Below are 230,686 nucleotides of genomic sequence, written 5' to 3' on the forward strand. Positions count from 1 at the left end.
CGCCTACCGCTACTTCGCCACCCCCCGGCGCCGGTTCATCCTCGCCGACACCCCGGGCCATGTGCAGTACACCCGCAACATGGTGACGGGCGCCTCCACGGCCGAGCTGGCCGTGGTCCTGGTCGACGCCCGCAACGGGGTCGTCGAGCAGACCCGCCGGCACGCCGCCGTCGCCGCCCTGCTCCGCGTCCCGCACGTGGTGCTGGCCGTGAACAAGATGGACCTGGTCGACTACGCGGAGCCGGTGTTCGCCGCCATGGCCGAGGAGTTCACCGCCTACGCGGCCTCCCTCGGCGTACCGGAGATCACCGCGATCCCGATCTCCGCACTGGCCGGCGACAACGTCGTGGAGCCGTCCGCCCACATGGACTGGTACGGCGGCCCCACCGTTCTGGAGCACCTGGAGACGGTCCCGGTCAGCCATGACCTCACCGCCTGCCACGCCCGCTTCCCGGTCCAGTACGTGATCCGGCCGCAGACCGCCGAGCACCCCGACTACCGGGGCTACGCGGGCCAGATCGCCGCCGGTGTGTTCCGGGTCGGCGAGCCCGTCACCGTACTGCCCTCGGGCCGTACGTCGACGATCGCCGGGATCGATCTGCTCGGCGACAGCGTGGACATCGCCTGGGCCCCGCAGTCGGTGACCGTCCGGCTCGCCGACGACGTCGACGTCTCGCGCGGCGACCTGATCGCACCGTCAGACGACGCTCCGGCGGTCACCCAGGACGTCGAGGCGACCGTCTGCCATGTCGCGGACCAGCCGCTCACCGTGGGCCAGCGGGTGCTGATCAAGCACACCACCCGCACGGTCAAGGCGATCGTCAAGGACATCCCGTCCCGCCTCACGCTGGACGACCTCTCGCAGCACCCGGCGCCGGGGCAGCTCATCGCCAACGACATCGGCCGGGTCGTGGTGCGCACCGCCGAGCCGCTCGCGCTCGACGCGTACGCCGACTCGCGCCGCACCGGTTCCTTCCTGCTGATCGACCCGGCGGACGGCACCACGCTGTCGGCCGGCATGGCGGGCGCCTCGTTCGCCGCCGTGACGCAGGCACCGGCTCCGGCGGGCGACGACGCCGAGTGGGACTTCTGATGAGCACCGACATCTTCTCGACCTTCGCGAAGGAGGGCGGCCGCGTCGGCAGCGGCGCCCTCGGCAGCGGCCAGGGCGGGGTTGCGCGATGTGCGCGATGACGTACGCGCACTGCCTGCGCGCCCGGCAGCACCAACCGCACCGCCTGCAACGCCAGTTCAGACGAAGACCTGCCGACCTCCCGGCCGCGTCCCCGGACTTCCGAGGGACGTGAGCACCGGGCCTCCGAGAGGAAATCCTCCCGTGCCTGCCCCCCGTACCACCCTGCGCCGCAGCATCGCCGCTGCCGCCGCCCTGCCGCTGCTCGCCGTGGCGCTCACTGCCTGCGGTTACGGTTCCGAGGCGAAGGACGACGACACCAAGAAGGCGAACGTCTCCGCCGGGGACAAGAAGCTCTCCGCGGACACCGTGAAGATCGGCTACTTCCCGAACCTCACGCACGCCACCGCCCTGGTCGGCATCCAGGAAGGCATCATCGCCAAGGAGCTCGGCGGAACCGAGGTCAAGCCCTCGACGTTCAACGCGGGCCCGTCCGAGATCGAGGCGCTCAACGCCGGTTCGATCGACATCGGCTTCATCGGCCCGTCGCCCTCCATCAACGGCTTCACGAAGTCCAAGGGCAAGAGCCTGCGCATTATCGGCGGTTCGGCCTCCGGCGGGGTGAAGCTGGTCGTGAACCCGAAGAAGATCAAGACCCTGGACGACCTCAAGGGCAAGAAGATCGCCACCCCGCAGCTCGGCAACACCCAGGACGTGGCCTTCCTCAACTGGATCTCCGAGAAGGGCTGGAAGGTCGACGCCCAGAGCGGCAAGGGCGACGTCTCCGTGGTCCGCACGGACAACAAGGTGACCCCGGACGCCTACAAGTCCGGCTCCATCGACGGCGCCTGGGTGCCCGAGCCGACCGCGTCCAAGCTGGTCGCGCAGGGCGCGAAGGTGCTCCTGGACGAGTCGACGCTGTGGCCGGACAACAAGTTCGTGATCACGAACATCATCGTGTCGCAGAAGTTCCTCACCGAGCACCGGGACGTCGTCGAGGCGGTGCTGCGCGGTTCGGTCAACACCAACGCGTGGATCAACGCCAACCCGGACAAGGCGAAGGCGTCCGCCAACACCGCGCTCAAGACGCTGTCCGGCAAGGAACTGCCGGCGGACGTCATCGACCCGGCGTGGAAGTCGATCCAGTTCACCGATGACCCGCTGGCCGCCACGCTCGACACCGAGGCGAAGCACGCGGTGAAGGCGGGCCTCCTGGACAGGACGGACCTGACGGGCATCTACGACCTGAAGCCGCTGAACAAGATCCTCAAGGCCGCGGGCAAGCCCGAGGTCGCCGACGCCGGTCTCGGCGTCAAGTAACCACCCGACCGTTCCAGGATCTCCCAGGAGGTGACGACCATGGCCACGACCACTCTCACCAAGGCCGAGGACCGTACGGCGGTCGGGCACGCCGCCCGTATCGACCACGTCTCGAAGTCCTTCGGCGGACCGGACGGGCAGCAGCTCGTCCTGGACGACATCACTCTCGATGTCGCTCCCGGTGAGTTCGTCACCCTCCTGGGAGCCTCCGGGTGCGGCAAATCGACGCTGCTCAATCTGGTGGCCGGGCTCGACCGTCCGACCGGGGGGTCCATCGAGACCCCCGGCGGGCGGCCGGCCCTGATGTTCCAGGAGCACGCCCTCTTCCCGTGGCTGACCGCGGGCAAGAACATCGAACTGGCGCTGCGGCTGCGCGGCGTGGCGAAGCCGGAGCGGCGCACCGAGGCGGAGCGGCTGCTCGAACTGGTCCGTCTGGGCGGGGCGTACGGCAAGCGGGTGCACGAGCTCTCGGGCGGGATGCGGCAGCGGGTGGCGATGGCCCGCGCGCTCGCCCAGGACAGCCAACTGCTCCTGATGGACGAGCCGTTCGCCGCACTCGACGCCATCACCCGGGATGTCCTGCACGACGAGCTGACCCGGATCTGGCGCGAGACGAACGTCTCGGTCCTGTTCGTCACGCACAACGTGCGGGAGGCGGTCCGGCTCGCCGAACGGGTCGTCCTGCTCTCCTCGCGGCCGGGCCGGATCGCCCGGGAGTGGACGGTCGACATCGAGCAGCCGCGCCGCATCGAGGACACCGCCGTGGCGGAGCTCTCCGTCGAGATCACCGAACAACTGCGTGGGGAGATCCGCCGACATGGCCAGCACTGAGACCACCACCAAGGGCAGCACCACCGGGGACGGCACCCCGAAGGACGCCGCCCGGGACCTGGCCGGCCTCGAAGCGGGGCTCGACGCCCTCGACGCGGTGCGGGTGAGCCGGACCCCGGTGCGCCAGGTGCTGGTGCAGAAGGTGCTGCCTCCGGTGGTGGCCGTCGCACTGGTGCTCCTCATCTGGCAGATCCTGATCTGGGCGAAGGTCACCGACGACTACAAGCTGCCCTCACCGGCCCAGGTCTGGGACGAGGTGTCCAACGCCTGGGCCGAGGGCACCCTGCTCGGCTACATCTGGACCAGCGTCTCGCGCGGTCTGCTGGGCTTCCTCCTCGCACTCGTCATCGGCACCCCGCTGGGGCTGCTGGTGTCGCGGGTGAAAGTGGTGCGTGCGGCGATCGGTCCGGTGCTCTCGGGTCTGCAGTCGCTGCCGTCGGTGGCGTGGGTGCCGCCCGCGGTCATCTGGCTGGGGCTGGACGACCGGATGATGTACGCGGTGATCCTGCTGGGCGCCGTCCCGTCGATCGCGAACGGTCTCGTCGCCGGTGTCGACCAGATTCCGCCGCTGCATCTGCGGGCCGGCCAGACGCTGGGCGCCACCGGGCTGCGCGGCACCTGGCACATCGTGCTACCGGCTTCCCTGCCCGGCTATCTGGCGGGGCTGAAGCAGGGCTGGGCGTTCTCCTGGCGCTCGCTGATGGCCGCCGAGATCATCGCCTCGTCGCCCGATCTGGGTGTGGGCCTGGGACAGTTGCTGGAGCAGGGCCGTGAGACCAGCAGCATGTCGATGGTCTTCCTGGCCATCTTCCTGATCCTGATCGTCGGCATCGCCATCGATCTGCTCATCTTCAGTCCGCTGGAGCGGTGGGTGCTGCGCAGCCGCGGTCTCCTGGTCAAGAGCTGAGAGCGGTATGAACTCTCCGGTCCTCCTCGTCATCGCCCACGGCAGCCGCGATCCCCGGCACGCCGCGACCGTGCACGCGCTCACCGCGCGGGTACGGGCGCTGCGGCCGGGGCTGCGGGTGGAGACCGGGTTCCTGGACTTCAACGCACCCTCGGTGCCGCGGGTCCTGGAGCGGCTCGCCGCGCAGCGAGCGGGTGAGGTGGTGGCGCTTCCGCTGCTGCTGACCCGGGCCTTCCACGCCAAGTCGGACATCCCGGCGGTACTGCGGGAGGCCCGTACCGGGCTGCCGCGGCTGCGGGTGCGGCAGGCCGAGGTGCTCGGCCCGTCGCCGCTGCTGAACTCCGCCCTGGAACGGCGGTTGCACGAGGCCGGGGTCCGCCCCGGCGACCGAAGCTCGACCGGGCTCGTCCTGGCCTCGGCGGGCTCCACAGACCCGGAGGCGATCGCAGTGATCGCTGAAATCGCGCGGGAGCTGCGGCACACCGGTTGGTGTTCCGTGCGGCCTGCGTTCGCCTCCGCTGTATCTGCCGGGGGCTATCCCCGCACCGAGGACGCGGTACGGGCCCTGCGCGCCGACGGTGTGCGCCGGGTGGCGGTCGCCCCGTACGTCATCGCCCCCGGCCGCCTCCCGGACCGCATCGCGGCGGGGGCGGCCGAGGCGGGTGCCGAGGTACTGGCCGGGGTGCTGGGCCCGTCACCGGAGCTGGCGCGGCTGCTGCTGGACCGGTACGACGAGTCGCTGGTGGCGGCCGCCCGGACGGCGCCGCTCAGCGCGTAGCCCTTGCTCAGCCGACGTCCAGGCGGCCCGTCCGGGTGCGCTTGAGCTCGAAGAGGTCCTCGTGGCCGGCGAGCACCCGGAAGCTGTCGAACAGCCGCGCCGCCTCCTCACCGCGCGGCACCGCCCGCAGCACCGGGCCGAACCAGACGCTCCCGTCGACATGGATGGTCGGCGTACCCACGTATCCGTCCGCCTCCGGGTCCTTGCCCGCGTCATGACTGCGCCGCAGCGCCGCGTCGTAGGTGTCCGTGTGCGCGGCGGCGGCCAGCGCGGCGGGCAGACCCAGCTCGTCGAGGGACTGGGCGATCACCTCGTCGAAGTCCTCGTTCTTCTGCTGGTGGATCCGGGTGCCGAAGGCCGTGTACAGGTCGCGCAGGACGGCGGCGCCGTGCTGCTCGGCCGCCGCGACGGCGACCCGCACCGGCCCGATCGACTTGTCGACCAGGGTGCGGTACCAGTCGGGGAGTTCGTTGCCGGTGTTGTGCAGGTGGAGGCTCATCACGTGGAAGCGGAGCTCGATGTCGCGCTGCTGCTCCACCTCCAGCATCCAGCGCGAGGTGATCCAGGCGAACGGGCAGGCCGGGTCGAAGTAGAAGTCGACGGCGGGCCTGCCCGTGTCCGGGCTGCGGTGAGTGGTCATGTCCTGAGCCTAGCCAGCCGGTGGCGCAGTTGGGCGGGCCATTCAACGGCTGTCCGGCTGGGCCACTTTCAGGCGGCGGCCCACCGCGGATCGCGCCCGCTCAGGGCCACGGCCCGCTCGAAGCCGGACACCCGGTTCCCGACGGTGATCTCGGCGGCGAAGCCCTCGTACTGCCGGTAGAGCCCGGCGGTCTTCTCGACGACCTCCAGGACGTAGCCGGCCGCCTCGTCGGAGAGCCGGAACTCCTGGCCGGTGGCCCGTGCCACGTCCCAGCCGTGCAGCGCCGTCTCCATGATGAGCATCTCGGCGGTGTCCGCGGCCGGGGAGGCCGAGTCGCCCGGTCCGATGGTGCCCTCCCAGACGGCCGGGTCGGACCAGGCGGCGACGGCGCGGTCCAGCTGCGCCGCGTACCGCTCGGCCCAGTCGGCGTCCGCCGTGAAGTCGCGGGTGGTGAGTTCCTTGGGGATCTCCGTGCGCAGGGCGCGGTGCTCCATGCCGTGCGAGGTGTAGAGCACCCAGTGGTTGATGAGCCCGCGGACGTCCCAGCCTTCGCAGGGAGTCGCGGAGTTGTCGAGTTGTGCGGCGCTGACGGCGCGGGCCACTCGGGCCGCCTCGGCGGCGCATTCGGTCATACGGTCGTGCTCGGTCTTCATACGGAACAGGCTAGGACCGGCGCCCGTCCCGGGTCTTGAAGAAAAGCGACAACGTCGGTCAGACGGCCGCGTCGACCAGCGCGGTCAGCTCGGTGACGGACATCGAGCCGGGTTCCCGGCGTTCCCGGGCGCAGCTGTTCGCGATCCGCCGCAGCACGTCGTTGACCGGGGTGGGTACGCCGTGGAGCCGGCCGAGCAGCACGATCTCGCCGTTGAGGTAGTCGGCCTCGATCGTGCCGGTGCCCCGGCTGAGGCTCTGCCACGAGGAGCCGCCGGTGCGCGGGGAGCCGTCGAAGGGTTCGAAGCGGATCCGGTCGCCGCGCGCCTCGGCCTGTTCGGCCTGGCCCACCGCCTCGGTGCCGGCCGCCTTGAGCACGGCCTGGCCCTCGGCCAGCGCCCTCCTGAACAGGGCGATGGCGTCGTCCCCGGTGAGCGGGCCGGTGGCCGCCTCGATGGCGTTGGCCAGGTTGGAGAGCAGCTTGCCGTACTTCCAGCGCATCACGTCCGCCACCACGGGGGCGAGCAGCTTCGCCTCCTCCAGGTCGGCGGAGATCCGCCGGGCGGTGTCGTCGGTCCCCGACGGGTAGCGGCCCAGGTGGAGGATTCCGGTGAGCGGGGTTCCGGCCGCGGACACCTCGCCGGGCCGCACGAAGGTCGCGGGCAGCCAGACGCACATGCCGTACACCCGGTCGAAGCGGCGCAGCGCGAGGCGTTCGCTCTCCACGCCGTTCTGCGCGCAGATCAGCGGCAGCCGTTCACCGGCCGTGCCGCCGCCCGCCACCGGCCGGGCGCTCCAGGCGTCGAGTGCGGCGATGCTGTCCTGCGTCTTGACGGCGAGCACGAGGACGTCGTCCGGGGCCAGCGGGAGCGCCTCGGGCCCGTCGACGACGGGGAGCTCGTGGGTGCGGGTGCCGTCGGGGGTGGCGAGCCGGAGTCCGCCGGTGCGCAGCGCCGCGTACTGGGCTCCGCGGGCCACGAGCACCACGCGGTGGCCCGCCTCGGCCAGCCGTCCGCCGATGGCGCCGCCGACGGCGCCCGCTCCCACGATGACGTAGCGCATCCCGCTCCTCCGCACGGCCGCGGCCCGGGGCGGTGGCCCGCCGCAGTGGCGGCAAGGCACTCCCCCGGGCCGGAAGTTGCATCCACCAGCCAGACTACTGTTTCCCTTATGTCTTCCGTGTTCCGATCCCCCGACGACTCCTTCCTCCTCGGCCGCGAGCTGCCCGTGCGCCGTCTCGGCTACGGCACCGCCCAGCTGACCGGCCCGGGGTACTGGGGCCCCCGCGGCGAGCGGCAGGAGTCGCTGACCGTGCTCAGGGCGGCGGTCGACCGGGGCGTGACCCTGATCGACACCGCCGACAACTACGGTCCGGGGGTGGCCGAGGAGCTGGTCGCCGAGGCGCTGCACCCGTACCGTGACGATCTGGTGATCGCGACCAAGGGCGGCGTCGTACGGACCAGTGACAGCGCCTGGCACATCGCGGGGCGGCCCGAGCAGCTGCGGGCGATGTGCGAGGCCAGTCTGCGCCGGCTGCGGACCGACCGGATCGACCTCTACCAGCTGCACCGGCTTGATCCGCAGGTGCCGTTGGCCGAGCAGCTGGGCGCTCTGGACGCGCTGCGGCAGGAGGGTAAGATCCGGTACATCGGTCTGGACACCCTTACCGCCGACCAGCTGGAGCAGGCGCTCTCCCTGACCGGGATCGCCTCGGTGCAGAACCGGTTCAATCTCCTCGACCGTTCGTCGGACGCGGTACTGAAGGTGTGCGAGGCCCATGGCCTGGCCTTCCTGCCCTGGTTCCCGCTGGCGAACGGCGCCCTGACCGGCGAAGGCGCCGCGGCGCTCGCCGGGGTCGCGGAACGCCACGGTGCCACCCGCGGGCAGATCGCCCTCGCCTGGCTGCTGCACCGCTCCCCCGCGCTGTGCCCGACTCCGGGCACCGGTTCGCCCCTCCATCTCGCGGAGAACCTCCGGGCCGGGGAGATCCGGCTGTCGACCGATGACATGAGCCTCCTGGAGGCGCTCGCATCCGCATGAAGGAGTACCGCACGTGACCACCACCGCCGCCCTCGCCCCTTCTTCGCCCACGGCCCCGGTTCCGGTGATCAGGGCCGACGGCGTCACGCTCGTACGGGACGGCAAGGTCCTGCTCGACTCGGTCTCGCTGACCGTGCGCGGCGGGGAGCACTGGGCGCTGCTCGGCGCCAACGGCGCGGGCAAGAGCACCCTGCTGGGGCTGCTCGGTGCGATCAGGCATCCCACCCGGGGCACGGTGGAGGTGCTGGGCCGCACCATCGGACGGGTCGATCTGCGGGAGCTGCGGACGCTGCTGGGGCATGTCGATCCGCGCCATCCGCTGCGTTCGCCGCTGTCGGTGAACGAGGTGGTGCTGACGGGGCTGACCAACTCGGTCGAGCCGGTGCCGCGCTGGTCGGCGAGCCCGGAGCAGCGGGAGCGGGCGGACCGGCTGCTGAAGATGCTGGGCATGGGCGGCAAGGAGGGGTCGCGCTGGCCCGCGCTGTCGCAGGGCGAGCGGGGCCGCACGCTCATCGCCCGCGCGCTGATGCCGCATCCCCGGCTGCTGCTGCTCGACGAGCCGGCCACCGGGCTGGACCTGGCTGCCCGCGAGCAGCTGCTGGACAGTCTGGACGCCCTGCGCGGGGAGCACCCGGAACTGGCGACGGTACTGGTCACCCACCATCTGGAGGAGCTGCCCGCCTCCACCACCCATGCGATGCTGCTGCGCGGCGGACGGTGTGTGGCCTCGGGGCCGGCGGACGAGGTGCTGACCACGGATCAGGTCAGCGACTGCTTCGGTCATCCGGTACGGATCTCCCGCACGGACGGGCGGTGGACGGCGCGGGCCCGGCGGGCCGCCCGCCGCTGACCCGGCCGCTCAGCCGTCGGCCGCCGGTCCGGTGACGAAGGGGGTGGCCTGGTGGTAATAGAGCAGCCACCCCGTCTCGGTGAGCCGCCACAGTGAACTGCGATGGGCACGCTCGCCCTTGGCCTCGGTGTCGAAGGTGACGTGGACGAGTTCGTCGGCGAGCTGGACCCCGCGCATCCGTGAGGCGGTGAGCTGTCCGGGGCCCGCGGCGGCGCCCGTGACCAGCGAGGTGATGACCATGTCGCGGTCCCGGTGGCGGCCGGTCGTGTCGACCTCGCGGAAGTCGGGGTGCAGAACCTGGACGAGGAGTTCGGCGGAGGCCTGCACCAGCGGGTCGAGGAGGCGGAGTTCGCCCTCGACCGCCGCGGCCACGCCGGGCGACGGCTCGCTCACGCGCCACCTCCGGTCATCTCCACGAGTCTGGTGACGGTGTTCCAGTTGCGTGAGGTGGCGACGAGGCCCTTGCCGACCGCGAGCCGGCCCAGGGCGGCGGCGAGCCTGGAGCCACCGAGGGCGTCCGGGACGTAGAGGTAGAGGGCGCGGTCGCCGAGCCGGAACTCCTCGGGGAGGTAGGCGGCGGCTTCCAGCGAGGCGAAGTGGGCGGCGTCGACCGGCTGGTCGAAGTAGGTGACGTGCAGTTGCCTGCCCTGGACCTCGGCAGCCGGGAACGGGCAGGCGCCGGCCACGGCGGCGAGGTAGGCGGCGTCCCTGACCAGGCATTCCACCGCGAAGCCGAACTGCTCCTCGATGGCCCGCTCCAGCTCCGCGGTGAGCGCGCCCTCGTCGCCGGACTCGCTGCTGAAGACCGCGTTGCCGCTCTGCAGGTAGGTACGGACATCGCCGTGGCCCAGTCCGGTGAGCAGCGTGCGGAGTTCGGCCATCGGAACCTTGCGGTGGCCGCTCACGTTGATCCCGCGCAGCAGCGCCGCGTACATCGTCATGGGCACACCATAGGACGATCAGCCCGAGCCGTGCGGCCGCCGCGCCCCGTGGGGGAGGGCGCGGTGGCCGCCGGTCAGGGGTGGCGCTGTTACTCAACGACCTTCAGCAGCTTGTTCGCCGTACCCTCGGTGGCGTTGCTGATGGCGTCCGGGGTGGCTCCGTCGGTCAGTGCCGTGGAGACCTCCGCCGGGGTGGCGTCCGGGTGTCCCGCCAGGTATACGGCGGCGGCACCCACGACGTGCGGGGTCGCCATGGACGTACCGGAGATGGTGTTGGAGCCGGTGTCGCTGTCGTTCCAGGACGACGTGATGTCCGAGCCCGGGGCGTAGATGTCCACGACCGAGCCGTAGTTGGAGAACGACGACTGCTCGTCGTCCACCGTGGACGAGGCGACCGTGATGGCCTCGGGGACGCGGGACGGGGAGCCCTCGCTCGCGTCGCCCGACTCGTTCCCGGCGGCCACCGCGAAGGTGACACCGGAGGCGATGGCCTTCTGGACCGCCGCGTCGAGCGCCTCGTCCGCACCGCCGCCGAGGCTCATGTTGGCGACGGAGGGGCCCTGGTGGTGCTCGGTGACCCAGTCGATGCCGGCGACGACCTGCTCGGTGGTGCCCGAGCCGGAGTCGTCGAGGACCCGGACGGCGACGATCTTCGCCTTCTTGGCGACGCCGTACGTCGCACCGGCGATGGTGCCGGCCACGTGGGTGCCGTGGCCGTTGCCGTCATCCGCGCTGTCGTCGTTGTCCACGGCGTCGAAGCCCGAACTGGCCCGGCCCCCGAACTCCTCGTGCGTGGTGCGGACACCGGTGTCGATGACGTACGCGGTCACGCCCTCGCCCGCGCTGTCCGGGTAGGTGTACGCGTTGTCGCCGGCGGTCTCGGCCTGGTCGATGCGGTCCAGACCCCAGGAGGGCGGGTTGTCCTGGGTGGCGCTGATGTGGAACTTCTTGTTCTGGACGACCTTGGAGACCGACGGGTCGGCCGCGAGCCGCTTGGCCTCGGTCCGCGAAAGGCCGCTGGCCGAGAAGCCGTTGATGGCGGAGCTGTAGTTGCGCTTGAGCTTGCCGCCGTACTCCTTGGCGAGCTTCGCCTTGTCGGCCTTGTGGTCGAGCATCACTATGTAGCTGCCGGATACGGCGGTTGCCGCGTCGGCACCGTAGACCTTGCCCATCGCGGGGGCGGGTGCCGCTCCGGCGAAGGGGCTGCCCAGCAGGGTGATTCCGGCTGCGGCGGCGACCGCGGTGATCGCGGCGGTGAGCTTGACCCGGTGGGTGCGCTTGTGAAGTGCCATGAAGAGGGGGTCTCCTCGTCATTCTTTGTGGGGGGATTGACCCTCGGCCGGAAGATCTCCGGGGGCTGGCTCGAAACCCTGACCGATTGACGCGCCCAGATCAAGACCCACCCTGTGCCTGTGACCACCTGAGCAAGGTTTCGTCACAAGAAGTCGACCAGCCGCACCCAAGTCCGACACACGCACTGCCTGTTACCGGCGGGCACACCAGCGGTCACACTCCCGGACACAGCACTGCGCCCCGTTCGTGATGATGCATCACGAACGGGGCGGAGCAGGGCGGGGTTCAGCGTCGGACGATCCGCACTCCGGTCACACCCATCAGCCCGGCGAGGGGGACACCGGAGGACGCCTGCGCGGGGTCCACCGTCAGACCCCCGCCGCGCACCATGTCGAGCAGCATCTCGGCGAGCGGCATCACCATGTGCCGCCCCCAGCAGCGCTCGGACACATGGCCGAAGGGCAGATAGCCGGGCTGATCGTCCGGGTCGAGGCCGTCCCAGCGCTCGGGCCGGAACACATCAGGGTCCTCCCAGAGCGCGGGGTCCCGGTGGCTCAGCAGGGGCAGGAGCAGGATGTCGTCGCCGGCGCCGATCCGGGGGTCGAGCGCGGCGTACTCCGGGGACGCCCTTCGCAGGATGTTCCAGGAGGGCGGCAGCAACCGCATCGACTCGTACAGGACGTTCCGGTTCGAGGTCTCCTCGTCGAACGGCGATCCGAGCCAGAGCGCGTTGGCGACGAGTGTCGAGACGGTGAAGCAGACCGGGGCCGCGGCTCTGCGGTACAGGCCCATGGCGTAGCGGCGGTCGCCGTAGCTCTTGGCCTCGGCGGTCAGGCCCGCGATGGCGGAGACGGGGGCGCCCGGCCGGAGCCGCCCCGGCAGGGCCGCCCCGGCGACGATGACCGACCAGGTGAGTTTGGGCGTCAGCTCCAGGGCACGGTCCATGAGGACGCGAAGCCGGTAGGGATCGGCGCCGAGGATCAGGTCACGCAGGTATACGTGACCCACGCGCGGCCACTCACCGCGGAGGTCGGCGTTCTCGGGAACGGGCTTCTTCAGGGCCGTCCGCACGTCGCGGCCGATGGCCTGCATGACGGTGGCGGCCTCGGCGCGCGGAATGGACCGCCCGTGGAGGGGCTTGAACGTGGGGCGCTCGTCCTCGGTGGCCGGCCTGGCGGCGAGGATGCGGTCGGTCAGGCCGGCCCCGGCGACGCCGACGGTGCCGGGGTCGAGCCGGAAGGCCTCCTCGCCCCGGTGGTCTCGCAGGAGCGCCTGGAGTCTCGGCGCGAAGACGACGTCCCGGGCACGGCTGCCGGTACCGGATATCTGCATCGTGTTCTCCAAGAAGCGGGAGGCGCCCGTGCCCGGCGGGCCGGTGAGGCCACGCCGGGCACGGACTCCGACCGAGGGACCGCGCCCCTCAGTCAACTGGACTCGTATGCCGGGTTCAGTACCAGAGGTACCAGGCGTACGCCTTCAGGCTCTTCTCCGGCGTCATCTTTTCCTTCAGCTGAAAAAGGAACTTCATAACAGCACCTCCACCTTTTGCTCTGAATCTGCTTTCCGGGACATGGCGTGGCCGTGTTGCGATACAGGCTTCCCATCTCAACAGGAAATCCGCATCACCGCTGACCGCCGAAAGGAGTACAGCTCAGAGCAATTGAAGTTGTCAATGATCTTCTCGCCGAAAAAAAGCGGCCACGCGTTCCGTTTCAGTCGAAACCAAACGAGCCAAATAAGAACGGAGAATTTCCCTGCGATACCCGCACTCGCAGGTACCGGCAAGAGCGTGAAGAGGCGAATTCATGCCGATGATTGTCTGAATCACCACTGTTCAGGATGTTTGCCGTGGCTCCGGGCGCTGCCCCGCGGCCGGATCGCCGGCGCCTCGACGCGGGAAAGATACGTACCGGTCGGTAATAGGTTGAGGTTCTCGTGCGAGGTCATCGCTGATAGCGGGCCAGCACCCGGTTCCCGTCCTGGACCAGACGCTTTCTCAGTTCCGCCGCGTCGATGGCACCGCTGTAGTACTCCTGGAATGCGGGGGTGGCGACCTTGTCCTTCCACTCCGGATAGCCGCGCACGGACTGGGCCGGAGCGGAACGCAGTGCGCCCGCGAGAGCGGCGCCGGTGGCCCAGCCCCGGTCGGGGCTGTGCAGCGAGGGGTCCGCCAGGGCCGCCCTGCCGGTCGGCAGCATCCAGTCCCCCTTGGCGAGGCGCACCATGTTGGCCGGCCGCAGCAGGAAGTCGATGAACTCCACGGCCTCCTTCTTGTGCGGGCTGTCCTGGGCGACCGACAGGGTCTGCGGGCTCACCCCCTGGGCCAGGCCTGCGCTGCCGGCCGGGGCGGGCAGCACCGTCCACTCGAAGCCCTTCGGGGCCTGCTCGGCCACCTGCTGGCGGAAGGAGAACCCCAGCGGCACCATGGCGTACTTGCCGCCGAAGAGACCCGGAAGCGTGTCGCCGCCCCCCATGCCGAGCGCCGTGCGGGCGGCGCTGTGGTCGGTGCCGACCTGGTCGCGGATGGTCCGGGGGACGACGAGATCGCCCTCGTCCATGGCGAGCGTGACCTTTCCGTCCGCGCCACGGTGGAACAGCTCGCCACCGGCCGAGAGGCCGAGGTTGAGGGTGGCGGAGACCGGTTCCTTGAGCGGCCAGGCCACTCCGTAACGGCCCTTGCCCGTCAGCTCCTTGGTGATCCGCCGGAACTCCGTCCAGCTCCAGGGCCTCGCCGGGGTCGGGATGCGGACCCCCGAGGCCTTGAGGATCCTGGTGTTGGCGATCAGGACGCGGGGCTCCTGGAGGAAGGGCACCCCGTAGACACCGCCGTCGAAGGTGCTGGTCTGCCAGCTCTGCTGCGGGATGTCGGCGGTGAGCCGGTCCGGCAGCAGGGTGCGCAGATCGGCGAGGTAGCCGCCGTAGGCGAAGTCCGCGAGGTCGTCGGACGCGTCATGGATGACATCCGGTGCCTCGTCCCCCTCGAACGAGGTGAGGAGCTGGTCGTGGACACTGTCCCAGCTGCCCTGGACGTACTGGACCCGGACATCGGGATGGCTCGCGTTCCATTCCTTCACCAACTGCTTGTTGGCGTCGACGGACTCCTTCTGCCAGGCCAGCGACTGGAAGCGGATCGTGATCCTCCCGTCCGCCCGGCCGCCGCCCCCGCCGCACCCGGTGAGCAGCAGGGCCAGTGCGGTGGCCGCCGCGGCTGCCGTACGCAGCACCGCGCGCATCAGCTCTTCACCGCCCCGGCCAGCATGCCGCCCGTGATCCGCCGCTGGATGACCGCGAAGAGGACGAGCGAGGGAAGGGTGGCGAGGAACGCGGCGGCGGCGAGCGGCCCCAGGTCGCTCGCACCCTCCGCGCCGAGGAAGTGGGTCAGTACGACCGGCAAGGTCTGCTTCTCCGGTGTCTTGAGCAGGACGAGCGCGAAGAAGAACTCGTTCCATGCGGTGATGAAGGCGAAGAGTGCGGTGGCGACGATCCCGGGGGCCAGCAGCGGGGCGGTGACCGAGACGAGCGTCCGCAGCCGGCTCGCGCCGTCGACCGCCGCCGCCTCCTCCAGTTCGGGCGGGACGGCCCGTACGTATCCGACCAGCATCCACAGCGCGAACGGCAGCGACCAGACGACGTACACCATGATCAGCCCCCACAGCGTGTTGATCAGATGCAGATACTTGAGGACCAGGAAGAGCGGAATGATCAGCAGGACGAACGGGAACGCCTGGCTGACCACCACCCAGCCGGTGGCGGCGGTGGAGAGCCGCGAGCGGTGGCGGGCCGTCACGTAGGCCATCGGGGTGGCGATGACGACGGCGATGATCCCGGCCGAGACGGCGGCGATCAGCGAGTTGGCGGCGGCCCGGAGCAGCGGCTGTTCGTCGAAGGCGGCCCGGAAGTTGTCGAGCGTCGGGTGCTGGGGGATCCAGGTGGGGTGCAGGGAGCCCAGTTCGGGTGCCGGTTTGAAGGCGGTGGAGATCAGCCACACGAACGGGAACGCCAGAAAGACCAGGTAGCACAGGAGCGCGACGTACTGTCCGGCGCGCGCGGTTCCGCGGGTACGCGGACTCATCGGTCCTCACCTCCGCCGAGCCGTCCCACGAGGTACACGGCGAGGATCACGGAGATCACCGCGACCATCACACAGCCCATCGCCGCGGCATAGCCGAACTGCCCGTACCGGAAAGCCTCTTCGTACGCGAAGAGCATCGGCAGCCGGGTACGGCCGCCCGGCCCCCCGTTGGTCAGCACGTAGACCAGGGCGAAGGAGTTGAAGTTCCAGATGAAGTTGAGGGCGGTGATGGAGAGGGCGACCGGCCTGAGCGCCGGCCAGGTGACGGTGCGGAATCGGCGCCAGGCGCCCGCGCCGTCCAGGGCGGCCGCCTCGTGGAGTTCGTGCGGGGTGTTCTGCAGGCCGGCCAGCAGGGCGACCGTGGTCTGCGGCATACCGGCCCAGACCCCGACGAGGATCACCGCCGGCAGCGCGGTGGCCAGGCCGGTCAGCCAGTCACGGCCGTCACCGAGCCCCAGATCGCGGATGGTCTCGTTGAGGATTCCGGCGTCCGGGTTGTAGACGAGCCGCCACATGATGCCGACGACCACCTCCGGCATCGCCCACGGGATGATCGCCAGCGCCCTCGCCAGCCACCGCATTCGCAGGTTCTGGCTGAGCAGCAACGCCAGGCCGAGTGCCAGCACGAACTGCGGGACGGTGACGCCGACCGCCCACACGAGGCCGATCCTGAACGAGTCCCAGAACAGTCCGTCGTGGAGCAGGTCCTGGAAGTTCAGCACCCCGGTCCACTGCGTGGATCTCGTCCGGCCCGACTGGGCGTCGGTGAAGGCCAGCGCGATGCCGTAGAGCAGTGGGCCGACACTGAGGACCAGGATCGGAATGAGGGCGGGAAGCACCAGGAACCAGGTACCGGCGCTCCGGTTGATCCGCGCGGCCCCCTTGCCGGGCGGGCCGCCGCCCGGCGGATCGTGCCGCTCGGACTGGACCGTTGCACTCGCCAATGTCATGAATGCGACCCCCTTGCGTCATTCGACCGGCTTGATACCGTTCTGGCCGCTCAGGTGGCCTCCGTCATCGTGCTGAGGGCCCGCCGGTTCGTCAAGACAGCCTGCACGGATGCGAAAATCGGATCCATGAACGACATGCGAGCGCGCGAGGTACTGACCGCTGCCGGACACCCCGGCGACGCGGAGCTGCTCGCGCTGGGCGAGAACGCGGTGTTCGCCGTGGGCGACCTGGTGGTCAAGATCGGCCGGAACGCCGTGCGCAGTCCGGAGCTGCGGGTCCGGGCCGAGCGCGAGGTGGCCGTCGCGCAGTGGCTCGCCGCGTCCGGCGTCCCCGCGGTACGGGCCGCCGAGCCCTCGGCACGGCTGGTCGAGGGCCACCCGGTGACGCTGTGGCACCGGCTGCCCGACGCGGTGCGGCCCGCGGAGCCACGGGATCTGGCGCCGCTGCTCACCGCCGTGCACGCACTGCCGGCCCCGGAGGGCCTCGTCCTCCCCCGCCGGGAGCTGCTGGGCGGGGTCGAGCGCTGGCTGGGTCTTGCGGGCGACTCGATCGACCCGGCCGACGCCGCGTATCTGCGCGAGCGCCGCGACGGCTTCGCGACGGCCGCCGCCGCGCTGGTGCCGCGTCTGCCCCCGGGCCCGATCCACGGCGACGCGCTCCCGCGCAATGTCCATGTCGGTCCGGACGGGCCGGTCCTGGTGGACCTGGAGACCTTCTCGACTGATCTGCGCGAGCACGATCTGGTGGTGCTGGCCCTGTCCCGGGACCGGTACGCGCTGGCGGCCGACGCCTATGACGCGTTCACCTCGGCGTACGGGTGGGACGTCCGGGAGTGGGACGGCTGCGCGGTGCTGCGCGGGGCACGGGAGACCGCGAGCTGTGCGTGGGTCGCGCAGCACGCGCCGGCCAACCCGAAGGCGCTCGCGGAGTTCCGCAGGCGCGTGGCGTCGCTGCGCGACGGTGACGCGGCGGTGCGGTGGTACCCGTTCTGACCACGCCCGCACCGGGCGGCACGGGCGTGGTCAGCCCGACACCCGCACCGGTTCCCGGACCGGCCAGCGGCCGTCGATCACCGCGTCCGCCTCGCCCTTGCGGCGGAGGAACTGCTGGAAGTCGGCGGCCCACTCCGCGTACCAGGTGATCTGGCGCTGGTGGAGCTCCGCCCCCGTCAGTGCGGCCACCGAGGCGTGCCGCCCGGCTATCGCGTACGCCACCCGGACCGCGGCCAGGGCGTCCGCCGTCGCGTCGTGCGCTCCGCCGTGGACCACTCCGTACTCGACACAGACCGCCTCCAGATTCCGCTTGCCCTTGCGGTAGCGGTCGACGGCCCGGTCGATCGTGTACGGGTCGACGACCGGACCGATCCCCGCGCCGCCCAGCCTGTCGCTCAGCGACGGAAGCCCGTGGCGGTGCAACTCCGCCGTCAGCAGCGTCAGGTCGAAGGCCGCGTTGTACGCGACCACCGGCACGCCCCGGCGCCAGTAGCCGGTCAGGGTGTCGGCGATCTCGTCGGCCACCTCGCTCGCCGGCCGGCCCTCCGCCGCGGCCCGCTCGCTGCTGATGCCGTGGATCGCCGAGGCCTGGGCGGGGATCCGGATCCCCGGATCGGCCAGCCAGGCGTGCCGGCTCACCGGTTCACCGTCGCTGCCGTCGACGGCGACGACCGCGGCCGTCACGATCCTGGCCTCCAGTGGTTCCGTACCCGTCGTCTCCAGGTCGAAGCCGACCAGCGCATGCCGGTGCCAGCTCATCCCGTACCTCCTTCGTGGTGCTTCCCCCAGGTGACGACCACCCTCGCACGGGCCACTGACAGCGCCCTCCCGGGGACGGCCCCTCAGGAGACCGGCCGGGAGTCCGTCCACACGGACTCGAACTCCTCGCGGTACGTCTCGAAGAGTCCGTGCTCGCTGTCCTGCCCGGCCCGGACCACCGCCCGCCCGCCGCCCCGGAGCACCAGCACCGGCGCCTCCATGCCGCGGGCCCGGCGCAGATAGGTCTGGACGACCCCCACCGCGTCGGCCCCGTCGCCGTCCACCAGGTAGGCGGTGAAGCGCGGTGTCTCGTCGAAGACATGGATCTCGAAGGCGCCCGGATCGCGGAGCTTGGAGCGGACCCGGCGCATGTGGAGGATGTTCATCTCCACCGTCCGGCTCAGCTCGCCCTTCTTGAGCCCCAGCTCCCGCTCCCGGCGCTTGACCGCGCTGCTGGCCGGATTGATGAACAGCAGGCGGACCCGGCAGCCCGACTCGGCGAGCCGGATCAGCCGGCGGCCGGAGAAGTTCTGCACCAGCAGATTGAGCCCTATGCCGATCGCGTCCAGCCGACGCGCTCCCCCGAAGAGGTCCTCGGCGGGCAGCTGGCGCTGGAGCCGCACCCGGTCGGAGTGGACGGAGACCACATCCGCGTACCGGTCGCCCACCAGCTCCTCGACGGCGTCGACGGGGAGCCGGTCGGCGGACGGGACCGCGGCGCCGGTGCCGAGGATCTCCAGCAGCCGCGCGGAGGCGCGCTCGGCCTGGGCGAGCACCGCCTCGTTGAGCGCGCGGTTGCGGGAGACCACGTTGCGGGCGACCTCCAGCTCGTCGAGGGCCAGCTCCACATCGCGGCGGTCGTCGAAGTAGGCCTCGAAGCAGGGCCAGTGCTGGACCATCAGCTCACGCAGCTGAGGCAGCGTGAGGAAGCTCAGGACGTTGTCGTCGGCCGGGTCGAGCAGATAGCCCTTGCGGCGGGAGACCTCGCGCACGGCGACGGCGCGCTGCACCCACTCCTGCCCGGCGGGTCCCGCAGCGGCCACCACCCAGTCCTCGCCGTGGACCGGTTCGTAGATGGGCCGGAGCACCGCGGAGACCACGGCGCGCAGCCGCTGCTCCACGAGATTCAGCCAGATGTAGGCGCGCCCGGCCCGCTGAGCACGGGTGCGCACCTCGCTCCAGGCGTCCGCTCCCCAGTCCAGCTCCGCACCGATCTCCAGGGGCCGGGCAAGCGAGACCGCCCCGGGCGGCACATCGGTGGCGTCCCCCTCGTGACCAGCGTCACCTGGGGGCAGCTCGAAACCTCCCGAGCTCACCCGCACACCGCCTTCCACTCCCCCACCAACGATCAAGGAAGGGTACTCCGGGAGCGGGAGCCGGTGCAGCCGGATGCGCAGGCTGCTTTCTCAACTCCCCTACCGATCAAGCTCGTTCCCTGGGACGAGATCTGCCGTAGTGAGCGGATTCATAGTGATTAAACACCCCACCGCAAGCCGCATACCGGACAGCGAGCCGGGTGGGTCCGCCGGATTCCGGTCCCGGGCGACACGGAGGGGCCCGATGTTGACCGGACCGGGCGACGTCCTAGGTAAGGGCCCCTCTTTCGGGGAAGATCTGCCCCAGGGAGCCCGCATTCCCCAGGCAACCGCATCAGAGTGGAAGAGTCGAATCTATGCAGGTCTGGCCGGGACAGGCGTACCCCCTCGGTGCCACGTACGACGGCGCCGGGACCAACTTCGCGGTCTTCTCGGAGGCCGCCCACCGAATCGAGCTGTGCCTCCTGCACGACGACGGCTCCGAGACGGCGGTGGAGCTGCGGGAGACCGACGCCTTCGTCCGCCACGCCTATCTGCCCGGGGTGATGCCCGGTCAGCGGTACGGGTTCAGGGTCCACGGGCCGTACGAGCCGCAGCGCGGCGCCCGCTGCAACTCCGCGAAGCTGCTCCTCGACCCGTACGCACGGGCGGTCGCCGGACAGATCCAGTGGGGCGAGGCGGTGTACGGCTATCCGTTCGGCCGGCCCGACGCGCGCAACGACCTCGACTCGGCGCCGCACACCATGACATCCGTCGTGGTCAATCCGTACTTCGACTGGGGCGACGACCGGCGGCCCCGTACGGACTACCACCGCACGGTGATCTACGAGGCCCATGTGAAGGGCCTGACGATGCTTCACCCGGGGCTGCCGAAGGAACTGCGCGGCACCTACGCGGGGCTGGCCCATCCGGAGGTCATCGCGCATCTGACCGAGCTCGGGGTCACGGCGATCGAATTAATGCCGGTGCACCAGTTCGTCCAGGACCACCGGCTGGCGGACGCGGGGCTCGCCAACTACTGGGGCTACAACACCATCGGATTCTTCGCCCCGCACAACGCCTACGCCTCCTGGGGCGACCGGGGCGAGCAGGTGCTCGAGTTCAAGCAGGCCGTACGGGCGCTGCACCAGGCGGGCATCGAGGTGATCCTCGACGTGGTCTACAACCACACGGCGGAGGGCAACCACCTGGGTCCGACGCTCTCCTTCCGGGGCCTGGACAACGCCTCGTACTACCGGCTCGCCGACGACCAGCGCTACTACACGGACACCACGGGGACCGGGAACTCGCTGCTGATGCGCTCCCCGCACGTGCTCCAGCTGATCATGGACTCGCTGCGGTACTGGGTGACCGAGATGCACGTGGACGGGTTCCGCTTCGATCTGGCGGCCACTCTGGCCCGCCAGTTCCACGAGGTGGACCGGCTGTCGTCGTTCTTCGACCTGGTGCAGCAGGACCCGGTGGTCAGCCAGGTGAAGCTGATCGCGGAACCGTGGGACGTGGGCGAGGGCGGCTACCAGGTGGGGAACTTCCCGCCGCTGTGGACCGAGTGGAACGGGAAGTACCGGGACACGGTACGGGACCTGTGGCGCGGTGAGCCCCGGACCCTGGCGGAGTTCGCCGGGCGGCTGACCGGCTCGTCCGACCTGTACCAGGACGACGGCCGGCGGCCGCTCGCCTCGATCAACTTCACCACCTGCCACGACGGATTCACCCTGCACGACCTGGTCTCGTACAACGACAAGCACAACGACGCCAACGGCGAGGGCAACCGGGACGGCGAGAGCCACAACCGGTCCTGGAACTGCGGCGTGGAGGGCGACACGGACAAGCCCGAGGTGCTGGAGCTGCGCGAGCGGCAGATGCGGAACTTCATCGCCACCCTCATGCTGTCGCAGGGTGTGCCGATGCTGAGTCACGGCGACGAGTTCGGCCGTACCCAGCTGGGCAACAACAACGGGTACTGCCAGGACAGCGAGCTGTCCTGGGTGCACTGGCCCGACCCGGCCGAGGCCGCGGCGGACGACGGCGAGGAGGCGGACCCGCAGAACGGCGACGGGCTCGGCAGCAGCCTGCTGGAGTTCACCCGGGCCATGGTGTGGCTGCGCCGGGACCATCCGGTCTTCCGGCGCCGCCGGTTCTTCCACGGACGACCGGTGGAGGGCACGCACGACGAGCTCTCGGACATCGCCTGGTTCACGCCGAAGGGCGAGGAGATGACCCAGCGGGACTGGCAGGCGGCGCACGCCAAGGCCCTGACGGTCTTTCTGAACGGGCACGCCATCTCGGAGCCGGGCCCGCGCGGCGAACGGATCTCCGACGACTCCTTCCTGCTGATGTTCAACGCGAGCGCCGAAACACTGGAGTTCGCCGTCCCGGTGAACCATGGGCGGCAGTGGCATGTGGTCGTCGACACGGCGCGTCCGGCCGGAGTGCTGACCGGTGCGGGGCCGAAGGTGGCGGCGGGCGATCGGGTGACGCTGGTGGGGCGGAGCATGGCGGTGCTCCAGCGGCCGGCGTAGCGGGGCGGGAGCGGTGGGCGGCACCGCCGGTCGGGCAGTTGTGCGCGACCGGGTGACACAGAGGGCCCGGATCTGGGTACGAACGCCTCCATGACGCCTTCCGCCACGTACCGGCTTCAGCTCCAGCCGGACTTCCCGTTCTCGGCCGCCGAGGACGCCGTGCCGTACCTCGCCACGCTCGGCGTCTCCCATCTGCATCTGTCCCCGGTCCTCGAAGCCGTGCCCGGCTCCCGGCACGGCTACGACGTCGTCGACCACGGCCGGGTGCGCGCCGAACTGGGCGGCGAGGAGGGGCTGCGGCGGCTCGCCCGCACAGCTCGGGAGCACGGTCTCGGGCTGGTCCTGGACATCGTGCCCAACCACATGGCGGCCGACCCCCGGCACAATCACGCGCTGCGGGAGGTCCTGCGCGAGGGGCCCGGCTCCCCGTACGCCCACTGGTTCGACATCGACTGGGCGGCGGGCGACGGGCGGATCCTGCTGCCCGTGCTCGCCGGACGGCTCGGCGAGGAGATCGACGGGCTCCGGGTCGACGGGGAGGTGCTGCGATACGGCGAGCAGGAGTTCCCGCTCCGGGCGGGCACCGCGGGTCTCGGCCTGCCCGAGCTGCTGGACGCCCAGCACTACCGGCTCGGCTGGTGGCGGCTGGCCCGGACCGAGCTGAACTACCGGCGGTTCTTCACCATCTCGGAGCTGATCGGGGTGCGGGTGGAGGACCCGGAGGTCTTCGCCGCCACCCACGCCAAGATCCTCGAACTGGTCCGGGACGGGACCGTCGAGGGTCTGCGGATCGACCACCCGGACGGACTCGCCGACCCGGCCTCCTATCTGGAGCGGCTCTCCGAGGCGAGCGGCGGTGCGTGGACCGTGGTGGAGAAGATCCTCACCGGTCCCGAGCCGCTGCCGGCCGGCTGGGCGGTGGCCGGGACGACCGGGTACGACGCGCTGCACCGGATCGACGGTCTCTTCGTCGACCCGCTGGGCGCCGCGGAACTGCTCGGCCACTACCGGGAGTCCGCTTCCCCGGCCGGCGACCGGGGAGGCTACTGGAAGGCGACCGTGCGCCGGGCCGCCTACCGTGTCGTCACCCATGAGCTGGCCGCCGAGACCGCGCTGCTGACCCGGCTGGCGTCGCGCATCTGCGCCGGGGACCCCGCGCTGCGCGACCACGCCCCGTGGGCGCTGCACACCGCGGTACGCGAACTGCTGGTCCGGGTACCGGTCTACCGCCCGTACGTGACGGCCGGCGGGCCCTGCACGGAGTCGGCCGGGGCAGCGCTCGACGCGACGGCGGTGAGCGAGGCCAAGGCGGTGTTCACCGTGCGGGAGGAGGCGTCGGCCGTCGATGTGGTGCGGGAGCTGGCGCTGGGGCGGCTCGGCCCGGACGGCGACCGGGCGGCGTTCTGCGACCGGTTCGCGCAGACGGCGTCCGCGCTGCGGGCCAAGTCGGTCGAGGACACCGCGTACTACCGGTACGTGCCGCTGATCTCCGCCAACGAGGTGGGCGGTGATCCGGGGCAGCCGGCGGTGGCTCCGGAGGATTTCCATGCCTTCTGCACCCGGCTCGCACGGGACTGGCCCGCCACCGGCACGGCGCTGACCACGCACGACACCAAGCGCAGCGCCGACGTCCGGGCCGCCGTCGCGGTGCTCTCGGAATGTCCGGGGCAGTGGTCGCGGCTGGTGGCGGAGCTGGCCCGGACGGCCCCGGCGGCCGCCCCCGATCCGCAGCTGGCCTGGCAGGCGTGGCAGACCGCGTTCGGCTGCGTGGGGTTCCCGGCCGGTGAGCAGGCGGCGCGGCTGGAGCCCGCGCTGCTGAAGGCGGTGCGCGAGTCGGGGCTGTTCACCAGCTGGACCGAACCCGATCCGGGGTACGAGCGGGCGGTGTCCGACTTCGTCGCCGCCGGTCCGGCCGCCGCCACCGGTCCGGTGCGGGCGCTGCTGGAGGGGTTCGCGGGCACGCTCGCCCCGCAGGTGCGGGCCAATGTGCTCGGCGCGGCGCTGGTGCAGCTGACGATGCCGGGGGTGCCGGATCTCTACCAGGGCACCGAGCGCGCGTACCTGGCGCTGGTCGACCCGGACAACCGGCGGCCGTTTCGCCGCCCTTTCCCGGACACGCCTTCCGGCACGCCTTCCGACGAGAAGGAGGCTCTCACGGTGGCGGCGCTGCGGCTTCGGCGTGAGCGGCCCGGGGTGTTCGGCGAGTCGGGCACGTACGCCCCGCTGACGGCCTCCGGTCCGGCGGCCGGGCACTGTGTGGCCTTCTGCCGCTCGGGCGAGGTCGTCACCGCGGTGACCCGGCTGTCGCTGCGGCTGGCCCGGGCGGGCGGCTGGCGCGGGACGGAGCTGACGCTGCCGGACGACGGGGTGTGGCGGGATCTGCTGGCCCCGGGCCGGGAGTTCTCCGGCGGCACGGCCGCGGTGGCCGAGCTGTTCGCCGAGCGGCCGGTGGCGCTGCTCAGCCGGGTCGTACCAGAAGGGACCGCGGGCCCCGGGTGAGCAGGCCGGTGGCGGCCGGTCTGAATCCGTCCGCCCAGCGGAGCCGGGGCATGGCGTCCAGGAGGGCGCGCAGGCCCTGTTCGGCCTCCAGCCGGCCGAGCACCACGGCCGGGCAGCCCGCCGGGCCCGTGGTGGTGGTGTGGCCCTGGTCGCGGCGGAAGGGGTCGAACAGGTCCGGCGCCGCGAACCGTTCCGGATCGCGTCCCGCCGCGCCGATCAGGCAGGCGACGGGGGACCGCGCCGGGAGGGTGCCACCGCTGAGGGTGACCTCGGTGAGGGTGCGCCGCAGCACGACCTGGACGGGCGGGTCGCGGCGCATCGACTCCGTCCAGGCCCGGCCGGCGAGTGCCGGTTCGACGCGCAGGGCGGCCAGCAGGTCGGGGTCGTCCAGCAGGTTGGCCAGGAACGAGGCGAGCGCCGTCTCGCGCAGTCCGGTGCGCCGGGTGCAGGGTCCTTCGTCGGCGGGCGCGCCGCCACCGGAGCGCGACGAGGACCGGAACGGCCCGGTACCGGCGGGCAGCCATCGGCAGAACTCCTCGACGAGATCGGCCTGCCGGCGCCCGGCGATGCGCCGGGCCAGCACGTACGCGGTCCGCTCGACGCGTTCGGCCAGGTGCCGGGGCACGGAGCCGGTCTCCACCGTGTACCGGTCACGGGGCAGGCAGCGGGGGCTGCCGTGGCAGAGGCCGAGCGGTGCGGGGCCGCCGCGAGGTGCCCCGTCGTGCGGGAAGCCGGTGAACCCCGGGCCGGTGAGCGCGGTGACCACATCGTCGTACCGGCTGATCAGCCAGGCTCCCAGCGGGGCGTCGTAGCTGAGCGGGTACTCCTCGCGCAGCACCCGGTAGAGCCCGTACGGGTCGCGGGCCGCGCCGGGGGCGAGGAGGCTCGGGCCGCCGGGGCGGGTCGTCCGGTGCGTCCTCGGCGGCCTGTCGGGGCGGAGGTCCGGCGAGGGCGTCGGGGCGGGTATGTCTCCGGGGGCGTCGGCCTGCATCCGTACCCCCGGGCGCTCGGTGCGCCGGTGTGTGCGGCGCGGTCCCCTTCAGGGCATCACCCGGGCGGACCCGCCGCAGTCGGCGCGCGGCCGTCCGGGTGACGGGGCGCTCACCGGCGGCATGGTGAAGGTGGTCGCGGAGCGGGGCGGGCGGGTCCTGGGCGTCCATCTCGTCGGGCCGCATGTCTCGGAGATGATCGCCGAGAGCCGGCTGATCGTCGGCTGGGACGCCGAACCGTCCGATGTCGCCCACCACGCGCACCCCCACCCGACACTCTCGGAGGCGGTCGGCGAGGCCTTCCTCACCCTGGCGGGCCGCGGACTGCACCAGCAGGCGCGAGAGCGGGCCGGGCACCGGGCCCGGACACCCGGGCGGCGCCGCGGCCGCGTTACGCGGGCGGCGTGAGCACGGTCCGCTAAGGGCGGGACAGCCCTTAGGAAGGCGGCCTGAGCGCGGGCGCGGAGAGCCGGAAGATCATCGTGCCGAAGCTCACCTGGTCCCCCTCCCGCACCGAGACCGTCCCCGTGACGCGCTGCCCGTTGACACAGGTGCCGTTGGTCGAGCCCAGGTCGCGCAGCAGCCACCGGCCACCGTGCACGGTGAGTTCGGCGTGCGTCCGGGACACGGTCTCGTGGCTGAGGCGCAGCCCGTTGCCCGGATCCCGGCCGATGAGCAGGGGGTACGGGCTCGGCGCCGGCAGCAGCAGCTTGGGCAGCCGCTCGGCCCACCAGGCCCTGCGCACCCGCCCGGGAAAGCCGGAGACCCCGCCGACGGCCCGGATCAGCCGCCGCGACCAGCGGCCCCCGCTGTCCAGGTCGGCGGTGAGCGCCTGCAGCTCCTCGGAGCGGTTCGCGGTCAGGGCCAGTTCCATGCGCCGGACGAAGGTGTCGTGGGAGAGCTTTCCCTGCGCCGCGCCTTCTCTGAGCACGCCGAGAACACGGTCGCGCTGGGCGTCGGACAGCCGCGCGGGATACGTGTGGAACTCGAAGGAGGACGTCACAGAGCCAATTGTCGGGCCGACCGCCCCAAGGTGTCCAGAACGGCCGCTCCTTCCTCGCTCCCGGCCTGTGCGGGACGGCCCGCCCGGGTCCCCTGCGCACACCTCTCACCCGGATATCCAGGGGCGCCCGGAGCGAGACGTTGCTACCGTCTGCCGCCGTGCCGCGCCGACGACCGCCGGGGCGCTCCCGCGTAGTCCTGGAGACTTTGTGCCTGCTGCACCACCCGAACTGACCGTCCGTCCGCTCGCCGGGGCGCAGGAGCTGGATCTCTTCCGCCGGCTGTCGTACGTCCTGGACCACGAACTGGCGGACGACCTCCACTCCGGCCGCCGCCGCCCGGAGTGGATGTGGGTGGCGTCGCGGGGCGACAGGGTGGTGGCTCGGATCGCGTGGTGGAGCCCGGACGGCAGGGTGCCGCTCCTTCTCGACTTCTTCGACCTCGACGACACCCTGCCCGAGCCCGAGCGCGGCGAGGTGGGCCTGCGGCTGCTGGAGACGGCGAGCGCGGCGGTCGTGCCCGCCGGTGGGCGGCGCCCCGAGTACGGGCGGTACGTACCGCCCGACTGGCGCGAGGACCCGGTGGCCCGTGATGTCGTCGAGGCCCGGATCCGGGTCATGGAGCGCACCGGTGCCCGGATGCTGGTCGAGCGGCTGCGCCTGGAGTGGCGTGCGGGCACCCCGGTGCCCGCCGACAGCGGCCGGCTGCGATTCCGCCCGGTCGCCGGGCGCGAGGACCTCCTCGCGCTGATGACGCCGGTGATGGAGGGCACCCTCGACGCCCACGGCCGGCAGGACCTGGCCTGCGGGCTGTCGCCGCGCCAGGCCGCGGAGAAGCACTACGACGAGGAGCTGGCCGGCTACACCACTCCGCGGGAGTGGTGGCGTATCGCCGAACTCCCCGACGGCGAACCGGTCGGCTTCGTGATCCCGGCGCGCAACAGCTACAACCCGATCATCGCGTACATCGGTGTGCTGCCCGCGCGGCGTGGTCACGGCTACATCGACGACCTCCTCACGGAGGGGACCCGGGTGCTCGCCGGGCAGGACGGGGTGGAGCGGATCCGGGCCGCGACGGACCTCGGCAACGTGCCGATGGCGAAGTCCTTCGAGCGTCTGGGATACGTCAACTTCGAGCGCGCCTTCGACATGGTGTGGGACTGACGGAGCCGCCGCCGCGGCAGATGGTCCGGGCCGCGTACCCGGACCGCCCCCACCGGACTGTCCTACGTCGACTTCGGCGACCTCTGCGCCGGTGATCCGGCCGTCGACCTCGCCGCCGCGTGGAACTGCTGGCGGTGCGCGGCGCCGGAGGGGCCGTTCGCGAGCTGCGGCCGGGCCCGGACCACCATGGCATTCGACCTGCGAGAACAGGCATGATGGGCACTCAAGTTCCGTACGCCCCACCACATGCCGCGTGTCCCCGCCGCCCCACCGGCCCCGGGGGCCGGGAGGTCAGATACGTGTCACGCCAGATGCTCACCGTCGCAGTGGACGGTTCGGGCGATTTCCGCACCGTCGCGGAGGCCGTCGCACGGGCCCGTACCGGGGCTGTCGTCAGCATCGGTCCCGGCCGTTACGAGGAGTCCCTCACCGTTTCCGCCGCGATCACGCTGACCGCGTCCGAGGGGGCCGGAACGGTGGAGCTGGCGCCCCGGCGCGGCGCCGCGCTGACCCTCACCGGCGACGCCGTGATGGTGAGCGACCTGGTGCTGCGCGGCCACGACGACGAGCTGCCGGTCGTCGACTCGCCGCGCGGACAGATCGCGATGGACCGGTGCGAGGTGCACGGCTCTGCGTGGGCGGCGCTGTTCGCGCGCGGCAGCGGGTCCCTCGCCCTGCGCGAGTGCCGGGTCAGCAATCCGGCGGGCGCCGGTGTGGTCTCGACATCCGGGAACGAGAGCTTCCTGGAGGACTGCGTCGTCGAGCATCTGGGCACGTCGGCGGTGGTGGCCGGGGAGCGCGGGCGGATCACCGTGCGCGGCGGCAGGCTGCGCGACACCCGGGGCAACGGGGTGCTGACGAACGGTCAGGCACACCTGCACCTGGAGGACTGCGAGATATCCGCGGCGGACAAGCCCGGGGTCGCCGTCGAGGAGGACAGCACGGTGCGCATGGTGCGCGGCTCGGTCCGCGAGGCGGTGGTCGGGGTGTACGTCAGCTCGACCGGGCCGACCGTGCTGGAGGAGGTGTCGGTGGCCGACACGACCGGGCACGGGTTCGTGCTGGACGCCGGAAGCTCCCCCACCCTGACCGCCTGCCGTACGGAACGGACCGCTGGGCACGGTCTGTTCGTGACCGAACGCAGCCGGGGCACGTTCAAGGACTGTGTGTTCGCCTCCGCGCAGGACGCGGCGATCCGGGTGAACGGGTTCTCCTCGCCGGTGCTGACCGGGACGGTCGTGGCGGACGCGAAGGCCGTCGGGGTGCTCCTCGACGAGGACTCGGCGGGTGAGTTCGACCGCCTGGAGGTACGGGACGCGGGCGGGTCCGGCATCGTCGTCCGCACCGGCGCCAACCCGTTGTTGCGCCGCGTCACCGTCACCCGGCCGGGTTCGCACGGGGTGGAGGTCGCCAAGGACGGGCGGGGCCGGCTGGAGGAGTGCGTCGTCGAGGCGTCGGCCGGCTCGGCCGTGCACGTCTCGGGGCACGGCAGTCTGTACGTCGGCGGCAGCACGCTGCGCGCGGCGGCCGAGGCGGGCGTGCACGTCGGGGCACTCGGCACACTCACTCTTCGCGACACCGCCGTCGAGGACGCGGCCGGGGCGGGCGTCCGGATCGAGGCGAAGGGCGAGCTGTCCGCCGCGCGGGCGCGGGTCACCGGCTCGGGTGAGCACGGTGTGCTGGTCGCCGCGGGCGCACGGGCGGCCCTGAAGACCTGCGAGGTGTCCGGCTCGGGCGCCGACGGTGTACGGGTCGAGGGCACCGACCCGGCGTCACTGATCGGCTGCACGGTACGGGACAACCGGGGCAGCGGGCTGCGCCAGGCGGTGCCCGGCGACCGGCTCGCCGTCGAGGGGCTGAACAGTGCGGACAACGGTGCTCCCGACGCCTGGGGCAGTGCGGCGGGCGCCGAGGCGGCGGGCGGCGGACGACTGCCCGGCGGTGCGGTTCCGATGGCCGCCGAGCCGGACAAGGACACCGGTCCGGTGGCCGAGCTGGAGTCCCTGATCGGTCTCGCCGACGTGAAGCAGCAGGTCCTGACGCTGATCAATCTGAACCGGCTGGCGCAGCGGCGCGCCAGCCTCGGCATGCCCGCCCCGCCGATGAGCCGCCATCTGGTGTTCGCGGGCCCGCCCGGCACCGGCAAGACGACGGTGGCCCGGCTGTACGGGTCGATCCTGGCGTCACTCGGAGTGCTGCGCACCGGGCACCTGGTGGAGGTGTCGCGGGCCGACCTGGTGGCACAGATCGTCGGCGGCACCGCGATCAAGACCACCGAGACCTTCAACAAGGCGCTGGGCGGCGTGCTGTTCGTCGACGAGGCGTACACGCTGCTCTCCGACGGCGGCGGTTCGGGCGCGGACTTCGGCCGGGAGGCCATCGACACCCTGGTGAAGCTGATGGAGGACCATCGAGAGGACGTGGTGGTCGTGGCGGCCGGCTACCCCGAGGAGATGACCGGCTTCCTCGCCTCCAACCCCGGTCTGGCCTCCCGGTTCACCCGCACCGTGGAGTTCACCGACTACACCTCGGACGAGCTGGTCACCATCGTCGAGCGGATGTGCACGGGGCACCACTACGAGCTCGAACCGGCGGCCCGGACCGCGTTGCACGGCCACTTCGAGGCCATTCCCCGCGACGCGGCCTTCGGCAACGGGCGCACCGCCCGCAAGGTGTTCGAGGAGATGGTGGACCGCCAGGCATCCCGGCTCGCGGGCATGCCGGAGGTCAACGAACGCGATCTGGCGGTACTGACCGCCAGGGACGTCGGCGTGACGGCGGCCGTGGACCGCAAGGCCGACGACGACCCGCTGCTGCGGCTCGACGCGCTGGTGGGGCTCGCAGCCGTCAAGCGGGAGGTGGGCGACCTGGTCAACCTGCTGGCCACCGCCCGCCGCCGCACCGAAGCCGGACTGCCCGCACCGCGCATCAGCAACCACCTGGTCTTCGCGGGGCCGCCCGGCACCGGCAAGACGACGGTGGCCCGGCTGTACGGGGAACTGCTGGCCTCGCTGGGCGTGCTGCCGCGCGGCCAGTTGGTGGAGGTGTCGCGGGCCGACCTGGTGGGCCGGTGGGTCGGACACACCGCGCAGCTCACCAAGGAGGTGTTCACGCGCGCGCTCGGCGGTGTGCTGTTCATCGACGAGGCGTACACCCTCACCCCCGCCGGGAGCGGCGGTTCCGCCGACTTCGGCCAGGAGGCGGTGGACACCCTCCTGAAGTTGATGGAGGACCACCGCGACGAGGTGGTGGTGATCGCGGCGGGCTACACCGAGGAGATGGCGCGCTTCCTCGGCTCCAACCCGGGTCTCGCCTCCCGTTTCCCCCGGCACATCGAGTTCCCCGACTACTCCAGTGACGAGTTGGTCACGATCGTGCGCCAGCACGCCGTCGACAACGGCTACGAGTGCGCGCCCGGCGCCGCCACCGCGCTGCGCGCGCATTTCGACGGACTGCCCAGGGGGCGCACGTTCGGCAACGCACGCCTCGCGCGGCAGACGCTGGAACAGATGATGACGCGTCAGGCGGGGCGGCTGAGCACGGTCGCGGCGCCGAGCCTGGACGATCTGCAGCTCCTGCTGCCGGAGGACCTGACAGGCCTGCGTCAGCCTTCCTGAGAGCTGTCCCGCCGCGCACTCCTCCCCGGACCCTCCGGACCTCACCGAACAGAGGAACGCCCCGCATGCACCGCCGTACGACCGTTCTACTGCTCAGCACCGCTCTCACTGCCCTGCCGGGCCCGCTCGCCCTCGCGGACGACGGCGGCAGCGGACAGGTGGTGCTGCCCGGGGTCCCCGAGCGGCTGTCCGCACAGCAGGCGTGCACGGCCTTCAAGGGGCGGGCCACCTCCGACGCCCCCTGGACGCGCCGGGCGCTCGGCCTCGACCAGGTGTGGACCCTGTCGCAGGGTCGGGGCGTGACGGTCGCGGTCGTCGGCACCGGGGTGAGCGACGGGCCCGCCGTACTGGCCGGCCGGGTCGACGCGGTGGGTGACGCGGGCGAGGACTGCGTGGGCCGGGGAACCTTCCAGGCGGGTCTGGTCGCGGGGGCGGCCACGCCCGGCCAGGGCTTCTCCGGGGTCGCCCCGCAGGCGAGGATCCTTGCCGTACGGGGCACGGGCGTCCGTGGCGAACCCGACCCGGCACGCCTGGCGGCCGGGGTGCGGGCGGCGGCCGAGCACGGGGCCGGTGTGATCACCGTGACGGCTCCGCTGGACGGTGCGGACAAGGCGGTACAGGCGGCGCTGGCGGTGGCCGCGGCCAAGGACTCGCTGGTGGTGGCCCCGGCGGCGGCGGACAGCGTCCCGCCCGCGACCAGCGGCGAAACCTCTGCCAAGCCCGCTCCCGCGCCTCCGAAGGGCGTCCTCGCCGTACTGGACACCGGCCCGCAGGGCACCCGTCCGGACACCGCCCCGCCCTACACGCGCGCCGACCTCACCGCACCCGGCGACGCACTCGTCGGGCCGGGCCCGGTGGACGGCGGCAAGTGGACCGGCTCGGGCTCGTCGCTGGCGGCGGCGGTGACGGCGGGCACGGCGGCGCTGGTCCGCTCCTACCACCCGGAGCTGAAGGCGGCTCAGGTGCAGGAGAGGCTGCTGCGCACGGCGTACCCGGCGGACCTGCCCGCGCTGGATCCCTACGGTGCGGTGGCGGGCGCCCAGGCCGCGGCCCCGGATGCGGCGGCGGCACGGCCGGACCCGGTGAGGCCGGCGTCGCCGCCGGACGCCGCGAGTGCCAGGAACACCGCGCTGCTGGTCACGGCGGGCGCCGCGGGGACGGCGCTGCTCGTGGCGTTCCTCGCCGCGGCGCTGCCGCGGGGGCGGGCCAGGGGCTGGCGGCCGGGACGGCTGGACCCGCGGGGCACCCACGGGGAGGGCGGCACCGCCTGAGGACAGCGGCGCCGGCCGGTGGGCGGGCGGGCCCGCTCTCGCACCCGCCCACCCACCGGAACCCTGGCTCTACCCCTCCTGCCCCGCCGCCTCCTGCGGCAGCGCCACCTGCACGAGCGCCGCCTTGCGGCGGGCGATCCGCAGCGCACGCCCCGGCGGCAGGATCCTCGGCTTGACGCTGTCGAAGATGTAGCCCTCCGACGGCGGGCAGGACAGCTGGAGGGCCGGGGAATTGACCTCCTGGAGCTTGCGCATCAGGGGGTCCAGACGTGACGCACCGGTCGCGGCGCGGGCGACGACCACATGGAGGCCGACCTCGTAGCCGAGCGGAATGTGCGGCAGAAGCGGTTCGAAGGGGCCGCTGAAACCGGTACCGACCATTTCGTAGTCGTCGACGAGCACGAACAGGCGCGGCCCGGTCCACCAGTCGGCCCGCCGCATCCGGGCCGGGGAGATGTCCTCGCCCGGGGCTCGGACGACCATCGCCCGGGTGACCCCGTCGATGAGTTCGCGCAGCGGGTCCGCCGCCACCGCGTGGCCGAGGCGGTACTCCTCGGGGACCGCCTCGACGAGCTCGCGCCGGTAGTCGACGACCAGGATGCGCGCCTGCTCGGGGGTGTGGGTCGCGACGATCTGCTGGGCGAGCAGCCGCAGCGCGCTGGTCTTGCCGCTCTCCGTGTCCCCGATCAGCATCAGGTGCGGACTCTGCCCGAAATCGTGCCAGACCGGGGCGAGTTCGGCCTCGTCCAGGCCGAACGGGATGCGCAGCGGCCGGGCGGGGTCCGCCGGCGGAAGATCGGCGGCGGTGAGGTGGGCAGGCAGCATGCGGACGGGCGGGGCCGGCGGGGCATCCCAGTGCTCGGCGACGGCCTCGACGAGGTCCGCGAGGGCGTCGGTGAGGTCCTCGGCCTCCTCGCCGCCGTCGATGCGCGGGAGTGCGGTGAGGAAGTGGAGCTTGTCGGGGCTCAGGCCGCGCCCGGGTACGGCGGGCACGGTGCCGGCCTTGCGGATGTCGATGGCGGAGTCCATCGGGTCGCCCATCCGCAGCTCCAGACGGTTGCCGACCTGGTCGCGGAGGGCGGCGGAGAGCTCCACCCAGCGGGAGGTGCTGACCATGAGGTGGACGCCGTAGTTGAGGCCTCGGGTGGCGATGCCGTTGAAGACGGCGATGTCGTCGAACATGTCGCTGCGCACCGTGGACCAGCCGTCCACGACGAGGAACACGTCGCCCAGCGGCTCGTCCGGGTACTGCCCCTCGGCCCGCCGCCTGCGGTAGGTCGCCATGGAGTCGATGCCCTGCTCCTGGAAGAACAGCTCTCGCCGGTTGAGCAGCGAGGTGACCTCGGCGAGGGTGCGGGAGATCCGTTCCCGGTCGAGACGGCCGGCGACCCCGCCGACGTGCGGCAGCCCGGCGAGGCCCAGCAGGGCTCCGCCCCCGAAGTCCAGGCAGTAGAACTGCACTTCGCGCGGGGTGTGAGTGAGGGCGAGCGCGGCGATGAGGGTCCGCAGCACGGTGGACTTGCCGCTCTGGGGGCCGCCCGCGACGGCGAAGTGCCCGCCCGCGCCGGAGAAGTCGACCGTGAGCAGGTCGCGCACCTGGTCGAAGGGCTTGTCGACGATGCCGACGGGGACGCGCAGCTTGCCCCGGTCGGGGGAACCCGTCGTGGTGAGGCCGAAGTCGGGGTCCGGGACCAGGGGCGGCAGCAGTGCGTCGAGGGCGGGCGGCGCGTCCAGCGGAGGCAGCCACACCTGACGGGCGGGCGGGCCGCTGTCGCGCAGCCGGTCGAGGGCGAGTGCGAGGAGGGACTCGCCGGAGTCGGGCTCGGGGGTCGCCGGCTCGGGGGCCGAGGGCAAGGTGCGCGGCACCACCCAGTCGGTGCCCCACGGAACGACCTGCCGGGCGATCTGCGCCTGCTGGACGGTGCCGCGCCTGCTCGTGTACGCCCCGGAGACGTACGCGGCGCGGAACCGGGTGAGGGCTTCGACGCCGCTCTTGAGGTAGCCGCTGCCGGGGGTGGGCGGCAGGTGGTATGCGTCGGGGACGCCGAGCACGCCGCGGCTCTCGATCGCGGAGAAGGTGCGCAGGCCGATGCGGTAGGAGAGGTGGGACTCCAGCTGGTGCATACGCCCCTCCTCCAGCCTCTGCGACGCGAGGAGGAGGTGGACGCCGAGCGAGCGGCCGAGGCGGCCGATCATCACGAAGAGATCCATGAAGTCGCGGTGCGCGGAGAGGAGTTCGGAGAACTCGTCGACGACGATGAAGAGGGAGGGCAGGGGTGCCAGCGGGGTGCCGGACGCGCGGGCCTTCTCGTACTCCAGCACGGAGGAGTAGTTCCCGGCCCGGCGCAGCAGTTCCTGGCGTCGCATCAGTTCACCGTGCACGGCGTCCTGCATGCGTCCGACGAGGGGGAGTTCCTCGACCAGGTTCGTGATGACGGCCGAGGTGTGCGGCAGCTCGTCCATTCCGAGGAAGGTGGCACCGCCCTTGAAGTCGACGAGGACGAAGTTGAGGGTCTCGGACGAGTGGGTGAGGGCCAGGCCCAGCACAAGGGTGCGCAGCAGCTCGCTCTTGCCGGAGCCGGTGGCGCCGATGAGCATGCCGTGCGGGCCCATGCCGCCCTGGGCGGACTCCTTGATGTCGAGCTCGACGGGCATCCCGTCCTCACCGACGGCTATCGGCACCCGCAGCCGGTCGCGGCTCTCCAGCGGGCGGGTGTCCCACAGCTTGGCGGGGTCGTGGCGCCGCAGGTCCGCTATGCCGAGCAGGGAGGTGAGTTCGGTGTCGGAGGCGAACGGCTCGGCCGAGACCGCGCCGCCGCCGAGGCGGTACGGGGCGAGCCGGGCTGCCAGCGTACGGGCGGCGAGCGGGCCGAGCGTGTCGGGTTCACCGAGCAGGGTGGCCTGCTCCTTGCGTTCGCGGTCGGTGCGCACCAGGTGGAGTCCGCCGTCATCGATGCGCAGCCGCAGCGTGCCGCGGGCGGGCTTCCAGGCCAGCGCCTCGGACAGGTCGACGACGACGGCGTTGCGGTATCCGGCTCCTTCGAGGCGGTGGCCGCCGGGCACGGTGCCGCCGTCCACGACGATGACGGTGAAGGGCTCCTCGCGGCCGGGCGCGGTCTCCGGGTCGAACGGCGGACGTTCGGTGAAGTCCGCACCGAGCAGCTCGTCCAGCTCCACGAGTCCGGCCGCCACGGTACGGGCCTGCCCCGCGCCGTCGCGCTGGTAGGCGTGCTGGGTGTGCGGCAGCCACTTCACCCACTCCCAGTCGGCGCGCCGCGCGTCGGAGACGCAGAGCGCGACGGTGAGTTCCTCGGGTGCGTGGAATGCCGCGAGCTGGGCGATCAGGGCGCGGGCGAGGGAGCGGGCCCGGTCGTTGTCGCCGTGTACGAGGATGCGCGACCAGGCCCGCAGGTAGAGGGCGATGGGCTGGCCGGGGACGGTTCCGTACGCCCGGATGAAGCTGCGCAGGGCGTGCGCGGTGAGCGGTTCCAGGTCCTCGACCGGTTTGGTGGCCAGCGGGGCGAGCCGGGTGCCGAGCTTCTGCTCGCCGACGGCGACCCGTACCTCCGCGAAGTCCTCGTCGGCGGGGCGGCGTTCCCACTGCCTGCTGGTGCCGGTCAGCGCCCACAGTCCGGCCGGGTCCGGGTGCCGCCAGGCCAGGGCCTTCTGCTGATCGGCCACCGTGCGGCGGATCTTGCGCCGGGTCTGGGCCAGGTACCGCAGGTAGTCCCGTCGCTCGCCCTTGAGCTTGCGCTTGCGTTCGCCCGCGCTGCGCATCAGCTGTCCGACGATCATCGCGACGGACGAGAGCAGCATCAGCCCGATCGCCAGGTAGCTGAAGGTGGTCGCCTGGCCGGGCCTGATGAACATCATCATCATGGCGAGTGACGTCAGGCCCATGGGGAGGTACATCCACATGGCCGAGGTGTTCGGCTCCGCCTCCGGGAGAGCGGGCGGCTCCTGGAGGCTGATCTCGCCGTCCGGCATGTCGGGGCCCCGCCGGCGGGCGGGACGACGGAACAGAACGGTGCTCACGCGGAATTACTCCTCGGGCTCGTCGCCTCGGACGCGGTGGGGAGGCAGGGGGATCCAGGGCGGTTCAGCACGTGTATGTCCGGCACGGGGGGCGCACCAGTGGCTGACGGCCTGACGCGGGATCAAAGGTAGTGTGCGGTGATCAACTTTGGTATCCCCGCCCCTCGGAGAGGTGTGGCCCCGCCGCATGACAGACATATCCGCCCCCGGCCTCTGTCGGCTCACGGTAAGAACTCAGGAACGGCTCATCGATCTGGCGGTCCCCGCCGACGTCCCCGTGTCCGACTTGCTGCCCATCCTTCTCGACCACGCGGGCCACGACCTGGCGGAGAGGGGGATCGAACACGGCGGCTGGGTGCTGCAACGCCTGGGCGAGGAGCCCCTGGACGAGGAACGCACGCCGGAGGGCCTGGGCCTGCGGGACGGCGAGACGCTGTTCCTCCGTCCCCGCACCGAGGCACTGCCGCCCGTCCACTTCGACGACCTGGTGGACGGGGTCGCCGTCACGATGCGCGACCGCCCGCACGGCTGGGAGGCCCGCACCAGCCGGTGGCTGCTGCGCGGCACCGCGGTCGTGCTGCTCGCGGCGGGACTGCTGGTGCTGGCGCTGCCGGGCGGCTCCGCGCCGCTGCGGGCCGCGGTCGCGGCCGGCACCGGACTGCTGGTGCTGTTCGGCGCCGCCACGGCGAGCCGGGCGGTGGGCGACTCCGCCGCCGGCGCCGCGCTCGGCGTCCTCGTCGCACCGTATCTGGGGCTGGCCGGTGCGCTGCTGCCCAGTGGTGACGCGGATGCGCAGCTGATGGGTGCGCGGCTGCTCGCCGGTTCGGCGGCGGCCGCGGGCGGGGCGGTCCTGGCGGTGGCCGCGGTCGCGGCCTTCGTGCCGCTGCTGCTGAGCGCGGCGGTGGTCGCGCTCGCGGGCGCCCTGTGGGGCGCCCTGATGCTGGTCACCGACTGGCCCGCCGCGCATGCGGCGAGCGTCCTCGCGGTCCTCGCGGTCGTCTTCGGCGGCCTGGTTCCGGGCATCGCCTTCCGGCTGTCCGGGCTGCGGCTGCCCGCCCTGCCCACCAACGCGGAGCAGCTCCAGGAAGGCATCGAACCGCACCCCAGCCGGAGTGTGGTGAGCCGCACCGCGCTCGCCGAGGAGTGGATGACCGCCCTGTACGCGGGGACCGGTCTGGTCTGCGCGGTCGTCCTGACCGCCCTCGTCCTGGACCGCCCGAACACCGCCGCCCTGGTCACCGCCGGAGTTCTGTGCCTGCTCCTGCTCCTGCACGCGCGCGGCATCGGCAACGTCTGGCAGCGGCCCGCGGTGATGCTCCCGGGCCTGTACGCCCTGGTCCTGATGGCGGTGCGGGCTGCCCGTTCGCTGGACGCCGGGCAGCGCCCGTTCCTGATCGCGGCGCTCATCGCCGTCGCCGCGTCGGCGGCCATCGCCTCGTGGACGGTGCCCGGCCGCCGGATGCTGCCCTACTGGGGCCGGGCGGCCGACATTCTGCACAGCCTGCTCGCCGTCGCCCTGATCCCGCTGACTCTGTGGGTGCTGGGCGTGTACACGGCCCTGCGCACCGCCAACGGCTGAGGGGCGTACGACATGCAGTCCAGGAAGGACCAGGTCCAGGCCCACCTCTTCGTCATGGGGCGGCTGACCAGCGGCATGCTGCGGGGTGACCCGGACTCCCCGGAGTCCCCGGTGGGCCGCACGAACCGGGGCATGGCCTGGGGAATCGGCCTCGGAGTCGTGCTCGTCGTCGGGTTCCTGCTCTTCGGCATGATCTCCCCCGCGGGTTCCAAGACCTGGCGGCAGGAGTCCGCGCTGATCGTGCAGAAGGACACCGGTACCCGCTTCCTCTATCTCGGCAAAACGCTGCGCCCGGTCCGCAACTACGCGTCGGCGAAGCTGATCGCGGCCGATGAGCTCAAGGTGGTCTCGGTGTCCGGGACATCCCTGGCGGGCGAGCGGCACGGGACCCCGGTCGGCATCCCCGGCGCCCCCGACGCCCTGCCCGGCCTCGGTGACCTGGAGCAGGGTGCGTGGCAGGTCTGCGCCGAGGAACCGGACCGCACGGGCGCCGACCGCACCGGCCGCCGCCCCGTCACCTCGCTGCGCCTGGGCCTGCCCGCCGGCGGGGTCTCCCCCGGCGACGACCGCGCGGTCCTCGTCCAGGGCCCGGACGGCAGCACGCACCTGCTGTGGGGCGATCACCGGCTGCGGCTCGGCAAGCACGGTGCGGCCGAGGCGCTGGGCTACTCCGGGGCGACGCCGGTGCCCGTCTCGGCGGCGTTCCTCGACAGCGTCCCGGCGGGACCCGACCTGACCGCACCCGAGGTGGACGGCCGGGGCGCGGCCGGCCCCCGGATCGGCGGGCATCCCGGCCGGACGGGCCAGGTGTACGCACTGGCCTCGCCGGGCGCCGTCACCCAGCACTTCCTGCTGGAGAAGAGCGGGCTGCGCGCACTGAGCACCCCCGGGGCGGCCCTCGTGCTGGGCGACGACCGGACGGCGAAGCTGGCCTACCGGGGCTCGGTACCGGCTGCGCTCCCGCTCACCGCCGACCAGCTGGCCCAGCACCGGGCACCGGCAGCCGAGGCGGCCAAGGACCCGGCGGGCTGGCCGTCCCGTACCCCTGTCGTACGGGACCCGGGTCCCGGCACGTCGGTGTGCGCCCGGATCCAGCCGGAGGGGGCCGCGCCCCGGGTGGCCCTGGCACTGGTGCCGGCGACGGTACGGGCCGCTCCGGTGGCCTCCGGTCCCGAGATCCAGCGGGCGTGCCTGGCCGTGGACGGACTGGACGTACGTCCCGGGGGCGGCGCGCTCGTGCAGGCGCTGGGTGCGGGCGGCTCGGTGATCGGCACGACGACGTACCTGGTCACCGATGTGGGCATCAAGTACCGGCTGCCGGACGCGAAGTCGGTGGAGCGGCTCGGCCTCAAGGGCGGACACGCGCAGGCGGTGCCGTCGCGGCTGCTGGACATGCTGCCGACGGGGCCGGTGCTGGACGCGGCGGTGGCCGGCGGTGAACGGGCGGCCCCCGCGGGCCCGTCGGAGAAGCCCTGCGGATGAACGGCCGGTGAATGGGTGACGTCCGCCCTTCACCGGGCTTTCAACTGCCCCCGTTCACAGGCCGATGGACGCCTGCCGGCGTCATCAATGATCAATTCCAGCTCAGATCTCACCCCTGAGCATTGCTTGCGCCACACCCGCATCTCTAGCATCAACAGACGCTCAAGTTCTGGAAAGGACACCTGCCATGTCGACTCCCCCCGCCCCTCCCGGCAACCTCCAGACGTCGTCGCAGTCCGAGAACCAGAAGGGCTACACCGCCCTGAGCACGGTCCAGAGCGGCATCAAGCAGTCCCAGGAAGAGGTGCGGACCACCATGAGCGGCCTGATGGCTGCGTACGGGGGCCAGGACGGCGGCGCGTACCAGCGGCTGCTCACGGACTGGAGCGGCCAGGTGGACATCATCACCAAGAACATCGGCCAGATGATCGAGAAGCTCCAGGAGACCGGCGTGCTTCAGCGCGGCCTTCAGGGACAGACCACGGAGACCATCCAGAGCAGCAGCCGGTCGAACGACGTCTTCGGCCAGCTGACCTGATCGCCGGTACGGCGCCTTCCCCTTCCCGTCCCCGCCCCGTCTCCCCCTCCAGGAGTTCGTCATGACCACTCCGTACGACCCCTCCAACAAGACCGACGGCATCATCCACGTCGAGTACAGCCGGGTGGACCAGGCCGCCGAGGACATGCGCCTTCAGACGACGCGCATCCAGTCCCTGGTGCAGGCCCTCAACGAGGAACTGGTCGGGCTGCACGGTGCCTGGCAGGGTGCGGACGCGGCGACGTACGCGGCTCTGCAGAACCAGTGGAACCAGGCCACCACCCAGCTGGGCCAGGTCCTGACGAAGCACAGCTCCACGCTGAGCGACATCTCGGACCAGTACCGCAAGCACGAGAACCGCAGCGCGTCGGAGTGGGGGAACATCCGCGTCGGCGGGTGACCACCTACCCGCCCTCTGCCTCCCGCCTGCCCCACCTCCCCCGTCGATTGTGAGAAGCCATGGCGGCCGACCCGACCAATCTGTCGCACCTGGACACGGAGTCCCTCCAGAAGTTCATCGACACCGATGTCCAGGAGTTCATCGACCTGCTGACCGCGCTGGAGAAGGACACCGAGACGGGTGGGATCTCCTCGCTGAAGTTCCTCAGCGCCCAGATGGCCACCCCTGAAGTGGGCCTCAGCAGCCATGTGCTCAAGCTCGGCAAACTGGTCGGGAAGGACGCGACCCCGCTGAGCGCGAATCCGCTGGTGGAGTACCTCACGGGCGCGGCGGGGTCCCAGGCGGGCGTCATCAGCAACCAGCTGAAGCTCTTCAACGACATCCAGAAGAACATGAAGACGGTGCTGGCGACGATGAAGAAGAACCAGGCGGACAGCCTGGAGGACATCAAGAGCCAGGAGTTCCTGAACGACCTGGGCGATGTCAACGGGGACCTCGCCCCGACCCAGAAGGCCTGACCCTCACCTTTCGTCTCCGCTCGTCGCACAAGGAGAGTCCTGCCCGTGGCAGTTGATTCAAGCTGGGAATCCGTCGTCAAGCAGCTCACCGGATTCGACGGCGGCACCAGGGCCAACGTGGCGGCCGTGGGCGGTGCGGACGCGAAGGCGGGAACCGGCAGCGAGTGGATGCGGGTCACGGTCAAGAAGGTCACCAAGGTGGGCGTGCCCGACGACCGCAACACCACGGGCGAGGTGGAGGCGGGCGAGACGCCCGAACGGGTCATCCAGTTCTACGGCCCTTCCGACGGGCAGACCAGCACCTACCTCGACGTCTACAAGGCGACGATCTCCCTCCCCTGGAGCTCGTCGAGCGGCGCCGACTGGAGCAACACCGGAAACGCCGGAGCCTATGACTACGGCTACGGGAAGGCGCTGGAGGCCCTGCGGGACACCTTCACCACGGACGGGTTCGGCGGTGGATACGACCACACGCCCGCGGTGGTCACGGCCGACGCGATCAACCTCAAGGAATTCAGCCCCATCGCCGAGGCCTTCAACAGGGTCGTCGACTACTTCTCCGCCAAGTCGGTCGACCTCGAGAAGTGGGTGAAGCAGCTCGACGGCGAGTTCTCGTCCTATCAGGGCAGCGGCGCGGACGTCTTCCGCGACCTGATCGACGCGGTGGGCCTCGGCTACAAGGACTTCCTCACGCTGATCGCGCCGAAAACGGGTGCGGTGCAGCCCGGCGGCGGCAGAGACTTCAAGAGCAACAAGGACTACAAGTCCCGGTCCGTGGTCGGGGACAAGCTCATCGATGCCGAACTGGCGATCTGGACGGCGGCGAACGAACTCGCCACGGCCTGGAACGGGTGGCAGAACAACTCGGACCCCGGCGTACAGACCGCGGTCAACACGGCGTACGCCGGTCTCAAGGCCCGGCCGGCGAACGTATGGCTCGGCACATCCCATCTCGACGCGCTGCTCGACGATCTGGCGATGTGGCTGAACGAGAACAACATCATGAAGATGCGGCAGAACTACGGCAACAACAAGCCCGGGGACGGGTTCCTCCACATCCACCCGGTCTACGGCAACCTCACCGTCGAGAGCGACTGGAAGAACCTGGCCACGCTGGCCTGCACCAACTGGCTCGCCACGCTCGCCCCTCTCGACCAGGCGGCGAGCAAGGCCATGCTGGAGCTCAACCAGGCCATGGTCGGGATGAACTCGGATTCGTCCTTCCCGTTCAAGGCCGGTGCCAACAGCCTCACGGAGGCCAACGCCGCCGACGAGGCCGGCCGCGCCAAGGAGGAGGCGGAAAAGGAGAAGGCCGACGCGGAGAAGGAGAAGGAGGACGCCAAGAATGAGATGGACAAGTTCAAGAAGGACCTGGACAGCAACGGTGGAACCGGCGACATCAAGCCTCCGCCGCAGATCGGGGAGAACGACACCGGCGGTCAATTCGGAGGCGGCGGAGCGGGCAGCGGCAACCTCGGCCTGAACGGCGGGAACAGCGGCGCCGACGGCAACGGCGGAAACGGCACCGGCATCGTCCCCCCGCCCACGCTCGGCCTGAACGGTACGGGCGACGGCAGCGGCCTGGGCGGCGCGAACCTCCCGATCCGCAACCCCGACGGCTCCACCACCCTCACGAACCCGGACGGCTCGACGACCACCACCTACCCGGACGGCCACAAGGAGACCACGCCCGCGGGGGTCCTGCCGCCTCCGCTCTCCCCCAACGCCACGGGCGGCAACTCCGGCGGCTACCCGGTCAAGACGGTCAAGGGCCCGGACGGCAGCACCACTTCGTACAACGCCGACGGTTCGCGCACCACCACGCACAAGGACGGCACAACCACCACCGTCAACCCCGACGGCACCTCCGTCACGAACAATCCCGACGGCTCGAAGACGGTCCTGAACAAGGACGGCAGCGAGACCGTCACCTACCGGGACGGCACGAAGGCCACCATCGCCCCGGACGGTACGACGGTCACCCAGTACCCGGACGGCACCTCGACGAAGCTCGCCCCGAACGGCACGCTCACCAGCACCGACGCTCAGGGCCACAGCACCACCAGCCACCCGGCGCCCGGTTCGACCGTCAAGAACCCGGACGGTTCGTCCACGGCGTACGGCAAGGACGGCACGACCACCACCACGCACCAGGACGGCACGAAGACCACCGTCTCGGCGAACGGCACCGTGACCACGGTCGACCCCGACGGCACCAAGACCGTCTCGCACCTGGGCAAGGGCACCTCCACCGTCCAGTACGCCGACGGCTCGGTGTCCCAGGTGGGCAAGGACGGCACGGTCTCCACCACGTACCAGGACGGCAGCACCACCAAGCTCGGCCCCGACGGCACGTACACCACCACCGACGCCGACGGCCACAAGAAGACCGAGCACCTCAACACCACCGGCAACGGTGGTACGCAGACGCAGACGAAGCACAACGCGGACGGCTCGTCCACGACGACGTACCCGGACGGCACCGTCGACAAGACGCTCAAGAACGGCGGCCACCAGATCAGCTACCCGGACGGGCGCACGGTCACCACCGACGCCTACGGGCGGACGACCGGCACGTCAGGCGGTACCGGCGGGCTCGGACCGAACAGGACCGGTGGCGGCCGCAGCGACTTCGACTACTACGACTACCCGGACGGCGGGAGCGGCAAATCGCCGCTGGGCGGCGGGGGTTACGGCGACTCGGGCACGGACACCGGCGGGGGTGGCCGGCTCCCGCTGAACCCGCTCGGCAACCAGGGGCTCGTCCCCGGAGGCGGCACGGGAGCCGCGGCGGGCGCCGCCGGGACCGGGCTGGCCGGGGAGCGCGGCCGGGCGATGGCCGCGGGAGAGGCGTCCGCCGCACGCAGCGGTAAATCGGCGCAGCTCGCCGCGGAGGAAGCCGCGATGGCGAGTCGGCGGCCCAGCACCACCTCGTCCGGCGGCACACCGATGATGCCGCCGATGGGCGGCGGCATGGGCGGCGGCGCGGGCGGCAACACCCAGAGCGACGAACGGGAGCGGTCCACCTGGGTGAGTGAGGACGAGGACACCTGGGGCACGGACGAGGGCGGCGTGTCGGCGGTGATCGGCCGATAGCCGGCCGGTGGAACGCCCCGCGAGCCGGGCGAGGAAAGGAACGAGTGGCATGAGCGGCACGAAGGGCGCACAACGCATATGAGCAACCCGATGGAAGAGCACCTGGCCGAGGCGCTGGCCGAGTTCGAGGAGGCCCGGACCAAGCTGACCGAGGCCGGGGCCGCCGCCGCCCGGATATCCGCGACCGTCATGGCGAAGGACCGCTCCGTGGAGGCAACGGTCGGACCGCAGGGCGAGTTGACGAACCTGCGCTTCCCCACCGCGAGGTACCGGACCATGCCCCCGGCCCAGCTCGCCAGTGTGCTGATGACCACCATCGGATCGGCCCGTGCCCAGGCCGCCGGGCAACTCGCCGACGTGTACCGGCCGTTCGGCCCCATCCCCGGTCTCTCACCGACCGGCGAGGGTGGCTTCCAGGAGCTGGACTGGGACACCCTGTTCGCCCCGCTCCGCGAGGAAGGGCTGCCGGTGCCCCCGTCGAAGGCGCCCACCCCCTCCTCCGGTGGCGCGCTGCTCGACGAGATCGTCGAAGATGACGACGCGCCCGGCACGGATGGGGGGTCGCAGCGATGAGCGGACTCGACGTCGACACCGATGGGCTCGACCAGAGCGGCGAGAACCTGGACCAGGTGGCCGACCACATCAAGCTGATCCGCGACGACTACCTCGACAAGATCACCTCGTACCACGGGTGCTGGGGCACGGACAAGTTCGGCATGACCTTCGCGGAGAAGTACCTGCCCGCCGTCGAGGACGCCAAGACGGGGATCACCGAGCTGAGCAACGCGCTGAACGGCAGTGCGCAGAGCCTGCGCGACGCCTCGACGGACTTCGGCAACCTCCAGACCGACATCACCGACTCGCTCGGCCAGCACTCCCGGAAGAGCTGACCCTTGTCCCTGGAGTTCCCTCCCGACTGTGCCTGGCTGTTCGCCGCGCTGACCGGTGAAGTACCGCCGAACGGCGACGAGGACAAGCTGTTCGCGCTGGCCGAGGTCCACAAGGACCTGCACGGCAAGCTGAACAACGACATGAAGCAGCAGATCGCCGCTGCCCTCGGCTACACCAGCGAGAGCTTCGACGGTGACGCCGCCGCGATGTACCAGGCGGCGATGAAGAGCTTCATCGGCGAGGAGGGACTCAACTACTTCGACGCGGTCGCCGACCAGGCGCAGCTGCTGGCGACGTACACCCGCAAGGCCGCGACGCAGCTCCAGTACACCAAGTACATGATCATCGCCCAGCTGGTGGAGCTGCTGTTCGAGGCGATCGTCGCGGCGGCGCTCGCGTTCTTCTTCGGGGCGTCGATCCAGGCGTACCTGGCGAAGTGCGCGATCGTACGGTTCCTGATCCGCTCGTGGCTCGGGCGGGCGCTGATGACGCTGCTGATGCACCAGTTGATCAACGTGGGCATGGGCGTCGCGATGGACCTGCTGGTCCAGTGGTCGCAACTCAACAAGGGCACGCGCGACGAGTACGAGGGCGACCTGACCAAGGGTGCGGCGCTGTCCGGCATGATCCAGGGATTCCTGGCCGGACCGTTCCAGTTCCTGGGCAACAAGCTGGGCAAGAAGCTCGCCGACCTCTTCGGCAAGGGCGGCGGGAAGCAGCTGGGCAAGGAGCTCGACAAGGCGTTCCCGCAGCCGCCCGTGCAGGGTCCCAAGGGTCCGAAGGGTGCCGGGCCGAAAGCCCCGAAGACGTTCGGCGAGGACTTCGCCAAGAACTTCGCGAACGACATCCCCCACACCACGGGACCGGGCGGCAAGGCGGCCGGGGACAGGTTCGTCCGCAACATCGGTGAGACCTTCAGCAAGCACCTGGGCGGCGACAAGGCGGGAGCCGTCGGCCGCGACTGGGCGAGGACGCTGCTGGAGAACACCGGCAAGAAGGACCTCCCGAAGCTGCTGGACAACGCGCTCAAGCCGCTCGCCAAGGAGGGCAACGGGGCCCTGGGCAAGATCCTCGGCCAGGGCGCGGCCGACCAGCTCGGCCGGAGCGCGATCCGGGCGATGGCGCAGTCCGGGGTCCACGGCATCACCGAGGGCGTGTCCGAGGGGGCGCACGCGGCGGTCTCCGAGGGCTTCTACAACCTGTTCTTCAGCGACGACCACACGTTCAGCACCTCGGGCCTGACCTTCGGCTCGGGCATGGTGGAGGGGCGCGTCGGACACATACTGGAGGGCGCGGGCGACAAGCTCGGGGGCAATCTGCGCAACCAGACGCTGGAGGCCGGGTTCAAACTGCCCGGCGGCGGTCTTGAGACCCCGGGCGGTTCCACGGGCTACGAGTCCGGCGGCGGCACGGGGAGCAACGCGGGCAGCGGTCCGGGAGTGCAGTCGGGCCCGGTCACGGCGAGCGACGGCCTGAGCGATGACCTGAGCGACACCTCGTCGCTGCTCTCCACGGACGACGACGGCACGGTCTCCAGCACCACCGACAACTCCTCTTCCGTAACCGAGAAGTTGTACGACGACGAGGGCTTCGAGCTGCTCGACGTGTCCGGTCCCTCACGCGACGACCACGGCAACCTCGTCAGCGACGACGAGAACGACGGCACCGGTGAGGGCGGTGTCCAGCCCGTCGTGGCGGCGCCGTCGACGATGTCCCAGGGCACCACCGTCCCGTCCACCACGTCAGCGAACACGCCGGCCTCCACACCGTCCGTATCGCCGTCAGCGTCCGCGTCCTCCTCGCCGACTTCCTCGTTGTCGTCCACTCCGTCCAACAGCAAGCCGAACACGTCGAGTTCAAACGATCAGACCACGTCCTCGGACATGAACAGCGCGTCGAACGGGCCGAACACGACCTCGACCTCGACGGAACCCACCATGGAGGAGCAGGCACAGGAGCAGGTCCAGGAGGAATCCTCCGCGGCCGAGGACCTGCACTCCGCACCGCAGACGCTCTCGCAGTCGGATACCCAGCTCACCCCCGCCGAGTCCCGCCTCGCCCCGTCCGAGAACTCCAACGATTCCGGCGAGTCCAGCGAAACCGACGAGTCCACCAAGGCGACCGCCCCCGCCTGGACCAGCAGCCAAGCACCGCACACCGTCATCACCATCGACACCAACACCGACGTCCGCATGGACATGGACGACGGCAACGAGAGCGACGGCGCTCCCGGCCCGAGCAATTCCACTCCGCCGCCTCCGCCACCGCCTCCGCCACCGAATGTGCAACTGTCCGACGAGGTAAGGCGGTTCGGCACCCACGCCTCCGAGGGCGTCAGCGGCGTCCACCTGGCGCCGATCACGGAGCAGGTCGCCACGGCCCTCCAGCGGCAGACGCTGACCACGCTGGAGACACTCACCGGCCCCCTCACCGAGGCGCAGCGCGCCGAAGCGCGCGACCGGCTGGCCGAACTGCTCTCCCCGCAGGCACTCCAGGACAACCGTCTGATGCTGCTCAGCAGGGACGGCCACCTGATCACCCTGGACGTCAACGGGCGGCCGCGCTCGCTGGCCGTACAGCTGCAACTGGAGCGGCCCAGGCCCTCCGCGCTGTTCGGCGCGGGCAGCCGTATGCCGCCGCACAACAACGAGCAGCGGCAGGCGGCCGCGTTCGACAGCACGTCCACGGCCTCCACCACCGCTGTGCGCACCATCTCCCTGAATCCGCTCTCGAACACCTTCAGCGTGATCAAGGGCTTCCTCACCGGTCTGCCCACCGCGTTGAGCTTCAACATCACCCATCAGCAGACGAGCCTGTCGACGACCGTGAGCAGCGCCGTCAACTCCACCAGCCTGCTGCGCAGTACGGAGCCGGCCAGCCCGTTCGACTACACCGCTCTCGGCCGGGTGCGGGAGGCTTCCACGCCCCCGTTCCAGGAGATCCCGCCGGACCGGGCGGGTGTGCGGGAGCTCGGCACGGTCTCCGCGTGGTTCCCCGAGCACCTGGCCGTGCCCGGTCACGGCACGGCGGACGGCAACGTCTTCCGCCAGGAGGACGCCGCCGGTTTCCAGACGCACCTGAACGATTCGCCGCTGTGGGTGATGGACTCGATGTCCGACCCCGGCAGCCTGCTGCGCGAGGTGCGGGCCCGGTTCGGCGACCGGCTCGACAGTCTCGGGGCCGGGTCGCTGGCTGCCGTGGAGAAGTACTTCGGCGCCGAGCACCTGCTGGGGGCCCTCCCCCTGCAACGGACGACGGACGACCCCGGCGGCAGCACGGGTACGTGGTCTCCGGTCCTGCTGGACAAGCGCGGCAACGCCGCCGGCGTGTTCAGGGTCACCGCGGAGGTGACCCGCCGCGAGGGCCAGGACATCCGGGTCGGTCCGAAGTACAGCCTGGAACGCTTCCTGGAACGTCAGCTGAAGACCGACTCGCTGGCGAAGGTGTCCCAGGCGTACAGCGTCGAGGGCGGATTCGGCGGTGTGTTCAACAGCAAGCCGGAGGAGGCGGACAAGTCGTTCCGGGACTTCCACCTGGGCGGCTCCGTACAGCCCAAGGGCGGCTACGGCGTTCAGAAGGACAAGAGTCTCGGCGCGGGCGCCACGCACGGGGTGACACACAACATCCGCACCAACGGCGGTCACGTGCTCACCCCGGCGAACGTGGTCTACAGCGTGGAGTTCATCGCGGCGGACGGCACACGGACCACCCCCGAGGCGATGCCGGTGACGCCGGTGCGGCTCCGGACGCTCACCCCGCAGACCGCGCGGGGCGCCGTGCCCGCGGCCGGTGCGCAGAAGCAGGCGCCCACGGAAGTGACGCGGCTGGACGCCATCGGCCTCACCACCACCCCCCTGCGGGTGAACGGCGCGGGCATCACCGCGGTCCTTGAGCAGGCGCGCGGCTGGCTCAGCGACAACGGCTACCTGCCGAGGCCCGGCGGGCAGGACGGCACGCTCATGGACGAGCGCCTGGTCAAGGCCCGTCTGGAGAACCTGCGCAAGCTCTCCATGCTCGGCTCGCAGCACGGTCTGCTGGGCACCATGGACGAACTGGTCGACGGCGGCCTCGTCCTGCACTTCGGCAAGCCCGGGCTCGGCGGCGGTGTGGACCGCGTCCGGCTCCGCTTCACCCTGGACCGCGATCCCCAGGACACCACCGCCCCCACCCACGTCACCTCACTGAGCGATGTCCACCTGCCGAGCATCAGCAGCCTGTCCGTGCCCGGAACCAGCCAGCAGTCGTCCGGCAGCTCCGGCACCTTCCAGCTGGGCACCCAGCTGACCGGTCTCGCACCCGGCCATTTCAGGGGCGCTCTCACCGGGGACTACAAGGGCACCTGGCAGACGACGGACACCTCGACGGCCGGGGCTTCGGTCTCGCACGCGCAGATGATCAGTACGACCCAGCAGAAGACGGAGGTCTTCCGGGTCCCCGCCGTGTTCGCGGTCGAGATAACCGGTGGACCCGGTCCGCTGCCCGCCGGTCCGTTCACCTCAGCCGGTCAGCCGGTCTCCGTCGATCTGGCGGTGCCGGAGAAGCGCACCGAAGGCCTCCCGGAGGCGTACGGGGAGGCGGTGCTCCAGCCGGCAGGCACGCCGCTGCCGCCGGAGCAAGAGACGTTCCTGCTGCCCGACAGCTCCCTCGTCGACGTCGTACGCGGCAGCAAGCAGCTGTACGCGGCGGTCGACTCGATCCTGTCGGACCTCGCGGCGCCCCCGGTGGAGGAGGAGTCAGCGCAGCAGCAGACCGGGCCCCTCGCGACGCAGAGTTCGCAGCCGTCGCCGATACCCGGTGCGTACCCGCAGGAGCACGCGGGCGACATCGAGCTGAACGAGCTGGGCAACGCCGGTGGTTCCGGCAGCGGCCCCATCCTGCCCGTCAGCACGCAGCACCCGGCCGGCACGGAGCGTGCGGTGGCCCCGGCCAACGCCTCCTCGTCGTCGTCCTGGTGGGCGGCGGCGACCGGTGCCGCGAGGTCCGTCGTCGACTCGGTGCTGTCCATGGCCACGGTGGTCCGGCAGACCGTGTCCACCGGTGACCGCTCCGACCAGGGCCTGCTGCTGCACGAGGCGCTGCACGCCCAGCTGACGCCCGCCGCCCTGATGTCGCGCGCGCACCAGATGGTGAAGGGTGTCTTCGTCATCGACGACCTGTTCGTGCCGGGGGTGTCGGGCGGCACCGACCTGGTCGTCGAGGTACGGGCCGTGCTCAGCAATCCGCAGGACCTGGGCACGGTCCGGCAGTACGGCGAGACGGACCTCGGTGCCACCGACAGCGCCTCCCACCAGGTGAGCCGGACCACCTCGCACGAGGGCGGGCCCGGATTCACGATGAAGTACGGCCAGAGCCGGGAGGAGGCCGAGCAGGCGGCCGCCGAGCCGTCCGTCACCGATGATCCGTCCGCGCCCGCCGCGGCGAAGCCGCCCACAGGCGGCGCGGGCGGCAAGGGCGTCTACGGGCGGGGGACCAGCAACTCGGTGACGACGTCGGCGTCGACCAACATGACGCGGGTGCCCGTGGAGGACGGCACCCATCACCGGATCGGCGCGGACATCACGTACGAGGTGACGGTCCGCCGGGGGCACCGGCGGGTCTCGCCGCTGAACCAGGCCGCGGCCTCGGTGACGCGCACGGTCCATGTGCCGGGCGGCATCACGTTCCTGGCCACGGCCGATCAGCTTCGGCGGGGCGGCACGATGCTGGAGTGGATCGCGGGCGAGGAGACCGGGACGTCCCGCCCCGCCACCGCCCGGCTGCCGTACCGCTTCGTCGAGCACGGCGCGCTCGGACTCGCGGCGGTGCTGGAGGCGACGCCCCTGGCGGAGCCGCTCCCGGCCCCCGTCCCGGAGCCGGAACCGGCCCTGACCGACGGGAGCGACTCCCAGGAGCAGAGCTCCGCCGGGCAGACGGCCGAGGAGCCGGAGACCGCGAACACGGACCGGCCCCGCCCCACCACCAACGAGGACCCGCGCCGGCCCCATCTGCTGCGCGAGCGGCTCACCGGTCTGGTCGAGGAGCATGCGCCGGGCAGCCTCACGCCCGGCCACCGCAACTACGTACCCGGGCTGGCCCAGCGCATCGCGGACTACACCTCGCCCGCCGCTCTCGGCGCGCTGCCCGGCCGCGGCGCGGGCGGGCCGCTGAGCTTCAGCTTCCCGTACACCGGCGGTCCGACCACCCGTACCGTCACACTGCGGGTGCACGGCAGGCCCGCGTGGACGAAGGAGCAGCTCCTGCTGGTGACCGGCCGGAGCGGCGACCAGGGTGCGGGGGTGGAGAACTACTCCGCCCACTCCCCCGCGAACGTCACCCGGAGCCAGGCCCGTACCACCCGCTGGGGCTTCTCGCTGCCGGGCAGCATCGTGGTGCCGACGTCCGGTGAGAACTCCCGCAAGGCGACGTTCAGTCCTTCCGCCGGCGGCTCGACGACCCGTTCGGACAACGTGAGCACGACGCTCACCGCCGAGGACCGGCTGTGGCAACGCGTCGAGGGCGGAAACGAGTTCACGCTCGGGTACGTGTTCACCGCCGACCTCCACATCGAGGGCGAGTCCGTGACCCGTCCGTCCGTGGACGTGCCCGGCCGGGTCACCCTGCGGTTCTCCGGGGACCACGCCCAGCAGCAGGCCCCGGCGCCCCTGCCGGAGAGGGAGCGGCTCGACTACGTGGTCGCGACCGAGGACCCCACCCTCTTCGGCCCGCTCGCCACGGCGACACCGCTGCGGCCGACCGGCAACGAGGTCGCGTACGCGCTCAGCAACCAGGAGGACCTGCTGCTCACCGTGCAGGAGCTGGCGCCCGAGCTGGCCGGCGAGGGCGTCGGCTCCGGAAGCTCGTCCGAGGCTGCGGCGGTGCGGCTGACCGAACTGCTGCACGGTGGGACCATCACCATGGACCCGGTGCGCGCGGCGGCCGGAGCGGGCGGGGCCGTCACCGGGACCGCGAAACACCCCCGGGTCACCCTGTCCACGCGGGTGTTCCGGCCCCGGCTGATCGACACCACCAAGAACGTGACGGTCGACCGGGTACGGGTGACGGGCTTCAGTACGACCTCCGGCTCCTCGACCTCCCGCAGCAGCACCTTCACCCTGGGCGTGTCCGGAACCCTGAGCTCGAAGGGCGGCTTCGACTTCGGCGGATCCGTACCCCTCCTCTCGAACCAGTCCACCCCGGGCGGTCAGGGCGGCGGGGTGTCGGCGCTCGCCCGGCACTGGGAGAAGACCGGCACCGCGGGCGTGCCCGGAACCGACCAGGGACTGCGTACGTACGAGGTCGAGGTCGACACCGTCACCACGTTGACCGGCCCGACCGGGGAGGTGCGGTACGCGACGGGCACCGCGTTGCTGCGGGTGTCCGAACGCGATCTGCTGGGCCTCGGCGTGTTCGCCGAGGCGCACCGGGGCGAGGGGGTGTGGGACCTGTCGGCGCCGGACGTACGCGAACTGGCTCCCGCACAGGTCGCACAGCTGATCACCGCCTCCGGCGACGTGCTGCCGCCGGGAGCCGTGGTGCAGCTGTGGCTCGACCTGGGCCCGGACCCCACCCCGGCCGCCCGGATCGAGGCGCTCTACCGGGCGCAGTCCGTCGCCGAGGAGAGCGGGCAGACGCTGGAGCTGGCGCTGCGCGACGGCGACGGAACCCGTGTCTGGACCCTGGTCCCGGAGAGCACCGTGTTCCCCGACCGGAACGGCGCGCAAGCACAACTCAACCAAGCACGCGAGCGGTTGCGCCTGTTCGAGGACGAGCACGGCAGACCGCCCGCCCCGGACCCGGACCCGCCAGAAGCGCTGCGGCGGGCCACCGCTGTCCGTGCCGCCGCCGAGCTCCGTCTGCACCGGGCACGGCAGGTGTACGCGGACCAGCAGCATCTCGTGACGGGCCTCGACCGTACGAGGCAAGAGGCCGGCAAGGCCCTCCTGGACGCGACCCGCATGCTGGAGTCCACCCGCGAGCGCCTCACCGCGGCGGCCCCCGGCCGGGGCGACGCCCTGGCCCGGCGGCAGACCATGCTGCTCGACGCGGTGGCCGAGCTGGAGCAGGCCGTCACGGCGTACGAGGATCTGGACGCGGCGGCCCGGTCCCTGGGTGAGGCGGACGCCGTACTGGAGCGGGCGGCACGGGCCGAGGACACCGCGCGGCTGGAGCACCAGTGGCACGAGGCGCGCCAGGCCGTCGAGCGGGCGAACGCGCGGCACATCGAGACCGGGGTCGAGCTGCTCGCGCTCGGCGCCGGGATCGCGCGGGCGCACCGGACGGGCGGTACCGGAGTGTCCGGTCTCCTGCTGCCGCCGCTCTCGGACCCGACCGCTCAGTCGCTGGCCTCGCTCACCCCCCAGTGGCCCGCCCCCCGGGCCCCGGGCGAGGGCCCGACGCCGCCCGCCACGGCCGCCAACAGCGGCCGCAGGATGGGTGAGCGCACAAAGAACCCCGTGCTTCCGCACGAGGTGGCCGCGTTCCACGAGACGACGACGGCCGCCGTGCACACCGAGCGGTTCGACCCGAAGCGGGTGCAGACCCGTCGTGAGGCGGGACGCCTCGACGGTTCGCTGACCCTGATCCGCAGCCATGTACGCCGGATGCGGCTGCCGGACGGGCGGACGGTCCGGCAGTTCTTCGTGACGCTGCCGGTGCGGCTCACCGACGGGCTGGGTGCGCAGGACCTGGCGGCGTTGCGGGCCCGCCTCCAGGCGACGCTGGACGCCCATGTCAACACCGGCTACACGCTGCCGGACTCGGGGGACCAACTGCACGTCACGGTGGAGTTCGTGGAGTCGGCCGGGCACAGCGAGGCGGTGACGCTGTCGCAGTCGGACGGTCCGCCGGTGCGCGCCGACCAGCGCAGGTGGGACGTCGGGCACAGCGACGCGGTGCTCACTCACGAGATCCTGCACTACCTCGGGCTGGCCGACGAGTACTCCGACGCCGGGGAACGGCCCGAGGACCGCCATCTGTTCCGGCGCGACGACCTGGCGAGCGGGGTGCACCGCGAGGGCCTCATGGTGAGCACCGCGCAGGAGAGCCTGGAGAACCTTCCGCACGACTACCTCGCCACCATCGAACGGGTCAGTGAGAACGCGGTCGTCCCGCTGCACACCGCGACCGACCGGACGACGCGGGAGTCCCTGAACGAGAACGCCGGGAAGAACGAGAACGCCGGGAAGAACAAGGACGCCGGGGAGACCTCGGAACGGAACGACCCGGAACAGGAGGCCCTTCGGCAGTTCCGGGTGGCCGAACTCGCCGCCCTGACCGCGCGCCGGGAGCTGGATCTGCGCCGGGCCGAGCAGAACGAGAGCCTGCGGATCTCCGCCGCCGCGAAGGCGCGCGCCCGGATCGCCGACGATCACGGCGACGGGCCGTTCGGCGACGCCCCGTTCGCTCCGGGCAACGAATCCGATCGCGCCTCCAGTAGTGCCTCGGACCACGCCTCCGATCTGATGGCGATGGACCTCGACGAGCCGGAGACGGCATCCCAGTCGGTACCGCAGGCGACGCCGATGGACCTCGACGAGCCGGCCCCGGTCGAGGTGGTCGAGTCCGAGCCCACCCACCCCGGCCAGGAGTGGTCCGTGCCCGCCCCGGGCAACCGCCCGCAGACTTCCACGCTCACCTACGTCAACCAGGCGTTCAGCGATCTCGTGCCACCGGCGAGCCTCCACGACCTGACCGAGAGCGAGTACCAGGACTGGCTGCAAAACAGCCTGCCGGACGATCCGGACCGGTCCGGCCAGGCGTTTCCGGTCTCCTACGTCGTCAACGCGATCGTCTCCGAGCGCGAGCTGCGCGAACACCCCGAGCGGCTCCAGGAGTTCCTGGACGCGGTCACCGAGGAACTGGAGGGGTACCCGGGACGGGTGGCGGTCGTCGTCGGCGTCAACGCGCGCGTGGAAGGGCCCCCCGGGGGAGGGCGGCAGACCAAGGCGGCCAAGGCCGAAAGCACCGCCGCGAAGCACGCCGAGATCGCCGCGACCGTGCGCCACGCGGCGGCGCAGGCCACCTTCGCACGCCCGCTGGCCCTGGTCCCGATGACCATGACCTGGCCGGACGGCAAGGCCTTCCCGTTCGGGACGGCCCGCAACAACGTCCTGGAAAGCAACGCCAACCGCCATCTGGTGCGCTCGATGATGGACCGGCGGACCCACCCGTACATCGCGTTCATGGACTTCGACACCTATCCGCACGTGGTCTCCACGCGCGACGGCGCGACCACCCGGAACACGCATGTCTTCAGCTGGTTCGAGTCCCGGCTGGAGACGGGCGAGGACGCCCTGCCGCTGCGGCCGCTGATGATGTCGGGCGGCTACCGGCTGCCGCGCCCGGACGAGACGGCGGCGACCGCACGGCTGAAGGAGCTGACCGAGAGCCGGTACGCGGCGCTGCTGGCCGAGAAGGGCAAACCGGCGACCTCGTCGTTCGAGGAGATGCTGGAGACGGTCCGGAGCGAGATCACCCACGACATGCGGGTACGGACCCGGCTGCGCGGCCTGCACCCGTTGCTGCCGTACTCACCCGAGCCCAACCTCTTCGTGGACGCGGCAGCCACTCTGCTCAGGGGCGCGCCGGACCGGCACCAGCTGCGTTTCGGGCCGGGCGGGGCGGAGTTCCACAACCTGAGCCAGTCGCTGAACCGGGTCAACACGTGGGAGCTGCGGGAGGACCTGCCGCTGCCGCGGCCGCCCGCCCCGCATGCCGACTTCACCACCCACCTCAGGCGGCGGTGGGCGTACGCGCAGCGGCTCGAAGCACAGCACACCCGGCGCAAGGTCGCAGCCGAGAACCAGGTGCTGCCGCGGCGGGGCGCCGCCTTCGTCGTGGAGTTCGAGCAGGCGGCGGTCCTCACCGACCTCTCCCGGCTGGTCGCGGGGCGCTGGGCGACCGGGGCGCTGCCGCAGGACCACGTGGGGCTCACCAACCCGTTCCAGCGGATGTTCCACCAGAGTGAACCGGGGCTGGGCAACGTCCAGGCGGGGCGCAGGGGCCTTCAGCTGGCACCGTTCCGCGATATCTGGGGTCTCGCGGAGTACCAGGACGAGGAGGTCCTGGACTCCGTCAGCCAGGTTCCCGGCATGAAGGGCCAGCCCCTTTGGGGCAGCGCGACGCAGCCGGTGCACACCAACAGTCCGCTGTGGCCAGTGCACCCCACCACCCCGCTCGTCCACGGCGCTCCCGTGGCCGACCGGGCCCCTGGGCTGGCGGCGCATCTCGACCCGCGGCTCGGTGTGCCGGGAGTGAACTCGGTCAGTGTGTCGATCTCCGACAAGGTGTCACGGGAGCCGGACCCGGTCATCTGGGCGGGCATCGACCCGAACAACATCAGACTGTTCTCCCGGGCCCTCGCGCTGAGCGCGGACAACCCGTACTTCCTGGACCACCTGCGGTACTTCGCACACGAGTACCTGCCGTCGTTCCGCGAGGGCCATGTGCCGGCCGGGCAGCTCGTGCCGCCTCTCGGGTCCCAGGGAACCCTCTTCCGGGCACTCGACAGCGTGCCACACGGGGAACCAGGCGGCGAGAGCGTCCTCCAGACGGTCTGGCGGGGGCTGTACGCGGACACGAACTCCCTCCAGGCAGTCGGCACCCTGGTCGCGGAGGCGGACCGGCACGGCATCGGCGTGGAGGAACTCTTCACCCGGCTGGCCACCGGGTCCCTGCACTCCCCTGGCCAGAGCTTCACGGAACTGCGCCACGGGCAGGAGTTCACGCTGGGCCCCGACGCGCACTTCCTGCTCGGCCAGTACGCGTCGGCCCTCGGCATGAGCATCGAGGTGCGGGGCCTCAACGGCGAGCCGTATGCCACGCAGTCGCCGGGGAGCAGCGTTTCGCGGCGCCTCGTGATCGAGTGGCATGTCCAGGGTCCGCGCGGTGAGCGGGGCTGGAGCGCCTACATCGAACAACTGCCGGAGACCGGCTCCAAGCGCCCCGGCGGCGGCAACCACCACAACGGCCGCATGCCCCCGAAGCTCCGGACGGGCGCGACCGAGATCTCCAGCATGATGGCGGGCACCGGCCTGGGCGGCGGCGCGGGGAGGGCGACGTGACGAACACACGGAAGGAGCAGGGACCCATGGCGGCAGGAGAGCCCGTGGATGGCTGGGAGCCGGCGTCGCGCGTCGAGGCCGCCGAGTCGGAATGGGCGCTGCGGCAGGCTGAACTCCGCCTCGCGGGAGCCCGGTTGGCGGCACTGCGGCGGGCCGGGTCGAGCACCGGACCGTCGGCGGAGGCGGGCGCGGACACCGCGCCGCCGTTCGCGCCCGAACCCGCTCCCTCGGCGCTCTCCGACCTCGCCCTGGACATCCTCACCGGCGGGTCCACCGCCCGCCCCGGCCCGGCCGGCGGCCCTGCGGGTCCCGCATGAGATTCCGGGAGCTATGGTCAGCGTCGCAACCAGGCAGAATCGTTGATGGAGGGTCAGTGCAGCGCAGCAGCTTCACCCGTCGGGAGGGCTCCCGATGAGCGGACTGACCTCGCGGCTGCCGCGGTGGCGCGGACGCCGGTCGGCGGCGGAACCGGCCACCGGTCCTGCCGCGCCCGGCCCCGCCCGTGACCCGCGGGGCCCTCGTACGGTCCTCGACGAGTTCGGCGCGGCATCCGGTCCCGGCGGCGCCTCCGGGTTCCTGCTGCGCTCCTCCGCCGACCGCCGTACCTCCGTGCGGGAGCTGGCCCGGAGCCTGCGCGTCGAGCGGGAGCGCCCGGTGGTCATCGTCGATGTCACACCGGACGCGGCGGGGAACCTGGGCGAGGAGCTGGGCGGCCTGCTCGCCCGGCTGCGCGACGAACACCGGTCCGCCGCCCGGCTGGTGATGTCCGGCGCCGCCGCGCGGAAGCCCGACGGGCAGCTTCCGCTGGCCCAACGCCTGGCTGACGCGTGGGACTTCGAGATCGAGGCGCCGGACGCCGCCGCGGTCCTGGTGCCCGGCGGCGGGCTGTACGTGACCGAGCCTGCGAGCCCGGCGGGCGGCTGGTGGCGCTTCGCGCCGGGCGCGGAGCCCGTGGCCCTGGGAGCGCGCATACCCGCCCCGCGCTGGCAGCGCGCACTGGCCCGGGTGCCGCTGGGCGAACTGGGCGACCACACGGTCCGGCAGATACCCGCGGGCCTGCTGCTGCACCCCACGGGAGCGGCGGCGCCCCGCCCCGGCGATCTGGCGTTCGCCCTCGCCGTGCACCCGGACCGGCTGACCGTTCTGGTGAACGGCGCGGACAGCCGGAACGACCTCGCGGAGGACCTGGCGACGCTGCTCGCCCGGCTGCCGGCGGAACTGCGGGACCGGGTGCGGCTGGCCCCCGGCGCCGGACACGATCTGCTGCCCGTCGCCCAGCGCGTGGCAGACCTGCTCGGCACCGAAGTGGAGGTCTGCACGGGCCTCCCGCTCTCCGTGCCGAACCCCTCGGGCGGTACGCACCAGGAGCAGGTACGGCTGGTCTCGGCCGAGGGCGAGAGCACCTGGCCCGCGCTGCTCGCCGCGGTGAGCTGCGCCCCGGCGGAGACGGGAGCGGAAGCGGAGACGGCAGCCCCGCGTCCGGTGCAGTGGCTGCTGCCCGACGCCGTGGCCGGCCCGGATTCGGAACCCGCCGTGGGGCGCCTGCCCGGCGGATCGTACGTGGTCGCGGTGCGGGCCGGATTGTGGGTGGGCGCCACCCCCGACCCCCCGGCGGCCGTACGCGACCGGCCCGCCGAGGCCCGAGCGGTGCGGATCGAGGTGGCGGACACGGACGGCGACGGACAGGCCAGGGGCGCCCTGCTGAAGGCGCTCGCCGCCCTGTTGCCGGAGCTGGACGCCCAGGTCCGCGAGCACGCCGAGATCGCCTCGCCCGCCGGTGCGGGGGCGGAGACGGTGGACGCGCTGCGGCGCTTCGCGGTACGGAACGCGCTGATGTTCGCCGCGCCGCCCACGCGGTCCGCAGCGGCTGCGGCTGCGACACCCGCGCCCGTACCCGCCGCGTCCATACCCGCCGCGCCCGCGCCCCCGACGAGCGCTGCCGTGCCGCGCACCGCGACGCCGCCCCCGGCCCAGGCCACTGCCCAGGCCGCCACCCAGGCCGCCGGCCCGGCCCCCGCACCTGCCTCCCGTCCGGCCACCAGCAGCGGCCACACCGGACCGCCCAGCTCGCCCGCGCCGAAAGCCGGGCCGCTCCCGCAGGCCCCGGAGCCCCGGACGGCCCCGCAGGCCGCATCGGCCCCGAGCACGCCGGCGTCCCCAACGAACCCGAACCCGGCCCCGGCTCCGGCCTCCGCTCCGGCTCCGCGCGCACCTGAGCCGCCGGTCCGCGTCGCCGCCGCACCGTCCCGGCCCCCCACCGCCCCGGCCCCGGCCCCGACCGGCCTCAGCAGTGGCGCCGACCGGGCCGCCTTCCGCGAACTCGCGGCGTCCGTCTGGGAGGAGCACACCGGGCCGGTCAACCGGGCGCTGGTACAACTCCCCGCCCTGCGAGGGCCCAAGGAGGAGCAGGCCCGGATCGACCTCGTCGCCGTACACCTGTATCTGACGGCTGCGCCGGACGGACGGTTCGGAGCGCTCGCGCTCGCCTCCGACGCGGCCTCGGGCGGGGGCGGGCTGGCGCCGTACGCCGCCTGTCTCGCCTCCGGGCTGCGCAGACTGCCCGCGCTGCGGGGGACCCTGCTCCGGGCCGTGCCGGGGCCCGGCATCGCGGACGACGCCGTTCCGGGAACCGTGCTGCGCTGCGACGCGCCGCTCGACGTCGTGCACCTGGAGCAGAAGGGTGCTCCGGCGCCGCCGGACGGCCATGTCCGTTACGTCATAAGGCCGGTGACCGCACGCCGTACGTCGGTCCTGGCGGCCCCGGGTGACAGCGGTGCGACGGCGCTCTTCGCGGCGGGTACCGAATTCTCCGTACTGGCCCGGCACGAGGCTTCCGAGGAGGCTCCGGCACGGGTGCTGCTGGCCGAAATCCCGGGCGGGACGCGCCAGTTCCGGTCGCCGTCGGACGAGGCGGTCGCCAGGCTCGACGAGGCGGCGCGCCGGGACGGCGGCGCGACGGCCGCCAGGTGGCCGGGGCGCTGCACCGGCCACTTCCCCTGCCCTACCTGATCCGGCGGCCGGCACCCGGCCGCCCGTTTTCCCGTCCCCCATCCTGATCCGTCCGAGAGGCATGTCATGGCAACCAGCGAGTCAGCCGCAGCCGGCGCGGAGTCCGGCACTCCCGGCTCACCGGTCCCCCGCGCCGCGGCAGTTACGGTCCTGGCCGAGGAGCCGTCCACCGGACTGTTCCCGGCGAAGCCGGAGGCCGGGACCGCCGCTGCCCCGTCATCCGGCAGCGGCACCCCGGCCACCGTGTCCGCTTCCGCTGCCCCGGCCGCCGCCGAGGAACCCTCCCGAACGGAGGCCGAGGCAGAGACAGAGGCAAGGACTGAGGCCGAGGAGCGGCCCGTGGCGGAGACCGAGCCGGAAGCCGCCACCGTCGCCGCTGTCGCCACGACCAGCACGGCCACCTCCGCCGAGACCGAGACCGGGACGAAGACCAAGACCGAGACAGCGAAGGCCACCACCGGCGCCCGCCGCACCGGAGTGCTCCCGCTGGGCCGCCCCGGCAAGCCCCTGATCGCGGCAGCCGTGGCGGGCGGGCTGGTCCTGGTCGGTGTGCCGTTCCTGATCTCCGGGCTGTCCGGATCGGGGGACGACACCTCGCCGCCCTCCGCGCTGGCACCCGCGGGCAGCCGGATGGGCCCCGACGGCTCGGGCCCGGGTTTCGTGCCGGGTCGGCAGAACGCGCCCGGTGACAAGCTGCCGAAGTCCGACGGCAAGCCCTCCGCCGGTTCGGGGACGGGCGGCTCGGGAACGGGCCGCGCGGCGACGGGCGGAGTGCACGAGGCCGGGACGAAGAGTCTCGCCACGGGCACCGGCGAAGTGGCCAAGGACGCCAAGGCCGGGAAGCACGCCGCGCCTTCGGCGTCCAAGTCTTCGGCAGCCAAGGACAGCTCCGGCAAACCGGCCGACAAACCGGTGTCGAGCCAGCAGGAGCGGGCGGCCGCGGTCACGTACAGCCACTTCATCGGCCCCGGCTGCGACACCCCCGGCTTCGCCACGTCCGACCAGTGGCGCGACAGCAACAGGGGCTGGCGCGGCAGTTCGGGCAGTCAGACGTCCTACGGGTGCAGCGGGTTCTACTACAGCGTGCCGCTGTCCGACAGCACCACGAAGTCCACCGGCTACGCCCAGTGGAAGTTCCCCACCGGGTCGGTGACCAAGGGCACCTGCCAGGTCTCGGTCTACATCCCGAACGTCAAGGACCTCAGTTACGTCGGCGGCAACCCGGCCCATTACGCCGTCCACCGCTACTTCCAGGCCAAGCCGAGCACCCAGATCGACACCTTCGAGATCGACCAGCCCTCGCACCTGGGTCAGTGGATCAACGCCGGAACGTTCCCGGTGAGCACGGGCAAGATCTCCATCGTGCTCGACAACCGCGGCAAGACCTCGGGCAACCGGCACGCCGCCGCCGCTCCGATCAAGGTGAAGTGCACGGCGTCGTGACCGGGTGCCCGGGGCCGGTCCTCAGGCCCGGTCCGCGCCGGTCCGGTCGCCCGGACCGGCGCCCTGCCGCTTCTGCTCCCTGATCACGTCGCGGTACCAGGTGTACGAGTCCTTGGGGGTGCGGCGCAGCGTCTCGTAGTCGATGTGGACCAGGCCGAATCGCTTGCTGGCCCCTTCGATCCACTCGATGTTGTCGGTGAGCGACCAGGTGAAGTAGCCGCGCACGTCGACACCGGCGTCGATGGCCGACCGCAGCGAGTTCAGATGGGCGTCGAGGAAGGCGATCCGGCGGGTGTCCTCGGTCGGTTCGTCGAAGGCACAGCCGTTCTCGGTGATGTAGAGCGGCGGGAGCCGGTCGCCATAGCGGCTGCTCAGCTGGACGAGGGTCTCGCGCAGCCCGTCGGGGACGACGGGCCAGCCGAAGTCGGTCGTCTCGTATCCCTCGATCTCCCTTATCCCGAAGGGCAGTTCGTCGGGCATACCGAAGCCGGCGAAGGTGTCGAGGGCCTCGGCCCTGGGCGCGCCGACGAGCGTGGGGTTGTAGTAGTTGACCCCGTACCAGTCGAGCGGGGCGGAGATGGTCCGCAGGTCGTCCTCGACCGGGCCGGGCATCAGCGCGGCGAAGTTCTCGTCGGGGTAGCGGCCGACGAGGAGCGGGTCGGCGAACAGCCGGTTGGTCAGCGTGTCGTACAGCTCGGCGGCGAAGCGGTCCTCCTCGGACTCCCCCGCGGTCCAGACCGGGGAGTGCGAGACGGCGATGCCGATGTTGCCGGCCCCCGCGGCACGCAGTGCGCGTACGGCCAGGCCGTGGCCGAGGAGCTGGTGGTGGGCGGCGGGCAGCGCGTCGAAGAGGAGGGCGCGGCCGGGGGCGTGCTCGCCGAGTGCGTAGCCGAGCATGGTCACCTCGGCGGGTTCGTTGATGGTGATCCACATGGGTACGCGGTCGGCGAGGCGCTCGGCGACGATGCCCGCGTACTCGGCGAAGCGGTAGGCCGTGTCCCGGTTGAGCCAGCCGCCGACCTCGTCCAGGGGGAGCGGGGTGTCCCAGTGGTAGAGGGTGGGGGCGGGGGTGATCCCGCGGGCGCAGAGCTCGTCGACGAGGCGGTCGTAGAAGTCGAGTCCCTTGGGGTTGACCGGCCCGCTGCCTCCGGGGACGACGCGCGGCCAGCTCACCGAGAACCGGAAGGCGTCGGCGCCGAGTCCGGCCAGCAGGGCGACGTCCTCGCGGTAGTGCCGGTGGAAGCCCGTACCGCGGCCGGTGTCGGTGCCGTCCTTGATCCGTCCGGGCTGCGCGGCGAAGGCGTCCCAGCCGGAGGGGCCCTTGCCGTCGGTGTCGGCGGCCCCCTCGGTCTGGAAGGCGGAGGCGGAGGCTCCCCAGAGGAAACCGGGCGGGAACATCGGCACAGTCATCTCGGCCTCCACAGCCGTCAGAGGGAGTGCGTATGGCAGAACCTGGCAGGGCAATGATCAGAACCAGACCTTAATCGCCAGTAACGGGCTCGATCCAGTGTCGTTGGTCGGTGATCGCGGCTTCTGCCGACCATGGACGGGACGAGGAGACGAGGAGCGTCGCATGCTGTTCGACGTATGGGCACCGGATGCGGAATCGGCCGCTCTGCGGCTGGCGGGCGAATTGTGGCCCATGGAGCGCGATCCCGTGCGGGCGGGCTGGTGGACGGCCGACGCGCGGGCCGCGGACGGCGACCGCTACGGCTTCGTCCTCGACGGCGGGCCGGTGCTCCCCGACCCCCGCTCGCGGCGCCAGCCGGACGGGCCGGACGGCGAGAGCGCGGTCGTCGACCACTCCGGGTTCGCATGGCGCTCCGACTGGGCCGGGCGCGGGCTGCCGGGCGCCGTCCTGTACGAGCTGCACATCGGTACGTTCACCGCCGAGGGCACCTTCGACGCGGCGGCCGCACGGCTCGGGCATCTGGCCGAACTCGGCATCACCCATGTCTCACTGATGCCGGTCTGCCCCTTCCCCGGTGTCCACGGCTGGGGGTACGAGGGGGTGTCGCTGTGGGCCGTGCACGAGCCGTACGGCGGCCCGGAGGGGCTGAAGCGCTTTGTCGACACCGCGCACGGGCTCGGTCTCGCGGTCGTCCTGGACGTCGTCCACAACCACCTGGGCCCCTCCGGCAACCACCTCCCGTCCTTCGGCCCGTACTTCACCGAGACGCACCACACACCGTGGGGCGCGGCGGTCAATCTGGACGCCCCCGGCTCCGACGAGGTGCGGGCGTTCCTGCTGGGCAGCGCGCTCGCCTGGCTGCGCGACTACCGGCTGGACGGTCTGCGGCTCGACGCGGTCCACGCCCTGGCCGACACCCGGGCGCTGACGTTCCTGGAGGAGCTGTCCGCGGCGACCGACGCGCTCTCCGCCGAACTGGCCCGTCCGCTCTCGCTGATCGCGGAGTCCGACCTCTGCGACCCGCGTACGACGACGCCCCGGGAGTCGGGCGGCACCGGTCTGCACGCGCAGTGGAACGACGACTTCCACCACAGTCTGCACACCGCCCTCACCGGCGAGGCCCAGGGCTACTACGCGGACTTCGCCGTCGCCCCGCTGGCCGCGCTCGCCAAGACCGTGACGAGCGCCTTCTTCCACAACGGGACGTACTCCGGCTTCCGCGGCCGGACGCACGGGCGCCCCGTCGACGTCACCCGCAGCGCCGCCCACCGCTTCGTCGGCTATGCGCAGACGCACGACCAGATCGGCAACCGGGCGCTCGGCGACCGGCTCGCCGCCTCCCTCTCCCCCGGTCTGCTGGCCTGCGCGGCGGCGCTCGTGCTGACCGGACCGTTCACGCCGATGCTCTTCATGGGCGAGGAGTGGGGCGCCCGTACCCCCTGGCAGTTCTTCACCGACCACACCGACCCGGAGCTGGCCGAGGCGGTACGCAACGGCAGACGGCGGGAGTTCGGCGCGCACGGCTGGGCCGAGGAGGACATCCCGGACCCGCAGGACCCGGCCACCCGGGACCGCTCCTGCCTGGACTGGAGCGAGCCGGGGCGGGAGCCGCACGCCCGGCTGCACGCCTGGTACCGCGAGCTGATCGCGCTGCGCCGCGTCATGCCCGACCTCCGCGACCCGGATCTGGCGACGGTGAAACCGGCGTACGACGACGAGGCCCGCTGGCTCGCCTTCCGCCGGGGCGATCTGCGGATCGCGGTCAACCTGGACGAGAAGCCCGCCACGATCCCGCTCGGGGGCGGCCGGCACCGGAGCGGCGGCGGCCGGGTGCTGGCCGCCTGGCAGCCGGTCGAGGCGCCCGGCGCGGACGGGGCGCTGCACCTTCCGCCGGAGTCGTGCGTGGTGCTGGCCGACGACTGAGCGTCCGCCGCCGGTGGACCGGCCCGCCGCTACTCGACGATCGCCAGTTCGCGCGCGGTGGCGTTGAGGCGTCGGCCGCCGTCCTCGGTGACGGTCACGATGTCCTCGATCCGCACACCGAACCGGCCCGGCAGATAGACGCCGGGCTCCACGGAGAAGCACATGCCGGGGACGAGCGGCTGCTCCTCTCCCTCGATCATGTAAGGGGGCTCGTGGGTGGTGACGCCGATGCCGTGGCCCGTGCGGTGGATGAACCGGTCGCCGTAGCCGAACTCGGTGATGACGGCGCGGGCGGCCCGGTCGATGTCCTGGCAGGCGGCACCGGGCCGGACCGCGTTGCAGCCGGCCTCCTGCGCCTCCCGGACGATGTCGTGGACCCGCTGCTCCTCGGCGGTGGGTTCGCCGACGTGGACCGTGCGGGAGGTGTCGGAGCCGTAGCCGTGCTTGAGGCCGCCGAAGTCGAGCACGACCATGTCGCCCCGCTCGATGGTGCGGCCACCCGCCTCGTGGTGCGGGTTGGCGCCGTTCGGCCCGGAGCCGACCACGGTGAAGTCGACCTGGGAGTGCCCGTACTCGGTGAGCAGCCGGGCCAGATCGGCGGCGACCTCGGTCTCCGCCCGGCCGGCGAACCGGACCTTGAGGATTTCCCCGTACGTGGCGTCGGCGGCGGCGCCGGCCGCGGCGATCCGCTCCAGCTCGGCGGCGTCCTTCACGGCGCGCAGCATCGGCAGCACCTCGGTGAGGGAGGCGTACGAGGTCCCGGGCAGGTACTGCTGGAGGCCGAGCAGATGCATCGCCCAGGCGTTGTCGCTGATCCCGAACCGCCCCTTCGCGTCGAGCAGCGGTGCCGTGACGGCGTACGGGTCCTTGCCGTCCGTCCAGTCCCGCAGGGTCAGGGCGGGCGCGCCGACGGCCTGCTCCGCGTCCGGCGCCTCCAGCGTCGGTACGACCAGGACGGGGTCCTGCCCGGCGGCGAGGACGAGCACGGTGAGGCGCTCGGTGATCGCGGTGGGCCGGTACCCCGTCAGGTAGACGAGATCGGGTCCGGGCGCGACCAGCACTCCGGCGAGTCCGGCGGCGGCGGCGCTCTCGGCGGCCCGCGCCATCCGGGCCCGGTAGTCGTCGGCGGTGAACGGCACGGGCTGGTGCGGGCTGGACATGCGGGACCTCCTGGGGGCACGGAACGGCTCCCTGCATCCTGCCGGTACGGACGGCCGGACGCGAGCGTTCAAGGGCGGGGGCCGTGCGGTTCCTCCCGGGCTCCGGGACCGGCCCGCAGCACGAGGTCGGCCCGGTCGCGGCCGCGGGCGACGAGCCGGGCGTTCGCCTCGTCGGAGCCGGCGGCCCAGCGCTCCGCGTACGGCCGCGGCTTCCCGAACCGCACATGCCGGTCGACGAGCCTGCGAATCCGTACGTCCTGGTCGATTTCCAGGTACCACGCCTCGTCGAGCAGCCCGCGCACCGGCTCCCAGCCGCCGTCCCCGTGCAGCAGGTAGTTGCCCTCGGTGACGACCAGCGGAACGTCCGGACCGACCGGGACGGAGCCGGCGACCGGCTGCTCCAGGGCCCTGTCGAACGCGGGGGCGTACACGACGGTCCCGGGTTCCGGTGCCCGCAGCCGCCGGAGCAGGGCGGCGTACCCGGCGGCGTCGAAGGTGTCGGGCGCGCCCTTGCGCGCGGCGCGGCCGAGCCGTTCCAGTTCGGCCTGGGCGAGGTGGAAACCGTCCATGGGTACGAGCACGGCGAGCGGCCCCAGCGCGTCGACCAGTTGTCCGGCCAGGGTGGACTTGCCGGCGCCGGGCGGACCGGCGATACCGAGAACGCGGCGCTTCCCGGCCAGGGCGAGCCGGCGGGCCCGGGCCGTCAGCCCGGTGAGGTCACTGGTGTCCATGGCGGATATTGTCCCGCTACGGGACCGGCGGCCTCCGGGCCGCACCCCCGCCCGCCCCGAGCACCGAGGATCCCCATGCCGCACATCGCCCTGGTCACCCTGGTCGTCCGCGACTACGACGAGGCCCGCGACTTCTACACCGATGCCCTCGGCTTCGAGCTGGTCGAGGACACCGACCGGGGCGACGGCTCCCGCTGGATCGTCGTCCGGCCGCGCGGTGCGCAGGGTACGGGGCTGCTGCTGGCCCGGGCCAAGGACGAGGAGCAGGGGGCGAGCGTCGGGGCGCAGACCGGTGGCAGGGTCGGCTTCTTCCTGCACACGGAGGACTTCGCGGCCGACCACGCGCGCATGTTGGCGGCCGGGGTGCGGTTCCTGGAGGAGCCCCGGCACGAGGTCTACGGTTCGGTCGCGGTCTTCGAGGACCTGTACGGAAACCGCTGGGACCTGCTCCAGCCCGCCTGATCCGGCCGGGACGCCGGCGGGGCGCTCAGCGCGTGCCGTTGCCCTCCAGGTACGCCAGCACCGCGAGGACCCGGCGGTGGACCGTGCCATCGTCGGGTTCGAGGCCGAGCTTGGCGAAGATCGAGCCGATGTGCTTGCTCACCGCCCGTTCGGTGACGACGAGTTCGGCGGCGATGGTGCCGTTCGCCTTGCCCTGGGCCATCAGTTCCAGGACCTCCCGCTCGCGGGGCGTGAGGCTCAGCAGCGGCTTCGCGGACGCCTTGCGGGTCAGCAGCTGGCTCACCACCTCCGGATCGAGCGCGGTGCCGCCGTCCGCCACCCGGTCGAGGGCCTGGAGGAACTGGTCGACCCGGCCCACCCGGTCCTTGAGCAGATAACCGATGCCCTGCGCGCCCTGGGCGAGCAGCTCGGCGGCGTACGTCTCCTCGACGTACTGCGAGAGGACCAGGATCGGCAGGTCGGGGAGTTCCTTCCGGGCGGCGACGGCGGCGCGCAGCCCCTCGTCGCGGAACGTGGGCGGCAGCCGTACGTCGAGCACGGCGGCGTCCGGGCGGTGCTCCAGCAGAGCGGGCAGCACCTCGGGCCCGGCCGCGACGTCGGCCACCACCTCGTGGCCCGAGCTGGTGAGCAGCAGGATCAGGCCCTCCCTCAGCAGGGCGTTGTCCTCGGCGATCACGATCCGCACGGTAGCTCCACTTCGATGTCGGTCGGCCCTCCGATGGGGCTGCTGATGCGGGTGGTGCCGTCCAGGGCGGCGATCCGCCGCCTGATTCCGACCAGCCCGCTGCCGGCGCACTCGTCCGCGCCGCCGCGCCCATCGTCGCCGATGGACACGAGCAGTACGCCGGGGGCCCGGCCGATCCGGACGCTCGCGGCAGTGGCGCCGCTGTGTTTGCTGATGTTGGTGAGTGCCTCGGCGACGACGAAGTAGGCGGCTGCCTCGATCGCCGCGGGGAGCCGCCGCCCGTCCTGGACGCCGTCGAGTTCCACCGTGACGGGGACGCCCGCCCCGGCCGCCAGCGCCCGCACGGCGCCGTCCAGTCCACGGTCCGTCAGCACCGGCGGATGGATGCCGCGCACGACGTGCCGCAGCTCGGCCAGTGCCGCCTCGGCACCGTCCTGGGCCTCGTCGAGGCGCAGGCGTGCGGCGGCCGGGTCCCGGTCCAGGAGCTGTTTGGCCAGCCCGACCCGCATCGACAGGGCGACGATCCTGGCCTGGGCTCCGTCGTGCAGATCCCGTTCGATGCGCCGGAGTTCGGCGCCGTGCGCCTCGACCGCCCCGGCCCGGCTCTCCGTCAGCTGGCCGATGCGCTCGGTGAGCTCGGCGGACGGCGAGGCGGTGAGCAGGGAACGGGTCCAGCTCGCGGAGAGCTCGGCGAGTACCGGGTGCCAGCGCAGCACCCAGCCGCGCCGCACGGGCGGCGGTGTGCCGTACTCGTCGGCGGTCCGCCGGTCCAGCAGGTGTACGGCGGACAGCCCGATCCCGTCCACCAGCATCCCGACCGGCCACAGCACCATCGTGAGGTAGCCGAGCCCGTTGCCGATCAGGGCCTGGGCCGGCAGCCAGACGGCCTCGCGCCAGTTCGTGGGATCGGTGAGCACCCGCCTGACCCGCTCGGCCAGTTCACCCCGGTCCAGTGGCAGATACCGCGTCGGGCGGAACGGGACACCGAGGTACGCGGCCGCCCTGCGCCGCTCGGACTCGGCGAACCGGTGCAGCACCTTCGCCGCCTCGGGGAGCGCGGGCAGCCCGATGATCACGACGCCGAACAGCAGGACCGCCACCACCAGGAACGCGCTGACATAGGCGAGCAGCGCCACCGGGATGCCGATGAAGAGGTAGCGGGAGGCATGCCACGAACTCCGGACGGCGGCCATCAGCGGGTGGGGAGTGGTGCTCATGACGCACCACGTTACGGGGGCCCGGCCGCCACCGGAGTGGTGCGATCCCCCCGGACCGTGGTGGACCGGGCTGCACCCCGGCCCGGGAGCCCGCCCCCTGGCCCCCGCGCACCCCCTGCTCATAGCGTTTTCGCAGGTCAGGAAGTACGGAAGAAGCGAGGGGACCAGGGTGGACACAGTCACGGCAGTGCGCACGGCGGCGCTGGAGCTGGAGTCGGTGAGCCGGCGCCACGGGCGGCGCGGCAGCGGCCGGGAGGCGGTCGCCCTGGACTCGGTGAGCTGCACGGTCCCGGCTGGGAGCTTCACCGCCGTGGTCGGTCCCTCGGGATCGGGCAAGAGCACGTTCCTGCAGTGCGCGGCGGGCCTGGACCGCCCGTCGTCGGGGACGGTACGGATCGCCGGCACCGATCTCGGCGGGCTCTCCGAGGCCGCGCTGACCCGGCTGCGCCGGGACCGGATCGGCTTCGTCTTCCAGTCGCACGCCCTGAACCTGGTGCCCTCGCTCAGCATCGAGGAGAACGTCGTACTGCCGCTGGTGCTGGCGGGTGCCGACCCCGGGTCCGTGCGCGTCCTGGACCGCGGGCGGCGGCTGCTGGACCGGGTCGGGCTGTCCGGCCGGGGCGGCGGCGGACCGGCGACCCTGTCGGGCGGTGAGCAGCAACGGGTCGCGGTGGCGCGGGCGTTGGTGACCGACCCCGATGTGGTCTTCGCGGACGAGCCGACCGCTTCCCTCGACCCGGAGTCGGCGGAACTGGTCCTGGGGCTGTTGCGGGACGCGGTACGGCTCGACGGCCGCACGGTCGTGATGGTCACCCATGACCCGGTGGCGGCCGGCTGGGCCGACACCGTGCTGACCATGGACGGCGGCCGGCTGCGATGAGTGACACGAAGACGCTTCGCGCCAGTCGCGCGGGTGCCCGGGAGGACGTACGGGGCGGGATGCGGCGGGCTTCGGCGTTCCTGGCCCGGCGTTCGCTGCGGACCCACCGGCGGGCCTGGACCGCGGTGTTCGCGGCGACGGCGGCCGCGGCGGCGCTGCTCGGGGCGTTCGCCCTGGTGCTCGGCTCGCTGCTGCTGGCGCGGCCGCCGGTGGAGCGGTATGCCGGGGCCGCCGCGGTGGTGGTGGCCGATCAGCGGATCACGTACACGGCGAAGCCATGGGGCAGCGAACCGCGCACGGTCAGCGCCCACCTGCCGGAACGGGTACGGCTGGACCGTTCGGTGGTGGCGCGGGCGGCAGCGGCCGAGGGGGTGGCACGGGCGGTCGCGGACGACTCGGTCCCGGTGGTGGCCGGACACGGCACCTCGGCCGTCGGGCGCTCCTGGCCGTCCGCCGCGCTCACTCCGTACGAGCTGACGGAGGGGCGCGCGCCGAGGTCCTCGTCCGAGGTGGTCGTGGACTCCGCGCTGGCGGCCGCGAGTGGCGGGCCCGGTGGCCGGGTGACGCTCCAGGTCGACGGGGCGGCCCGGCGGTACACCGTCAGCGGGGTGGCCGGCACCGGGCACCGCGGCGGCGCGCCCGCCGTCTTCTTCACCGAGCCGCGGCTCACCCGACTGGCCGGGCACCCCGGCACGGTGGACGCGATCGGTGTCGTGGCCGAGCAGGGTGTCTCCGCGGACGCGCTGCGGGCCTCACTGGGTGAAGCCGTCGCAGGCCGCGGCGGAGGTGAGCGCGGGGTGCGGGTGCTGACCGGCGCGGAGCGGGGCGAGGCCGAGCAACTCGACGCGCTCGGCGCACGCGGGGATCTGCTGGCGATGCTGGCGTCGATCGCCGCGACGGTCGTCATGGTCGCCCTGCTCGTGATCGCCACCACGCTCTCCCAGGCCGTCCACCAGCGGTCCGGTGAACTGGCGCTGCTGCGGGCGGTCGGGGCGACTCCCCGGCAGCTCCGGTCGGCGGTCGGCCGTGAGGCGGGCCGGGTGGCGGGCACCGCCGCGGTACTCGGCGCGGTCGGGTCCGTGCCGCTGGGGCTGCTGATGCGGGCGCTGCTGACCACCGATCCGCTGCCGCTGCCGGCCCCGGTGTGGCTGCCGCTCGCGGCGGGCGCGGCGGGCGCGCTGGTCATCACGCTCGCGGCCCGGCCGGTGGCGCTGCTCGCGGCCCGCTCCATCACCCGGCTGCGGCCCGCCGCCGCCCTGAGCGCGGCACGGGCGCCGGAGCCGGACGAACCGGGGCGGCTGCGTACGGTCCTCGGGGTGCTGCTGGTGGTCGGGGGGCTCGGTTCGGCCGGTGCGGCGACCGCGCGGGGCGGCCAGGCCGCGGCGCTCGCCGCATCGGGGGCGGCGACCTCGCTGATCATCGCGGTGGCGCTGCTCGGTCCGTGGATCGCGCGGATCTCCATGCGGGTCCTCGGCGCGCCGGCCCGGCGGGCGGGCGGGGTCAGCGGATTCCTGGCCGCCCGGTCCGCCGCCGCGCACAACCGGCGCCTCGGTGCGGCGCTGACGCCGATCGTGCTGGTCGTCGCGTTCGTCTGCGTACAGCTGACGGCGGCCACGACGCTGGAGCGGGCCGCCGACCGCCAGGCCGCGGCCGCCCTGCGGGCGGACCTGGTGGTGACCGGTCCCGCCGCCGGCATCCCGTCGGACGCGGCCGAGGCCGTGCGCGGCGCGCGCGGGGTGTCCGCCGCGACGGGCCTGCTGCGGTCGGCCGTCGTGCTCGCCCACCGCGAGACCGGCGATCCGAAACTGGACCGCTACCCGGTGCTGGGCGTCACGGCGGACCAGCTGTCCGGCACGCTCGACCCGCGGGTGACGGCGGGCGATCCGGCCGATCTCACCGGCCGGAACACGGTGGCGCTCGGCAAGGACCGGGCCGACGACCTCGGCGCGGGCGTCGGCGACACGGTGGCGCTGCGTCTCGGGGACGGTACGCGGGTACGGCTCCGGGTGGTGGCGGTGTACGAACGGTCCCTGGGGCTGGGCGAGTTCATGCTGCCCCGCGAGGCGCTGGCCGCGCATGTCTCGGCGCCGCGCGACCGGGAGATCCTGATCCGTTCGGCGAACGGCGACGCCTTGTCGGCCCTGCGGGCCGCGCTCGCGCCGTACGAAGGGGTGCGGGTCCGGGCCGCGACGGCCGACGACGTACGGATCAGTCCCTCGTCCTCGGACCAGGACGACGCCCTGATCGTCATCGGGGTCGGTGTGATCGGCGGCTTCGCGCTGCTGGCGGTGGTCAGCACGCTGGCCCTGATCACGGTCGGCCGCCGCCCCGAGTTCCGCCTGCTGCGGCTGCTCGGCGCGGGACGCGGCCAACTGCTGCGGATGCGGGTCCTGGAGACGGGCCTGGTGACGGTGGCGGGCCTGACCATCGGCACCCTGGTCGCCGCGGTCCCGCTGCTGGCGTTCGCGCTGAGCGCGGCGGGCTCGCTGCCCTACCTGCCGCCGGTCCAGTACGGCGTGCTGGCGCTGACCGTGACGGCGGCCGCGGCGGCGGGCACGCTGTTTCCGGGGACACGGGGCGGCGCGGGCCGGAGCGGCTCCGGGGCGGGCTGAGGCGGGCAGGGCCGAGGCGGGCCGGAAGCCCCTGAATCAGTCTCGGACCTCTGCCTCGTGCTCTGCCGCGCTCGGGGCCGGTGGGCCCGAATCCGTGGGTGGAATACTGCCCGCAGGCGTCAACAGGGGCAGTCCATGAAGTGACTCAAGCGGGATCGGGTGCGGCAGAGCGCGGGTGTGGTGCCGCTCGCCGGAGTCGTCAAGAGCGGGAGCGTGCCTGAACAGGCGCCTCGGCTGCTCACCGCAGGTGGTCCGACGCTCCAACGGATCGGCGGGGACGGTGACCAGGTCGCACACATGACGACCGGTGCCGGGACCGGTCATCCACGATTGTTCGAAGACACCGCCTTGCGCGGTGCGACGGCTCGGAGCCAGTCCTCGACGGGGATCACGTCGCCCCACCGCGGGAACAGCCTTTCGGTGAGGACCCGGTGCAGCTCGGGGTCGGTGTCGAGGCAGGCGTCCACCAGGACGGTGAGGCCGAGGTCCAGGTCGACGGCCTGGCACAGCGTGGACAGCACCACACCGCTGGTGGCGATGCCGGTGACAACGAGGCTGTCGATGTCACGAGCCCTGAGCACCAGGTCGAGGTCGCTGCCGGAGAACGCGCTCCCCCGCCTCTTGGTGACCACGATGTCGCCCTCGCGAGGAGCGACATCGTGATGGATCTCGGTACCGGCGGCACCCTCGGCGAACAGACCGTCCCGCACGGCGTTCGTGATCACCCGGTTGCGGGGGCTGACTCCCGGATCGTCCGGCCGCAAGGCGATGGCCACGTAGATCACGGGGATGCCCGCCGCACGGGCACCGTCGATCGCCCTGCTCAGGCGCGGCAGATATCCGGAGCCGTCGTCGGCGATGTCCACGATGTCCCGCTGGACGTCCATCACCAAGAGCGCGCTGTTCGCCATGCCTGCTGTCCTTTTCGTCACCGGGAGGAGCAGGAGCAAGTCTGGCCGATCGGCCGGGCCGGGGCGGCGATTCCCGAGATTCCGGAGATTTCTGAGATCCCGGAGATCCGCATCGAGACCCCGGGGCTCCTCAGCCGGCGCCTCAGCCCGTCCCGCGCCCGAGACCCACGCGTCCCGCCGCCCCCGCCAGTGCGTCCAGCACCGGGGCGATCAGCGGATGCGCCTCCGCCCCATGGCGTACCGCCGCGAACACCCGGCGGGTCGGGGCGCTGCCGTGCACCGGGCGGACCACCACACCCGTCAGGGCCATCCCGCGCAGCGCGGATCTCGGGACCAGGGCGACTCCGGCATCCGCGCCGGCCAGTGCGACCACCGCGTGGAAGTCGTCCGAGGAGTGTTCGAGACTGGGCTCGAAGCCCGCGTACTGGCAGGCCAGGACCACCACGTCATGGCACGGGTTGCCCGGATAGGGGCCGATCCAGGTGTCCTTCGCCAGATCGGCGACCGCCACCTGCTCCTGGTCCGCCAGCCGGTGCGCCACCGGGAGCACCGCGTCGAACGGCTCCGAGTACAGCGGCACCCGGGTCAGCCGGCGGTCGTCCTCCCCCGGTGCGCCCCGGTACTCGACGGCGACGGCCACATCGACCTGGCGGTCCAGCACCATCGGGACGCTCGCGTCGCCCTCCGCGTCCTGGACCCGGACGCGGATGCCGGGTGCGGACGCGCTGAGGGCGGCGATCGCGGGGGCGAGGACCAGGCCGATGCCGGTGGCGAACGCGGCGACCGTGACCGTACCGGCGTCACCCGCGCCGTAGGCGGCGAGCTCCGCCTCCGCCCGCTCCAGCTGGGCCAGCACCGCGTTGGTGTGGGTCAGCAGGATCTCCCCGGCGGCCGTGAGCCTGGCCCCTCGCGCGTTGCGCTCGACCAGCCGGTGCCCGGTCTCCTGCTCCAGCGCGGCCAGCTGCTGGGAGACGGCGGAGGGGGTCAGGTACAGCGCGGCGGCCGCGGCGGTCACCGTGCGGTGATCCGCCACCGCACGCAGAATGCGCAGCCGCCGTGCATCGATCATGTGCCCTATTGTCCCAGGTCGCGCAGGGTGTCCGGGACGCCCTGCGCGACGGGGCCTACTCCCCCAGGGCCGCCCGCGCGTCGACGAACGCGTCGACCGCACGGTTGACGTCCGCCGTGGAGTGCGCGGCGGACAGCTGGACGCGGATACGGGCCGCGCCCTGCGGGACGACCGGGTACGAGAACCCGATGACGTACACACCGCGCTCCAGGAGCAGCTCCGCCATCCGGCCTGCCTTCGCCGCGTCCCCGATCATCACGGGGGCGATGGCGTGGTCGCCGGGCAGGACGTCGAAGCCTTCCTCGGTCATCCGGGTACGGAAGAGCGCGGTGTTGGCGTTGAGCTGCTCGCGCAGGTCGCCGGCGGACTCCAGCAGGTCGATGACCTTCAGTGAGGCCGCCGCGATGACCGGGGCGAGCGAGTTGGAGAAGAGGTACGGGCGCGAGCGCTGGCGCAGCAGCGCGACGATCTCGGCGCGGGCGGCCACGTAACCGCCGGACGCGCCGCCCAGCGCCTTCCCGAGCGTGCCCGTGATGATGTCGACGCGGTCCATCACGTCGTGCAGCTCGGGCGTGCCGCGCCCGCCGGGGCCGACGAAGCCGACGGCGTGCGAGTCGTCGACCATGACCATGGCGTCGTAGCGCTCGGCCAGGTCGCAGATCTCGCGCAGCGGTGCGACGTACCCGTCCATGGAGAAGACGCCGTCGGTGACGACGAGGCGGCGCCGGGCCCCGGACGCCTCCTTGAGCTGCTGCTCCAGGTCGGCCATGTCGCGGTTGGCGTAGCGGAAGCGCTTGGCCTTGCAGAGGCGGATGCCGTCGATGATCGAGGCGTGGTTGAGGGCGTCGGAGATGACCGCGTCGTCCGGGCCCAGGACGGTCTCGAAGACACCGCCGTTGGCGTCGAAGCAGGAGGAGTAGAGGATCGTGTCCTCCTGGCCCAGGAAGGAGGAGAGCCGCTGCTCCAGCTCCTTGTGGACCTCCTGGGTGCCGCAGATGAAGCGGACCGAGGCCATGCCGTAGCCCCAGCGGTCCAGCGCCTGGTGCGCGGCGGAGATCACCTCGGGGTGGTCGGCGAGGCCCAGGTAGTTGTTGGCGCAGAAGTTGAGCACCTCACCGGGGCGGCCCCCCGCGGTGACGGCGACGGTCGCGGACTGCGGGGTGCCGATCACGCGCTCGGGCTTGTGCAGCCCGGCGGCCTCGATCTCTTCGAGGGTGGTGCGCATGTCGTCGCGTACGGAGTCGAACATGAAGGTGTCTCCCAGCTGGGTACGGAAGCGGCCGGACGGGGCGGTAGGAGGTCAGACGGTCCAGTCGAGGATGACCTTGCCGCCGAGTCCGCTCGCCGCGTCGTCGAAGGCCGCCTCGAAGTCGCGGTAGCCGTAGCGGCCGGTGATCACGGGGGCGAGGTCGAGGCCACCCTCCAGCAGGACGGACATGGCGTACCAGGTCTCGTACATCTCCCGGCCGTAGATGCCCTTGACCGTGATCATGGAGGTGACGATCCGGGACCAGTCGACGGCGAACTCCTCGGACGGCAGTCCGAGCATCGCGATGCGGCCGCCGTGCGTCATGTTCGCGATCATGTCGCGCATCGCCTCGGGGCGGCCGGACATCTCCAGGCCGATGTCGAAGCCCTCGCGCAGTCCGAGCTCCCGCTGCCCGTCGGCGATGGTCTGCTCGCCGACGTTGAGGGCGAGGCTGACACCGACCTTGCGGGCGAGTTCCAGGCGGGCCTCGCTGACGTCGGTGATGACGACGTTGCGGGCCCCGGCGTGCCTGGCGACGGCCGCGGCCATGATGCCGATCGGGCCGGCGCCGGTGATCAGTACGTCCTCGCCGACCAGCGGGAACGACAGCGCGGTGTGCACGGCGTTGCCGAACGGGTCGAAGATCGCGGCGATGTCCAGGTCGACGGGGACCCGGTGCACCCACACGTTGGACGCGGGCAGCGCCACGTACTCGGCGAACGCCCCGTCGCGGCCGACGCCGAGCCCCACCGTGGAGCGGCAGAGGTGGCGGCGGCCGGCCAGGCAGTTGCGGCACTTGCCGCACACCAGGTGGCCCTCGCCGCTGACCAGGTCGCCGACGGCGATGTCCACGACGTCGGACCCGATCGAGGCGACCTCGCCGACGAACTCGTGGCCGAGGACGAGCGGGGTGCTGATCGCCTGCTGTGCCCAGCCGTCGTAGTTGCGGATGTGCAGGTCGGTACCGCAGATGCCGGTACGGAGCACCTTGATGAGTACGTCCGAGGGACCGGTCTCCGGCTCGGGAACGTCCATCAGCCAGAGTCCCGGCTCGGCCTTCTGCTTCACGAGTGCCTTCACGGCTGCGGCTCCCTGTACCTGGTACGGCGTTGATCTCCCCGAGCCGGGGGCATGCCAGAGGAAGCCTGCGGCCCGGGGAGGAATGAGGGGACGGCGTGGCAGCGCGCATCGACCGGCTGCCGCGCACCATCCTGCGCCGTCGCGGACAAATCTGCCGTACCGCGCGCCCCAGGTCCATCGAGGTTTTCTTAAGCGCCGCCGCAGCTCCGCTTCACGCCCGTCGTGTGTGCGGGCCGCCGGCCAGGCGCCGGGCCGCCGGAATCCGGTTCCCTCGCCGGGCGGGCTGCTTGCGCCATCCGGCGGACATGCCGCCCTCGCGGGGGTACGGGTGCGGGGCTCGGGCGGCAAGCCCGCCGTGATCACGGCGACCGACGCGCACCCCTTCTGGCTGCCCGTTCAGCGGCAATGGGTGAACGCGGGGACCATCAGGCCCGGCGACGCGCTGCGGTCGGTCTCCGGCCGGGTGCTGCCCGTCCTGTCCGTCTCGCACTTCGTGCACATGCGCACGACCCACGACCTGACGGTCGCCGGCATCCACACCTACTACGTCGTCGCCGGCGCCTCACCCCTCCTGGGCAGCAGCTCGGCCGGCCGGCGGCCGTGCTCCGGCGGCATGGCCCTGTCCTCGGCCGCCCAGGCGACCGGCGCGGGACGGTCGAGGGTGCGCAACGCCTCCGCCCAACGCAGGAGTTCGTCCTTCGGCGGAACGCCCAGGACGTACTTCCTGAGGTCCCGGCGGATCTCCTTGGAGGTCCACAGCGGCCGGAACCAGCCGTCCATCACCTCGCCCGGCACCGGCCTCCTGGTCATCCGGCCCCAGGTCATCGGCAGCCGCCGCATCGGCTTCAGCCTGAGCAGCGTGAAGGCCGTCCTCAGGCCGCCCGGCAGCCTGGCGGAGGTGTGCAGGTTGTTGCCGGGCAGGCCGGGCGGGAAGTTGTCGAAGGCCTCGCAGGAGGTGATGACGAGCTTCCCGATCCGCTGGTCCCGGCCGTCCGCCACCAGGGCCTGTGCCCCGCCCCAGTCGTTCATCACCAGGGTGACATCGGTCAGGTCGAGCGCTTCCAGGAACTCCGCGACCAGCCGTGCGACGCCGAGGACCGACAGGTCGGCGTCGGGCCGCATCGGACGGCGGTGACCGCCGAGCGGCAGCGTGGGGACGATGCAGCGGTGGCCGGCGCGCAGATCCGCGACCACATGGCGCCAGAGAGAGCCGTCCATGGCCACGCCGTGCAGCAGGACCAGGACCGGGCCGTCGCCACCGGTGTCCTCGTACTCCACGACGCCCGCGGAAAGCTCCAACACGCCTGCGGAAAGCTCCGGTTCGGTCACCTGGCGCACCTCTCGTCGGACGGCTGCGGACGGCGGACACCGACAGGCCCGCCGCACGCCACGATCAGCCACCCCGTCTCCCCGAAGACCACCTCGATCCTATGATCGCGGGTCCGTCCGGGGCAGCGGTCGGCGAAACTGTTGCACCATCAAAACGCTTACCGTGCACGGCACTTGCCGATCCTTCCGGCTGTGGCGCACAGCGGGTACCGGTCCGCCGATCGGGTGAAGCGGCCGATCGGGTGACGCCTGCGGGAACCGGCGGCCGACCGGCACACCTGAACAGCCCCGTCCCGATGGCCGGCCCCCGGGGCCTGCTGTCCACTGGGTCCGACGGCCCGCTCGTGCGGGCGATCGCCGCCCGTGCGGGCGGCCGGATGACCGAGGAGCCCCGATGAATCGCCAGACCAGGACGGCCGCAGTGCTGGCCTCCGCACTGCTGATGGCCGGCGCGGCAGCCGGGTGTTCCGGCGGCGGATCCGACAGCGGCAGCTCCAGCGGTACGGACACTAGCAGTCAGAACAGCGGCCGCCAGGTCGACGTGCCCGCCGCCGCATCCACGTCCCCCGGCGCGTCCACGTCCCCTGCCCCGACGGTCTCCGTCAAGAAGGGCACGCACGGCAAGACGCTGGTGAACGAGAAGAACATGACGCTCTACGTGTTCGACAAGGACACCAAGAACACGTCCCTGTGCACCGCCTCCTGCGCCAAGGCATGGCCGCCGCTGCTCGACACGAAGACGCCGACGGCGGGCAGCGGTGTCGACCCGAAGCTGCTGAAGACGACCACCCGCAGCGACGGCAAGAAGCAGGTGACCTACAACGGCCACCCGCTGTACCGCTTCGACCAGGACAAGAAGGCCGGCGACGCGAAGGGCCAGGGCGTCGACGCCTTCGGTGCCAAGTGGTACGTCATCAACGCCAAGGGCGAGCAGGTCACCACCACCACGCCGACGAGTAGCAGCAGCGGCACCGGCACCGGTTACTGATCCCGGCCGGTCCGGCCCACGCACCCCCGGAGACGCCATGCCGCTCTCGCTCCGTACCGGCCGGGCGCGGTTCGCCGCGGCCGCCGCCCTCGCCCTCTCCCTCACGGCCCTCGCGGGCTGTTCGGACAGTGGCGGCGGGGGCGGCGGCAGCGCGTCGGCCCCCGCCACACCTCCCTCGTCGCCCTCGTCGTCGCCCGCGTCGCCCGCGTCCTCCCGGCCGCCCGCCGCCGGCCAGGTGAAGGTGAGCATCAAGGACTTCACGTTCCGGCCCGCCGATGTGACGGTCGCGCCCGGCGCCACGATCACCGTGACCAACGACGACACCACCACGCACACGATGACGGCGACCAAGGGCAAGGTCTTCGACACCGGCGACATCGCGGCGGGCAAGTCGGCCACCTTCACCGCTCCGTCGAAGGCCGGCGGCTACCCGTACGACTGCACGATCCATCCCTTCATGACGGGCACCCTCACCGTCAAGTGAGCCCCGGCCGCCGTCCCGGCCACCGGCGCGAACGGAGCCGCAATGTCCTCAGAAGTCCCCACCACGCCTGCCGCCCCCGCGCACGAGGACGGCGCCGGCCGCTTCCTTCGCGGCGCGGCCCGGGTACTCGCCGCGGCCGGACTCGCCGTGGCCGCCTATGTGCACGCGCACCTGGCCGGGCGGTACGACGCCGTCACGGCCGACATCGGCCAGGGCACGCTGTTCCGGATCGAGGCGGGCATGGCCGCGCTGGCCGCGCTCCTCGTCCTGGTCTGGCGGCGGTGGCCGTCCGACCTCTTCGCCTGGTCCGTCGCGACCGGCGGGCTCGCGCTCCTGCTGATCTACCGGTACGCGGACATCGGCGCCTGGGGCCCGTTCCCGAACATGTACGAGCCGTTCTGGTTCGGCGAGAAAAGGGTCACCCTCGTGGCCCAGGCGGTCGCGATGGTCGCCACGGTGTATCTGCTGCTCTTCCGACCGGAGCCCCGGACCCGCGACGGCCGTCTGCACTGAGCACCCGGCCCCGGGTGCATCAGCAGCACTTCGCGGCATGACCTGACGGCCGGAGAGGTCGAGACTGACCAGCCGTCTGCCAGTACCCACGGATTTCAGACATCCGAGGAGACCGTGATGAGGATCAGGCCCGAGAGCCCCGTCACCGCCCGGATCGAGTCCGCGAACACCTCCGTCGTCCACGCGGCCACGTCCGTCGACCACTCGCGCACGTCGCAGCGGAAGGCGAGCGCCCGGCGCAGGCCCTCGGCCTGCACCACTCCGGCGAGGGGAAGCGCCAGCCCCGCGGTCATCGTGCCGGCGGGCTTGAGGGGCTCAACCGCCATGTGCTGGTAGGTGCGTTCAAGCGCTGCGTCGCGGATCTCGGCGGCCCGCGCGCCGAGGTTCGCCGATGGCAGGGCGGACACGGTGACCGTCAGCGAATCCGCACCGGACGGGTCAGCGAGGGCGAACCAGTCCGCCACTTCGGCGAGTTCGATGCGGGCGTCCCCGGCGCGATGCAGCGGCACGAGCGCGTGCGCGCCGGTGAGGCGGACGGTGCCGACGCGGCGCAGCGCGTCCGAGAGGACCGTGATGACGGGCAGGACCGGGAGGCGGCGGGCGCGCTGCCTCTTCCCCGGAGTGTTCACGGGCCGGGGAAGCGACGACTGCAGCCAGGCCAGTTGCCGGACCTGCCCGTCCTGCGTCCAGTCGCCGTCGGCGTCATTGTGGTCCCAGAGGTTGTCGGCGGGCTTGTCCGTAAGAACGGTGGAGCTCCAGGCGTAGGCGGACGCCCGCTTCACGGCGAGGCTGAAGACGTCCTCTTCGAGGTCGAACTCAGCGCTCACCCGGTCGATCCAGGGATGCCGGTCCAGTACCCCGTGAAGTCCCACGATGAGGGTGGCGTCCGGACCGGTATCCGTCATGGTCGTACTCCTGGATCAAGCGGGTGGAATGGGAACCAGGCAATCAGACGCCGCACTTGACCGTGACCGGCTTCGTGTAGACCTTCTCCGGCGAGTCGGCCACGCCGATCAGATCGACGTCGATCTTGGTGCGCCACTGGCGCGTGCTGCGGTTCGCGCACTTCTTGCGCGCGACGACCCGACGGGCGCTGCCGCCGTTGCCGGACTTGAGGCTCTTCGCGTTCCCGGCGACCGAGTGCCACTTCTTGCCGGACTTCATCTGCAGCCAGATGGTGACCTTGGCCTTGGTGCCGGGGCCACTGACGTGGGTCCACCAGGCGTGGGCCGACGCCGTGCGCGGTGGGGTGCTGGAGATGTGCACGCGATCGCCGTTGGTGACGAAGACGCCGGGGCCTTTCGCGGCGGGCGGCGCGGCCGTCGCGGGGGCGACGGAGCCGCCGAGCAACGCGGCGGTCAGAGCCGTCGCCGTTAAGAAGGTGCGCATGCGCATGGTGTGGTGTCCTCCGCTGGTCATGATGCCGGGTGCGCGGGCTGTGCCGACGGTGGGCGGGGCTGACGCATCCATGCCGTACCGGCGCCGGTCAAGCGCGGGCGTGTGGCATCACGCCGGTCCCGGGAACATCCCGGTGATCCCCGTTGCCCGTGGGCGGTCGGCAAGAGGGGTGCCGTCCGCGCGCACATCACGCTATGGGGGGACCGCGCTGCGATGCAATCACATAATTGATGGTGATTCGGTTACTTTTCGCAGGGTTGCCGGCCAGTTGGGGGCGACCCGGATCCGGACCCTGACTCCAAATCCTGGACACGGGATATGCGGCTGGTGCCGGCGTGGTTGGTCTTGCTGTTGATGCGGAACTTCCAGACCACACCCTCGAACTGCTTCCGCAGTCGTGCAGGATACGGGCCGTACTCGCCGATCGGCAGGTACGGCTCGACGTACTCCCACTCCAGGTCAGTCGGTTGTTCCCGTGTCATGCACTACGGACTACCGGCCCCGCCCGCTCGACCAGGACGAAACGCGCAGATTGATCACGCCCGATACACCCCCTCGGAACGCTCGCCATAGCGGCTGCGAACGTGCTGGACGTGCCAGCTGACAGCGAGGCTGCGAATAGCCGTTACGTGGCTGCCCAGCCCGGTGCGCGGGGTTACTGAGATTTAACTCGTGGTGTCGTCATGCGGATCTGACTCTGGGGCGGAAACACGAAAGTGCCTTCCTGACCTGGGACGATGAACCTTGCTGAGGGGTTCTGTCGGTCCAGGCGGAGGGCACTTTCTACGTGCGGGCTATCGGGTTGCGTCCCAAGGTTCAGGTCAGTGCCGATGGTTCGGGGGTGGTCGGGCATGCCGGTGCACGGTTGCTGACGGATCTCGCTGATGCCACCGGGCTGACTGCCGCGTACTCGACCGCGCTCAGGCCGTTTCGGCCGCGCGGGACCGGGCATGATCCGGGCCGGATCGCCACCGATCTGGCGGTGATGCTCGCCGATGGCGGTGAGGCCATCGCGGATCTGGCCGTACTGCGAGACCATGCAGAGGTGTTCGGTTCGGTCGCCTCGACACCGACGGCCTGGCGGCTGCTCGCCGACACCGATGAGAAGGCACTTTCTTCTCTGCGCTCGGCCCGTGCCCAAGCCCGGGAAGCCGCCTGGCTGCAGGCCGCTCAGCACGGTGAAGGCATACCCGCAGTCCGCGTTGCAGGACGCGAAGTGCCCGGTCTGGTCCTGGACATCGACGCCACGCTGATCACCTGCCACTCCGAGAAAGACCAGGCCGCCCCCACCTACAAGGGCGGCTTCGGCTTCCACCCGCTGCTGTGCTTCCTGGCCAACACCGGCGAAGGCATGTCAGCTGAGGCGGTCGGCCAAGCTATCGGATACCACCGATCTCGTCGTCGATCTTCACGTACAGTGCGGTCAGCAGGGCGTCCAGGTTGTTCATCACACAACGTTCTTGGACGCCCTGCCTGCGTTCCCGGGCACACCGTCAGTATTCGGAATGACTCGTCTAACACAGCCCAGGGTCTGTTTGAACAGCCGGAAGGTGTGCTCGATATCGAAGCGCCGCAGGAATGCCTGCCAGAGCAGATCGACTTCCGCCTCAGTGGCGTCGAGCCCTGACCACCACAGCCAGACCGGCTTCGGTGTTGCCCCGCTGGGCAGGTGCTCGACCTGCAAACGGATCACCGTGCCCTCGATAACCGGCAAAGCACCCAGCTGAGCGGTCCAGGCCGAGCGATGGGTCAGTCTCGGGTGGAGCCGGTCCCAGGCCCGGGCGACGGCGGTGCCATAGAGGCGGGTTGCGGTCACCGTCTGCGCGTCGGGAGTGTTCCAGGTGGACGGGTCACCGAATACGAACTCGCCGCCATGGCGGGGCGGCCGACCCCGGACACCGGGCTCGCGGGGCGGGACCGACCGTCGCAGGACACGGTCCGAACGCATCCGGCCCAGCACCTGCACCGGTAGATCCTTGAGCAGGAAGGCCAGACGGGGCACGTCGTAGCCGGCATCCACCACGATCAGGATCTCCGGATCGCCGTCCTTCCACTGCCCGGCATCGATCAGCCGCTCGACGAGATCGCGCATCTGCCCGGCAGTGACGGTGGCGGCGTCATCTCCCGGTGCCAGACGCAGTGCGTCCAGCGGTGCGGTCCAGGAACTGCGGCCTGTCTCCAGCGCGCAGATCACCGAGTAGGGCCAGCCGGGCACGGGAATGTGCTGGTCCCTGCCCCGCCCGTAGGTGTGGCACAGAATCCGCTGCGGTGAGGTGTGGGCACTGGGCCGCAGCCAGCAGGTCAGGTCGGCGGCCAGGACCAGCCGGCCGTCCGCCGCCCGTGGCAGCGGCACCGTGGCCAGGCCCCGTCGCAGCCGGGCGACGTCGACCCGGCCCGCGGACAGGGCGTCGTAGAGCCCGCCATGCCCGCGACGGTGTTCACCCACCAGCGACAGTTCCACCAGCGACCGGACCGGACCATCCGCGCACAACACCGCGTCCGCGAGTTCGAACAACGCATCCGCACGCTTGGTCAGACAGGAGTAGAACTCACCCCGGAAGCGTGACAGTTCCGCAAACGGATCCTGCCCGACAGCATGATGCGACAGACTCATCCCCACGGCGTGCTGAGCGTTGTGTGTTCCTTGGTCGGATCACATGCTCAGCACGAAGGCCGCCCGTGTGTACGGCAGTTACCAGTCCGAGTGATCAAGTACGACGAGCCGTTCGGACCCCGAGGTTGAAGATCAAAGGTGGAGCGGGGTGCGCTGCACTGGAGACGGGGGCGTATGACCGTCACCGTGCCGGGAGCGCAGATCCGGGAGGTCAAGGTGACGGGGCAGACGCTGGCCGTGGTTCTGTTCGAGGAGTCGTCGACCGACGCGGACATGACAGTCCAGCATCGCAATGAGGCGGTGGTTGCTGCGCTCGGTCGCGAGATTGCCGCGATCGTGAGCGACGCGGCCCCCTCGGGGAGCCGGCGGCCAGTCCAGCGGCAGTTGGTGAGCGTATGGCCCCTGCGGGTGCTGGCTGATCTACGTAATCGGGTGCGGCATGGCAGCCCGTGGTGGCGGCGTGCCCTCTGGTACATGGTTCTGGGATTCCCCCTGGCCGTGTTGTTGCCGGTGGAGCCCCGCCCCCTGGGCCCCGTCGCCTGGCTGTTGCTGCCGCTGGGCGTCGCCTCGCTGCGCGCATGGGTGAGCATGGCCGAACTGGACAAGCGGTGGGTGATGTGGCGGCGAGGCATCACCGTACGGGCAAGGTTCGAGTCCGACCCGCACCGCGACAGCACCAGTAGCTACATCGTCCACTTCCGCACGCTCGACGGCCGGAAGGTCACGGTGAACGGGCAAGTGCGAGGGCACCGGGAGGAAATTCGATACGACCCACAGGACTCCTCGCGTGTGCTCGTGCCGACCCGCGTGGCGTGGCTGGGGGTCGCCTTGGCCGCGTTCATGTTGATCGGTTTCTGGGGCGTCGTCTTCAGTATCCCGGCGGTTCTCTGGCTGATTGGGTTGCTGGCACTGCCGTTCTAGTTAAGAACGGTCCGGCGGCACGGGTAGCCAAGCGGACTGTTCGAGTGGTGTGGGCTGCGTGGGCACCGGACGGACGCCCACGACTGACCCCCGCCCAGTTGCAGGCCGCGCTCAAGCGGGCCGGCCGCCAGCGCGGCATCAAGGCCGAGGCCGAGGCCGAGCGTCTTCGAGAGGTCTTCCGCGCCGACTGGGCCCACCAGCCGCCGCTGGTCGAAGCCGCGCTCGGCAAGCAGATGCTCGCCATCCTGGTCCAGCTCGAAGCCGCATGCACAACCGCCGACGACCTCGCCGAGGCGGTGGAGGAGACGTTCCCTCAGCACCCGGACGCTGAGATCCTCCTCAGCTTCCCCGGCCTCGGCACCAAACTCGGTGCCCGGGTGCTCGCCGAGATCGGAGACGACGCAAACGGTTCGCCGACGCCCGCGGCCTGAAGGCATACGCCGGCGCCTCGCCCATCACCAGGGCTTCCGGCAAGAAGTCCAGCATCACCCGCAGATGGGTCAAGAACGACCGCCTCAACCACGCCGGATACCTCTGGGCCTTCGCCGCCATCACCGCCTCACCCGGCGCCAAAACCCACTACCGCAGGCGCCGCGACGACCACGGAGACTGGCACGCCACCACCCAACGCAACCTCTTCAACCGCATGATCGGACAGCTCTACCACTGCCTCCAACACCGCACGCCATTCGATGAACACGCCGCCTGTGCAACCGAACTTGCCGCCGCGGCTTGACGAGTTATCCGCCTGAGGTGTCTGCTTCGCGACCAACGCCAAAGGCGGCCAGCTCGCCGACCTTGAACTGCGCCACCGCCGCCGGGCCCGCTGCGAGGACCGCATCCGCAACGCCCGCGACACCGGCCTGCGCAACCTGCCCCTGCACGACACCGCACAGAACCGGATCTGGCTGGAGATCGTCCAGATCGCACTCGACCTCCTCGCCTGGATGCCGATGCCCGCCCTGACCACAGAAAAGCGCCGCTGGGAACCCAAGAAGCTCCGCCTGCGACTGTTCTCCGCCGCCACCCAGCTGGTCACCACCGGCCGCCGCCAGGTCCGCTTCACCACACGATGACCCTGGACCGACGAAGTCCCCCCGGGCAATCGACCGGCTCAATGCCTTGCCGAGCCCCGGCTGACCAGCCACACCGACCGCCCCAACGATCCGCACCACCACACCGGGAAAGTGGAACCCGGCGCCGACCCGACGCGACAACCGGGCCATCAACCTGCCCCAGCCCCGAAAAGACCGCACCCCGCAAACACAGAACCCCCGTCGGCACACCGACGAGGGCTCATGAACGATCGAGGCTAAGGCTTGTCCCGCGGCCAGGGCCGCCCGTCGAGGCGTTCGATATCGCGGTTGAGCCGGGCGAGATTGTCCGCGAGCTGGGTCGCCTCCTCGGGGGTCCAGTCGGCCAGCAGCGAGCCGAGGCCCTCCAGGTTCTCCGACCGGTCCTGGTCCAGGCGCTGCCCGCCCTCCTCCGTGATGACGAACTTCCGGGCGATGCCGCCCTCCGGGTCGGGAATGCGCTCGACAACACCGGCCCGCAGCATGGCGGCGGTCTGCCGGTTCAGCGTGGAGGCGTCCAGACCGAAGGCGTCGCGCAGATCACCGATGGACATCGGGCCCTCGACCTGAATGCGGCTGAGGAGGATGTAGGCACTCCGGTCCAGCCGGCCGCCGCCCCTGGAGGCGAGCAGATTCATATGGCGGCCGAGAAGCATGGTCTCGAACTCGATCCGGTCCACGGGCATGTCCACGCGAGGCTTCCTTCGACTGCGGGTGCGGGCCTGCCTCCCTGCCGGGAAGGCCACCTCTCTGTACAGATATACCACGGACCATATGCATGCTGCACTTCGTGTGCATGAGGCACTCCTCATGCATGCTGCACATCGATTGCGTGGCGTACCCCGCCATCCGCATCAGGACCAGGGTCACCAGGCGCCGAGGCCCTGGCCTGGTAGACGAGGAGACCGAGGCCGAGATCACAACCCATACGCATCCTGCTCGCCCACTCCTCCGGAGAGATGACCGCACGCCATGTGCCCGCCTGCACGACACCACGGTCCGCCGGCACCGGGAGAGGGCCCGCAAGGCGAGAGCGTCACCGTCAGCCCAGGCGGCCTCGTGGCCGAGGCCGCCTGGGCCAACCAGCGGCTCGGCTGCGCGACTCCACCCCTGCCCGATGTTCCTCACCACCCCCGCGAACGGCCGCCCGCGCCATTCCGTCGCGGACGGCCGCGGAGGTGCTGTCTCGAAACGGCTGGGCCCGTCACCCGCAGGGTGAAAGCCGGCCCGCTTCTGTCGTCCTGCCGGGGATTCAGATGCTGTCGGGCTCCCAGACGGGCAGCCAGACGTCATTGGCCACCCCCTGGGAGGTGCAGTCGTACTGAATCAGGTTGTTCCCGACGCCGACACCCCCGTTGACGTTGAGGCACTTGCCGCTGGACTTGACGACGACCTGGTAGCCGATGCCCTTGGGCACGAACTTCCACAGTTCGTTGTCGGCGCTTCCGCAGGTGTACTGGATGACCTGGGTGCCGTTGGCACTTCCGCCTCCGTTGACGTTGAGGCACTTGCCGCTGCCGACGGACTTGAATCGGTAGTAGCCGCCCAGAGCCGCGTCCGCTTCCCAGCGTTCGTTGGTCGTGCCGGACCAGGGGTACTGGATGACCGGGACACCGTTGCCCGTTGCCGCTCCCCGGACGTTGGCGACCTGCCCCGGGTCGGCGGCGAGCCTGAGGGTGAACTGCTGGGCGACGATCGACCGCGTCGCGGGGCGCCCGTCATCGGCTGCCGCCGTAACGGCCGTGCTGGACACGAGTGTCGCGGTGCATGCGAGAGCACCCGCGCCGACAGCCCATTTCTGGTGAAGCTTCATACTTTGCTCCGGTTCCGCTGACGCACCAAAAACGGAATTGTTTCTGTACGTAGTCAGCTCGCGACTGAACGTAGCGATGCGGGGGGCTGGGGCACAGAGGGCGCCCGAAGCAGTCGGAGCGCCTGAAGTGACTCCGCGCGCCCGCGGTCGCCACCGGCATCTCCGCCGGCAGAGGTTTGCCAAGGCCCGCCGCTGAAGATCAGTCTGATCGCAGCCGCGCCGGGCGAGCGCCAGGGTCGGTCCCGGCACGGAGCCCTGGCCGTCATCGGCTCCGTCATCCTGACCCTCGCTGTGGGGGGCGATGACGACGGCCTGGTTCGTCCTGGTCAGAGCCACCCCGGTGGCGCCATGTTTGCCGTGGATCGAGCGGCGAAGGGGCAGACCTGGTTCGCGAGGGCCGCCCCTGGTCCCTTCCGCCGGAGGACCGGGCACCGCTCGCGGCGGGCACCGACCACGCCCCCACCAGTTCAGAGATCATTCGCGGGACAAGCCGTAGACTCGCCGAATGGCGAAGTATTTCGATGTACACCCCGAAAACCCCCAGCGGCGCACCATCAGCAACGTGGCTGACAGCATCCGCTCCGGCGCGCTCGTCGCGTACCCGACGGACTCCTGTTACGCGCTGGGGTGTCAGCTCGGCAGCCGTGACGGCATCTCCCGCATCCGCGCGATCCGCAACCTCGACGATCGCCATCACTTCACGCTCATGTGCCAGAACTTCGCCCAGCTCGGGCAGTTCGTGCACATCGACAACGACGTGTTCCGCGCGGTGAAGGCGGCGACGCCCGGCCAGTACACCTTCATCCTTCCGGCGACGAAGGAGGTGCCGCGCCAACTGCTGCACCCGAAGAAAAAGACCGTCGGTGTCCGCATCCCCGACCACGCCGTCGTCCAGGCCCTGTTGGCCGAACTCGGCGAGCCACTGCTGTCCAGCACCCTGCTCCTGCCCGACGAGGAGGAGCCGATGACCCAGGGCTGGGAGATCAAGGAGCGGCTCGACCACGAGGTGGACGTCGTGGTCGACTCCGGCGACTGCGGCACGGAGCCGACCACCGTCATCGACTTCTCCAGCGGCGAGCTGGAGATCGTGCGCCGGGGAGCGGGCGACACCTCCCGCTTCGAGTAACCGGGCGGGGCGGGGCCGGGTTCAGTACAACAGGTCCAGTTCCACGCCGACCGTCTTCCCCGGTACGCGCTCCAGCACCGCCCACCGGTCCGCCAGCGCCTCGACGAGCACCAGCCCGTACCCGCCGCCGGCCCCGGGCGGCGGTTTCACGACCCTCCCGGGGCCCGGCGGACGACACTCGCCCCGGGTGTCGGTGACCTCGATCCGGAGCGTGCCGAGCGTCTCCGGACATCTGGCGGCCATCCCCAGCAGCAGCTCGAAGTCCCGTCCGGGTACGCGGCCGTGCGTCGCCGCGTTGGCCGCCAGTTCGGCCACCAACAGTGCGGCGGTGTCGGACACGTCCGAGCGGTACGGGATGCCCCAGACGTGCAGTTGGTGAACGGCAAGCCTGCGGGCGAGCCGCGCCCCTCGGGGTGTGGAGCTGAACCGCTGCACGAACAGCCTCTCGATGCGCGGCCGGTGGGGGGTGATGGATGCTTCCATGCACGTCAGCCTTGCCGGGCTCGGCCCCTGCGACCAGCTACGCCACTCGTACGCTGGGTCAGCGTACGAGCACGGAGAGTGGACAGCGCCGATAACTATGCGTGACCATGGGCTCGTTGTGGACGGGGAACAGCGCGCGAAAGGTGACCGCACATGACCGACGAGCCCGAGCCCTCGGACAGCCTCAAGGCCTTCGGCGAGGTGGTCAAGGTCTTACGCAAACGGGCCGGACTCACCCAGGAGGAGTTTGCGCCCTTGGTGCAGTACTCGGTGACGATGGTCGCCTCGATCGAGCAGGGCCGCCGCTTCCCGCCGCCCGCCTTCGTGGAACGGTCGGAGGTGGCCCTCGACGGCATGGGGGTCGTGCGCGCGGCGGCCAAGCATCTGTCGCGGCGGCGCGGGCTGGCGAGCTGGTTCCGCCAGTGGGCGCAGCTGGAGCAGGACGCGATCACCCTCCAGACGTACGAATGCCGATTGATCCCTGGCCTGTTGCAGACGGAGGCGTACGCTCGGGCGCTGTTCGCCGAGCAGTTGCCGCCGCTGGGCGACGAGCAGATCGAGACCCAGTTGGCGGCGCGACTGGAACGCCAGGAGTTGTTGCGGCAGCGGCCCAACACCGCGTACAGCTTCATCCTCGAAGAACATCTGTTGCTGCGCAGGACCGGTGGCGTGGACGTCACCGTCGGGATGGTCGAACACCTTTTGGAGCTCGTCTCGCTCCGGAACATCGAGATTCAGATCATGCCAGTGATGCGGGAGCACCATGCTGGGTTGGGCGGCCCCATGAGGCTTCTGGAGACCCCCGAGAACCGCTGGTTCGGCTACTGCGAGGGGCAGGAGAGCGGTCAGTTCATCTCCGATCCCAAAGTCGTGAGCATGCTCCAAATGCGATATGCCAGGATGCGTTCGCAGGCTCTCTCCTTGGAGGACTCCTTGAGCCTGTTGCGGCGGATGCGAGGAGCGATATGAGCACCACAGAACTGTCCTGGTTCAAGAGCAGCTACAGCGGCGGCGACGGCGACTCCTGCGTCGAAGTCGCCCTGTCCTGGCACAAGTCGAGCTACAGCAGCGGCTCCGGGGACGACTGTGTAGAGGTCGCCACCTGCCCCACCACCGTCCACATCCGGGACTCCAAGGTCGAGGAGGGCCCCCAACTCGCCCTCGCCCCCACCACCTGGACCCACTTCGTCACGTACGCGGTTCAGGGCTGAGCGCCCGCCCGCCATTTGTCGAACTCCCAGGCCGGGTGGGTGGTGCCCAGGTACGGCAGGTGCTCGTCCCAGTCGGCGGCGGTCAGGGCCGCCGCCGGCCGGACGGTGATGTCTCCCGCTGCATCGACGTCGAAGCCCCAGGAGAAGCCGGTCAGCGGCATCACGTACCGCTGTTCGCGGTCCAGTGGCGTGTGCGCCAGGAAGCTGTGCGCGAGCCAGGCCATAGGCCGGCGTTCGGCCCGTGACGGGGCGTCGAACAGGGTGGGGCGGTAGCCGAAGAAGGCGTACGGGGAGGGCGCGTCCTCGAACAGGATGAACGGGTCCATGTCGAAGTCGGCGCCGCCACTGCTGTTGTCCGTCGACCGGACGAACTGGACCCAGCCGAACATGGCCCGATATCCCCTGCCGGGATAGGTCACGGCAGAAGTGCAGCACGGGAAGCCCTGCGTGGCGGGGTGCTTGCCGATCGTCAGCGGATCATCCACCTGTTCGAGGTCCACGGTCACGCTGCCAGGCTCACCGTCGTGGGTGAAGGGAAGGATCATTCCCACACTCTGGCGAGGGCGCGTCGTCGGCCACAAGGGCGAATACTGGTCGCGCGGGGCACGACTTCCCAGGCTGGCGGTTATGCCAACAGACAAAGGCTCGTTCACCGTCAGCGGCGGCGTCGAGGTGCCCGCTCCCCTCCCCGGCACGCTGTGGACCGTCGGCGCGGTCATCCTCAACGAGGACGGCGCGGCATTCGCGCAGAAGCGAAGCCCCGACCGCCGTCTCTTTCCCGACACGTGGGACATCGTGGGCGGCCATGTCGAGGCCGGTGAACCGCTTCTGGACGCGCTGGCCCGGGAGGTCGAGGAGGAGACCGGCTGGCGGCTGCGCCATGTGCGGCGGTTTCTCGGCACCAGCACGTGGACGGGCAACGACGGAGCGGGCCCGCGTCACGAGGCGGACTATCTCGTCGAGGTCGAAGGCGACTTGAGCAGCCCCGTCCTGGAATGGTCCAAGCACTCCGCCTACGACTGGTTCACCCTTGACGGCCTCGACCGCCTCAGGGAGAACCGCGGCCCCGGGGAGTTCCTGATCCACGACCTGATCGCACGGGCGCTTCGGGACCACCGAGCGGGAAGGTGACGCCCCCTCACCGCCCCCGCTCGGGCTTCGCGCCGCAAGGGCACGCGGGTCCTTGATAGCGTCGCCCCAGCGACTGCGGAACTCTCCCCGCCGGGGTCGTCGCTCTTCCGGGGCGGCGCTGCCACCACGGGACGGCGGGTGTGGGTGGCAGGGGACATTCATGGCAGGGACGAAGAGAGCCAACGCATGAGCCTCGCGCAGTTGCACTACACCTCCGCAACGTACGGGGACGGTCCGGAAAGCAGCGAGGACGCGGCGATACCCGCCCGTTTCAGCGCAGTTGACGCGGCGATACCCGCGTCGGCGCTGACCGAGGCCGGTCCGCTCCTGGCGTACGAGCCGCCGGCCGGCACCCCTCGGCAGGTCACCGACAACGCGCTGCGCGCGCTGCCCGAATCGTTCAGCTTCAGTGTGCTGTCCGACGGCAGCCATCTGCTGTCCCGGACCGTGCCGGTCCGCACCGCACAGCTGTCCTCCCTGCGCTTCCACGCCCATGCGGTCCATCTCCCCGCCGGCACCCAACTGCCGGGCGGGATGCTCCCGATCACCGCCTGCCGGTCGGCGCGCTGGGCCGCCGCGACACCGGACCGGATACCGGCGGTCGACCCGGTCACCGCGCTCACCGCCGCCATCGGCCGCACGGGTGAACGTGAGGGGCTCAACGACTTCGCGGTCTCCCGCGGCCCCTGGCTCGCGGGCGTCCTGGCCGATCTGCGCCGGCTGAGCGAGACGGCCGAGCCCTCCAGGGTCGTGCTCGTCGAACGGCAGAGCGCGGATGTGGCCCGGTGGATCGCGCTGGCCGCGGCCGTCCTGCCACCGGAGTGCTCCGAGCGGCTGACCTTCACCACGTACACCCGCCACCCGCACCGCGCCCCGCAGCACATCGTCGGCGTGCTGTCGCAGGACGCGCACGAGCTGTCCGGTTCCGGGTTCCGGGTGCACACCTGCACCGGTCCGCGCCCGGAAGGGGCGGTGGACGACGCCTGGGCCGAGACCGCGGCCCGGATCTGGCGGAGCCGTACGCCGGAGCTGTTCCGGGAGGCGGCCGAGCTGCCCGGGGAGCCGTTCGCCGCCGGGCCGGTGGCGGTGACGGCCCTGTGCGCGGGCATCGCGCTGGGGCCGAACGAGCGGGCCGCCGCCGCCGGCTGGGCCGCCGAGCGGCCCTACGCGCTGGACGCGAAGCGCACCCGGCAACTGGTCGACGCGCTGACCGCGCCCGGGGTCGACGACCGCACCGGGGCCGAGTTCGATGCCGCGGGACGGCTGTTCGCCGCGCTGGACGGCCGCTCCCCCGCGACGACCACCGCCCCGCTGGCCGCGATGCTGGTCACCGAAGCGGTACGCGGCGGGAACGGCTCCGTGGAGCTGCCCGGCCGCACGGCGTTCAGCGGTTCGCAGGGCGCGGTCGTCGCCGCTCAGCTCGGCCCGGAGATCCTGACCGAGCTGAGCGGCACGGGGACCGGGCTGGACGTGGCCCGGACCGTGCAGTTGCTGCGGGTGGCCCGGCTGCTCGGCGTGGACTGCGCGGAGCTGCTGCCCGGCGTCGTACGGCGGCTGGCGCCCGCCCTCCTCGCGGACGCGCAGGACGCACCGGGCTGGGCGCCCGCGCTGCTGGAGCTGATGGACGAGCAGTTCGACGTCCGTACGGCGCTGCTCGGCGCACTGGACCGGATCTCGCCGGAGAACCCCGCCGGGGCGGAGCGGCTGCTGGGCCGGGTGGCCCTGCCGTTCACCGGAACGCAGCTGCTGCCGCACCTGCGGATGTGCGCGGAGGCGCCCGAGATCAAGGCGGGCTGCGGCGCCGACCGGGTGGGCGCGATGCACCGGGTGCTGCGGGCCGCCGGGATGTCGCCGTTCGCGGAGCCGCTGGTGCTGCGGACGGCGGTCGGCCTGGTGTGGGAGGAGGATGCTCCGACGGTGGGCGAGGCCCGGCTGCTGCTGGACGCCGCGACATCGGACGCGCACCGGACGGCCGGCACCTGGTCGCACCTGGTCGCCGCGGCGCTGAACGCTCCCGCCGACGACGAGGAGGCGCCCGAGCTCGCCCACGACCTGCTGCGCGGCTTCCCGCAGGAGATCGTGGGCCGGGCGCGCGGGGCCCTGCTCCTGCTGGAGTTCGCCCGCGAGCTGCGGTCGGGGTCGGCGGAGCCGGACTGGGCCGAGCGGGTCCGCGCGCTGCGGCCGGGCGCCGAGCCGGTGGAGCCGGGGGTGCTCGGCCACGCGTTCGGCGCCCTGGCCGGGCGGCTGCTCGCCCCGGACGGGCCGGAGGCCGAGCTGTACGCCCTCGCGCACAGCGGCGACGCGGATCTCATCGCCGCGTACGACCGGGCCGCGCACGGCCCCGACGTCCGGGCCCGGCTGACGGCCGAACCCGGCTACGCGGCCGGCTGCTTCGCCGTGTGGACGGCCCACCCGCACGCGGGGACCGAGTGGAGCAGGACCACCGCCGCCCTGCTGGAGGAGGTGCTGCGCCCCGCGGTGCGCGCGCTGTCCGCCGACGGGGTGGCGGCCGTGGAGGAGGCCGTCGGGCGCTCGGGGAGCAGCGGCCGGGCGGAGGCCTTCCGCGACTGGAACCGCCGGAGCCAGGGCACCCTGGGCCGGCTGGGCAGGCGGCTCGCGGGCCGCGTCCGGCGGGGCTGAACCGGCAGCCGGCCGCCCCGGGCGGGGCCCGTTCCGCGCCCGCGTGTGTCGCGGGGCCCGCGCGGCGCCGGGTACCTTGGTGCTTACCGATCTCGTGGGCCTCCTGGCGGGCTGCGTGAACCCCAGGAGGAACAAGATGACGACGAACCGTGGGCGCAAGGACGTGATCCGCGACCGGATGGCCGCGACCGGTGAGTCGTACAACGTGGCCGCGCGGAACCTCAAGGCGATGAAGGACATGGGCGCCACCCGTGAGGCCGTCGTCACCCAGCGCTGGCGCCCGGCGGACTCCCTCGACCTGCCCTGCCCGTGCGGCGGCACCTGCGAGCCCGGCGAGACGTGCGAGCGGTGCCACGCCCGGCACCGGCACGTGGCGCGGTACCCGGGAAGTGCCACGGAGGTGGAGACCTGGGTGGACCGCTACGAGTGCACCGGCTGCTCCGCCTCGTACACGCTGCTCGTCGAGCTGCCGGGGCGGCCCTGGGGTGTGGCGGAGACGGTGATCCAGGGCGGTTCGGCCGAGGAGGTCGTGCGGGCCCGGGTCTTCCCCGGTGTGGTGCACCCGCTGCTGAAGCCCGAGACGGCGGAGGAGGGCTGACGCAGGCGCGTCAGCCCTCCTCGGGGTCGTGCGCCGGTGTCAGGCGTCCGGCGTCAGCCGCAGTGAGATCGAGTTGATGCAGTACCGCTGGTCCGTCGGGGTCGGGTAGCCCTCGCCCTCGAAGACATGGCCCAGGTGCGAGCCGCAGCGGGCGCAGCGGACCTCGGTGCGGACCATGCCGTGGGTGCGGTCCTGGATCAGTTCGACCGCGTCGGTGTCCTTCGGGTCGTAGAAGGACGGCCAGCCGCAGTGCGACTCGAATTTGGTGTCGGAGCGGAACAGCTCCGCGTCACAGGCGCGGCAGGAGTAGACGCCCGTCGTCTTGGTGTCGGTGTACTCGCCGACGAAGGCGGGCTCGGTGCCGGCCTCGCGCAGCACCGCGTACTCGGCGGGGGACAGCTCCGCCCGCCACTCCTCGTCCGGCTTGTCGATGTCGTACGGCACGGTGGCTCCCTCAGCTCGACAGGTGTTCCAGGATCTGCGGGCCGAGGTCCGTGACGTCGCCCGCCCCCATGGTGAGAACGAGATCGCCGGGCTTCGCCATTCCCGCGATGACCTCGGGGACCCTCTCCTTGTCGTGGACGGCGATGACATCGGCGCCGGCCGCCTGGGCGGCGTCGATGATCAGGGTGCTGGTGATGCCGGGGATCGGGTCCTCGCGGGCCGGGTAGATGTCCAGCACCACGGAGGAGTCGGCCAGCGCGAGGGCCTGGCCCATCTCGGTGCCGAGCTCCTGGGTGCGGGAGAAGAGGTGGGGCTGGAAGACGACCAGGAGGCGGGCGTCGGAGGCCGCGCCGCGCATCGCTTCGAGGTCGGCGGTCATCTCGGTGGGGTGGTGCGCGTAGCTGTCGATGACCTGGACGCCGGCCGCCTCGCCCTTGAGCTGGAGGCGGCGCTTGACCCCGGTGTACTTGCCGAGGGCCGAGGCCAGGTTGTGCGCCGGGATACCGAGGGCGACGCCGGCGGCGAGGGCGGCCACGGCGTTGAGCGCGTAGTGGCGGCCGGGTACGGAGACGGTGAAGGTGAGGTACTTCCCGTTGAGGACGACCGTGACCTCGCTGGTCAGACCGCGCTGGGTGATCTTGTGGACGCGTACGTCGGCGGTCGCGGCCTCACCGTAGGTGACGACCTTGACCGCGGACAGGTCGCGCACCCGGCGGGTCAGCTCGACGGCGCCGGCCTGGTCGGCGGAGACGACCAGGGTGCCGTCGGGGACGATCTTTCCGACGAAGGTCTCGAAGGAGTCGTAGATCTCGTCCATCGAGGCGTAGTTCGCGTGGTGGTCGAGCTCGACGTTGAGGACGATCGCGACCTCGGGGTCGTACTTCTGGAAGCTGCGGTCGCTCTCGTCCGCCTCGGCGACGAAGATCGCGCCCTCGCCGTGCGCGGCGTTGGTGCCGGGTCCCGCCAGGTCGCCGCCGATCGCGTACGACGGGTCGAGGCCCAGCTCGGTGAGGGCGACGGCCAGCATCGATGTGGTGGTCGTCTTCCCGTGGGTGCCCGCGACGGCGATGGCCCGCAGCCCCTCCATCAGCGAGGCGAGCGCGTCGGAGCGGTGCACGACGGGGATCGAGAGATCACCCGCGCGCACCAGCTCCGGGTTGTCGGCGCGGATGGCACTGGAGACGACCACACAGGTGGCGTCGTCCGCCAGATGCCCGGCGGCGTGCCCGATGTGGACGGTCGCCCCCAGCGTGCGCAGGGCCTCGGCGGTGGCGGACTCCTTGGAGTCGCTGCCCGCGACCTTCGCACCGCGCCTGGTGAGGATCTTCGCGATGCCCGACATTCCGGCGCCGCCGATGCCGATGAAGTGCGGCCGTTCCATGGCGGCAGGAATACCGGGTGCCATGCGTGTGTCTCCCAGGGTCGGTACGGGTGGGGCCACCCAGCCTATTCGCTGTGCGCGAAGAGCTTGAGCACCGGTACGCCGACCTTGTGCCGGGCGCGGGACGCCCAGTCGCGGTGGAAGAACTCCTCGACGTAGTGCGGCGCGGTCAGCACGATGACCTCGTCCGCCTCCGACTCCTCGACCACGGACGTGAGCTTGTCCAGGGGGTGGGTCTCGATCACTTGTCCGACGGCCTCGGAGCCCGACTGCCGCAGGGCCTCCAGGGACACTTCGAGCGCCAGTTCGGCGGACGCTCTCGCGTTCCTGCCCTCCGGTTCCTCACTCTCGCGGGCCGCTTCCTTCAGTTCGCCCATCGCCAGGTCGTCGATGGCCCGCAACAGCACATCCGCCTGGTCGCCACGTGGCTGCATCAGCACGACGAAGGAGATCTGCTCCTCCCCGTGCAGGGTGGTGACGAACTCGACGTCCTCGGAAGTGAGGGCCTTCTCGATCATCAAAACGCTGGTGAACACCACAGGCGCCCTTCTGCTTCAGTGACCGTCGCCGGCCACTGCTGAAACCATCCTTCCCCGCGCTCGCACGGGGTCCGCGTTCCATTCTGCCCACCGAACGCTAACCGGAACGACATATTCCGCTGATTGTCAGATCCGACGGTACCGAGAGAAGAGGAACCCGGCCTCTTCCAGCACCGACGCCAGGGCGAATCGTTCCGGCACAGCCACCGCCGGACCGCCCGCGATCCGCTGGGCGTCCCCGGCGGTCAGCATCGGCGCCAGGGTCAGACACATCTCGTCCAGCACGCCCGCCGCCACGAACTGACCGAGCAGCCTGGGCCCGCCCTCCGTCAGCAGCCGCCTGAGACCTCGGTCGGCCAGCTCCCGTACGGCCCTGGCGGGGTCCACCCGGGACCCCTCCCCCGCGATCACCACCTCCGCACCCGCCTCGCGGGCCGCCGCGATCCGGTCCGGGGGCGCGCCCGCGCCGGTCAGCACGAGCGTCGGGACCAGCGGCGAGACGAAGAGCGGAAGCGAGAAGTCCAGATCCAGGCTGCCGCTCACCACGGCGACCGCCGGGGCGGGCCCCTGACCGGCCGCGGCCCGCCGGGCCGCGAAGGCCTCCCGGGCGCGGGCGGGCCGGTACCCCTCAAGACGTACCGTCTCCGCGCCCGCCACGACCACATCGGCCAGACCGCGCAGGGTGCCGAAGATCCGCATGTCGCTCTCGCAGGAGATCGGCTGCGAGCGGCCGTCGTGCTGGGCGGCCCCGTCGAGCGTCGACACCATGTTGGCGCGCAGCCAGGAGCCGTCCGTTTCGGGGTAGGCGTAGGCGTCGGCGAGAGCGTCCAGGCTCCACTCGCCTCGGTCGTCGGCCGCTGTCAGGTCGGTCACAGGGAACAGGCGTCGCATGTTCCGCAGTCTGGCACGGCCTAAGCTGGGGAGTTGTGTCGTCCTTCACCGCCGTGCCGGGGCCCGGCCCCATAGCCGAAACGGCCCCGCTGTCCCTGTGCGCCCTCGAACCGCGCGTACCCGCCGACCGGCTGGTCGCCGAGATGGTGCCGCCGCCGCGCTTCGACTCGGTGCGCTTCGATACCTACGTCCCCGACCCGAACCAGCCGAGCCAGACCGAGGCGGTCAAGGTCCTCGGAGACTTCGCGGCCGGGCTCGGCGGGGCGCACGCCAGCGGGTCCGGGAAGCGCAAGTGGTTCGGGAAGAAGCCGACGACGCCCAGTACGCCGCGTGGGGTCTACCTCGACGGCGGCTACGGCGTCGGCAAGACCCATCTGCTCGCCTCGCTCTGGCACGCCACCCCCGCCGCGCCCGGCCTGAAGGCGTTCGGCACCTTCGTCGAGCTGACCAACCTGGTGGGAGCGCTCGGCTTCCAGCAGACCGTGCGGACGCTGAGCGGGCACCGGCTGCTGTGCATCGACGAGTTCGAGCTCGACGACCCGGGCGACACGGTGCTGGTCTCCTCGCTGCTGAGCCGGCTGGTCGAGGCGGGGGTGGCGCTCGCCGCGACCTCCAACACGCTGCCGGGCAAGCTCGGCGAGGGCCGGTTCGCCTCGGCCGACTTCCTGCGGGAGATCCAGGGGCTGTCCTCGCACTTCCGCCCGCTGCGCATCGACGGCGAGGACTACCGGCACCGCGGTCTGCCCGACGCCCCGCCGCCGTTCTCCGAGGAGCAGGTCACCAGGGCCGCGTACGCCACCGAGGGCGCCAGCCTGGACGACTTCCCCGCGCTGCTCGACCATCTGGCCCGCGTCCATCCCAGCCGGTACGGCGCGCTGACGGACGGTCTGCGGGCCGTGTGCCTCACCGAGGTGCAGCCGGTGCCCGACCAGTCGACCGCGCTGCGGCTCGTGGTGCTCGCGGACCGGCTGTACGACCGGGAGGTCCCGGTACTCGCCTCCGGGCTGCCGTTCGACCGGCTGTTCAGCGAGGAGATGCTGAACGGCGGGTACCGGAAGAAGTACTTCCGGGCAATCTCCCGGCTGACGGCGCTGGCGCGCGACGCAAAGGGACTGGTGGCGCAGTAGGTTCGGGGGCGTAACACCGGTCGGGCACGACGGAGTGCCCCGCCACTCCCGTACAACCGCGCATTCCGTTTGAAGGGATCCAGCATGGCTACCACGCGTCAGGCGCACACGGTCTGGGAAGGCAACCTGATCGAGGGCAAGGGCGTCGTCACCCTCGATTCCTCGGGGATCGGGGAGTACCCGGTCTCCTGGCCGTCCCGCGCGGAGAAGGCGAACGGCAAGACCAGCCCGGAGGAGCTCATCGCCGCTGCCCACTCCAGCTGCTTCTCGATGGCGCTGTCCAACGGTCTGGCCACGGCCGGCACCCCGCCCACCCGGCTGAACACCCAGGCCGAGGTCACCTTCCAGCCGGGCACCGGCATCACCGGCATCCACCTCACCGTCGAGGGCGAGGTGCCCGGTCTCGACGAGGCGGGCTTCGTCAAGGCGGCCGAGGACGCGAAGGCGAACTGCCCGGTCAGCCAGGCCCTGACCGGCACGACGATCACGCTCACCGCGTCGCTCGCCTGAGTCCCGCACCGGGCCGCACACGGCCCGGGACGCGTATGCGGCGCGTATGAGACACGCATGAGGTCGGTGACCCGCATGGTTCCCGCGCGGTGTTACGCGTGGTACACACGTGCGGGTCACTGCTCCTGTCCCCAACAGGAAGTTGCCTCATGTCATCCGCAGCAGAACAACAGCCCGCGACACGACGTCAGGTCCTGGCCGGCACCGGCGCGGCCGTCGCCACGGTCGCCTTCGCCGGGGTGTTCACCGAACTCTTCGCGGGTACCGCCGCCGCCCACGGGCACGCCGGCTACGGCCCGCTGGTGCCCGATCCCGGCGGACTGCTCGATCTGCCGAAGGGTTTCCGCTACCGGGTACTGTCCCGCGAGGGCGACCCGCTCCGCTCCGGCGAGGGGCCGGTCCCCAGCAACTGCGACGGCATGGCCGCGTTCGCGGGCCGGCGCGGACACGTCCGGCTGGTGCGCAACCACGAGAACCGGGTCACCGCGAACATCGCCGTCCCGACCGTCGAGGGCCTCACCTACGACCCGATGGGCAAGGGCGGCTGCACGGCCCTGGAGCTCGACGGCGACAACCGCGTACTGGGCGAACGCGTCGCCATCGCCGGCACGGCGGTGAACTGCGCGGGCGGGCGCACCCCTTGGGATACCTGGCTGACCTGCGAGGAGACCGAGGACAAGGCCGGCACCAACGGCTACACCAAGGACCACGGCTACATCTTCGAGGTGGACGGCGCCGACCCGCGCCGCACCGGAGCCGTGCCGCTGACCGCGATGGGCCGCTTCCAGCACGAGGCGATCGCGATCGATCCGCACAACGGAGTCGTGTACGAGACCGAGGACGCGTTCGAGAAGCCGTTCGGGCTCTTCTACCGCTTCCTGCCCAAGAAGCCGCTCGGCGGCACGGGCTCGCTCAGGGCCGGCGGGCGGCTGGAGGCCATGCGAGTGCCGGGCGTCCCGGACCTCTCAGCGGTCCAGGAGACCGGGACGAGCTTCGAGGGGATCGAGTGGGTCCCCGTACCGGATCCGCAGGCCGCCGAGACCCCCATCCGGTTCCAGGACTTCGGGCCGAAGGGCATCACCCACGGCCAGAAGCTGGAGGGCTGCTACTGGGGCGGGTCGTGCGTCTACTTCGTCTCCAGCTTCGCGCACAGCTCCCAGGGGTCGGCGGCCGACCACTTCGGCCAGGTCTGGCGGTACGAGCCGCAGCGGCGTCGGCTGACGCTGGTCATCGTCTTCGGACCCGGTACGGACATCCAGCTGCCCGGCGAGTCCCCGGACAACATCTGTCTGGCCTCCGACGGCGGTCTGATGGTGTGCGAGGACGGCGGCGGCGCCCAGCACGTGTTCGGCCTGACCAGGCGCGGTGAGGTGTACGCGATGGCGCGCGGCCGGCAGAACATCGGAACGCCCGAGGAGCCGGAGTGGGGCGAGTTCGCCGGGGTCACGTTCGCCCCGGACCACCGGACGATGTTCATGAACTGCTACACGCCCGGGACGACGTTCGCCGTGACGGGGCCCTGGCGCTGACCCGCTGAGAGGCGCGCGAGGAAGCAGGGGCGGGGGGCGGCCGTGGATGCGGTCGCCCCCCTGGAATTCGCCCTGCGTCGGGGGCCGCCTCCTCCTCCGACCCGCCGCCGTCCGGGGGCCGCCGCGCGGCGCCGCAACGACGCGGGGCGGCCAGTGACGGTTGATCAGTTACTTTCCGTCAATGGCAAATTCTGCGCGAAAACTGACGACTATGACCGTTCTGGGAGCGGTGCTCGGAGGTGCACTCGTCGGCTGCGCCGGCACCTCGAGAGACGCCCCCGGTGACAGACCCGCGGCCGCCTCGACAACTCCCTCCAGAGCTCCGTCGAGCGCGCCTCCCGCCGCGACGACGCCGTCCGGCATTGCGCCCGGCCCCACCGGTCTGGCCCCCGTCCTCACACGCGGGCCGAAGAACGCCGCCAAGGTCGTCGCACTCACCTTCGACGCCGACATGACGGCCGACGAGGGGCCGCGCGCGGCCGCGGGTGAGCACTTCGACAACCCGGAACTGATTGCCCTGCTGCGCCGGCTGAAGGTGCCCGCGACGGTCTTCATGACCGGCCGGTGGGCCGAGGAGTACCCCTCGCAGGCCCGGTCCATCGGCACGGACCCGCTCTTCGAGATCGGCAACCACTCGTACAGCCACTACGCCTTCACGTCGCCCTGCTACGGGCTGCCGACCATGAAGAAGGACGCGATCCGCGGCGAGGTGGAGCGGGCCTTCGGTGCGATCCGGAAGACCGGCGCCCGCAATGTGGTGCCGTACTTCCGCTTCCCCGGCGGCTGCTACGACGACGCCTCGCTGCGCGCGCTCGCGGCGGAGAAGGTGACGGCGGTGCAGTGGGACGTCGTCAGCGGCGACGCCTTCGCGACGGATGCGAACGCGGTGGCCGAGCAGGTGCTCGACGGGGTGAAGCCCGGTTCGCTGGTCGTCATGCACTGCACCCGCAGCGCGGCGCCGGTCACCGGCCAGGCGGTCAGCCAGGTGGTGCCGGAGCTGCGGAGGCGCGGGTACCGCTTCGTGAAGGTGTCCGACCTGATGCGCGGCTGAGCAGCGCCGTCGTCCGGCGGAGGCGCGTCGGCACGGGACGGGTCAGCCCGAGCATGCCGAGCGCTGGGCCTCCTGCCATTCGCAGACCGGGCAGAGCGTGATCCCCTTGACCGACTCGGGGTACTCGGCCGGCTTCCGGCACAGTACGCATTCCGCGAACGGGGGCCCGCCGGCCGCCGCCGAGGACACGGCAGGCGCCTCGCAGTACGACGCGTCCACGCTCTCGTTCACACCCTCATGCGCACCCTGGTCCATGGGGAGGAGCCTACTCATCCGCGTACGGCAGTGAGCTTGCAGGCGACCGCGACGGCCGCCGCCGCGACGGCGGCGGCGCCGACGAGCGGGAGGACCGGCACATGGACCGTCCCGGTGAGCGAACCGGTGACCAGCCCCGTCACCGCGTACTTCGCGGGCGATCCGCTGGTCACCAGGGCCAGCAGCGCGGCGAGCACGGTCGCGACGACGGACCAGCCGCGCCGGTGCAGCAGCGGACGGGTGCACAGCGCGCCGACCGCCGCCCCCAGCAGGACGCAGCAGGCGGCCGCGAGCAGCCCGGCGAGCCCGGCGGCCGGCAGCGGGACCCGGACGGTGTGGCGGGTGTCGGCCGGTTCGCTGACCAGCAGCACTACCGCGGTGGCGGTCGTGCCCAGCAGCCCGGCGCAGCCCAGCGCGGCGAGCAGCGACGCCAGATGGGCCCGCGGCTGCCCGCCCACCGCCGCGGCGACGACGGTCCGGGCGGCGGGCGGCTCCTGGTCGACGCAGATCTGCACGAGCCACGCGGTGACGGGCAGCAGCCCGGCCGCGGTGTAGCCGAGCGAGTCCAGCACGGGCTGCCCCGGACGGACGCCGATGCCGAGGAAGGCCAGGTACAGGAGTACCGGCGCGAGCCAGCGCTGGGAGCGGAGCAGCAGGGCGGCCTGGTAGCGGATGAGCGCGGTCATGGCGCCTCGTCGGGGGCAGTGGGGCGCACGGGGACCCCGGAGGCCGCGGGGCTCCCGGAGGCCGCCGGGGCCGCGACGTCACCGGGCACGGGCGTGAGCCGGCGGATGTGCCAGGGCGGGCGGGCCGCGAGCAGGGCGCTCAGCAGGGCGTCGGAGTGCACGGCCGCGACCGTCAGCCGCAGCGCCCCGCCCTCGCCGGCCTCCTGCGCGGGGTCACCCGGCAGTCCGGCGGGGATCGAGGTGCCCGGCGGGCCCGCCACCTCTATCCGCACGCGGGGCCCGGCACTCGCTCCGGCCGGTGCGAGGGGCGCCGCGACCAGCCCGTGCCCCTCGACGCGGTACGCGCGATCGGCCGCGCCCGCGAGCCGGCGCGGGTCGTGATCCACGAAGACGACGGTGGCCCCCGCGGCGACACGCTCGGCGACGGCCCGGTCCAGTTCGGCACGGGCCGTGGTGTCCAGGCCGGTCCAGGCCTCGTCCAGCACCAGCAGTTCCGGTTCGGCGAGCAGCGCCTGCGCGACGGCGACCTTCTGACCGGTGCCCTTGGAGAGCTCCGCCAGCGGCGTCCGGGCGTGGCCGGCGGCACCGAAGCGGGTCAGCCACGCCTCCGCGCGCCCGGCCGCCTCGGGCGTACGCAGCCCGTGGATGCGGCCGAGGTGGACGAGATACCCGGCGGCGGTGAAGGGCAGCGCCGCCGGGAACCGCTCGGGGACGTACGCCGTGCGCGGCCTGTCGCCGCAGATCCGGCCCTCGGTCGGGGCGTCGATACCGGCGAGGAGCCGCAACAGGGTGGACTTCCCGGTGCCGTTGGCCCCCTCGATCCGGACGAGGGCACGCGCGGGCAGGCCGAGGTCGACCCCGCGCAGCACCCAGGGGCCGGCGAGGCCGTACCGCCGGCCCACTCCCCGCAGCCGCAGGATGTCCGCGCTCAGTTGGCTGACGCCTTCTCGGGCTTGACCTCGCTGGGACGTATGATCACGAACCCCTCGCCGTCCAGACGCAGTTGGACGGCCTCGCCCGAACCGCCGCGCAGCATCGAGCCGACGCTCTGCGAGCGGTGCAGCGACGTGGTGAGGTGGGCGCTCCAGCCGACGACCGCGTCCGTGTCGACGCACACCGGCTGCTGAGGCGTGACGGGGATCACGATGGGGTGCCCCTCGCACATCAGGCCGAGCTTCCCGTACCCGGTGAAGACGCTGTTGAAGAGGCCGCCGCCGGTCATCCCGGCGCCCTTCACGGTCTTGATCTCGTAGGCGAGGGTGGGGTCGAAACAGAGGACGTTGCGGCCGTTGATGGTGAGGACGTCGCCCTGCTCCATCTCCACGATGAAGCAGTTGGCCGCCTCGTGCGCGAACCACGCCTCGCCCTGGCCGCGCACCGCCATCAGCGGCAGCCCCTCGCCGGTGACGGCACGCTTGAGCATGCCGCCGAGCCCCTGGCCCTTGCGCTCGAACTGGAGATCGCCCCGGAAGGCGATCATCGATCCCTGGCGGGCGTGCATCTCGCCGCTGACCGTGTACTTGATCGATTTGGCGTTCTGCAGGGTCATCCCGGGGGCGGTTGCCTGCTCCGCCATGTGCTCGCTGGAGAAAAGATCGCTCTTCATGCGGTGCATCCTCACCCGGAGGGATTCATTCCGCCAAGAGCCGGATTCCGGGCGGCTGGCAGACTGGACGGGTGAGCAGCAACGACACTCCCGTATCCCTGTCCGAGACCGCCGGCCTGCCTGCGGACAGCCCCTTCCGTCCCGAGCGGACGAACCGGGACGAAGCGCAGCAGTACGTACTCCCGCTGGTGGTCCACATCGAGAAGACGGCTCCCCCGGCCCGCACCGACGCGCTGCGCACGGCGGCTCGCGCGGTGCTGGTGATGCTCTCCGACGAGCGGTCGGTGGGCGAGGGCGAGTGGGCGCAGGCGATGCGGGACTGGCAGGACGCCCGGATCCGCAAGGTGGTGCGGCGGGCGCGCGGCGCGGAGTGGCGCAAGGCCTGCGCACTGCCCGGGATCACGGTCACGGGCGAGAGCGCCGAGGTGCGGGTCTTCCCGCCGGTGCCGCTGGACGGCTGGCCCAAGGAGCTCGCCAAGCTCCAGGTATCGGGGACGGAGCTGGAGGACCCCGAGCCGCATGCCGCGCCGGACCTCGCCGGGCCGGTCCTCTGGCTGAACCCGGAGCTCGACATGTCCGCGGGCAAGGAGATGGCACAGGTCGGGCACGGGGCGCAGCTCGCCTGGTGGGAGCTGTCGGAGCCGGAGCGCACGGCATGGCGCGAGGCGGGCTTCCCCCTCTCGGTCGCCACCGCGGAGGCGGACCGCTGGCGGGAACTCACGCTGAGCGGACTGCCGGTGGTGGAGGATGCCGGATTCACCGAGATCGCCCCCGGGAAGACCGTGGTGGCCGAGGGTGCCCACCGGGTCGCTTCCCTTCCGGCGCTGCGGCAGGGGTAGGGCGCCGACCCCGGAAACGGGCTTCGGGAACCTCAAATCAAGCTCTGAACGTCCCTCTCCTCGGATTCACCGCCGTGTGCCGGGGCCATGACCCCTGCACGGAGTGGACGAGGGGGAGACCATGAGGCTGGGTATCGGTATCGGCTGGCGGCCGGAGATCGCCGACGCGGTGGAAGCGCTGCCGGGGATCGACTGGGTGGAGGCGGTCGCGGAGAACCTCTGCGCCGACCACCTACCCGCCTCCCTGGAGCGGCTGAGGGAGCGTGGCGTCACCGTGGTGCCGCACGGGGTCTCGCTCGGTCTCGGCGGGGCCGACCGCCCCGACCCCGGCCGGCTCGCCGACCTCGCGGCGCGGGCCGCGCTGCTGGGCACACCGCTGGTGACCGAGCACATCGCGTTCGTACGGGCGGGAGGAGCGCGCACCGCGTCGCCCGCGCTGGAGGCGGGGCACCTGCTGCCCGTACCGCGCACCTGGGCGGCGCTGGACGTGCTGTGCGAGAACGTGCGGATCGCGCAGGACTCGCTTCCGGTGCCGCTGGCCCTGGAGAACATCGCCGCGCTGATCCGCTGGCCGGACGAGGAACTGACCGAGGGGCAGTTCCTGGCCGAGCTGGTCGAGCGCACGGGGGTCCGGCTGCTCATCGACGTGGCCAACCTGCACACCAACCGCGTCAACCGGGACGAGGACCCGGCCAGGGCCCTCGACGAGCTGCCGGTGGAGGCCATCGCGTACGTGCATGTGGCGGGCGGCGTCGAGAAGGACGGGGTCTGGCACGACACACACGCCCACCCGGTCACCGAGCCGGTCCTCGACATCCTGGCCGAGCTGCGCTCCCGGATCAGCCCGCCCGGAGTCCTGCTGGAGCGCGACGACGACTTCCCGCCCGTCGCCGAGCTGGCGGGCGAACTGGACGCGATCCGCGCCACGCTCGACGCGGGCCGTGTGCGGCCGGTGAACCGGAAGGCATCCCCGCGCACCGAGTCACCGGCCGGCCCCCGGCGCCCGGAGGAACCGGTGGACGCCGACGCCGTCCGGGACCGGGTCGCGGTCGCGCAGACCTCGCTGCTCTCCGCCCTGGTCGCCGGTACCCCCGTTCCGGAGGGCTTCGACCACCACCGGCTCGGCATCCAGAGCCGGGCGCTGGCCGCCAAGCGCGCCGATGTCGTCGCCAAGGTGGCACCCGAACTCCCGGAGATCCTGGGGCAGGCCTACCGGGGAGCGTTCCTCGCGTACGCCAAGGCCCGCCCGATGTCGGCCGGTTACCGGCGCGACGCGCTGGACTTCGCCGAGCAGCTGCTCATCGCGGGCCGCCCCGGGGACGACGCGGCCCGCCGCCGGCTGACCCACTGGTGGCAGGACCGGGCCGCCCCGCGTCCGCCCCGCCGCACCACCCGGCTGGCGCGGGCGGCCCGATCCGTACTCGCGGGAAGGTGACCGGGATGAACACTGTGGCTCTGGTGCTGACGATCTCCGTCGCGCTCTCCTCGACGCTGCTGATCATCTCGGTCCGCCGCGCGGGACGCGGGCCGGGCGGCCCCGTCCACGACCTCTCCGAGGTGGCCTTCCTGAACGGCGGGCCCGGCCGGGTGGTGGACACGGCGCTCGCCGCGATGCACGCGGACGGCCGGCTGGTCGTCGGCGGGCCCGGCATCGTCGCGGTCCAGCGACCGGTCGCCCACGACCCGGTGGAGCGGGCCGTCCTCCAGGAGCAGGCCGCGGCCCCGAGCGGTGCGCTGCACACCCTGCGGGCCGCCGTGATGCGCCATGCCGCGGTGCAGGAGATCGGCGACGCCCTGGCCTCGCGCGGTCTGCTGGCCACGCCCGGGGCCAACCGGACCCGCGGCCGGTGGGGCATGGCGCAGGGGCTGCTCTGCCTGCTCGGCGTCCCGGCCGCCATCGGCGTGACCATCTATCAGTTCGTCTCGTCGGAGCCCTACGCCGGACCGGGCTTCCCGTTCTTCCCGAAGGTGTTCCCGGCGCTCCTCGCCGGGGCCGTCATCGGTTTCGTCTGCGCGGCCGGTGCCCGGTCGCGGACCACCAAAGCGGGCCGCAGGGCGGCCGCGGAGTACCGCACCGCCAACGCGTCGCGGACCGACCCGGACCATCTGATGGCGACCGCCGGGCCACGGGCCCTGCCCGATCCCGAGCTGCGGAGGCATCTGCTCACGGCGTCCCGGACGAGGCCGGCCGGGCTGTCCACGCCGTCGCACCACTCCTCGGGCTCCTCCTCCGATGCGCTGCTCGTGGCCACGGTGTGGTGCGCCGGTACGACCCCGGGCGGGGGCGGGTGCGGAAGCTCGTCCGGGCACAGCGGCGGGGGTGGCGGCAGCGGGTGCGGTTCGGGGTCCGGCTGCGGTTCCGGCTCGGGGTCCAGTTGCGGATCGGGGTCGAGCTGCGGCTCCGGATCGAGTTGCGGATCGGGGTCCAGCTGCGGCTCCGGATCGAGTTGCGGATCGGGGTCCAGCTGCGGCGGCGGGTCGAGCTGCGGCAGCAGCTCATGAGCGGCGCCCGAGACGGCATCGGGCGGTCACCGTCCGGATGGCGTGGGGCCGTGCGCCCCGGCCCCTGAAACGACGCCGGTGCGGCGCGCAGGCTGCGCGCCGCACCAGGAGCCGAACCCGGTGTCGCTGGAACGGCGGGCGGCACACCGTGCCGCGGTGCCCGCCGTCTGATCTTCCGGGTTGGGGTGGTCGGAACCCGCTCGCTACGCGAGCCCGGCCACCAGGTCTGCGACCGACTTGCGCCGGCCGGTGAAGAAGGGAACCTCCTCGCGGACGTGCATCCGCGCCTCGGAGGCCCGCAGGTGACGCATGAGGTCGACGATGCGGTGCAGCTCGTCGGCCTCGAAGGCCAGCACCCACTCGTAGTCGCCGAGGGAGAAGGAGGCGACGGTGTTGGCGCGCACGTCGGGGTAGCCGCGGGCCATCTTGCCGTGGTCGGCGAGCATCCGGCGACGGTCCTCGTCGGGCAGCAGGTACCAGTCGTAGGAGCGCACGAAGGGGTACACGCTGATGAAGTCGCGCGGCGTCTCGTCGGCGAGGAACGCCGGAACGTGCGACTTGTTGAACTCGGCGGGGCGGTGCAGCGCCATGTTCGACCAGACCGGGTCGAGGCCCCTGCCCAGCCGGGTGCGCCGGAAGAGGTTGTACGCCTCCTGCAGGGCCTCCGCGGTCTCGGAGTGCCACCAGATCATCACGTCGGCGTCGGCGCGCAGTCCGGAGACGTCGTAGGTACCACGAACGGTGACGTCCTTGGCCGCGAGCTGGTCGAACAGTTCCTGGACCTCACCGGAGTACGCGGCGCGGTCCGTGTCGGCGGGCAGCACGTCGCGAAGCTTGAAGACGGACCACAGCGTGTAGCGGACGACGTCGTTGAGGTCCTTCGCCTTCTTGCCGGCGTTGGGGCCCTTGCTTGATGTCACAGTCTCAGGAGCACTCATACGGCTATTGTCCCGCCTCGCTCCCTGTGCCCTGAACCAGGGTGGGGGTGGCGATGATCTCCCCCGTGGTCTCCCGCGTGTCCGCGCTGCTCTCCCCGGCGAGGTCGCGGACGATCTCGTCCGCCGCGCGGTGGGCGCTCGCGATGCAGCCCGGGATGCCTACCCCGTCGTAGACCGCGCCGCAGACCCGCAGCGCGGGCAGCTTGGCGACCTCCTCGCGAATCCGGGCGACCCGGCCGAGATGGCCGACGGGGTACTGGGGCAGTCCGCCGATCCACCGGGTGACCTCGGTGGCCACCGGCTCGGCGGCCAGTCCGGTCGCCGCCGCGAGATCGCGCAGCGACACCTCGACGAGCTCCGCGTCCTCGCGGTGCAGATGGTCCTCCTCGCCGTACCGGCCGACCGAGGTCCGCAGGAGGAACAGGCCGGGGGCCGCGTCGGCGACCCACTGCCACTTCTGGCTGGAGAAGGTGGCGGCCTTGATGGTGCGGCCGTCGACCGGGGGCACCAGGAAGCCGGAGCGTCCATCCAGCGTTCCGGCGGCGGTCACGTCGGAGCGCCGGAAGGCCATGGTGATCAGGGCCATCGACGCGTACTCGACGCCCGCGAGCTCGGCGGAGGCGGCCGGGGACTCGGCGGCGAGCAGGGTGGACGCGGACCAGGCGGGGGCGGCGAGGACGATGCCGTCGGCGGCGATCACCCGGGTGTCGGTGCGGACGTCCCAGCCGGAGGCGGTACGGGTCAGCCCGAGCACCGGGGTCTCGGTGAGGATCTCGCCGCCCCCCGCGCGTACGGCGTCGGCGACGGCGTCCGGGAGGGTGCCGATGCCGCCGGCGATGCCCTGGAAGACCGGCCCGGTCTGCTGCCGGGACGCGGCCTGCTCCTGGATGCGGGTCACCCCGTCGAGCAGTGAGCCGCCCTGCCGGGCGACCTCGAAGAGCTGCGGTACGGCGGCGCGCATCGAGATCCGGTAGGCGTCGCCCGCGTACACCCCGCCGAGCAGCGGCTCCACCAGCCGGTCGACGACCTCACGACCGAGCCGGTCGGCCACGTACGCGCCGACCGCGACATCGTCGCCGACGGCGGTCGGGGTGAGGTCGCGCTCCTGAGCGATCCGGGCGAGCCCCTCGGGCGAGAGCACCTCGCCGAGCGCCGCCGGGTCGCCGGGCACGCCCATCACATGGCCCTTGGGCATGGGGCGCAGTGCGTCGCGCGTCCACAGGGAAGCGGTGGCGGTGGCGGGCGGCTGGAGGCGGTCGCCGAGGCCGACGGCGCGGGCCAGGCCGACCGCCTCCGGGCGGCGGGCCAGCATCGATTCGGCGCCCAGGTCGACCTGGACGCCCGCGACCTCGCCGGTCCTGAGTTTGCCGCCGAGCCGGTCGGTCGCCTCCAGGAGGGTGACCCGCAGCCCGGTACCGAGAAGCCGGTGGGCGGCCGCGAGTCCGGCGATGCCGCCGCCGATGACGACGACGTGTCCCGTGGCCCTGTCCGCGCGGTTTGCTGAACGCTGCATGCCCCCACTCTCTCAAACCTCTTCCGAGTCCTGACCGTGACCGCTTCGAAACCGGTATCGCGCAACCCTGACCGGCCCCCCGTACGTCGAACCGGCACCATCAATCACCCGTCCTGGGGGGACAGTTATGCAGACAGCACCATCCACGCGTACCGGCAGACGTCCGGGCCGTCCGGCAGCCCGCCCCGCCCGCACCGCTCTCGCCGCCGGACTGCTCACCGCCGTGCTGGCGTTGAGCGGCTGCGGCGCGGCCGGCGACGACTCCGGAGGGAGCTCCGACAAGCGGGCGGCCGCCCCGGCGCGGCAGGGCAAGGCGGACGCCGCCGCCGGGGACGCGAAGCAGGGGGCGGGCGGTTCGGCGGCGGCGAAGAAGCCGAACCCGCTGACCACCGCTCATGTCATCCGTACCGCCTCGCTCTCCGTCGAGGTGAAGAGCGCGCCGAAGGCAGCGGCCGCCGCGCGTGCGACCGCGGAGGCGGCGGGCGGGCTGGTCGCCGACGAGAGGACCGAGCAGGTCGACGACACGCACGACTCCTCGCACCTGGTGCTGCGCGTTCCGCAGGGCGAGTACGACCGGGTGCTGGGGGACCTCTCCGGGACGGGCAAGCTGCTCTCCCGGACGTCGGCCGCCAAGGACGTCACCGATCAGGTCGTCGACGTGGAGAGCCGGATCGCCACCCAGCGCACGAGTGTGGCGCGGGTGCGCAAGCTGATGGACCGGGCCGACGCGCTGGCCGATGTGGTGACGCTGGAGGGCGAACTGAGCAGCCGTCAGTCGGAGCTCGAGTCGCTGCTGGCCCAGCAGGCCTCGCTCAAGGACCGCACCACGCTGGCCACGATCACGCTCGACCTCTCGGAGGCGGCTGACGCCGACGCCGCGGACGACGAGGACGGTCCGGGGTTCGTGGACGCCGTGGGCGGCGGCTGGCACGCGTTCGTGACGATGGTGCGGTGGCTCGCGATGGCGGTGGGGGCCACGGCTCCGTTCCTGGCGGTGGCCGCCGTCGTGCTGGTCCTGTGGCGGCTGCTGCGGCGCCGGGGCGGGAAGGCCGGGCCGGACGGCGGGTGAGCCGTCCCGGGGGCGCCACGGCGCCGCTGGGAGCCGTGGCGCCGTAGCGTGGGCCTTCGGACGGGGCATCGAAGGGACTGGCATGACGGCGGAACGACTGGTGGTCATCGGCGGGGATGCGGCGGGCATGTCCGCCGCATCCCAGGCGCGTCGGCTCAAGGGTCCGGGCGAGCTGAGCATCACCGCCTTCGAGCGGGGCCACTTCACCTCGTACTCCGCCTGCGGCATCCCGTACTGGGTCGGCGGCGACATCGAGCGGCGGGACGACCTCATCGCGCGCGGCCCCGAGGAGCACCGGGCCCGGGACATCGATCTGCGGATGCGCACCGAGGTGACGGAGATCGATGTCGCGGGGCAGCGGGTGCGCGCCCTGGACCGGGACTCCGGCGAGACCTCCTGGACCGGTTTCGACAAGCTGGTGATCGCGACGGGGGCCAGGCCGGTACGTCCGGCGCTGCCCGGCATGGACGCGGACGGGGTGCACGGTGTGCAGACCCTGGACGACGGACAGGCGCTGCTGGACTCCCTGGACCGGGCGGCGGGCCGGCGCGCGGTCGTCGTCGGCGCGGGCTACATCGGCGTCGAGATGGCGGAGGCGATGCTGAAGCGCGGCTTCGAGGTGACCGTGCTCAACCGCGGCGAGCAGCCGATGGCGACGCTCGACCCCGATATGGGGCGCCTCGTGCACGACGCGATGGACGGTCTCGGCATCACTACGGTGAACCGGGCCGCGGTCACCGCGATCCGTACCGGGCCGGACGGCCGGGTGAGCGCCGTGGAGACGGCCGACGCGTCGTACCCGGCGGATGTGGTGGTGCTCGGCATCGGCGTCGAGCCGGAGACGGCGCTGGCCCGCGCGGTCGGTCTGCCGGTCGGTCCGCACGGCGGGCTGCTCACCGATCTGTCGATGCGGGTCGTCGGCCACGACAACATCTGGGCGGGCGGCGACTGCGTCGAGGTGCTCGACCTGGTGGCGGGCCGCACCCGTCACATCGCCCTGGGCACGCACGCCAACAAGCACGGCCAGATCATCGGGTCCAATGTCGCCGGCGGCTACGGGACGTTCCCCGGGGTGGTGGGCACGGCGGTGAGCAAGGTCTGCGATCTGGAGATCGCCCGCACCGGGCTGCGCGAGAAGGACGCCCGTTCGGTGGGCCTGCGGTTCGTCACGGCGACGATCGAGTCGACGGGCCGGGCGGGCTACTACCCGGGGGCGCGGCCGATGACGGTGAAGATGCTCGCGGAGTACCGCACCGGGCGGCTGCTGGGTGTGCAGATCGTGGGCCGGGACGGGGCGGCGAAGCGGGTGGACGTCGCGGCGGTGGCGCTCACCGCCGGGATGACGGTCGAGCAGATGACCGCCCTGGACCTCGGTTACGCCCCGCCGTTCTCACCGGTCTGGGACCCGGTGCTGGTGGCGGCCCGCAAGACGGTGACGGCGCTGCGGAAGGCGGGCACCGCCTGAGCGGTGCCCGGCTCCCGGCCGGTCAGCGGGCGGTGCTCGTGTGCACGTACTCGACGAGGCGGGTCAGCGCGTCCGGGGCCATCGACGGCATCACGCCGTGGCCCAGGTTGAAGATGTGGCCCTCCAGAGCGGCGGACGCGTCCAGCACCTCCTGGGCCTTGGCCTCCACCACCGAGGTCGGGGCGAACAGCACGGCGGGGTCGAGGTTGCCCTGGAGCGCCTTGCCGGGGCCGACGCGGCGCGCGGCCTCGTCCATCGGGACCCGCCAGTCGACGCCGACGACGTCCGCGCCGGCCTCGCCCATGAGGCCGAGGAGTTCGCCGGTACCGACGCCGAAGTGGATGCGCGGCACTCCGTACGGGGCGACGGCGTCGAAGACCTTCGCGGAGGCGGGCAGCACCGAGCGGCGGTAGTCGGCGGGGGCCAGCGCGCCCACCCAGGAGTCGAAGAGCTGCACGGCGGAGGCGCCCGCCTCGATCTGGACCTTGAGGAAGGCGCCGGTGATCTCGGCGAGGCGGTCGAGGAGATCGGCCCAGAGCTCCGGGTCGCCGTACATCAGGGCCTTGGTGTGCTCGTGGTTGCGGGACGGGCCGCCCTCCACGAGGTAGCTGGCGAGGGTGAACGGGGCGCCCGCGAAGCCGATCAGCGGGGTGGACCCCAGCTCGGCGGTGAGCAGGCCGATGGCCTCGGTGACGTACCAGACGTCCTCGGGGGTGAGGTCGCGCAGCCGGGCCAGGTCGGCGCGGGTGCGGATCGGCTCGGCGATCACCGGTCCGACGCCGGGCTTGATGTCGAGGTCGATGCCGATCGCCTTGAGGGGGACGACGATGTCGCTGTAGTAGACCGCGGCATCGACCTTGTGGCGGCGGACGGGCTGCATCGTGATCTCGGCGACGAGCTCCGGCATCGTGCAGGAGTCGAGCATCGGGATGCCCTCGCGGACCTTCAGGTACTCGGGCAGCGAGCGCCCCGCCTGGCGCATGAACCAGACCGGCGTGTGCGGCACGGGCTCGCGCCGGCACGCCTTGAGGAACGCCGAGTCGTGGGTGGCGGAGGTCTTCGTCTGCTGGCCCGAAGGGCGATCGTTGGCACTCACGCACAGAATCTTCGCACGCACACGGAAGGAGCCCGACCCCGCACGGGTGTCCCTCCCTGCGCGAGACTCCGGTTCCGCCTACTCTTCCCCGCATGGCTCCGGCTCAGGGACACTTCTCCGATCAACCCGATGGCACTGACAGCAAGGACAGTGCGGAGGGTGGTTCCGTCCCGCCCGCGTTCCGTTCGGCGGTCGACGCGCTGCGCTCGGCGCGGCTCCGCCCCGAGCTGGAAGTGGAGCCCACGCGTCCGCCGAAGCGCCTGGCTCCGCACGCGTACGCAATGGAGGCGGCCGTCGTCGACGGCGAGGACGATCTCGCCGACGGCCGGCTCGTCCTGCTCCACGATCCGGCCGGGCACGAGGCCTGGCAGGGCACGTTCCGGCTGGTGACCCTCGTCCGCGCCGAGCTGGAGCCGGAGATGGCCTCTGATCCGCTGCTGCCGGAGGTGTGCTGGTCGTGGCTGACCGGCGCGCTGGAGGCGCGCGGCCTCAGTTACGGGGAGGCGGGCGGCACGGTCACCCGGGCGGGTTCGCACTACTTCGGCGCGCTGGGGGCGCGACGTCCGGCGACCCAGATCGAGATCCGGGCGTCCTGGACGCCCCGCGAGGGGCGCGGCGGGGTGCCGGACACGGCGGCCCATCTGATGGCGTGGGGCGACCTGCTGTGCCAGATCGCCGGCCTGCCGCCCTCGGGCGCGTCCGACGCGGCGGTGGTGACGCTGCCGCAGCGGCGCGGACCGCAGGTTTCGTAGGAGCGGGACCCCGCTCCCGCACTTCGTGACACTACGTCATAGACCTCGCACAGGCACCGGCTCTCTTTTCGTACAATCGATCGCGTGTCCTATTTGCCCGAATTGTTACTCACCAAATCGTGATCTTCCTCTAAAGGAGCGGGCTCCCGGTGCCGAAGAGGTCAATGACCCTTCAAGCACGGTTCGCCCCGGCTTCATCCCCGAGCCGGCCCGTCCCGCCACTCCCCAGGAGGCCTGGTGTCCGTTCTCCTCGAGCAGCCCGCAAGCCTGGTCGCCTACCGCCCGAACAAGCCGACGGCCATGGTCGTCGTGGCCGACCCGCGCGTCCGTTCCACCGTCACCCGCCATCTGTGGGCACTCGGAGTACGTGACGTCATCGAGGCGTCGTCCATCGCGGAGGCCCGCCCCCGCGTCGGCAACCCGCGCGACATCTGCGTAGCCGACGTCCACCTGCCCGACGGTTCCGGGCTGACCCTGCTGTCCGAAACCCGAGCCGCCGGCTGGCCGAACGGCCTCGCCCTCTCCGCCGCCGATGACATCGGCGCCGTACGCAACGCCCTCGCGGGCGGCGTCAAGGGCTATGTCGTCACCGGCACCCGTACCAACATCGGCCACCCCACCCGTCCCGGCGTCGCGCCCATCGGCGCCAATGCCGCCCGTATGCACCGCCGTCCTCCCGGCACCCCGAGCCACCCGGGCGGCTACCGCGAACTGTCCGGCCGCGAGGTGGAGGTCCTCCGGCTCGTCGCCGAAGGGCAGTCCAACAAGGCCATCGGCGTCTCCATGGGGCTCTCCGCCCTGACCGTCAAGAGCCACCTCGCCCGAATCGCCCGCAAGCTCGGCACCGGAGACCGTGCAGGAATGGTCGCCGTGGCCCTGCGAACGGGCATCATCCACTGATTCCACACCCCCGCCGGTGTGCAGAAATGCAGATCCGGCTGGTTTACGTGCATCGGCGCCCGTCGACGGAACGTTCCGTCGACGGGCGCCGCACATACACAGATACCCTTGACACGTGACCGACGCCCAAGAGACCGCAGCAGACACTTCACTGCGAACCACCGGGGGCGCCCCCCCGGACGACGTCGCCCCGGCGCCGATCCCCTTACTCGAACCTCGCGAGGGCATTCCACCGGTGGCGGCCTCCGACGACGCCCTGGCCAGGGTGATCGCGGCCTTCGCCGCGGGCTCCGGCCCGGTGGCCGTCGACGCCGAGCGCGCCTCCGGCTACCGCTACGGGCAGCGCGCCTATCTCGTACAGCTGCGCCGTGACGGCGCGGGCAGTGCGCTCATCGACCCGGTCGGCTGTCCCGACCTGTCCGGGCTGGGCGAGGCGCTGCACGGGGCCGAGTGGATCCTGCACGCGGCGACCCAGGACCTGCCCTGCCTGCGCGAGATAGGGATGACGCCGACCGGGCTCTTCGACACCGAGCTGGCCGGACGGCTGGCCGGCTTCCCGCGGGTCGGCCTCGGCGCGATGGTCGAGAGTGTGCTCGGCTACTCCCTGGAGAAGGGGCACTCCGCCGTCGACTGGTCCACCCGCCCGCTGCCCGACCCCTGGCTGCGCTATGCGGCGCTCGACGTCGAGCTGCTGATCGATCTGCGCAACGCCCTGGAGGAGGAGCTCGACCGGCAGGGCAAGCTGGAATGGGCCCAGGAGGAGTTCGCCGCCATCGCCGCGGCGCCGCCCGCTCCCCCGCGCCAGGACCCGTGGCGCCGCACCTCCGGGATGCACAAGGTCCGCCGCCGCCGCCAGATGGCGGTGGTCCGGGAGCTGTGGAACACCCGCGACCAGGTCGCCCGGCGCCGCGACATCTCGCCCGGCAAGGTGCTCGGCGACGCCGCGATCGTCGAGGCCGCGCTGGCGCTCCCGGCCAATGTCCAGGCGCTGACCGCGCTGCCCGGCTACGGCCACCGCATGGGCCGGCGGCAGCTGGAGCAGTGGCAGGCCGCCGTCGACCGGGCGAGGGAACTGCCCGACACGGAGCTCCCGCAGCCCGGCCAGCCGCTGACGGGCCCGCCGCCGCCGCGCGCCTGGGCGGACAAGGACCCGGTCGCGGCAGCACGCTTGTCGGCCGCACGTGCCGCGGTGTCCGAGCTCGCGGAGCGGCTGCACATGCCCCAGGAGAACCTGATCACGCCGGACACGGTGCGCCGGGTGTGCTGGGAACCGCCGAAGGATCCGACGCCGGACGCGGTCGGATACGCACTCGCCGGATACGGCGCACGGCACTGGCAGATCGAACAGGTGACCCCTCTGTTGGTCGATGCACTGGTTCCGGAGGCCTGAGAGGGCATCGGACAGGGGCGTATTCACGCCAGGTTGCGCGGCCTGCGGTCGCTGACTCCGCGTTCCGTGGCCCGGACGGGCAGATTTCAAGGCCGTCCGGGCCATTTCGCGTATGTGACCTTCGCCGCTCCCGGCGCAAGGACTGGGCAGTCTGGTTACCCGCAAGTAGCATGAGGGTGGTGGCGCGCTTCCGGGCGTGCCCCGCAGCAGTGCCATCCCGCACCCTGGAGGAGAGCCACCGTGCCTCGTACCATCCGGGACGTCGTCTTCGTCGACGGCGTCCGCACCCCGTTCGGCAAAGCGGGCCCGAAGGGCATCTACCACGAGACCCGCGCCGACGATCTCGTCGTGAAGGCCATCCGGGAGCTGCTGCGCCGCAACCCGGACCTGGACCCCGCACTGATCGACGAGGTCGCCATCGCCGCGACCACCCAGATCGGCGACCAGGGCCTCACGCTCGGCCGCACCGCCGGAATCCTGGCCGGTCTGCCGCAGTCCGTCCCCGGCTACTCCATCGACCGCATGTGTGCGGGCGCCCTGACCGCCGTCACCTCGACGGCCGGCTCCATCGCCTTCGGCGCGTACGACGTCGTCGTCGCCGGTGGCGTCGAGCACATGGGCCGGCACCCGATGGGCGAGGGCGTGGACCCGAACCCGCGCTTCGTGTCGGAGAAGCTGGTCGACGAGTCCGCCCTGTTCATGGGCATGACCGCGGAGAACCTGCACGACCGGTACCCCACGATCACCAAGCAGCGCGCCGACGAGTACGCGGTGCGTTCGCAGGAGAAGGCCGCCAAGGCGTACGCCAACGGCAGCATCCAGCAGGACCTGGTGCCGGTCTCCGTGCGCCGCACCAACCCCGAGGCCGGTGAGACGGGCTGGGGCCTGGTCACCGCCGACGAGCCGATGCGTCCGGGCACCACGATGGAGTCCCTGGCCGGCCTGAAGACCCCGTTCCGCGCCCACGGCCGCGTGACGGCCGGTAACGCCGCGGGGCTCAACGACGGCGCCACCGCCTCGCTGCTCGCCGCCGAGGACGTCGCCCGCGAGCTGGGCCTCCCGGTCAGGATGCGCCTCGTCTCCTACGCCTTCGCCGGCGTCGAGCCGGAGGTCATGGGCTACGGCCCGATCCCGGCGACGGAGAAGGCCCTCGCCAAGGCGGGCCTGTCCATCTCGGACATCGGTCTCTTCGAGATCAACGAGGCGTTCGCCGTGCAGGTGCTCGCCTTCCTGGAGCACTACGGCATCGCCGACGACGACGCGCGCGTCAACCAGTACGGCGGCGCGATCGCCTACGGCCACCCGCTGGCCTCCTCCGGCGTCCGGCTGATGACTCAGCTGGCCCGCCAGTTCGAGGAGCAGCCCGAGGTCCGCTACGGCCTGACCACCATGTGCGTCGGCTTCGGCATGGGCGCCACCGTCGTCTGGGAGAACCCGCACTTCGACGCAGACGGAGGCAGCAAGTGAGCTCCACCACCGAGCTTCTGAAGGGTGCGGCCGAGCTGTTCCCCGGCGAGGTCGTCACGCAGGCGCACGTACGCCACCTCGACCTGCCGGGAGGCGCGGGCAACTTCGCCCTCATCACCCTGGACAACGGCCTGGACCACACCAAGCCGACCACCTTCGGACCCCAGTCGCTGGCGAATCTCGACGCCGCGATCGACCAGGTCGAGAAGGAGGCCGCCGAGGGCACGATCACCGGCATCGGCATCACCGGCAAGCCGTTCATCTTCGCGGTCGGCGCCGACCTCAAGGGCGTCGAGCTGCTCAAGGAGCACAGCGACGCGCTGGCCATCGGCAAGGGCGGCCACGACGTCTTCCGCCGGCTGTCCGCTCTCGCGGTCCCGACGTTCGCGTACTACAACGGCGCGGCGATGGGCGGCGGTGTCGAGGTCGGTCTGCACTGCTCGTACCGCACCGTCTCCAAGGCGCTGCCGGCCTTCTCGCTGCCCGAGGTCTTCCTCGGCCTGGTCCCCGGCTGGGGCGGCTGCGCGCTGCTCCCCAACCTGATCGGCGCCGACCGCGCGGTCACGGTGATCATCGAGAACTCGCTCAACCAGAACCGCCAGCTCAAGGGCAAGCAGGTCTTCGAGCTCGGGATCGCCGACGCCCTTTTCGAGGGCGCCGACTTCCTGGAGCAGTCGCTGATCTGGACCGCGTCCGTGCTGGGCGGCACGATCGCGGTGGAGCGCCCCGCGATCGACCGCGGGGACGCCTGGGACCAGGCCGTCGCGCGGGGCAAGGCCATCGCCGACTCCAAGGTGCACGGCGCCGCCCCGGCCGCGTACCGCGCGCTGGACATCATCGCCGCGGCCAAGGACGGTGACCTGGGCGCCGGCTTCGACGCCGAGGACCGGGCCCTCGCGGACCTGATCATGGGCGGCGAACTGCGCTCGGGCATCTACTCGTTCAACCTGGTCCAGAAGCGCGCCAAGAGCCCGGCCGGTGCCCCGGACAAGGCCCTGGCCCGTCCGGTGACCAAGGTCGGCGTGGTGGGCGCGGGCCTGATGGCCTCGCAGCTCGCCCTGCTCTTCCTGCGCCGCCTGGAGGTGCCGGTCGTCCTGACCGACATCGACCAGGCACGTGTCGACAAGGGTGTGGGCTACGTCCACGGCGAGATCGAGAAGCTGCTCGGCAAGGGCCGCATCAACCAGGACAAGGCCAACCGTCTGAAGGCCCTGGTCTCCGGTGTGCTGGACAAGGCGGAGGGCTTCTTTGACGCCGACTTCATCATCGAGGCGGTCTTCGAGGAGATCGGCGTCAAGCAGCAGGTGTTCGCGGAGGTCGAGGCGGTCGCCCCGGCGCACGCGATCCTCGCCACCAACACCTCGTCCCTCTCGGTCACCGAGATGGCGTCGAAGCTGAAGAACCCCGAGCGGGTCGTCGGCTTCCACTTCTTCAACCCGGTCGCGATCCTTCCGCTCCTGGAGATCGTCCGCGGCGAGCAGACCGACGACGCCTCGCTGGCCACGGCGTTCGCAGTCGCCCGCAAGCTGAAGAAGACCGCGGTCCTGGTGAAGGACGCCCCGGCGTTCGTCGTCAACCGCATCCTCACCCGCTTCATGGGCGAGATCCAGAACGTCATCGACGAGGGCACCCCGGTCGAGGTCGCGGAGAAGGCCATCGAGCCGCTCGGCCTGCCGATGTCCCCGCTGGTGCTCCTGGAGCTGGTCGGCCCGGCGATCGGGCTGCACGTCTCCGAGACCCTGAACCGCGCCTTCCCGGAGCGCTTCACGGTGTCCGAGAACCTGGCGGCCGTCGTCAAGGCCGGCAAGCGCGGCTTCTACGTCTACTCCGCCGAGAATCCTGCCAAGCCGGAGCTGGACCCGGAGGTCGCCGCACTCCTGAAGCAGGGCGACTCCGTCCTGTCCGAGGAGCAGGTCCGTGACCGCGTCCTGGACGCGGTGGCGCAGGAGATCGGCCTGATGCTGGACGAGGGTGTCGTCGCCGAGGCGCAGGACATCGACCTCTGCCTGATCACCGGCGCGGGCTGGCCCTTCCACCTGGGCGGCATCACGCCGTACCTGGACCGCGAGGGTGTCTCCGAGCGGGTCAACGGGAAGAAGTTCCTGGCGCAGGGCGTGGCGAGCGTTCCGGCCTAACGTCCTTCACTGCTGCGCGGAAGGGCCGCACCGGATGGTTCCGGTGCGGCCCTTCCGCGTGTTCGCGGGGCGCTCAGCGGCCTCGCCGCGGGACGACCACGACGGCGAACGGCTCAGAGCACACGCCACTCGTCGAGGCTCAGCCCCGGGCCGTCCGTCTGGCGCGCCACGCGCGGGGTGCCGTCCTCGCCGACGACCGCCATCACCACCCGGCCCAGGGCGTCATGCGTCAGGACCGGGGTGTTCACGCAGGGCGCGCCGGTGTCCGACCACCACACGCCATTGGCCTCGTTCTCGGTCATGCCGACGCCGACGGCCGCCGCGCCGTTCGCCCCTCGGTGAGCGAGCACCGTGCAGTCGAGGCCGTCCAGGACCGTGCGGATCGCGGCGTGCGCGCCAGTGCCCGGAACGCCGCCGAGGGACATGGGCCCGACACCGGCGCGGTAGGCGACGACACCGCTCTCGGGGTCCGTCCAGTAGTACGTGGCGCGCCCGGCCGACGTCTCCAGCACGGCCAGGGAACCCGGCCTCACCACGGCCGGTGAGCGCCGGACGTCGCCCCACCCTCCACCGGGCTTCTCCTGCTCCCAGTGCAGTGTCTCCTTGTTCGTCACCGCGAAGATCTCGATGCAGCCGGTGCTGAGCACCGCCACGGCGGGGACCTCCTTGATGCGCGTACAGCGCAGGTCCTCCCAGCCGCGCCATTTGCCGTCCTTGCGCTCGCGCCGCACCATCATGCCGCCGCGCCCGTTGCGGACGGCGATGTTCACCTCACCCGCCCCGTTCACCACGACGACCGGTGCACCGAACCTGCTGCCCACGTCGGGTTCCTTGTGCGGGTTGCCCAGCGAGTTCCAGGCCGAGACCGGACGCCCCGTCTGGTACTGGATCGCGTGCACGATGTCGACGGTGACGCCGTCCCCGTCGGCGGCGGGCCGTTCACGCCGTCCGGCGAAATGAACGTAGGCCTCGGCGTTCTGCGCCACGGACAGATGCGTCAGCTCCGGAAGCGGCACCACATCGGAGGCATCCCATTCCGGACCACCGGGGCGCTTCTCCGTCCAGCGACGAAGACCGCCCTCGCCGGGAGCGTAAGCGGTGATCCGGCCGTCCTTGCCCCGGGTGAGCCAGATACCGCGTAGCGCCTGGGCCTCAGGGGCAACCTTCGAGGTCGCGCGGGCATCCTGTCCGAGCATGAGTCTGCGATTACCTTTCAAGAACTGACGTCCGTCAAATCGCTCAGCATTTCGAATCCGTTACATCCTAAGCCCCGGCAGGAACGTGTAATCCGGGGCTCACCAGCGTACGATTCGCCGCCGATCCGCCCCTGCCACGCGCTCACACCGGCACGGCCACGTCACAGTCCGCCGTACGTACACCTACTCGACTGTCTATAGTGCTCAGTCCCAGGAAATCGCGGACCGGCCTCATCCCCCCCACCCGAATCCCACCCCATCACCTGCGCCTCGACCGGGCCATAAGTTGTGAGGACTCACCCAGGATGAGCCAAGACGCCTTCGCCCCTGACCACCAGGGCTCCCCGGAGAACACCCGCCGCGGGCGCAAGCGCGTACGAACGCGGGGCCAGCGAATACGGCGGGCCATCCTGCTGTCGGTCCTGGTACTCGTCATCGCCGCGGGCGGAACGGCGTACTGGCTCTACAGCCGGCTCGACGGGAACATCAAGGGCGTCGACATCAACAAGGCGCTCGGTGACGACCGCCCCGAGAAGCTCCCCACCAGTGGACAGAACCTGCTGGTTCTCGGCTCCGACTCGCGCGCCGGGGCCGAGAACAAGGCGCTGGGCGGCGGGGGCGGCGTCAGCGGGGCGCGCTCCGACACCGCGATGGTGGTGCACGTCCCCGAGGGCCGCAGCAGGGCCGTCGCCGTGTCCATCCCCCGCGACACCCTGGTGACCCGGCCCGAGTGCACCAAGGCCGACGGCTCCACCGTGGACTCCGCGAACCGCGTGATGTTCAACTCCGTCTACTCCCAGGTCGGTCCGGCCTGCGTGGTCAAGACCGTGGAGAAGATGTCCGGGGTCCGCATCGACCACTATCTGGAGATCAACTTCGCCGGGTTCAAGGACCTCGTCGACGCCATCGGCGGCGTCACCGTCGATGTCCCCCAGGATATCCACGACAAGTCCTCCGGACTCGACCTCACCGCCGGGCCCCACAAGCTCAACGGCACCGAGTCCCTCTCCTACGTCCGCACCCGCCACGGCATCGGCGACGGCAGCGACCTCGGCCGCATCGGGCTCCAGCAGCAGTTCCTCCTGGCCCTGCTCAGCGAGGTCAAGTCGCAGAACCTGCTGGGCAGTCCGGCCAACGCCTACAAGATCGCGAACTCCGCCACCAAGTCCCTCACCACCGACGAGGGACTCGCCTCCCTCAAGTCGCTGACGCAATTCGCCCGTTCGATGAACGGCGTGGACCCGGGCTCGATGGAGACCATCATGCTTCCGGTGGCGTACGACAAGATCGACCCCAACCGCGTGGTGGCCGCCCAGCCGCAGGCCAAGACGCTCTGGAAGGCGATCCGCGAGGACGCCACCATCCCGGAGTCCGCCAAGAAGTCCCCCGCGACCGGCGGCTGACGCCACCTCACCGGCGCCGCCTTCGGGGACCGGGACCGCTGAGAGGGGACGGGGGAACGGGGCGAAGTTCGCGCTCCATCCCGTACCCAGCTCGGCCGGCAGCAGGGCCGGATCCCCCTGGCACACCTCCTGCAGCAGAGCGGCGTCCCCCGCCCCTTGTCCCGGCTCCATCCGGCCCACAGCACGGGCAGGCCCCCACGCGGGCCCGCACGAGGCCGCCGAGCAGTTCGGGCATGCGCGGGTCCGCGGGCGGTGCGGCCGGTCTCACTCGGTGGTGTGGTGCACCCGGCTGTGCTTGCGGCCGTAGGCGAAGTAGATGACCACGCCGATGACCATCCAGATGCCGAACCGCAGCCATGTCTCGGCCGGCAGATTGAGCATCAGCCAGACCGACGCGGCCACCGAGGCGATCGGGAGCAGCGGGACCCACGGGGTACGGAAGGCGCGGTGCAGCTCGGGGCGGGTGCGGCGCAGGACGATGACGCCCAGGGCGACGACCACGAAGGCGAAGAGCGTGCCGATGTTCACCAGCGTCGCGAGCTCGTTGATGCTGGTGAATCCGGCGACGATCGCGATGATCACGCCGAGCAGGATCGTCGGGCGGTACGGGGTGCGGAAGCGCGGGTGCGTCCTCGAGAAGAACCGCGGGAGCAGCCCGTCCCGGCTCATCGCGAAGAACACCCGGGTCTGACCGAGCAGCAGGATCATGCAGACCACGGTGAGGCCGATGGCGGCGCCGAAGCTGATGATCCCGGCGTAGACGGGGTGCCCGACGGCCTTGAAGGCGTCGGCGAGCGGGGCGTCCACCGAGAGGTCGGAGTAGTGCTCCATTCCCGTGACCACGATCGATACGGCGACGTAGAGCGTGGTGCAGATGAGGAGCGAGGCCATGATGCCGCGCGGCATGTCGCGCTGCGGGACCTTGGTCTCCTCGGCGGCCGTGGCCACCACGTCGAAGCCGATGAAGGCGAAGAAGACGACCGAGGCGGCGGTGAAGATGCCCATGACACCGAAGTTGGTGGGGGCGTACCCGAAGATCAGCTGGACGAGCGGGGCCTGCAGGCCCGATCCGGCGGACTGCGGCTGCGCCTCGGGGATGAAGGGCGAGTAGTTCGCGGTGTCGATGAAGAAGAGACCCGCGATGATCACGATCAGCACCACGGCCACCTTGATGGCCACCACCACCGTCGTGACCTGGGCGGAGAGCTTCATGCCGAGCACCAGGACGACGGTCAGCACCAGGACCAGGGCGAAGGCGAGGAGGTCGAAGCCGAATCCGGCCGTCGCATCGGTTCCGGAGAGCGCGTCCGGCATGGACCAGCCGATGTTGTCCAGCAGTGAGCGGACGTAGCCGGACCAGCCGACCGCCACCACCGCCGTGCCCAGGGCGAACTCCAGCACCAGGTCCCAGCCGATGATCCAGGCGACCAGTTCGCCGAGCGAGGCGTACGAGAAGGTGTAGGCGGAGCCGGCCACCGGGACGGTGGAGGCGAACTCCGCGTAGCAGAGCGCGGCCAGGGCGCAGACGACGCCCGCGACCACGAACGCGATGGCGGTGGCGGGTCCCGCGGTCTCCTTGGCCACCTTGCCGGTGAGGACGAAGATTCCGGTGCCGATGATGACGCCCACCCCGAAGACCGTGAGGTCCAGGGCGGAGAGGGACTTCTTGAGAGCGTGCTCCGGCTCCTCGGTGTCGCGGATGGACTGTTCGATCGTCTTGGTCCGGAACAGCCCGTCCCGGCTGGGGGGCAGGTCCTGCTGCGTGCTCACCGGCGTACCTCCACGCACTCGTCGTGCATGCCATGATTCGGACCGGGTTGCCCGCAGCACGCCCCGCAGGGCGCGACTTCACGCGAATGGGCCGGTCGGACCACCCGTACAGGGTGGGCGACCGGCCCAATCGTGGTGCGTCGTGGCGGATCAGTCCCGGACGGGCTCCACCACGGAGCGGCTCTCCGCGTCCGTCCCGTAGCGGCCGTCGAACTTGGCGACCAGGCCGGTGACCTGCCGCGCGATGTCCGGTGCCGTCAGCCCGATCTCGGCCATGACCTCCTTGCGGGAGGCGTGGTCGAGGAAGACCGGCGGGATGCCGAAGTCGCGCAGCGGTACGTCGACGTCGGCGTCGCGCAGCGCCTGGGCGACGGCGGAGCCGACGCCACCGGCCCTGCTGTTGTCCTCGACGGTGACGACGACGCGGTGCCGCGCGGCGAGCGGGGCCATGGCCTCGTCCACGGGCTTGACCCAGCGCGGGTCGACGACCGTGGTCGAGATGCCCTGGGCGTCGAGCAGATCCGCGATCTCCAGGCACATCGGGGCGAGCGCGCCGATGGAGACGAGCAGGACGTCGGGCCGGGACGTGCCGGGCTCACGGAGCACGTCCATGCCGCCGACCGTGCCGACGGCCTTGACCGACGGGCCGACCGCGCCCTTGGAGAAGCGGACGACCGTCGGGGCGTCGTCGACCGCGACGGCCTCGCGCAGCTGGGCGCGGACCTGGTCGGCGTCGCGCGGGGCGGCGATCCGCAGCGTCGGCACGCACTGCAGGATCGACATGTCCCACATGCCGTTGTGCGAGGCGCCGTCCGTGCCGGTGACCCCGGCCCGGTCCAGTACGAAGGTCACGCCGCACTTGTGCAGGGCGACGTCCATCAGGACCTGGTCGAAGGCGCGGTTGAGGAAGGTGGCGTACACCGCGAAGACGGGGTGCAGCCCGCCGGTGGCGAGGCCCGCCGCGGAGACCGCGCCGTGCTGCTCGGCGATGCCGACGTCGTAGATCCGGTCCGGGAAGGCCTTCTCGAACTTGGTCAGGCCGACCGGCTGGAGCATGGCCGCGGTGATCGCGACGATGTCCTCGCGTTCCTTGCCGAGCTTGACCATCTCCTCGCCGAAGACGGAGGTCCAGTCGAGGCCGGAGGTGGCAACGGGCAGTCCGGTGTCGGGGTGGATCTTGCCGACGGCGTGGAATCGGTCGGCCTCGTCCAGCAGCGCCGGGGTGTAGCCGCGGCCCTTCTCGGTGAGGCAGTGGATGATGACCGGGCCGCCGAAGCGCTTGGCGCGCTGGAGTGCGGACTCCAGTGCCTCCAGGTCGTGTCCGTCGATCGGTCCGACGTACTTCAGGCCGAGGTCCTCGAACATGCCCTGTGGCGCGATGAAGTCCTTGAGGCCCTTCTTGGCACCGTGCAGCGTCTCGTACAGCGGCTTCCCCACGACGGGAGTGCGCTCCAGGAGGTCCTTGCCGCGGGCCAGGAAGCGTTCGTAGCCGTCGGTGGTGCGGAGCGTGGCGAGGTGGTTGGCGAGGCCGCCGATCGTCGGCGCGTAGGAGCGCTCGTTGTCGTTGACGACGATGACGAGCGGGCGGTCCTTGGCGGCGGCGATGTTGTTCAGCGCCTCCCAGGCCATGCCGCCGGTGAGCGCTCCGTCGCCGATGACCGCGACGACGTGGTCGGGACGGCCCAGCACCTCGTTGGCCTTGGCGAGGCCGTCGGCCCAGCCGAGCACCGTGGAGGCGTGCGAGTTCTCGATGACGTCGTGCTCGGACTCGGCTCGCGAGGGGTAGCCGGAGAGGCCGCCCTTGCTCTTGAGCTTCGTGAAGTCCTGGCGGCCGGTGAGGAGCTTGTGCACATAGCTCTGATGGCCGGTGTCGAAGAGGACCTTGTCCTTCGGCGAGTCGAAGACCCGGTGCAGCGCGATGGTCAGTTCGACCACGCCCAGGTTGGGTCCGAGGTGTCCGCCGGTCTTGGAGACGGCGTCGACGAGGAAGGTCCGGATCTCTTCGGCGAGCTGCTCCAGCTGCTCGGGGGTGAGCCGGTCCAGGTCACGCGGTCCACCGATGCGGGTCAGCAGATCCCATCCGTCGCCCACCACCGCCCGTGCATGACGCGCTTCGCGCGGCTGTGTCACCGTGCCTCCTTGCGATTGTGCTGGTCGAGCATGCCGATCCGATGAGTCTAACGGCCTGCCCCGCGACCGGAAGCGGGCGCCCGGCCAGGGTGTGCTGTCCCACACCGCACCGGTACACGACCGTGCCCGGCGCCCTGTGGAGAGGGGCGCCGGGCACGGTACGGCGTCGCGGTGTCACCGGTCGAGGCCCTGGGGCCTCTCGTTTGGATCATGCCGGGCTCGCGGGGTCCGGCCTGATCCAAACGAAAGGCCCTAGGCGCGGCCTGCGGTCTTCTGCGTGCGGCGGGAGACCGAGTCGATGACCACGGCGGCGAGGAGAACCGCGCCGGTGATCATGTACTGCACGGCGTTGGCCATGCCGATCATGTTCAGGCCCTGCTGGATCGACTGGATGACGATCATGCCGAGGAGCGCGGACCAGACCTTGCCCCGGCCACCGAAGAGGCTGGTGCCGCCGATGACCGCGGCCGCGATGACCAGCATCAGGGTGTTGCCGCCGCCGACGCTCTTGGTGGCGCCGCCGGAGAGGCTGGCGATGAAGAGCCCGCCGAAGGCGCCCAGCGTGCCGGAGAGCGCGAAGACGATGATCCGGATCCGGTCCACGCTGATACCGGCGCGGCGCGCGGCCTCGGGGTTGCCGCCGACCGCGAAGACCTGGCGGCCGAAGGCCGTACGGCGGGCCACGAAGTCCGCGATCACGAGGACGGCGAGGAAGAGCACCAGGGCCAGCGGCAGCCCGCGGGCGCCCGCGGGCTCGTTCAGGACGTACGCGACGACGAAGCACAGGACGGCGACGATGCCGGTGCGCAGCACGATCTCGGCGATCGGGCGGGCAGGCAGGTTCGCGGCCTTGCGGCGCTTGCTGTCCACCAGCAGCGACGCGGCGTACGCGAGCACGGCGACCAGGGCGAGGGCGTAGCCGACGGCCTTGTCCTCGAAGAAGTAGTTGGTGAGGTCCTCGACGACACTGCCGGACGGCGTGTTGATCGAGCCCTCGCCGCCCATCATCCAGTCCTGCAGACCGCTCCAGCCGAGGAAGCCGGCCAGGGTGACGACGAAGGCCGGCACCCCGATCTTGGCGAAGAAGAAGCCGTGCAGGGCGCCCAGCGCTGTTCCGGCGAGGACGGCGAGGACGATCGCCAGCCACTCGGGCCAGCCGTGGTTGACGTTGAGCACGGCCCAGGTGGCCGCACCGACACCGGCGACCGAGCCGACCGAGAGGTCGATCTCGCCGAGCAGCAGCACGAACACGATGCCGACCGCCATGATGCCGAGGCCGGAGCTGTAGACGGCGATGTTGGCGACGGAGCTGGCGGAGAGGAAGTTGCTGTTCTGGAGCTGGAAGACGATCGCGATGACGATCAGGCCCACGAAGACGGGCAGGGAGCCGAGCTCACCGCCGCGCACCTTGCGGGTGAACTCCGACCAGTAGCCCTTGAACCCCTCCTCGCGTACGAGGAGGCGCGGGTCCACCGCGGGGACGGGCGCCGTCGACGGCTCGGCCGCCTGGGCCGGCACCGTGGCGTTCTGCTCGGCCTTCCCGGTCTTCTCGGTGGAAGGTCCGGGGGTCTTGGCGAGGTCGCTCACTTCGCGTCCTCCTTCGTGACTGAGCGTGCCTGACGGCGCGTGACGGCATTGTCCGTGGCGCCGGTGATCGCGGCGATGATCTCTTCGTGCGACGTGGTCGCGACGTCGAAGACGCCGTTGTTGCGGCCCAGTCGGAGCACCGCGACCTTGTCCGCGACGGCCCGCACATCGGCCATGTTGTGGCTGATGAGGATGACGCCGTGGTCGCGCTCGCGCAGCCGCTCCACGAGGTCGAGGACCTGGGCGGTCTGCTCGACGCCGAGTGCGGCGGTCGGCTCGTCAAGGATGACGACCTTGGGGTCGCCGATCAGGGCGCGGGCGATGGCCACGACCTGGCGCTGGCCACCGGAGAGCGAGGCGACCGGGATGCGGACGCTGGGGATCCGGATGGACAGGGTGTCCAGGAGTTCCTTGGCGCGCTTCTCCATCGCGATCTCGTCGAGGACGGAGACGCTGCGCAGTTCGTTGCCGAGGAAGAGGTTGGCGACGACATCGAGGTTGTCGCAGAGGGCCAAGTCCTGGTAGACGGTGGCGATTCCGAGGTCCTGGGCGTCGTTGGGCCGGTTGATCCGGACCGTCCCGCCCTCCCACTCGATGGCGCCTTCGTCAATCGGGTGGACCCCCGAAATGGTCTTGACGAGGGTTGACTTGCCGGCGCCGTTGTCGCCGACCAGGGCAACCACTTCGCCGGGGTGAATCTCCAGGTCCACATCGGTGAGCGCCTGAACGGCGCCGAACCGCTTGGAGATTCCGCGCAACGCCAGCACGGGCGTAGCGGACACGTGAATCATCTCCTTCGCCGCCTGACCGGCGGGGATGGTGCTGCATTGCACAGGGGGGTGCCGGTTCGGGCCGCCGGACCGCCGTCGTCGCCCGGTGGCCGTGAGGCCTGGGGCGGCGGCAGTCCGACGACCGGATCCGGCGAGAGGAGTCCGGCCCCGCCCCCGCTTTGCGGGGCGTTGACGGGGCGGGTGCCGGACTGGCAAGGGGCGCCCCTGAGGGCTTGCCCGCCGGTGCTACTTGATGCCGGCGGCGTCGCAGGCCGCCTTGTACTCGGCGGTGCAGATGTCGGAGGCCTTGTAGACCTTGTCCGCGACGATCGTGGAGCCGATGTTCTCCTTGGTCACGACCGTGGCGTCGTACAGCCGCGACGGGATGCCCTTGAACTCGCCCGAGAGGCTGTCGACCTTGGTGTTGGTCAGGTCGTCGAACTTCTCGCCCTTGAGGAGCTTCACCGCGATGCCGGCGGTGGTGTCCGCCTGCGGCTTGATCTGCTTGTAGATCGAGAACGACTGCTCGCCCGCGAGGATGCGCTGCAGACCGGCGAGCTCCGAGTCCTGGCCGCCGACCGGGACCTTCACGCCCTGCTTCTTGAGGGCGGTGATGATGCCACCGGCCATGCCGTCGTTCGCGGAGTAGACGCCCTGGAAGCCCTTCTTGCCCAGCGAGTCGATGGCGGCACCCATCTTCTTGTTCGCCTCGTCCGGCGACCAGTCCGGGATGTCCTGCTCGTAGACGACCTTCTTGACCTGGGTGTCCAGGACGCTGTGCGCGCCCTTCTTGAAGAAGGGGGCGTTCGGGTCGAGCGGCGAGCCGTTGATCATGACGACATTGCTGCTCTTGGCCTTGTCACCCAGCGCCTTGACGAGAGCCTCACCCTGGAGGCGGCCGATCTTCTCGTTGTCGTACGAGATGTACGCGGAGATCGGGCCCTCGGCGAGACGGTCGTACGCGACGACCTTGACGCCCTTCTTGTCCGCCTGCTGGATCCAGGACTTCGCGGCCTTGTAGTCGACCGTGTCCAGGACGATGACCTTGATGCCCTGCGTGACCAGCGCGTCGAACTGCTTCTTCTGGGTCTCCGCGTCCCCGCCGGCGTTGTTGTACTTGACGTCACAGTCGGAGCAGAGCGCCTTGATCTTCGCCTCGATCATCGGGCGGTCGAAGGTCTCGTAACGCGTGGTCTTGTTCTCCGGGAGCAGCAGGCCGATGGTCTTGCTGTCGCCACCGCTGCCGCTGTCCTTGTCGTCGCCCGCCTTGCCACAGGCTGCGAGGGAGACGGCCATGGAAACCGCGGCCGTGCCTATGACGATGCGTCGCGTCATTGCGTTCATTCTGGGTGTGCCTCCCTGACGAGGCCGCAGCGTTGCGGCCGAGGTGGCTGGAAGTCAACTCGGCCCCGAGGCCAGCGTCAAGGAGTAAATCCTTAACGAGATGACAACGGTGCCATTCGTTATCTAAGTGAAGGCAGGAGTCGCAGCGGGGAGGGTGCTCTCCAAAAGGGTTGAATCCCCCATCTCACTCAGGACGAGGGCGAGCGCGCCCAGCACCTCCGCCCGGCCGCCGAGGGCTCCGGGGAGCACCGACAACTGCCGTGCGGCGCTGGGGATGGAGTAGCGCGAGACCGAGTCGCGGATCGGCCCGAGGACCAGTTCGCCCGCCTCCGCGAGCGAACCGCCGAGCACCACCCGGCTGGGGTTGAGCAGATTGCAGAGGTTCGCCACCCCGCTGCCGATGTGCCGCCCGACGTCGCCGATCACCCGGCGGCAGCCCGGATCGCCCTCACGGGCCAGCTGGACCACCCGCTCCATGGTGAGATCGGGGCCGTGGCTGGGCTGGAGCAGGGGCAGCACGTACCGCGCGGCCGTGAACGTCTCCAGGCATCCCCGGTTGCCGCAGCGGCAGACCGGGCCCGATTCGTCGAGGGTGATGTGGCCGATCTCGCCGGCCGTGCCGCCGGGGCCCCGGTAGATGTGCCCGTCGATCACCAGACCGGCACCGACACCGCTGGCGACCTTGATGTACGCGAGGTCCCTGACCCCGCGGCCGCTCCCCCAGACCAGCTCCCCCAGCGCCCCGAGGTTGGCGTCGTTGTCGACGTAGACCGGTACCCCGAGGCGTCCGGCCAGCTCTTCCCTGGGGTTGATGCCCGTCCAGCCCGGCAGGATCGACGTGGAGCCCAGCGTGCCGGACTCGACGTCGATCGGGCCGGGAACACCGAGGCCGACCCCGATCACCTTGCCGGGGCTGATCCCGGTCGTCTCGATCAGCCGGTTGACCAGCTGTTCCGCCCGCCCGAAGCCCTCGGCCGAGGAGGCGTCCACGTCCAGCGGCTCGGACTCCTCGGCGAGCACCTGGTGGGCCAGGTTGCCGACCGCCACCCGAAGGTGCGTATGTCCGAAATCGACGCCGATGACGATGCCCGCGTCACCACTGAGCGAGACACTGCGGGCACGGCGGCCGCCCGCCGAGGTGGGGGTCACCTCGACCGTGCCGCCCTCTTTCAGTTCGCGAACGATATTGGAGACGGTGGCCGCGGAGAGGCCCGTGCTCCTGGCGATCTCCGCCTGGGTGAGTGAACCCGCCATACGTACGGCGCGCACTACCCGCTCAAGGTTGGCGCGATGCAGAGATGTCTGCGACCCCGGAGTCTCCATCGACTCTCTCACTCCTGCCATATTCTCCAACATGTGAACTCTAAGCTGAGCGTTTTGGGGTACTCCCCGTCAAGACCTTGAGCAGTCGAAGCCTCGGATGAGCACCGGACCCTCGCACGACGACGTCGGCGAACTCCCCCGTACACAGACGAACCGCCCGCCGGCGTGGATGCCGGCGGGCGGTTCGGTTCGTTCAGAGGTCAGCGCGGACCGCAGGTGGAGCCGGGCGGCGCTGGGGAGCTGTTACTTCACGGCTCCCGCCGTCAGGCCTGCCACCACCTGGCGCTGGAAGATGATGTAGGCCGCGAGGACCGGCAGCATCGCCATCACCAGGCCGGCGAAGAGACCGGACCAGTCACCCTTGTAGCCCTGGCCGTTGGCCAGTTCGACCAGGCCCTGGGAGAGCACCCGGTACTTCGGATCGGTGTTCAGCACCGTTGGCAGCAGGTACTGGTTCCACTGACCGAGGAAGTTGAAGATACCGACGCTGATCAGGCCGGGCTTCGCCATCGGCAACATCACCTGGAAGAACGTCCGGGTGTGCGAGGCCCCGTCGAGCATCGCCGCCTCCGCCACCGAACTCGGCAACGAGCGGAAGAACGAGGTGAGGAAGAAGACGGTGAAAGGCAGCGAGTACGCGATGTAGACCAGGATCAGTCCGTGCCGCGTGTTCAGGAGGCCCATGTTGTTCATCACGAAGAACAGCGGGACCAGCGCCAGGATGATCGGGAAGCTCATTCCGCCGATGAACAGGTAGTACACGAAGCGGTTCCCGGGGAAGTCGAACCGCGCCAGCACGTACGCCGCCATCGAGCCGAGCAGCAACGTGCCGATGAGCGAACCGCCCACCACCAGGATGGTGTTCAAGAAGTAGTCGCTCATGTGCGCCTGACTCCAGGCACGCGACCAGTTCTCGAAGTGAAGCTTGTCCGGCAGCGCCCACGGCGTCGACAGGATCGAGTCATCTGTCTTGAACGAGGCCATGATCGCCCAGAGCAGCGGCATGACCACCAGGATCGCCCAGATGACCAGTACGCCGTGCGAGAAGACATTGAGGACCTTGCCCTCGCTGCCCTTCTCCTTGCCGCCCTTCTCGGGCGCCTTGGACACGGGGGCCGGTTCCTTCACCGTGACCACGGGAGGGGTATCAGTGGCCTTCACGTGTGCTCACCTCGTACTACTGTCGAGCCGGCCACCGGGGCCGGGCTGTCTTGCCTGCTGGGGATCCGGGCGCCGCGCCCCGGGGAGCACGGCATCAGAACTCCAGCCGCTCGCGCCGGCCCAGTCGCATCACGATGGCGGCGAACGCCATGGTGATGAGGAGCAGTCCGACACCGATCGTCGTCGCGTATCCGGCCTGACCGTCGCGGAAGGCCGTCTGGTAGACGTACAACGGCAGGACGGTGGTCGCGTAGTCGGGGCCGCCGGGGCCCACGGTCATGACCTGTACGGCCGTGAACGCCTCGACCCCGAGCGCCAGGATGCCCATGTAGACCCAGCCCGACTGCACGGTGTCCCAGAGCAGCGGCAGGGTGATCCTGAAGAACGTCGTGACGCGGCTGGCCCCGTCCAGGAGCGCCGCCTCGTAGAAGTCCTTCGGGATGGAGGCCATTCCGGCGGAGAAGAGGACGACGAAGAATCCGACCGTCGACCAGATCAGCACCGACATGACGCAGATGAGCGCCAGGCTGGGGTCACCCAGCCAGTCCGGCTGAATGGAACCGAGCCCGATTCCCTTGAGCGCCGAATTCAGCATTCCACTGCGCGGGTTGAACGCGAACTGGAACAGCAGGGCGACGATGACGATCGAGAGCACCTGCGGGAAGAAATAGGCGATCTTGTAGAAACCCGAACCCCGCACGCCGGAGACCGCGGCGTTCTTGCGCCGCCGGCCCCCGACATTGAGCATGAAGGCGAAGAAGAGCGCGAGGCCCAGCGTCACCAGCGGCAGCAGCAGCACAAGCAGCACACTGTGCTGCAAGGACTTCCAGAAGATGTCGTCCTTCAGCATCCTGGTGTAGTTGTCGAAGCCGACCATCTTGAAGTCGGGGCTCAGACCGGTCCAGTCCGTGAACGAATAGTAGATGGCCTGGATGAACGGCCAGATGACGAAGACCGCGTACAACACCAGTGGGACTACCAAGAATCCCACAATGAAGCGGTACTTGCCGTGCTGCATCGTTTACCGACCCCGATCTTTCCGCGGGTGCCGCCGCTGGTGACGGTTACTCACTGGTGCTTGTAGTGCTTGATGGACTGGTCCTTGGCCGCGGCGTCCGCGAAGCCCTGGATCTTCTTGATGGCCTCGGCCGGAGTCAGGCGCCCGGCCATCATCTCGCCGATGCCCGCCGTGCCGATCTGCTCCTTCTGGAGCTTGGCGTACCAGTCCTGCATACGCGGGTTCACCACGTTGGCGCCGGCCTTCTTCAGGACGTCGACGCCGGCCTGCATGGCCGTGGACAGGGTGAGACCATCGGTGCCGCCGTTGTAGGCGCTCAGCGACTTGACCTGCTTGGTGAAGTTCTTCGAGGACTCCTCGGAGAGCATGATGCGCAGCTGCTCCATGCCGCCCTCGGGGTTCTTCGCCTTGGCCGGGACGATGAAGGGCTCGCCGCCGGACGCCCAGAGGGTGCCGAACGGCAGCTTGTCGGACGAGTCCAGGCTGGACGGCGCCGCGACCATCATCTTGAAGTCCTTGGGCGTGGTCGGCGCCGCCTCGTTCTCCACCCACGAACCGTTCGGGATGAAGAGCGCCTTGCCCTTGGTCCACTCGGTCTGGGACTGGATGTGGGTCAGGCCCGGGGTGCCCTTGAGGATGTACCCCTTCTTGTACAGCTCGTAGTACGCCTCGAACGCCGACTTGACGGCCGGGTCCTTCCAGGCGTTCGGCTCCAGGTTGTCGATCTTGTCGAGAACCTCCCGGCCGCCGATCTTGGCGATGAACGGGTAGAGCGAGAACGGAAGGTAGTAGGGGTACTTACCGGCGTAGGTCCAGCCGGCGATGCCCTTCTTCTTCGCCTTCTCGCACAGGGCGAGCATGTCGTCCCAGTTCTCGGGGTACTGGGCGTCCAGGTTGTCGAGCGCGGTCTGCGAGTACCAGACGCCGTACACGGTGTAGGCGTAGTACATGATCCAGACCGGGTCACCGTCGAACTGACCCATCTCCAGAACACCCGGGCGCAGGGTGTCGCGGACCTTCTTGCTCGGGTCGTCGAAGGACGGGGCGTCCATCAGCGGCGTCAGGTCGAGCAGCTGCTTCTTGCCGACGAGGACACCCATGTCCATCTGCTCGGCGCCCGAGTTGTCGATCAGGTCCGGCGGGGTGCCACCGTTGAACCGCGGCTGCAGCTGCGACTGGATCTTCTGCGTCGCGGTGTGCTTGACCTTGGCCTTGGGGAACGCCGCGGTGTACTGCTTCTCCGCGTCGATCGCGTACTGCTGACCGAAGCCGCCGTCGAAGATGACCACGTCGAGACCGGCCGTGTCATTGACGCCCAGCGGGTTCTTCGCGCTGGTCTTGCCCTTCTTGACCGTGTCGTCGCTGCTGCTGTCGCTACTCGCACACGCCGACAGGAAGCTCATTGTCGGGACGGTGATCAGACCGAGTGCGGCAGACCGCTTGATCACGTCGCGACGGCCAAGGCCCTCATTCTTGTGGGCGGAGGTGGATCCCATGCTCAAGTCCTCGCCTTCTACAGGACTCAGGCGGTGTTGTACCGGTCGCCCATCGATATTCGCCTAAGGCGAAGGGCCCCGCCACCGCGGTCGGTTGCGCTTGGGTGGTGCAGATTTCAGGCTAGCCATTGCAGTGGGGGGCGTCGGGGGGACCGGCCACCGGACGCGCCTGCGGCGCGTCGAGCTGCCCTGCCCCCGTTGTCCCCCCTGTCGCACAGTTGAAAAAAAGCTGTGCAGATGCCGACAGGTATAGTCCACTTGCGGCCAACTGAGCAAGATCGAATGCAGGTTTGGGCGGCAGTCTTTCCCGAGTTGAGACCTCACGGATACCTCGGCACCTCACGGCCTCCTCCGGATGTAACGATTTCCGCAATACGGTCGATTCGACTACGGGCTCTCATCCAACACCCTTGACACCACCAGCCACTTCACTCCCTACTAGTTCTTGCGCACGCTTCTGACAACGTTGTCCAAGCGCACTTCCTCGGGAGGAATGGCTCGGCATGCAGCCCCGACACGGTTCTCGCAAGAGACAAAACAGTACGGCCGCGCTGATCGCGGCTTCACTGGTCCTGGTCGTGACAGCCCCCACGGCGGCCGCCGCTCAGTCGGCCGGGTCAGGAGAAAAGGGTCATAAGCCTTCGGGCGACCGGATATTCAGTTCATCGTTCGAGGCGGACGAGAAGCAGCCGGACTGGCGCAATACCGTCGAAGAAGGCCCTGACGGAAAGAAGCGGACATCGGGTATCGATGGCGGCTTCTCCGCCGGAATACCGGGCAATGTGACGGACAAGGTCACAGATGTCCGTGCAAGCGATGAGAACACCGGCGGCGGCGAGGTGAAGGAAAACCTCGTCGACGGTGAATCCGGTACGAAGTGGCTGTCCTTCAAGCCCACCGCCTGGGCCGAGTTCGATCTCTCCGAGCCGGTCAAGGTCGTCACGTACGCGCTGACCTCGGCCAACGACCACGACGAGCGGGACCCGAAGGACTGGACGCTGCAGGGATCCGAGGACGGCAAGAGCTGGACGGACCTGGACTCCCGGACCGGCCAGACCTTCTCCGAGCGCTTCCAGACCAAGTCCTACGACTTCACGACGGACAAGGCCTACCAGCACTTCCGCCTGGACATCACGAAGAACAACGGCGCCGGTGACGCGACCCAGCTCGCCGACGTCCAGTTCTCCGACGGGGACACCTCGGCCCCGGCCCCCGACGACATGCGCAGCCAGATCGACCGCGGGCCCTCCGGCTCCCCCACCGCCAAGGCCGGCGCGGGCTTCACCGGAATGAAGGCGCTGCGCTACGCGGGTACGCACAAGGCGGACGGCCGGGCCTACTCGTACAACAAGGTCTTCGACGTCAACACGGCCGTCACCCGGGACACCGAGCTCTCCTACCTGGTCTACCCCCAGATGGGCAAGACGGACCTGTCCTACCCGGCCACGCACGTCGCGGTGGACCTGGCGTTCACCGACGGCACGTACCTGAGCGAGCTGCGCGCCACCGACTCCAACGGCGGTCTGCTGACCCCGCAGGGCCAGGCCGACGCCAAGCGGCTGTACGTCAACCAGTGGAACAAGGTCGACTCGCAGATCGGCACGGTCGCGGCGGGCAAGACGGTCGACCGGATTCTCGTCGCGTACGACTCCCCCAAGGGCCCGTCGAAGTTCCAGGGCTGGATCGACGACGTCAAGATCGCCCCGAAGGCGCCGCAGAAGCGCAAGGCGCACCTGTCGGACTACGCCTCGACCGTCCGCGGCACCAACTCCAGCGGCAGTTTCTCCCGCGGCAACAACTTCCCCGCCACCGCCGTCCCCAACGGTTTCAACTTCTGGACCCCGGTGACCAACGCCGGATCGACGAGTTGGCTGTACGACTACGCCAAGGGCAACAACGAGGACAACCTGCCCACCCTGCAGGCCTTCAGCGCCAGCCATGAGCCGAGCCCCTGGATGGGCGACCGGCAGACCTTCCAGCTGATGCCGTCGGCCGCGTCCGGCACCCCGGACGCGTCGCGCACGGCACGCGCGCTGCCGTTCAGGCACGAGAACGAGACGGCGAGGCCCCACTACTACGGGGTCACGTTCGAGAACGGCCTCAAGGCCGAGATGACGCCGACCGACCACGCGGCGCGGATGCGGTTCACGTATCCGGGCAAGGACGCGAGCATGGTCTTCGACAACGTCTCCAACGACGGCGGGCTCACCCTCGACCCGAAGACCAGCTCCTTCACCGGGTTCTCCGATGTGAAGAGCGGCGGCTCGACCGGTGCCACCCGGCTCTTCGTGTACGGCGTCTTCGACGCCCCCGTCACCAGCAGCGGGAAGCTCTCCGGCGGCGGTGGCGACGACGTGACCGGCTACCTCCGCTTCGACGCGGGCAAGGACCGTACCGTCAACCTGCGGCTGGCCACCTCGCTGATCAGCATCGACCAGGCGAAGCAGAACCTGGCCGCGGAGATCCCCGCCTCGCGCTCCTTCGGCCGGGTCGAGGACAAGGCCCAGGGCGCCTGGGACGACCTGCTGGGCAAGGTGGAGGTCGAGGGCGCGTCCGCCGACCAGCTGACCACGCTGTACTCCAGCATGTACCGGCTCTACCTCTACCCGAACTCGGGCTTCGAGAAGGTCGGCGGCAAGGACAAGTACGCCTCGCCCTTCTCACCGCAGGTCGGCTCGGACACCCCGACCCACACCGGCGCCAAGATCGTCGACGGCAAGGTGTACGTCAACAACGGCTTCTGGGACACCTACCGGACGACGTGGCCGGCGTACTCCTTCCTCACGCCGAAAAAGGCCGGCGAGATGGTGGACGGCTTCGTCCAGCAGTACAAGGACGGCGGCTGGATCTCCCGCTGGTCCTCGCCCGGCTACTCGGACCTGATGACCGGCACCTCGTCGGACGTCGCGTTCGCCGACGCCTACGTCAAGGGCGTGGACTTCGACGCCGAGGCGGCGTACGACGCGGCCCTCAAGAACGCCACGGTCGTCCCGCCGACCTCGGGCGTCGGCCGCAAGGGCATGGAGACCTCGCCCTTCGCCGGATACGCGGACACCTCGACCCACGAGGGCCTGTCCTGGTCGCTGGAGGGCTACCTCAACGACTACGGCATCGCGCAGATGGGCGAGGCGCTCTACAAGAAGACGAAGAAGCAGCGCTACAAGGACGAGTCCGAGTACTTCATGAACCGGGCCCGCAACTACGTCGAGCTGTTCGACAGCAAGGCGGGCTTCTTCCAGGGCAAGGACCCCAAGGGCGACTGGCGGCTGCCGTCCGACCAGTTCGACCCGCGGGTCTGGGGCTACGACTACACGGAGACCAACGGCTGGGGCTACGCGTTCACCGCCCCGCAGGACAGCCGCGGCCTCGCCAACCTCTACGGCGGCCGGGACGGTCTGGCCAAGAAGCTGGACACGTACTTCTCCACCCCCGAGACGGCGGGCCCGGAGTTCGTCGGCAGTTACGGCGGCGTCATCCACGAGATGACGGAGGCCCGTGACGTACGGATGGGCCAGTACGGCCACAGCAACCAGGTCGCGCACCACGTCACGTACATGTACGACGCGGCGTCGCAGCCCTACAAGGCGCAGGAGAAGGTGCGCGAGGTCCTGAGCCGCCTGTACACGGGCAGCGAGATCGGCCAGGGCTACCACGGCGACGAGGACAACGGCGAGCAGTCGGCGTGGTTCCTCTTCTCCTCGCTCGGCTTCTACCCGCTGGTCATGGGCAGCGGCGAGTACGCGATCGGCTCCCCGCTGTTCACCAAGACCACGGTGCACCTGGAGAACGGCCGCGACCTGGTCGTCAAGGCGCCGAAGAACAGCGCGAAGAACATCTACGTCCAGGGCCTGAAGGTGAACGGCAAGAAGTGGACGTCCACCTCGCTGCCGCACGACCTGCTGGCCAAGGGCGGCGTGCTGGACTTCGACATGGGCTCCAAGCCGTCGGCCTGGGGCACCGGCAAGGACGCCGCCCCGGTCTCCATCACCAAGGACGACAAGGTGCCGTCGCCGAAGAAGGACGTCCTGAAGGGCGCGGGCACCCTGTTCGACAACACCTCGGCGACCTCGGCCCAGGTCGAGTCGGTGGAGCTGCCGGCCCCCGCGGGCGCGAAGGCGGTCCAGTACACGCTGACCTCGGCCACGGCGGCGAAGGCTCCGACGGGCTGGGTCCTGCAGGGATCCGCGGACGGCACGGCCTGGAAGGACCTCGACAAGCGGTCCGACCAGACCTTCGCCTGGGACAAGCAGACGAGGGCCTTCACGGTGAAGTCCCCCGGCTCCTACGCGCACTACCGGCTGGTGTGCGCGGAGACGGCGACGCTGGCGGAGATCGAGCTGATCTCCTGAGTCACCCGCCGACCGCATGAGGACGGGCCGCCCGCACACCGGGCGGCCCGTTCCCGTGTGTGCGACCGGCCCGTCGGGCCCGGGTGACGCGACCCCGCCCAGCCGGCTCTACCGGCTTGCCTTGTCCCGCAGGGCTTGCTCCACTGCCTCACGCACCCGCTCCTCCTCACGCCGTGCGCGCCGGACGCGGCCCCGCCGGACGAGCACGAACGCCGCCGCGGCCGCGCCCAGGACGAGAACCAGGAGCAGCAGGAGGGCCCAGGGGACGGCCCAGCCGTGGGCCGTGGTCCGGACGGGATCCAGGGCGGTGGTGGAGCCTGCGGCGTCGGTGACGAGCGGGGTGACGGCGACGGCGGCCGTGAGCCGGAAGGCCGGGGTGACGTCGTGGACGGGGACCGTGACCTTCCAGCGCTCGCCTGGCAGCAGCTCCGGCGGCGCGGCGATGCGGCCGGCCTCGGTGCTCAGCGTCCCGAAGGGGCCGGTGAGGGTGACCTTCTGGGTGCCGGAGAGCAGCGCGTTGCCGGTGTTGTGGAGGCTGTAGGTCACCGTGGCGTCGCCCCGGGCGAACGGACCGGCGGAACCCCGGTAGTCGACGTGCACGTCCTCGACGGCGAGCGCGGGCCGCAGGGCGCCGCTGACACGCAGCTTGATCCGGATGCCGAGGCGCCTGTCGACAGCGATGCCCTCGGTGTCGTCGGACTGCTTGAGCGACGTCAGGATGCCGCCCACGTAGTCGCCGGGGGGCGCGTCGCGCGGGACCTTGACGGTGAAGGGGATCTCGGCGCTCTTCCCCGGGGCTATCCGGACGCTCTTGCGGCCGGCCTGGACCCAGGAGCCGATGGAGTGGGACTTCTTCCCCTCGGTGAGGAGGTCGAGCCGGCCCATATCCGTCGTGAATCCGTCGGCGGCGTAGACGGCGAGGCTCAACGGCTCGGTGCCGCGGTTGGCCACGACCAGGGCATCCTCGGCCGCACCGCCGGGGTTGACGGCGTAGCCGAAGCTCGACCGGTCTTGCCCATAGTCGTTCGCGGCCGTCCGGACCGTCCAGGTGACGTCGCCCCCGGCCGCCCGTGCCGGGCCGGTGGACGTGCCGAACGCCAGGGCCGCGAGGAGGACCAGGAGGGCGGTGCGGAGGGCGGCGGTGCGGCGAGGTGGTGCCACTGCGTGCATGGGGTCTCTCTCGGAACGGCGGCGTGGCAGGCTGCGGCGTACCGGAGCCTGCCACGCCGGTGGAGCGGGGAGGGTCAGCTGCTCAGCGCGGTGATCGTGAGGGTGGCGCGGTAGCCGCCCTTCTGGACGGAGTCCGGGATCTTCAGGTCGAGGTCGGCGCCCAGCTTGGCCGTGCCGCGGGCGTGCCCCTGAGGTGCCGAGCCGAGGCCCCGGGAGAGGGCCAGGCCGTCACCCTTGCCGCCGTAGCCGGAGGGGACCGACGCACCGGCCTTGGCGCCGGCGCCCTGGTCGAGGAGGTACGGCGACCAGCCGAGGTAGGAGCCCCCGAACGTCTTCCCGGCGTCCTTGAACTCGCTCACACCGGCCGAGACCGCCCACGGGGAGAGGGAGCGGCGGGTGTCCGACACGAGAATCGGGTTGATCTTGCCGGAGGCGGTGAAGTGGTCACCGTTCTCCTCCTTGGCCGTGCCGAGGTCCACCAGGCCGTTGTAGCCGTCGATGGTCCAGCCGAACTCGCCCGGAGCCGGCTTCGGCACGTTCACCTGGAGGGACTGGCCGTCACCGTTGTACGGGTGGACGCTCACCTTGTCGACGACCGAGCCGACCGGCTGGGCGGCGGTGGTGTTCTTGCACCAGTCGCCCTTGGAGACCTGGGAGTTGGGAGCGTCGCAGCTGCCGCTGCGGATGTTCTCCACGACGAGCTTCTCGTCGCGGACCTGGACCTTGACGTAGCTGCGGACGTGCTCCTGGTTCTGGACGGAGTTGTACCAGTAGCTGTCCGGGTTCAGCGGGTCGGCGCCGTTGCCCGCTCCGCTGGTGCCGCTGGAGTCGGGCTTGGTGATGTCGTAGTACTTGGAACCCGAGGCCGAGTTGGCCGTGACGTAGAGGACGCCGCCGGGGCCGGGGTAGACGTCGGCCGCGCCGGGCTGCTCCCCGGGATCGGCCTTCTCGCCGTTCTTGATGAGGTAGCTGCGGGAATAGCTGTGGTCGTGGCCCTGCAGGACCATGTCGACGCCCAGCTTGGAGAAGGTCGTCGGGAAGTCGACCCGGCGGGCCTTGTTGTCCTTGTCCTTGGCGTGCGAGGCCGGCGAGTAGATCGAGTGGTGGTAGACGAGCACCTTCCACTTGGCTTCGGAGCCGTGCTCGTTGATGACGTCCGTGACGTACGCGGTGTGCGCCGCGTCGCCTCCGCCGCCCTGGGAGGTGGCGTAGCTGTTGCTGTTGAGGTCGATGAACAGCACATCCTTGTAGATGTACCAGTAGTTTCCGCCCGAGGTGTCGGACGCCGGGTTGCCGTTGGCGTACAGCGCACCGGAGTTGTCCGTGTTCGGCGTCGAGAAGTGCTGCTCGTACGCCTTGCCGCCGACGTCGTGGTTGCCGATGGTGGCGGCCCACGGGTACTGGCGCAGCTGGTCGGGCGCCAGGAAGGAGTTCCACTGGGACTCGTTGTTGAGGGGGTCGTCGGAACCGGCGTCGGCGGCCGAGACGACGAGCAGGTCGTACTCCAGCTTCAGTTCGGTCCGGAGCGGGCCCTCACCGTCGGCGGCGACGTGCGCGTATACGACGGAGGTGAAGCCATGGGCGGCGGCGGGCCGGACGAGCCCGAGGAAGAGGAAGGCCGCCGCGGCGAAGACGAGCAGCAGGCGGCGGACACGGTGCGACATGGGTCTCCTTTGGGGTTGCCCGTGCACCGTGCTGGTTGTGGATGAACCGATGCCGACCGATTGACGAACCATGAGGAAACAAACGTTCGATGCGGGTCGGATCGGTGGAGATCGTGTGGAACGGACGAGCAGGATGTGGGAAAACGCTGCTCCGTACCGGCTCCCTCCCGCTCCCCGCCGGGCGGCCGCTGCACCCCCTCCCGGAGGACGATCGCCTTGCACCGCCCGCCCCTGGCCGCCGTACTGCTGGTGGCCGCAGCCCTGCTCACCGGATGCGCTTCGGGCGACGACTGGTCACAGCGGCGCCCCGGCCCCTCCGCCGTCGGCGCACTGGGGGCGGGATTCACCGGTCCGCACGGGTCACCCGCGCCGGAGTCGACGCTCACGCCGAGCCCGGGTTCGTGGTCAGGAGTCCGGCCCTCCCCCGGCACCCGTGTCGTCCTGCTCAGCGCGGGCAGCGACCGTCCGGCGAAGACCCTGGCGAAGGCGGTGAAGGCATGGGCGAAGGACGCGGACGTGGACCTGCGGACCGTGACCGCGTCCGGCGCCGCCGACCTCCTGCCCGCCGTCAACCGGGCGCTGGACCTGCACCCGGATCTCGTCGTCAGTGCGGGCAACGACCTCATCGATCCCCTGACGACCGTCAGCCCGAGCCATCTCGCCCAGGAGTTCCTGGTGGTGGGGGCGGAACTCGCCGAACCCACCGAGAACGTGACGGCGGTCGACTGGTCGGGGGCCTCGTTCCGCGGGGAGGGACTCGGCATGTCCTCGACGTACGACCCCGCCTCGTTCACCGACGCCCGCTGCGCGGCCGCCATTCGGGCGGGCGCCGCGGCGGTACTGACGGGGCACACCGGGATCGTGGTGTGGCTGGACGAGTTCTAGGAAGACGGAGCCGATCTCCTGAACCGCCGGGTCCCGCACGGACGGCCGGTGTCTCCCCACGAGATGCCGGCCGTCCGCGTTCTCACCCCACCGTGCAGGCGAGTTCGGTGGCGGGATCGGGGTCACCGCCGGCGGAGACGTATCCGAAGGCCGCGGATTCACCCGGATCGAGCGATCCGTTCCAGTCCGCGTTGTGGACCATCACCTCCTGGCCCTGGACGGTCGTCGCACCGTTCCAGAGGCTGTCCACGCTCTGCCCGTCCGGCTGGGTCCAGCCGACCATCCAGCCGAGCATCGGTACGTCGCCGGAGTTGGTGACCGTCACCTCGGACTGGTAACCGCCGCTCCACCTGTTGGTGATGGTGGGTGTCGCGGTGCACCGTCCGGGCGGCGGTTCGGTCGGGGTCGTCGGGTCCTTGACCCCGGTCACCTCGCCGTTGCCGCCGTCGAAGACCACGTCGGAGCAGGAGTAGAAGGTCTCCTGGCTGTCGGAGCGCTGCCACACCATGTAGATGACGTCGCGGCCGTCCTTGCCGGCCGGAAGCGTCCCGGACCAGGAGTAGTTGGCCTCCACCGTCCCCGGACTCCCGTTCAGCGGCGGGTGATCGACGGTGAGGAAGGGGGTCTCCTCCATGTCGTCCCAGGTGAGCGGCTGCGTCGGGTCGTAGCCGTCCCTGGTGATGTACACGTAGAACGAACCGGGGTGCGCGGCCCAGGCGTTGTACGCGAAGTCGACGGTCGCGCCCAAGGTCAGATGCGTCAGCGGCCAGTCGGCGCCGGGCGTGTTGAAGCCGGTGAAGCTGGGGTTCCCGCCGCTGCACAGCTCGCCGTCCGGCACGAAGCCCCGGGTACGGCCCGCGCCGTCGGAGCGGAGCACGGAGAACCAGTTGTAGAACGGCGTGGTCCCGCTCTCCCGCGCGGCGGCCCGGCAGGCGGGATTGACCGGCTTGATCTCCCCCGTGCCGGTGAGCGCGTCCTGCCAGCACAGGAAGGTGCGGCTGGCGGGCTTCATCGGCGTGCCGTGAGCCTCGGCCCGGCTGCCGGAGATGACGACGACCAGCCCGAGGGCGGGGACGGCCGTGAGGAGGGCGAGCAGGGTGAGGAGCAGGGCTCTGCTGCGGGTACCGGCCAGGAGCCGGCCCCCGATCAGTAATCGGCGGCTCGATCGGTGGATCACGAGGTACGTCCCTTCGCTGCTGTCGTCCGGGGGGATTGGCGGAACAACGTTCGGGTCGTGCGGTGGCGGGCTGCGCTGTACCGAGTTGCGCCCGCACGCTTGGGAGCGCTCCCACTGCTCGGGGAGGCTAGCGCTCCGGTGCCGGACTGTAAACGCTTGGGTCCCGTTTCCCGACGCTCACGCCCGTGGCCGCGCGGCCGTCAGGGACGGCTCGTCCTGACGCGCAACTCCGTTCACCCTCAGGCCCGTTCCGGGATCTCGGGTACCGCCGTGGGCAACAGGCTCTCCGGCAGGGTCACGTTCCATGCCGTGATGACCGGCTGACCGTGCTCCCTGCCGAGCCGGGACACCGCCCCCGTGGCGAGCTGGAAGAGCGTGCCCTCGGCGGGGGTCAGGCCGAGGTAGCGGGCGGTCAGGACGCGCAGGAAGTGGGAGTGGGCGACGAGCGCGATGTCCTCGTCCCCGGCCCGTCCGGCCGCTTCCCGGACTTCGGCCAGTACCCGGTCGGCCCGCTCCCCGACCTCTGCGGGGGTCTCGCCGGGGTGCGCCTCGGGGCCGGCGGTGACGCCGTCGGTCCAGAGGTTCCAGCCGGGGCGGGTGAGGTGGATGTCGTGGGTGGTGATGCCCTCGTAGCCGCCGTAGTCCCACTCGCGCAGCTCGGGGGTGATCCGGGGCGCGGCGAGCCCGGCGAGTTCGGCGGTGCGCCGGGCCCGCACGGAGGGGCTGACCAGGGTGAGGGCGATGTCGCGGTCCGCGAGCAGCGGCGCGAGGGCACGGGCCTGGCGTTCGCCGAGGGGCGTCAGGGGCAGGTCGGTGTGGCTCGTGTGCTGTCCGTTGCGGGACCACTCCGTCTCGCCGTGCCGGATCAGGATCAACTCGCCCATGTGGAGGCCATCCGCTCTCTGTGCCGATTCCGCTCACGGAAGCCGCCCGTCAAGCCGGCCGGCTTCCCATGCTGTCAATGGTGCACACTCGCTGATCCACGATCGCATTCCGGCCGTGGCGACAGGGGCGGCGCGCCCGGAGGGAACAGGATGCGGCACATCGCCGCTTCTCCCGCTCCGTGCGTCCCGCGCCATGGACCGAGGGGGACGACCGCGTCCTCAGCCCTTGGCCACGTTCAGCGACACGTCGCCGACGACCACGACCTCGTACGGCCGGCCCGTGTCCGCCGTGACGCGGAGTGTGCCGCCCTCGCGGACCAGTTCGTACGTGGCGGCGGGGGCGCCCGTGAGGTCGGGGACGGTCACCGTGCGGGTGAAGTCGCCCAGGGACGCGTGGACGTACACGCGCAGCTCCAGGTACTGGCGGTCCACCGTGCGGGCCGCCGGGTCGTCGGGGAACTCCAGCAGCATCGGGCGCATGGTGGGGACGCCGGTGCGGTGGGCCTCGACGGCCGCCCCGTACAGGTAGGACATCAGCCGGTGCTTCAGCTCGGTGAACTGCTTGGCGACCGCGACCGCCTCGTCGCCGAACTCCCACGGCACCCGGTAGGACGAGGAGCCGTGCAGGCGGCTGTGCGAGGTGAGCAGCCCGAAGGCGAGCCAGCGCTTGAAGACCGCCGGGTCGGGGGTGCCCTCGAAGCCGCCGATGTCGTGGCTCCAGAAGCCGAAGCCGGACAGGCTCAGCGAGAGGCCGCCGCGCAGCGCGTCATCACCTGGGCGGCCGGGACGCTCTGCTGCTCGATGCCGGACTGATCGCGGCACACCGGGGGTAGCCTCGTCCGCCCCGGCCGCCCCATCCGCCCCGGCCGCCCCATCCGGGCCCTGCTGCCCCTGCCCACCCGCCACTTCGCGTTCCCCTGACCTCGCCCGATCCCGCAACACCCGCATATCCGGGCGAAGATGTCGCGGTGGCATCATTTCGCCAAACCCTTGGACACGTGAGGGACTCGTGAAAGGATCACCCCAATTCCGTGGCGTGTCCCCGTATCCCGCGGCGCGTCACGCCTCGTCCCACCACCCATGGAGAACACACGTGGCCAAGACTTCTGGCCGTCGGCCCGGACGGGCTGCCACCCGTCTCGCCGCCGCCGCGATAACCGCGGCCCTCGTCGGCACCGGTACCGCGGCCTTCGCCGCCGAGCCGGGCGACGCGCCCATGTTCGGCATCGCCGGTCTGGACAGCGCCGGCACCTCGTACTACTACACCCCGTCCGGCGACGGCGGCCTCGAGAAGCGTGTCGAGCTCGACAAGGGCTGGAAGAACGTCAAGTTCCTCGGCCGGGTCGACAACAATGCCGACAACGTCGCGGACGGCCGCTGGCAGCTCAGCACCAACGGCGACATCCACTACTACGCCAACGACAACTCCGCGGCGAAGAAGGTCGGCTACGGCTGGGGCAGCTACAACAAGCTGGTGTCCCCCGGCACTCTCGGCGGCGCCGAGGCCGGTGACCTCCTCGCCCGCGACACCAAGGGCGACCTCTACCTCTACCTGGGGTACGGCGACGGCACGGTCACCAAGCGCATCAAGGTCGGCTACGGCTGGGACATCTACAGCGAGATCGCCGGCAACGGCGACCTGAACGGCGACGGCAAGAACGACATCGTCGCCCGCGACAAGTCCGGCGTCCTGTGGCTGTACAAGGGCACCGGCAACCAGAAGGCGCCGTACGCCAAGCGCACCAAGATCGGCAGCGGCTGGAACCAGTACAACACCGTGTTCGCCCCCGGTGACATCGACCTGGACGGCACCGCGGACCTGGTCGCCCGGAACGCCGCGGGCGAGCTCTACCTGTACCGGGGCACCGGCAACGCCGCCACCCCGTACAAGCCGAAGGCGATCATCGGAACGTCGGGCTGGAACACCTACCGCCTGCTCTTCTGATCAAAAGGACAGGTTTTACGCCCAAAGTCGTGACACGATTCGGCTGAATCCGTGGCCCGCCGTCAACTCGCGGCGGGCCACGACCGATCACGATCCATGGAGTACTTCGTGGCCAAAACCTCTGGCCGTAACCACAGAAGCACAGCCGCTCGCGCGGCAGCCGCGGCGCTCACCGCCGCCCTCGTCGCCACCGGCACCTCCGCCGTGGCCGCAGACTCCCCGCAGCCGTCGCTCAGCGCGGCGGCGCAGCCGTCCGCAGCGGCCGCGAAGGCGGCTGCGGCCGTCGCCCCCAACTTCGCCCTGTTCGGCGTCAACTCCTCGGGGAACGCCTACGCCTACAGGTCGAACCTCAAGGGCGGGCTCACCGCCCGCAGCCTCAACGGATCGGGTTGGACGGGCGTCAACGCCATGCTCCAGGTCGCCAACGTGGCAAAGAGCAACGGCGACAGCGACGGCCTCTGGTTCCGCGAGAACAACGGGAACCTCGGCTACCTGAAGTTCGGCAGCGACAAGCCGGTCCAGGTCGGCTACGGCTGGAACACCTACAACAAGATCGTCTCCCCCGGCAACATCGGCGGCGCCGCCGCGGGCGACATCCTCGCCCGCGACACCAAGGGCAACGTCTACGTCTACCTCGGCTACGGCACCGGCAAGGTGACGGGCCGCATCAAGGTGGGCTATGGCTGGGACATCTACAGCGAGATCGCCGGCAACGGCGACCTGAACGGCGACGGCAAGAACGACATCGTCGCCCGCGACAAGTCCGGCGTCCTGTGGCTGTACAAGGGCACCGGCAACCAGAAGGCGCCGTTCGCCAAGCGCACCAAGATCGGCAGCGGCTGGAACCAGTTCAACCGGCTGGTCTCCACGGGTGACATCACCGAGGACGGCCGGACCGACCTCCTCGCCCGCGACAAGGCCGGCGCACTGTGGCTGTACAGGGGCACCGGCAACGCCACCGTCCCGTACGCGGCCAAGGTGAAGGTCGGCACGAGCGGCTGGAACAGCTACAAGTTCCTCTTCTGAGCCGTGTGTTAGTTCCTTCCGGAACATGAGAGAGGGCCGCACCCCGTCACCGGGGATGCGGCCCTCTCGCCGTGCTGCTGCTGATCCCTACTTGCGGATCAGGCTGCGGAGCACGTACTGCAGGATGCCGCCGTTGCGGTAGTAGTCCGCCTCACCGGGGGTGTCGATGCGGACGACGCCGTCGAACTCCACACCGGTGTCGGTGGTGACCTTGACGGTGCGCGGGGTGGTGCCGTTGTTCAGCTCGGTCACGCCGGTGAAGGAGAAGGTCTCCTCGCCGGTGAGGCCGAGGGACTCGGCGGTCGCGCCCTCCGGGAACTGGAGCGGGAGGACGCCCATGCCGATGAGGTTCGAGCGGTGGATGCGCTCGTAGGACTCGGCGATGACGGCCTTGACGCCCAGGAGCGCGGTGCCCTTGGCCGCCCAGTCGCGGGACGAGCCGGAGCCGTACTCCTTGCCCGCCAGGATGACGAGCGGGGTCCCGGCGGCCTGGTAGTTCTGCGAGGCGTCGTAGATGAACGACACCGGCGCGTCAGCCTGGGTGAAGTCGCGGGTGAAGCCGCCCTCGGTGCCCGGCGCGATCTGGTTGCGCAGGCGGATGTTGGCGAACGTGCCGCGGATCATGACCTCGTGGTTGCCACGGCGCGAGCCGTAGGAGTTGAAGTCACGGCGCTCGATGCCGTGCTCCGTGAGGTACTTGCCGGCCGGGGTGTCGGCCTTGATCGCACCGGCCGGGGAGATGTGGTCGGTGGTGACCGAGTCGCCCAGCTTCGCGAGGACGCGGCCGCCGGTGATGTCCTCGACCGGGGTCGTCTCCATCGTCATGCCCTCGAAGTACGGGGGCTTGCGCACGTAGGTGGACTCGGAGTCCCACTCGAAGGTGTTGCCGGTGGGGATCGAGAGCGCCTGCCACTGGGCGTCACCCGCGAAGACGTCCTGGTAGGACTTGTTGAACATGTCCTCGCCGATGGAGTTGGCGACGACTTCGTTGACCTCGGCCTCGGTCGGCCAGATGTCGGCGAGGTGGACCGGCTTGCCGTCCTGGTCGATGCCCAGGGCGTCCTTGGTGATGTCGACCTTCATCGAACCGGCGATGGCGTACGCGACGACCAGCGGCGGGGAGGCCAGGTAGTTCATCTTGACGTCGGGGTTGATCCGGCCCTCGAAGTTACGGTTGCCGGAGAGCACCGAGGTGACGGCCAGGTCGTGCTCGTTGACCGCCTTGGAGACCTCTTCCGGCAGCGGGCCGGAGTTGCCGATGCAGGTGGTGCAGCCGTAGCCGACGAGGTTGAAGCCGACCTTGTCGAGGTACGGGGTCAGGCCCGCCTTGTCGAAGTAGTCGGTGACGACCTTCGAGCCCGGAGCGAGGGTGGTCTTGACCCACGGCTTGCGGGTCAGGCCCTTCTCGACGGCCTTCTTCGCCACGAGCGCCGCGGCGACCATGACGTACGGGTTCGAGGTGTTGGTGCAGGAGGTGATCGCGGCGACGGTGACGGCGCCGTGGTCGAGCTCGTACGAGGTGCCGTCGGGGGCGGTCACGGTGACCGGGTTCGACGGGACGCCGTTGGACGCGGCCGGCGAGTCGGAGGCCGGGAAGGACTCCTTGCCCGCCTCCTCGTCGTCCGAGACGTAGTTGCGCACGTCCTGGGCGAACTGGGCCTTGGCGTTCGCGAGGACGATGCGGTCCTGCGGGCGCTTCGGGCCGGCGATGGAGGGGACGACCGTGGAGAGGTCGAGCTCCAGCTTCTCGGAGAAGTCCGGCTCGGCGGCCGGGTCGAGCCAGAGGCCCTGCTCCTTGGCGTACGCCTCGACGAGCGCGACCTGCTGGGCGTCGCGGCCGGTCAGGCGAAGGTACTTCAGCGTCTCGTCGTCGATCGGGAAGATCGCGGCGGTGGAGCCGAACTCCGGCGACATGTTGCCGATGGTGGCGCGGTTCGCGAGCGAGGTGGCGGCGACGCCCTCACCGTAGAACTCGACGAACTTGCCGACGACGCCGTGCTTGCGGAGCATCTCGGTGATGGTCAGCACGAGGTCGGTGGCGGTGGTGCCGGCCGGGAGCTCGCCGGTCAGCTTGAAGCCGACGACGCGCGGGATGAGCATGGAGACCGGCTGGCCGAGCATCGCGGCCTCGGCCTCGATGCCGCCGACGCCCCAGCCCAGCACGCCGAGGCCGTTGACCATGGTGGTGTGCGAGTCGGTGCCGACGAGGGTGTCGGGGTACGCCTGGCCGCCCCGGACCATGACGGTGCGGGCCAGGTGCTCGATGTTGACCTGGTGGACGATGCCAGTGCCCGGGGGGACGACCTTGAACTCGTCGAAGGCGGTCTGGCCCCAGCGCAGGAACTGGTAGCGCTCCTTGTTGCGGCCGTACTCCAGCTCGACGTTCTGCGCGAACGCGTCGTTGGTGCCGAACTTGTCGGCGATGACGGAGTGGTCGATGACCAGCTCGGCCGGGGCGAGCGGGTTGATCTTCGCCGGGTCGCCACCGAGCTCCTTGACGGCCTCACGCATGGTGGCGAGGTCCACGACACAGGGCACACCGGTGAAATCCTGCATGATCACGCGGGCCGGCGTGAACTGGATCTCCTGGCTGGGCTGAGCCTGGGAGTCCCAGCCACCGAGCGCCCGGATGTGGTCGGCGGTGATGTTCGCGCCGTCCTCCGTGCGGAGCAGGTTCTCCAGCAGCACCTTCAGGCTGTAAGGGAGGCGCGCGGAGCCCTCGACCTTGTCCAGCTTGAAGATCTCGTACGACTCGTCGCCCACGCGCAGCGTGCTGCGGGCGTCGAAGCTGTTCGCCGACACGACAGTCTCCTTCATCAATGTGCGCGTAACTCCGCGCCGCGCCTCACTACGGCGGGCGCCGCGTGGTGCTGCCTACAGCCACCCGGCCATCCGCTAAGGTAAGGCTTAGTTAGGTAGCCCTTACCGTGCGGCGGCCCGCTGTGCGCCTTCGGCATATATCTCGATGTCGAGATAACTCTAGTACATCGCCGGGGAAGGGTCATGTCAGGGCTCGCGGCCGCTCCCATCCGGCCGAGGCGCTTACGCAGCGATCCCAGTCGTTTCGCCTTCCGCCCCAGTGAACCCGGTCGCGCGGGTGATCGCACCGAGGGGGCGCCGGGTGGCCGCACCGGCTGGGCAGCTCCTGCCGGACCGTACGTCGAGGTGTCGTACATGGACGCCGCAGGTGAGCGACATCGGCGTCCGCCGCCGGAGCGTGCGACGGCCGGCTTCGAGGACGCGGCCACGGCGGGCCGTTGCGCCGGTCGCGGGGTGGGATTTCGGGGGCCTGTACCGGACGGTTCGGCGGAGGACGCGTTCGCGGCCCTCAGTCGAGACAGAACTCGTTGCCCTCGATGTCCTGCATCCCGATACAGGACTCGTCGTAGCCATCGGCGAGCAGTACGCGCAGACGTACCGCGCCGAGCGCGACCAGCCGTGCGCACTCGGCTTCGAGCGCGGCGAGGCGCTCCTCACCCACGAGCCCGGCGCCGACCCGCACGTCGAGGTGAAGCCGATTCTTGACGGCCTTGCCTTCGGGGACGCGCTGGAAGAACAGCCGCGGACCCACACCCGAGGGATCATGGCAGAAGAACGCCGCACCCTGACGCTCAGGCGGCAGCGAGCGGTCGAAGTCGTCCCATGCAGCGAACCCCTCCGGCGGCGGAGGTACGTCGTACCCCAGCACCTCGCACCAGAAGCGAGCGACGCGCTCAGGTTCTGCGCAGTCAAAGGTGACCTGGAACTGCTTGATCGACGCCATCGGTCCACCGTAGTGGCGCGTGCTGATCCTCGCTGAGAAATAACAGTTCATCCGGCGGAAGGTCTCGTGGCGAAAGCCCTGGGGCCGCAATCCCCCATGCTCGCCGAGCGGCAGCCCCGGGCATGGGGCCGTGGCGTCAGCCGGTCCGTTCGGCACGGGCGGTTTCACCGGTCGGGCCGAAGGTGTTCAGCCCCTCGCCGATGAGCCGGGCCGCGCGCGCCACGTCGGCGGTGATGGTCCGGTGGAGCCGGTCGGGGGCGAGATCGCGCCCCAGGTGCCGGCGCAGGGCCTGGAACTGGACGGGCCAGAGGCCGAGCAGGGCGGTCGCGGCGATCTGCGGTTCGGGGTCGTCCGGGTTCGCCCCCGTGCGTTCAGCCAGGATCCCGGCGGCCGCCGCGACCAGCCGGTCGGACATGTCCCGCCGGTAGGCCCGCAGGGACGGCGTGGACCTGATCAGCATCCCGAAACGCATGAGCAGGGCTTTCGCCTCGGCGGTGTCGGCCTGCGCGGCGAGCCAGGAGGTGATGCCCTCCAACTCCCGGGCCAGGATCGCCTGCACCGCCTCGACCGGCGGCAGGCCCGGATCGGTCAGGGTCCGGCGCAGGGAGTCCATGGTTGCCTCGCCCAGATCCAGGAGCAGGGACTCCTTGGTGGGGAAGTAGTTGAAGACCGTCTTCTCCGACACCCCGCAGGCCTGAGCGACCTCGGCGACCCGGACCGCGTCGAAGCCCCGCTCCAGGAACATCTCCGTCGCCGTGTCGGACAACTGCTGACGCATCAGCCGCTTCTTGCGCTCCCGCAGGCCCTCGCTCGCGGGTTCCTGACCCCGGGGCCGCAGGGCCGCCCAGTCCACTGTGCGCATGCTCATGATCGCAGCATAATCCAGTCGGCATATTATTTCCGTTACAGTAAATTTATAGCTACTGTAATTAATGGCCTTGCTCGCCACCCTCCGCCGGCCTCCCGCCCCGCCGGACGTCGGCCCCACAGACCCCCGCCCCGAAGAGGAGTCCTCCCATGAGTGAGATCCACATCGTCCGCGACTACCCCCACGCCCCGGAGAAGGTCTGGCGCGCGGTCACCGATCCGCAGCTGATCCCACTGTGGACGGCGACCGGAGCGGGCGCGCGCCCGGAGGGCTTCGAGGCGGCCGTGGGCAACCGGTTCACGTTCGTCGCCAAGCCCAAGCCCGGCTGGAGCGGCGTCGTGGTGTGCGAGGTCCTTGAGGTGGTCGAGCCGTCGCTGCTGCGGTTCTCCTGGCAGGACGAGGGCGGCGGGGCGATCACCGAGGTCGCCTACCGGATCGAGGCCCGGGGAGCGGGCACACGCTTCACCTACGACCACACCGGCTTCACCGGTGCCGGAGGCCTGTTCATGTCCAAGATCCTTGGCACGGTCCGCACCAAGATGCTCACCAGGGGCCTGCCCGCGGTCCTGAACGACCTCGACGACCGGGGCGACCTGCACCCGGACAGCCCTTAGGTGCGGGGTCCGACAGCCCGGGCTGACCGGCCGGGTACGGCAGGTCCGTGAAGGAGAAGTGCTCGGCGCCGGTCACGGTCAGCCGGCGTTTCCAGCCCTCCGAGTGCTCCCGCGCCTCGGGCCAGTCGGTATGCGCACTGTCGGGGCTGTGCGAGGTCTCGGTGCCGAGCGTCATGAAGGGGCGTCGCCCGAGCCCTGTCGCGGCGGGGCTCACGGGATAGGTCACCGACACCATCAGTTCGAGCAGCGTCGCAACACCGCCTCGGTGACGTCCGGTTGTGGCCACGCACCCAACGCCAGGCAGCGCGCCGCACCAACAGATTAATCCGACCGCTCGATATGCGGCGCGCTCACGTTCACACCCACGTCCACGCCACCTTTCACATCCGCGCCCACGCGCCCGGGGATCTGGCGGTGGACGTCGTCCAGCAGGTTCCGCATCGCGATGCGGAAGATCTCGGCCTGGTGGTCGCCGAGGAAGGCGGTGTGCCCGAACACCTCCAGGATGACAAGGCCGTTCAGGTGCCCCCACGCGCTCAGCAGGAGAGCGGTCGCGGGCGGCGGCAGATATCCCAGACCGTAGTGGGGCAGTTGTTCCAGATACTTCCGGAGCGAGGGTGAGAGCGCGGGGGTCTCGGCGGCGGCGAGTTGCGCCTCGGTGAACCCGGCGAACATCTCACGCTCGAAGATCGCGCTCATCCGGCGCATCGCCTGGGTGGTCGGGCCCTCGACGGGGGCCGCGTAGTCCCGCAGCGGCGTCCCGTGGAGAAGCTGGAAGCGCTCGGGGTGGGCGACGGCCCATCGGCGGTAGCCCTCGGCCGCGATCACCAGGCGCGGCAGGGCCGGGTCGTCCGCCGCGGTGTCGACGGCAGCCTGCACGGCATCGGCCAGGTCACCGTACGCCTTGGTGATGAGCTCCGTGACGAGAGCCTCGCGGCTCGGGAAGTAGTGGTAGAGCGCTTGCACCGTCATCCCGAGATCGCGGGCGACCGCGCGCAGGGACAGGGCCGCGGGACCGTTCTCGGTGATGTGGCGCTCGGCGGCGTCCAGGATCTCCTGGGTGGCGGCGGCCCGGCGGCGCTGGCGCAGGGTGGGCGGGGCCGTTGCGTGTTCGTCGGCAGGCATATGGCGACCGTACGGCGGCCGCCGTATGCGGAGCAAGAAGAACTTGCCGCCCGTGAAGAAAATCTAACACTGCCAAATCTTCGGTCTCCTCACTAACGTCACTCACGGCGACAACGAGTGCGACACCGCACCTGCTTCGGACCGGTGAAGAGCTTCGCGGAGCGCCGCACCGGCAGCAGCCCCTTGCAACTCAGGCCGTTTCAGGCCGATTTCACCGCCATGAGACCTAAGGAGATCGTGCGTGTTTGAACGCATAGCCGAACTGGCGATTCGCCGGCCCAGGCTGATACTCATCGTCGCCGTAGTGGCTGTTGCCCTCATGGGCGTCCTGGGCTCCGGCGCGTTCGGCAGGTTGCTCGGGGGCGGCTACGACGACCCGGCCTCCCAGTCCACCCGGGCCGGGAAGGTCATCGACGAGAAGTTCGGCGGGGAGACGAACCTGGTCCTGCTGGTCCGCGCCTCCGAGGGCCGCGTCGACGCCCCGGCCGCCCAGCAGAGCGGCCGGGCCCTGCTGGCCGGCCTCAAGAAGGAGAGGAACCTGGAGAACGTCGTCTCGTTCTGGGACACGGGCAGCCCCGCCCTCCGCTCCGCGGACGGCCGCGAAGCCATGGTGCTCGCCCATGTGAAGGGGGACGACACCGAGCGGGACGAGAACGCCAAGAGTGTCATCGACGCCTACACCGGGCCCTACAAGGACGCGCTCACCATCCGGGCGGGCGGCGCCGCCGCCGTGACCAGCGAGATGGGGAAGCAGTCGGGCGAGGACCTGCTCCTGGCCGAGGGCATCGCCGTACCGCTGACCCTTGTGCTGCTCCTGATCGTCTTCGGCAGCCTGGTCGCCGCCCTGCTGCCGCTGGTGATCGGAATCATCGCCATCGCGGGCACGTTCGCGGAGCTCTTCCTCCTCGGCAGCGTCACCGATGTCTCCGTCTTCGCGGTCAACCTGACCACGGCGCTGGGGCTCGGCCTCGGCATCGACTACGCCCTGCTGATGATCAGCCGGTTCCGGGAACAGCTCGCGACCGGGGCGAGCGTGGACGACGCCGTCCGGAGGACGGTGAGCACCGCGGGCCGTACGGTCGCGTTCTCCGCCGCGACCGTGGCGGCCGCGCTCGCGGCGCTCCTGGTGTTCCCTCAGTACTTCCTGCGCTCGTTCGGCTATGCCGGGGTCGGGGTCGTCGCCGTCGCGGCCTTCAGCACCCTGTTCGTCATGCCTGCCCTGTTCGTCGTCCTGGGCCACCGGGTCAACAGCGGGCGGCTGCCGTGGGCGAACCCGGGCCGCTCCGCCACCCGGACCCCGATGTGGGGACGGCTGGCCGGGACCGTCATGCGGCGGCCCGCGCTCACCGCGCTGCCCGTGCTCGCGGTCCTGCTGGTCGCGGCGAGCCCGCTCCTCGGCATCACCTTCGGCACCCCGGACGAACGTGTGCTGTCCTCGGACGCCGAGAGCCGCCAGGTCTCGTCGGTCCTGCGGAAGAAGTTCAACGGCAATGACGACGCGGCACTCCACGTCGTCATCGACACATCCGTGAGCAAGGCCCCTCTGACGTCGTACGCGGTCGAACTGTCCGGGCTCAAGGGCGTCGTGCGGGTCGAGACCAGTGCGGGCACCTACACCGGTGGACGGCCCACCGCCGCCGGCGCGGGCAACACCGCTCTCGGACGCCCCGACGCGCAGCGGGTCAACGTGGTGAGCGGCCTGCCACCGAAGTCGGACGAGTCCCAGAGCCTGGTCGACGAGGTGCGGGCGCTCGCCCCGCCCGCCGGGTCGCACGCCTTGGTGGGCGGCACCGACGCCGTGCTGGTCGACGCCAAGGGCTCGATCGCTGATCGCCTCCCGATCGCGGTGGCCCTGGTCGTCCTCACCACGTTCCTTCTGCTCTTCCTGTTCACGGGCAGCATCGTGCAGCCGCTGCGTGCGCTGGTGCTCAACCTGATCAGCCTGGGAGCGACCCTCGGCGTCATGACCTGGATCTTCCAGGACGGCCACCTCTCCTCCCTGCTCGGCTTCACAGCGCAGCCGATGGAGGTGTCCATGACCGTGCTGATGTTCTGCATCGCCTTCGGCCTCTCCATGGACTACGAGGTCTTCGTCACCAGCCGTATCAAGGAACTCCACGACCTGGGCGAGGACAACGAGTCCGCCGTGACCAACGGTCTCGGGCACACCGGACGCATCGTCAGCGCGGCGGCCTGCCTCCTCGCGGTGAGCTTCTTCGCCTTCGGGACGGCCGAACTCAGCTTCATGCAGCTGTTCGGCCTGGGCAGCGGCCTCGCCATCCTCATCGACGCCGTGGCGGTACGCGGAATCCTGGTGCCCGCCGCGATGCGGGTGCTCGGCCGGTCGGCCTGGTACGCGCCCGGCTTCCTGCGCAAGCTCCACGGGCGGTTCGGCCTCAGCGAGGGCGGCCCCGCGCCCGAACCGGCAGCCGCGGCCCCGGCCGGGCCGGATTCCGTGACCGAGTCGCCGTACGTGAAGGAGCCGTACGTGAAGGAGCCGTACGTGAAGGACTCGACGCAGGTCTGATCACACGCGACCACGCCCCACGAAGTGCCCGCCTCCCCCATGCCCCGGAGGCGGGCACAGTCGCGCGGGGCCGGACGGGCAGGGCCGGACGGTGCCGGGCATGGTGGACTTCGAGTCCGGCGGACGAATCCGGCGGACGGAGAGAGACGATGGGGCAGGGCATGACCGAGCACGGCAAGGACCACGGGTATCTGCTCGACAACCAGCAGTCGGAGGCGGGCATCCGGTTCGGCGCGCTGGCCGAGCTGTTCGATCCGGTGACCTTCCGGCACATCGACCGGATCGGCATCACCGAGGGCATGCGGTGCTGGGAGGTCGGGGCCGGCGGCCCCTCCGTTCCCGCGGGTCTCGCCGAACGGGTCGGAGCCGCCGGGCAGGTGGTCTGCACCGACATCGACGTGTCCTGGGCCCAGGAGGCCGCCTCCGACGTCGTCGAAGTACTGCGCCACGACGTCGCGGCCGACCCGCCGCCGCCGGGTGGTTTCGACCTGGTGCACGCCCGGCTGGTCCTGGTGCACGTCGTCGACCGCGCCGAGGCACTGCGCCGCATGGTCCAGGCGCTGCGACCCGGTGGTGTACTGCTGCTGGAGGACGCCGATCCGGGGCTGCAGCCTCTGCTGTGCCCGGACGAGTCGGGCCCCGAGCAGCGGCTGGCCAACCGTCTGCGGTCCGGGTTCCGTGAGCTCATGGCGGCGCGCGGTGCCGATCTCTCGTACGGCCGGACACTGCCCCGGCGGCTGCGCGAGGCCGGCCTGCTCGACGTGCGGGCGGACGGCTACTTCCCGATCACCTCGCCGGCCTGCACCGTTCTTGAGGCTGCGACCGTCCGGCAGATCCGTGGCCGGCTCGTGGCCGCGGGGATCGCGACCGACGAGGACGTCGACCTCCATCTGTCGAACGTCGCCACCGGAGGCCTCGATCTGGCGACGGCCCCGATGATCTCCGCCTGGGGACGGCGCCCGTAACCGGTCCGGGAGGATCGGGCCAGGGGGTGCGCGGCGGCGGGACCGCGGGCGGTGCGACGGACGGCCGGATCGGTCAGGATTCGAGAAGCGCGGTTCGCGGGACCGCGCGTAGCCTGATCGTCATGGACATCACCATTCACACGAGCGCCCTCCCGCACGACGACCCGGACGCGTCCCTGGCCTTCTACCGCGACACCCTCGGTTTCGAGGTCCGCAGTGATGTCGGGCAGGGCAGGATGCGCTGGATCACGGTCGGCCCGGCGGGCCAGCCCGACACGTCCATTCTCCTGGCGCCCCCGGCCGCCGACCCCGGGGTCACCGAGGACGAGCGCCGCACCATCACCGAGATGATGGCCAAGGGCACCTACGGATGGATCCTGCTGGCCACCCGGGACCTCGACGGAACCTTCGAGAAGGTGCAGGCCGGCGACACCGAGGTCGTCCAGGAGCCGACCGAGCAGCCGTACGGAATCCGCGACTGCGCCTTCCGCGATCCCGCGGGCAACATGGTCCGCATCCAGGAACTCCGCTGAGCCGCGCCGCCATTGGCACCCATCGGCACCCGTCGACAGCCATCGGCATCGATCACCAGCCGTCGGCAGTCGTCGCCAAGAGAAGGAGTCCGCTCGTGTGTCATCCCTCGTGGGCGCGGGCCCGCGCCGCGGAGCAGCGGCTGCGCGACCTGGCACTGCTGCGCCGGGTCCGTGACCGGATCGACCGGGAGTACGCGCAGCCGCTGGACGTCGAGGCGCTCGCCCGCGGGGCGAACATGTCCGCAGGGCACCTCAGCCGCCAGTTCCGGCTGGCGTACGGCGAGTCGCCGTACTCGTACCTGATGACGCGTCGTATCGAGCGCGCGAAGGCACTGCTGCTCCGTGACGGCCTCAGCGTCACCGAGATCTGCTTCGCGGTCGGCTGCTCGTCCCTGGGCACCTTCAGCACCCGCTTCACCGAGCTGGTCGGGATGCCGCCCAGCATCTACCGGCGCCGTGCGACGGGCGCCGCGCCGGGGATGCCTCCCTGCGTGGCCAAACAGGTGACACGACCGGTCAGGAATCGAGAAGCGCCCGCCCCCGAGCCACAACTAGCGTGATGGACATGGCATCCATCGAATCCGTCACCCTCGAAGTAACCGATCCCACGGCCGCCCACCGCTTCTGCACCAGCGCCTTCGGACTGGACACGCAGCTGCGCCTGCGGACCTCGGAGACACCCACGACCGGCTTCCGCGGGTTCACACTGTCGCTCACGGTGTCCCAGCCGGCCACCGTCAACAGCCTCATCGACTCGGCCCTCGAAGCCGGCGCCACGTCGCTGAAGCCCGCCGCCAAGTCGTTCTGGGGCTATGGCGGTGTCGTGCGGGCCCCGGACGGCACGATCTGGAAGGTCGCGACCTCGGCGAAGAAGGACACCGGCCCCGCCACCCGGGAGATCGACGAGATCGTGCTCCTGCTGGGCGTCGAGGACGTGGTCGCGAGCAAGCGGTTCTACGTCGGCCAGGGCCTTGCCGTGGCGAAGAGCTTCAGCCGCATGTACGTCGAGTTCGCCGCCGGCCCGAGTCCCGTCAAGCTGGCGCTGTACAGACGCCGCGCCCTGGCGAAGGACGTCGGGGTCTCCCCGGACGGCACCGGATCGCACCGGCTCGTGATCGGCGGCGACGCCGGTCCTTTCACCGACCCGGACGGGTTCGCCTGGGAGGCCGCGTCGCCGGCACTCGCGTCCTGATGTGACGACGAACGGCGTCCGCCGGCGAACGGCGGCGCCCCTGCCCTCTCCCCTCCTTCCCGGCAGAGCGCGAACGGAACCGGCGCCCGGTGCCAAGTACAGGGTGAGACCGTCGTCCGGCGGTCGGAGACGGAGATTCCGTGACACCGGATACCCGGCAACACGAGGGGCGCGGTGAGCGCGCCCCCGACCACGGCGGCGACGCCGACAGCGACGCCCGGCTGACGCGGTCGGCGGCCCGTGACGCGGCGGCGTTCACCCCGCTGGTGGAGAGGTACTCGACCGCCCTGCACGGCTACTTCGCCCGGCGCATGCCCGGCGCGGCCGACGATCGGCTGGCCGAGGCGTGGTTGCAGACGTTCGCCGCACGGCGCACGTTCGACCCCTCGCGCGGCTCGGCGCGGGGCTGGCTGTTCGGGGTGGCCCGCAACGTACTGTCCCAGCACCTGCGGCGGGCGGGACGGAAAGAGGCCGTACCGGGACCGGAGGTCATCGACCCCTGGCAGGGCGGTGGACCAGCGCCTTGACGCGGCCGCACTGGCACCCGCCCTGCGTCAGGCGCTGGCCGAACTACCAGCCGAGGAAAGGGAGTTGCTTCTCCTGGTCAGTTGGGAGCAGCTCACGCCGGCGGAGGCGGCCACCGCCGCGGGCATCCCGGCGGGCACGGCCCGCTCGCGGCTGCACCGGGCCCGGGGCCGGCTGCGCGACCGGCTCGCCCCGCCCCGCCCGGCGGGCCGGCGGCTGAGCGTGACGGGAGACCTCATACTGCTCTCCTTCGCGCCGTGCGTCCCCATGCCGGTCTGCTCCACGTCGTCTTACGGACTCATGCCTGAGTTCCAGGAGGCCAGGAGCCTCGGCCGGGTGACCGTCGACCCGAGGACGAGCGCGATCCTGGAGTACACCTTCACGTGGACGTCGGGGCCGAGCAAGGGCAAGGTCACCCACGACACGATCCTGTCGATGGGCTTCACGGACAGGATCGGCTGAACCTGACGGCGGGACAGGACGAGGGCGATGAAACGGGGCGGGGTGGCGGGAGCGCTTGCGCATCTCCCCGGCACCCTGCCCCGCCGTCCACTCCCGCCGCCGTCCCGGTTCCCGCTCCCGGGCTACGGTGGTTGCCTACGCAGAGGTCCGCCTGCAGACCAGTTCCTTGTCCTCCTCCGGCAGCGCGTCGGCGGCCAGCAGCCGCGGCAGCAGGTCACCGTCCAGGGTCATGGCCCGGAAGGCGAGCGCGACGGTCACGTCGTGATCCGGCCGGTGCACGACCTCGACCGGGTCGTCGGCGCGGATGTCGCCGGGCTCGATCACGCGCAGGTACGCCCCGGGCAGCGCGGCCTGCGTGAACCGCTTGATCCAGCCGTCACGCCCCAGCCGGCCCTGGAACGTCCCGCACGGGATCCGCGGGCAGGAGACCTCCAGGATCACATCCGGCCCGATCCGCCAACGCTCCCCGATCAGGGCGCCGTTGACGTCCAGTCCCAGGGTCGTGAGGTTCTCCCCGAAGACCCCGTTGGCCAGCGGCCGGCCCAGCTCGGCCTCCCAGCCGTCGAGGTCCTCGCGGGCATAGGCGTAGACGGCCTGGTCGGAGCCGCCGTGGTGCTTCACGTCATGGACCCGGTCACCGGCGAGGCCGACGGCGCCGGTGCCCTTGGGGCCGGGGGCCGTGACAGCGACCGGCCCGCCGACGGGCCGCTTGTCGATACCGGTGGAGCTCAGCCCCTTCCAGGGGTTGGGACGGGGGCGGCCGATATTGACGGAGAGCAGCTTCATTCAGGGGACCATATGATCATCCCCGCGCCGGGGCGACACATATATCCCGCCACCCAGCGCCGACAGCCTGACCGCCCGGCGCCGACGAAGGCACCGGATGGACGCGCTCCACGTGCCGGACTCGTACGGCGGGCGGACCATGGAGTCAGGCAGCGGTGCCCGCGCTCAGCCGCGCCCCGAGCCGCGGCCGCGCACCTGCCCGTCACTCGAATGCCACACCCCGCCGACAGCCTCATCTCATATCTGAGATAGCCTTTCGGTATGTCAGATGACTACCTCGTACGTATCGGCAAGCTCATACGTGACGCCCGTCAGCACCGGGGCTGGACACAGAGCCAGCTCGCCGAGGCGCTCGCCACCAGCCAGAGCGCCGTGAACCGCATCGAGCGCGGCAATCAAAACATCAGCCTTGAGATGATCGCCCGCATCGGTGAAGCACTCGACAGTGAGATCGTGTCGCTCGGCTATGCCGGACCCATGCACCTGCGGGTGGTCGGCGGGCGCCGACTCTCCGGCTCCATCGACGTGAAGACCAGCAAGAACGCCTGCGTGGCACTGCTCTGCGCCTCGCTGCTCAACAAGGGCCGTACGGTGCTGCGCCGGGTGGCCCGCATCGAGGAGGTCTACCGCCTCCTGGAGGTCCTGAACTCCATCGGGGTGCGCACCCGGTGGATCAACGACGGCACCGATCTGGAGATCGTGCCGCCCGCCCGGCTCGACATGGACGCCATCGACGCGGACGCCGCCCGCCGGACCCGGTCGATCATCATGTTCCTCGGGCCGCTCCTGCACCGGCTGGACCAGTTCAAGCTGCCGTACGCGGGCGGTTGCGACCTCGGCACCCGGACCATCGAGCCGCACATGATCGCGCTGCGCCGCTTCGGCCTGGAGATCGCCGCGACCGAGGGCATATATCACGCCCAGGTCGACCACGCCGTCACACCCGGCCGCCCCATCGTGCTGACCGAGCGCGGCGACACCGTGACCGAGAACGCACTGCTGGCCGCCGCCCGGCACGACGGCACCACCGTCATACGCAACGCGTCCTCCAACTACATGGTCCAGGACCTCTGCTTCTTCCTTGAAGCGCTGGGCGTACGGGTGGACGGCGTCGGCACAACGACGCTGACCGTGCACGGTGTGCCGACCATCGACGTGGATGTCGACTACTCCCCCTCCGAGGACCCGGTCGAGGCGATGAGCCTGCTCGCCGCCGCCGTCGTCACGGAGTCCGAGCTGACGATCCGCCGGGTGCCGATCGAGTTCCTGGAGATCGAGCTCGCGGTGCTGGAGGAGATGGGCGTCGACTGCGGCCGCACGTCGGAGTACGCGGCCGACAACGGACGCACCCGGCTGGTCGACCTGACGGTCAGGCCCTCCAAGCTGGAGGCGCCGATCGACAAGATCCACCCGATGCCGTTCCCCGGCCTCAACATCGACAACGTGCCGTTCTTCGCGGCCATCGCCGCCTCGGCCCAGGGCCAGACCCTCATCCATGACTGGGTCTACGACAACCGCGCCATCTACCTCACCGACCTCAACCGCCTCGGCGGCCGGCTCCAGCTCCTGGACCCGCACCGGGTGCTCGTCGAGGGTCCGACCCGGTGGCGCGCGGCCGAGATGATGTGCCCGCCCGCACTGCGGCCGGCCGTGGTGGTACTCCTCGCGATGATGGCGGCCGAGGGAACCTCCGTGCTGCGCAACGTGTATGTGATCAACCGCGGTTACGAGGAGCTGGCGGAACGGCTGAACTCAGTGGGCGCACAGATCGAGATCTTCCGCGATATTTAGCGGGCGAAAGCCGCCGCACCCCTCCTGATCTGCTACTCGGGGAATCAGGGAGGGGTGCGGCGGCATCCGTGGGGCTTCTCTGCTCTGTCTGCAACGACGGCGATCCTCTTCACGGCCCGGATCCTGGTTCCAGAGTGCTCGGGCGCCTGCCCCGCCCGGGAGTATCCCCGCGTTCGAGCGGTCGATCGCGCGCACCGGCCTCCTCGGATCGGACAACCTCACCCCCGGAACACTTGGCGCACGTACACCGACGAACAACTACGCAGACCGGAACTGAGCCGCCAAGCAGCACGACGTCGTTCTGAACCCGGTTCGCACGCCCTTTCACCAGGACGAACCCACCTGTCAGCCCGTGTAGTTGAGCAGCGTGTTCCGTGAATTTCCCTGCCAACTGCTGCGGGAGTCCGGGTCAAAGGCGCGGTTCGTGGGCGGCGGACAGCCCGGCCCCGCGTGCCGCCAGCAGTTCGGACACCCTGTCCAGCGGCAGCGCCTGGACGTGGTGGCCGTCGCGGCCGGTCATCGAGTGGGCGCCGGTGAGCACGTTGAGCACCGCCTCCTCGACCGACTCGACGACCGCGCCGTAGAAGGGGTCCATCCGGCCCCACGGCACGAATCGCATCGACTCGTACGGGGCGCTGCCGTTGTCAGCGGGGAACGTGCTGGTCAGCGCGGACTCGTTGGCCGTGGAGAAGGCCAGGAAGATGTCCCCGGAGAAGTGGCTTCCGGTGGTGCCGGTGCGGGCGAGGCCCAGGGTGACGCGGCGGGCCAGCGCCTTGCACTGTCCCGGGAGCAGCGGGGCGTCCGTCGCCACCACCACGATCACCGAGCCCGCACCGGGCGGCACCTGGCGCTCGCCCTCGGCTGCCGGCCCGGGGCGGTCCGGCAGTTCGGGTCCCACCGGTACACCGGCCACCACCAGTTCGCGACGCGCACCGAAGTTGGCCTGGATGAAAGCGCCCACGGTATAGCGATCCTCGCCGTACTCCACCACCCGCGACGCGGTCCCCGAGCCGCCCTTGAAGCCGTAGCAGCGCATCCCCGTCCCGCCGCCGACGCAGCCTTCCTCGACCGGGCCGGTGGACGCCGCCTCGATGGCGGCCGCGGCGTGGCGGGACTCCACGGCCGTGCCGTGGATATCGTTGAGGTGGCCGTCCCAGGTCTCGGTGACCACCGGCAGCAGCCACTCCGGCGCCATGCCGCGGCAGTTGGCGCGCACCCACTCGATCACGCCGCGGTGCACCGGGCCGACCGCGTACGTGTTGGTGATGAGCACCGGCACAGCGAGTGAGCCGCTCTCCTCGATCCAGGCGGTGCCGGTCATCTCACCGTTGCCGTTGAACGAGTGCCAGCCGGCCGCGCAGGGCAGGCCCACACCGTCCCGGCCGCGCGGCAGGAGCGCGGTCACTCCGGTGCGCACGTCGGCGCCCTCGCAGAGGGTCACATAGCCGACCTCGACACCGGGAACGTCCGTGATCGCGTTCCACGGCCCCGGCTCGCCGGTCAGGGGTATGCCCAACTCGCGTGCCCTCATGCGGTTCTCGTCCACGGGTTCTTCCCTCGCGCCGTCGTCAGTCATGCGCGCAGAGAATACGGGACCGGTCGGCGCCCCGGGAGGAACGGTTCGGGGTGCGTGGCGGGACCTCTGGCGCGCGGGGTGTCCTGAGCGCCGGTACTCGTGCCGGGCTCCGCCCGGGGGTCAAAGGACGGTGAGCAGGCCGTCGAGCGGGGCCGGAACGCGGTCGGCGGCGAGGGCCTCGACGAGGACGCGGCCGTAGTGGATCTTGCGCCCCTTCTTCGTGCCGAGGAAGCGCCTCAACTGCTGCTGCGCGGTGCGGCCCTGCTGCGCGGGCTGCCGCAGGAAGGTCTGCAGGGCTCGCCCGTCGCCCTGCTCCCTGACGACTTCCTCCACCCGTGCCACACCCAGGGCGCGGATGAGCTCGTCCTCCAGATCCGCGGCGCAGACGAAGAACTCCGACCGCGCCGCGCCGGACCGCCGCAGACCGCGGGCGTAGTGGCCACGCTCCGCCTCGTCGCACAGCCCCGTGAGACGGAGATCCAGGCCGGGCGGCCCGAGGAGGCGGGCGAAGCGCCCCACGCTCATCGCACCGCCCATCGGCAGGACGCAGACGCCTTCGGCCGCCAGGTCCCGGCCGCGGTTCGCGGCCAGCGCGTCGAGCGCCGCGGCGTCACTGGGCCCTTCCAGCAGGACGGCTGTCCGGGCGGGCAGCCGCATGGCCAGCTCACGCGCGGGATCACCGGGGCCACCTGCCGCCCACGCGACAACCGCGTCCCGGAACGCCTCCATGTCGGCCACGGGACGAGTCTCCGCCCTTTCCGGCCGCCGCGCTGGGAATTTCCGCCGTTCCCCGGGCACTCGCGGTGCTGCCGTCAGCCGCGGTTGTCCCCGGACTGCGGTTCGGCGGCGATCTCGCCGTGGCTGAGCCACGGCCGGGCGAGCAGGACCAGGGCGAGGCCCGCCAGGGCGAGCGCGGTGAGCACGATGAGGGCCAGTGGCAACAAGGTTCCTTGACACCCGCGTTGTCCTGCGCGGTCAGGCCTCGGCTCTCAGTTCTCCTCGGTCAGTTGCTCGTCCAATTCGTCGAAGAGCAGTTCGCCGTGGTCGATCTGCCCGGTCCGGTACGCGGAGCGCGCGACCAGGTGCGCGGCGACCGGGCCGGTCATCAGCTGGAAGAAGCCGATCAGCGCCAGGGTTGCCAGGTCCATGCCGCTGCGCAGTCGCAGCGCGACCCCGGCCAGCACGATCAGCATGCCGAGCGACTGCGGCTTGGTGGCCGCATGGCTGCGGGACAGGACGTCCGGCAGTTTCAGCATGCCGATCACGCCCAGCAGGCAGATGGCCGCGCCGAGGAGGACCAGGACCGCGCCTGCCGTGTCGGTGATCTGGAGCCAGACGCTCATGGCGTTTCCCCGCCCGTCCTCTTGGGGCCGTCGGCGCGCGGGCGGCCCGGCGGCCGGTCGCGTACGGCGATGAAGCGCGCGATGCCGACCGAACCGGTGAAACCGAGGAAGGCCAGCACCAGCATGATCGGGAAGTAGAACGGGTCGCGCGCGAAAGCCGACTTGGCGCCGAGGCCGGCGATGATCAGGGCCGCGCAGACATCGAGCGAGATCGCGCGGTCCAGCATCGAGGGACCTCGCCAGATGCGGGTCAGCAGGCCCGCTCCGGCGATGACGATCACGACGACGGCCGCGGTGAGCAGCACCCGGTCGACGGTCTCCGGAACGCTCATGCGTCCTCCCCCTGGTCTCCCGGCTGCTCGCCGGTGTGTGGTGCCGTAGGTGGCGCGACGGCGACGCGGGTGATCTCGTCGCGGGTGCCGAAGGCCCGGACCGTCAACTCCTCCAGACGCCATACGGAACGCCGGGCCGCGTCCAGTTCGGCGGGCCGGTCCGCGTCGAGGACGTGCAGGAAGAGGGTGGCCGTGGCGCGGCGCACCTCGACGACCGATCCGCCGGGCACGTTGGACACGGCGACCGCGGTCGCCGTGAGCATCAGGTCCGAGCGGCAGCGCAGTGGTACGGCGATCACGGCGGCCCGGTGCGGACGGTCACCGAAGATCTGCCGGGTGACCCGCACGCCGGAGGTGTACATGTCGTAGAGCAGAAAGCCGCCCAGCCGCAGCATGCCCCAGGGGTGCAGGCGAAGCCCGAGGTCGACCTGCGGCAGCGGGAACGCCAGGCAGACCGCGACCGCGACCACCGCGCCGGTCAGCACATTGGCCCAGTGCAGGCCGGACCAGAGCAGCACCCAGATGACGGTGAGCCAGGCGATCAGCGGGAGGTCGAGCACGCTCCGGCGGCGGCCGCGGCCGAACTCGCAGCTGAACGGCGGCAGGTCCTTGTTCCGGTAGGAGAACCTGATCAGTCGTCTCACCGTCCGAGCACCGCCTCGATATAGGGGGAGCGTGCGATGAGTTCGGCGGCCGAGCGGTCGGTGTACGAGGTCAGCGGCCCGGCGAACACGGTGAAGGCGAGTCCGAGCGCGACCGTCGCGGCGGTGGCCCAGGTCATCGGCCGCGGCAGCTTCGTCGTCGTGGTGACGGCGTGACCGTGCAGCGTGGCGGCGACCGCGCGACCGGCCGGCTGGTGGCGGAGCCGTACGCCTTCGTCGCCGGTGCCGCGCATCCGGTCCGGACCCTCGTCGGCGTCGCTGTCGTCCTCCTCGTCGGACTCCAGGACCGTGCCGTCCAGCGCCTGCCCCGGAGGAGCGGCCCGCCAGAACGCCAGGTTCCACACCTTGGCCATCACGTACAGCGTGAGAAGGCTGGTCGCCGTCGATCCGATGACGAGGATCCAGGCCCAGACACTGCCGTCGGCCACACCGGCGCGCATGAGTCCGAGCTTGCCGATGAATCCGGACAGCGGCGGGATCCCGGCCAGGTTCATCGCGGGTACGAAGAAGAGGACGGCCAGGAGCGGTGCGGCCTTGGCGATTCCGCCGAGCCGGGTCAGTTCGGTGGTGCCGCCGCGCCGTTCGATCAGACCGGCCACCAGGAAGAGCGTGGTCTGCACGGTGATGTGGTGGACGACGTAGACGATCGCGCCGCCGTACGCCTCGCGGGTGGCGAGCCCGATACCGAAGACCATGTAACCGATGTGGCTGATGAGGGTGAAGGAGAGCAGCCGCTTCAGGTCGGTCTGGGCGACGGCCCCCAGGATGCCGACGATCATCGAGGCGAGGGCGGCCGCCATCAGCAGATCGCCCAGCCGGTTTCCGGGGAAGAGCAGGGTCTCGGTGCGCAGCATGCAGTAGACGCCGACCTTGGTGAGCAGCCCGGCGAAGACCGCGGTGACCGGGGCGGGCGCGGTCGGGTAGGAGTCGGGGAGCCATGCGGCGAGCGGGAAGACGGCGGCCTTGATGGCGAAGACGGTCAGCAGCATCGCCTGGATCAGGGTCTGGACGCCCAGCGGGAGTGCGGCGAGGCGCCCGGCCAGCTGGGCGAAGTTGGCGGTACCGGTGGCCGCGTACGTCATGGCGATGGCGGTGAGGAAGAGCATCGAGGAGAACAGCGAAATGATCACGTAGGTGGAGCCCGCGCGGACCCGGGAGCCGGTGCCGCCGAGCGTGAGCAGGACGAAGCTGGCGACCAGCATGATCTCGAAGCCGACGTAGAGGTTGACCAGGTCACCGGCGAGAAAGGTGCAGGAGACCCCGGCGACCAGGATCAGGTAGGCGGGGTGGAAGACCGCCACGGGCGTCTCCTCGTCCCGGTCGGCCATGCCCTGGCCGAGGGAGTAGACGAGGACGCAGAGGGTGACGGCCGAGGAGACCGTCAGCATCAGCCCGGAGAGCCGGTCGGCGACCAGGGTGATGCCGAGCGGCGGGGCGAAGTCGCCGAGGTGGACGGTGAGCGGGCCGTCCATGTCGGCGGCGATCATCAGGGTGGCCGAGAGTCCCAGTACGGCGGTGAGTACGGCGACGCTGATGAAGCGCTGGAACTGTTTGAGCCGGGTGCCGAAGGCCAGGCTCAGGCCGGTGGCGCAGAGCGGCAGCAGCACCGGCAGCGGGACGAGTGCGTTCACCCGGTGTCTCCTCGGTTCGTGTCGTCGGGGTCGGGGCCGCTGTCGGGGGCGGGGTCCGGGCCGGGGCCGGGTGCGGCGCCGGGACCGGGTGCCGGGCCGGGGCTTCCGTCGTCCTGCTCCGCCGCGTAGTGCTCCGGGTCCGCGCCCAGGACGTCGTGCCACAGGTCCCCGGACGCGTCCCGGCCGCGGGCCTGCAGGGCACGGTCGGCGCGCAGCCTGGCTCTCAGCCGGCGGCGCTCCGCCCGGTAGCGGCGGCGTTCCTCGTCCGAACGGTCGGACTCGGCCCGGTACTGCTCGCGCAGTTCGTCGCGCTCCCCCAGCACCTCGGCGCGCAGCACGATGCGCCGGTCCTCCAGGTCGTCGTGGACCTCGTCCGTGCCGGTCAGCTGGTGGCTGCGGTAGGCCATGGCCAGGAGGAACGCGGTGGTGGCGAGTGTGATGACGATGGCGGTAAGGGCGATGGCCTGGGGCAGCGGATCGGTGACCTTGCCCAGCGCGACGCCGTAGAGCAGGGGTTCGCGGCCGGCCGTTCCGGTGGCGGACAGGACGAGCAGGTTGATGCCGTTGCCCGCGATCACCGCGCCCAGCAGGATCCGGGTGAGGGGCCGGGTGAGCATGAGGATGCCGCCGACCGCGCACAGCACCGCGGCGGTGGCGAGGAGCGAGGCGCTGACGGTCATCCCGCGACTCCCGTCCCGGGTGCCGGTCCGGAAGCGGGCCCCGGCAGCGCTCCGGCGGCCTGTTCGGCGGCGGCCCGCTCGATCTGCCGGTCGATCTTGGCGCCGAGGGCCCGCACGATGTCCAGCACCACGCCCAGCACCAGGAGATAGACGCCGAAGTCGAAGACCACCGGCGTACCGAAGTGGTACTCGCCGATCAGTGGCAGACGTCCGCGGTGGGTCCAGGCGTGCAGGACCGTGCCGTCGGCGAGACCCAGCAGAGCGACCCCGGTGGAGAGGAACAGGCCCAGACCGGTGAAGAGTCCCGGCTGCAGCGGGGCGGCCTCGGCGAGTTCGAAGCGGCCGCCCGCCAGGTACCGGATGATCAGGGCGACTCCGGCGACCAGTCCGGCGACGAAGCCGCCGCCCGGCATGTTCTCGGCGCAGAACAGCAGGTACACCGAGAGCACCAGGACCGGGTGGAACAGCAGCCGGGCCACCACCTCGAAGACCACGGAGCGGTGCTCGGGCGCGAGCGTGGCGCCGGCCGCCAGCCAACCGCGCTCCGGCGCCCCTTCGTCGCCCTGCGGCAGCCCCGTCAGCCGGGCCGCGGTCACCGACCAGGCGGTGTGCCCCTGTCTCTCCAGGGGCGATGCGGCGCCCTCGGCGCGGCGGTGCAGATAGATCAGGCTCGTCACACCGATCGCCGCGGCGGCGAGCACGGCGGACTCCCCCATCGTGTCCCAGGCCCGCAGGTCGACCAGGATGGTGGCCACCACGTCCTTGAGTCCGTGGTGCGCGGTCTCCTCGACCATGGCGGCGCCCGCCGGTTTCGCGATGCGCGCGGCCGCCGCGACCCAGACCACCACGCTCAGGGTCGCCGCCGCGGCCAGCGCCACCGGGATGCGCACGGCACGGCGCCAGCTGCTGACCGACTCCTGGAAGTGCACCGGCATCCGCCGCAGCACCAGCACGAACACGATCATCGACACGGTCTCCACGCAGAACTGCGTGAGCGCCAGGTCCGGACCGCCCTGGACGACGAAGAGCAACGCGGTCCCGTATCCGGTGAGTCCGGCCAGCACCACGGCCTTCATGCGCCGTCTGACGGTGAGGCAGAGCAGGGCCGCCGCGCAGGTCAGCACGGCGACGGCACCCTGCAGCGGTACGTCCCAGAGCCGGGGTGCCGCGGCCCCCTGCCAGGGGCGGTCGACGCCGAGCACGGCCAGCTGCCCGCCGAGCATCACGAGCAGCGTGGTGGCGAGGTAGACGGAGAGCGAGCCGCGCTGGACGAATCCGGTGATCTGGAGGGAGAGCCGCTCCAGGCCGAGCAGCAGGTGGCCGAAGACGTTGTCGGCGGTGGGCCAGGCGATCCGCCGGGAGAGCCGGGTGACCTCGCCCCGCCACGCGAAGAGCGCGGCGCCGCCCGCCAGGGCGACGGCCGAGAGCAGCACCGCGGTGCCGAATCCGTGCCAGAGCGCGAGATGGTAGAGGTGCGCGGGGACGGGGAAGGTGTCCGCGTAAGCGCTCAGCAGCCGGCCGGTCCACCCGACACCGGGCCCGAGGACAAGACCGCAGGCGGCGAGCAGCGCGGGCGGGGCGAGGAAGGCCCAGCCGACCCGGTGGACCGGGGTGTCGGTGACGCCGGGCTTGCGCAGGAAGGCCCCCCAGACGAAGCGGACGGTGTACGCGACGGTCAGCATCGACCCCGCGACCGTGATGCCCAGCGCCCAGCGGTCCGCGGTGTCGCCGTGCAGCAGCGCGTCGAAGGCGGCCTCCTTCGCGGCGAAGCCCAGCAGTGGGGGCAGTGCGGCCATGGACGCGGCGGCGATCACGGCGACGGCGAAGACGTGCGGCAGCGCCCGTCCGACGCCGGAGAGTCTGCGCAGGTCCCGGGTGCCGGCGGCGTGGTCGACGATGCCGGTGACCAGGAACAGCGGTGCCTTGAACAGGGCGTGCCCGAGGATCATCACGGCGGCGGCCAGCGCCGCGTCGCGGCTGCCGACGCCGGCGAGCAGCGTGAGGAAGCCGAGCTGGCTGACGGTGCCGTAGGCGAGGACGAGCTTGAGGTCGTTGAGCCGCAGCGCCCGCCAGCCGCCGAGCAGCATGGTCGCGGCACCGAGGACCATCACGACGGGCCGCCACACGGGGACGTCGGCGAATCCGGGTGCGAGGCGGGCGACCAGGTAGACGCCCGCCTTGACCATGGCGGCGGCGTGCAGATAGGCGCTGACGGGGGTGGGCGCGGCCATCGCGTTCGGGAGCCAGAGGCTGAACGGCCAGATCGCCGACTTGGAAAGCGCCCCGCACAGGATCAGCACCACGGCCACCGAGACGGCGACGCTCGTCCGGGGCGGGTCGTCGAGGATCGCGGAGATCCGGTAGGTGCCCGCCGCCTGACCGATGATCAGAAAGCCGACCAGCATGGCGAGGCCGCCGAAGGTGGTGACGGTGAGTGCCTGGAGGGCGGAGCGGCGGCTGTGCCGGTGCTCGCTATTGTATCCGATCAGCAGGTAGGAGAAGACCGTGGTCAGCTCCCAGAACACATAGAGCGAGATCAGGTCGTCGGTGAGGACGAGGGCGAGCATCGCCCCGGCGAAGGCGAGCAGGTTCCCGGCGAATCCGGCCAGTTGCGGAGTGTCGTCGGTGAAGTACGAGGCGCAGTAGAGCAGGACGAGCGTGCCGACACCGGCCGCGAGCAGCACCATCAGTTCGGCGAGCGCGTCGAGGCGCAGGCCGAGGGAGACGTCGTAGGCCGGGATCCAGTTCCACGACCAGGTAACCGAGGACCCGGAGGCCACGGTGTCCCACTGGGCGAGTGCCCAGCAGGTGGTGGCGGCCGGTGGCAGGGCGAGTACGACGAAGGCGCGCGTGCCCAGTCGCCGGACCAGCGGGAGGGCACACGCGGCCAGGACGAAGTGGCAGACGATGAGCGCCGTCATGCGGCTCCGCGGGGAGATGCGGCGCGGGGCAGTCCGGCGCGGGGCGTTACAGAACGGGCAAAGAGCACTAAGTACAGATATATCCCCGAACCGGCTTCACCCGTACGGCGCGCCGCGCCCACCCGGGCGCACTCAGATCGGTCGCGGCAGCTCCGCGCGTAGATGGTGAAGACGTGAGTGATCGGTGTTGCACATGTGAGCCCACTTCCTTTTCATTTTTACAGTGCGGCTAAGATCTATCTGTCGAAGTTCTCAACGGATTTGATCAGTCGTGAGGCTGGCATCATCGTCAAGGAGCATGCCCTGCGCACGCGCGCGTCTCGGCGGAGCGACTCGACCACCATGTCGCTGCGGACGGCCCTGCTCGTACTGGCCATCGTCCCCGGTGTCGCACTGGCCGCCCTCTGGGCCGTCACCAGTGGTCAGACTCTGCTCGACTTCCAAAGCCAGGCAGCCCAGGGGCAGTTGGCCCAGAAGGCCGGCCAGCCGTCCAACATCGTGTACTACAACCTGCAGGAGGAGCGTCGGCTGAGCGCCGAGGCTCTGGCCCGCCACGGAGGTGCCACCGACGCGCTGCGCAAGCAGCGCAAGCTGACCGACGAAGCGATCACCAGCTTCCAGTCGCTCTCGGACGTGACCGCCGACGACGCGCCCGGCGAGGTCCGGGACGCGGTCGGCCAGGCCCGCCAGGCGATCAACCAACTGCCTGCGCAGCGCACCCTCGTGGACGAGGGCGACAACGACCAGCAGAAGGCCGTGTACGGCTACTACACGGATCTGATCGCGGTCGACCTGAAGCTGTTCACCGCGCTCAGCCATGTGGACAACGGCAAGATAACCACGCTCTCGCAGCCGCTGGTCGACCTGTTCTGGACCAAGGAGATGATCTCGCGCTCGGACGCCCTGCTGGCCCGTGGCTGGCCGAAGGGCAAGCTGAGCACGGAGGACCTCCAGCAGGTCCGGCAGGCCGTTTCCAGTCAGTCGTTCCAGTACTCCGACAAGGTCGCCCCCTACCTTCCGCCGGACGAGAAGGCGATGTGGGACAAGATAGCGAGCAGTCCCGCCTGGAGGACCAAGACCCGGGTGGAGACGCAGGTGCTGCGGCCCGCCGACCCCGACGGTGCCGGATTCGTCAGCCTCGGCGCCCAGGAGAAGACCTGGCGCGGCGCGATGGACCAGCTCACACCCCAGCTGGTGAAGCTGATGGAGCACCGCACCGCGCTGGTGGTCGAGAACGGCAAGGACAGCGTCATCTCGCTGCTGATCAGGGTCGTCCTGACCACCGTCGTCGGCCTCCTCGCGGTCATCGCGGTCATCTGGATCACCTGGCGCCTCACCCGTAACCTGCGCCGCCGGATCGGCCGGCTCCAGGAACGGGCCGAGGAGCTGGAGAAGACGCTGCCCGATGTGATCGACCGGCTCGCCAAGGGCGAACGCATCGATGTCGAGGCCGAGGCCCGTGCCATCGCGCCCGACAGCAAGAGCGGCAAGTCCGACGAACTGACGCAACTCGGCAACGCCCTCAACCTGGCCCGCACCAGTGCTGTGCAGGCGGCCGTCAAACAGGCCGACCAGCACCGCGGCTTCGAGCGGCTGCTGCAGCGCATCGCCCGCCGCACCCAGCAGTTGATCGGCCAGCAGCTGAAGAAGCTGGACGAGCTGGAGCGCAAGCACGAGGACCCCGAGTTGCTGGACGGACTCTTCGACCTCGACCACCTCACCGCCCGGCTCCGGCGCTACGAGGAGAACCTGGTGATCCTCGCCGGCGGCTCCCCGCACCGGCGCTGGCGCAAGCCCGTTCCGCTGCTGGACGTCATGCGTTCCGCCCAGGGCGAGGTGCAGGACTACCGGCGCGTGGTACTGGATCTGGACGGCACCCCGTGGCTCACGGAGCGGGCCGTCGGACCGGTCTCCCATGTGCTCGCCGAGCTGATCGAGAACGCCCTCAGCTTCTCCAAGCCGCCCAGCCCCGTCGAGGTCAGGGCGGCCCGGGTGAGCCGGGGACTGGCCATCGAGGTCGAGGACCGCGGGCTCGGCATGGACGAGCAACAGCTGTCCGAGGCCAACGAGCTGATGAGCCGTCCGCCCAGGATGGACGTGCTGGCCCACTCCGACGACATCCGGCTGGGCCTCTACGTGATCGCACGCCTCGCCGACCAGCACGGCCTGCGGGTGGAGTTCCGCCCCTCGGCCTTCGGCGGCACCCGCGTCGTCGTGCTCGTCCCCGACGCGCTCACGGTCCCCGAGCCGCGTACCGGCCCGGTGGGCGTACCGTCCCCCGAGGCCGTCCAGGCCCCCGCGCCGTCCGCGCCCCCGGTGCCCGCCGCGACCGGCGACGGAGAGGCACTGCCCAGCCGGGGCCGTGGCCAGGCCCTCGCGGGGGTCACCGCGCTGCACGCCTCCGGCGCACCGTTCGACGCCACCGCGTCCCCGTACACCGTGGCGGCCGAGCCCTTCCCCGACCGGGAGGGGCCGCGGCCGCAGCCCGCGCCCGCCGACGACCCGTTCGGCGACCGCGAGCACCCGTTCCCGCCGTACACCGGCACTGCGCCCGGGACGTCCCCGTACGGTTCCGCCGGACCGGCGTCCCCGTACGGCAGCTCCCACGAGGACCCGTACGCCCCGGCCGAACAGCCGTACATGAAGGCCGAGGGCCAGTACCCCGTACCGCACCAGCCGTATCCGACGCCGGAGGAGCCGTACATGACTCCGCAACAGCCCTACACGGGACCGTATCCGGCGGGCGCGGCCGGGGACCCGAACGGATTCCCGGTCCCCGGTGTCCGGCAGCCGGGACCGGCCGCCGGACACCCCGCACGGCTGCCGGTGGCCGAGCCCGACCATCCGGCTCCGCCGTCGCCGCAGACCATCGCTCCCGGCGGGCCGGGCCGGCCCACGCTGCCGGCCGTACCCGCCGCGGAACCCCCGTTGCCGCGCCGGGTGCGGCAGGCCAGCCTCGCGGACGAACTGCGGATCGACCCGGCAGCCAGGCCTGCCGCGCCGCAGCCGCCGAGCTGGGACGAGAACCCCCTGCTCCGGCCGGCCCCCCGCAGGGCCGGAGCCGCGATCGGAGCCTTCCAGCGCCGGTCCCGCGCCGCCCGCGCGACCGATGAATCGCCGACGGAGCCCGACCCGCCCGCCCACCACCCCACGAGAGAAGAACGGTCATGACACGCACAACCGCCACTCACCAGGACCTCGACTGGCTGCTCGACGGTCTCGTGGACTCGGTGGCCGAGACCCTGAACGCCGTACTGCTCTCCGACGACGGCCTGGTGGTGAGCCATTCGCGCACCGTCGAGCGGGCCGACGCGGAGCGGCTGGCCGCCATCTGCACCGGGCAGCAGAGCCTGGCCCGCGGTGTCGGGCAGCTCTTCAACGGCGGCGGCGTGCACCAGGTGATCGTCGAGCTGTCGGACCTGTGGCTCTTCATCATCTCGGCGGCCCAGGGCACGCACCTGGCCGTCGTCGCCTCCCAGGAGGTGGATGCCGAGATCATGTCGCTGGCCATGCACAACCTCGTCCAGCAGGTCGGCCAGAAGCTCAGCACCCCGGTGCGCGGTGACTTCGACGCCTTCGGCGGCGGGGACGGGCCGCACGCGTGACCCCGTACTGGGAGGACGAGGAGCCGGAGGAGGACGGCGCGGGCACCATGGTGCGCCCCTACACCATCACCCGTGGCCGGACCGCCCCCGAGCGGGACGACTTCACCCTCATCACCGTGCTGACGACCGCACACGACCCGCGGGACGAACACGGCGCAGCGGCCCGGCCCGGCCGGCTCCAGCCGGAGCACCGGATGATCCTGGAGCGCTGTCTGCGTCCCGCGGCGGTCGCCGAGGTCTCCGCGGACCTCAACCTCCCGGTCTCGGTGACCAAGATCCTGCTGGCGGACCTGGTGTCCCACGGCCTGCTGCTCGCCCGCGCCCCGCTCTCGGTGGCACGGGCGGCCGGCGGTGCGGACATGGGCGTGCTGGCCGCTGTTCGCGACGGACTCCGGAGACTCTGAGCAAAGATGACAAGCAGTCAGGCGGCCCCCGCCGCCGTCAAGATCCTTATCGCCGGTGGCTTCGGCGTCGGCAAGACCACCCTGGTGGGCGCCGTCAGCGAGGTCGCGCCCCTGCGTACCGAGGAGTTCCTGACCAAGGCCAGCATCGGCGTCGACGACCTGGCCGGTGTCGGCCAGAAGGACACGACCACCGTGGCGCTGGACTTCGGCCGGATCACGGTCAGTCCCGAACTGGTCGTCTACCTCTTCGGCACACCGGGCCAGGAGCGTTTCTGGTTCATGTGGAACGACCTGGTCAACGGCGCACTCGGTGGCGTCGTGATCGCCGACACCCGCCGGCTGGAGACCAGTTTCGCCTCGATCGACTTCTTCGAGAGCCGCGACATCCCGTTCGTGGTGGCGATCAACTGCTTCCACGGCCACAACACCCGCACGTCGGACGAGGTCCGGGCGGCGCTCGACCTCGACCCCCATGTCCCCCTGCTGGTCGGTGACGTACGCGACCGGCCGTTCGGCCGGGACGTGCTGCTGGCTCTGGTGGACCACCTGATGAGCCTGCCCGTCGCGGCCGGCTGAGGGTTCCCGCCCCCACGTCCTCGCGCTGATCCCCGCAAGTCTTCCCACTGTTTCCGGCTCTGGAGAGATCCGATATGGCAACACCCCTGCGCGTCCTGATTCACGGCGGCGGCATCGGCGGGCTGACGCTCGCCACCGCCCTGGCCCGGCGCGGCCACACCGTCGAGGTGGCCGAGCTCCGTGACGAGCTCGACGCCCTCGGCGTCGGCATCATCCAGCCGTCCAACGCCCTCCACGTCATGCGGGAGATCGGGGTGCTCGACGACTGCCTCAAGGCGGGCTTCGAGTGGGAGGTGCTGACCATCGCGGACCCGGCCGGAAACACCCTGGCCGAGATTCCGCAGCCCCGGATGGGCGACGCGCCCTCCAACAACGGCATCCCCCGCCCCGCACTGGCCCAGGTACTCGGCGCCGCCGCCACGGCGGCCGGGGCCACGATCCGCTTCGGCACCACCGTCGCCGGGCTCGCGGACGACGGCGAGGGCGTGGACGTCACCCTGTCCGACGGCTCGGCCGGCCGCTGGGACCTGGTCGTCGGCTTCGACGGCATCGGCTCGCCGCTGCGCACCCGGCTGTACGGCGAGCGTTACGCCCCCCAGTACACGGGCTTCGCCAACTGGCGTGTCACCGTGCCCCGTCAGGACCGGGTGCGGGGTGTCGTGATGAGCACCGCGGGCCAGGCCGCCAAGGCACTGCTCACCCCGATCACGGACGAGCTGATGTACCTGGGCGCGGTGTTCGCCGAGTCCGAGGACTTCCGGCCCGACCCGGAGAGGGCCCACGAGCAGCTCAAGGAGCGGCTGCCGATGTTCTCCGGCCCGGTCGCCGAGGCGCTCGCCACGGTCACCGGACCCGAGAACGTGGTGTACTCGCGGATCTCCCAGGTGACCGTCGAGGAGCCGTGGCACATGGGCCGGGTGGTCCTGGCCGGTGACGCCGCGCACGCGAGCACCCCGCACATCGCGCAGGGTGCGGCGATGGCCGTGGAGGACGCGCTGGTGCTCGCCGAGTCGCTGGACGCCGAGCCGGACGTCGCGGCCGCGCTCGACATCTGGGAGGGGCGCCGCCGTCCCCGCGCCATGTGGGTGCAGGCCATGTCGCGTGCCGTGCTCAAGCAGGAGACGGGCGGCGAGACGACGCCCGAGGAGGACGAACTGCTGAAGGTCGGCATTCCGGGTGCGGCGCACGTGCTGGTGAAGCCGTACTGATCATGCGGTGAACGCCCCGTGCGGGCCCCGGATTCCCGTGCCCGCACGGGGCGTTCACCGTGTCCGGCCCGCTCAGGGCAGCACCGCCACCCCGTCGATCTCGACGAGCGCCTGCTCGTCCCAGAGGCGCGCCGCCCCGATCACGGCCATCGCGGGGTAGTCGCGGCCCGCCAGCCGCCGCCAGATGCGCCCCAGTTCGGCGGCGTTCGCCCGGTAGTCGGCGACATCGGTGGCGTACACCGTGACCCGGGCCAGGTCCGCCGGTGCACCGCCCGCCGCGCGCAGGGCGGCGAGCAGATTGGTGAGGGCGGCGGTGAACTGCTCGGGCAGGGTGCTCCCGACGATGTCGCCCCGCTGGTCGAGGGCGGTCTGCCCGGCCAGGAACACCAGTTGGCTCCCGGTGGCGGTGACCGCGTGCGAGAAACCCGCGGGCGGGGAGAGCTCGGCGGGGTTGATGCGGTGGATCGGACTCATGCGGACGGCTCCCGGTTCGCGTACAGCTCCTTGGCGATGATCGTGCGCTGCACCTCGCTGGCGCCCTCGTAGATCCGGGGGGCGCGGACCTCCCGGTAGAGGTGTTCGAGCAGATGGCCGCGGCGCAGGGCGCGGGCGCCGTGCAGTTGGACGGCCGTGTCCACGACGTACTGCGCGGTCTCGGTCGCGAACAGCTTCGCCATGGCGGCACGGCGCGGTACGCCCGGCTCCCCCGCGTCGTACGCGGCGGCGGCCGCGTACACCAGCAGCCGGGCGGCCTCGGTGCGGGTGGCCATCTCGGCGACCTGGTGGGCGACGGCCTGCAGTTCCTTGAGCGGGCCGCCGAACGCGGTGCGCTCCTCGGTGTGTGCCACGGTCGCGTCGAGGGCGGCGCGGGCCATGCCGACGGCGAAGGCGCCGACACTCGGCCGGAACAGGTTGAGGGTGTTCATGGCGACCCGGAAGCCCCGGTCCGGTTCGCCGAGCACGTCGTCGGGGGTGACCGGTACGCCGTCGAAGGCGAGGGCGCCGATGGGGTGCGGCGAGAGCATGTCGAGGGAGCTTCCGGTCAGTCCGGGGCGGTCGGCGGGGACCAGGAACGCGGTGACGCCGCGGGCTCCGGCGCCGCGCGTCGTGCGGGCGAAGACGGTGTAGAAGTCGGCCTCGGGGGCGTTCGAGATCCAGCACTTCTCGCCGGTCAGCCGCCAGCCGTCAGGCGCGGGCGCGGCATCGAGTGCGAGGGCCGCCGCGTCCGACCCCGCCCCGGGCTCGCTGAGCGCGAAGGCGGCGACGGCGCGGCCCGCCCGGACCTCGGGAAGCCAGCGCTCCCGGTGGGCGGCGGTACCCGCCTGGAGCACGGGGTACGTACCGAGCCCCTGGAGCGCCAGGGCGGTCTCGGCCTCCGTACAGCCCCGGGCGAGGGATTCGCGCAGCAGGCAGAGGTCGAGGGCGCCGGAGCCCAGCAGCCGGTCCAGCAGGCCGAGCTCACCGAGGGCGGCGAGGAGTGGACGGTTGACGTGACCGGGCTCGCCCTTCTCGGCCGGCGGGCGCAACCGCTGCTCGGCAAGGGTGCGCAGCTCCTCGCACCAGGCGGTCTGGGCCGGATCGAGCGAGAATGCCGTCATACCGGCGCCTCTCTTGTCGGAGTCCCGTCGGAAGCCTTGCGCATGCCGTTCTGTCGCGCGCTCTGCACATGCCGTCTGTCGCACCTTGCCTCGGTATCCCGTTTTATCGCGGACCGTTGACTACCGTCACTCAAACGATACGCTCCAGAGGCGACAAGGGGGCGATCCGTCATGGACCCGAAGACCTCAGCGCACGTCGACAGCTTTGCCAGAGAACATCTGCCACCCGCCGACCAGTGGCCGGAACTGGTCTTCGACCTGCCCGAGCTGCACTATCCGGACCGGCTGAACTGCGCCGTCGAACTCCTGGACCGCACGGCGGACCGCTTCGGACCCGACCGCCCCGCCTTCCGTACGCCGGACGGCGCGGTGCTGAGCTACGGGGAGCTGCGGGACCGGGCCGACCGGATCGCCCATGTCCTCACCTCGGACCTGGGGGTCGTCCCCGGCAACCGCGTACTGCTGCGGGGCCCCACCACGCCCCATCTCGCCGCCTGCTGGCTGGCGGTGCTGAAGGCCGGCGGGATCGCCGTGACCGTACTGGCCCAGCAGCGGGCCGCCGAACTCGCCACGGTCTGCTCGATCGCCCGGATCAGCCACGCGCTGTGCGACGTCCGCTCGGTCGACGACCTGGCGAAGGCGCGGGTGCCGGGGCTGCGGATCACCGCGTACGGCGGCGACGCCCCGGACGACCTGCTGCGGCTGGCCGCCACCAGACCGGGCTCCTACGAAGCCGTGGACACCGCGTCGGACGATGTCGCGCTGATCGCCTTCACCTCGGGGACCACCGGGCGACCCAAGGGCTGCGTGCACCTGCACCGCGATGTGCTCGCCGTCGCCGACACCTTCTCCCGGCACGTCCTGCGACCGGTGCCCGAGGACGTGTTCGCCGGCAGCCCGCCGCTCGGCTTCACCTTCGGGCTCGGCGGACTGGTCGTCTTCCCGCTGCGGGCCGGCGCGTCGGCGCTGCTGCTGGAACAGGCGGGCCCCAAGCAGCTGCTGCCCGCCCTGGCCGCGCACCGGGTCTCGGTGCTGTTCACCGCCCCGACCGCCTACCGGGTGATGCTCGACCAGCTCGACGGGCACGACCTCTCCGCGCTGCGCCGCTGTGTGTCGGCGGGTGAGAACCTGCCCGTCGCGACCTGGCGGTCCTGGTACGAGCGGACCGGTCTGCGCATCATCAACGGCATCGGCGCCACCGAACTGCTGCACATCTTCGTCTCCGCGGCCGACGACGCGATCCGCCCCGGCACCACCGGCGTCCCGGTGCCCGGCTGGCAGGCCCGGGTGGTGGACCGGGACGGCGCGACGGTACCGGACGGCGAACCGGGACTGCTGGCCGTACGCGGACCGGTCGGCTGCCTCTATCTCGCCGACGAACGGCAACGGGAGTACGTACGGCACGGCTGGAACCTGACCGGCGACACCTACGTGCGCGACGCGGACGGCTACTTCCGCTACGTGGCCCGCGCCGACGACATGATCATCTCCTCCGGCTACAACATCGCGGGCCCCGAGGTCGAGGACGCGCTGCTGCGCCACCCGGAGGTGGCGGAGGCCGCGGTGGTGGGCCGCGAGGACGAACTGCGCGGCCGGATCGTGGCGGCGTACGTGGTGCTGCGGGAGGGCTCCACGCTCTCGGCCGACGCGCTGCGTGCCTTCATGAAGACGGAGCTGGCCCCGCACAAGTGCCCGCGCCTCATCACGTTCCGGCCCGCGCTCCCCCGTACCGCGACGGGCAAATTGCAACGGTTCCGGCTGCGTGAGGACGAACAGGGTGCCGTCCCCGCCGCTCCGGGCCGAGAATGATCACATGGCCGAACCGCACGCACCCCGCTCGCTGATCGTCACCCTCTACGGTGCCTACGGCCGGACCCCCGGCGACGCCCCGCTGCCGGTCGCCGAACTCATCCGGCTGCTGAGCGCCGTCGGTGTGGACGCCCCCGCCGTACGGTCCTCCGTCTCCCGGCTGAAGCGGCGCGGGCTGCTCGTCGCGGCCCGTACCTCGGACGGGGCCGCCGGGTACGCGCTCTCGGCCGACGCCCGCCAGCTGCTCGACGACGGCGACCGGCGGATCTACCGGCATCCCGCCCCCCGGCTCGGCGACGGCTGGGTGCTCGCGGTGTTCTCCGTGCCGGAGGCCGAGCGCCACAAGCGACACCTGCTGCGCTCGCGGCTGGCCCGGCTGGGCTTCGGCACGGCAGCCCCCGGCGTCTGGATCGCCCCGGCGGGGCTGTACGACGAGACCCGGCACACCCTGGAGCGCCTCGGGCTCGTCCCGTACGTCGACCTGTTCCGCGGCGACCATCTGGGCTTCACCGCCACCGAGGAGTCCGTGGCGCGCTGGTGGGACCTGGAGGCCGTCGCCCGGCTCCACCTCGGATTCCTGGAGCGCCACGAACCCGTACTGCGGGCCTGGGAGGCGCGGGGAGACGCAGCAGCCGATCCCGAGCTCGCCTACCGGGACTACCTGACCGCGCTGGACTCCTGGCGCCAGGTGCCGTACGCGGACCCGGGGCTGCCGCGCGAACTGCTGCCCGAGGAGTGGCCCGGCGGCCGGTCGGCGGAGGTGTTCGGGCTGCTGCACGAGCGGCTGCGGGACGCGGGGGCGGAGTTCGTGCGCGCGTAATACGGGTGCTGCCCGGGTGACCTTCCCGGCAGAATGCCGGTGCATGACCTGGACCTTCACTGACGATGTCGACGCCTTCCTCGACGCGGCCGGTGGCTCGCTGACCGCCCGGCCGGCCGAGAACACCCTCGCGCTGACCGTCACCGCGAGCCTGCGCCGCCACGGCCCGCACGCCTTCACCGAGCACACCCCGGTGCTGGGCTGGTGGCGCGGGGCCGACGGCGCGGTGGCGGGGACCCTGGTGCAGACACCGCCCCGGCCCGCGGTGCTGAACGGGCTCGTCCCGGAATCGGTCGGTCCGCTGCTGGCCGCCCTCCCGCTCACCGGCGTCAACGCGGTGCGGGCCACGGCCGAGGCGGTGGCGGCCCACTGGCCGGGGCACCGCGTCGACGAGGAGCAGCGGCTCTACCGGCTGGGCGAGCCGGCACCGCCGTCGCCCGCTCCCGGCGGCCGGGCGAGGGCCTCGAATCCCGCGGACCGGGAGCTGCTGCTGCGCTGGTACCGCGCGTTCGCGGCCGACATCGGCGAGCCGGCCGGGCACCCCGAACGGGCGGTGGACGAGCGGACGGCCGAAGGCCGGCTGACGCTCTGGGAGGACGGCGGCGTCCCCGTGTCGATGGCGGGCGTCTCGCCGAGGATCGCGGGCACGGTCCGGGTCGCACCGGTCTACACACCGCCGGAGCACCGCGGCCGGGGGTACGCGGCGGCGGTGACCGCGGAGGTCGGCCGCGCGGCCCGGGAGGCGGGCGCGGACGAGGTGCTGCTCTTCGCCGACCTGGCGAACCCGACGAGCAACGGCGTGTACGTGCGCATCGGCTACCGGACGGTCTGCGACCGGCTGCTGATCAGCGCGCGGGGCAGCGGTGGATGAGACTCCCGAGCCGGTCCGGAGGTCACGGCGAGCCTGGTGCGGTGGCGGCGGCAGCGAGATCCGGGGCAGCCGCTCAGCCCAGGGTGAGCCGCGGTTTCGGCGCGTCGGTGCGGCCGGTGGGCGGGATGCGGCTGCCCGCGCGGTACGGGAGCGGCCAGGGCGCGCCCGGACCCGCGTGGCCCTGCTCGGCGGCCGCGTGCAACGTCCAGTGCGGGTCGTACAGGTGCGGGCGGGCCAGTGCGCAGAGGTCGGCGCGGCCCGCCAGCAGCAGGGAGTTGACGTCGTCCCAGGAGGAGATGGCGCCCACCGCGATGACGGGCACGCACAGGGTGTTGCGGATCCGGTCGGCGTACGGGGTCTGGTAGGAGCGCCCGTACTCGGGCCGCTCAAAGGGGACGACCTGCCCGGTGGAGACGTCGATGGCGTCGGCGCCGTGCGCCACGAAGGCGCGGGCGATCTCGACAGCGTCCTCGGCCGTCGTGCCGCCCCGCGCCCAGTCCGTGGCGGAGATCCGGACGGTCATCGGCCGGTCGTCGGGCCACCGTTCGCGGACCGCGTCGAAGACCTCCAGCGGATAGCGGAGCCGGTTCTCCAGTGATCCGCCGTACCGGTCGGTGCGGTGGTTGGTGAGCGGCGAGAGGAAGCCGGAGAGCAGATAGCCGTGGGCGCAGTGGAGTTCGAGGAGGTCGAATCCGCAGGCGTCGGCGCGGTGGGCGGCGTCCGCGAACTGCTCGCGCACCGCGTCGAGACCGGCCCGGTCCAGGGTGTGCGGGACCTGGTTGACCCCGTGCGCGTACGGGATCGGGGAGGCCGCCACGAGTGGCCAGTCGCCTTCGTCGAGCGGCTGGTCGATGCCGTCCCACATGAGCTTGGTGGCGCCCTTGCGGCCGGAGTGGCCGAGTTGGACGCCGATGGCGGTGCCGGGCGATCCGGTGTGCACGAAGTCGGTGATCCGGGTCCAGGCGGTGGCCTGTGCGGAGGTGTAGAGGCCGGTGCAGCCGGGGGTGATGCGCCCCTCGGGACTCACGCAGACCATTTCCGTCATGACGAGCCCGGCGCCGCCGAGCGCTCTGGCCCCCAGGTGGACGAGGTGGAAGTCGCCGGGGACGCCGTCGGTGGCCGAGTACATGTCCATGGGCGACACGACGACGCGGTTGCGCAGTTCCAGCCCGCGCAGCCGCAGCGGGGTGAACATCGGCGGGGTGCCGGGCGGGCAGCCGAACTCCTCCTCGACGGCGGCGGTGAAGGAGGCGTCGCGCAGCCGGAGATTGTCGTGGGTGACGCGACGGCTGCGGGTGAGGAGGTTGAACGCGAACTGGCGGGGTGGCTGGTCGACGTAACGGCCCAGCTCCTCGAACCAGCGCAGGCTGGCCGCCGCGGCGCGCTGGGTCGATTCGACGACGGGGCGGCGCTCGCTCTCGTACGCGGCGAGGGCCGCGGGCAGGCCGGGCTGCTCCTCGATGCAGGCGGCGAGCGCGAGGGCGTCCTCGACGGCGAGTTTGGTGCCGGAGCCGATGGAGAAGTGCGCGGTGTGGGCGGCGTCGCCGATGAGGACCGTGTTGCCGTGCGACCAGTGGGCGTTGACGACGGTGCTGAAGGTGAGCCAGGAGGAGTTGTTGGAGCGCAGCGGCCGGCCGCCGAGCGCGTCGGCGAAGATCGCGGCGCAGTGCCGGGTCGACTCGGCCGGGTCGCAGGTGTCGAATCCGGCGGCCCGCCAGACCTCTTCGCGCATCTCCACGATGACGGTCGAGGCGCCGGAGTCATCCGGCGGCCCGAAGGGCCTCGTTGAGGGGTGGCGGTCGGGCGACGGGCGGGAGAACGGATAGCCGTGCAGCTGCATCACCCCGTAGGCGGTCTCGGCGGTCTCGAAGCGGAAGGCGTCCAGGGCGAAGTCGGCGGCGAGCCAGATGTAGCGGCAGCGGTGGTTGGTGAGGCGGGGGCCGAAGCTGTCGGCGTGGGCGGTGCGGGTGGGGCTGTGCACCCCGTCGGCGGCGATCACCAGGTCGTAGGAGACGGCGAGTTCGGCGGCGGGCGGGGCCTGGGTGCGGAAGCGGAGCCGCACCCCGAGGGAGGCGCAGCGCTCGTGCAGGATCTCCAGGAGGCGGCGGCGGCCGAGCGCGGCGAAACCGTGACCGCCGGAGGTCTGGGTGTGGCCGCGGTGGACGATGTCTATGTCGTCCCACCGGACGAACTCCTTCTGGAGCGCGCGGTGGACCGTGGGGTCGGCGTGCTCGATGCCGCCGAGCGTCTCGTCGGAGAGGACGACGCCGAAGCCGAAGGTGTCGTCGGGGGCGTTGCGCTCCCAGAGGGTGATATCGCGCTCCGGGTCCAGCCTCTTGAGCAGCGCCGCGGCGTAGAGCCCGCCGGGGCCGCCGCCGATGACGGCGATGCGGTGCGGGCCGGCGGACGGATTGCCGGGGCGCGGGCCCGCGGGGGACGTCATCGCGCTACCGGCCTTGCCACTTCGGCGGCCGCTTCTCGGTGAAGGCGGCGTGGAACTCGGCGTAGTCCTCGCCGTGCATCAGCAGGGCCTGGGTGGCGGCGTCCATCTCGACGGCGGCGGCCATCGGCATGTCGAGCTCGGCGGTGAGCAGCGCCTTCGTCTGGGCGAGGGCGAGCGCGGGGCCGTCCGCGAGGCGGCGGGCGAGCTCCGCGGCCCGTTCGTCGGCTCGGCCCTCCTCGACCAGGTCGCTGATCAGCCCGATGCGTGCCGCCTCGGGCGCGCGGACGGGTTCGCCGAGCATCAGCAGCCTGGTGGCATGGCCGAGACCCACCACCCGGGGCAGCAGATAGGCGGCGCCCATGTCGCCGCCGGAGAGCCCGACCCGGGTGAAGAGGAAGGCGAACCGGGCCGACGGGTCGGCGACCCGGAAGTCGGCGGCCAGCGCGAGGACGGCGCCCGCTCCCGCGGCGACCCCGTGCACGGCCGCGACGACGGGGAACGGGCATTCACGCAGGGCCCGTACGACCTGACCGGTCATCCGGTTGAAGTCCAGCAGCTGAGCGGTGTCCATCGCGAGGGTGGCGCCGATGATCTCGTCCACATCGCCGCCGGAGCAGAAGCCGCGCCCCTCACCGGCCAGCACCAGGGCCCGCACGGAGCGCTCCCTGGACAGCTCGGCCAGCAGATCGCGCAGATCGGCATAGGCGCCGAAGGTCAGCGCATTGAGTTTCTCGGGGCGGGCGAGGGTGACGGTGGCGACACCGTCGCGCGTCGTGACCCGGAGATGGCGCCAGTTCTCCGTACGTGGCGCGGAACTGGGAAACGGGCTCATGGAGGGTGATCCCCTTCAGCCGTCGGGCTGCTGCTTGCCTCGAATTTATCACTCGTACGTGACTCCCGTCACGAGTACGCGATATGCGGAGCGTGAGACCGGAGTGACGAAAGTCCCCTTCGTACCGGTCGACAGTCCCTTGTCCGGGCCGTGACGCTTCGTATGGTTGAGACCAAGAAGCAATGTGTTCCGTGAACGTCTCGACCTCCGAACGGAATCCCGCCGTGCCACCCGATGTCCCCGCTCCCGCCTCCTGGCGGATCGCACTGCCGCACTCGGCCGCGGCGGTGCCGATCGCCCGCGCCCTGATCCGTACGGCGCTGGCGGACATCGAGGCCCCGGCGGACAGCGACACCGCCGAACTGCTCACCTCCGAACTGGTCGCCAACGCGGTGGAGCACACCCTCGGGGACGAGCCCATCCAGCTGGTGGTGGAACTGCTGCCGACCGGCTGCCAGGTGGAGGTGCACGACCACGATCCCGCCCCGCCGGGCGATCTCTCCTGCCCGGAGCCGGGCAGCGAGCCGGACCTCTGGCAGGAGCACGGCCGGGGGCTGCTGCTGATCCGCACCCTCAGCTCGTCCTGCGGTCACCGCACGACGGAACAGGGCAAGGCGGTGTGGTTCACCCTGCCCTCACTCACCCTGCCCTCACCCGCGCTGCCGTCACCAGCACCGCCGGCGGACTGACCGGGCGGCGGGACGGCCTGCGCAAGGGCGGGGATCAGCCCGCTTTCCGGCCGGCCAGTCGTGACCGGCTTCGGCCGTAGCAGGCGTACAGCACCGCACCGACCGCGAGGAACACCGCGAACTGCACCCAGGTCGTCCAGCCGGTCCCGTACATGAGATAGACGCAGAAACCGACGCCGAGGACCGGGCCGACGGGGTGGAGCGGAATCCGGAAGGAGCCCCTCACCTCGGGGTTGCGGTGGCGCAGCACGATCACCGCGATGTTGACCGCGACCATGGTGGCGAGCGTCCCGATGGTCGTCAGGTTCACCACCACGTCGAGTGAGGAGAAGGCCGCCGGCACGGCGAAGACGGTGGCCACGATCCAGGTGTTGGCGACCGGCGTCGAGGTCCGCGGCGAGACCCGTTCGAAGACCCGCGGGACCAGGCCGTCACGCGACATCGACATGAGGATGCGGGTCTGCCCGTACATCACCGCGAGGACGACGGAGGCGATGGCGACGATCGCCCCGAAGGCGATGATCCCGCCGCCGACCGTCGAGTCGGTGACCTGGTTGACGATCAACGAGAGGGCGGCCGGCTTGTCCGAGACGGCATCCGGGCCGAGGGCGCCGATGGCGGCGAGGGCGACCGCGCAGTAGAGCACCGTGACCAGGCCGATGCAGATCATGATCGCCAGCGGGATGTTCCGCCGGGGGTTCTTGACCTCCTCGCCCGCGGTGGTGATGGCGTCGAACCCGATGTACGAGAAGAACGCCAGCGATGCCCCCGCGGTGATGCCGCCCGCGCCGTGGGCCGCGAACGGGGTGAGGTTGCCGTGCTCGAAGGCGGTGAAGGCGATGGCGCAGAACATGATCAGAACGGTGATCTTGAGGACCGCCATCGCGGCCGTGGCCCCCGCGCTCTCGCGGATGCCCCGCACCAGCAGGGTGGCGGCCATCATGACCACGATGACCGCGGGCAGGTTGATCACGCCGCCGTCGCCGGGTCCCGAGGAGAGCGCGGCGGGCAGCTGCCATCCGAAGAGGCTGTTGAGCAGCTCGTTCACGTACTGACTCCAGCCCACCGCCACGGCGGAGACGGATACGCCGTACTCCAGGAGCAGGCACCAGCCGACGAGGAAGGCGACGCGTTCACCGAGGGTGGCGTAGGCGAAGGAGTACGAGCTGCCGGAGACCGGGATCGCGCTGCCCAGCTCGGCGAAGGAGAACGCGGTGAAGATGCAGGTGATCGCGGCGAGCACGAAGGACAGCACGACGGCGGGGCCGGCCGCGGCGACACTGTCGGAGAGGCCGACGAAGATGCCGGTGCCGACCACTGCGCCGACTCCGAAGCACACCAGCTGGAAGAGCCCCATGGTGCGCTTGAGGCCGTGCCCCTCAAGGTCGGCCCCCGACTCGGCGATCAGCTGGTGGGGGTCCTTGACGCGGCGTGGCGGGCCGGGCAGACGCAGGGGGGTCACGAGGTTGTTCTCATCTCTGGTGTCACCTGTGGGGGGGCGGTGCGTCCGGAGGCGTGGGGGCCGGTGGGGCACACGAAAAATGGGGTTCGAGCGTGCGAGCTCGAACCCCACCGACGGAGACCATGATAGGCACTCGTGCGCATGTTCACCCACTTGGGTGCATGAACATGCGGTTTGTCCGGGTCAGTGCCCGGCCAGCGTCGCGACCAGCACCGCCTTGATCGTGTGCATCCGGTTCTCCGCCTCGTCGAAGACGACCGAGTGGGCGGACTCGAAGACCTCGTCGCTGACCTCCAGCTCGGTCAGACCGTGCCTGAGGTGAATCTCCCGCCCCACCTTGGTGCCGAGGTCGTGGTAGGCCGGGAGGCAGTGCAGGAACTTCACGTCGGCGTTGCCGCTGGCCCGCAGGACGTCCATGGTGACGGCATACGGCGCGAGGGCGGCGATGCGCTCGTCCCAGACCTCCTTGGGCTCCCCCATCGAGACCCAGACGTCGGTGGCGACGAAGTCGGCGCCGCGCACGCCCTCGGCGATGTCCTCGGTGAGCGTGACGGTCGCCCCGCTGCCCTCGGCGAGCCTGCGGGCCTCCGCGACGATCCCGTCGGCGGGCCAGTAGGCCTTCGGCGCGACGATCCGTACGTCCATGCCCAGCAGGGCACCGGTGACCAGGTAGGAGTTGCCCATGTTGAACCGGGCGTCACCGAGGTAGGCGAAGGCGATCCGCTCCAGCGGCTTCGCACTGTGCTCGGTCATGGTGAGGCAGTCGGCGAGCATCTGGGTGGGGTGCCAGTCGTCGGAGAGCCCGTTGAAGACGGGCACCCCGCCGTACGCGGCCAGTTCCTCGATGGCCGCCTGGCTGTCACCGCGGTACTCGATGCCGTCGAACATCCGGCCGAGGACACGCGCGGTGTCCTTCACCGACTCCTTGTGACCCATCTGGGAGCCGGACGGATCGAGGTACGTCGTGGCCGCGCCCTGATCGGCGGCGGCCACCTCGAACGCGCACCGGGTGCGGGTCGAGGTCTTCTCGAAGATCAGCGCGATGTTCCGGCCGCGCAGCCGCTGCACCTCGGCCCCCGCCTTCTTCGCGGCCTTCAGCTCTGCTGCCAGGTCGATCAGTCCGCGGAACTCCTCGGCCGTGAAGTCCAGCTCCTTGATGAAGTGGCGGCCTGCGAGGTCTATGGCCATGGTGACTGCTCCTGGGTCGGGCGGGGGGACGCAAACGCTAACCCTGGAAGTCTATACGATGCAGTGCATCGCTATACAGGCCGCTTCCGGTGCCCCGCCGACCCGCGCCGCGCACCCCGGGCACGCCCGACCGCGGCCCGGCGGTCACACCGGATCGCGGACCACCGGACAGCTCATGCAGCGGGGCCCGCCCCGGCCCCGGCCCAGTTCGCTGCCGCGGATCTCGATGACCTCGATTCCTTCGTTGCGCAGGTGGGTGTTGGTGGTGGCGTTGCGCTCGTAGGCGACGACGACGCCCGGTTCGACGGCCAGGACGTTGCAGCCGTCGTCCCACTGCTCGCGCTCGGCGGCGTGCACGTCCTGGATGGCGGTGAGGACCCGGATCGAGTCCAGCCCCAACGCCTCGGCGATGGCGCGGTGCATGTGCTCGGGCGGATGGTCGGTGACCTTGAGGTCACGAGGGCCGTCTCCCGGCTCGATGGTGTACGAGCGGAGCATGCCCAGGCCCGCGTACTTGGTGAAGGTGTCCCCGTCGACCATCGTCATCACCGTGTCCAGGTGCATGAACGCCCGGCTCTTGGGCATGTCGAGCGCCACGATCGTCCGGGCGGACCCGGCGTCGAAGAGTCCGCGGGCCAGCATCTCCACCGCCTGCGGGGTGGTGCGCTCACTCATCCCGATGAGGACGGCGCCCCGGCCGATGACCAGGACGTCGCCGCCCTCGATGGTGGAGGGGTAGTCGTCCTGCCCCTGCGACCAGTGGTGGAAGGCGCCTGCGTCGGGCCCGGTGAAGAGCGGATGGTGCCCGTAGATCGCCTCGAAGTGGACCGTCTCGCGCTGCCGGGCCGGCCAGCGCATGGCGTTGATGGAGACCCCGTCGTAGATCCAGGCCGAGGTGTCGCGGGTGAAGAGGTGGTTCGGCAGCGGCCCGAGCAGGAAGTCGTCCAGGTCCATGACGTGGAAGCGGACCGAGGTCGGCTCGTGGTGCCGCTCCAGGAACTCCCGTTTGGTCATCCCGCCGACCAGCGCCTCGCAGAGTTCGGTGGCGGACAGCTCCTCGAAGGCGGCCCGCAGGTGTTCGGTGGCGAGCGGGCCGTACTCCTTCTCCTCGAAGACCCGGTCCAGCACGAGCCGCCGGGCCACCGGGATCTCCAGCGACTCACGGAGCAGGTCCCCGAAGAGGTGTACCTCGACGCCGCGGTCGCGCAGCACGTCCGCGAAGCCGTCGTGCTCCTGGCGGGCCCGGCGCACCCAGAGCACGTCGTCGAAGAGCAACGCGTCCTTGTTGCTCGGGGTGAGCCGTTTCAGTTCCAGATCGGGGCGGTGCACGATGACGCGGCGCAGCCGCCCGGCCTCGGAGTCGACATGGAATCCCATGCCCACATCCTCACCACGCGGAGCGCCGTTCACCCGGCGAATCGCCTGCCGGTTCTTCCGGCGGACCCGGGGGCGTGGCCCCCGGGTCCGCCGGGCGGATCCTACAGCCGGGGGTCCACCGGCTCCGACTCCAGCGCCAGCACCGCGAAGACCGCCTCGTGCACCCGCCACAGCGGCTCACCCCCGGCCAGCCGGTCCAGGGCTTCGAGACCCAGGGCGTACTCACGCAGGGCGAGCGACCGCTTGTGACCGAGGAACCGGCCGCGCAGCCTGTCCAGGTTCTCCGGACGGGTGTACTCGGGTCCGTAGATGATCCGCAGGTACTCCCGGCCGCGCACCTTGATGCCGGGCTGGACCAGCCGGCCCTTGCCGTCCCTGACGAGCGCGCCGAGCGGCTTGACCACCATGCCCTCGCCGCCGCGGCCGGTCATCTCCCGCCACCAGTCGATGCCGGAGCGGACCGACGCCTCGTCGGCGGTGTCGACGACGAGCCGCCGGGTGACCTGGAGCAGCCCCGTCGGGTCGTGCTCCACCAGCCGGTCCAGCCAGGCCAGCTGCTCGTCATGGGGAACGGCGGCGAGCGAGCGGCCCTGCACGGCGAGGATCTGGAACGGTGCCAGCCGCACCCCGTCCAGCCCCTCGGTGCTCCAGCAGTAGCGGCGGTAGGCCTCGGTGAACGCGGCCGCGTCCTGCGCGCGGCCGTGCTGCCGGTCCGCGAGCGCGCCGACGTCGATGCCGCGCTCCACCGCTGCCGCGAGGGCCGCTTCGGCCGCGGGGAACACGGCGCCCGACGCGGCGCCGACCGCCGCGTACTGCGAGCGGAGCAGCCCGGCCGCCTTGAGGGACCAGGGCATCAGCTCGGCGTCGAGCAGCACCCAGTCGGTGTCCCACTCCTCCCACAGCCCGGCGGCGGTGACCGCCGCGCGCAGCCGGCCGAGGACGACCTCGGTCACCGCGGCGTCGTCCAGGAACGGGCGTCCGGTGCGGGTGTGCAGGGCGCCCGTCGGGCCTCCTCCGCCTCCGGAAGCGGGGAGTGTGTCCCCCGTGCCGAAGCGTTCCCGTGCCACGTCCGCGTCCCGGCAGACCAGGGCCACCGCCCGCGAGCCCATGTGCTTCTCCTCGCACACGACCCTGGCCACGCCGTCCGCCCGGTACTGCGCGAACGCCTCGGCAGGATGCTCCAGATAGCCCTCCTCCTTCGAGGTGGCCGTCGGCGCCATGGTCGGCGGCAGGTAGGCGAGCAGCCGGGGGTCGACGGCGAACCGGCTCATGACCTCCAGCGCGGCCGCCGCGTTCTCCTCGCGCACCGCGACGCGGCCCATGTGCCGGGTCTCCACGATCCGGCGGCCCCGCACATCGGCGAGGTCCAGCGGACGGCCTTCACGGCCGCCCGGCGCCTCGGTGGTCAGCGGCTTCACCGGCTCGTACCAGACCCGCTCGGCCGGTACGTCGACGAGTTCGCGCTCCGGCCAGCGCAGCGCGGTCATCTTCCCGCCGAAGACGGCGCCGGTGTCCAGGCAGATGGTGTTGTTGACCCAGGACGTGGTGGGCACGGGGGTGTGGCCGTAGACGACTGCGGCGCGGCCCCGGTACTCCTCCGCCCACGGGTAGCGCACCGGCAGGCCGAACTCGTCGGTCTCGCCGGTGGTGTCGCCGTACAGCGCGTGCGAGCGGACCCGCCCGGAGGTGCGCCCGTGGTACTTCTCGGGCAGCCCGGCGTGGCAGACGACCAGCTTGCCGCCGTCCAGCACGTAGTGGCTGACGAGCCCGTCGACGAACTCCTTGACCTGCTCCCGGAATTCCGGGCCCCGGGCGTCCTCCCGCCCCAACTGCTCGATGGTCTCGGCGAGTCCGTGGGTCTGCTGGACCTTGCGGCCCTTGAGGTAGCGGCCGAGCTTGTTCTCGTGGTTGCCGGGCACGCAGAGCGCGTTGCCGTCCGACACCATCGACATCACACGGCGCAGCACGCCGGGGCTGTCGGGGCCGCGGTCGACGAGGTCGCCGACGAAGACCGCCGTACGCCCTTCGGGGTGCGCGCCGTCCACGTAGCCGAGCTTGCCGAGCAGGGTCTCCAGCTCGGAGCTGCAGCCATGGATGTCACCGATGATGTCGAAGGGACCGGTGAGATGGCGGAGGTCGTTATAGCGGCGCTCCCGCACGACTTCCGCGTGCCCGGCCTCGTCCTCGGTGCGCAGGATGTGGACCTTGCGGAAGCCCTCGCGCTCCAGACCGCGCAGCGAGCGGCGCAGCTCGCGGCGGTGGCGCTGGATGACATGGCGGGGCATGTCGGCGCGGTCCGGGCGGGCCGAGTTGCGTGCGAGGCAGACCTCCTCGGGCAGGTCGAGCACGATCGCGATGGGCAGCACGTCGTGTTCCCTGGCCAGCTTCACCAGCTGACGGCGGCTCTCGGGCTGGACGTTCGTGGCGTCGACGACGGTCAGCCGTCCGGCGGCCAGGCGCTTGCCGGCGATGTAGTGCAGGACGTCGAAGGCGTCCCGGCTCGCGCTCTGGTCGTTCTCGTCGTCGGCGACGAGGCCCCGGCAGAAGTCCGAGGAGATGATCTCGGTCGGCTTGAAGTGCCGATGGGCGAAGGTGGACTTGCCCGAACCGCTCGCCCCGATGAGGACCACGAGGGAGAGGTCGGTCACCGGCAGGGTGCGCGTCGTGCTTTCGCTGATGTTGTCGCCGGTGCTGTGACCGGAGCTTTCGCTGGTAACGGCGCCGGTGCTGTCGCTCGTGCTGCTCATGCGGCTTTCGCCTCCTTCTGGGTCTCGTCGGCCGCGGTCATGGTGAACACGGCCATCTGGGTGGGCGGCCCCACCTCGGGGTCGTCGGGGCCCACGGGCACGAACTCCACCGTGTACCCGTGCCGGCGGGCCACTTCGCCCGCCCAGTCCCGGAACTCGGCCCGGGTCCATTCGAACCGGTGGTCGCCGTGCCGGACGTGCCCGGCCGGGAGCGTCTCCCAGCGGACGTTGTACTCGACATTCGGCGTGGTCACCAGCACGGTGCGGGGTCGGGCCGAGCCGAATACCGCGTACTCCAGCGCGGGCAGCCGCGGCAGGTCGAGATGCTCGATGACCTCGCTGAGCACCGCCGCGTCGTACCCCTTGAGCCGCTTGTCGGTGTACGTGAGCGAGCCCTGCTGAAGCGTCACGCGGGCTGCCTGCCGCTCCCCCATCCGGTCCAGCTTCAGCCGGCGCGAGGCGATGGTGAGGGCGCGCATCGAGACGTCGACCCCGACGATCTCCGTGAATCGCACGTCCTTCATCAGCGCCTGCACCAACTGGCCCTGTCCGCAGCCCAGGTCGAGCACCCGGCTCGCCCCGGCGCCGCTCAGCGCGGCCAGGATCGCGGTCCGCCGCTGCTCGGCGAGCGGCACCGGGCGCTCCTCGGTGTCGGCCGTTTCGTCGACCGCGTTGTCGATGCTCTCTACGTCGAGGTCGTCCGACTCGGCGAGCCGCACCAGCTCCAGCCGCTCCATCGCCTGCCTGGTCAGCCCCCAGCGGCGGGCCAGGTACCGGCTGGTGATCAGCTTCTGCTCGGGGTGATCGGCCAGCCAGCCCTCACCGGCGCGCAGCAGCTTGTCCACCTCGTCCGGCGACACCCAGTAGTGCTTGGCGTCGTCGAGCACCGGCAGCATGACATACAACTGCCGCAGTGCGTCCGCCAGCCGCAGCTCGCCTTCCAGCAGGAGCCGTACGTACCGCGAGTCCCCCCACTCGGGGAACTGCTCGTCCAGCGGTACGGCCACCGCGTCCACCCGCGACCAGCCGAGCGGCCCGAAGAGCTTGCGCACCAGCTCGGCACCACCACGGGCCGGGAGGGCGGGCACCTCGATCCGCAACGGCAGCGTCTCCTCGGCCCGCTCGGGCATCGCCCGGCAGGCGCCGCTCAGCGCGGACTTGAAGACGGTGCTCATCGCGACGGCAAGCAGCGAGGAGGCCGCGTACGGGCGGTCGTTGACGTACTGGGCGAGTGCCGCGTCGGGGGCACCGCCGCGGCCCTTGCCCTTGCCCCGCCGCACCAGCGCCACGGGATCCACCTCCAGCAGCAACGCCGCCGTACAGCGCTCCGCGGACGCCTCGGGATAGAAGACGTGCGCGGTGCCATGGGAAGTGGAGAACGTCTGCGCCTTCTCGGGATGCTTGTGCAGCAGGAATCCGAGATCGGTGGCGGGACGCTCCGGGGTGCCGGTTGTGCTGATTGTCAGGAACACGCGTCCGAGTATGGTCCGGTTCACTCCCCCTCACCAGGCAATTTCAGCCCGCCTCCGGATCTTCTGTCCCTCCTTCCGCGTGGTTCGCCGCCGATGCTCCGAGCAGTGCGGCCAGTTCCGCGATGGTGTCCGGACCGACCCGGCAGCAGCCTCCGACCAACCGCGCACCGGCCGCCTGCCAGGCCCCGACCCGGCCCGGATCGAACGTGGCCCCGCCGGTCCATCCCCGTCTCCCGGCATCCCAGCGCTCACCGCTGTTCGGATAGACGACGACCGGCTTGCCGGTCACCTCCGCCGCCGTCCGGACCGCCCGGTCCGCGTCGGCCGGATCGCAGCAGTTCACCCCGACCGCCACCACGCGGTCGTGCCCCGCGACGAGGCCGAACGCCTCCTCCAGCGGCTGCCCCGCCCGGGTCTGCCCGTCAGCCACGGTGCAGGAGAGCCAGACCGGCAGCCCGCACTCCCCCGCGACCCGCAGGAGCGCCTCCGCCTCATCGGTGTCCGGCACTGTCTCCAGCGCCAGCACATCGGGGCCGGCGGCGGCCAGCGCCTCGATCCGGGGCCGGTGGAAGCGTTCCAGCTCCCGGACCGAGAGCCCGTACCGGCCCCGGTACTCGGCACCGTCCGCCGTCACCGCCCCGTACGGGCCGACCGAGGCGGCGACCCACACATCCCGCTCCACCGAACCGGCCGCCCGCCGGGCCAGCTCCACACTGCGGGCGAACAGCGCGGCCGCCTCCGCCCGCCCGGTCCCGCGCCGCCCGAACCCTTCGAAACTCGCCTGATAACTGGCGGTGATGAGCACCTGCGCCCCCGCCCGCACATACGCCGTGTGCGCCGCCTCGATCTGCTCGGGCCCGTCGGCGAGCAGCCGGGCGGACCACAGCGCGTCGGACAGATCGCAGCCCTGAGCCTCCAGTTGGCAGGCAAGGCCACCGTCGAGCAGGACCGTCCCGGCCGCAAGGGCGGCTGCGAGGGGCCGGGACGGCGTCCCGGCGAAGGGCCGAGCGGAATCGCGGGCGTGGCGACCGGAATCGCGGCCGGAGCCGCCACCGGAATCGCGGGCGGAATCGCGGGCGGGCTGCACGGGTACTCCTCTCCCCCTCAGGTGAGCTGGGACTGGACCTGCGACGAGATCAGCTCCAGGTGCCCCAGGTCATCGAGATCCAGCACCTGAAGGTAGATCCTCGAAGCCCCGATGGCTTCGAACCGACCGATCTTGTCGACCACTTCGTCGGGCGAGCCCGCCAGGCCGTTCGCCTTGAGCTCCGCCACGTCCCGCCCGATGACGGCGGCACGGCGCGCCACCTCGGCGTCGTCCTTGCCGACACAGACGACCAGGGCGTTGGAGTACACCAGGTCGTCCGGCCCCCGGCCCGCCGCCGCGGCCGCCTCCCTGACCCGGCCGAACTGCTGCTCGCTGTCCTCCAGCGAGGCGAACGGGATGTTGAACTCGTCGGCGTACCGGGCGGCCAGCCGCGGTGTGCGCTTCGCGCCGTGCCCGCCGATCAGTACCGGCACCTTGGCCTGCGCCGGCTTGGGCAGCGCAGGCGAGTCGGTGAGCTGGTAGTAGGTTCCGTCGTAGCTGAACGTCTTGCCGACCTCGGTCGACCACAGCCCGGTGATGATCGCCAGCTGCTCCTCCAGCCGGCCGAACTTCTCCTGGGGGAACGGGATGCCGTACGCCTTGTGCTCATCCTCGAACCAGCCTGCGCCCAGGCCCAGTTCGACGCGACCGCCGGACATCTGGTCGACCTGTGCCACCTGGATGGCGAGCACGCCGGGGAGTCGGAACGTCCCCGCCGTCATCAGCGTGCCCAGGCGGATCCGCTTCGTCTCGCGTGCCAGCCCGGCCAGCGTGATCCAGGCGTCCGTCGGGCCGGGGAGACCGTTTCCCCCTCCCATGTGCAGATAGTGGTCGGAACGGTAGAAGGCATCGAAGCCGAGGTCCTCGGTCGCCTTGGCGACGGTGAGCAGGGTGTCGTAGCTCGCCCCTTGCTGGGGCTCGGTGAAGATTCGAAGATCCATGCATCCATCCTGCACCCCCGGACACCGCTCGCCGCGCTCCCGCCCTCCTCTCACCTGCCCCCTTTCACCGACGCGGTGTCCAGGGCACCCCGGGCATCCGGGACGCCGAGCCGTCAGGGCCGGCCGGCAGCCGGCCCCGCCGGTCCGTGGAGCACGCCGTGAGGGCCGTCCCGCTCGCGGCTGCGCTCCAGATCCTGCTGGCGCTCCCGGTCCCGTTCGTCGAGCAGCCGGAGCATCCCGTGGACCCGGTCCGTGGACTCGTCGGCGGCGTCGATCGCCTCCATGCACTGCCAGTACAAGCTCTGTTCATCGGTCTCGCACGCCACCCCGACCAGGGCTATCCCCACTTCCCCGAGCAGCGCACCCAGCCCCGTCAGCGCGGCGCGCGGATCAGCGACTTCGGAGAGTTGCGTCGCCCTGGCCACCCCGGCCCGCGCCGCCGGGTGGTCAAGTGCTCCGTTGCTTCTTCCGCCGATCTCACTGAGGCCTCCCGCCTCGCCCCGCAACTCCTTGGGACCGCTCGCCGCCAGCCGGCTTCCGACCGCCTGTGCCAGGGCCTGGGCCTGCCACGCCTCGGCGATGATGTCCGGCGTACCCCTGCTTTGGGCCAGAGCCCGCCTGATGACCGCTACCAGCCGCTCCGCTTCCATGTGTTGCCCCCGTTCGGTACGGAAACCCGTTCACCTCTTCCATTACCCACAGTGAGGGCGGTGGTACCGAAAGGCCAGGGGATTTCGGAAATCTGTGGACACCCTGTCGACTGTGAATAAGTTGATCACTCCGAAGAGTGACGATTGGGGGTATCCGTACCCTTCCTGACGGGGAAGCGCACCTCGTTCCGCTCGATCTTGGCCGCCAGCGCCGCCAGCGCGTCGATGCCCAGCACCCCGCAGAGTTGCAGCAGATACGCGAGGACATCGGCGACCTCGTCCGACACCCGGTGCGCGGTCCCGGGATCGTCCATCACCCGGGCCGACTGTTCCGGCGTCAGCCACTGGAAGATCTCCATGAGTTCGGATGCCTCGACGCTCAGCGCCGACGCCAGATTCTTGGGGGTGTGGTACTGCTCCCAGTCGCGTGCGGCCGCGAATGCGGCGAGCCGTCGTTGCAGGGCGGGTACGTCGAGTTCTGTCACGGTCCCAGATTTACCACCGCGGCTCCGGCCGTCCTGCGGGCGCGTGCCGCGCCCGCCTCCGTCACCGTGCCGAGCAGCCGGACGCGGCCGGCGGCCGCCGCCGAGGCAGCCGCCGTCAACAGCTCCCGCGTCTGCTGTCCGTCCAGATCGCGGTCGAGCCCGTCGGCCAGCAACGTGGGGGTCTGCAAGGCCGACGGCACCTCGGACTCGACGTCCGCCGGGTCGGTCCCGGGGCCCATGAGCAGGGCCACGCCCAGTGCCAGGTACCGCAGTTCGCCGTTGCCGAGCCTTTCCAGCGGGGTGCCGTCTCCGTCGCCCCGGGCCACGACGGCACGGACCAGCCCGTCCGCGAGCCGCTCGACGCCGATCCCGGTCACCGGTCGCGCGCATCCGGCCTTCGCCAGCGCGACCAGCCGGGCATGGCGTCGCCCGTATCCGTTGCACGCGGCGTGCAGTACCGCCGCGAGGTTCCCGCAGTCGCGGCGCAGCCTGCCCGCACCCGGTGGCACCGGTGTCCGCATCCGATGAGGCCGCGGTTCGCAGACGAAGGCCGGGCGCAGGGCCACCACCATCTGTTCGGCGGCGGCCAGCACCTGTAGCTGGCCCGGTGTCCGGCCCGCGACCCGCAGCGGCAGCAGTGCCGTGCCCAGCCGGTCGTCCGGCAGCTGTTCCCGTGTCACCGGGAGCTCGTCCGCGGTGTGCCAGGCCGCCTGGAGCATCGGCCGCCCCGGATCGCGGAGCGCGGTGCTGAGGAGGGTCTCCCCGGCCCGGGTCAGCCGCTCGCCGACGATCCGGAGTGTGGGCTCGGCCTGGATGGCGAGTTCGAGCCGGACCGGTCCGGCCGGGCCGTCCGCCGTGCACCCGATCCGGAACCCGCGCCGCCCCTGCCGGTCGGCCGCGGCCCCTTCGGGCACGCACCCGGCCGGATCGGGGAACACCTCGCCGAGCGACGCCCCGGCCCCCAGCCGGGACAGCGCCTCGTAAGCCCGCAGCACGCTCGATGCGCCGCTGCCCGAGGGACCGGCGAGGAGGGTGAGCGGGGCCAGCGGCACGACCGTGCCGCGGTGCGCGGCGAAGGCGGAGAGCCGCAGTTCGGTGACGACAGGACCGGCCGAACGCCCCGTGCGCCGGGCGGAGCCGAATTCGGAACCGGATTCGGAGCCGACGCCAGGCTCTGGGCCGTAGCCGAAGTCCGGCTCCGAGCCGAAACCGCAAGCGTCGCCGGAGCCGGATGCGGGGTCGGCCCGGTCCGACGGCCCGGATCGGGCGGGATCGGGCGCAAAGGCGCCTGGGCAGGGTGCGGTCATGCCCCGGACCGTACGCACGCGACGTCCCGGCGAACCGTTCCGCCGGATCGGCCGTCCTCCGATCGGAGTAGACCGCCACCCGCCCGCATACCGCGCTGCCGATCCGGGTAGCCCGGTGGCGCAAATCACCACTGGGTAGCCCGGCGGCACAACCGCCCCGCCCCAAGACCGCAACGACCCCGCAAAGGCCCTCGCGACAGCTTCTCTAAGCCCCCGGCACGCCCGCCGCCGTCACACCCTCGACCTCCATGCCGATGGGCGACAGCAGGAAGACGTTCCGGTCCACCCGGTGCATTCCGCTGCCCAGACCGAAGACGACACCGCTGGTGAAGTCCAGGATCCGCTTGGCCACATCGGACTCGGCGCTGGTCAGGTCCAGCAGCACCGGAATCTGCGCGACCAGGTAGTCGGCGACCTCGCGTGCGTCCGCGAAGACCTGGACCCGCAGCACCACCATGCGCCGCTGCTCGGCGCTCTCCCGCTCCTCCGGAGCCGTCCGGTGGTCCACTCGGGACGGCCACTCGTTGCGGCTGCGCAGCGGTACGACCTGGGCCAGTCCCTCCCACTGCTCGTCGGTGACGTCATACCTGTCGTACCTGCTCACCGGACCACCCCGTCTGTGCATCGGTTGGCGTTGCGCCGGCTGCGCTCACTGTTCATCGGGCAATTCTCTCGCCCCTCACCCGTTCGGCCTACCAGCGACACGGTTCAGGACCTGATCGACACCGTCGAAGTGCTGCCGGACGCGGTCGCGGAGTGCTCGTCCGGGTCGGCGGTCACCGTCGTGTCGAGCGGTGTGAAACGAACCGGAAGGTGCACCAGGGCCCGGTGGAACGGGCCGGGCCGCCAGAGCAGTTCGCTCACCGGAACGGCCAGTTCCGCATCGCACAGCTGGCTGGTGAGCTGCTCGATCGCGGTCATCGCGATGAGCAGCGCGGGCTGCTTCGCGGGGCACCGGTGCGGACCCGCCGACCAGGCGAGGTGGGCGCTGGCTCCGGAGCGGGCGCCCGCGTCCGAAGTGGCCGGTCCGGACTGGGTGTTGGCGGCACCGAAGGAGACCAGGACCAGCTGTCCGGCGTGCAGCCGGACACCGTGGAACTCGGTGTCGTGGCGCGGGTAGTGCGCGGCCAGGTTGGCCAGCGGCGGGTCCTGCCACAGGACCTCGTTGATCGCCTCGTGCGCGGTCATCGCTCCCCCGTGCAGCGAGCCCGCGTACCGCTCGTCGGTGAGCATGTGCAGGGTGGCGTTGCCGATCAGGTTGGTCGTGGGGTCATGGCCCGCGCTCATCACCAGGGTGATCTGTCGCACCGTCTCGTCGTTGTCGAGACGGGCCGGGTGAGCGAGGAAGTACGAGGTCAGATCACGGCGCGGCCGGGCGCGGCGGTCCGCGACGAGGCGGGTGACGACATCGACGAGGTCGGCGTACGCGGCGGCGGCGCCCTGTGCCGAGTTCATCATGCCCCCGATGCCGTCGACGATCCGTTCGCCGTCGTCGGGGGCGACGCCGAACCAGGTGATGAAGACGTGCAGCGGGAGCCGCCGGGCGTACTGGGCGATGAGATCGCCGGTGCCGGTGGTGGCGAACTCGCCGATGAGCTGCTGGGCGACCCTGGCCACCTCCGCCCGCAGGATGTGCGGTTCGATCAGCGCCAGGCTGTCGTTGATGGCGTCGCGGTAGCGGGTGTGCTCGTCGCCGTCGCTGAACAGCGCGGTGGGGCGGTGGCCGAGGACCGGCAGCACCGGCGAGTCCGGCGGAACCGTCGCCTGCCAGGCGCGGGGGTCCTTGCTGAAGGTGTGGGTGTCGCGCAGCAGATCGACGGCCGCCTGGTAGTCGGTGACCAGCATCGCCTCGACGTCGGGGGCGATCCGGACCGGTGCCAGGGGCCCGTGCTCGCGCAGCCTGCGGTAGTGGCCGTGCGGGTCGGCGGCGAAGTCGGGGCCGTACAGCGCAAGGGGCTGCGGCGGCTGTACGAACAGGGTCATGACGGGTCCTCGGGTTGCGGCAGTCGGGTCAGCACGTGTTCGGCCAGCGCGATCAGGGCGTCGATGCTGCCGCGGCGTTCCCGGGCATCGCACTGGATCAGCGGGGTCCCGGGGGCGAGGTCGAGGTGTTTGCGCAGGACCTCGTCGCTGTGGGCGGGCGCGTCGGGGAAGCGATTGACCGCCACGGCGTACGGCAGTCCCTGCTCCTCCACCATGTCCATGACCGCGAAGGAGTCGCCGAGCCGTCGCGTGTCCACCAGGACGAGCGCGCCCAGCGCCCCGCGCGCGATGTCCTCCCACAGTGGCAGGAACCGCTCCTGGCCGGGCGTGCCGAACATGTAGAGCACCAGGTCGTCCGGGACGGTGAGACGTCCGAAGTCGATGGCGACCGTGGTCGTGGTCTTGTCGGGGAGTCCGGCGGTGTCGTCGAGCAGGGTGCTGGACTGGGTCATCGCCTCCTCGGTGTGGAGCGTGGGTATTTCCGAGAGCGTACGGATCAGGGTCGTCTTGCCCACGCCGAAGGGACCCGTGACGACGAGCTTCATCAGGGTCCGGGCGGCAGTCGGCAGATAGCCGACGCCGGTCCGGTCAGTGGAGGGAGCGGAGTCCAACGAGCAGCCTCTCGACGAGCGACCGGTCGATCTCCCCGGCACTGGGTATCGGCGGTCGGGTGAGCAGAAGTCCGGCGGCCGCGAGATCCGTGGCCAGGAATACGGTGGCGCTGACCGGCAGGTCCAGATGGGCCGCGCACTCGACGACGGTGAGGGCGCCCGGTTCCAGCAGTTCGCACAGCCTGCGCTGTTCCGAGCCGGTGTCAGGGAGCAGGGCCGTATCGGTGCGCACGAGCACGGCGAGCCGGTCGAGCGCGGGGCCGGCGGGCCGGGACCGGCCGCCGGTGACCAGATAGGCGGGGATCAGGCGGCGTCCCGGTCCGGAGCTCATGGCCGGGCGGCGGTGTCCGGTTGACGGGCGGGCGCGTGCATCGCCCGGGTCAGCGCGGTGACCTGCACCTGCATCTGGTACGCGATGTCACCGAGTTTGGCGCCGGGTTCGGCGAACAGGGCGAGCGTGGTGTTGTTCCCCGCCGGTACGACGACAGCGAAGCCCAGATCGGATTCGACGACCGTCTGGGCCAGTTTCGGGCCCTCGACGTCGGTGAACGCCGTGGTGAAGGCGCGCGCCGCGGCGTGCAGCGTGGCCGTCATCGCGGCGACCCGTTCGCCGGACGCCCGGTCGAGACCGGGCGAGGCGCCCTCGATGAGGCCGTCACCGGTGGCGACCACCGCATGCTGGACCCCGGGCAGTTCCAGCAGCGGGGTCAGCACCCATGCGAGGTCACCGGTGGTGGGGCTGGGGGCGCTCACGTCTCGTCGTCTCCTTGGTCGTCCTGGTCGCCCAGGTGGTCGTGGCCGTCCGAATCCGGTGCGGGAGCCCGCCCGGCGACGCTCCTGCCGTTGAGAGTGCCCTGCTGGAGCGCCGCCCAGGAAGACTCGGCCTGCTCCGGTGTACGGGGCACCTGTCCGGCGGCCGGGACGGCGGCGGGTGCGGTGGACGCGACCGCCGCCGGACGGGGTGCGCGCCGGCGTCTGCTGGGAAGGCCCGCCGGCTCAGCGGCGCCGGTCTCCGGCGGGGCCGGTGCGGGAGGAGCGGGTGCGTCCGGCTCCGCCGGGGCGGGGTGCGCCGGCACGGGCGTCGGCGCCAGGGCGGAGAGGGTCCGGTCCTCCTTCAGCACGGTCAGCAGATGGGCGGGGACACGCAGGATCGTCCGCATACCGCCGAAGGGTGAGGCCTCGATGTGGCAGTGGAAGCCGTACTGCACCACGAGCCGTCCGACGACCGCGAAGCCGGTCTGCGGCGGGTCGCCCAGTTCGGTCAGGAGCACTTCCGAGGGGCCTGCAAGGAGGGTTCGGGCCCGGTCGAGCGCGTCCTCGTCCATGCCGATGCCCGCGTCGTCGACGACCAGGAACGCGCCCCGGCCGCCGCTCTGCTGGAGCGTCACCGCCACATCGGTGTCGGGGTGCGAGTACGCGGTCGCGTTGGCCAGGAGTTCGGCGAGTGCGATCGCGAGGGGTTCGGCGGCCCTGGCCGCGAGCGCGAGCCGCTCCTCGCGCAGATGGTTGGCCACCTTGATCCGCTCGTAGCCGGCGACGCGGGACTGGGCACCGAGCACGACCTCGACGAGCGGTGAGTTCTGCCGGGCGAGGCCGGGCCAGGCGTCGCACAGCACGGCGGTGGCCTGGGTCCGGCGCAGGGCCAGTTCGTTGCGGAAGTCCAGTTGCAGGATGCGGGGGTCGTCGTACTCGTGCTGGAGCTCGTGGAGCAGTTGCTGGGACTGGTTGAGCAGCGACTGGATCTTGGCCGAGGTGCCGCGCATCGCCGCGCGGGCGGCCGCGTCGACGCGCTGCCGTTCCTCGATGACGGCGGTGCGGGCGGCCTGTACGGCTTCGGTGAGCAGCCGGGCCGAGTCGCCGTCCACCTCGGCCGCCTCCCGCAGTCCGGGAACCTGGGCGCTGGGGTGGGAGAGGGCGACCGCGGCGGCCGGGATCCGCCGGTGGGCCAGTTGCCGGATCTCGTCGACGAGGGCGGCGGTACGGGCCTCGGCGGCCTTCATCTGCCGTTCGGTGAGCTCTGCGCGGGCCACGGCGAGCTGTTCCGAGCGGGCGGACCCGTACGAGCGCGTCGTCGCCACCACGGCGGCTATGACGGCGATCACCGCCACGATCCATCCCATGCCGTTACCGTATTTCTGTCGTCGGGTCGCTCCTCCGGCCGGGGCGCCGGCGGAGGGTCAGGTGGATGGCCGGGCCTGGGCGGCGGGCCGGGCGGTCACTCCGCCGCGCCCGCGGGCTCACGGGTCTGCTCCACTTCTCGCGCCAGCACGGCCATCTCCGTCATCACCTGCAGCACACCCGGCAGTTCCGAGCCGTCGAGCTGCCGGTACTCGCTGCCGATCGTCACCACCAGCCGCTCGGGGAGTCCGAGTTCGGGGTGCCGGCCCTCGCCGATCACCCGGCGGGCCGCCTCCGGGGCGGGCACCCCGGCGGCGTGGAAGGTGTGGGCGCGCTCCTGTACGTACTCCAGATAGCCGATGTGGTCGCGTACCCCGGCCCGGTCGAGGACCGGCCCGTGTCCCGGCACGACGGTTTCGGCTCCGGTGGCCAGCACCTGTTCACAGGCAGCGATCACGTTGCTCAGCGGGCCCGCCCAGTGGATCGGGTGGTCCCCCGGCTGCCGGGGTGTCGAGGAGAAGATGATGTCGCCGCTGAACACGGCGCTCTGGGCGGGCAGGTGGACCATCAGGTCACCCGTGGTGTGCGCGGACGGCAGGGCGGAGATCCGGACGGGGTACTCCCCCAGGGTCAGTTCGAGCTCCCCGGTGAAGTAGGTGGTCGGCTGGACCGGTTCGGTCTGCGACCAGTCGAACAGGCCGAAGTGGCGGCCGAGGTAGTCGCCGAGCGGGCTTGCCGGATCGCTGCCGCTGACGAGCGCGTGCTGCTGCTTCGGGGTGGGCTCGTAGTGAATGTGGTCCCGGGCCTCGCGGGTCGCGATGATCTCCGCGTCCGGGAGCACGCCGGCGCCCCAGAAGTGGTCGCCGTTGGCGTGCGTGACGATCACCCGGTCGATGGAGACGCCGTCCGGCAGCAGCTTCGTGCTCTCGGCCAGGAACTGCCCCGCCAGCACCGGGTCGTACGGGGTGTCGATCCAGAGCGCGCCGCGGGGCGAGACGAGGAGGCCGCAGTTGGCCAGCCCCCAGCCCCGTTTCGGCGGGAGCCATGCGTGCAGGCCCCGGCCCAGGTCAACGACGTCTCCACCCGTGATCGACATGGACGCGATTATGCCGACCGCTTTCCGGCCGTGCGTTCGAACTCGGCCACAACAGTGTCCCGTTGGCTTGAAAACGCCTAACCATCACGCCCAGGGAGGCTGACCGGTGACCGTGCGAGACCATCCAAACCATCCCCCTTACCGGATCATCCGGATATTCCGGTGAATACCACCCGACCTTCCGCCGCCCTGTCGCCATTGCGCGACGGGCGGCCGTCAAACCGGAAGAGGCCGATTACCCACCGAGCATGGCTGAAAACAGACGCCGCAAAGCCCCCGGCGGGACCGCTTGGCAGCGACCGGCCGGGGGCCTTGTGACGCGCGGTGTCCCAGGGTCTGTCCGGCGGATCAGGACCGGACACGGTCTAGAAGGTCGCGGGCACGTTCCACTGCTGGTTGGCGCCGCCGCCGCAGTCCCACAGGTTGAGCGCGGTCCCGTTCGTGGTGTCGCCGCCGGGGACATCGAGACAGCGGCCGGAGGCCTTGTTGACGAGTGCGTGCGTGGAACCGTTGTACGTCCACTGCCTGGCCTGATCGGTGACCTCGCCGCCCGCGCCCGTACCGGCGCAGTCACGTACCCGTACGGCGGCGCCGTTGCCGGTGCCCTCCGCGGTGAGGCAGTAGTCGGACGTCAGGCGCAGCGTGCCGTCGGCCGCTCTCACCCAGGCCTGGTTGGCGCCGCCCGAGCAGGTGTAGAGGTCCGCGGCGACACCGTCCGACACCCCGCCGAAGGCGTCCACGCATGTGCCGCCCTGCCCGGTCACCGCACCGCGCACCGAGTTGCCTATCGCGAGGTTCTGCACCGTGGAGTCGGCGGCGACATCGGTCCGGGTCATGGACGCGCAGGCGTTGCCGCTGTTGGAGGTGGCCGAAACCGTGCCGGTGACCGTACCGCCGTTGCCGGTGGGTATCCCGAAGCGGGCGTCGCTGAACGGCTGGTCGTAGCAGTTCGAGCGGGGGTTGTTCCACTCGAAGTACTCGGTCCAGTCGACCATCCCCGACGGGGAGATGGCGGTGGCCGGGGTCTTGATGCTGCCGAGTTTGTACGAGGCTCCCGTGCCGGCGTCCGCGACCGTGGCGCCGAACCATCCGTCGCCCTCGGCCGCCACCTTGAAGGTGTACCGGTGGCCGGCGGTCCAGTCGAGGTTCATCCGGCAGCTCATGCCCTCGCCCTCACCGCCGAAGCCCTGGCACCAGCTCCCGGCTGAGCCGGCCTTGGCCTCGGAGACGTCCCAGACGGAGAAGAGGAGCACCCGGCTCGACCCTCCGTTGGACTGCATCCCGAGGTACGCGCCGTTGCCCTGGTCGAAGCCGAACTGGTGGCTCCAGAAGACGTTCGCCCGGTATCCGGGATCGTGGAGGACGGTGGTGGACCAGGTGACGTCGGTCAGCTTCGGCGCACCGGAGAAGGAGTAGTTGGTGTAGGTGCCGGGAGTGGTCCCGAGGTCCGCGGCCTGGGTGGGGGCCGCCGTGCCGAGCAGTGCCAGAGCGGCTGCTGCGACAGTGGCGGTGACGGTGCCGAACAAGTGGCGCAGGGTCATGCGTTGCACCTGCTTCTGATGGGGGGAACGGGGATCATTGCCGTGCATGCACCGGCTCGGTGCATCTCTTGCGGTGAAACCCGCCGGACAGGGCCGAGGCCCTGTCCGGCCTTTCCCGGTCAGATCCTTAAGCGCGGACCTGACCGCGTTCGAAGTACGCCACCAGCTCGGGGTCGAGAGCGGGCACGTCGTACGGTGCACCGCCCTCACGCAGGGAGCGGGTCGCGAGCACACCGGCGGCGACGCTCATCCGGGCGGCGACCGGCGAGGTGTCGGTGACGCCCCCGTCGCGCACGAAGCGGCAGAACTCCTCCATGACCCGGGTGTCCCCGCCGCCGTGCGAGCCGCCGGCCTCCGGGACCCGGTAGGTGATGTCGGCGTCGGCGCGGTATCCGCTGGGACCGGTGTTCCAGACCCTGACCTCGTCACCGGGGCTGTCGCCGAAGTTCTCCAGCCGCCCCTCGGTGCCGATGACGGTGTAGTTGCGCCAGTAGTCCGGGGTGAAGTGGCACTGCTGGTAGGCGGCGACGACGCCGTTGTCGAGCTGCATGTTCATCACCGAGACGTCCTCGACGTCCACGATGTGGTGCAGGTCCTTGCGGGCCGTCGGCGGCCAGTCGAACTCGCGCAGCCAGTTGTCGGGCCGCGGGGTGTCCGGCTCGCGCCGCGGCAGGTCACCGTAGACGAGCAGGTCGCCCAGCGCGTTGACGCGCCGGGTGTAGCCGCCGGCCAGCCAGTGCAGCACGTCGATGTCGTGCGCGGCCTTCTGGAGGAGCAGACCCGTGGTCCGGGTCCGGTCCGCGTGCCAGTCCTTGAAGTAGTAGTCGCCGCCGTAGCCGACGAAGTGCCGCACCCAGACGGCCTTGGGCTCACCGATGTCGCCGCGCGCGATGATGTCGCGCATCAGCCGCACGACACCCATGTGCCGCATGTTGTGGCCGACGTAGAGCCTGGTCCCGGTCTCGTACGCGGCGCGCAGGACGTTGTCGCAGCTCTCGACGGTGATCCCGAGCGGCTTCTCCACGAAGACGGCCTTGCCGGCCCGCAGCGCGTCGATGGCGATGGCCTCGTGGGTGTCGTCCGGCGTCGCGATGACGACCGCGTCGATGTCGTCCCGGCCGAGGAGGAGTTTGTAGTCCTCGACCGCGACGTCCGTGCCGAAGCGCTCGGCCTCGCGGCGGCGTACCTCGGGGTCGAGGTCGCAGACGGCGGTGACCGCCGAGCCCTGTCCGGGGTGGTGGGCGGACATCGCGATGGAACGGCGCAGGCCGAGTCCGATGACGCCGAGTCGCAGGTCTGACACGGGGGTCCTCTCTCTGTCTGTACGGGTGCTGCAATGGTGCGGGTGCTGCGGGTGCCCGCAGCAGTCCGGGGGAAGACCGCTGCCGGGCCGGCTGTGCGGGTGGGCGGTCTGCGGGCTATCGGCCGGCGATCGAGGCCTCGAACTCGGCGCGCATCTTGTCACCGCCGCCGGAGCGCCACTTCTGCAGCTGCTCCTTGTACGCGGAGAGCGGCTTGCGGCCCGCGACGATGTCCAGCTGGCAGTCGCTCATGGCGGTGGTGAGCGAAGGGCTCTTGCTGGTGGACGTGTCGGAGAAGTGCCCGCTCGTCGGGTTCGTCTGGCTGATCTTGAGGAGTTCCTGCTGCCAGCCGTGGATGTTCCCGGCCAGCTCCGACTTGCCCGGCAGATAGATGTACTCGGGGCCCGCGGCGAGGAAGGCCAGCGGCATGGCCGTGGTCACCGCCTCGGAGTTCCCCTTGGGCGTCAGCTTGACGTCCCCGCCCGACGTGCGGTTGAAGTGCGTTCCCTCGATACCGTTGTCGAGGAAGAGCCGCTCCTCGGTACCGAAGGGGGCGGCCAGGTAGTCCATGACGCCCAGCAGCATCTTCACGCGTTCGGCGTCGGCCTTCTTGCTGATGGCGGTGTAGCCGACCGAGCCGTACCCCATGCTGTACCTCGGCTTGGCACCGGCCTTGGCGGCGAAGGGCACGATGACGCCGAACGGGAAGTCGTACGTCTTGGCGTCCACCAGGAAGCTGGGGAAGGACTGCACATAGGCGCCGAGGGTGCCCTGCGCCATCTTCTCCATCGTGGTGCTGAGGTTGGGGTCCGGCCAGAAGAGACCGGCCTTGGCCACCTTGACGGCGAACGCCAGGGCCTCCTGGTACTCCTCCGTCTCGTACATGTGGGTCAGCTTTCCGCCCTCCAGACGCCAGCCGCTGGGCGCCCCGAACCACTGGCCGAACATCCCGATGTGGTTCACGTACGCCGGCTCCAGGACGTACTTGTTGCGCTTGGTGTCCAGGAGCTCCTTGCCCTTGGCGAGAAAGTCCTCGGCGCTGCTGAACTCGGCGCCGCCGACCGGCTTCCAGAAGTCCTGGTTGATGGCGTAGACCTGGCCCATGGAACCGTAGGCGACGGTGACGCCGCGGATCTTTCCGTTGACCACGGCGGTCTTCCACGCGGTGGTCGGCAGGTTCGCCAGGTTCGGGTAGTCCTTCACCGCGTCGCCGGAGAGGTGCGGTGTGAGGTCGTGGAACTTGGCGTCCAGCAGCTCGGGCACACGCTGGATGCCCTGGTTCGGCGGGAACCAGACCAGGTCGGGTATGTCGCCGCCGGCCATCATGGCGTTGAACTTGGTGAGGTAGGCGTCAACGCCCTGGTCCACCACGATCGTCATGTCGAACTGCGCCCCGAGGCGCTTGTTCAGCTCCTGCCAGTAGGCGTTCTTGGCCTGCGGCGGTGCGGGCGTGGTGAAGGTCTCGGTGAGGGCCGTGATGCGGCTGCCGTCACCGGGCGCCTTGGCCACCGACTTGGTGAGGGCCTTGGGGTACCGCAGGTACGTGGCGTCGAGACCGGCCGCGTTGCCCGCCAGGTCGGCGGGAGCGGTCTGCGCCGGCACGTACGCCGGCAGCTTGAGCTTGGCCGACGCCTTGGAACCGCCCTTGCTGACCGTGGCACCGCTGCCACAGGCGCTCAGGGTCGTCAGACCGGCCACGGTCAGGCCGGCGATTCCCGCGGCGCCCATGAATCCGCGCCGGGACAAGTTGGTGGACATGGGGCTCCTTGAAGGATGTGAAGTACGTGGCGGCGATGTGGGGACGGGCGGATCAGCCCTTGATCGCCCCGGTGAGGACGCCCTTGACGAAGAACTTCTGCAGGAAGGGGTAGACACAGAAGATGGGCACGATGGCGATGATCAGCACGGCCATCTGCAAGGAGGTCGCCGGTGGCACCGCGTGGACGCCCATGGCCGACGCGTTGATGCTCTGCCCGTTGAGCACGTAACTGCGCAGGATCACCTGGATGGGGAACTTGCTGGAGTCGTTCAGGTAGAGCACCGCGTTGAAGAAGCTGTTCCAGTACCCGACCGCGTAGAACAGGCCGACCACGGCGAGGACCGCCTTGGACAGCGGGAGGACGATCCGGAAGAGGACCGTGACCTCACCGGCGCCGTCGATCCGCGCCGCGTCGTACAGCTCCTCGGGAATGCTCTGGAAGAAGGAGCGGACGACCACGATGTTGAACGCGTTGAGCAGGACCGGCAGGATCAGCGCGGCGTAGGTGTCCAGCATCTTGAACTGCTGGACCGCCAGGTACGTCGGGATGATCCCGGGAGCGAAGAGGAACGTGCCCAGCACCAGCAGCAGGATCGGCTTGCCGAGAACCGTGCCGGGGCGCGAGGTCCCGTACGCGATCATCACCGTGCACGCCAGGCTGAGCGCGGTGCCGATCAGCGTGATCATGATGGAGACCAGCGCGGCCTGGGTGACGACCCCGCCGGAGAGGATGACCCGGTAGGCCTCCAGCGTCGGGTGATGCGGCAGCAGCACGTAACCGCCGTTGGCGTTCAGCTCCTCGCGGCCCGCCAGACTGGTGCCGATGGCGAGGACGAACGGGTAGAGCACGATCACGGTGAGGACGGCCAGGGCCACCGCCTTCGCACCCTGTCCGTACCAGTGGGGGCGCTCCATCCACGGCGGCCTGCCGTTGGAGACGCGGGGGCGCGCCCCGCCCCGGGGGCCGAACCGGGCGCTGCGCAGCCGGGTCGCGACGGACTGCTGACTCATCGGTAAACTCCCTGCTCGCCGAAGCGGTGGGCCAGCTTGTTGGCGGCGAGGATGAGGGCGAATCCGATGACGCCCTTCATCAGACCGGCGGCGGTGCTCATGCCCCAGTCGCCGTCCACGACTCCGTGGAAGTAGACATAGGTGTCCATGACTTCGGAGGCGTCCGGGCCGACGGCGTCACGCTGCAGGATGATCTGCTCGAAGCCGACCGAGAGAATGTCGCCGAGCCGCAGGATCAGCAGCATCAGGATCACCGGCCGGATGCCCGGCAGGGTGATGTGCCAGATCCTGCGGAGCCATCCGGCGCCGTCCATCGCGGCGGACTCGTACTGCGCCATGTCGATCGAGGCGATGGACGCCAGGAAGATGATCGTGCCCCAGCCGCAGTCCTTCCAGATGGCCTGGGCGGTGATCAGCAGCTTGAAGGTGCCGGGGTCCGTCATCACGTTGCCGATGCTGACGCCGTGCTCCATCAGGAGCGTGGTGACCGAGCCGGCACCACCGAGCACCTGCTTGAACATCGCGACGACGACGACCCAGGACAGGAAGTGCGGGAGGTACACGACGGTCTGGATGAACCGCTTGATCTTCTCGCTGATCAGCGAGTTGAGCAGCAGCGCCAGGGCGATCGGTGCGGGGAAGTACAGGACCAGCTGGATCGCGGTGATCTGGAGCGTGTTGGAGACCGCGCTCCAGAACTCGGGTTCGGCGACCAGCGCGGTGAAGTTCGCGAGGCCGACGAACGGGCTTTCCTTGAACCCCAGGAACGGCTGGTAGTCCTGGAAGGCGATGACGTTGCCCGCGAGCGGCAGGTAGAAGAACAGCGCGAAGAACAGGACACCCGGCAGACAGAGGAGCAGGAGCGCCCGGTCCCGCTTCAGACGGTGCCGGAGCGGCTGCCGTATTCGGTTCTTCCCGCGCTTCCTCCCGGCGGGCCGATCCGCGTCGTCCGGGTCGCGGGGCTGCGGCACAGGCGACCGCACATCTGTGACCGGCGCATTTGCCATCGTCACAGGCACCTCCAGGGCTGATGAAGCGAGAGAACGTCCCGCATACGTGAAGGCGGCGCGCACCCCGGAAGGGCGTGCGGCCACTGCTCCTGCGCGGCGACAGGCACATAGTTCACGACAGCGCACCCGAATGGCAAGAGTTGTTCATTTCACGGAGGTAACGAACATCTATCGACAGGTAAAAGTCACAGCATGCAGCGCCCCAGCACGCCCAAGGGATCGAAATATGCACAGAAGACACACAGTGCGACCTCGAAGTGACCACCATCGCTGCTGCCGAACCGTCAGAATCGGCCACAGGATGCTTGGTTGTGATTGATCATGCACGATCCAGCGCATATTCCAGCATGCCGGAACGCGGCCCAGGGCACACAGAACGGCGGGCCGCCACACCCTTCGGGTGGGACGGCCCGCCGTTCGGACAGCTCAGGCGGCTCGACAGTTCAGACAGCGATGACCGTGACGCCGGCCTCGGTGAAGCGGGCGGTCGCCTCCGGCGTGATCCCCTTGTCGGTGACCAGGAAGTCGACCATCCCGAGGTCGAAGACCCGGGCGAAGGCCCGCTTGCCGATCTTCGAGGAGTCGGCCGCCACCACCACCCGCTGGGCCTGCTGGGCGAGCAGCCGGTTGATGCTGGCCTCGCCCTCGTGGTGGACGTACGCACCGCGTTCGGTGTCGATGGCATTGACGCCGAGCACGGCGACATCCAGCGTGATCTCGCCCAGTACACCACTGGCCAACGGGCCCGTCAGCTCGTACGACTGGGGCCTGGCCACCCCGCCGGTCACCACGATCTTGATCTGCGGCCGGATCACCAGCTCGTTGGCGATGTTGAGGGCATTGGTGACCACCGTCAGGGTCGGCTGGCCGGCCACCCCCGCGGCGCCGTCCCCCACCAGGTCGGATCGCACGGCGAGCGAACGGGCCACCTCGGTGATGGTGGTGCCGCCGGTCAGCCCCACCACTTCGCCGACCGCGACCAGTTCGGCGACGGCGCGGCCGATGGCCTGCTTCTCCGGGGCGTTGCGCCCCGTCTTGTAGCGCAGCGCCAGCTCGTAACTGACACCGTGCGCGACCGCGCCGCCCCGCGTGCGGGTGAGCAGTTGCTGCTCGGCAAGCTGGTCCAGATCGCGGCGGATGGTCGCGGCCGAGACATCCAGTGTCCTGGCGGCGTCCTCGACGTCCACCCGGCCATGCTTACCGACGAGCTCCAGCAGTGCGTTCCACCGGGAATCCCTGGACACGTGAACTCTCCTTACCGGCCCGGCCTACGGGCACCCATCCCCTTGGGCGCGATCACCGGACTCGCGCAAGCGTCGCACAAGGCCCTGGCGAGTCAAATCGCCTGCAAGGAAAATGCTTGATAATGCTTGCACATCCCGTATACCGTGCGTTAACGAGCATCCCATCACCAGTACGGAGTGCAAAAGTGTCATTTGTCGAGATCGAGACAGCCAGCCAGCCGGACTGCTGGCGCCGTGCCGCGGATCTGGCGCAGAGCCAGGCGGCCGTACTGCCCGCGACCGGCGAGCGCATCGCCGTGGTCGGCTGCGGCACCTCGTTCTACATGGCTCAGGCATACGCCTCGCTCCGTGAGGAGTCCGGGCAGGGCGAGTCCGATGCCTTCGCCGCCTCGGAGTTCCCGTTCGGCCGCCGCTACGACCGGGTCGTCGCCCTCACCCGTTCCGGCACCACGACCGAGGTACTCGAACTCCTCGACCGGCTGCGCGGCACCACCCCGACGGTGGCCATCACCGCCGACCCGGAGACCCCGGTGATGACGTCCGCGGACGCGGTCGTGGTCCTCGACTTCGCCGACGAGCAGTCCGTCGTGCAGACCCGGTTCGCCACCACCCTGCTGACCCTGCTCCGCGCCCACCTCGGTCTGCACACCGACGCCGTGGTCCGCGACGCGGAGACCGCGCTGGCCGAGCCGCTGCCCGAAGAGCTGCTGGACTGCACCCAGTTCACCTTCCTCGGCCGCGGCTGGACCGCCGGTCTCGCCAACGAGGCCGCGCTGAAGATGAAGGAGGCTTCGCTGTCCTGGACGGAGGCGTACGCCGCGATGGAGTACCGCCACGGCCCCATCAGCATCGCCACCACCGGAACCGCCACCTGGATGTTCGGCACCGCCCCCGAGGGCCTGCGGGAGCAGGTCCGGGCGACCGGCGCCCGCTGGGTGGAGAGCGGACTGGACCCGCTGGCCGAGCTGGTCCGCGTCCAGCGCCTGGCCATCGCCCGCGCCGCCGCCCGCGGCCTGGACCCGGACAGCCCGCGCCACCTGACCCGTTCCGTGGTGCTGGCCGACGCCTGAGCCCGTGCCGGACATCGTCGAGAGCAGCGTGCACGCCGGACCGGGTGCCGGCGCGGATGCCTGGACGGGCTTCCGCGCCGCACCCGCGCACGGCAGCGCCGTCGGGGTGCTCGTGCTCTCCGGGTCCAGCGGGCGGATCGAGGAGGAGCGGTGCCGGCTGCTGGCCCGGGAGGGCATGACCGCCCTCTCGATCCGCTGGTTCGGCGGCCCTGAGCAGCCACCGGGCATCTGCGAAGTCCCGCTGGAGACCTTCGTGTCCGCGCTCGACCGGCTCCGCGCCGAGGGAGTCCGCCGCATCGGCGTCCTGGGGGTCTCCAAGGGGGCCGAGGCCGCGCTGCACCTGTCCGTCCTCCAGCCCGGCATCGACGCCGTGGTGGCGCTCTCCCCCACCTCCCTGACCTGGGCGAACGTCGGCCCCGGCCGGGACGGTCTGACGGAGCCTCACCGGTCCTCCTGGACCTGGCAGGGGCAGCCGTTGCCGTTCGTCCCCTACGACTCCACCTGGACGGCGTCCGAGCCCGAGGGCACCCCGGTCTCGGTCCTCGGCTGGTACGAACAGAGCCTGAGGACCTATCCCGGCCGGATCCCCGCCGCGGCCATCCCGGTGGAGCGGTCCGCCGCCGAACTCGTACTGGTGGCGGGCGGGGACGATCTGATGTGGCCCTCGCTGCGGTACGCCGAGGAGCTGGCCGCCCGGCGCCGGGCGGCCGGCCTCCCCGTCCGGCTGGTCACCCGCGCCGGAGCGGGACACCGGCCGCGGCTGCCCGGCGAGGGCGCCGCGCCCGCGTCCGGCACCTTCCGGCACGGGGGTTCACCAGCAGCCGACGCGGCGCTCGGAGGGGCCGCCTGGCCACATGTGCTCAACGCGCTTCTCGGCGCGGGTCCGGCCGCGTCGGCTGCCGGTCAGGATTCCTCGAAGTAGGCGTCCAGGACGGCGTCGAAGCCTTCCGTCCACTCCTTGAGGCTGCTCCTGGCCGCCGCCTCGACCTCGGCGTTGAACCACCGCATGGTCGACATGTGGACCGTGATCGTGAACCGGCGGCCGAACCGGGCCGGCTTCAGTTCCACCGCCCCGATCTCGTCCCAGCGGAAGTCGGCCTCCTGGTCGTCCAGCGTGAACCGGATGCCCTCACGGTCCGCGGTGATCGAACCGCGGCGGTCGCTCACCTCGAACGCGGGACCGTCCTCGCCCTTGTTCTCCTTCTCGTCCTCCTCGTCGTCCGCCGCCTTGCTGACGACCTCGCCGTCGGGCTCCACGTCCTGTGACACGGCCTCCGCCGCGGCACCGTCGGGCGCGGCATCGTCGGACACGGCGTCCTCGGGTGCCGGCTCCTCGGTCCGCTCCGGCTCCTCGTCCACCTTTCCGGTGGCTCGGGGGGTCGTGAGACCAGGGATGTACGCCGGGTCTGTCCCTGCGGCGTACGCGGGCTGAGTGTTCGGATCTATGCGCTGCTCCACGGCGGGCAGTATGGCCGACGAACCTGTACGGGGCCAGTGAGCCCGTGTTCACCCGCCCTCGCTCGCGCCCTCGGAAGGGGAGGAACGGCACGGGTCGGACCCGCCGGCCCGGTCCGCCCCGCCCTCCGGCGGATTCCCCGGGTCGGTGCCGGGGTCCGTGCCCGGGCCGGTGCCGCCGCCGTCGCCGTCCGAGGAGTCGCCGTTGCCGCTGGGCGCGCCCAGGTACAGGACGGAGTTCTTGTTCGGATCGACGGCGAGGCGCTCCCCCATGCCGCGCCCCGGCATATTGCCGCCGAGCTTGAACGGGAGCGTGCTCGCCTTCCAGCCGGCGCCCCGGTCCGAGGAGCGCAGACACCTCAGGCAGTCAACGTGTCAAGCTGCGGCCCTCAGCCCGCTGTGTAGCCTGTCGATCTGTTCGAACGGGATGAGGGTGAGACGTGGAGACGCTGGTGGAGGGGGCCGTCGAGGAGGCGCTTCGCGACGGGCGCGGCGAAGCGGTCCGCCTGTATGTCGCCGCCTGTGCGGAACGCATGGCGCCGCTGTTCGTCGGCCTGCGGGCGGGCGTACCGGGGCGGGAAGCCGACCTGGACCTCTATGTGGAGTCCGTGAGCGGTCTTTGGCTTGCCGACAAGCCACTCGCCGACGCCGCCGAGCGAGTGCGCTGGCTGGAGCGGTTTCCGGAGCTCCAGCCGGACGAGGAGGGGATCACCGGTGTCGCCGACACCTACGCGTTCTTCGCCGCCCTCTGCCTGCGCTATGCCCTGCTGGCCCACAACTCGGGCAACGCTGATGACGCGGTATCCTGCGGCCATGCGGCACTCACCGCGATGGGCATGCTGGACCAGAATGTGGCAGGTGCCGGCCTTCTGGCCGACGAACAACGGCTCCAGTCCCTCTCGCTGAGCGGTGACGCCGCAGGTCTGTGGGACGCGAGCGTCACGGCAGGGCGAGAGAGGCTCCGTGCCGTGGTGGGTCGCCTGCCTCGGTAGGCGTCCTCCTGATCGCTGCCTGTGCGATGCGGCCTCTGATTACGCGGCCGCTGTGACCACTTCGTCGGGCGGAGTTGGGAAGGCCAATGCCTCGTCATATCGCTCACTCTGCTGGAGGCAGTGGTCGAGCTGGCCGAGCATGCGGTTGAAGAGGTTGCGCTGTGCGGCGGCGTGTCAGTCGCGTGGTCGTCTCGCCGACGTCGGTAGTGGGACTTGGCGCCGGGTGACGCGGTGATGGAGGCGAAGGCCCAGAGATAGCCGGCGTGGTTGAGCCGGTCGTTCTTAACCCAACGCCTGGTGATGCTGGACTTCTTGCCGGAGGCCCTGGTGATGGGCGAGGCACCGGCGTACGCCTTCAGACCGCGGGCGTCGGCGAAGCGGGACTTGTCGTCTCCGATCTCGGCGAGCACCCGGGCGCCGAGCTGAACGCCGAGACGGTGAAACCGAGCATCGCCCGGGCAGGGCAAGCGTGACCAGCTCGGAGTCCGTCAACCGTGTTGGACGGCCCAGCCATCGGTCCCCTCCGACCACGTCATCGGTCTTCAGGTAAAGCGCTGTCAGCAGGGCGTCCAGGTTGTTCGTCACACAACGATCTTGGACGCCCTGTCTGCCCTCCCGGACACACCGCCAGCATTCGGATTACCTCGACGAGAGCGACGTCCCCCAAGTCGAGCCGACTGCGCCCAAGCGCCCGTGGCAGGGTGGACGAAATGACAACGAACCACGATCACTCATCCCATCTCCACCTCACACCGTGGCTGGACACCGCCCCGGCCCACGGCGATCTCATTGCGGCGAAGGCGCTCGTCTACGACCCCTGCGGGTTCACCTGTTCGCAGCCAGTGCCCGAAGCCGAGGGTGCCGCTTACGCCGCCCACGAGTTCACCCTTGACGGCCTCTCCATCCGGTTCCGCGCAGCCAGGACGACCCCCACCAAGGTCGGCCAATTCGCCACCGTCTGGAAGAGGTCCCCGACCGGGCCCATCCAGCCCTTCGACGCCATGGACCCCGTCGACCTCTTCACCATCAGCACCCGCGACCATCACCACTTCGGCCAGTTCGTCTTTCCCATGGACGCGCTCCGCCAGCACGGTGTCGTATCAGCAAACGGTTCCGGTGGGAAACGAGCCTTCCGCGTCTACCCGCCCTGGGTGACCACCACCAACCGCCAGGCCAGCAGTACGCAGGCGTGGCAGTTGGACTTCTTCCTGCACCTGCCTCAGGACGGGCCTGTCGACCTGGACCGCGCCCGAGAGCTCTACCACCCGCGGCATGGCGCGGGCACAACCACAAGACCGGCCGTCCCAGCGCGCGATCGCTGCTCACCTACGGCCGCTGATCATTCGGAATGACTCGTCCAGAAGCGGCTGCCGCTTGATGGTCGGCGAGCACGTCAGGTTGCCGGCCGATCGGCGTGATTCGTGCAGCCCGGTTCAGCCTCGGCGCTTGCCTGGCCGACGAGTCAGGACTCGTCGGCCTGGGCAAGGATCGCCTCGATGCAGGCTGCGGCCTGCCTCCAGACGGTGAGGAACTCTCCTGGCCCAGGGCTTGGAGCAGGGGCCGTTCGGGAATCGGACGGCGTCGGCCTTCCCCGGCGCGCCATGAACGGCCCCCTGCCACCGTGTCCATGGATGGTCCCAGCACCTCACCACGGGCCATCGACCGTCGGCGTCAACGGTCCCGAATGCACCACCACCAGCGCCCCGCCGTCCACTCGCTCACCCAGCCTGGATTCGGAAGAGTACGGCGTTCGAACTCCATGTCGATCCTGTCCACCAAGCGACCCAGATCTGCTCGGGCTCCTCCGGGCAGACGCCGTAGCGCCACGTCCAGGTCGTCTCGGCCATCCTCGATCTCGATACCGGGACTCTCGGCGGGGCCAGTCAGATATCGTCCCGGCTGCCCAAAAGCCCACTCGAAGCGGTCAGGAGCATCGGCAACCGCGTCCGGCCAGAGGTACTCGGCCTCAACGCGCCGCACGGCTGCGCGAGTTCGAGCAGATACGCGCGGTATTCGACGGACCGGCATGTGCTCGGGCGGCCGCCACCGCTCGGCGCGGACGGCGTTCGGGCGCCTACGCGGCAAAGCCCTTCGAATGAGAACCATGTCGGCATTCTGCCGCGGCCCGCGCCCTCGGGGAGGGCAGGCGGACTCGGCCCCGTTCATCAGGGTCCCCGGCTGAGTCCGACAATCCATTGAGAGCAACTGGCAGTGGTGCGTGGCACGTTCCCGGCCACCCGCTGCGACTCCTGCCCGGCGGCGTGAGATAGGTTGCCCGCCATGACTGAGCTCGGACCCGACGCCTGGCCACCTGCCCCGATAAGGACCGAGCGGCTCGTGCTCCGTGAGCCCGAGGCCCGGGACCGTGCGGCGATCATCGAGCTGTTCACCTCGCCGGAGGTGGGCACCTACATCGGTGGCCATCGGCCGCGTGACGCGTTCGAGCGCACGTTGCCTGAGACGCCCGGGCGGCGCCCCGGCCTCTTCGTGATCGAGCTCGACGGAGCGATGATCGGCACCATCGAGCTCAACCGGCGCGCCCCGGAGCATCGGAGCCGCGTCCGCCCGGACGCCGGGGAGGCCGAACTCGGCTACCTGCTCCTGCCGCGGGCATGGGGACACGGGTACGCCGCCGAGGCGTGCGCGGCGGCGCTCGGCTGGTACGCCGACGCGATGCCCGGAGAGCCGGTGGTGCTCTGCACCCAGACCGCCAACGACCGCTCGATGCGCCTCGCGGCGAAGCTGGGGTTCACCGAGGTGCAACGGTACGAGGACTGGGGCGCCGAACAGTGGTTGGGCGTGTGGTCCCCGGTCACGCCGTCCGGTTGAGCTTGTGCTGTCGGGCCCGCTCCGCTGCCCGTCGGCCGGAGCTCTCACCGCGCGCTGAGTCATTCGACCGGCGCGAGCAACCGCGCCGCAGCAGGAGCCGCGCGGGCAGGGATTTCGCGGTGCGCGCGGTCGTCTCGGCTACTCCGGGTCGCGGTTGAACAGCGAGGTGGACCAGCAGTAGCCGAGCACGATCAGGCCGATGCACCAGGCAATCGCGATCCATCCGTTGTTGCCGATCTCGGCGCCGAGGAGCAGGCCGCGCAGGGTTTCGATGGCCGGGGTGAACGGCTGGTACTCAGCGATCGGCCGGAACCACCCGGGCATCGTGTCGGCGGGGATGAAGGCACTGGAGATGAGCGGGAGGAGGATCAGCGGCATGGCCATGTTGCCGGCCGCCTCGGGGTTCGGGGCGGCCAGCCCCATCCCGACCGCGATCCAGGTGAGCGCCAGGGCGAACAGGGTGATCAGCCCGAACGCCGCGATCCACTCCAGGACGCCGGCGTCGGTGGAGCGGAAGCCGATGGCCACGCCGACGGCACCGACGAGGACCACGCTGATGATCGACTGCAGCACGCTGCCGACGACGTGCCCGATGAGCAGCGAGCCTCGGTGGATCGCCATCGTGCGGAAGCGCGCGATGAGGCCCTCCGTAACGTCCATGGAGATGTGCACCGCGGCCCCGATCACGGTGCTGCCGATGGTCATCAGCAGCAGTCCCGGGACGATGTAGGCGATGTACTGGGAGCGGTCAGCGCCGCCGCCTCCGATACCGGCGCTCATCACGTCGCCGAAGATGTAGACGAAGAGGAGCAGCATCAGGATCGGCGTGAGCAGGAGGTTCAGGCTCCCGGACGGGTAGCGCCATGCGTGCAGGAGGTTGCGGCGCAGCATCGTGTTCGAGTCGCGCACGGCGAGGGACGGGGAACTCATCGGGCGGTCTCCTCGGACTGGTTGGAGCTGGTCAGGGCGAAGAACACGTCGTCGAGGTCGGGGGTGTGGACGGTCAGCTCCTCGGCTTCGATGCCGGTGGAGTCCAGCCAGTCGAGGAGGGAGCGCAGCTCGCGCTGGCTGCCGTCGCTGGGGATCCGCAGCGACAGCGCCTCGTCGTCCCGGGTGCCCTCGCCCAGCGCGACGGCGGCGGACCGGTACGCCGCCGGATCGGAGAAGCGGAGGCGGACGTGACCGCCGGGGATGAGCCGTTTGAGCTCGTCGGCGCTCCCCTCGGCGGCGATCCTGCCGTTGTTGAGGACGGCGATGCGGTCGGCGAGTTCGTCGGCCTCGTCCAGGTACTGGGTGGTGAGGAAGACGGTGACGCCGTCGGCGACGAGTTCGCGGATGATGTTCCACATGTTGTGGCGGCTGCGGGGGTCGAGGCCGGTGGTGGGTTCGTCGAGGAAGATGATCCGCGGGTTGCCGACCAGGGTCATGGCGAGGTCGAGGCGCCGTTTCATGCCGCCGGAGTAGGTGGAGGCCGGCTTCTTCGCGGCGTCGGTGAGGTCGAAACGCTCCAGCAGCCCGGCGGCGGCGCGCCGTCCCTCGCTGCGGGAGAGGTGGTGCAGGTCGGCCATGAGGAGCATGTTCTCCTCGCCGGTGATCAGGCCGTCGACGGCGGAGAACTGGCCGGTGACGCCGATCGCGGCCCGTACGGCCTGCGGTGACGTGGCGATGTCGTGGCCCGCGACCTCGGCCTGCCCGTCGTCGGCGGCGATGAGGGCGGAATCTGGATGTTGACCCGGCTCGGCCCGTCGCCGCCACCGTCCTCCGAGTTCACCACCAGGCGCAGGTACTTGGGCCGGGATTTCGGACGGAGTGCGGCCCCCGGCAGCGTCTCGGGCTGCCGGCGTTCGAGGGCGTTGATCAGCCGCTCGGCCTCGTCCGCGGTGACCTTGCCCTCGGCCAGCATCTGCAGGATCTGGCGGCGCTGCTCGTTCATTCTCGTTCTCCCCTTCTGATTCATCTGACGCTTATCAGCACGGCCGTTGGGCCCTGCTCAATCTCGAACCGGGTGCCGGGCAGTGCCCACAGCAGTTGCCCGACGCCGCGCAGCGCACCCACCGGACTCACCCGGAAGACGCGGCAGGCGACCAGTCCGGCCGGCGCGGCGAGCAGCAGCAGAGGCGACAGCACCACCGCCACCGGCAGGACAGGGACGCACAGCCGTCGTCGGCGGCCGTCGGAACGGCGATAGTGCACCGTCACCAGCTGCGGGATCATCGAGACCTCTCCAGCTCGGCCAGCGCCTCCTGGGCGGTGATCTCCCCCCGCTGCAGACGGTCAACGACGTCTGCACCGGCGGGCGCCGGGTCGGTGTCGACGAAATCGAGGGCTTCGGCGATCCGCTTCAGCCGGGACTTGATCGTCGGGTAGCTCACCCCGAAGATCCGCTCCATCTCCTTGATCGAACCGTGCGACCGCACGAACGCGGCGACGAACACCTGGTCGTCGACGCCGAGCTGAGCCAGCTGCGGTGGCTCGAACTGCCCCTCGACCGCGACGCCGCTGTCGGCGAGCCGGACCCGCTCGACCACGAACGGCCGCCCTTGCGTCAGGTCCGTCAGTTCCTGCCAGTCCACCCTCGGCTCCTCACACTCAGCGATGCACTCATGTTCATTTGTACATTGAGTTTTTTAAGTCGTCAACGAAAACATCTTAAGTTCTCTTATTCTGTCTTCGATGATCTGGGCTCACGGTCTCCCGCCCCCGCGATCAGTTGTGTGCGGATGAGCATGTCGAGTCGCCGCCATGCCGGGGACGCGGCGTTGACGGTGCTCTGGATGAGGGCGGGGATCTCGGAGGCCGCTTCGAGCTCGGGCGGTTCGTCGGATCCGTAGCGTTCCCGGGTCGCCTCGGTGATCCGGCGGGCGAGGCCGTCGATGCGGGGGTCGCCGGGGTCGAGGTCGCGTGCCTGGTCGTAGGCGAGGAAGAGCTGCCGCAGCGGGGGGTCGGCCAGGGTCTCGGTCTGGTCCCTGAACAGGGTGATCGCCTGGTCCGGGTGGGTGGCGAACACGAGGATCCACAGGTCGCGTTGCAGGTCCACCCAGCGCGGGGTGAATCCCCAGCGGGCCAGGTCCGCCAGATGGCCGCCGATCTCGGTGGGGAGCAGGGCCGGCTGCCCGGCGGCGAGCCGGCGCAGGCGCCCTTGCGCTGCCCGCAGGCCTGCGATGCGGGCGGTGAGCTCGTCGTCGATCTCGCGCAGCTCGTGCTGGAACTCTTCGTCGGTCGCTGATCTCAGGTCGCGGATACGGGCCAGGGGGACGCCGGAGTCGGCGAGGGTGCGGATCTTGATCAGGTCGATGGCGTCGTCCGCGCCGTAGCGCCGGTATCCCGATGCATCGCGGTCGGGCTCCGGGAGCAGCCCCTTGTCGTGATAGACGCGAATGGTCTTGATCGACACTCCGACGTACCTGGCCAGCTGCCCGATGGTGATCACCCGCTGCTGGACGAGGGTTCCATGCGAGCCGGGCTGCTGCTCACCCGGCGTGCAGCCTCAGCCGGCGACCTGCGCGAGCTGCAGCGGATCTCCGACGCCGGATACGTCGACGCAGGGAACGAGCTGAACCGACTGCTGGAGGCACCGGCAGGCGAACGGGGGAACTGAGAGTCCGACCGCTCGCGACTGCCGTCCGGACCAGGCGATCGGGTTCGGCCCGCGGTCGGCGCGCTCCGGCCAGGGATTCGGCAGGTCCATTCACTGGCTCCCCGCAACGGGGCTCATGGTTGGGGGGAGCCGCTGCTGCGCCGCGTCAGTGGGTCTGGCCGGGCAGCACCTGGATGGTGCCGCCGACCGCCCGCTCGCCCGTCGCGTCCGAGGGGTGGTTGACGAGGGCACCGTTGACGGCCATGGCGGTGGAGCCGCCGCCGTCGAGGTTGAGGGCGTCCACGGCACCGAGCGAGCGCATGAAGGAGGCGGCCTCTTGGAGGGTGAAGCCTTCACTGCCACCGGTCCGGCGGCCGTCCACGACGGCCAGGATCAGTCGGCCCTTGACGTCGACACCGGCCATCGTGCGCGGCTGGCGGACGTTCGCCCAGGCGTAGCCGAAGGACAGGTCCTTCGGGTCGACGACGCCCTCGGTCGCTGCGTCGATGCTGGTACGGCCGTGACTGACGAGAGTGGGGGCAGCGCTGACGATGCTGTCGTTGCGGCCGAGTTTCACACGCTTGCCGGCCGTGTCGCGGATGGCCGTCTCTACACCGATCCGCTGACCCGTACGGGCGTGAGCGGTCAGCCAGTCGGCGGCCGAGCCGATGCCCTGGAGGACCGTGCCGCGGGCCGGAACGGTACCTCCGCGGGAACCCGCCGACACCACGCGGCCGCCGGCGTCCAGCACGACCTGCGTACCGGGTCCGGTGGGCAGTGGCGCGCCGAACTCGCCGGTGAACAGCACCAGATCATTCGCCGCGTGGCAGGTGACATCCTGCCAGGGCAGATCGCTCGGGGTCGCTCCCGGACGCCCGCAGTCCCGGACGAGACCAGGCACCCGGTTGATGCCCTGGGCCTGGTAGCTGTCTGCGCGCGCGTGCACCGTGACGGTCGTCGTCAGGTCCGCCACCCGTACGTGCCGACCGCCGTCCCCGATGATCAGCGCCGCCCGAGATCCGGCGGCCATCGACTCCAACTCGCCGTGGTCCGCGCTGAGACCCGACTGCGTTCCCTGGACGCCGTCGGCGTCGGAGGTGACGAAGAACCCGGCGTTGACGCCCACCACGGAGCCCAGCTTCGCGGCGACCGACGAGGTGGTCACGCGCTGCGCGACGTTGCCGTCATGGGTGCCCTCGACGGTGCCGGTGAACCTGTGCGGATCGATGACGGCGACGTGCACGTTCTCCCGGTCGGCCGGCTGGTCGGCGTCGTAGCCCGTCCAGTCGACGGCGGTGTGGAAGCCCTCCGCTGTGACCGCCTGGGCGGCGCTCTGGGCGGCCGCTTGGTTGGCGTACGAGCCGATCCTCACCCGCAGGCCCATGACGCCGTGCGGGGTGTCGGCGTAATCGGGCCAGCGCACCGTCTCCACCCGCGGTTCGAAACCGCCGGCGCGCAACTGCTGCGCGGTGGCGTCGGCCCAGGACTGGGACCCCACCGCCGCCCAGGTCGCGGCGCCGCTCAGGCGACCGGTGGCCGGGGCCTGGACGGTGACCGTCCAGACCGGCTTGACGTTCCCGTTCTCGATGGTGGCACTGCGTACCTGCACGCCGGGAGCGACCGTCTGCGTCGTCCACTTGATCGCGTCCGTGGCCGGGGCGGCGGCGGAGCTGGGCGCTGCAGCCTGCGCCGTTCCCCAGACTCCGCCCGAGGTGACGACGGCGAATACTACGGCGACGCTCAGCAGGACTCGTGCTCGCGCGGCAGACCGGGTGTTCTTGTGGGTCATGGCATCCTCTGGTTTCCACGGTGAGTGGCCGCACGAGCCGAGCCCTTCCGGCCACCTCTTCCGGATGATTAGAACCGGTGGGTGGAGCGGCATCGGTGCTCAGCAGCAACGGCTCGGGGAACAGTCGGGGAACAAGTCCGGCAGGGCTACACCGAAGTCGAGGAGCGCGTGCGGAAGGAAGCTGCTGACGGCGATGTCAGGCTCGGGGTGGTGCGGATGTCCAACGCCGTGACCAGGGATGCGGTGCCGTGGCGGCGGCACTCACATGCGGCCGACTGGGGAGGCGGAGATGGTGGCGAACACCGTGTCGGCGGCCTTCGCCGCGATCGTGCGGTGCGACCAGATCGCCTCTGGTTGCGGTGGGGTGCGTCGTCGCCCTCCTGGCGCAGAGCACCGTCCCGACTCGGGGCGCGTCAGTACCAGTTGGCCGTGAGGGGCGGATCGCAGAGTTCGAGGACGACCTCGCCCGCCTCGGAGGTCGTGCCGTCGACGGGCCGGACCCGGTCGCCGACACTCACGAGATGGGGCGCCGCGCCCACGATCCGGCACCGGTACACAAAGCCTTCCGGGAAGCGGACCAGGGACTCGTTCCGCATGACCCGCGAATAGCGGTTCACGACACTGGACCGTACGACGACACCGTGACCGTCACTGCGCCCCGGTTCGAGATCGCTCGACGCGCAGACGGGGCACAGGAGTTTACGGAAGGAGGCGGTGCCGCACCATCGGCACACCTGGTAGACCAGCCCTTCCACGGTGTGCGGTTCTGCCGCGTCGCAGGCCGTCCGCCCCACGTCGATTCCGGTACTGAACACGTCTCGGCCTCCCGCGCTCGACTCGGTGCGCCGCACCTCCGGCGACGGCACACCGGCACCGTATGGCACTTAGTGCCAGCACGTAAAGGTACTGAGTGCCGAAACTTGGCAAAGCGCCCCCGAAGCACCCCCGAAGCGCCTCCGAAGCACCTGCGGCCGGCGGCTCAGTCCTTGCCGAGAGCCGACTCGATGCGCTGCACCACACGCCACATGGGGGCGCCCTTCGCCGCGACCATCACGATCACCTCGTCCTCGCGGGCACTCACGGCGGGCAGCCGGGCCGCCCGGCCCCACACCGTGCGTACGAGTTCGAGCGCCCGGTCCACTTCGGCCCCGGCATCGCCCTCACCGCCCGAACGCAGCCAGGACCGAAGGCCGTTGTTGTGTGCCGCGACCACCGAGGCGGCGATGACCTCGGCGCGCAGCGCATCGTCCCGGGTGCCGGCGCCGCGCCGCTCCAGGTATCCGGCGAGGGTCCGCTCGTAGCGTCGTACGACGGAGAGTTCATAGGTACGCAGACCGGGCACCTCCCGGGTGAGCCGGTAGCGCTGCACGGAGAACTCCGGATTCACGGCGTACATCCGCAGCACGAGCCGGGCCGCGTCGCACACCGTGTCCACCGGATCGCCGTCACCGGCGGCCTCCAGGAACGCGGTCATGTCCGCGAGGCAACGCTCGTGATCGGGGAAGACCGCATCCTCCTTGGACGGGAAATAGCGGAAGAACGAACGCCGCCCCACGCCCGCCCTGGCGACGATGTCGTCCACCGTGGTCCGCTCGAACCCGCGCTCCATGAAGAGCCCGAAGGCCGCCTCGGCAAGCACGTCACGCATGGGCGGTTTCTTGGCTGGTCCGCGGTCCTCAGTCATGGCGGAAACGTAGCACCAGAAGCCGATATCCGGCACTTGGTACCTTTACTCAGGGTACTGAGTGCCATAGAGTCGGAGCACGAACCGCATCAGTGAGGAGAGCCGGCGTGAGCTTGAGGATCGTTGTCTGTGTGAAGTACGTGCCCGACGCGACCGGTGACCGGCATTTCGCCGATGACCTGACGTTGGATCGTGAGGATGTCGACGGTCTGTTGTCGGAGCTGGATGAGTATGCGGTCGAGCAGGCGTTGCAGATCGCGGACGGGGTGGATGATGCGGAGGTCACCGTGTTGACGGTGGGTCCGCAGGATGCCAAGGACGCGTTGCGCAAGGCGTTGTCGATGGGTGCGGACAAGGCTGTTCACGTCGAGGACGACGGTCTGCACGGTTCGGATGCGGTGGGTACGTCGTTGGTGCTGGCGAAGGCGGTCGAGAAGACGGGTTATGACCTGGTGATCTCGGGGATGGCGTCGACGGACGGCACGATGGGTGTGGTTCCGGCGTTGCTGGCGGAGCGGCTGGGTGTGCCGCAGGTGACGTTGTTGTCCGAGGTGAGGGTCGAGGGTGGTGTGGTGACCGGGCGTCGGGACGGTGACACGGCGTCGGAGCGGCTGGAGGCGTCGTTGCCCGCGGTGGTGTCGGTGACTGATCAGTCGGGTGAGGCGCGTTACCCGTCGTTCAAGGGGATCATGGCGGCGAAGAAGAAGCCGGTGGAGTCGCTGGATCTGGGTGATCTGGGGATCGAGGCGGGCGAGGTGGGTCTGGCGGGTGCGTGGTCGGTGGTGGATTCGGCGGTGCAGCGTCCGGCGCGTACGGCGGGCACGATCGTGAAGGACGAGGGTGAGGGTGGCAGGCAGCTGGCCGAGTTCCTGGCGGGTCAGAAGTTCATCTAGGGCTTGGTGCCCGTTCGTTGTCCTCGTTGTTTCTTCGCTGATGTGCAGGAGAGGGAAGTTCCATGGCTGAGGTTGTTGTTTTTGTCGATCACGTGGATGGTGCGGTCCGTAAGCCCACGCTGGAGTTGTTGACGCTGGCGCGGCGGATCGGTGAGCCGGTCGCGGTGGCGTTGGGTGCGGGTGCGGGTGAGACGGCTGGTGTGCTGGCCGGGCATGGTGCGGTGAGGGTGTTGACGTCGGAGGCGTCGCAGTACGCGGACTATCTGGTGGTGCCGAAGGTGGATGCGCTGCAGGCGGCGTGTGCGGTGGTGTCGCCGGTGGCGGTGCTGGTGCCTTCGTCGGCGGAGGGCAAGGAGATCGCTGCGCGGCTGGCGTTGCGGATCGGTTCGGGTGTCATTACGGATGCGACTGATGTGGAGGCCGGTGAGCTGGGTCCGGTGGCGACGCAGTCGGCTTTCGCGGCGTCGTTCACGACGCGGTCGCGTGTGTCGCGGGGTGTTGCGGTGATCACGGTGAAGCCGAACTCGGCTCCGGTGGAGCCGGTGGCGGGTGCGGGTGTGGTGGAGGAGCTGGAGGTGTCGTTCTCGGCGCTGGCGACGGGTACGAAGGTGCTGTCGCGTACGCCGCGTGAGTCGACGGGGCGTCCGGAGCTGACGGAGGCGGCGATCGTGGTGTCGGGTGGGCGGGGTGTCAATGGTGCGGAGAACTTCCGTGTCATCGAGGCGCTCGCGGACTCGCTGGGTGCGGCGGTGGGTGCCTCGCGTGCGGCGGTGGACGCGGGCTGGTATCCGCATTCCAGCCAGGTCGGGCAGACCGGTAAGTCGGTCTCGCCGCAGTTGTACATCGCTTCGGGTATCTCGGGTGCGATCCAGCACCGGGCGGGGATGCAGACGTCCAAGACGATCGTCGCGATCAACAAGGACGCCGAGGCCCCGATCTTCGACCTCGTCGACTACGGCGTCGTCGGTGACCTCTTCAACGTCGTGCCCCAGCTCACCGACGAGGTCACCAGCCGCAAGGGCTGACCCGCCACCCAGCACACGGCACGACCCGCAGTCCGGGGCCGCACGGTGAACACACCGCGCGGCCCCGCACCGCGTCCCCGTCATGCCATCACCACCCCGCTCCGTACGGCGGCGGAGGGTTCAGCCCAGCAGTTCCTCGATCAGGTCGGCGGCCCTCGTGGTGCCGCC

The 230,686-nt window shown here is 71.0% G+C and carries 192 protein-coding genes and 11 pseudogenes (2 of these 203 only partly in view); 89 read left to right on the top strand and 114 right to left on the bottom strand.

Annotation, left to right across the window (positions count from 1 at the left end; translation table 11 throughout):
- The 5 genes from OG322_RS06085 to OG322_RS06105 form a co-directional block, all read left to right on the top strand.
- A protein-coding gene (locus OG322_RS06085) for a sulfate adenylyltransferase subunit 1 (RefSeq protein ID WP_123463392.1) crosses the window boundary here: on the top strand, window positions 1-1,093 show its 3' portion. Its footprint begins 251 nt before the window's first position; 1,093 of the gene's 1,344 nt are visible here — the last part of the coding sequence; the start codon falls outside the window, past its left edge; its stop codon occupies window positions 1,091-1,093.
- Between the two features lie 243 nt (window positions 1,094-1,336).
- Complete coding sequence (locus OG322_RS06090) at window positions 1,337-2,452, top strand: ABC transporter substrate-binding protein (protein WP_123463390.1); 1,116 nt, start codon at window positions 1,337-1,339, stop codon at window positions 2,450-2,452.
- Window positions 2,453-2,491: 39 nt separating this feature from the next.
- Window positions 2,492-3,283, top strand: coding sequence for an ABC transporter ATP-binding protein (locus OG322_RS06095; RefSeq protein WP_123463388.1), 792 nt, complete (start codon window positions 2,492-2,494; stop codon window positions 3,281-3,283).
- A complete protein-coding gene (locus OG322_RS06100; RefSeq protein ID WP_329306151.1) occupies window positions 3,270-4,190 on the top strand; it encodes an ABC transporter permease in 921 nt (306 codons plus the stop codon). The genes OG322_RS06095 and OG322_RS06100 overlap by 14 nt, the downstream gene beginning before the upstream one ends.
- A gap of 7 nt (window positions 4,191-4,197) precedes the next feature.
- Window positions 4,198-4,968: a sirohydrochlorin chelatase gene (locus OG322_RS06105; protein WP_123463383.1), complete on the top strand. Its 771-nt coding sequence runs from the start codon at window positions 4,198-4,200 to the stop codon at window positions 4,966-4,968.
- A gap of 7 nt (window positions 4,969-4,975) precedes the next feature.
- Here the strand turns inward: OG322_RS06105 and OG322_RS06110 are convergent, their stop codons facing one another.
- The 3 genes from OG322_RS06110 to OG322_RS06120 form a co-directional block, all read right to left on the bottom strand.
- Window positions 4,976-5,608, bottom strand: coding sequence for a mycothiol-dependent nitroreductase Rv2466c family protein (locus OG322_RS06110; RefSeq protein ID WP_123463381.1), 633 nt, complete (start codon window positions 5,606-5,608; stop codon window positions 4,976-4,978).
- A 68-nt stretch (window positions 5,609-5,676) separates the two neighbouring features.
- A complete protein-coding gene (locus tag OG322_RS06115; RefSeq protein WP_329306152.1) occupies window positions 5,677-6,261 on the bottom strand; it encodes a TIGR03086 family metal-binding protein in 585 nt (194 codons plus the stop codon).
- A gap of 58 nt (window positions 6,262-6,319) precedes the next feature.
- A complete protein-coding gene (locus OG322_RS06120; RefSeq protein ID WP_329306153.1) occupies window positions 6,320-7,321 on the bottom strand; it encodes a ketopantoate reductase family protein in 1,002 nt (333 codons plus the stop codon).
- A gap of 108 nt (window positions 7,322-7,429) precedes the next feature.
- On the opposite strand from OG322_RS06120, the gene OG322_RS06125 reads away from it, so the two are divergent.
- Both OG322_RS06125 and OG322_RS06130 read left to right on the top strand, forming a co-directional pair.
- Window positions 7,430-8,299 carry an aldo/keto reductase gene (locus OG322_RS06125; protein ID WP_123463375.1) on the top strand — a complete coding sequence of 290 codons (870 nt, stop codon included), beginning with the start codon at window positions 7,430-7,432 and terminating at the stop codon, window positions 8,297-8,299.
- 13 nt (window positions 8,300-8,312) lie between these two features.
- Window positions 8,313-9,149 (top strand): ABC transporter ATP-binding protein, encoded by an 837-nt coding sequence (locus tag OG322_RS06130; RefSeq protein WP_329306154.1) that lies wholly within the window; start codon window positions 8,313-8,315, stop codon window positions 9,147-9,149.
- A gap of 9 nt (window positions 9,150-9,158) precedes the next feature.
- Here the strand turns inward: OG322_RS06130 and OG322_RS06135 are convergent, their stop codons facing one another.
- The 8 genes from OG322_RS06135 to OG322_RS06165 all read right to left on the bottom strand — a co-directional run bounded on the left by OG322_RS06135 (window position 9,159) and on the right by OG322_RS06165 (window position 16,405).
- Window positions 9,159-9,542, bottom strand: a complete 384-nt coding sequence (locus OG322_RS06135) for a nuclear transport factor 2 family protein (protein WP_123463371.1) — start codon at window positions 9,540-9,542, stop codon at window positions 9,159-9,161.
- Window positions 9,539-10,090, bottom strand: coding sequence for a DUF1697 domain-containing protein (locus OG322_RS06140; RefSeq protein WP_123463369.1), 552 nt, complete (start codon window positions 10,088-10,090; stop codon window positions 9,539-9,541). Before OG322_RS06140 ends, OG322_RS06135 begins: the two co-directional genes overlap by 4 nt.
- Window positions 10,091-10,179: 89 nt before the next feature.
- Entirely contained in the window at window positions 10,180-11,382 is a 1,203-nt protein-coding gene (locus tag OG322_RS06145; RefSeq protein WP_123463367.1) for a S8 family peptidase, read from the bottom strand.
- A 286-nt stretch (window positions 11,383-11,668) separates the two neighbouring features.
- The gene (locus tag OG322_RS06150; RefSeq protein WP_123466221.1) at window positions 11,669-12,715 is read right to left on the bottom strand and encodes a cytochrome P450; all 1,047 of its coding nucleotides are present in this window, start codon (window positions 12,713-12,715) and stop codon (window positions 11,669-11,671) included.
- Between the two features lie 115 nt (window positions 12,716-12,830).
- Window positions 12,831-12,911 carry a tryptorubin family RiPP precursor gene (locus OG322_RS41505; RefSeq protein WP_353962138.1) on the bottom strand — a complete coding sequence of 27 codons (81 nt, stop codon included), beginning with the start codon at window positions 12,909-12,911 and terminating at the stop codon, window positions 12,831-12,833.
- Between the two features lie 415 nt (window positions 12,912-13,326).
- Window positions 13,327-14,616 carry an ABC transporter substrate-binding protein gene (locus OG322_RS06155; protein WP_329306155.1) on the bottom strand — a complete coding sequence of 430 codons (1,290 nt, stop codon included), beginning with the start codon at window positions 14,614-14,616 and terminating at the stop codon, window positions 13,327-13,329.
- On the bottom strand, window positions 14,616-15,455 hold the full coding sequence (locus OG322_RS06160) for a carbohydrate ABC transporter permease (RefSeq protein ID WP_123463363.1): 840 nt from the start codon (window positions 15,453-15,455) through the stop codon (window positions 14,616-14,618). The genes OG322_RS06155 and OG322_RS06160 overlap by 1 nt, the downstream gene beginning before the upstream one ends.
- Window positions 15,452-16,405, bottom strand: a complete 954-nt coding sequence (locus OG322_RS06165) for a carbohydrate ABC transporter permease (RefSeq protein WP_185095472.1) — start codon at window positions 16,403-16,405, stop codon at window positions 15,452-15,454. The genes OG322_RS06160 and OG322_RS06165 overlap by 4 nt, the downstream gene beginning before the upstream one ends.
- Window positions 16,406-16,531: 126 nt before the next feature.
- Between OG322_RS06165 and OG322_RS06170 the strand changes: the two genes are divergently transcribed.
- Entirely contained in the window at window positions 16,532-17,398 is an 867-nt protein-coding gene (locus tag OG322_RS06170) for a phosphotransferase enzyme family protein (protein ID WP_329306156.1), read from the top strand.
- 30 nt (window positions 17,399-17,428) lie between these two features.
- Here OG322_RS06170 and OG322_RS06175 read toward each other — a convergent pair whose 3' ends face one another.
- On the bottom strand, window positions 17,429-18,157 hold the full coding sequence (locus OG322_RS06175) for a 3'-5' exonuclease (RefSeq protein WP_123463359.1): 729 nt from the start codon (window positions 18,155-18,157) through the stop codon (window positions 17,429-17,431).
- Between the two features lie 83 nt (window positions 18,158-18,240).
- Window positions 18,241-19,473: an SAV2148 family HEPN domain-containing protein gene (locus OG322_RS06180; protein WP_123466217.1), complete on the bottom strand. Its 1,233-nt coding sequence runs from the start codon at window positions 19,471-19,473 to the stop codon at window positions 18,241-18,243.
- 356 nt (window positions 19,474-19,829) lie between these two features.
- Between OG322_RS06180 and glgX the strand changes: the two genes are divergently transcribed.
- Window positions 19,830-21,995 carry a glycogen debranching protein GlgX gene (gene glgX / locus OG322_RS06185; RefSeq protein ID WP_329306157.1) on the top strand — a complete coding sequence of 722 codons (2,166 nt, stop codon included), beginning with the start codon at window positions 19,830-19,832 and terminating at the stop codon, window positions 21,993-21,995.
- 90 nt (window positions 21,996-22,085) lie between these two features.
- The gene (gene treY, locus OG322_RS06190) at window positions 22,086-24,494 is read left to right on the top strand and encodes a malto-oligosyltrehalose synthase (RefSeq protein ID WP_266410752.1); all 2,409 of its coding nucleotides are present in this window, start codon (window positions 22,086-22,088) and stop codon (window positions 24,492-24,494) included.
- Here the strand turns inward: treY and OG322_RS06195 are convergent.
- Complete coding sequence (locus tag OG322_RS06195) at window positions 24,454-25,485, bottom strand: cytochrome P450 (RefSeq protein WP_329306158.1); 1,032 nt, start codon at window positions 25,483-25,485, stop codon at window positions 24,454-24,456. The genes treY and OG322_RS06195 overlap by 41 nt on opposite strands.
- Window positions 25,486-25,600: 115 nt before the next feature.
- On the opposite strand from OG322_RS06195, the pseudogene OG322_RS06200 reads away from it, so the two are divergent.
- Window positions 25,601-25,819, top strand: a pseudogene (locus OG322_RS06200) (dihydrolipoyl dehydrogenase); the annotation flags it as partial.
- A 100-nt stretch (window positions 25,820-25,919) separates the two neighbouring features.
- Here OG322_RS06200 and OG322_RS06205 read toward each other — a convergent pair.
- Entirely contained in the window at window positions 25,920-26,486 is a 567-nt protein-coding gene (locus OG322_RS06205) for a DUF1707 and FHA domain-containing protein (RefSeq protein ID WP_329306159.1), read from the bottom strand.
- A 208-nt stretch (window positions 26,487-26,694) separates the two neighbouring features.
- On the opposite strand from OG322_RS06205, the gene OG322_RS06210 reads away from it, so the two are divergent.
- The 3 genes from OG322_RS06210 (at window position 26,695) to OG322_RS06220 (ending at window position 32,536) form a co-directional block, all read left to right on the top strand.
- Entirely contained in the window at window positions 26,695-27,648 is a 954-nt protein-coding gene (locus OG322_RS06210; protein WP_266410754.1) for a GNAT family N-acetyltransferase, read from the top strand.
- Between the two features lie 311 nt (window positions 27,649-27,959).
- Window positions 27,960-31,265, top strand: coding sequence for a right-handed parallel beta-helix repeat-containing protein (locus OG322_RS06215; protein WP_123463347.1), 3,306 nt, complete (start codon window positions 27,960-27,962; stop codon window positions 31,263-31,265).
- A gap of 65 nt (window positions 31,266-31,330) precedes the next feature.
- Entirely contained in the window at window positions 31,331-32,536 is a 1,206-nt protein-coding gene (locus tag OG322_RS06220) for a S8 family serine peptidase (protein ID WP_329306160.1), read from the top strand.
- A gap of 69 nt (window positions 32,537-32,605) precedes the next feature.
- On the opposite strand, the gene eccCa is transcribed toward OG322_RS06220, so the two are convergent.
- Complete coding sequence (eccCa, locus tag OG322_RS06225) at window positions 32,606-36,571, bottom strand: type VII secretion protein EccCa (protein ID WP_123463343.1); 3,966 nt, start codon at window positions 36,569-36,571, stop codon at window positions 32,606-32,608.
- Window positions 36,572-36,758: 187 nt separating this feature from the next.
- On the opposite strand from eccCa, the gene eccD reads away from it, so the two are divergent.
- The 12 genes from eccD (at window position 36,759) to OG322_RS06285 (ending at window position 61,568) form a co-directional block, all read left to right on the top strand.
- Entirely contained in the window at window positions 36,759-38,150 is a 1,392-nt protein-coding gene (gene eccD, locus OG322_RS06230; RefSeq protein WP_124285499.1) for a type VII secretion integral membrane protein EccD, read from the top strand.
- Window positions 38,151-38,162: 12 nt separating this feature from the next.
- Complete coding sequence (eccB, locus tag OG322_RS06235) at window positions 38,163-39,632, top strand: type VII secretion protein EccB (RefSeq protein WP_123463339.1); 1,470 nt, start codon at window positions 38,163-38,165, stop codon at window positions 39,630-39,632.
- A gap of 187 nt (window positions 39,633-39,819) precedes the next feature.
- Window positions 39,820-40,170, top strand: a complete 351-nt coding sequence (locus tag OG322_RS06240) for a hypothetical protein (RefSeq protein WP_123463337.1) — start codon at window positions 39,820-39,822, stop codon at window positions 40,168-40,170.
- Window positions 40,171-40,231: 61 nt separating this feature from the next.
- Window positions 40,232-40,570 carry a WXG100 family type VII secretion target gene (locus OG322_RS06245; protein ID WP_123463335.1) on the top strand — a complete coding sequence of 113 codons (339 nt, stop codon included), beginning with the start codon at window positions 40,232-40,234 and terminating at the stop codon, window positions 40,568-40,570.
- Between the two features lie 59 nt (window positions 40,571-40,629).
- On the top strand, window positions 40,630-41,088 hold the full coding sequence (locus OG322_RS06250; protein ID WP_123463333.1) for a type VII secretion system-associated protein: 459 nt from the start codon (window positions 40,630-40,632) through the stop codon (window positions 41,086-41,088).
- A gap of 45 nt (window positions 41,089-41,133) precedes the next feature.
- Window positions 41,134-44,184 (top strand): AAWKG family protein, encoded by a 3,051-nt coding sequence (locus OG322_RS06255; protein ID WP_329306161.1) that lies wholly within the window; start codon window positions 41,134-41,136, stop codon window positions 44,182-44,184.
- 78 nt (window positions 44,185-44,262) lie between these two features.
- A complete protein-coding gene (locus tag OG322_RS06260; protein ID WP_123463329.1) occupies window positions 44,263-44,757 on the top strand; it encodes a YbaB/EbfC family DNA-binding protein in 495 nt (164 codons plus the stop codon).
- Window positions 44,754-45,074: a WXG100 family type VII secretion target gene (locus tag OG322_RS06265; protein ID WP_123463327.1), complete on the top strand. Its 321-nt coding sequence runs from the start codon at window positions 44,754-44,756 to the stop codon at window positions 45,072-45,074. The genes OG322_RS06260 and OG322_RS06265 overlap by 4 nt, the downstream gene beginning before the upstream one ends.
- A 3-nt stretch (window positions 45,075-45,077) precedes the next feature.
- Window positions 45,078-57,116 (top strand): WXG100-like domain-containing protein, encoded by a 12,039-nt coding sequence (locus tag OG322_RS06270; protein WP_329306162.1) that lies wholly within the window; start codon window positions 45,078-45,080, stop codon window positions 57,114-57,116.
- A complete protein-coding gene (locus tag OG322_RS06275; protein ID WP_266410759.1) occupies window positions 57,113-57,433 on the top strand; it encodes a hypothetical protein in 321 nt (106 codons plus the stop codon). Before OG322_RS06270 ends, OG322_RS06275 begins: the two co-directional genes overlap by 4 nt.
- A gap of 94 nt (window positions 57,434-57,527) precedes the next feature.
- Complete coding sequence (locus OG322_RS06280) at window positions 57,528-60,125, top strand: hypothetical protein (protein ID WP_329306163.1); 2,598 nt, start codon at window positions 57,528-57,530, stop codon at window positions 60,123-60,125.
- Between the two features lie 66 nt (window positions 60,126-60,191).
- On the top strand, window positions 60,192-61,568 hold the full coding sequence (locus OG322_RS06285) for a hypothetical protein (RefSeq protein WP_329306164.1): 1,377 nt from the start codon (window positions 60,192-60,194) through the stop codon (window positions 61,566-61,568).
- Window positions 61,569-61,589: 21 nt separating this feature from the next.
- On the opposite strand, the gene OG322_RS06290 is transcribed toward OG322_RS06285, so the two are convergent.
- Window positions 61,590-62,978, bottom strand: a complete 1,389-nt coding sequence (locus tag OG322_RS06290) for a GH1 family beta-glucosidase (RefSeq protein ID WP_329306165.1) — start codon at window positions 62,976-62,978, stop codon at window positions 61,590-61,592.
- Between the two features lie 163 nt (window positions 62,979-63,141).
- On the opposite strand from OG322_RS06290, the gene treZ reads away from it, so the two are divergent.
- Entirely contained in the window at window positions 63,142-64,902 is a 1,761-nt protein-coding gene (gene treZ / locus OG322_RS06295; RefSeq protein ID WP_124285492.1) for a malto-oligosyltrehalose trehalohydrolase, read from the top strand.
- A 29-nt stretch (window positions 64,903-64,931) separates the two neighbouring features.
- Here treZ and OG322_RS06300 read toward each other — a convergent pair whose 3' ends face one another.
- Together OG322_RS06300 and OG322_RS06305 are read right to left on the bottom strand one after the other, a co-directional pair.
- Window positions 64,932-66,062 carry an aminopeptidase P family protein gene (locus OG322_RS06300; protein WP_123463311.1) on the bottom strand — a complete coding sequence of 377 codons (1,131 nt, stop codon included), beginning with the start codon at window positions 66,060-66,062 and terminating at the stop codon, window positions 64,932-64,934.
- Between the two features lie 68 nt (window positions 66,063-66,130).
- Complete coding sequence (locus tag OG322_RS06305) at window positions 66,131-66,793, bottom strand: nucleoside/nucleotide kinase family protein (protein WP_123463309.1); 663 nt, start codon at window positions 66,791-66,793, stop codon at window positions 66,131-66,133.
- A gap of 75 nt (window positions 66,794-66,868) precedes the next feature.
- On the opposite strand from OG322_RS06305, the gene OG322_RS06310 reads away from it, so the two are divergent.
- The gene (locus OG322_RS06310; protein ID WP_123463307.1) at window positions 66,869-67,255 is read left to right on the top strand and encodes a VOC family protein; all 387 of its coding nucleotides are present in this window, start codon (window positions 66,869-66,871) and stop codon (window positions 67,253-67,255) included.
- A 25-nt stretch (window positions 67,256-67,280) separates the two neighbouring features.
- On the opposite strand, the gene OG322_RS06315 is transcribed toward OG322_RS06310, so the two are convergent.
- Both OG322_RS06315 and OG322_RS06320 read right to left on the bottom strand, forming a co-directional pair.
- Window positions 67,281-67,940 (bottom strand): LuxR C-terminal-related transcriptional regulator, encoded by a 660-nt coding sequence (locus OG322_RS06315; RefSeq protein ID WP_123463304.1) that lies wholly within the window; start codon window positions 67,938-67,940, stop codon window positions 67,281-67,283.
- Window positions 67,928-69,157 carry a sensor histidine kinase gene (locus tag OG322_RS06320; protein ID WP_123463302.1) on the bottom strand — a complete coding sequence of 410 codons (1,230 nt, stop codon included), beginning with the start codon at window positions 69,155-69,157 and terminating at the stop codon, window positions 67,928-67,930. The genes OG322_RS06315 and OG322_RS06320 overlap by 13 nt, the downstream gene beginning before the upstream one ends.
- Window positions 69,158-69,326: 169 nt before the next feature.
- Between OG322_RS06320 and OG322_RS06325 the strand changes: the two genes are divergently transcribed.
- Window positions 69,327-70,037 (top strand): ABC transporter ATP-binding protein, encoded by a 711-nt coding sequence (locus tag OG322_RS06325; RefSeq protein WP_241200269.1) that lies wholly within the window; start codon window positions 69,327-69,329, stop codon window positions 70,035-70,037.
- Window positions 70,034-72,649, top strand: coding sequence for an ABC transporter permease (locus OG322_RS06330; RefSeq protein ID WP_329306166.1), 2,616 nt, complete (start codon window positions 70,034-70,036; stop codon window positions 72,647-72,649). Before OG322_RS06325 ends, OG322_RS06330 begins: the two co-directional genes overlap by 4 nt.
- A gap of 320 nt (window positions 72,650-72,969) precedes the next feature.
- Here the strand turns inward: OG322_RS06330 and OG322_RS06335 are convergent, their stop codons facing one another.
- The 4 genes from OG322_RS06335 to tdh form a co-directional block, all read right to left on the bottom strand.
- On the bottom strand, window positions 72,970-73,560 hold the full coding sequence (locus tag OG322_RS06335) for a cysteine hydrolase family protein (protein WP_123463296.1): 591 nt from the start codon (window positions 73,558-73,560) through the stop codon (window positions 72,970-72,972).
- Window positions 73,561-73,702: 142 nt separating this feature from the next.
- Window positions 73,703-74,629: a LysR family transcriptional regulator gene (locus OG322_RS06340; protein ID WP_266410761.1), complete on the bottom strand. Its 927-nt coding sequence runs from the start codon at window positions 74,627-74,629 to the stop codon at window positions 73,703-73,705.
- A 55-nt stretch (window positions 74,630-74,684) separates the two neighbouring features.
- Window positions 74,685-75,878, bottom strand: a complete 1,194-nt coding sequence (locus tag OG322_RS06345) for a glycine C-acetyltransferase (RefSeq protein ID WP_123463292.1) — start codon at window positions 75,876-75,878, stop codon at window positions 74,685-74,687.
- Window positions 75,879-75,929: 51 nt separating this feature from the next.
- Window positions 75,930-76,958, bottom strand: coding sequence for an L-threonine 3-dehydrogenase (tdh, locus tag OG322_RS06350; RefSeq protein ID WP_123463289.1), 1,029 nt, complete (start codon window positions 76,956-76,958; stop codon window positions 75,930-75,932).
- 82 nt (window positions 76,959-77,040) lie between these two features.
- Between tdh and OG322_RS41510 the strand changes: the two are divergent.
- A pseudogene (locus tag OG322_RS41510) lies at window positions 77,041-77,451 on the top strand (hypothetical protein); the annotation flags it as partial.
- A 50-nt stretch (window positions 77,452-77,501) separates the two neighbouring features.
- Here the strand turns inward: OG322_RS41510 and OG322_RS06355 are convergent.
- A complete protein-coding gene (locus OG322_RS06355) occupies window positions 77,502-78,287 on the bottom strand; it encodes an alpha/beta fold hydrolase (RefSeq protein WP_329306167.1) in 786 nt (261 codons plus the stop codon).
- Between the two features lie 394 nt (window positions 78,288-78,681).
- Here OG322_RS06355 and OG322_RS06360 point away from each other — a divergent pair, with 394 nt between their 5' ends.
- From OG322_RS06360 to OG322_RS06370, 3 genes are read left to right on the top strand one after another with little or no spacing between them, the layout of a single operon-like run.
- Complete coding sequence (locus tag OG322_RS06360; RefSeq protein WP_329306168.1) at window positions 78,682-79,275, top strand: COG4315 family predicted lipoprotein; 594 nt, start codon at window positions 78,682-78,684, stop codon at window positions 79,273-79,275.
- A gap of 37 nt (window positions 79,276-79,312) precedes the next feature.
- The gene (locus OG322_RS06365; protein ID WP_329306169.1) at window positions 79,313-79,759 is read left to right on the top strand and encodes a cupredoxin domain-containing protein; all 447 of its coding nucleotides are present in this window, start codon (window positions 79,313-79,315) and stop codon (window positions 79,757-79,759) included.
- Window positions 79,760-79,801: 42 nt separating this feature from the next.
- Window positions 79,802-80,272, top strand: a complete 471-nt coding sequence (locus OG322_RS06370; RefSeq protein ID WP_241200268.1) for a hypothetical protein — start codon at window positions 79,802-79,804, stop codon at window positions 80,270-80,272.
- 95 nt (window positions 80,273-80,367) lie between these two features.
- Here the strand turns inward: OG322_RS06370 and OG322_RS06375 are convergent, their stop codons facing one another.
- Both OG322_RS06375 and OG322_RS06380 read right to left on the bottom strand, forming a co-directional pair.
- Entirely contained in the window at window positions 80,368-81,177 is an 810-nt protein-coding gene (locus OG322_RS06375; RefSeq protein WP_123463283.1) for a hypothetical protein, read from the bottom strand.
- A gap of 43 nt (window positions 81,178-81,220) precedes the next feature.
- A complete protein-coding gene (locus tag OG322_RS06380; protein ID WP_329306170.1) occupies window positions 81,221-81,667 on the bottom strand; it encodes a hypothetical protein in 447 nt (148 codons plus the stop codon).
- A 790-nt stretch (window positions 81,668-82,457) separates the two neighbouring features.
- Here OG322_RS06380 and OG322_RS06385 point away from each other — a divergent pair.
- Window positions 82,458-83,006: pseudogene (locus OG322_RS06385) on the top strand (transposase); the annotation flags it as partial.
- Between the two features lie 186 nt (window positions 83,007-83,192).
- Here OG322_RS06385 and OG322_RS06390 read toward each other — a convergent pair.
- Window positions 83,193-84,284: pseudogene (locus OG322_RS06390) on the bottom strand (transposase); the annotation flags it as partial.
- A gap of 174 nt (window positions 84,285-84,458) precedes the next feature.
- Between OG322_RS06390 and OG322_RS06395 the strand changes: the two are divergent.
- From OG322_RS06395 to OG322_RS06405, 3 genes and pseudogenes are all read left to right on the top strand, one after another.
- Entirely contained in the window at window positions 84,459-85,205 is a 747-nt protein-coding gene (locus OG322_RS06395; RefSeq protein ID WP_124285489.1) for a hypothetical protein, read from the top strand.
- A 2-nt stretch (window positions 85,206-85,207) separates the two neighbouring features.
- A pseudogene (locus tag OG322_RS06400) lies at window positions 85,208-85,941 on the top strand (transposase); the annotation flags it as partial.
- A gap of 25 nt (window positions 85,942-85,966) precedes the next feature.
- Window positions 85,967-86,345 (top strand): annotated as a pseudogene (locus tag OG322_RS06405) (transposase); the annotation flags it as partial.
- A gap of 172 nt (window positions 86,346-86,517) precedes the next feature.
- Here the strand turns inward: OG322_RS06405 and OG322_RS06410 are convergent.
- Both OG322_RS06410 and OG322_RS06415 read right to left on the bottom strand, forming a co-directional pair.
- Window positions 86,518-86,970: a MarR family winged helix-turn-helix transcriptional regulator gene (locus OG322_RS06410; RefSeq protein WP_123463250.1), complete on the bottom strand. Its 453-nt coding sequence runs from the start codon at window positions 86,968-86,970 to the stop codon at window positions 86,518-86,520.
- 560 nt (window positions 86,971-87,530) lie between these two features.
- Entirely contained in the window at window positions 87,531-88,091 is a 561-nt protein-coding gene (locus OG322_RS06415; protein WP_329306171.1) for an RICIN domain-containing protein, read from the bottom strand.
- A gap of 505 nt (window positions 88,092-88,596) precedes the next feature.
- Between OG322_RS06415 and OG322_RS06420 the strand changes: the two genes are divergently transcribed.
- A complete protein-coding gene (locus tag OG322_RS06420) occupies window positions 88,597-89,217 on the top strand; it encodes an L-threonylcarbamoyladenylate synthase (RefSeq protein ID WP_124285487.1) in 621 nt (206 codons plus the stop codon).
- A gap of 21 nt (window positions 89,218-89,238) precedes the next feature.
- Here OG322_RS06420 and OG322_RS06425 read toward each other — a convergent pair whose 3' ends face one another.
- On the bottom strand, window positions 89,239-89,700 hold the full coding sequence (locus OG322_RS06425; RefSeq protein ID WP_124285486.1) for an ATP-binding protein: 462 nt from the start codon (window positions 89,698-89,700) through the stop codon (window positions 89,239-89,241).
- Window positions 89,701-89,853: 153 nt separating this feature from the next.
- On the opposite strand from OG322_RS06425, the gene OG322_RS06430 reads away from it, so the two are divergent.
- Together OG322_RS06430 and OG322_RS06435 are read left to right on the top strand one after the other, a co-directional pair.
- On the top strand, window positions 89,854-90,669 hold the full coding sequence (locus tag OG322_RS06430; protein WP_123463243.1) for a helix-turn-helix domain-containing protein: 816 nt from the start codon (window positions 89,854-89,856) through the stop codon (window positions 90,667-90,669).
- On the top strand, window positions 90,666-90,911 hold the full coding sequence (locus OG322_RS06435; RefSeq protein ID WP_123463241.1) for a DUF397 domain-containing protein: 246 nt from the start codon (window positions 90,666-90,668) through the stop codon (window positions 90,909-90,911). The genes OG322_RS06430 and OG322_RS06435 overlap by 4 nt, the downstream gene beginning before the upstream one ends.
- Here OG322_RS06435 and OG322_RS06440 read toward each other — a convergent pair.
- The gene (locus OG322_RS06440) at window positions 90,902-91,456 is read right to left on the bottom strand and encodes a hypothetical protein (protein WP_123463239.1); all 555 of its coding nucleotides are present in this window, start codon (window positions 91,454-91,456) and stop codon (window positions 90,902-90,904) included. The genes OG322_RS06435 and OG322_RS06440 overlap by 10 nt on opposite strands.
- A gap of 82 nt (window positions 91,457-91,538) precedes the next feature.
- Between OG322_RS06440 and OG322_RS06445 the strand changes: the two genes are divergently transcribed.
- The 3 genes from OG322_RS06445 to OG322_RS06455 all read left to right on the top strand — a co-directional run bounded on the left by OG322_RS06445 (window position 91,539) and on the right by OG322_RS06455 (window position 95,280).
- Entirely contained in the window at window positions 91,539-92,042 is a 504-nt protein-coding gene (locus OG322_RS06445; protein ID WP_124285485.1) for an NUDIX hydrolase, read from the top strand.
- Window positions 92,043-92,228: 186 nt separating this feature from the next.
- Window positions 92,229-94,682, top strand: coding sequence for a GTPase-associated protein 1-related protein (locus OG322_RS06450; protein ID WP_123463235.1), 2,454 nt, complete (start codon window positions 92,229-92,231; stop codon window positions 94,680-94,682).
- Window positions 94,683-94,818: 136 nt separating this feature from the next.
- Window positions 94,819-95,280 (top strand): hypothetical protein, encoded by a 462-nt coding sequence (locus OG322_RS06455; protein ID WP_124285484.1) that lies wholly within the window; start codon window positions 94,819-94,821, stop codon window positions 95,278-95,280.
- A gap of 39 nt (window positions 95,281-95,319) precedes the next feature.
- Here the strand turns inward: OG322_RS06455 and msrB are convergent, their stop codons facing one another.
- The 4 genes from msrB to OG322_RS06475 all read right to left on the bottom strand — a co-directional run bounded on the left by msrB (window position 95,320) and on the right by OG322_RS06475 (window position 98,535).
- A complete protein-coding gene (gene msrB / locus OG322_RS06460; protein ID WP_124285483.1) occupies window positions 95,320-95,724 on the bottom strand; it encodes a peptide-methionine (R)-S-oxide reductase MsrB in 405 nt (134 codons plus the stop codon).
- Between the two features lie 10 nt (window positions 95,725-95,734).
- The gene (gene murC, locus OG322_RS06465) at window positions 95,735-97,129 is read right to left on the bottom strand and encodes a UDP-N-acetylmuramate--L-alanine ligase (protein ID WP_123463229.1); all 1,395 of its coding nucleotides are present in this window, start codon (window positions 97,127-97,129) and stop codon (window positions 95,735-95,737) included.
- Window positions 97,130-97,170: 41 nt separating this feature from the next.
- Window positions 97,171-97,623, bottom strand: coding sequence for an indole-3-glycerol phosphate synthase (locus OG322_RS06470; protein ID WP_123466207.1), 453 nt, complete (start codon window positions 97,621-97,623; stop codon window positions 97,171-97,173).
- Between the two features lie 147 nt (window positions 97,624-97,770).
- Window positions 97,771-98,535 (bottom strand): pyrimidine reductase family protein, encoded by a 765-nt coding sequence (locus OG322_RS06475; protein WP_329306172.1) that lies wholly within the window; start codon window positions 98,533-98,535, stop codon window positions 97,771-97,773.
- A gap of 35 nt (window positions 98,536-98,570) precedes the next feature.
- Between OG322_RS06475 and zapE the strand changes: the two genes are divergently transcribed.
- From zapE to OG322_RS06495, 4 genes are all read left to right on the top strand, one after another.
- Window positions 98,571-99,662, top strand: a complete 1,092-nt coding sequence (gene zapE / locus OG322_RS06480) for a cell division protein ZapE (protein WP_123463224.1) — start codon at window positions 98,571-98,573, stop codon at window positions 99,660-99,662.
- A gap of 84 nt (window positions 99,663-99,746) precedes the next feature.
- Window positions 99,747-100,172, top strand: coding sequence for an OsmC family protein (locus OG322_RS06485; protein ID WP_124285482.1), 426 nt, complete (start codon window positions 99,747-99,749; stop codon window positions 100,170-100,172).
- A gap of 149 nt (window positions 100,173-100,321) precedes the next feature.
- Window positions 100,322-101,701, top strand: coding sequence for an alkaline phosphatase PhoX (locus OG322_RS06490; protein ID WP_123463220.1), 1,380 nt, complete (start codon window positions 100,322-100,324; stop codon window positions 101,699-101,701).
- A 211-nt stretch (window positions 101,702-101,912) separates the two neighbouring features.
- Window positions 101,913-102,752 (top strand): polysaccharide deacetylase family protein, encoded by an 840-nt coding sequence (locus OG322_RS06495; protein ID WP_266410768.1) that lies wholly within the window; start codon window positions 101,913-101,915, stop codon window positions 102,750-102,752.
- 42 nt (window positions 102,753-102,794) lie between these two features.
- On the opposite strand, the gene OG322_RS06500 is transcribed toward OG322_RS06495, so the two are convergent.
- Genes OG322_RS06500 through OG322_RS06515 form a run of 4 tightly spaced genes read right to left on the bottom strand, consistent with a single transcriptional unit; the run spans window position 102,795 to window position 105,299 of the window.
- Window positions 102,795-103,007, bottom strand: a complete 213-nt coding sequence (locus OG322_RS06500) for a hypothetical protein (RefSeq protein ID WP_329306173.1) — start codon at window positions 103,005-103,007, stop codon at window positions 102,795-102,797.
- Between the two features lie 14 nt (window positions 103,008-103,021).
- The gene (locus OG322_RS06505; RefSeq protein WP_185095471.1) at window positions 103,022-103,693 is read right to left on the bottom strand and encodes an ABC transporter; all 672 of its coding nucleotides are present in this window, start codon (window positions 103,691-103,693) and stop codon (window positions 103,022-103,024) included.
- Window positions 103,690-104,610, bottom strand: a complete 921-nt coding sequence (locus OG322_RS06510; RefSeq protein ID WP_329307713.1) for an ABC transporter ATP-binding protein — start codon at window positions 104,608-104,610, stop codon at window positions 103,690-103,692. The genes OG322_RS06505 and OG322_RS06510 overlap by 4 nt, the downstream gene beginning before the upstream one ends.
- Before the next feature lie 11 nt (window positions 104,611-104,621).
- Window positions 104,622-105,299: an AIM24 family protein gene (locus OG322_RS06515; RefSeq protein ID WP_123463214.1), complete on the bottom strand. Its 678-nt coding sequence runs from the start codon at window positions 105,297-105,299 to the stop codon at window positions 104,622-104,624.
- Between the two features lie 71 nt (window positions 105,300-105,370).
- Here OG322_RS06515 and OG322_RS06520 point away from each other — a divergent pair, with 71 nt between their 5' ends.
- From OG322_RS06520 to OG322_RS06530, 3 genes are all read left to right on the top strand, one after another.
- On the top strand, window positions 105,371-106,138 hold the full coding sequence (locus OG322_RS06520; protein WP_329306174.1) for a peptidyl-tRNA hydrolase: 768 nt from the start codon (window positions 105,371-105,373) through the stop codon (window positions 106,136-106,138).
- A 121-nt stretch (window positions 106,139-106,259) separates the two neighbouring features.
- Window positions 106,260-107,573 carry a DUF692 domain-containing protein gene (locus OG322_RS06525; protein WP_123466205.1) on the top strand — a complete coding sequence of 438 codons (1,314 nt, stop codon included), beginning with the start codon at window positions 106,260-106,262 and terminating at the stop codon, window positions 107,571-107,573.
- A gap of 5 nt (window positions 107,574-107,578) precedes the next feature.
- Complete coding sequence (locus tag OG322_RS06530; RefSeq protein WP_329306175.1) at window positions 107,579-108,640, top strand: TIGR04222 domain-containing membrane protein; 1,062 nt, start codon at window positions 107,579-107,581, stop codon at window positions 108,638-108,640.
- A gap of 203 nt (window positions 108,641-108,843) precedes the next feature.
- On the opposite strand, the gene hemQ is transcribed toward OG322_RS06530, so the two are convergent.
- Window positions 108,844-109,578: a hydrogen peroxide-dependent heme synthase gene (gene hemQ, locus OG322_RS06535; protein ID WP_123463208.1), complete on the bottom strand. Its 735-nt coding sequence runs from the start codon at window positions 109,576-109,578 to the stop codon at window positions 108,844-108,846.
- Between the two features lie 4 nt (window positions 109,579-109,582).
- On the bottom strand, window positions 109,583-111,091 hold the full coding sequence (gene hemG, locus OG322_RS06540) for a protoporphyrinogen oxidase (protein WP_329306176.1): 1,509 nt from the start codon (window positions 111,089-111,091) through the stop codon (window positions 109,583-109,585).
- Window positions 111,092-111,218: 127 nt separating this feature from the next.
- Between hemG and OG322_RS06545 the strand changes: the two genes are divergently transcribed.
- Both OG322_RS06545 and OG322_RS06550 read left to right on the top strand, forming a co-directional pair.
- Window positions 111,219-112,160 (top strand): DUF4349 domain-containing protein, encoded by a 942-nt coding sequence (locus tag OG322_RS06545; protein WP_123463203.1) that lies wholly within the window; start codon window positions 111,219-111,221, stop codon window positions 112,158-112,160.
- 82 nt (window positions 112,161-112,242) lie between these two features.
- Window positions 112,243-113,625 carry an FAD-dependent oxidoreductase gene (locus OG322_RS06550; RefSeq protein ID WP_329306177.1) on the top strand — a complete coding sequence of 461 codons (1,383 nt, stop codon included), beginning with the start codon at window positions 112,243-112,245 and terminating at the stop codon, window positions 113,623-113,625.
- A gap of 22 nt (window positions 113,626-113,647) precedes the next feature.
- On the opposite strand, the gene hemE is transcribed toward OG322_RS06550, so the two are convergent.
- Window positions 113,648-114,721: a uroporphyrinogen decarboxylase gene (gene hemE / locus OG322_RS06555; protein ID WP_123466203.1), complete on the bottom strand. Its 1,074-nt coding sequence runs from the start codon at window positions 114,719-114,721 to the stop codon at window positions 113,648-113,650.
- 92 nt (window positions 114,722-114,813) lie between these two features.
- Between hemE and OG322_RS06560 the strand changes: the two genes are divergently transcribed.
- The 5 genes from OG322_RS06560 to OG322_RS06580 all read left to right on the top strand — a co-directional run bounded on the left by OG322_RS06560 (window position 114,814) and on the right by OG322_RS06580 (window position 121,365).
- Window positions 114,814-115,473: a DUF3000 domain-containing protein gene (locus tag OG322_RS06560; RefSeq protein WP_123463199.1), complete on the top strand. Its 660-nt coding sequence runs from the start codon at window positions 114,814-114,816 to the stop codon at window positions 115,471-115,473.
- A gap of 237 nt (window positions 115,474-115,710) precedes the next feature.
- Window positions 115,711-116,373: a helix-turn-helix transcriptional regulator gene (locus tag OG322_RS06565; protein ID WP_024488613.1), complete on the top strand. Its 663-nt coding sequence runs from the start codon at window positions 115,711-115,713 to the stop codon at window positions 116,371-116,373.
- Between the two features lie 115 nt (window positions 116,374-116,488).
- Window positions 116,489-117,763 (top strand): HRDC domain-containing protein, encoded by a 1,275-nt coding sequence (locus tag OG322_RS06570; protein ID WP_185095470.1) that lies wholly within the window; start codon window positions 116,489-116,491, stop codon window positions 117,761-117,763.
- 240 nt (window positions 117,764-118,003) lie between these two features.
- Entirely contained in the window at window positions 118,004-119,230 is a 1,227-nt protein-coding gene (locus tag OG322_RS06575; protein WP_123463197.1) for a thiolase family protein, read from the top strand.
- On the top strand, window positions 119,227-121,365 hold the full coding sequence (locus OG322_RS06580; protein ID WP_329306178.1) for a 3-hydroxyacyl-CoA dehydrogenase NAD-binding domain-containing protein: 2,139 nt from the start codon (window positions 119,227-119,229) through the stop codon (window positions 121,363-121,365). The genes OG322_RS06575 and OG322_RS06580 overlap by 4 nt, the downstream gene beginning before the upstream one ends.
- A 113-nt stretch (window positions 121,366-121,478) precedes the next feature.
- Here OG322_RS06580 and OG322_RS06585 read toward each other — a convergent pair whose 3' ends face one another.
- A complete protein-coding gene (locus tag OG322_RS06585) occupies window positions 121,479-122,561 on the bottom strand; it encodes a hypothetical protein (RefSeq protein WP_241200265.1) in 1,083 nt (360 codons plus the stop codon).
- Window positions 122,562-122,866: 305 nt separating this feature from the next.
- Here OG322_RS06585 and OG322_RS06590 point away from each other — a divergent pair, with 305 nt between their 5' ends.
- Entirely contained in the window at window positions 122,867-123,964 is a 1,098-nt protein-coding gene (locus OG322_RS06590) for an LCP family protein (RefSeq protein WP_123463192.1), read from the top strand.
- A gap of 264 nt (window positions 123,965-124,228) precedes the next feature.
- Here OG322_RS06590 and OG322_RS06595 read toward each other — a convergent pair whose 3' ends face one another.
- The 9 genes from OG322_RS06595 to ngcE form a co-directional block, all read right to left on the bottom strand.
- Window positions 124,229-125,734: an amino acid permease gene (locus OG322_RS06595; RefSeq protein ID WP_123463190.1), complete on the bottom strand. Its 1,506-nt coding sequence runs from the start codon at window positions 125,732-125,734 to the stop codon at window positions 124,229-124,231.
- A gap of 150 nt (window positions 125,735-125,884) precedes the next feature.
- On the bottom strand, window positions 125,885-127,807 hold the full coding sequence (gene dxs, locus OG322_RS06600; RefSeq protein WP_185095550.1) for a 1-deoxy-D-xylulose-5-phosphate synthase: 1,923 nt from the start codon (window positions 127,805-127,807) through the stop codon (window positions 125,885-125,887).
- A 309-nt stretch (window positions 127,808-128,116) separates the two neighbouring features.
- Window positions 128,117-129,451 carry a sugar ABC transporter permease gene (locus OG322_RS06605; protein WP_398911887.1) on the bottom strand — a complete coding sequence of 445 codons (1,335 nt, stop codon included), beginning with the start codon at window positions 129,449-129,451 and terminating at the stop codon, window positions 128,117-128,119.
- Window positions 129,448-130,242, bottom strand: coding sequence for an ATP-binding cassette domain-containing protein (locus OG322_RS06610; RefSeq protein WP_123463188.1), 795 nt, complete (start codon window positions 130,240-130,242; stop codon window positions 129,448-129,450). The genes OG322_RS06605 and OG322_RS06610 overlap by 4 nt, the downstream gene beginning before the upstream one ends.
- A gap of 225 nt (window positions 130,243-130,467) precedes the next feature.
- On the bottom strand, window positions 130,468-131,565 hold the full coding sequence (locus tag OG322_RS06615) for a substrate-binding domain-containing protein (RefSeq protein WP_370374987.1): 1,098 nt from the start codon (window positions 131,563-131,565) through the stop codon (window positions 130,468-130,470).
- 123 nt (window positions 131,566-131,688) lie between these two features.
- A complete protein-coding gene (locus tag OG322_RS06620; protein WP_123463186.1) occupies window positions 131,689-132,888 on the bottom strand; it encodes an ROK family transcriptional regulator in 1,200 nt (399 codons plus the stop codon).
- A gap of 243 nt (window positions 132,889-133,131) precedes the next feature.
- On the bottom strand, window positions 133,132-134,049 hold the full coding sequence (locus OG322_RS06625) for a carbohydrate ABC transporter permease (protein ID WP_164494459.1): 918 nt from the start codon (window positions 134,047-134,049) through the stop codon (window positions 133,132-133,134).
- A gap of 94 nt (window positions 134,050-134,143) precedes the next feature.
- Window positions 134,144-135,067, bottom strand: coding sequence for a carbohydrate ABC transporter permease (locus tag OG322_RS06630; RefSeq protein WP_123463184.1), 924 nt, complete (start codon window positions 135,065-135,067; stop codon window positions 134,144-134,146).
- A 50-nt stretch (window positions 135,068-135,117) separates the two neighbouring features.
- On the bottom strand, window positions 135,118-136,563 hold the full coding sequence (gene ngcE / locus OG322_RS06635) for an N-acetylglucosamine/diacetylchitobiose ABC transporter substrate-binding protein (protein ID WP_123463182.1): 1,446 nt from the start codon (window positions 136,561-136,563) through the stop codon (window positions 135,118-135,120).
- 503 nt (window positions 136,564-137,066) lie between these two features.
- Between ngcE and OG322_RS06640 the strand changes: the two genes are divergently transcribed.
- Window positions 137,067-140,912 carry a GH92 family glycosyl hydrolase gene (locus OG322_RS06640; protein WP_164494458.1) on the top strand — a complete coding sequence of 1,282 codons (3,846 nt, stop codon included), beginning with the start codon at window positions 137,067-137,069 and terminating at the stop codon, window positions 140,910-140,912.
- A gap of 108 nt (window positions 140,913-141,020) precedes the next feature.
- Here OG322_RS06640 and OG322_RS06645 read toward each other — a convergent pair whose 3' ends face one another.
- The gene (locus OG322_RS06645) at window positions 141,021-142,082 is read right to left on the bottom strand and encodes a WxL protein peptidoglycan domain-containing protein (RefSeq protein WP_329306179.1); all 1,062 of its coding nucleotides are present in this window, start codon (window positions 142,080-142,082) and stop codon (window positions 141,021-141,023) included.
- 74 nt (window positions 142,083-142,156) lie between these two features.
- Window positions 142,157-143,746 (bottom strand): metallophosphoesterase family protein, encoded by a 1,590-nt coding sequence (locus OG322_RS06650; protein WP_329306180.1) that lies wholly within the window; start codon window positions 143,744-143,746, stop codon window positions 142,157-142,159.
- 216 nt (window positions 143,747-143,962) lie between these two features.
- Between OG322_RS06650 and OG322_RS06655 the strand changes: the two genes are divergently transcribed.
- On the top strand, window positions 143,963-144,631 hold the full coding sequence (locus tag OG322_RS06655) for a hypothetical protein (protein WP_124285471.1): 669 nt from the start codon (window positions 143,963-143,965) through the stop codon (window positions 144,629-144,631).
- Window positions 144,632-144,713: 82 nt separating this feature from the next.
- On the opposite strand, the gene OG322_RS06660 is transcribed toward OG322_RS06655, so the two are convergent.
- The 3 genes and pseudogenes from OG322_RS06660 to OG322_RS06670 form a co-directional block, all read right to left on the bottom strand.
- Window positions 144,714-145,808 carry a lytic polysaccharide monooxygenase auxiliary activity family 9 protein gene (locus tag OG322_RS06660; protein ID WP_329306181.1) on the bottom strand — a complete coding sequence of 365 codons (1,095 nt, stop codon included), beginning with the start codon at window positions 145,806-145,808 and terminating at the stop codon, window positions 144,714-144,716.
- A 239-nt stretch (window positions 145,809-146,047) separates the two neighbouring features.
- The gene (locus OG322_RS06665) at window positions 146,048-146,692 is read right to left on the bottom strand and encodes a histidine phosphatase family protein (protein ID WP_124285470.1); all 645 of its coding nucleotides are present in this window, start codon (window positions 146,690-146,692) and stop codon (window positions 146,048-146,050) included.
- A 219-nt stretch (window positions 146,693-146,911) separates the two neighbouring features.
- Window positions 146,912-147,460: pseudogene (locus OG322_RS06670) on the bottom strand (TIM-barrel domain-containing protein); the annotation flags it as partial.
- 325 nt (window positions 147,461-147,785) lie between these two features.
- Between OG322_RS06670 and OG322_RS06675 the strand changes: the two are divergent.
- Entirely contained in the window at window positions 147,786-148,637 is an 852-nt protein-coding gene (locus OG322_RS06675; protein ID WP_241200262.1) for an FG-GAP repeat domain-containing protein, read from the top strand.
- Between the two features lie 108 nt (window positions 148,638-148,745).
- Window positions 148,746-149,663, top strand: a complete 918-nt coding sequence (locus OG322_RS06680; protein ID WP_306086461.1) for an FG-GAP repeat domain-containing protein — start codon at window positions 148,746-148,748, stop codon at window positions 149,661-149,663.
- 87 nt (window positions 149,664-149,750) lie between these two features.
- Here the strand turns inward: OG322_RS06680 and acnA are convergent, their stop codons facing one another.
- The 3 genes from acnA to OG322_RS06695 all read right to left on the bottom strand — a co-directional run bounded on the left by acnA (window position 149,751) and on the right by OG322_RS06695 (window position 154,294).
- The gene (gene acnA / locus OG322_RS06685; RefSeq protein WP_123463174.1) at window positions 149,751-152,465 is read right to left on the bottom strand and encodes an aconitate hydratase AcnA; all 2,715 of its coding nucleotides are present in this window, start codon (window positions 152,463-152,465) and stop codon (window positions 149,751-149,753) included.
- A 526-nt stretch (window positions 152,466-152,991) separates the two neighbouring features.
- The gene (locus tag OG322_RS06690) at window positions 152,992-153,426 is read right to left on the bottom strand and encodes a VOC family protein (protein WP_123463172.1); all 435 of its coding nucleotides are present in this window, start codon (window positions 153,424-153,426) and stop codon (window positions 152,992-152,994) included.
- Window positions 153,427-153,562: 136 nt separating this feature from the next.
- A complete protein-coding gene (locus OG322_RS06695; RefSeq protein WP_260146879.1) occupies window positions 153,563-154,294 on the bottom strand; it encodes a TetR/AcrR family transcriptional regulator in 732 nt (243 codons plus the stop codon).
- Window positions 154,295-154,443: 149 nt separating this feature from the next.
- Here OG322_RS06695 and OG322_RS06700 point away from each other — a divergent pair, with 149 nt between their 5' ends.
- On the top strand, window positions 154,444-154,908 hold the full coding sequence (locus OG322_RS06700) for an SRPBCC family protein (protein ID WP_123463170.1): 465 nt from the start codon (window positions 154,444-154,446) through the stop codon (window positions 154,906-154,908).
- Between the two features lie 321 nt (window positions 154,909-155,229).
- Here the strand turns inward: OG322_RS06700 and OG322_RS06705 are convergent, their stop codons facing one another.
- Complete coding sequence (locus tag OG322_RS06705) at window positions 155,230-156,033, bottom strand: TetR/AcrR family transcriptional regulator (protein ID WP_123463166.1); 804 nt, start codon at window positions 156,031-156,033, stop codon at window positions 155,230-155,232.
- 241 nt (window positions 156,034-156,274) lie between these two features.
- Here OG322_RS06705 and OG322_RS06710 point away from each other — a divergent pair, with 241 nt between their 5' ends.
- The 7 genes from OG322_RS06710 (at window position 156,275) to OG322_RS06740 (ending at window position 162,237) form a co-directional block, all read left to right on the top strand.
- The gene (locus tag OG322_RS06710) at window positions 156,275-158,560 is read left to right on the top strand and encodes an MMPL family transporter (protein WP_329306182.1); all 2,286 of its coding nucleotides are present in this window, start codon (window positions 156,275-156,277) and stop codon (window positions 158,558-158,560) included.
- Between the two features lie 161 nt (window positions 158,561-158,721).
- Window positions 158,722-159,525: a class I SAM-dependent methyltransferase gene (locus tag OG322_RS06715; protein WP_123466185.1), complete on the top strand. Its 804-nt coding sequence runs from the start codon at window positions 158,722-158,724 to the stop codon at window positions 159,523-159,525.
- A gap of 122 nt (window positions 159,526-159,647) precedes the next feature.
- Entirely contained in the window at window positions 159,648-160,058 is a 411-nt protein-coding gene (locus OG322_RS06720; RefSeq protein WP_123466183.1) for a VOC family protein, read from the top strand.
- Between the two features lie 95 nt (window positions 160,059-160,153).
- A complete protein-coding gene (locus OG322_RS06725; protein ID WP_123463161.1) occupies window positions 160,154-160,618 on the top strand; it encodes a helix-turn-helix transcriptional regulator in 465 nt (154 codons plus the stop codon).
- 5 nt (window positions 160,619-160,623) lie between these two features.
- A complete protein-coding gene (locus OG322_RS06730; RefSeq protein WP_124285462.1) occupies window positions 160,624-161,250 on the top strand; it encodes a glyoxalase in 627 nt (208 codons plus the stop codon).
- Between the two features lie 140 nt (window positions 161,251-161,390).
- Window positions 161,391-161,777 (top strand): RNA polymerase sigma factor, encoded by a 387-nt coding sequence (locus OG322_RS06735; protein WP_260146878.1) that lies wholly within the window; start codon window positions 161,391-161,393, stop codon window positions 161,775-161,777.
- On the top strand, window positions 161,761-162,237 hold the full coding sequence (locus tag OG322_RS06740; protein WP_260146877.1) for an RNA polymerase sigma factor: 477 nt from the start codon (window positions 161,761-161,763) through the stop codon (window positions 162,235-162,237). The genes OG322_RS06735 and OG322_RS06740 overlap by 17 nt, the downstream gene beginning before the upstream one ends.
- A gap of 135 nt (window positions 162,238-162,372) precedes the next feature.
- Here OG322_RS06740 and OG322_RS06745 read toward each other — a convergent pair whose 3' ends face one another.
- A complete protein-coding gene (locus OG322_RS06745) occupies window positions 162,373-163,023 on the bottom strand; it encodes an MOSC domain-containing protein (RefSeq protein ID WP_329306183.1) in 651 nt (216 codons plus the stop codon).
- A 261-nt stretch (window positions 163,024-163,284) separates the two neighbouring features.
- Between OG322_RS06745 and OG322_RS06750 the strand changes: the two genes are divergently transcribed.
- Window positions 163,285-164,814, top strand: coding sequence for a helix-turn-helix domain-containing protein (locus OG322_RS06750; RefSeq protein ID WP_124285459.1), 1,530 nt, complete (start codon window positions 163,285-163,287; stop codon window positions 164,812-164,814).
- A 409-nt stretch (window positions 164,815-165,223) separates the two neighbouring features.
- Here OG322_RS06750 and OG322_RS06755 read toward each other — a convergent pair whose 3' ends face one another.
- From OG322_RS06755 to OG322_RS06795, 9 genes are all read right to left on the bottom strand, one after another.
- Window positions 165,224-166,345 (bottom strand): DmpA family aminopeptidase, encoded by a 1,122-nt coding sequence (locus tag OG322_RS06755; protein WP_323179874.1) that lies wholly within the window; start codon window positions 166,343-166,345, stop codon window positions 165,224-165,226.
- Window positions 166,346-166,510: 165 nt separating this feature from the next.
- On the bottom strand, window positions 166,511-167,128 hold the full coding sequence (locus OG322_RS06760; protein ID WP_123463147.1) for a TOPRIM nucleotidyl transferase/hydrolase domain-containing protein: 618 nt from the start codon (window positions 167,126-167,128) through the stop codon (window positions 166,511-166,513).
- Between the two features lie 74 nt (window positions 167,129-167,202).
- The gene (locus OG322_RS06765) at window positions 167,203-167,331 is read right to left on the bottom strand and encodes a hypothetical protein (RefSeq protein WP_266410790.1); all 129 of its coding nucleotides are present in this window, start codon (window positions 167,329-167,331) and stop codon (window positions 167,203-167,205) included.
- A gap of 48 nt (window positions 167,332-167,379) precedes the next feature.
- Window positions 167,380-167,733 carry a monovalent cation/H(+) antiporter subunit G gene (mnhG, locus tag OG322_RS06770; protein ID WP_123463145.1) on the bottom strand — a complete coding sequence of 118 codons (354 nt, stop codon included), beginning with the start codon at window positions 167,731-167,733 and terminating at the stop codon, window positions 167,380-167,382.
- Window positions 167,730-168,065, bottom strand: a complete 336-nt coding sequence (locus OG322_RS06775) for a monovalent cation/H+ antiporter complex subunit F (protein ID WP_123463143.1) — start codon at window positions 168,063-168,065, stop codon at window positions 167,730-167,732. The genes mnhG and OG322_RS06775 overlap by 4 nt, the downstream gene beginning before the upstream one ends.
- Entirely contained in the window at window positions 168,062-168,709 is a 648-nt protein-coding gene (locus tag OG322_RS06780) for a Na+/H+ antiporter subunit E (protein ID WP_329306184.1), read from the bottom strand. The genes OG322_RS06775 and OG322_RS06780 overlap by 4 nt, the downstream gene beginning before the upstream one ends.
- On the bottom strand, window positions 168,706-170,358 hold the full coding sequence (locus OG322_RS06785; RefSeq protein ID WP_266410791.1) for a Na+/H+ antiporter subunit D: 1,653 nt from the start codon (window positions 170,356-170,358) through the stop codon (window positions 168,706-168,708). The genes OG322_RS06780 and OG322_RS06785 overlap by 4 nt, the downstream gene beginning before the upstream one ends.
- Complete coding sequence (locus OG322_RS06790) at window positions 170,355-171,038, bottom strand: Na(+)/H(+) antiporter subunit C (RefSeq protein WP_123463137.1); 684 nt, start codon at window positions 171,036-171,038, stop codon at window positions 170,355-170,357. The genes OG322_RS06785 and OG322_RS06790 overlap by 4 nt, the downstream gene beginning before the upstream one ends.
- Window positions 171,035-173,959 carry a Na+/H+ antiporter subunit A gene (locus tag OG322_RS06795; RefSeq protein ID WP_329306185.1) on the bottom strand — a complete coding sequence of 975 codons (2,925 nt, stop codon included), beginning with the start codon at window positions 173,957-173,959 and terminating at the stop codon, window positions 171,035-171,037. Before OG322_RS06795 ends, OG322_RS06790 begins: the two co-directional genes overlap by 4 nt.
- 342 nt (window positions 173,960-174,301) lie before the next feature.
- Here OG322_RS06795 and OG322_RS06800 point away from each other — a divergent pair, with 342 nt between their 5' ends.
- The 5 genes from OG322_RS06800 (at window position 174,302) to OG322_RS06820 (ending at window position 179,752) form a co-directional block, all read left to right on the top strand.
- A complete protein-coding gene (locus tag OG322_RS06800) occupies window positions 174,302-177,130 on the top strand; it encodes a nitrate- and nitrite sensing domain-containing protein (protein WP_329306186.1) in 2,829 nt (942 codons plus the stop codon).
- Window positions 177,127-177,564 carry a roadblock/LC7 domain-containing protein gene (locus OG322_RS06805; RefSeq protein WP_123463130.1) on the top strand — a complete coding sequence of 146 codons (438 nt, stop codon included), beginning with the start codon at window positions 177,127-177,129 and terminating at the stop codon, window positions 177,562-177,564. The genes OG322_RS06800 and OG322_RS06805 overlap by 4 nt, the downstream gene beginning before the upstream one ends.
- Window positions 177,561-177,968: a DUF742 domain-containing protein gene (locus tag OG322_RS06810; protein ID WP_123463128.1), complete on the top strand. Its 408-nt coding sequence runs from the start codon at window positions 177,561-177,563 to the stop codon at window positions 177,966-177,968. The genes OG322_RS06805 and OG322_RS06810 overlap by 4 nt, the downstream gene beginning before the upstream one ends.
- A 6-nt stretch (window positions 177,969-177,974) precedes the next feature.
- Window positions 177,975-178,544, top strand: coding sequence for a GTP-binding protein (locus OG322_RS06815; RefSeq protein WP_123463126.1), 570 nt, complete (start codon window positions 177,975-177,977; stop codon window positions 178,542-178,544).
- 74 nt (window positions 178,545-178,618) lie between these two features.
- A complete protein-coding gene (locus OG322_RS06820) occupies window positions 178,619-179,752 on the top strand; it encodes an FAD-dependent monooxygenase (protein WP_329306187.1) in 1,134 nt (377 codons plus the stop codon).
- 72 nt (window positions 179,753-179,824) lie between these two features.
- Here OG322_RS06820 and OG322_RS06825 read toward each other — a convergent pair whose 3' ends face one another.
- Window positions 179,825-180,226: a RidA family protein gene (locus tag OG322_RS06825; protein WP_123463122.1), complete on the bottom strand. Its 402-nt coding sequence runs from the start codon at window positions 180,224-180,226 to the stop codon at window positions 179,825-179,827.
- Entirely contained in the window at window positions 180,223-181,350 is a 1,128-nt protein-coding gene (locus OG322_RS06830; RefSeq protein WP_123463120.1) for an acyl-CoA dehydrogenase family protein, read from the bottom strand. The genes OG322_RS06825 and OG322_RS06830 overlap by 4 nt, the downstream gene beginning before the upstream one ends.
- A gap of 171 nt (window positions 181,351-181,521) precedes the next feature.
- Between OG322_RS06830 and OG322_RS06835 the strand changes: the two genes are divergently transcribed.
- The 3 genes from OG322_RS06835 to OG322_RS06845 are packed head-to-tail and all read left to right on the top strand — an operon-like array spanning window position 181,522 to window position 184,850.
- The gene (locus tag OG322_RS06835; protein ID WP_123463118.1) at window positions 181,522-183,159 is read left to right on the top strand and encodes an AMP-binding protein; all 1,638 of its coding nucleotides are present in this window, start codon (window positions 181,522-181,524) and stop codon (window positions 183,157-183,159) included.
- 4 nt (window positions 183,160-183,163) lie between these two features.
- Window positions 183,164-183,979 carry a PaaX family transcriptional regulator gene (locus tag OG322_RS06840; RefSeq protein WP_329306188.1) on the top strand — a complete coding sequence of 272 codons (816 nt, stop codon included), beginning with the start codon at window positions 183,164-183,166 and terminating at the stop codon, window positions 183,977-183,979.
- 43 nt (window positions 183,980-184,022) lie between these two features.
- Window positions 184,023-184,850: a GNAT family N-acetyltransferase gene (locus OG322_RS06845; protein WP_123463116.1), complete on the top strand. Its 828-nt coding sequence runs from the start codon at window positions 184,023-184,025 to the stop codon at window positions 184,848-184,850.
- Between the two features lie 73 nt (window positions 184,851-184,923).
- Here the strand turns inward: OG322_RS06845 and OG322_RS06850 are convergent, their stop codons facing one another.
- Window positions 184,924-187,293, bottom strand: a complete 2,370-nt coding sequence (locus OG322_RS06850; protein ID WP_123463114.1) for a bifunctional salicylyl-CoA 5-hydroxylase/oxidoreductase — start codon at window positions 187,291-187,293, stop codon at window positions 184,924-184,926.
- Between the two features lie 4 nt (window positions 187,294-187,297).
- Complete coding sequence (locus OG322_RS06855; protein WP_123463112.1) at window positions 187,298-188,125, bottom strand: enoyl-CoA hydratase family protein; 828 nt, start codon at window positions 188,123-188,125, stop codon at window positions 187,298-187,300.
- A gap of 224 nt (window positions 188,126-188,349) precedes the next feature.
- Here OG322_RS06855 and OG322_RS06860 point away from each other — a divergent pair, with 224 nt between their 5' ends.
- Window positions 188,350-188,814, top strand: a complete 465-nt coding sequence (locus tag OG322_RS06860) for an ATP-binding protein (protein ID WP_124285451.1) — start codon at window positions 188,350-188,352, stop codon at window positions 188,812-188,814.
- Window positions 188,815-188,848: 34 nt separating this feature from the next.
- Here OG322_RS06860 and OG322_RS06865 read toward each other — a convergent pair whose 3' ends face one another.
- From OG322_RS06865 to OG322_RS06975, 23 genes are all read right to left on the bottom strand, one after another.
- Window positions 188,849-190,276: an amino acid permease gene (locus tag OG322_RS06865; protein WP_123463110.1), complete on the bottom strand. Its 1,428-nt coding sequence runs from the start codon at window positions 190,274-190,276 to the stop codon at window positions 188,849-188,851.
- 183 nt (window positions 190,277-190,459) lie between these two features.
- Complete coding sequence (argF, locus tag OG322_RS06870; RefSeq protein WP_123463108.1) at window positions 190,460-191,464, bottom strand: ornithine carbamoyltransferase; 1,005 nt, start codon at window positions 191,462-191,464, stop codon at window positions 190,460-190,462.
- Between the two features lie 144 nt (window positions 191,465-191,608).
- Entirely contained in the window at window positions 191,609-192,841 is a 1,233-nt protein-coding gene (locus tag OG322_RS06875) for an arginine deiminase (protein ID WP_124285450.1), read from the bottom strand.
- 101 nt (window positions 192,842-192,942) lie between these two features.
- Window positions 192,943-195,588, bottom strand: a complete 2,646-nt coding sequence (locus tag OG322_RS06880; RefSeq protein ID WP_241200256.1) for a polynucleotide kinase-phosphatase — start codon at window positions 195,586-195,588, stop codon at window positions 192,943-192,945.
- Window positions 195,585-197,060, bottom strand: a complete 1,476-nt coding sequence (locus OG322_RS06885; RefSeq protein ID WP_123466169.1) for a 3' terminal RNA ribose 2'-O-methyltransferase Hen1 — start codon at window positions 197,058-197,060, stop codon at window positions 195,585-195,587. The genes OG322_RS06880 and OG322_RS06885 overlap by 4 nt, the downstream gene beginning before the upstream one ends.
- Window positions 197,061-197,103: 43 nt before the next feature.
- Window positions 197,104-198,147 (bottom strand): homocysteine S-methyltransferase, encoded by a 1,044-nt coding sequence (mmuM, locus tag OG322_RS06890; RefSeq protein ID WP_329306189.1) that lies wholly within the window; start codon window positions 198,145-198,147, stop codon window positions 197,104-197,106.
- A gap of 17 nt (window positions 198,148-198,164) precedes the next feature.
- Window positions 198,165-199,088 (bottom strand): LLM class F420-dependent oxidoreductase, encoded by a 924-nt coding sequence (locus OG322_RS06895; protein WP_123463102.1) that lies wholly within the window; start codon window positions 199,086-199,088, stop codon window positions 198,165-198,167.
- 113 nt (window positions 199,089-199,201) lie between these two features.
- Window positions 199,202-199,738, bottom strand: a complete 537-nt coding sequence (locus OG322_RS06900) for a DUF6099 family protein (RefSeq protein WP_123463099.1) — start codon at window positions 199,736-199,738, stop codon at window positions 199,202-199,204.
- 125 nt (window positions 199,739-199,863) lie between these two features.
- Window positions 199,864-200,223 carry a nucleotide pyrophosphohydrolase gene (locus tag OG322_RS06905; protein WP_123463097.1) on the bottom strand — a complete coding sequence of 120 codons (360 nt, stop codon included), beginning with the start codon at window positions 200,221-200,223 and terminating at the stop codon, window positions 199,864-199,866.
- Window positions 200,220-201,530: an ATP-binding protein gene (locus OG322_RS06910; RefSeq protein ID WP_241200255.1), complete on the bottom strand. Its 1,311-nt coding sequence runs from the start codon at window positions 201,528-201,530 to the stop codon at window positions 200,220-200,222. The genes OG322_RS06905 and OG322_RS06910 overlap by 4 nt, the downstream gene beginning before the upstream one ends.
- A gap of 205 nt (window positions 201,531-201,735) precedes the next feature.
- Window positions 201,736-202,134, bottom strand: a complete 399-nt coding sequence (locus tag OG322_RS06915; protein WP_123466165.1) for a cell division protein SepF — start codon at window positions 202,132-202,134, stop codon at window positions 201,736-201,738.
- Window positions 202,135-202,238: 104 nt separating this feature from the next.
- Window positions 202,239-203,513 (bottom strand): cytochrome P450, encoded by a 1,275-nt coding sequence (locus OG322_RS06920; RefSeq protein ID WP_241200254.1) that lies wholly within the window; start codon window positions 203,511-203,513, stop codon window positions 202,239-202,241.
- Complete coding sequence (locus OG322_RS06925; protein ID WP_123463095.1) at window positions 203,510-204,124, bottom strand: GTP-binding protein; 615 nt, start codon at window positions 204,122-204,124, stop codon at window positions 203,510-203,512. The genes OG322_RS06920 and OG322_RS06925 overlap by 4 nt, the downstream gene beginning before the upstream one ends.
- A complete protein-coding gene (locus OG322_RS06930) occupies window positions 204,102-204,455 on the bottom strand; it encodes a DUF742 domain-containing protein (RefSeq protein ID WP_123463093.1) in 354 nt (117 codons plus the stop codon). The genes OG322_RS06925 and OG322_RS06930 overlap by 23 nt, the downstream gene beginning before the upstream one ends.
- Window positions 204,452-204,877 carry a roadblock/LC7 domain-containing protein gene (locus OG322_RS06935; protein ID WP_124285446.1) on the bottom strand — a complete coding sequence of 142 codons (426 nt, stop codon included), beginning with the start codon at window positions 204,875-204,877 and terminating at the stop codon, window positions 204,452-204,454. The genes OG322_RS06930 and OG322_RS06935 overlap by 4 nt, the downstream gene beginning before the upstream one ends.
- Entirely contained in the window at window positions 204,874-206,244 is a 1,371-nt protein-coding gene (locus OG322_RS06940; protein WP_329306190.1) for an ATP-binding protein, read from the bottom strand. The genes OG322_RS06935 and OG322_RS06940 overlap by 4 nt, the downstream gene beginning before the upstream one ends.
- A gap of 95 nt (window positions 206,245-206,339) precedes the next feature.
- Entirely contained in the window at window positions 206,340-207,338 is a 999-nt protein-coding gene (locus OG322_RS06945) for an MBL fold metallo-hydrolase (RefSeq protein WP_266410796.1), read from the bottom strand.
- Between the two features lie 365 nt (window positions 207,339-207,703).
- Window positions 207,704-208,879: an RICIN domain-containing protein gene (locus OG322_RS06950; RefSeq protein ID WP_206432415.1), complete on the bottom strand. Its 1,176-nt coding sequence runs from the start codon at window positions 208,877-208,879 to the stop codon at window positions 207,704-207,706.
- A gap of 127 nt (window positions 208,880-209,006) precedes the next feature.
- The gene (locus OG322_RS06955; protein WP_124285444.1) at window positions 209,007-210,182 is read right to left on the bottom strand and encodes a Gfo/Idh/MocA family protein; all 1,176 of its coding nucleotides are present in this window, start codon (window positions 210,180-210,182) and stop codon (window positions 209,007-209,009) included.
- A gap of 115 nt (window positions 210,183-210,297) precedes the next feature.
- Window positions 210,298-211,938: a hypothetical protein gene (locus OG322_RS06960; protein WP_266410798.1), complete on the bottom strand. Its 1,641-nt coding sequence runs from the start codon at window positions 211,936-211,938 to the stop codon at window positions 210,298-210,300.
- 52 nt (window positions 211,939-211,990) lie between these two features.
- Entirely contained in the window at window positions 211,991-212,950 is a 960-nt protein-coding gene (locus OG322_RS06965; protein ID WP_329306191.1) for a carbohydrate ABC transporter permease, read from the bottom strand.
- Complete coding sequence (locus tag OG322_RS06970; protein WP_242643870.1) at window positions 212,947-213,957, bottom strand: ABC transporter permease; 1,011 nt, start codon at window positions 213,955-213,957, stop codon at window positions 212,947-212,949. The genes OG322_RS06965 and OG322_RS06970 overlap by 4 nt, the downstream gene beginning before the upstream one ends.
- A gap of 446 nt (window positions 213,958-214,403) precedes the next feature.
- Window positions 214,404-215,204 carry a DeoR/GlpR family DNA-binding transcription regulator gene (locus OG322_RS06975; protein ID WP_123463082.1) on the bottom strand — a complete coding sequence of 267 codons (801 nt, stop codon included), beginning with the start codon at window positions 215,202-215,204 and terminating at the stop codon, window positions 214,404-214,406.
- A 185-nt stretch (window positions 215,205-215,389) separates the two neighbouring features.
- Between OG322_RS06975 and OG322_RS06980 the strand changes: the two genes are divergently transcribed.
- Entirely contained in the window at window positions 215,390-216,274 is an 885-nt protein-coding gene (locus OG322_RS06980) for an SIS domain-containing protein (protein WP_123463080.1), read from the top strand.
- 4 nt (window positions 216,275-216,278) lie between these two features.
- Complete coding sequence (locus OG322_RS06985; protein WP_329306192.1) at window positions 216,279-217,196, top strand: acyl-CoA thioester hydrolase/BAAT C-terminal domain-containing protein; 918 nt, start codon at window positions 216,279-216,281, stop codon at window positions 217,194-217,196.
- On the opposite strand, the gene OG322_RS06990 is transcribed toward OG322_RS06985, so the two are convergent.
- Both OG322_RS06990 and OG322_RS06995 read right to left on the bottom strand, forming a co-directional pair.
- Window positions 217,178-217,732: a hypothetical protein gene (locus OG322_RS06990; RefSeq protein ID WP_329306193.1), complete on the bottom strand. Its 555-nt coding sequence runs from the start codon at window positions 217,730-217,732 to the stop codon at window positions 217,178-217,180. The two genes, OG322_RS06985 and OG322_RS06990, sit on opposite strands and share 19 nt — an antisense overlap.
- A gap of 48 nt (window positions 217,733-217,780) precedes the next feature.
- Window positions 217,781-218,002, bottom strand: a complete 222-nt coding sequence (locus OG322_RS06995; protein ID WP_266410800.1) for a hypothetical protein — start codon at window positions 218,000-218,002, stop codon at window positions 217,781-217,783.
- Window positions 218,003-218,169: 167 nt separating this feature from the next.
- Here OG322_RS06995 and OG322_RS07000 point away from each other — a divergent pair, with 167 nt between their 5' ends.
- Window positions 218,170-218,721 (top strand): hypothetical protein, encoded by a 552-nt coding sequence (locus OG322_RS07000; protein ID WP_266410801.1) that lies wholly within the window; start codon window positions 218,170-218,172, stop codon window positions 218,719-218,721.
- Window positions 218,722-218,760: 39 nt separating this feature from the next.
- Here the strand turns inward: OG322_RS07000 and OG322_RS07005 are convergent.
- Together OG322_RS07005 and OG322_RS41515 are read right to left on the bottom strand one after the other, a co-directional pair.
- Window positions 218,761-219,164 (bottom strand): annotated as a pseudogene (locus OG322_RS07005) (transposase); the annotation flags it as partial.
- A pseudogene (locus tag OG322_RS41515) lies at window positions 219,161-219,306 on the bottom strand (IS982 family transposase); the annotation flags it as partial. The pseudogenes OG322_RS41515 and OG322_RS07005, both read right to left, overlap by 4 nt.
- A gap of 125 nt (window positions 219,307-219,431) precedes the next feature.
- On the opposite strand from OG322_RS41515, the gene OG322_RS07010 reads away from it, so the two are divergent.
- On the top strand, window positions 219,432-220,073 hold the full coding sequence (locus OG322_RS07010; RefSeq protein WP_123463073.1) for a MepB family protein: 642 nt from the start codon (window positions 219,432-219,434) through the stop codon (window positions 220,071-220,073).
- A 928-nt stretch (window positions 220,074-221,001) separates the two neighbouring features.
- Window positions 221,002-221,550, top strand: coding sequence for a GNAT family N-acetyltransferase (locus OG322_RS07015; RefSeq protein WP_124285440.1), 549 nt, complete (start codon window positions 221,002-221,004; stop codon window positions 221,548-221,550).
- 138 nt (window positions 221,551-221,688) lie between these two features.
- Here OG322_RS07015 and OG322_RS07020 read toward each other — a convergent pair whose 3' ends face one another.
- The 6 genes and pseudogenes from OG322_RS07020 to OG322_RS07045 all read right to left on the bottom strand — a co-directional run bounded on the left by OG322_RS07020 (window position 221,689) and on the right by OG322_RS07045 (window position 224,980).
- The gene (locus tag OG322_RS07020) at window positions 221,689-222,480 is read right to left on the bottom strand and encodes an ABC transporter permease (RefSeq protein WP_123463068.1); all 792 of its coding nucleotides are present in this window, start codon (window positions 222,478-222,480) and stop codon (window positions 221,689-221,691) included.
- Window positions 222,477-223,268, bottom strand: a pseudogene (locus OG322_RS07025) (ATP-binding cassette domain-containing protein); the annotation flags it as partial. The pseudogene OG322_RS07025 and the gene OG322_RS07020, both read right to left, overlap by 4 nt.
- Window positions 223,269-223,399: 131 nt before the next feature.
- Window positions 223,400-223,507: pseudogene (locus OG322_RS41520) on the bottom strand (SHOCT-like domain-containing protein); the annotation flags it as partial.
- A complete protein-coding gene (locus OG322_RS07035) occupies window positions 223,504-223,764 on the bottom strand; it encodes a hypothetical protein (RefSeq protein WP_329306195.1) in 261 nt (86 codons plus the stop codon). The pseudogene OG322_RS41520 and the gene OG322_RS07035, both read right to left, overlap by 4 nt.
- Entirely contained in the window at window positions 223,761-224,123 is a 363-nt protein-coding gene (locus tag OG322_RS07040) for a DUF2089 domain-containing protein (RefSeq protein WP_123463060.1), read from the bottom strand. The genes OG322_RS07035 and OG322_RS07040 overlap by 4 nt, the downstream gene beginning before the upstream one ends.
- Window positions 224,124-224,209: 86 nt before the next feature.
- The gene (locus OG322_RS07045) at window positions 224,210-224,980 is read right to left on the bottom strand and encodes a MerR family transcriptional regulator (protein ID WP_123463058.1); all 771 of its coding nucleotides are present in this window, start codon (window positions 224,978-224,980) and stop codon (window positions 224,210-224,212) included.
- Between the two features lie 21 nt (window positions 224,981-225,001).
- Between OG322_RS07045 and OG322_RS07050 the strand changes: the two genes are divergently transcribed.
- Window positions 225,002-225,148 carry a hypothetical protein gene (locus tag OG322_RS07050; protein ID WP_185095583.1) on the top strand — a complete coding sequence of 49 codons (147 nt, stop codon included), beginning with the start codon at window positions 225,002-225,004 and terminating at the stop codon, window positions 225,146-225,148.
- Between the two features lie 145 nt (window positions 225,149-225,293).
- On the opposite strand, the gene OG322_RS07055 is transcribed toward OG322_RS07050, so the two are convergent.
- The 3 genes from OG322_RS07055 to OG322_RS07065 all read right to left on the bottom strand — a co-directional run bounded on the left by OG322_RS07055 (window position 225,294) and on the right by OG322_RS07065 (window position 228,564).
- Complete coding sequence (locus OG322_RS07055; RefSeq protein WP_329306196.1) at window positions 225,294-226,916, bottom strand: phosphodiester glycosidase family protein; 1,623 nt, start codon at window positions 226,914-226,916, stop codon at window positions 225,294-225,296.
- A 413-nt stretch (window positions 226,917-227,329) separates the two neighbouring features.
- Entirely contained in the window at window positions 227,330-227,731 is a 402-nt protein-coding gene (locus OG322_RS07060) for a Zn-ribbon domain-containing OB-fold protein (RefSeq protein ID WP_123463052.1), read from the bottom strand.
- Between the two features lie 164 nt (window positions 227,732-227,895).
- On the bottom strand, window positions 227,896-228,564 hold the full coding sequence (locus OG322_RS07065; RefSeq protein ID WP_185095464.1) for a TetR family transcriptional regulator: 669 nt from the start codon (window positions 228,562-228,564) through the stop codon (window positions 227,896-227,898).
- A gap of 143 nt (window positions 228,565-228,707) precedes the next feature.
- On the opposite strand from OG322_RS07065, the gene OG322_RS07070 reads away from it, so the two are divergent.
- Both OG322_RS07070 and OG322_RS07075 read left to right on the top strand, forming a co-directional pair.
- On the top strand, window positions 228,708-229,493 hold the full coding sequence (locus tag OG322_RS07070) for an electron transfer flavoprotein subunit beta/FixA family protein (RefSeq protein ID WP_123467479.1): 786 nt from the start codon (window positions 228,708-228,710) through the stop codon (window positions 229,491-229,493).
- A 62-nt stretch (window positions 229,494-229,555) separates the two neighbouring features.
- Window positions 229,556-230,518 (top strand): electron transfer flavoprotein subunit alpha/FixB family protein, encoded by a 963-nt coding sequence (locus OG322_RS07075; RefSeq protein ID WP_123467477.1) that lies wholly within the window; start codon window positions 229,556-229,558, stop codon window positions 230,516-230,518.
- A gap of 120 nt (window positions 230,519-230,638) precedes the next feature.
- Here the strand turns inward: OG322_RS07075 and OG322_RS07080 are convergent, their stop codons facing one another.
- A protein-coding gene (locus OG322_RS07080) for a macrolide family glycosyltransferase (RefSeq protein ID WP_329306197.1) crosses the window boundary here: on the bottom strand, window positions 230,639-230,686 show its 3' end. It continues 1,128 nt past the right edge of the window; only the last 48 of its 1,176 coding nucleotides appear in the window; the start codon falls outside the window, past its right edge; it ends in the stop codon at window positions 230,639-230,641.

The organism is Streptomyces sp. NBC_01260, assembly GCF_036226405.1.
GTDB classification, from domain to species: Bacteria; Actinomycetota; Actinomycetes; order Streptomycetales; family Streptomycetaceae; genus Streptomyces; species Streptomyces laculatispora.

Bases quoted from the DNA above. Each gene is read 5' to 3' on its own strand.
- OG322_RS06620 (WP_123463186.1), bottom strand. From the start codon at position 132,888: ATGGAGACTCCGGGGTCGCAGACATCTCTGCATCGCGCCAACCTTGAG.
- OG322_RS06380 (WP_329306170.1), bottom strand. From the start codon at position 81,667: ATGCGCATGCGCACCTTCTTAACGGCGACGGCTCTGACCGCCGCGTTG.
- OG322_RS06165 (WP_185095472.1), bottom strand. From the start codon at position 16,405: ATGACATTGGCGAGTGCAACGGTCCAGTCCGAGCGGCACGATCCGCCG.
- OG322_RS06790 (WP_123463137.1), bottom strand. From the start codon at position 171,038: ATGACCGTCAGCGCCTCGCTCCTCGCCACCGCCGCGGTGCTGTGCGCG.
- OG322_RS06445 (WP_124285485.1), top strand. From the start codon at position 91,539: ATGCCAACAGACAAAGGCTCGTTCACCGTCAGCGGCGGCGTCGAGGTG.
- OG322_RS06430 (WP_123463243.1), top strand. From the start codon at position 89,854: ATGACCGACGAGCCCGAGCCCTCGGACAGCCTCAAGGCCTTCGGCGAG.
- OG322_RS06505 (WP_185095471.1), bottom strand. From the start codon at position 103,693: ATGACCGCGCTCATCCGCTACCAGGCCGCCCTGCTGCTCCGCTCCCAG.
- OG322_RS07055 (WP_329306196.1), bottom strand. From the start codon at position 226,916: ATGACCCACAAGAACACCCGGTCTGCCGCGCGAGCACGAGTCCTGCTG.
- OG322_RS06615 (WP_370374987.1), bottom strand. From the start codon at position 131,565: ATGAACGCAATGACGCGACGCATCGTCATAGGCACGGCCGCGGTTTCC.
- OG322_RS07035 (WP_329306195.1), bottom strand. From the start codon at position 223,764: ATGATCCCGCAGCTGGTGACGGTGCACTATCGCCGTTCCGACGGCCGC.
- OG322_RS06105 (WP_123463383.1), top strand. From the start codon at position 4,198: ATGAACTCTCCGGTCCTCCTCGTCATCGCCCACGGCAGCCGCGATCCC.
- OG322_RS06705 (WP_123463166.1), bottom strand. From the start codon at position 156,033: ATGCCTGCCGACGAACACGCAACGGCCCCGCCCACCCTGCGCCAGCGC.
- OG322_RS06845 (WP_123463116.1), top strand. From the start codon at position 184,023: ATGACCTGGACCTTCACTGACGATGTCGACGCCTTCCTCGACGCGGCC.
- OG322_RS06875 (WP_124285450.1), bottom strand. From the start codon at position 192,841: ATGGGATTCCATGTCGACTCCGAGGCCGGGCGGCTGCGCCGCGTCATC.
- OG322_RS06805 (WP_123463130.1), top strand. From the start codon at position 177,127: ATGACACGCACAACCGCCACTCACCAGGACCTCGACTGGCTGCTCGAC.
- OG322_RS06690 (WP_123463172.1), bottom strand. From the start codon at position 153,426: ATGGCGTCGATCAAGCAGTTCCAGGTCACCTTTGACTGCGCAGAACCT.
- OG322_RS06455 (WP_124285484.1), top strand. From the start codon at position 94,819: ATGACGACGAACCGTGGGCGCAAGGACGTGATCCGCGACCGGATGGCC.
- OG322_RS06370 (WP_241200268.1), top strand. From the start codon at position 79,802: ATGTCCTCAGAAGTCCCCACCACGCCTGCCGCCCCCGCGCACGAGGAC.
- OG322_RS06500 (WP_329306173.1), bottom strand. From the start codon at position 103,007: ATGGACCAGGGTGCGCATGAGGGTGTGAACGAGAGCGTGGACGCGTCG.
- OG322_RS06720 (WP_123466183.1), top strand. From the start codon at position 159,648: ATGGACATCACCATTCACACGAGCGCCCTCCCGCACGACGACCCGGAC.
- OG322_RS06645 (WP_329306179.1), bottom strand. From the start codon at position 142,082: ATGCACGCAGTGGCACCACCTCGCCGCACCGCCGCCCTCCGCACCGCC.
- OG322_RS06900 (WP_123463099.1), bottom strand. From the start codon at position 199,738: ATGGAAGCGGAGCGGCTGGTAGCGGTCATCAGGCGGGCTCTGGCCCAA.
- OG322_RS06195 (WP_329306158.1), bottom strand. From the start codon at position 25,485: ATGCAGGCCGACGCCCCCGGAGACATACCCGCCCCGACGCCCTCGCCG.
- OG322_RS06630 (WP_123463184.1), bottom strand. From the start codon at position 135,067: ATGCAGCACGGCAAGTACCGCTTCATTGTGGGATTCTTGGTAGTCCCA.
- OG322_RS06300 (WP_123463311.1), bottom strand. From the start codon at position 66,062: ATGTCCAGCCCGCACCAGCCCGTGCCGTTCACCGCCGACGACTACCGG.
- OG322_RS06830 (WP_123463120.1), bottom strand. From the start codon at position 181,350: ATGACGGCATTCTCGCTCGATCCGGCCCAGACCGCCTGGTGCGAGGAG.
- OG322_RS06640 (WP_164494458.1), top strand. From the start codon at position 137,067: ATGCAGCCCCGACACGGTTCTCGCAAGAGACAAAACAGTACGGCCGCG.
- OG322_RS06910 (WP_241200255.1), bottom strand. From the start codon at position 201,530: ATGACCGCACCCTGCCCAGGCGCCTTTGCGCCCGATCCCGCCCGATCC.
- OG322_RS06965 (WP_329306191.1), bottom strand. From the start codon at position 212,950: ATGAGTCAGCAGTCCGTCGCGACCCGGCTGCGCAGCGCCCGGTTCGGC.
- OG322_RS06320 (WP_123463302.1), bottom strand. From the start codon at position 69,157: ATGAGCACCACTCCCCACCCGCTGATGGCCGCCGTCCGGAGTTCGTGG.
- OG322_RS06330 (WP_329306166.1), top strand. From the start codon at position 70,034: ATGAGTGACACGAAGACGCTTCGCGCCAGTCGCGCGGGTGCCCGGGAG.
- OG322_RS06115 (WP_329306152.1), bottom strand. From the start codon at position 6,261: ATGAAGACCGAGCACGACCGTATGACCGAATGCGCCGCCGAGGCGGCC.
- OG322_RS06945 (WP_266410796.1), bottom strand. From the start codon at position 207,338: ATGTCGATCACGGGTGGAGACGTCGTTGACCTGGGCCGGGGCCTGCAC.
- OG322_RS06435 (WP_123463241.1), top strand. From the start codon at position 90,666: ATGAGCACCACAGAACTGTCCTGGTTCAAGAGCAGCTACAGCGGCGGC.
- OG322_RS06470 (WP_123466207.1), bottom strand. From the start codon at position 97,623: ATGATCGAGAAGGCCCTCACTTCCGAGGACGTCGAGTTCGTCACCACC.
- OG322_RS06920 (WP_241200254.1), bottom strand. From the start codon at position 203,513: ATGACCCTGTTCGTACAGCCGCCGCAGCCCCTTGCGCTGTACGGCCCC.
- hemQ (WP_123463208.1), bottom strand. From the start codon at position 109,578: ATGAGTGCTCCTGAGACTGTGACATCAAGCAAGGGCCCCAACGCCGGC.
- OG322_RS06245 (WP_123463335.1), top strand. From the start codon at position 40,232: ATGACCACTCCGTACGACCCCTCCAACAAGACCGACGGCATCATCCAC.
- OG322_RS06280 (WP_329306163.1), top strand. From the start codon at position 57,528: ATGAGCGGACTGACCTCGCGGCTGCCGCGGTGGCGCGGACGCCGGTCG.
- OG322_RS06110 (WP_123463381.1), bottom strand. From the start codon at position 5,608: ATGACCACTCACCGCAGCCCGGACACGGGCAGGCCCGCCGTCGACTTC.
- OG322_RS06730 (WP_124285462.1), top strand. From the start codon at position 160,624: ATGGCATCCATCGAATCCGTCACCCTCGAAGTAACCGATCCCACGGCC.
- OG322_RS06855 (WP_123463112.1), bottom strand. From the start codon at position 188,125: ATGAGCCCGTTTCCCAGTTCCGCGCCACGTACGGAGAACTGGCGCCAT.
- OG322_RS07015 (WP_124285440.1), top strand. From the start codon at position 221,002: ATGACTGAGCTCGGACCCGACGCCTGGCCACCTGCCCCGATAAGGACC.
- OG322_RS06140 (WP_123463369.1), bottom strand. From the start codon at position 10,090: ATGACGATGTACGCGGCGCTGCTGCGCGGGATCAACGTGAGCGGCCAC.
- OG322_RS06345 (WP_123463292.1), bottom strand. From the start codon at position 75,878: ATGTTCGACTCCGTACGCGACGACATGCGCACCACCCTCGAAGAGATC.
- OG322_RS06095 (WP_123463388.1), top strand. From the start codon at position 2,492: ATGGCCACGACCACTCTCACCAAGGCCGAGGACCGTACGGCGGTCGGG.
- OG322_RS06950 (WP_206432415.1), bottom strand. From the start codon at position 208,879: ATGACCCTGCGCCACTTGTTCGGCACCGTCACCGCCACTGTCGCAGCA.
- OG322_RS06815 (WP_123463126.1), top strand. From the start codon at position 177,975: ATGACAAGCAGTCAGGCGGCCCCCGCCGCCGTCAAGATCCTTATCGCC.
- OG322_RS06490 (WP_123463220.1), top strand. From the start codon at position 100,322: ATGTCATCCGCAGCAGAACAACAGCCCGCGACACGACGTCAGGTCCTG.
- OG322_RS06590 (WP_123463192.1), top strand. From the start codon at position 122,867: ATGAGCCAAGACGCCTTCGCCCCTGACCACCAGGGCTCCCCGGAGAAC.
- treY (WP_266410752.1), top strand. From the start codon at position 22,086: ATGACGCCTTCCGCCACGTACCGGCTTCAGCTCCAGCCGGACTTCCCG.
- eccD (WP_124285499.1), top strand. From the start codon at position 36,759: ATGACAGACATATCCGCCCCCGGCCTCTGTCGGCTCACGGTAAGAACT.
- OG322_RS06290 (WP_329306165.1), bottom strand. From the start codon at position 62,978: ATGACTGTGCCGATGTTCCCGCCCGGTTTCCTCTGGGGAGCCTCCGCC.
- OG322_RS06335 (WP_123463296.1), bottom strand. From the start codon at position 73,560: ATGGCGAACAGCGCGCTCTTGGTGATGGACGTCCAGCGGGACATCGTG.
- OG322_RS06100 (WP_329306151.1), top strand. From the start codon at position 3,270: ATGGCCAGCACTGAGACCACCACCAAGGGCAGCACCACCGGGGACGGC.
- OG322_RS06525 (WP_123466205.1), top strand. From the start codon at position 106,260: ATGAGGCTGGGTATCGGTATCGGCTGGCGGCCGGAGATCGCCGACGCG.
- OG322_RS07020 (WP_123463068.1), bottom strand. From the start codon at position 222,480: ATGAGTTCCCCGTCCCTCGCCGTGCGCGACTCGAACACGATGCTGCGC.
- OG322_RS06895 (WP_123463102.1), bottom strand. From the start codon at position 199,088: ATGGATCTTCGAATCTTCACCGAGCCCCAGCAAGGGGCGAGCTACGAC.
- OG322_RS06120 (WP_329306153.1), bottom strand. From the start codon at position 7,321: ATGCGCTACGTCATCGTGGGAGCGGGCGCCGTCGGCGGCGCCATCGGC.
- OG322_RS06650 (WP_329306180.1), bottom strand. From the start codon at position 143,746: ATGTCGCACCGTGTCCGCCGCCTGCTGCTCGTCTTCGCCGCGGCGGCC.
- OG322_RS06215 (WP_123463347.1), top strand. From the start codon at position 27,960: ATGCTCACCGTCGCAGTGGACGGTTCGGGCGATTTCCGCACCGTCGCG.
- OG322_RS06475 (WP_329306172.1), bottom strand. From the start codon at position 98,535: ATGCGACGCCTGTTCCCTGTGACCGACCTGACAGCGGCCGACGACCGA.
- OG322_RS06220 (WP_329306160.1), top strand. From the start codon at position 31,331: ATGCACCGCCGTACGACCGTTCTACTGCTCAGCACCGCTCTCACTGCC.
- OG322_RS06395 (WP_124285489.1), top strand. From the start codon at position 84,459: ATGACCGTCACCGTGCCGGGAGCGCAGATCCGGGAGGTCAAGGTGACG.
- OG322_RS07065 (WP_185095464.1), bottom strand. From the start codon at position 228,564: ATGCGTGACGTGCTTGCCGAGGCGGCCTTCGGGCTCTTCATGGAGCGC.
- OG322_RS06515 (WP_123463214.1), bottom strand. From the start codon at position 105,299: ATGAAGAGCGATCTTTTCTCCAGCGAGCACATGGCGGAGCAGGCAACC.
- OG322_RS06820 (WP_329306187.1), top strand. From the start codon at position 178,619: ATGGCAACACCCCTGCGCGTCCTGATTCACGGCGGCGGCATCGGCGGG.
- OG322_RS06485 (WP_124285482.1), top strand. From the start codon at position 99,747: ATGGCTACCACGCGTCAGGCGCACACGGTCTGGGAAGGCAACCTGATC.
- OG322_RS06750 (WP_124285459.1), top strand. From the start codon at position 163,285: ATGTCAGATGACTACCTCGTACGTATCGGCAAGCTCATACGTGACGCC.
- OG322_RS06560 (WP_123463199.1), top strand. From the start codon at position 114,814: ATGGCTCCGGCTCAGGGACACTTCTCCGATCAACCCGATGGCACTGAC.
- OG322_RS06450 (WP_123463235.1), top strand. From the start codon at position 92,229: ATGAGCCTCGCGCAGTTGCACTACACCTCCGCAACGTACGGGGACGGT.
- OG322_RS06305 (WP_123463309.1), bottom strand. From the start codon at position 66,793: ATGGACACCAGTGACCTCACCGGGCTGACGGCCCGGGCCCGCCGGCTC.
- OG322_RS06415 (WP_329306171.1), bottom strand. From the start codon at position 88,091: ATGAAGCTTCACCAGAAATGGGCTGTCGGCGCGGGTGCTCTCGCATGC.
- OG322_RS06995 (WP_266410800.1), bottom strand. From the start codon at position 218,002: ATGGGGGAGCGCCTCGCCGTCGATCCGAACAAGAACTCCGTCCTGTAC.
- OG322_RS06365 (WP_329306169.1), top strand. From the start codon at position 79,313: ATGCCGCTCTCGCTCCGTACCGGCCGGGCGCGGTTCGCCGCGGCCGCC.
- OG322_RS06155 (WP_329306155.1), bottom strand. From the start codon at position 14,616: ATGCGCGCGGTGCTGCGTACGGCAGCCGCGGCGGCCACCGCACTGGCC.
- OG322_RS07010 (WP_123463073.1), top strand. From the start codon at position 219,432: ATGACAACGAACCACGATCACTCATCCCATCTCCACCTCACACCGTGG.
- OG322_RS06930 (WP_123463093.1), bottom strand. From the start codon at position 204,455: ATGAGCTCCGGACCGGGACGCCGCCTGATCCCCGCCTATCTGGTCACC.
- OG322_RS06940 (WP_329306190.1), bottom strand. From the start codon at position 206,244: ATGGGATGGATCGTGGCGGTGATCGCCGTCATAGCCGCCGTGGTGGCG.
- OG322_RS06795 (WP_329306185.1), bottom strand. From the start codon at position 173,959: ATGACGGCGCTCATCGTCTGCCACTTCGTCCTGGCCGCGTGTGCCCTC.
- OG322_RS06440 (WP_123463239.1), bottom strand. From the start codon at position 91,456: ATGATCCTTCCCTTCACCCACGACGGTGAGCCTGGCAGCGTGACCGTG.
- OG322_RS06530 (WP_329306175.1), top strand. From the start codon at position 107,579: ATGAACACTGTGGCTCTGGTGCTGACGATCTCCGTCGCGCTCTCCTCG.
- OG322_RS06375 (WP_123463283.1), bottom strand. From the start codon at position 81,177: ATGACGGATACCGGTCCGGACGCCACCCTCATCGTGGGACTTCACGGG.
- OG322_RS06420 (WP_124285487.1), top strand. From the start codon at position 88,597: ATGGCGAAGTATTTCGATGTACACCCCGAAAACCCCCAGCGGCGCACC.
- OG322_RS07075 (WP_123467477.1), top strand. From the start codon at position 229,556: ATGGCTGAGGTTGTTGTTTTTGTCGATCACGTGGATGGTGCGGTCCGT.
- OG322_RS06125 (WP_123463375.1), top strand. From the start codon at position 7,430: ATGTCTTCCGTGTTCCGATCCCCCGACGACTCCTTCCTCCTCGGCCGC.
- OG322_RS06695 (WP_260146879.1), bottom strand. From the start codon at position 154,294: ATGAGCATGCGCACAGTGGACTGGGCGGCCCTGCGGCCCCGGGGTCAG.
- OG322_RS06545 (WP_123463203.1), top strand. From the start codon at position 111,219: ATGCAGACAGCACCATCCACGCGTACCGGCAGACGTCCGGGCCGTCCG.
- OG322_RS41505 (WP_353962138.1), bottom strand. From the start codon at position 12,911: ATGAAGTTCCTTTTTCAGCTGAAGGAAAAGATGACGCCGGAGAAGAGC.
- OG322_RS06150 (WP_123466221.1), bottom strand. From the start codon at position 12,715: ATGCAGATATCCGGTACCGGCAGCCGTGCCCGGGACGTCGTCTTCGCG.
- OG322_RS06250 (WP_123463333.1), top strand. From the start codon at position 40,630: ATGGCGGCCGACCCGACCAATCTGTCGCACCTGGACACGGAGTCCCTC.
- OG322_RS06835 (WP_123463118.1), top strand. From the start codon at position 181,522: ATGGACCCGAAGACCTCAGCGCACGTCGACAGCTTTGCCAGAGAACAT.
- hemG (WP_329306176.1), bottom strand. From the start codon at position 111,091: ATGCAGCGTTCAGCAAACCGCGCGGACAGGGCCACGGGACACGTCGTC.
- OG322_RS06970 (WP_242643870.1), bottom strand. From the start codon at position 213,957: ATGGCAAATGCGCCGGTCACAGATGTGCGGTCGCCTGTGCCGCAGCCC.
- mnhG (WP_123463145.1), bottom strand. From the start codon at position 167,733: ATGAGCGTCTGGCTCCAGATCACCGACACGGCAGGCGCGGTCCTGGTC.
- murC (WP_123463229.1), bottom strand. From the start codon at position 97,129: ATGGCACCCGGTATTCCTGCCGCCATGGAACGGCCGCACTTCATCGGC.
- OG322_RS06550 (WP_329306177.1), top strand. From the start codon at position 112,243: ATGACGGCGGAACGACTGGTGGTCATCGGCGGGGATGCGGCGGGCATG.
- OG322_RS06610 (WP_123463188.1), bottom strand. From the start codon at position 130,242: ATGATTCACGTGTCCGCTACGCCCGTGCTGGCGTTGCGCGGAATCTCC.
- OG322_RS06240 (WP_123463337.1), top strand. From the start codon at position 39,820: ATGTCGACTCCCCCCGCCCCTCCCGGCAACCTCCAGACGTCGTCGCAG.
- OG322_RS06755 (WP_323179874.1), bottom strand. From the start codon at position 166,345: ATGAGGGCACGCGAGTTGGGCATACCCCTGACCGGCGAGCCGGGGCCG.
- OG322_RS06175 (WP_123463359.1), bottom strand. From the start codon at position 18,157: ATGAGCTGGCACCGGCATGCGCTGGTCGGCTTCGACCTGGAGACGACG.
- OG322_RS06145 (WP_123463367.1), bottom strand. From the start codon at position 11,382: ATGGCACTTCACAAGCGCACCCACCGGGTCAAGCTCACCGCCGCGATC.
- OG322_RS06800 (WP_329306186.1), top strand. From the start codon at position 174,302: ATGTCGCTGCGGACGGCCCTGCTCGTACTGGCCATCGTCCCCGGTGTC.
- OG322_RS06310 (WP_123463307.1), top strand. From the start codon at position 66,869: ATGCCGCACATCGCCCTGGTCACCCTGGTCGTCCGCGACTACGACGAG.
- OG322_RS06170 (WP_329306156.1), top strand. From the start codon at position 16,532: ATGAACGACATGCGAGCGCGCGAGGTACTGACCGCTGCCGGACACCCC.
- OG322_RS06160 (WP_123463363.1), bottom strand. From the start codon at position 15,455: ATGAGTCCGCGTACCCGCGGAACCGCGCGCGCCGGACAGTACGTCGCG.
- OG322_RS06340 (WP_266410761.1), bottom strand. From the start codon at position 74,629: ATGATCGATGCACGGCGGCTGCGCATTCTGCGTGCGGTGGCGGATCAC.
- OG322_RS06360 (WP_329306168.1), top strand. From the start codon at position 78,682: ATGAATCGCCAGACCAGGACGGCCGCAGTGCTGGCCTCCGCACTGCTG.
- OG322_RS06285 (WP_329306164.1), top strand. From the start codon at position 60,192: ATGGCAACCAGCGAGTCAGCCGCAGCCGGCGCGGAGTCCGGCACTCCC.
- OG322_RS06265 (WP_123463327.1), top strand. From the start codon at position 44,754: ATGAGCGGACTCGACGTCGACACCGATGGGCTCGACCAGAGCGGCGAG.
- ngcE (WP_123463182.1), bottom strand. From the start codon at position 136,563: ATGGGATCCACCTCCGCCCACAAGAATGAGGGCCTTGGCCGTCGCGAC.
- OG322_RS06850 (WP_123463114.1), bottom strand. From the start codon at position 187,293: ATGACGTCCCCCGCGGGCCCGCGCCCCGGCAATCCGTCCGCCGGCCCG.
- OG322_RS06700 (WP_123463170.1), top strand. From the start codon at position 154,444: ATGAGTGAGATCCACATCGTCCGCGACTACCCCCACGCCCCGGAGAAG.
- argF (WP_123463108.1), bottom strand. From the start codon at position 191,464: ATGGCCATAGACCTCGCAGGCCGCCACTTCATCAAGGAGCTGGACTTC.
- OG322_RS06825 (WP_123463122.1), bottom strand. From the start codon at position 180,226: ATGAGTCCGATCCACCGCATCAACCCCGCCGAGCTCTCCCCGCCCGCG.
- OG322_RS07050 (WP_185095583.1), top strand. From the start codon at position 225,002: ATGCGAGCCGGGCTGCTGCTCACCCGGCGTGCAGCCTCAGCCGGCGAC.
- OG322_RS06840 (WP_329306188.1), top strand. From the start codon at position 183,164: ATGGCCGAACCGCACGCACCCCGCTCGCTGATCGTCACCCTCTACGGT.
- OG322_RS06880 (WP_241200256.1), bottom strand. From the start codon at position 195,588: ATGAGCAGCACGAGCGACAGCACCGGCGCCGTTACCAGCGAAAGCTCC.
- OG322_RS06775 (WP_123463143.1), bottom strand. From the start codon at position 168,065: ATGAGCGTTCCGGAGACCGTCGACCGGGTGCTGCTCACCGCGGCCGTC.
- OG322_RS06585 (WP_241200265.1), bottom strand. From the start codon at position 122,561: ATGCTCGGACAGGATGCCCGCGCGACCTCGAAGGTTGCCCCTGAGGCC.
- OG322_RS06745 (WP_329306183.1), bottom strand. From the start codon at position 163,023: ATGAAGCTGCTCTCCGTCAATATCGGCCGCCCCCGTCCCAACCCCTGG.
- OG322_RS06495 (WP_266410768.1), top strand. From the start codon at position 101,913: ATGACCGTTCTGGGAGCGGTGCTCGGAGGTGCACTCGTCGGCTGCGCC.
- OG322_RS06715 (WP_123466185.1), top strand. From the start codon at position 158,722: ATGACCGAGCACGGCAAGGACCACGGGTATCTGCTCGACAACCAGCAG.
- OG322_RS06260 (WP_123463329.1), top strand. From the start codon at position 44,263: ATGAGCAACCCGATGGAAGAGCACCTGGCCGAGGCGCTGGCCGAGTTC.
- treZ (WP_124285492.1), top strand. From the start codon at position 63,142: ATGCTGTTCGACGTATGGGCACCGGATGCGGAATCGGCCGCTCTGCGG.
- OG322_RS06425 (WP_124285486.1), bottom strand. From the start codon at position 89,700: ATGGAAGCATCCATCACCCCCCACCGGCCGCGCATCGAGAGGCTGTTC.
- OG322_RS06665 (WP_124285470.1), bottom strand. From the start codon at position 146,692: ATGGGCGAGTTGATCCTGATCCGGCACGGCGAGACGGAGTGGTCCCGC.
- OG322_RS06960 (WP_266410798.1), bottom strand. From the start codon at position 211,938: ATGTCCACCAACTTGTCCCGGCGCGGATTCATGGGCGCCGCGGGAATC.
- glgX (WP_329306157.1), top strand. From the start codon at position 19,830: ATGCAGGTCTGGCCGGGACAGGCGTACCCCCTCGGTGCCACGTACGAC.
- eccB (WP_123463339.1), top strand. From the start codon at position 38,163: ATGCAGTCCAGGAAGGACCAGGTCCAGGCCCACCTCTTCGTCATGGGG.